The sequence below is a fragment of the Alistipes sp. i18-0019-D1 genome (genome assembly GCF_042852885.1).
Taxonomy (GTDB): Bacteria; Bacteroidota; Bacteroidia; order Bacteroidales; family Rikenellaceae; genus Alistipes.
Genome location: NZ_AP031424.1, coordinates 115,344 through 346,029 on the forward strand (window position 1 = coordinate 115,344; position 230,686 = coordinate 346,029).

General features: G+C 58.2%; 190 protein-coding genes, 2 tRNA genes, 1 other RNA gene, 3 pseudogenes and 1 riboswitch (2 of these 197 only partly in view). Of the genes and pseudogenes, 68 read left to right on the top strand and 128 right to left on the bottom strand.

Annotated elements, in window-relative coordinates; translation table 11 throughout:
• The 3 genes from ACGHP5_RS00465 to ACGHP5_RS00475 form a co-directional block, all read right to left on the bottom strand.
• A protein-coding gene (locus tag ACGHP5_RS00465; RefSeq protein ID WP_337771561.1) for a glycosyltransferase crosses the window boundary here: on the bottom strand, positions 1-115 show its beginning. Its footprint begins 1,028 nt before the window's first position; only the first 115 of its 1,143 coding nucleotides appear in the window; the start codon lies at positions 113-115; its stop codon lies beyond the left edge, outside the window.
• Positions 116-361: 246 nt separating this feature from the next.
• Entirely contained in the window at positions 362-904 is a 543-nt protein-coding gene (locus ACGHP5_RS00470) for a ferritin-like domain-containing protein (RefSeq protein ID WP_290531569.1), read from the bottom strand.
• Positions 905-976: 72 nt separating this feature from the next.
• Positions 977-1,705: an acyl-ACP thioesterase domain-containing protein gene (locus ACGHP5_RS00475; protein ID WP_337658270.1), complete on the bottom strand. Its 729-nt coding sequence runs from the start codon at positions 1,703-1,705 to the stop codon at positions 977-979.
• An 86-nt stretch (positions 1,706-1,791) separates the two neighbouring features.
• Between ACGHP5_RS00475 and ACGHP5_RS00480 the strand changes: the two genes are divergently transcribed.
• The 5 genes from ACGHP5_RS00480 to ACGHP5_RS00500 all read left to right on the top strand — a co-directional run bounded on the left by ACGHP5_RS00480 (position 1,792) and on the right by ACGHP5_RS00500 (position 8,545).
• Positions 1,792-2,403 (top strand): hypothetical protein, encoded by a 612-nt coding sequence (locus ACGHP5_RS00480; protein ID WP_290531571.1) that lies wholly within the window; start codon positions 1,792-1,794, stop codon positions 2,401-2,403.
• A gap of 145 nt (positions 2,404-2,548) precedes the next feature.
• Positions 2,549-3,262 (top strand): DUF2975 domain-containing protein, encoded by a 714-nt coding sequence (locus ACGHP5_RS00485; protein WP_290531572.1) that lies wholly within the window; start codon positions 2,549-2,551, stop codon positions 3,260-3,262.
• A gap of 51 nt (positions 3,263-3,313) precedes the next feature.
• Positions 3,314-3,535 (top strand): helix-turn-helix transcriptional regulator, encoded by a 222-nt coding sequence (locus ACGHP5_RS00490; protein WP_290531573.1) that lies wholly within the window; start codon positions 3,314-3,316, stop codon positions 3,533-3,535.
• 33 nt (positions 3,536-3,568) lie between these two features.
• Positions 3,569-6,367 carry a M16 family metallopeptidase gene (locus ACGHP5_RS00495; protein ID WP_390568387.1) on the top strand — a complete coding sequence of 933 codons (2,799 nt, stop codon included), beginning with the start codon at positions 3,569-3,571 and terminating at the stop codon, positions 6,365-6,367.
• A 120-nt stretch (positions 6,368-6,487) separates the two neighbouring features.
• On the top strand, positions 6,488-8,545 hold the full coding sequence (locus tag ACGHP5_RS00500; RefSeq protein WP_390567820.1) for an LTA synthase family protein: 2,058 nt from the start codon (positions 6,488-6,490) through the stop codon (positions 8,543-8,545).
• 70 nt (positions 8,546-8,615) lie between these two features.
• On the opposite strand, the gene ACGHP5_RS00505 is transcribed toward ACGHP5_RS00500, so the two are convergent.
• From ACGHP5_RS00505 to mltG, 10 genes are all read right to left on the bottom strand, one after another.
• Positions 8,616-9,845 (bottom strand): DUF5689 domain-containing protein, encoded by a 1,230-nt coding sequence (locus ACGHP5_RS00505; RefSeq protein ID WP_337757679.1) that lies wholly within the window; start codon positions 9,843-9,845, stop codon positions 8,616-8,618.
• Positions 9,846-9,863: 18 nt separating this feature from the next.
• Positions 9,864-12,695 (bottom strand): TonB-dependent receptor, encoded by a 2,832-nt coding sequence (locus ACGHP5_RS00510; RefSeq protein WP_337771553.1) that lies wholly within the window; start codon positions 12,693-12,695, stop codon positions 9,864-9,866.
• An 18-nt stretch (positions 12,696-12,713) separates the two neighbouring features.
• A complete protein-coding gene (locus ACGHP5_RS00515; protein ID WP_290531577.1) occupies positions 12,714-13,748 on the bottom strand; it encodes an endonuclease/exonuclease/phosphatase family protein in 1,035 nt (344 codons plus the stop codon).
• 35 nt (positions 13,749-13,783) lie between these two features.
• A complete protein-coding gene (locus ACGHP5_RS00520) occupies positions 13,784-15,010 on the bottom strand; it encodes a DNA/RNA non-specific endonuclease (protein ID WP_337657226.1) in 1,227 nt (408 codons plus the stop codon).
• A 112-nt stretch (positions 15,011-15,122) separates the two neighbouring features.
• A complete protein-coding gene (locus ACGHP5_RS00525; RefSeq protein ID WP_390567824.1) occupies positions 15,123-17,474 on the bottom strand; it encodes a hypothetical protein in 2,352 nt (783 codons plus the stop codon).
• Between the two features lie 247 nt (positions 17,475-17,721).
• Entirely contained in the window at positions 17,722-18,189 is a 468-nt protein-coding gene (locus ACGHP5_RS00530; RefSeq protein WP_276763440.1) for a DUF4293 domain-containing protein, read from the bottom strand.
• Positions 18,190-19,146: a glycosyltransferase family 2 protein gene (locus tag ACGHP5_RS00535; protein ID WP_295905289.1), complete on the bottom strand. Its 957-nt coding sequence runs from the start codon at positions 19,144-19,146 to the stop codon at positions 18,190-18,192. It lies immediately after the preceding gene.
• Between the two features lie 2 nt (positions 19,147-19,148).
• Positions 19,149-19,664 (bottom strand): DUF4199 domain-containing protein, encoded by a 516-nt coding sequence (locus ACGHP5_RS00540; RefSeq protein ID WP_337657220.1) that lies wholly within the window; start codon positions 19,662-19,664, stop codon positions 19,149-19,151.
• Between the two features lie 67 nt (positions 19,665-19,731).
• Entirely contained in the window at positions 19,732-20,334 is a 603-nt protein-coding gene (locus tag ACGHP5_RS00545) for an L-threonylcarbamoyladenylate synthase (protein WP_290531583.1), read from the bottom strand.
• A 21-nt stretch (positions 20,335-20,355) separates the two neighbouring features.
• The gene (gene mltG, locus ACGHP5_RS00550) at positions 20,356-21,369 is read right to left on the bottom strand and encodes an endolytic transglycosylase MltG (protein ID WP_390567827.1); all 1,014 of its coding nucleotides are present in this window, start codon (positions 21,367-21,369) and stop codon (positions 20,356-20,358) included.
• 47 nt (positions 21,370-21,416) lie between these two features.
• Here mltG and ffs point away from each other — a divergent pair.
• Together ffs and ACGHP5_RS00560 are read left to right on the top strand one after the other, a co-directional pair.
• Positions 21,417-21,515, top strand: an RNA gene (ffs, locus tag ACGHP5_RS00555) — signal recognition particle sRNA small type.
• 123 nt (positions 21,516-21,638) lie between these two features.
• On the top strand, positions 21,639-22,580 hold the full coding sequence (locus ACGHP5_RS00560; RefSeq protein WP_337771547.1) for a nitronate monooxygenase: 942 nt from the start codon (positions 21,639-21,641) through the stop codon (positions 22,578-22,580).
• Between the two features lie 23 nt (positions 22,581-22,603).
• Here ACGHP5_RS00560 and ACGHP5_RS00565 read toward each other — a convergent pair whose 3' ends face one another.
• Positions 22,604-23,425, bottom strand: a complete 822-nt coding sequence (locus tag ACGHP5_RS00565; protein WP_290531586.1) for an NYN domain-containing protein — start codon at positions 23,423-23,425, stop codon at positions 22,604-22,606.
• Positions 23,426-23,643: 218 nt separating this feature from the next.
• Here ACGHP5_RS00565 and ACGHP5_RS00570 point away from each other — a divergent pair, with 218 nt between their 5' ends.
• Positions 23,644-23,919, top strand: a complete 276-nt coding sequence (locus ACGHP5_RS00570; protein WP_290531587.1) for a putative quinol monooxygenase — start codon at positions 23,644-23,646, stop codon at positions 23,917-23,919.
• A 57-nt stretch (positions 23,920-23,976) separates the two neighbouring features.
• Here ACGHP5_RS00570 and rd read toward each other — a convergent pair whose 3' ends face one another.
• The 3 genes from rd to ACGHP5_RS00585 form a co-directional block, all read right to left on the bottom strand.
• Positions 23,977-24,714, bottom strand: coding sequence for a rubredoxin (rd, locus tag ACGHP5_RS00575; RefSeq protein ID WP_337657216.1), 738 nt, complete (start codon positions 24,712-24,714; stop codon positions 23,977-23,979).
• A 170-nt stretch (positions 24,715-24,884) separates the two neighbouring features.
• Positions 24,885-26,639, bottom strand: a complete 1,755-nt coding sequence (locus ACGHP5_RS00580; protein ID WP_337756215.1) for a hypothetical protein — start codon at positions 26,637-26,639, stop codon at positions 24,885-24,887.
• A gap of 2 nt (positions 26,640-26,641) precedes the next feature.
• The gene (locus ACGHP5_RS00585; protein WP_337771541.1) at positions 26,642-29,620 is read right to left on the bottom strand and encodes a tetratricopeptide repeat protein; all 2,979 of its coding nucleotides are present in this window, start codon (positions 29,618-29,620) and stop codon (positions 26,642-26,644) included.
• A 112-nt stretch (positions 29,621-29,732) separates the two neighbouring features.
• On the opposite strand from ACGHP5_RS00585, the gene ACGHP5_RS00590 reads away from it, so the two are divergent.
• Positions 29,733-30,140: an OsmC family protein gene (locus ACGHP5_RS00590; RefSeq protein ID WP_390567831.1), complete on the top strand. Its 408-nt coding sequence runs from the start codon at positions 29,733-29,735 to the stop codon at positions 30,138-30,140.
• Between the two features lie 48 nt (positions 30,141-30,188).
• Here the strand turns inward: ACGHP5_RS00590 and ACGHP5_RS00595 are convergent, their stop codons facing one another.
• From ACGHP5_RS00595 to ACGHP5_RS00690, 20 genes are all read right to left on the bottom strand, one after another.
• Positions 30,189-31,427 (bottom strand): TolC family protein, encoded by a 1,239-nt coding sequence (locus ACGHP5_RS00595; RefSeq protein WP_290531592.1) that lies wholly within the window; start codon positions 31,425-31,427, stop codon positions 30,189-30,191.
• Positions 31,424-34,456 carry an efflux RND transporter permease subunit gene (locus ACGHP5_RS00600; protein WP_390567833.1) on the bottom strand — a complete coding sequence of 1,011 codons (3,033 nt, stop codon included), beginning with the start codon at positions 34,454-34,456 and terminating at the stop codon, positions 31,424-31,426. The genes ACGHP5_RS00595 and ACGHP5_RS00600 overlap by 4 nt, the downstream gene beginning before the upstream one ends.
• Before the next feature lie 7 nt (positions 34,457-34,463).
• Positions 34,464-35,492 (bottom strand): efflux RND transporter periplasmic adaptor subunit, encoded by a 1,029-nt coding sequence (locus ACGHP5_RS00605; protein WP_290531594.1) that lies wholly within the window; start codon positions 35,490-35,492, stop codon positions 34,464-34,466.
• A 140-nt stretch (positions 35,493-35,632) separates the two neighbouring features.
• Positions 35,633-36,739 carry a BT_3928 family protein gene (locus tag ACGHP5_RS00610; protein WP_295903516.1) on the bottom strand — a complete coding sequence of 369 codons (1,107 nt, stop codon included), beginning with the start codon at positions 36,737-36,739 and terminating at the stop codon, positions 35,633-35,635.
• On the bottom strand, positions 36,736-37,422 hold the full coding sequence (gene tmk / locus ACGHP5_RS00615; RefSeq protein ID WP_290531596.1) for a dTMP kinase: 687 nt from the start codon (positions 37,420-37,422) through the stop codon (positions 36,736-36,738). The genes ACGHP5_RS00610 and tmk overlap by 4 nt, the downstream gene beginning before the upstream one ends.
• 167 nt (positions 37,423-37,589) lie before the next feature.
• Positions 37,590-38,810: a SufS family cysteine desulfurase gene (locus ACGHP5_RS00620; RefSeq protein WP_390567836.1), complete on the bottom strand. Its 1,221-nt coding sequence runs from the start codon at positions 38,808-38,810 to the stop codon at positions 37,590-37,592.
• A gap of 3 nt (positions 38,811-38,813) precedes the next feature.
• Complete coding sequence (locus ACGHP5_RS00625; RefSeq protein ID WP_337657678.1) at positions 38,814-39,635, bottom strand: SufD family Fe-S cluster assembly protein; 822 nt, start codon at positions 39,633-39,635, stop codon at positions 38,814-38,816.
• Complete coding sequence (gene sufC / locus ACGHP5_RS00630) at positions 39,635-40,387, bottom strand: Fe-S cluster assembly ATPase SufC (RefSeq protein ID WP_295903504.1); 753 nt, start codon at positions 40,385-40,387, stop codon at positions 39,635-39,637. The genes ACGHP5_RS00625 and sufC overlap by 1 nt, the downstream gene beginning before the upstream one ends.
• Complete coding sequence (locus ACGHP5_RS00635; protein WP_337657682.1) at positions 40,381-40,953, bottom strand: flavodoxin family protein; 573 nt, start codon at positions 40,951-40,953, stop codon at positions 40,381-40,383. The genes sufC and ACGHP5_RS00635 overlap by 7 nt, the downstream gene beginning before the upstream one ends.
• An 8-nt stretch (positions 40,954-40,961) precedes the next feature.
• Positions 40,962-42,407: a Fe-S cluster assembly protein SufB gene (gene sufB, locus ACGHP5_RS00640; RefSeq protein ID WP_337771533.1), complete on the bottom strand. Its 1,446-nt coding sequence runs from the start codon at positions 42,405-42,407 to the stop codon at positions 40,962-40,964.
• A gap of 139 nt (positions 42,408-42,546) precedes the next feature.
• Positions 42,547-45,522: a hypothetical protein gene (locus ACGHP5_RS00645; protein WP_390567839.1), complete on the bottom strand. Its 2,976-nt coding sequence runs from the start codon at positions 45,520-45,522 to the stop codon at positions 42,547-42,549.
• 30 nt (positions 45,523-45,552) lie between these two features.
• The gene (locus ACGHP5_RS00650; protein ID WP_390567840.1) at positions 45,553-47,442 is read right to left on the bottom strand and encodes a RagB/SusD family nutrient uptake outer membrane protein; all 1,890 of its coding nucleotides are present in this window, start codon (positions 47,440-47,442) and stop codon (positions 45,553-45,555) included.
• A gap of 28 nt (positions 47,443-47,470) precedes the next feature.
• A complete protein-coding gene (locus tag ACGHP5_RS00655) occupies positions 47,471-50,707 on the bottom strand; it encodes a TonB-dependent receptor (RefSeq protein ID WP_295903489.1) in 3,237 nt (1,078 codons plus the stop codon).
• 234 nt (positions 50,708-50,941) lie between these two features.
• Positions 50,942-52,153, bottom strand: coding sequence for a glycoside hydrolase family 105 protein (locus tag ACGHP5_RS00660; protein ID WP_390567841.1), 1,212 nt, complete (start codon positions 52,151-52,153; stop codon positions 50,942-50,944).
• On the bottom strand, positions 52,150-56,529 hold the full coding sequence (locus ACGHP5_RS00665; RefSeq protein WP_390567842.1) for a two-component regulator propeller domain-containing protein: 4,380 nt from the start codon (positions 56,527-56,529) through the stop codon (positions 52,150-52,152). The genes ACGHP5_RS00660 and ACGHP5_RS00665 overlap by 4 nt, the downstream gene beginning before the upstream one ends.
• Before the next feature lie 141 nt (positions 56,530-56,670).
• Complete coding sequence (locus tag ACGHP5_RS00670) at positions 56,671-58,359, bottom strand: pectinesterase family protein (protein WP_390567843.1); 1,689 nt, start codon at positions 58,357-58,359, stop codon at positions 56,671-56,673.
• Positions 58,360-58,432: 73 nt separating this feature from the next.
• On the bottom strand, positions 58,433-60,559 hold the full coding sequence (locus ACGHP5_RS00675) for a fibronectin type III domain-containing protein (protein WP_390567844.1): 2,127 nt from the start codon (positions 60,557-60,559) through the stop codon (positions 58,433-58,435).
• A gap of 11 nt (positions 60,560-60,570) precedes the next feature.
• Complete coding sequence (locus ACGHP5_RS00680; protein ID WP_295903474.1) at positions 60,571-62,238, bottom strand: glycoside hydrolase family 28 protein; 1,668 nt, start codon at positions 62,236-62,238, stop codon at positions 60,571-60,573.
• 119 nt (positions 62,239-62,357) lie between these two features.
• A complete protein-coding gene (locus ACGHP5_RS00685; protein WP_337757211.1) occupies positions 62,358-63,533 on the bottom strand; it encodes a DUF4861 family protein in 1,176 nt (391 codons plus the stop codon).
• 2 nt (positions 63,534-63,535) lie between these two features.
• Positions 63,536-64,930, bottom strand: a complete 1,395-nt coding sequence (locus ACGHP5_RS00690; protein ID WP_337771295.1) for a hypothetical protein — start codon at positions 64,928-64,930, stop codon at positions 63,536-63,538.
• A 144-nt stretch (positions 64,931-65,074) separates the two neighbouring features.
• Between ACGHP5_RS00690 and ACGHP5_RS00695 the strand changes: the two genes are divergently transcribed.
• From ACGHP5_RS00695 to ACGHP5_RS00705, 3 genes are all read left to right on the top strand, one after another.
• A tRNA-Ser gene (locus ACGHP5_RS00695) sits at positions 65,075-65,163 on the top strand.
• Between the two features lie 220 nt (positions 65,164-65,383).
• A complete protein-coding gene (locus ACGHP5_RS00700; RefSeq protein WP_337771296.1) occupies positions 65,384-66,055 on the top strand; it encodes a MarC family protein in 672 nt (223 codons plus the stop codon).
• Between the two features lie 18 nt (positions 66,056-66,073).
• Positions 66,074-67,336 carry an amidohydrolase family protein gene (locus ACGHP5_RS00705; protein WP_337771297.1) on the top strand — a complete coding sequence of 421 codons (1,263 nt, stop codon included), beginning with the start codon at positions 66,074-66,076 and terminating at the stop codon, positions 67,334-67,336.
• Between the two features lie 15 nt (positions 67,337-67,351).
• On the opposite strand, the gene ACGHP5_RS00710 is transcribed toward ACGHP5_RS00705, so the two are convergent.
• From ACGHP5_RS00710 to ACGHP5_RS00725, 4 genes are all read right to left on the bottom strand, one after another.
• Positions 67,352-68,113, bottom strand: a complete 762-nt coding sequence (locus ACGHP5_RS00710; RefSeq protein ID WP_337771298.1) for a TIGR03915 family putative DNA repair protein — start codon at positions 68,111-68,113, stop codon at positions 67,352-67,354.
• 4 nt (positions 68,114-68,117) lie between these two features.
• A complete protein-coding gene (locus ACGHP5_RS00715) occupies positions 68,118-69,377 on the bottom strand; it encodes a putative DNA modification/repair radical SAM protein (protein WP_390567845.1) in 1,260 nt (419 codons plus the stop codon).
• Between the two features lie 188 nt (positions 69,378-69,565).
• Positions 69,566-69,931: an RNA-binding protein gene (locus ACGHP5_RS00720; protein ID WP_290531616.1), complete on the bottom strand. Its 366-nt coding sequence runs from the start codon at positions 69,929-69,931 to the stop codon at positions 69,566-69,568.
• Between the two features lie 27 nt (positions 69,932-69,958).
• Complete coding sequence (locus ACGHP5_RS00725; RefSeq protein ID WP_290531617.1) at positions 69,959-70,405, bottom strand: cold-shock protein; 447 nt, start codon at positions 70,403-70,405, stop codon at positions 69,959-69,961.
• A gap of 14 nt (positions 70,406-70,419) precedes the next feature.
• On the opposite strand from ACGHP5_RS00725, the gene ACGHP5_RS00730 reads away from it, so the two are divergent.
• Together ACGHP5_RS00730 and ACGHP5_RS00735 are read left to right on the top strand one after the other, a co-directional pair.
• Positions 70,420-70,767 (top strand): hypothetical protein, encoded by a 348-nt coding sequence (locus tag ACGHP5_RS00730; RefSeq protein ID WP_295903454.1) that lies wholly within the window; start codon positions 70,420-70,422, stop codon positions 70,765-70,767.
• Between the two features lie 12 nt (positions 70,768-70,779).
• On the top strand, positions 70,780-72,051 hold the full coding sequence (locus tag ACGHP5_RS00735; RefSeq protein ID WP_390567846.1) for a porin: 1,272 nt from the start codon (positions 70,780-70,782) through the stop codon (positions 72,049-72,051).
• Positions 72,052-72,147: 96 nt separating this feature from the next.
• On the opposite strand, the gene ACGHP5_RS00740 is transcribed toward ACGHP5_RS00735, so the two are convergent.
• The 3 genes from ACGHP5_RS00740 to ACGHP5_RS00750 all read right to left on the bottom strand — a co-directional run bounded on the left by ACGHP5_RS00740 (position 72,148) and on the right by ACGHP5_RS00750 (position 76,764).
• The gene (locus tag ACGHP5_RS00740; protein WP_290531619.1) at positions 72,148-72,642 is read right to left on the bottom strand and encodes a 3'-5' exonuclease; all 495 of its coding nucleotides are present in this window, start codon (positions 72,640-72,642) and stop codon (positions 72,148-72,150) included.
• A gap of 262 nt (positions 72,643-72,904) precedes the next feature.
• Positions 72,905-74,608, bottom strand: coding sequence for an arylsulfatase (locus ACGHP5_RS00745; protein ID WP_390567847.1), 1,704 nt, complete (start codon positions 74,606-74,608; stop codon positions 72,905-72,907).
• Between the two features lie 470 nt (positions 74,609-75,078).
• Entirely contained in the window at positions 75,079-76,764 is a 1,686-nt protein-coding gene (locus tag ACGHP5_RS00750; protein ID WP_390567848.1) for a DUF6377 domain-containing protein, read from the bottom strand.
• Positions 76,765-76,987: 223 nt separating this feature from the next.
• Between ACGHP5_RS00750 and ACGHP5_RS00755 the strand changes: the two genes are divergently transcribed.
• A complete protein-coding gene (locus ACGHP5_RS00755; protein ID WP_390567849.1) occupies positions 76,988-79,093 on the top strand; it encodes a glycoside hydrolase family 3 N-terminal domain-containing protein in 2,106 nt (701 codons plus the stop codon).
• A gap of 67 nt (positions 79,094-79,160) precedes the next feature.
• Here the strand turns inward: ACGHP5_RS00755 and guaA are convergent, their stop codons facing one another.
• Genes guaA through guaB form a run of 3 tightly spaced genes read right to left on the bottom strand, consistent with a single transcriptional unit; the run spans position 79,161 to position 82,350 of the window.
• The gene (guaA, locus tag ACGHP5_RS00760) at positions 79,161-80,687 is read right to left on the bottom strand and encodes a glutamine-hydrolyzing GMP synthase (RefSeq protein WP_290531623.1); all 1,527 of its coding nucleotides are present in this window, start codon (positions 80,685-80,687) and stop codon (positions 79,161-79,163) included.
• A 13-nt stretch (positions 80,688-80,700) separates the two neighbouring features.
• Positions 80,701-80,871, bottom strand: a complete 171-nt coding sequence (locus ACGHP5_RS00765) for a hypothetical protein (protein WP_015546571.1) — start codon at positions 80,869-80,871, stop codon at positions 80,701-80,703.
• Positions 80,872-82,350: an IMP dehydrogenase gene (guaB, locus tag ACGHP5_RS00770; RefSeq protein ID WP_290531624.1), complete on the bottom strand. Its 1,479-nt coding sequence runs from the start codon at positions 82,348-82,350 to the stop codon at positions 80,872-80,874.
• A gap of 161 nt (positions 82,351-82,511) precedes the next feature.
• Here guaB and ACGHP5_RS00775 point away from each other — a divergent pair, with 161 nt between their 5' ends.
• Entirely contained in the window at positions 82,512-83,678 is a 1,167-nt protein-coding gene (locus ACGHP5_RS00775; RefSeq protein ID WP_337757687.1) for a TlpA disulfide reductase family protein, read from the top strand.
• 49 nt (positions 83,679-83,727) lie between these two features.
• Here ACGHP5_RS00775 and panB read toward each other — a convergent pair whose 3' ends face one another.
• Both panB and ACGHP5_RS00785 read right to left on the bottom strand, forming a co-directional pair.
• Positions 83,728-84,543 (bottom strand): 3-methyl-2-oxobutanoate hydroxymethyltransferase, encoded by an 816-nt coding sequence (panB, locus tag ACGHP5_RS00780; protein WP_290531626.1) that lies wholly within the window; start codon positions 84,541-84,543, stop codon positions 83,728-83,730.
• Positions 84,544-84,577: 34 nt separating this feature from the next.
• Positions 84,578-85,114, bottom strand: a complete 537-nt coding sequence (locus ACGHP5_RS00785) for a TrmH family RNA methyltransferase (RefSeq protein ID WP_290531627.1) — start codon at positions 85,112-85,114, stop codon at positions 84,578-84,580.
• A 90-nt stretch (positions 85,115-85,204) separates the two neighbouring features.
• Here ACGHP5_RS00785 and ACGHP5_RS00790 point away from each other — a divergent pair, with 90 nt between their 5' ends.
• The 3 genes from ACGHP5_RS00790 to ACGHP5_RS00800 all read left to right on the top strand — a co-directional run bounded on the left by ACGHP5_RS00790 (position 85,205) and on the right by ACGHP5_RS00800 (position 89,342).
• The gene (locus tag ACGHP5_RS00790; protein ID WP_390567850.1) at positions 85,205-86,320 is read left to right on the top strand and encodes a hypothetical protein; all 1,116 of its coding nucleotides are present in this window, start codon (positions 85,205-85,207) and stop codon (positions 86,318-86,320) included.
• Between the two features lies 1 nt (position 86,321).
• A complete protein-coding gene (locus tag ACGHP5_RS00795) occupies positions 86,322-87,998 on the top strand; it encodes a glutamine--tRNA ligase/YqeY domain fusion protein (protein WP_290531629.1) in 1,677 nt (558 codons plus the stop codon).
• Positions 87,999-88,121: 123 nt separating this feature from the next.
• A complete protein-coding gene (locus tag ACGHP5_RS00800; RefSeq protein WP_337772100.1) occupies positions 88,122-89,342 on the top strand; it encodes a HAMP domain-containing sensor histidine kinase in 1,221 nt (406 codons plus the stop codon).
• Here the strand turns inward: ACGHP5_RS00800 and ACGHP5_RS00805 are convergent, their stop codons facing one another.
• The 14 genes from ACGHP5_RS00805 to ACGHP5_RS00870 form a co-directional block, all read right to left on the bottom strand.
• Positions 89,343-90,185: a hypothetical protein gene (locus tag ACGHP5_RS00805; protein ID WP_390567851.1), complete on the bottom strand. Its 843-nt coding sequence runs from the start codon at positions 90,183-90,185 to the stop codon at positions 89,343-89,345.
• An 80-nt stretch (positions 90,186-90,265) separates the two neighbouring features.
• Positions 90,266-91,282, bottom strand: coding sequence for a glycosyltransferase family 2 protein (locus tag ACGHP5_RS00810; protein WP_337772104.1), 1,017 nt, complete (start codon positions 91,280-91,282; stop codon positions 90,266-90,268).
• Complete coding sequence (locus tag ACGHP5_RS00815) at positions 91,269-92,189, bottom strand: lysophospholipid acyltransferase family protein (RefSeq protein WP_337756086.1); 921 nt, start codon at positions 92,187-92,189, stop codon at positions 91,269-91,271. The genes ACGHP5_RS00810 and ACGHP5_RS00815 overlap by 14 nt, the downstream gene beginning before the upstream one ends.
• Positions 92,190-92,203: 14 nt before the next feature.
• On the bottom strand, positions 92,204-93,589 hold the full coding sequence (locus ACGHP5_RS00820) for a TIGR00341 family protein (protein ID WP_290531634.1): 1,386 nt from the start codon (positions 93,587-93,589) through the stop codon (positions 92,204-92,206).
• 20 nt (positions 93,590-93,609) lie between these two features.
• Positions 93,610-94,314 (bottom strand): 16S rRNA (cytidine(1402)-2'-O)-methyltransferase, encoded by a 705-nt coding sequence (gene rsmI / locus ACGHP5_RS00825; protein ID WP_290531635.1) that lies wholly within the window; start codon positions 94,312-94,314, stop codon positions 93,610-93,612.
• A gap of 4 nt (positions 94,315-94,318) precedes the next feature.
• Positions 94,319-95,737, bottom strand: a complete 1,419-nt coding sequence (locus ACGHP5_RS00830) for a hypothetical protein (protein WP_390567852.1) — start codon at positions 95,735-95,737, stop codon at positions 94,319-94,321.
• A 209-nt stretch (positions 95,738-95,946) separates the two neighbouring features.
• The gene (gene bglX, locus ACGHP5_RS00835) at positions 95,947-98,163 is read right to left on the bottom strand and encodes a beta-glucosidase BglX (RefSeq protein WP_390567853.1); all 2,217 of its coding nucleotides are present in this window, start codon (positions 98,161-98,163) and stop codon (positions 95,947-95,949) included.
• A 109-nt stretch (positions 98,164-98,272) separates the two neighbouring features.
• Complete coding sequence (locus ACGHP5_RS00840; RefSeq protein WP_337772112.1) at positions 98,273-99,880, bottom strand: BACON domain-containing protein; 1,608 nt, start codon at positions 99,878-99,880, stop codon at positions 98,273-98,275.
• A 42-nt stretch (positions 99,881-99,922) separates the two neighbouring features.
• Positions 99,923-101,404: a calcineurin-like phosphoesterase C-terminal domain-containing protein gene (locus ACGHP5_RS00845; RefSeq protein ID WP_390567854.1), complete on the bottom strand. Its 1,482-nt coding sequence runs from the start codon at positions 101,402-101,404 to the stop codon at positions 99,923-99,925.
• A gap of 52 nt (positions 101,405-101,456) precedes the next feature.
• Positions 101,457-101,939, bottom strand: a complete 483-nt coding sequence (locus ACGHP5_RS00850; RefSeq protein WP_390567855.1) for a DUF1735 domain-containing protein — start codon at positions 101,937-101,939, stop codon at positions 101,457-101,459.
• A gap of 19 nt (positions 101,940-101,958) precedes the next feature.
• Positions 101,959-103,845 carry a RagB/SusD family nutrient uptake outer membrane protein gene (locus ACGHP5_RS00855; RefSeq protein ID WP_337756092.1) on the bottom strand — a complete coding sequence of 629 codons (1,887 nt, stop codon included), beginning with the start codon at positions 103,843-103,845 and terminating at the stop codon, positions 101,959-101,961.
• A gap of 12 nt (positions 103,846-103,857) precedes the next feature.
• Positions 103,858-107,319: a TonB-dependent receptor gene (locus ACGHP5_RS00860; protein ID WP_390567856.1), complete on the bottom strand. Its 3,462-nt coding sequence runs from the start codon at positions 107,317-107,319 to the stop codon at positions 103,858-103,860.
• 44 nt (positions 107,320-107,363) lie between these two features.
• Complete coding sequence (locus ACGHP5_RS00865; protein ID WP_337772117.1) at positions 107,364-108,587, bottom strand: FecR domain-containing protein; 1,224 nt, start codon at positions 108,585-108,587, stop codon at positions 107,364-107,366.
• A gap of 118 nt (positions 108,588-108,705) precedes the next feature.
• Positions 108,706-109,281 carry an RNA polymerase sigma factor gene (locus ACGHP5_RS00870; RefSeq protein WP_253012353.1) on the bottom strand — a complete coding sequence of 192 codons (576 nt, stop codon included), beginning with the start codon at positions 109,279-109,281 and terminating at the stop codon, positions 108,706-108,708.
• A gap of 171 nt (positions 109,282-109,452) precedes the next feature.
• On the opposite strand from ACGHP5_RS00870, the gene ACGHP5_RS00875 reads away from it, so the two are divergent.
• The 11 genes from ACGHP5_RS00875 (at position 109,453) to pnuC (ending at position 125,707) form a co-directional block, all read left to right on the top strand.
• Positions 109,453-110,370 carry an endonuclease/exonuclease/phosphatase family protein gene (locus tag ACGHP5_RS00875; protein ID WP_337772119.1) on the top strand — a complete coding sequence of 306 codons (918 nt, stop codon included), beginning with the start codon at positions 109,453-109,455 and terminating at the stop codon, positions 110,368-110,370.
• 138 nt (positions 110,371-110,508) lie between these two features.
• Positions 110,509-111,132: an RNA polymerase sigma-70 factor gene (locus ACGHP5_RS00880; RefSeq protein WP_337772120.1), complete on the top strand. Its 624-nt coding sequence runs from the start codon at positions 110,509-110,511 to the stop codon at positions 111,130-111,132.
• A gap of 74 nt (positions 111,133-111,206) precedes the next feature.
• On the top strand, positions 111,207-112,352 hold the full coding sequence (locus ACGHP5_RS00885; protein WP_390567857.1) for a FecR family protein: 1,146 nt from the start codon (positions 111,207-111,209) through the stop codon (positions 112,350-112,352).
• A gap of 35 nt (positions 112,353-112,387) precedes the next feature.
• Positions 112,388-115,885, top strand: a complete 3,498-nt coding sequence (locus tag ACGHP5_RS00890; RefSeq protein WP_337756097.1) for a SusC/RagA family TonB-linked outer membrane protein — start codon at positions 112,388-112,390, stop codon at positions 115,883-115,885.
• Between the two features lie 13 nt (positions 115,886-115,898).
• Positions 115,899-117,296 carry a RagB/SusD family nutrient uptake outer membrane protein gene (locus ACGHP5_RS00895; protein WP_390567858.1) on the top strand — a complete coding sequence of 466 codons (1,398 nt, stop codon included), beginning with the start codon at positions 115,899-115,901 and terminating at the stop codon, positions 117,294-117,296.
• 1 nt (position 117,297) lies between these two features.
• On the top strand, positions 117,298-118,467 hold the full coding sequence (locus ACGHP5_RS00900; RefSeq protein ID WP_390567859.1) for a TlpA family protein disulfide reductase: 1,170 nt from the start codon (positions 117,298-117,300) through the stop codon (positions 118,465-118,467).
• A gap of 189 nt (positions 118,468-118,656) precedes the next feature.
• A complete protein-coding gene (ychF, locus tag ACGHP5_RS00905) occupies positions 118,657-119,757 on the top strand; it encodes a redox-regulated ATPase YchF (RefSeq protein ID WP_390567860.1) in 1,101 nt (366 codons plus the stop codon).
• Between the two features lie 40 nt (positions 119,758-119,797).
• A complete protein-coding gene (gene gltX, locus ACGHP5_RS00910; protein WP_337756100.1) occupies positions 119,798-121,333 on the top strand; it encodes a glutamate--tRNA ligase in 1,536 nt (511 codons plus the stop codon).
• 1 nt (position 121,334) lies between these two features.
• Positions 121,335-122,390 carry an aldose epimerase family protein gene (locus ACGHP5_RS00915; RefSeq protein ID WP_295903355.1) on the top strand — a complete coding sequence of 352 codons (1,056 nt, stop codon included), beginning with the start codon at positions 121,335-121,337 and terminating at the stop codon, positions 122,388-122,390.
• Positions 122,391-122,462: 72 nt separating this feature from the next.
• A riboswitch (TPP riboswitch) is annotated at positions 122,463-122,557 on the top strand.
• 42 nt (positions 122,558-122,599) lie between these two features.
• On the top strand, positions 122,600-124,951 hold the full coding sequence (locus ACGHP5_RS00920) for a TonB-dependent receptor (protein ID WP_390567861.1): 2,352 nt from the start codon (positions 122,600-122,602) through the stop codon (positions 124,949-124,951).
• A 129-nt stretch (positions 124,952-125,080) separates the two neighbouring features.
• A complete protein-coding gene (gene pnuC, locus ACGHP5_RS00925) occupies positions 125,081-125,707 on the top strand; it encodes a nicotinamide riboside transporter PnuC (RefSeq protein ID WP_290531654.1) in 627 nt (208 codons plus the stop codon).
• A gap of 51 nt (positions 125,708-125,758) precedes the next feature.
• Here pnuC and ACGHP5_RS00930 read toward each other — a convergent pair whose 3' ends face one another.
• A complete protein-coding gene (locus tag ACGHP5_RS00930) occupies positions 125,759-126,403 on the bottom strand; it encodes a DUF1080 domain-containing protein (RefSeq protein WP_390567862.1) in 645 nt (214 codons plus the stop codon).
• A gap of 28 nt (positions 126,404-126,431) precedes the next feature.
• Positions 126,432-126,815 carry an MmcQ/YjbR family DNA-binding protein gene (locus ACGHP5_RS00935; protein WP_390567863.1) on the bottom strand — a complete coding sequence of 128 codons (384 nt, stop codon included), beginning with the start codon at positions 126,813-126,815 and terminating at the stop codon, positions 126,432-126,434.
• An 84-nt stretch (positions 126,816-126,899) separates the two neighbouring features.
• On the opposite strand from ACGHP5_RS00935, the gene ACGHP5_RS00940 reads away from it, so the two are divergent.
• Entirely contained in the window at positions 126,900-127,547 is a 648-nt protein-coding gene (locus tag ACGHP5_RS00940; protein ID WP_295903340.1) for a hypothetical protein, read from the top strand.
• Positions 127,548-127,660: 113 nt separating this feature from the next.
• Here the strand turns inward: ACGHP5_RS00940 and uxuA are convergent, their stop codons facing one another.
• The 9 genes from uxuA to ACGHP5_RS00985 all read right to left on the bottom strand — a co-directional run bounded on the left by uxuA (position 127,661) and on the right by ACGHP5_RS00985 (position 136,883).
• Positions 127,661-128,839 (bottom strand): mannonate dehydratase, encoded by a 1,179-nt coding sequence (uxuA, locus tag ACGHP5_RS00945; protein ID WP_295903336.1) that lies wholly within the window; start codon positions 128,837-128,839, stop codon positions 127,661-127,663.
• 13 nt (positions 128,840-128,852) lie between these two features.
• The gene (locus ACGHP5_RS00950) at positions 128,853-129,047 is read right to left on the bottom strand and encodes a hypothetical protein (RefSeq protein WP_390567864.1); all 195 of its coding nucleotides are present in this window, start codon (positions 129,045-129,047) and stop codon (positions 128,853-128,855) included.
• A gap of 381 nt (positions 129,048-129,428) precedes the next feature.
• A complete protein-coding gene (locus ACGHP5_RS00955) occupies positions 129,429-130,241 on the bottom strand; it encodes an SDR family oxidoreductase (RefSeq protein WP_290531659.1) in 813 nt (270 codons plus the stop codon).
• A 5-nt stretch (positions 130,242-130,246) separates the two neighbouring features.
• The gene (locus tag ACGHP5_RS00960; protein WP_290531660.1) at positions 130,247-131,320 is read right to left on the bottom strand and encodes a LacI family DNA-binding transcriptional regulator; all 1,074 of its coding nucleotides are present in this window, start codon (positions 131,318-131,320) and stop codon (positions 130,247-130,249) included.
• A 145-nt stretch (positions 131,321-131,465) separates the two neighbouring features.
• Positions 131,466-132,452, bottom strand: a complete 987-nt coding sequence (locus tag ACGHP5_RS00965; protein WP_290531661.1) for a diacylglycerol kinase family protein — start codon at positions 132,450-132,452, stop codon at positions 131,466-131,468.
• A 7-nt stretch (positions 132,453-132,459) separates the two neighbouring features.
• On the bottom strand, positions 132,460-133,917 hold the full coding sequence (locus tag ACGHP5_RS00970; protein ID WP_390567865.1) for an aminoacyl-histidine dipeptidase: 1,458 nt from the start codon (positions 133,915-133,917) through the stop codon (positions 132,460-132,462).
• A 221-nt stretch (positions 133,918-134,138) separates the two neighbouring features.
• Positions 134,139-135,116 carry a PhoH family protein gene (locus ACGHP5_RS00975; RefSeq protein WP_390567866.1) on the bottom strand — a complete coding sequence of 326 codons (978 nt, stop codon included), beginning with the start codon at positions 135,114-135,116 and terminating at the stop codon, positions 134,139-134,141.
• A 7-nt stretch (positions 135,117-135,123) separates the two neighbouring features.
• Complete coding sequence (locus tag ACGHP5_RS00980; RefSeq protein WP_337756106.1) at positions 135,124-135,717, bottom strand: porin family protein; 594 nt, start codon at positions 135,715-135,717, stop codon at positions 135,124-135,126.
• Between the two features lie 5 nt (positions 135,718-135,722).
• On the bottom strand, positions 135,723-136,883 hold the full coding sequence (locus ACGHP5_RS00985; protein ID WP_390567867.1) for an MFS transporter: 1,161 nt from the start codon (positions 136,881-136,883) through the stop codon (positions 135,723-135,725).
• 440 nt (positions 136,884-137,323) lie between these two features.
• Here ACGHP5_RS00985 and ACGHP5_RS00990 point away from each other — a divergent pair, with 440 nt between their 5' ends.
• Positions 137,324-139,417 carry a cation:proton antiporter gene (locus ACGHP5_RS00990; protein ID WP_390567868.1) on the top strand — a complete coding sequence of 698 codons (2,094 nt, stop codon included), beginning with the start codon at positions 137,324-137,326 and terminating at the stop codon, positions 139,415-139,417.
• A gap of 206 nt (positions 139,418-139,623) precedes the next feature.
• Complete coding sequence (gene der / locus ACGHP5_RS00995) at positions 139,624-140,928, top strand: ribosome biogenesis GTPase Der (protein WP_337657608.1); 1,305 nt, start codon at positions 139,624-139,626, stop codon at positions 140,926-140,928.
• Positions 140,929-141,262: 334 nt separating this feature from the next.
• On the opposite strand, the gene ACGHP5_RS01000 is transcribed toward der, so the two are convergent.
• The 3 genes from ACGHP5_RS01000 to ACGHP5_RS01010 all read right to left on the bottom strand — a co-directional run bounded on the left by ACGHP5_RS01000 (position 141,263) and on the right by ACGHP5_RS01010 (position 143,130).
• On the bottom strand, positions 141,263-141,853 hold the full coding sequence (locus ACGHP5_RS01000) for a DUF417 family protein (RefSeq protein WP_390567869.1): 591 nt from the start codon (positions 141,851-141,853) through the stop codon (positions 141,263-141,265).
• A gap of 88 nt (positions 141,854-141,941) precedes the next feature.
• Positions 141,942-142,775 carry an AraC family transcriptional regulator gene (locus tag ACGHP5_RS01005; RefSeq protein ID WP_337657610.1) on the bottom strand — a complete coding sequence of 278 codons (834 nt, stop codon included), beginning with the start codon at positions 142,773-142,775 and terminating at the stop codon, positions 141,942-141,944.
• Between the two features lie 16 nt (positions 142,776-142,791).
• Positions 142,792-143,130, bottom strand: a complete 339-nt coding sequence (locus tag ACGHP5_RS01010; RefSeq protein ID WP_290531669.1) for a hypothetical protein — start codon at positions 143,128-143,130, stop codon at positions 142,792-142,794.
• A 254-nt stretch (positions 143,131-143,384) separates the two neighbouring features.
• Here ACGHP5_RS01010 and ACGHP5_RS01015 point away from each other — a divergent pair, with 254 nt between their 5' ends.
• Complete coding sequence (locus ACGHP5_RS01015) at positions 143,385-144,899, top strand: catalase (RefSeq protein ID WP_295904759.1); 1,515 nt, start codon at positions 143,385-143,387, stop codon at positions 144,897-144,899.
• 52 nt (positions 144,900-144,951) lie between these two features.
• On the opposite strand, the gene ACGHP5_RS01020 is transcribed toward ACGHP5_RS01015, so the two are convergent.
• The 3 genes from ACGHP5_RS01020 to ACGHP5_RS01030 form a co-directional block, all read right to left on the bottom strand.
• Complete coding sequence (locus tag ACGHP5_RS01020; protein ID WP_295904757.1) at positions 144,952-146,433, bottom strand: DEAD/DEAH box helicase; 1,482 nt, start codon at positions 146,431-146,433, stop codon at positions 144,952-144,954.
• 94 nt (positions 146,434-146,527) lie between these two features.
• Positions 146,528-147,877 (bottom strand): tRNA (N6-isopentenyl adenosine(37)-C2)-methylthiotransferase MiaB, encoded by a 1,350-nt coding sequence (gene miaB / locus ACGHP5_RS01025; protein ID WP_295904752.1) that lies wholly within the window; start codon positions 147,875-147,877, stop codon positions 146,528-146,530.
• The gene (locus ACGHP5_RS01030; RefSeq protein ID WP_290531673.1) at positions 147,878-148,867 is read right to left on the bottom strand and encodes a YitT family protein; all 990 of its coding nucleotides are present in this window, start codon (positions 148,865-148,867) and stop codon (positions 147,878-147,880) included.
• 134 nt (positions 148,868-149,001) lie between these two features.
• Between ACGHP5_RS01030 and plsY the strand changes: the two genes are divergently transcribed.
• The 4 genes from plsY (at position 149,002) to ACGHP5_RS01050 (ending at position 153,619) form a co-directional block, all read left to right on the top strand.
• Positions 149,002-149,703, top strand: a complete 702-nt coding sequence (gene plsY / locus ACGHP5_RS01035) for a glycerol-3-phosphate 1-O-acyltransferase PlsY (RefSeq protein ID WP_290531674.1) — start codon at positions 149,002-149,004, stop codon at positions 149,701-149,703.
• 119 nt (positions 149,704-149,822) lie between these two features.
• Entirely contained in the window at positions 149,823-151,523 is a 1,701-nt protein-coding gene (locus tag ACGHP5_RS01040) for an AMP-binding protein (RefSeq protein WP_290531675.1), read from the top strand.
• Positions 151,524-151,815: 292 nt separating this feature from the next.
• Positions 151,816-152,886 (top strand): sensor histidine kinase, encoded by a 1,071-nt coding sequence (locus tag ACGHP5_RS01045; protein ID WP_390567870.1) that lies wholly within the window; start codon positions 151,816-151,818, stop codon positions 152,884-152,886.
• Entirely contained in the window at positions 152,879-153,619 is a 741-nt protein-coding gene (locus ACGHP5_RS01050) for a LytTR family DNA-binding domain-containing protein (RefSeq protein ID WP_290531677.1), read from the top strand. The genes ACGHP5_RS01045 and ACGHP5_RS01050 overlap by 8 nt, the downstream gene beginning before the upstream one ends.
• A 33-nt stretch (positions 153,620-153,652) precedes the next feature.
• On the opposite strand, the gene ACGHP5_RS01055 is transcribed toward ACGHP5_RS01050, so the two are convergent.
• On the bottom strand, positions 153,653-154,105 hold the full coding sequence (locus ACGHP5_RS01055; RefSeq protein WP_290531678.1) for a type I restriction enzyme HsdR N-terminal domain-containing protein: 453 nt from the start codon (positions 154,103-154,105) through the stop codon (positions 153,653-153,655).
• A gap of 51 nt (positions 154,106-154,156) precedes the next feature.
• Here ACGHP5_RS01055 and ACGHP5_RS01060 point away from each other — a divergent pair, with 51 nt between their 5' ends.
• Both ACGHP5_RS01060 and ACGHP5_RS01065 read left to right on the top strand, forming a co-directional pair.
• Entirely contained in the window at positions 154,157-155,455 is a 1,299-nt protein-coding gene (locus ACGHP5_RS01060) for a glycoside hydrolase family 2 TIM barrel-domain containing protein (protein WP_337771527.1), read from the top strand.
• Positions 155,456-155,561: 106 nt separating this feature from the next.
• A tRNA-Lys gene (locus ACGHP5_RS01065) sits at positions 155,562-155,634 on the top strand.
• Positions 155,635-155,798: 164 nt separating this feature from the next.
• Here ACGHP5_RS01065 and ACGHP5_RS01070 read toward each other — a convergent pair.
• Complete coding sequence (locus ACGHP5_RS01070; protein WP_337771525.1) at positions 155,799-156,413, bottom strand: nitroreductase family protein; 615 nt, start codon at positions 156,411-156,413, stop codon at positions 155,799-155,801.
• A 222-nt stretch (positions 156,414-156,635) separates the two neighbouring features.
• On the opposite strand from ACGHP5_RS01070, the gene dinB reads away from it, so the two are divergent.
• On the top strand, positions 156,636-157,706 hold the full coding sequence (dinB, locus tag ACGHP5_RS01075) for a DNA polymerase IV (protein ID WP_390567871.1): 1,071 nt from the start codon (positions 156,636-156,638) through the stop codon (positions 157,704-157,706).
• A 62-nt stretch (positions 157,707-157,768) separates the two neighbouring features.
• A complete protein-coding gene (locus ACGHP5_RS01080) occupies positions 157,769-157,987 on the top strand; it encodes a hypothetical protein (protein ID WP_290531685.1) in 219 nt (72 codons plus the stop codon).
• A gap of 141 nt (positions 157,988-158,128) precedes the next feature.
• Here the strand turns inward: ACGHP5_RS01080 and ACGHP5_RS01085 are convergent, their stop codons facing one another.
• The 12 genes and pseudogenes from ACGHP5_RS01085 to ACGHP5_RS01140 all read right to left on the bottom strand — a co-directional run bounded on the left by ACGHP5_RS01085 (position 158,129) and on the right by ACGHP5_RS01140 (position 180,027).
• Complete coding sequence (locus ACGHP5_RS01085; RefSeq protein WP_290531686.1) at positions 158,129-160,246, bottom strand: DUF5689 domain-containing protein; 2,118 nt, start codon at positions 160,244-160,246, stop codon at positions 158,129-158,131.
• Positions 160,247-160,266: 20 nt separating this feature from the next.
• Positions 160,267-162,387, bottom strand: a complete 2,121-nt coding sequence (locus ACGHP5_RS01090; protein WP_390567872.1) for a DUF5689 domain-containing protein — start codon at positions 162,385-162,387, stop codon at positions 160,267-160,269.
• Positions 162,388-162,454: 67 nt separating this feature from the next.
• Positions 162,455-163,966 (bottom strand): annotated as a pseudogene (locus ACGHP5_RS01095) (RagB/SusD family nutrient uptake outer membrane protein).
• A gap of 20 nt (positions 163,967-163,986) precedes the next feature.
• A complete protein-coding gene (locus ACGHP5_RS01100; protein WP_390567873.1) occupies positions 163,987-167,352 on the bottom strand; it encodes a SusC/RagA family TonB-linked outer membrane protein in 3,366 nt (1,121 codons plus the stop codon).
• 165 nt (positions 167,353-167,517) lie between these two features.
• On the bottom strand, positions 167,518-168,435 hold the full coding sequence (locus ACGHP5_RS01105; protein ID WP_390567874.1) for an endonuclease/exonuclease/phosphatase family protein: 918 nt from the start codon (positions 168,433-168,435) through the stop codon (positions 167,518-167,520).
• A gap of 24 nt (positions 168,436-168,459) precedes the next feature.
• Positions 168,460-170,538, bottom strand: a complete 2,079-nt coding sequence (locus ACGHP5_RS01110; protein WP_390567875.1) for a hypothetical protein — start codon at positions 170,536-170,538, stop codon at positions 168,460-168,462.
• Positions 170,539-170,590: 52 nt separating this feature from the next.
• The gene (locus ACGHP5_RS01115) at positions 170,591-171,634 is read right to left on the bottom strand and encodes a hypothetical protein (RefSeq protein WP_337771510.1); all 1,044 of its coding nucleotides are present in this window, start codon (positions 171,632-171,634) and stop codon (positions 170,591-170,593) included.
• A 59-nt stretch (positions 171,635-171,693) separates the two neighbouring features.
• Positions 171,694-173,439 carry a class I mannose-6-phosphate isomerase gene (locus ACGHP5_RS01120; protein ID WP_337771508.1) on the bottom strand — a complete coding sequence of 582 codons (1,746 nt, stop codon included), beginning with the start codon at positions 173,437-173,439 and terminating at the stop codon, positions 171,694-171,696.
• A gap of 27 nt (positions 173,440-173,466) precedes the next feature.
• Positions 173,467-174,372, bottom strand: coding sequence for an ROK family protein (locus tag ACGHP5_RS01125; RefSeq protein ID WP_390567876.1), 906 nt, complete (start codon positions 174,370-174,372; stop codon positions 173,467-173,469).
• A 19-nt stretch (positions 174,373-174,391) separates the two neighbouring features.
• On the bottom strand, positions 174,392-177,832 hold the full coding sequence (locus ACGHP5_RS01130; protein WP_390567877.1) for a glycoside hydrolase family 38 C-terminal domain-containing protein: 3,441 nt from the start codon (positions 177,830-177,832) through the stop codon (positions 174,392-174,394).
• A 280-nt stretch (positions 177,833-178,112) separates the two neighbouring features.
• Positions 178,113-179,261 carry an MFS transporter gene (locus ACGHP5_RS01135; protein WP_390567878.1) on the bottom strand — a complete coding sequence of 383 codons (1,149 nt, stop codon included), beginning with the start codon at positions 179,259-179,261 and terminating at the stop codon, positions 178,113-178,115.
• Between the two features lie 40 nt (positions 179,262-179,301).
• The gene (locus tag ACGHP5_RS01140; RefSeq protein ID WP_290531854.1) at positions 179,302-180,027 is read right to left on the bottom strand and encodes a GntR family transcriptional regulator; all 726 of its coding nucleotides are present in this window, start codon (positions 180,025-180,027) and stop codon (positions 179,302-179,304) included.
• Positions 180,028-180,451: 424 nt separating this feature from the next.
• Between ACGHP5_RS01140 and ACGHP5_RS01145 the strand changes: the two genes are divergently transcribed.
• The 3 genes from ACGHP5_RS01145 to ACGHP5_RS01155 are packed head-to-tail and all read left to right on the top strand — an operon-like array spanning position 180,452 to position 183,390.
• A complete protein-coding gene (locus ACGHP5_RS01145) occupies positions 180,452-181,675 on the top strand; it encodes a site-specific integrase (RefSeq protein ID WP_004303751.1) in 1,224 nt (407 codons plus the stop codon).
• A 31-nt stretch (positions 181,676-181,706) separates the two neighbouring features.
• Entirely contained in the window at positions 181,707-182,996 is a 1,290-nt protein-coding gene (locus ACGHP5_RS01150; protein ID WP_004295428.1) for a site-specific integrase, read from the top strand.
• Positions 182,997-183,024: 28 nt separating this feature from the next.
• Complete coding sequence (locus tag ACGHP5_RS01155) at positions 183,025-183,390, top strand: hypothetical protein (protein WP_007559043.1); 366 nt, start codon at positions 183,025-183,027, stop codon at positions 183,388-183,390.
• 36 nt (positions 183,391-183,426) lie between these two features.
• Here the strand turns inward: ACGHP5_RS01155 and ACGHP5_RS01160 are convergent, their stop codons facing one another.
• Together ACGHP5_RS01160 and ACGHP5_RS01165 are read right to left on the bottom strand one after the other, a co-directional pair.
• Entirely contained in the window at positions 183,427-183,738 is a 312-nt protein-coding gene (locus ACGHP5_RS01160) for a helix-turn-helix domain-containing protein (RefSeq protein ID WP_007662685.1), read from the bottom strand.
• Positions 183,735-184,028 carry a helix-turn-helix domain-containing protein gene (locus ACGHP5_RS01165; RefSeq protein WP_004319131.1) on the bottom strand — a complete coding sequence of 98 codons (294 nt, stop codon included), beginning with the start codon at positions 184,026-184,028 and terminating at the stop codon, positions 183,735-183,737. Before ACGHP5_RS01165 ends, ACGHP5_RS01160 begins: the two co-directional genes overlap by 4 nt.
• 542 nt (positions 184,029-184,570) lie before the next feature.
• Here ACGHP5_RS01165 and ACGHP5_RS01170 point away from each other — a divergent pair.
• Genes ACGHP5_RS01170 through ACGHP5_RS01205 form a run of 8 tightly spaced genes read left to right on the top strand, consistent with a single transcriptional unit; the run spans position 184,571 to position 188,613 of the window.
• Positions 184,571-184,822, top strand: a complete 252-nt coding sequence (locus tag ACGHP5_RS01170) for a hypothetical protein (protein ID WP_004319132.1) — start codon at positions 184,571-184,573, stop codon at positions 184,820-184,822.
• 12 nt (positions 184,823-184,834) lie between these two features.
• On the top strand, positions 184,835-185,827 hold the full coding sequence (locus tag ACGHP5_RS01175; protein ID WP_016212899.1) for a hypothetical protein: 993 nt from the start codon (positions 184,835-184,837) through the stop codon (positions 185,825-185,827).
• Between the two features lie 45 nt (positions 185,828-185,872).
• Complete coding sequence (locus ACGHP5_RS01180; protein ID WP_009132163.1) at positions 185,873-186,283, top strand: PcfK-like family protein; 411 nt, start codon at positions 185,873-185,875, stop codon at positions 186,281-186,283.
• A 2-nt stretch (positions 186,284-186,285) separates the two neighbouring features.
• On the top strand, positions 186,286-187,569 hold the full coding sequence (locus ACGHP5_RS01185; RefSeq protein ID WP_118423545.1) for a PcfJ domain-containing protein: 1,284 nt from the start codon (positions 186,286-186,288) through the stop codon (positions 187,567-187,569).
• Positions 187,570-187,611: 42 nt separating this feature from the next.
• Entirely contained in the window at positions 187,612-187,929 is a 318-nt protein-coding gene (locus tag ACGHP5_RS01190) for a hypothetical protein (RefSeq protein ID WP_106624300.1), read from the top strand.
• A gap of 46 nt (positions 187,930-187,975) precedes the next feature.
• On the top strand, positions 187,976-188,242 hold the full coding sequence (locus tag ACGHP5_RS01195; RefSeq protein WP_004295438.1) for a DUF6956 domain-containing protein: 267 nt from the start codon (positions 187,976-187,978) through the stop codon (positions 188,240-188,242).
• Between the two features lie 4 nt (positions 188,243-188,246).
• Entirely contained in the window at positions 188,247-188,426 is a 180-nt protein-coding gene (locus ACGHP5_RS01200) for a hypothetical protein (protein WP_004295439.1), read from the top strand.
• Positions 188,410-188,613 carry a hypothetical protein gene (locus ACGHP5_RS01205; protein ID WP_004295440.1) on the top strand — a complete coding sequence of 68 codons (204 nt, stop codon included), beginning with the start codon at positions 188,410-188,412 and terminating at the stop codon, positions 188,611-188,613. The genes ACGHP5_RS01200 and ACGHP5_RS01205 overlap by 17 nt, the downstream gene beginning before the upstream one ends.
• A 53-nt stretch (positions 188,614-188,666) precedes the next feature.
• Here ACGHP5_RS01205 and ACGHP5_RS01210 read toward each other — a convergent pair whose 3' ends face one another.
• Positions 188,667-189,053: a hypothetical protein gene (locus tag ACGHP5_RS01210; protein ID WP_004295441.1), complete on the bottom strand. Its 387-nt coding sequence runs from the start codon at positions 189,051-189,053 to the stop codon at positions 188,667-188,669.
• A gap of 357 nt (positions 189,054-189,410) precedes the next feature.
• Between ACGHP5_RS01210 and ACGHP5_RS01215 the strand changes: the two genes are divergently transcribed.
• Together ACGHP5_RS01215 and ACGHP5_RS01220 are read left to right on the top strand one after the other, a co-directional pair.
• Positions 189,411-190,280 carry a hypothetical protein gene (locus ACGHP5_RS01215; RefSeq protein WP_118058793.1) on the top strand — a complete coding sequence of 290 codons (870 nt, stop codon included), beginning with the start codon at positions 189,411-189,413 and terminating at the stop codon, positions 190,278-190,280.
• Positions 190,281-190,291: 11 nt separating this feature from the next.
• On the top strand, positions 190,292-190,969 hold the full coding sequence (locus ACGHP5_RS01220; RefSeq protein WP_007851767.1) for a hypothetical protein: 678 nt from the start codon (positions 190,292-190,294) through the stop codon (positions 190,967-190,969).
• Between the two features lie 33 nt (positions 190,970-191,002).
• On the opposite strand, the gene ACGHP5_RS01225 is transcribed toward ACGHP5_RS01220, so the two are convergent.
• The 17 genes from ACGHP5_RS01225 to ACGHP5_RS01305 all read right to left on the bottom strand — a co-directional run bounded on the left by ACGHP5_RS01225 (position 191,003) and on the right by ACGHP5_RS01305 (position 205,008).
• Complete coding sequence (locus ACGHP5_RS01225) at positions 191,003-192,964, bottom strand: DUF4116 domain-containing protein (protein ID WP_007851769.1); 1,962 nt, start codon at positions 192,962-192,964, stop codon at positions 191,003-191,005.
• A gap of 63 nt (positions 192,965-193,027) precedes the next feature.
• Positions 193,028-193,471 carry a DUF3872 domain-containing protein gene (locus ACGHP5_RS01230; protein ID WP_004295445.1) on the bottom strand — a complete coding sequence of 148 codons (444 nt, stop codon included), beginning with the start codon at positions 193,469-193,471 and terminating at the stop codon, positions 193,028-193,030.
• Positions 193,472-193,484: 13 nt separating this feature from the next.
• Positions 193,485-194,069, bottom strand: coding sequence for a conjugal transfer protein TraO (locus ACGHP5_RS01235; protein WP_007851771.1), 585 nt, complete (start codon positions 194,067-194,069; stop codon positions 193,485-193,487).
• Between the two features lies 1 nt (position 194,070).
• Entirely contained in the window at positions 194,071-194,991 is a 921-nt protein-coding gene (gene traN, locus ACGHP5_RS01240) for a conjugative transposon protein TraN (protein WP_004303795.1), read from the bottom strand.
• A gap of 72 nt (positions 194,992-195,063) precedes the next feature.
• The gene (traM, locus tag ACGHP5_RS01245) at positions 195,064-196,344 is read right to left on the bottom strand and encodes a conjugative transposon protein TraM (RefSeq protein WP_007851773.1); all 1,281 of its coding nucleotides are present in this window, start codon (positions 196,342-196,344) and stop codon (positions 195,064-195,066) included.
• Positions 196,319-196,618 (bottom strand): TraL conjugative transposon family protein, encoded by a 300-nt coding sequence (locus ACGHP5_RS01250; protein WP_004295449.1) that lies wholly within the window; start codon positions 196,616-196,618, stop codon positions 196,319-196,321. Before ACGHP5_RS01250 ends, traM begins: the two co-directional genes overlap by 26 nt.
• A gap of 4 nt (positions 196,619-196,622) precedes the next feature.
• Positions 196,623-197,246 (bottom strand): conjugative transposon protein TraK, encoded by a 624-nt coding sequence (gene traK, locus ACGHP5_RS01255; protein ID WP_004295450.1) that lies wholly within the window; start codon positions 197,244-197,246, stop codon positions 196,623-196,625.
• 11 nt (positions 197,247-197,257) lie between these two features.
• Positions 197,258-198,337 carry a conjugative transposon protein TraJ gene (traJ, locus tag ACGHP5_RS01260; RefSeq protein ID WP_007851775.1) on the bottom strand — a complete coding sequence of 360 codons (1,080 nt, stop codon included), beginning with the start codon at positions 198,335-198,337 and terminating at the stop codon, positions 197,258-197,260.
• Between the two features lie 19 nt (positions 198,338-198,356).
• Positions 198,357-198,977 (bottom strand): DUF4141 domain-containing protein, encoded by a 621-nt coding sequence (locus ACGHP5_RS01265; protein WP_007851777.1) that lies wholly within the window; start codon positions 198,975-198,977, stop codon positions 198,357-198,359.
• A 35-nt stretch (positions 198,978-199,012) separates the two neighbouring features.
• A complete protein-coding gene (locus tag ACGHP5_RS01270; RefSeq protein WP_004303798.1) occupies positions 199,013-199,327 on the bottom strand; it encodes a DUF3876 domain-containing protein in 315 nt (104 codons plus the stop codon).
• Between the two features lie 14 nt (positions 199,328-199,341).
• Positions 199,342-201,837, bottom strand: a complete 2,496-nt coding sequence (locus ACGHP5_RS01275; RefSeq protein WP_347074459.1) for a TraG family conjugative transposon ATPase — start codon at positions 201,835-201,837, stop codon at positions 199,342-199,344.
• On the bottom strand, positions 201,834-202,160 hold the full coding sequence (locus tag ACGHP5_RS01280; protein ID WP_032558190.1) for a DUF4133 domain-containing protein: 327 nt from the start codon (positions 202,158-202,160) through the stop codon (positions 201,834-201,836). The genes ACGHP5_RS01275 and ACGHP5_RS01280 overlap by 4 nt, the downstream gene beginning before the upstream one ends.
• 20 nt (positions 202,161-202,180) lie before the next feature.
• A complete protein-coding gene (locus ACGHP5_RS01285) occupies positions 202,181-202,483 on the bottom strand; it encodes a DUF4134 domain-containing protein (protein ID WP_004303800.1) in 303 nt (100 codons plus the stop codon).
• Positions 202,484-202,628: 145 nt separating this feature from the next.
• Complete coding sequence (locus tag ACGHP5_RS01290; RefSeq protein WP_004303801.1) at positions 202,629-203,369, bottom strand: hypothetical protein; 741 nt, start codon at positions 203,367-203,369, stop codon at positions 202,629-202,631.
• Entirely contained in the window at positions 203,366-203,785 is a 420-nt protein-coding gene (locus ACGHP5_RS01295; protein WP_004303802.1) for a DUF3408 domain-containing protein, read from the bottom strand. The genes ACGHP5_RS01290 and ACGHP5_RS01295 overlap by 4 nt, the downstream gene beginning before the upstream one ends.
• A 41-nt stretch (positions 203,786-203,826) precedes the next feature.
• Positions 203,827-204,249, bottom strand: a complete 423-nt coding sequence (locus ACGHP5_RS01300) for a DUF3408 domain-containing protein (RefSeq protein ID WP_004295459.1) — start codon at positions 204,247-204,249, stop codon at positions 203,827-203,829.
• A gap of 6 nt (positions 204,250-204,255) precedes the next feature.
• Positions 204,256-205,008 carry a ParA family protein gene (locus ACGHP5_RS01305; RefSeq protein WP_007559008.1) on the bottom strand — a complete coding sequence of 251 codons (753 nt, stop codon included), beginning with the start codon at positions 205,006-205,008 and terminating at the stop codon, positions 204,256-204,258.
• A gap of 703 nt (positions 205,009-205,711) precedes the next feature.
• Here ACGHP5_RS01305 and mobA point away from each other — a divergent pair.
• From mobA to ACGHP5_RS01345, 8 genes and pseudogenes are all read left to right on the top strand, one after another.
• Positions 205,712-206,134 (top strand): conjugal transfer protein MobA, encoded by a 423-nt coding sequence (gene mobA, locus ACGHP5_RS01310; RefSeq protein ID WP_004295462.1) that lies wholly within the window; start codon positions 205,712-205,714, stop codon positions 206,132-206,134.
• Positions 206,128-207,273 (top strand): conjugal transfer protein MobB, encoded by a 1,146-nt coding sequence (gene mobB, locus ACGHP5_RS01315; protein WP_004319166.1) that lies wholly within the window; start codon positions 206,128-206,130, stop codon positions 207,271-207,273. Before mobA ends, mobB begins: the two co-directional genes overlap by 7 nt.
• A gap of 37 nt (positions 207,274-207,310) precedes the next feature.
• Positions 207,311-208,459: pseudogene (locus tag ACGHP5_RS01320) on the top strand (YWFCY domain-containing protein); the annotation flags it as partial.
• 540 nt (positions 208,460-208,999) lie between these two features.
• The gene (locus ACGHP5_RS01325) at positions 209,000-210,817 is read left to right on the top strand and encodes a reverse transcriptase domain-containing protein (RefSeq protein WP_117905097.1); all 1,818 of its coding nucleotides are present in this window, start codon (positions 209,000-209,002) and stop codon (positions 210,815-210,817) included.
• Between the two features lie 146 nt (positions 210,818-210,963).
• Complete coding sequence (locus tag ACGHP5_RS01330) at positions 210,964-211,785, top strand: TraM recognition domain-containing protein (RefSeq protein ID WP_227994647.1); 822 nt, start codon at positions 210,964-210,966, stop codon at positions 211,783-211,785.
• Positions 211,786-211,939: 154 nt separating this feature from the next.
• On the top strand, positions 211,940-212,221 hold the full coding sequence (locus tag ACGHP5_RS01335) for an Imm17 family immunity protein (protein ID WP_004295465.1): 282 nt from the start codon (positions 211,940-211,942) through the stop codon (positions 212,219-212,221).
• Positions 212,222-212,225: 4 nt separating this feature from the next.
• On the top strand, positions 212,226-212,621 hold the full coding sequence (locus ACGHP5_RS01340) for a hypothetical protein (protein WP_004295258.1): 396 nt from the start codon (positions 212,226-212,228) through the stop codon (positions 212,619-212,621).
• Complete coding sequence (locus ACGHP5_RS01345) at positions 212,618-213,004, top strand: hypothetical protein (protein WP_004319173.1); 387 nt, start codon at positions 212,618-212,620, stop codon at positions 213,002-213,004. Before ACGHP5_RS01340 ends, ACGHP5_RS01345 begins: the two co-directional genes overlap by 4 nt.
• A 28-nt stretch (positions 213,005-213,032) precedes the next feature.
• Here ACGHP5_RS01345 and ACGHP5_RS01350 read toward each other — a convergent pair whose 3' ends face one another.
• From ACGHP5_RS01350 to ACGHP5_RS01415, 14 genes are all read right to left on the bottom strand, one after another.
• Positions 213,033-213,623 (bottom strand): DUF4948 family protein, encoded by a 591-nt coding sequence (locus ACGHP5_RS01350; protein ID WP_004295259.1) that lies wholly within the window; start codon positions 213,621-213,623, stop codon positions 213,033-213,035.
• Between the two features lie 24 nt (positions 213,624-213,647).
• Positions 213,648-214,598 carry a hypothetical protein gene (locus ACGHP5_RS01355; protein WP_007662662.1) on the bottom strand — a complete coding sequence of 317 codons (951 nt, stop codon included), beginning with the start codon at positions 214,596-214,598 and terminating at the stop codon, positions 213,648-213,650.
• A 62-nt stretch (positions 214,599-214,660) separates the two neighbouring features.
• Positions 214,661-215,125: an Imm21 family immunity protein gene (locus tag ACGHP5_RS01360; protein WP_004295263.1), complete on the bottom strand. Its 465-nt coding sequence runs from the start codon at positions 215,123-215,125 to the stop codon at positions 214,661-214,663.
• A 40-nt stretch (positions 215,126-215,165) separates the two neighbouring features.
• Entirely contained in the window at positions 215,166-215,678 is a 513-nt protein-coding gene (locus ACGHP5_RS01365; protein WP_008763874.1) for an ankyrin repeat domain-containing protein, read from the bottom strand.
• Positions 215,679-215,751: 73 nt separating this feature from the next.
• Positions 215,752-216,204, bottom strand: a complete 453-nt coding sequence (locus ACGHP5_RS01370) for a DUF4265 domain-containing protein (RefSeq protein WP_016212891.1) — start codon at positions 216,202-216,204, stop codon at positions 215,752-215,754.
• 78 nt (positions 216,205-216,282) lie between these two features.
• The gene (locus ACGHP5_RS01375) at positions 216,283-216,834 is read right to left on the bottom strand and encodes a hypothetical protein (protein ID WP_044299313.1); all 552 of its coding nucleotides are present in this window, start codon (positions 216,832-216,834) and stop codon (positions 216,283-216,285) included.
• Between the two features lie 51 nt (positions 216,835-216,885).
• Complete coding sequence (locus tag ACGHP5_RS01380) at positions 216,886-217,548, bottom strand: hypothetical protein (protein WP_118423541.1); 663 nt, start codon at positions 217,546-217,548, stop codon at positions 216,886-216,888.
• Between the two features lie 69 nt (positions 217,549-217,617).
• Entirely contained in the window at positions 217,618-218,241 is a 624-nt protein-coding gene (locus ACGHP5_RS01385; protein ID WP_117740845.1) for a hypothetical protein, read from the bottom strand.
• 50 nt (positions 218,242-218,291) lie between these two features.
• A complete protein-coding gene (locus ACGHP5_RS01390) occupies positions 218,292-218,591 on the bottom strand; it encodes a hypothetical protein (protein WP_118160708.1) in 300 nt (99 codons plus the stop codon).
• A 60-nt stretch (positions 218,592-218,651) separates the two neighbouring features.
• A complete protein-coding gene (locus ACGHP5_RS01395; protein WP_390567880.1) occupies positions 218,652-219,140 on the bottom strand; it encodes a hypothetical protein in 489 nt (162 codons plus the stop codon).
• A gap of 11 nt (positions 219,141-219,151) precedes the next feature.
• Positions 219,152-219,736, bottom strand: a complete 585-nt coding sequence (locus ACGHP5_RS01400) for a hypothetical protein (protein WP_129614411.1) — start codon at positions 219,734-219,736, stop codon at positions 219,152-219,154.
• 80 nt (positions 219,737-219,816) lie between these two features.
• Positions 219,817-220,401: a hypothetical protein gene (locus tag ACGHP5_RS01405; protein WP_129614411.1), complete on the bottom strand. Its 585-nt coding sequence runs from the start codon at positions 220,399-220,401 to the stop codon at positions 219,817-219,819.
• A gap of 289 nt (positions 220,402-220,690) precedes the next feature.
• Positions 220,691-221,911 carry an IS91 family transposase gene (locus ACGHP5_RS01410; protein ID WP_008620106.1) on the bottom strand — a complete coding sequence of 407 codons (1,221 nt, stop codon included), beginning with the start codon at positions 221,909-221,911 and terminating at the stop codon, positions 220,691-220,693.
• Between the two features lie 116 nt (positions 221,912-222,027).
• Positions 222,028-223,146, bottom strand: a complete 1,119-nt coding sequence (locus ACGHP5_RS01415) for a tyrosine-type recombinase/integrase (protein ID WP_390551685.1) — start codon at positions 223,144-223,146, stop codon at positions 222,028-222,030.
• 313 nt (positions 223,147-223,459) lie between these two features.
• On the opposite strand from ACGHP5_RS01415, the gene ACGHP5_RS01420 reads away from it, so the two are divergent.
• The 5 genes and pseudogenes from ACGHP5_RS01420 to ACGHP5_RS01440 form a co-directional block, all read left to right on the top strand.
• Positions 223,460-224,917 (top strand): DUF3945 domain-containing protein, encoded by a 1,458-nt coding sequence (locus tag ACGHP5_RS01420; protein ID WP_118113322.1) that lies wholly within the window; start codon positions 223,460-223,462, stop codon positions 224,915-224,917.
• A 3-nt stretch (positions 224,918-224,920) separates the two neighbouring features.
• Positions 224,921-225,137, top strand: a pseudogene (locus ACGHP5_RS01425) (hypothetical protein).
• 15 nt (positions 225,138-225,152) lie between these two features.
• The gene (locus tag ACGHP5_RS01430) at positions 225,153-227,252 is read left to right on the top strand and encodes a type IA DNA topoisomerase (RefSeq protein ID WP_129729312.1); all 2,100 of its coding nucleotides are present in this window, start codon (positions 225,153-225,155) and stop codon (positions 227,250-227,252) included.
• A gap of 143 nt (positions 227,253-227,395) precedes the next feature.
• The gene (locus ACGHP5_RS01435) at positions 227,396-227,845 is read left to right on the top strand and encodes a DUF1896 family protein (RefSeq protein ID WP_004295482.1); all 450 of its coding nucleotides are present in this window, start codon (positions 227,396-227,398) and stop codon (positions 227,843-227,845) included.
• Positions 227,832-230,686, top strand: the start of a protein-coding gene (locus ACGHP5_RS01440) for a helicase-related protein (protein WP_390551691.1). 3,268 nt of this gene lie beyond the right edge of the window; the window shows 2,855 of its 6,123 coding nt (coding positions 1-2,855); the start codon lies at positions 227,832-227,834; its stop codon lies off the right edge, out of view. The genes ACGHP5_RS01435 and ACGHP5_RS01440 overlap by 14 nt, the downstream gene beginning before the upstream one ends.

Below are 230,686 nucleotides of genomic sequence, written 5' to 3' on the forward strand. Positions count from 1 at the left end.
AGGTCTTGATGTCGACCTCGTTGCCCCGCCGCTGGAACGTGCGGGCCATGATCTCCATGATCGACGCCAAGCCCCCGCGGTAGGGATGGGCAGGTCCTAAAATCGTTATTTTCATCGTATCAGAACATTCCGGCAGTTTCACACCGTCCATTCGGTCCGGCAACCCGGCGTCCGCGGCCCGAGGCCGCATCTGCGAGTCCGCCCCGAATCCCTCCCCCGGGAGGGACTCATACGCCTCCGGCCGGCCGGGATTTCGCAGGTTCCCGCGAATGATTCAGGCACAAATATAACCGAAAAAAACGGGACCCCGGCAAAAGGATTCCGTTTTTTATGTCAGAACGGCTTTCCGCCGCAAAAGCCGCTATTCGCCGCCGCCGGAATGTTTGAAACTTTTCGACGTATGCTTGCTGCCGGCGGCCGATTGCAGCGCGAGGTACTCCTCACCGTAGTCGATCACGTTCTGCAACTCGGTGCGGAAGGTGTCGAGGTGCTCCTCCTCCTCGACGATGATGTCCTGGAACATCTTGTGCGTCACGGCGTCCTTGTTCTCCGAAGCGATGCGCGATGCTTCGTTGTAGCTGTCGATCGTGCTCTGCTCCAGCTGCATGGCCATGCGCAGCATCTCCTTCACATCGGTGACCTGCCGGGTGCGGAACGAGGCGTTCATGTCCACGTCGCCCTGCAGGAACATGATGCGGTCGGAAAACTCCTCGATGTGACGCATCTCGGCGATCGAAATCTCGCGCATGATCTTCGAGAGGTACTGGTAGCGGTCGTCCTCGAAATGGGTGTGGAAGTACATGTATTGCAGCGAGGTGGCGATCTCCTTGCCCACGGCATCGTTCAGCAGGTCGATGCTTACCTGATACTTGTTTTTCGCTTGTGTTTTGGTTGCGCTTTCCATAATGAAAAAGGTTTTGCAGCCGTAACTGCAAAACCCGTTCCACAAGCGCCCTGCGAAGCGTTCCCCGCAGGCCTATTTCCATTCGATAGAGGCACGCACGGCCGCCGCAGCGCCGTCGCCCGAGATTTCGAACAGCGCCGAACGCTCGCGCTGCTCGCACCCCACCGTCAGCGTCTGCCCGAAGCGGCACTCTTTCAGAAAGTGGATGTCCAGCCGCACGGGGGCCTCCTGCGTCAGCATCCCGACGGGCAGCATGTCGAGCATCATTTCGATATAGCGCATCGTGTTGACGTGGCGGTTGAAGTCGATGTCACTGTAAACCACCCGGTGTTCGGTTGTCGCGGTAGGATTCACCGCGCGGATCTTGCGCGGCTTGTCCGTCGGGGGTGCGGCGTCGACGATGGCGTCGGCATGCGCGTCGCCCACCCACGAAAGGTCGATCGCCGAACGGCTCTGCAGGTCGATCATCGCCCACTGCGTCACGGCGCGGCCGAACTCGCGGCCCGCGGCATCGGTCAGCGTGAAGTTTCGCGTCGAGAGCACCCGGCCGTAATCGCTGATCCACGTGGCCACGGTATAGTCGGTGTACTGCGTGGGCTGCCAATCCAACTCGACGGCCATGCGGGAGAGCACCCACGAATGGTTGTCGGCATTCAGCGCATCGACACCGAAACCCTTCCCGTGGGCGTCGATGCCTGCGGTATTGAGTATCGAGCCGCCCAGCGAAGGAATCGTCGCCCGCAGCGTGAAATCCACGTCCTGCGGTTCAACCCGGTAATTATAGCGTGATTTTTCGGCCATTGCATTGAATTTTACGGTTATGCTGGCAAAGATACGATTTTTTTCGTATATTTGTTTTCGACGTTAACCCTTAAAACCTGTTAGTTATGGAAATGAAAAAACTCGATTTCGGAGAAACTCTCAAAGACTCCATCGCCATCGGCGTAAAGAACGCGCCTTCGGTCATCGCCGCAGTGGCGTTATGGCTCATTACGATCTGGATACCTTATCTCAATGTGGGGACCACGATCGCCATCGCCTTGCTGCCCACGCAGTTGGCCAAGGGTGAGATTATCAATCCCCTGGGCATTTTCGACAGCAAATACCGCCGTTACATGGGCGAGTTCTTCATCACGATGGGCCTGATGGTTTTCCCGATTTTCATCGGCGTGCTCTTCATGATCGTCCCGGGCATCGTGCTCTCGATTGCATGGACGCTGTCCTACTATTTCCTCATCGAAAAGGGCAAAAATCCGATACAGGCCATCAAGGCTTCGAACGACGCCACCTACGGCAGCAAATGGACCATGTTCTTCGTATCGCTGGTCGTCGGCGTGCTGTTCGGCATCGTATTCGGCATTTTCCAGGCCATCTGCAACGCCATCGGCGTCGGCTTCATCACCTTCGTCATCATGTTCATCCTTTATGTGCTGGCCATTTCGATTTCGATGGCCATCAACGCCTCTTTCTGGAAACAGTTGAAAGACAACGTGGAATAAACCTTTCGGTCACCATGCAAGGACGATACCGGGTATCGTCCTTTTTTTATCCCCGGAGAAAAAATTTTATCGAAAAACGATAAATATTGTTTGTTTTTCGAAAATTAATCCTATCTTTGCAACTGTAAAACCAAAAAAGTCACACATGCAGAACAAAAAATCGCTCCTGCAACGCCTGCTGGTCATCTACATTACGTTTTTCATCGTACTCGTGGCAAGCATCGCCCACGGAATCCTGCCCAATTTCTCGCGGGGCGCAGCGGAAGGCGTGGAACTCGGTAACGACATCGCCGAAAAATGGAAATCCGGCGTGCCGCGCATGATCTACATGCTGGGCGACATACGGGTGACGGGACAGCCCGAAGCGGCCGTCGAAATCGCCGCGGCTCCGGGCGTTGAAATCAAAGCCAACGTCCGCAAACTCGGCCTCGTCGTCGAGCAGGACGCCCCGGGCACATCGCCGCTGGGACTGGCATTCCGTTCGATAGGCGGCAGCGCATGGCTCTATGCGCTGGTCATGCTCTGCCCGCTCCTCTACCTGGCCATCATCGTACTGATGTTCGTGATCATCCACTCGCTGCGCCGCTCGATCCGCGAAGAGCGCACGCTCGACAAACGCAACGTCTGGTATCTGCGCGCAATCGGCATGCTGACGATCGTCACCGAACTGATCAGCAACACCGTGAACTGGGTGATGAACAGCCGCGCCGCCGAACTGCTCGCCGGAAGCGGATACACCGTCGACGCGAGTTTCCACATCTCCTACGCAATGATCATCATGGGCATCCTGATCCTTTTCGCCGCCGAGGTCTTCGCCATCGGCCAGAATTTGAGCGAGGAGCAGAAACTGACCATCTAAAACAGGCGATATGAGAGAAATGCAAACGATAAAAGGGGGGGGGACGAATTTATGGCGATAATCATAAACATAGACGTAATGATGGCCAAACGCAAAATGTCGCTCGGCGAGCTGGCCGAACGGGTCGACATCACGCCCGCCAACCTCTCGATCCTCAAGAACGGGAAGGCCAAGGCCATCCGGTTTTCCACGCTCGAAGCGATCTGCCGCGAGCTGGACTGCCAGCCGGGGGATGTCATCGAATACCGCCCCGAAGAGACACAGAAACAATAAACTTTATACCAAAAGCCAATGAAAAAATTATTGATGCTGGCCGTCGCGGCATTCGCCGCCGGCAGTGCCGTGGCACAGATGAACCAGCCGATCCCCGTCGATCCGGAGGTCCGCACCGGGAAACTGGAAAACGGAATGACCTACTACATCCGCCACAACGAAAAGCCGAAAGGCCAGGCCGATTTCTACATCCTCCACGATGTGGGAGCCATCCAGGAGAACGATTCGCAGCAGGGCCTCGCCCACTTCCTGGAGCACATGGCCTTCAACGGAACCAAGAACCTCCCGGGCAAACAACTCACGGAGTATCTGGAAACCGTAGGTGTGAAATTCGGCGCCAACCTCAACGCCGGCACGAGCTGGGACTACACGTGCTACAACATGAAGGACGTGCCGACCTCGCGCGAGGGAATCATCGACTCGGCGCTGCTGATCCTGCACGACTGGTCGCACTTCATCGCCCTGGAGCCGGAGGAAATCGACTCGGAGCGCGGCGTGATCATGGAGGAGCTGCGCACGCGCGACGGCGCGTCGTGGCGTTCGACGATGAAGCTGTTGCAGGCGCTGGGCAAAGGCACGAAGTACGAGCACCGCAACCTGATCGGCTACCTCGACGGACTGAAGAACTTCCGGCACAAGGAACTGGAGGATTTCTACAACCAATGGTATCGTCCGGATTACCAGGCCGTGATCGTCGTGGGTGACATCGACGTAGACGCCGTGGAGTCCAAGATCAAGACGCTGATGGCCGACATCCCGGCTCCTGCCGCCGGCGCATCGCAGAAGGAGACCATCGTGGTTCCCGACAACGAGGAACCGATCGTCAGCATCTACACCGATCCCGAAATGCAGGGCACGAAGGTACAGCTCTTCATCAAGCGCCCGGCGCTTCCCGAACAGCTCGCCAACACGGTGCTGGCCGAAGCCAACAACGTGATCGAAGCCTACATGACCACGATGGAGAACGCCCGCCTGCAGGAGATCGCCATGCAGCCCGACGCACCGTTCCTCGGCGCCGGCATGGGCACGGGCGACGTGATCGGCATCATCCCGACGCTCGACGCCACGGTATTCGTCGCCATGACCGAGGACGGCAAGCTGGCCCGCGGCTTCGAGACTCTCTATACCGAAATGGAGAAGGTGCGCCGCTACGGATTCACGCAGGGCGAGTTCGAACGCGCCCAGGAAAACCTGATGCGTCAGGCCGAACGCTCGTACGCCAACCGCAACGACCGCCGCAACAACGAATTCGTGCAGACCTATCTGAACAACTACCAGAAAAACCAGCCGATGCCCGACGCCGAGACCGAATGGCAGCTCGACAGCATGCTGATCAAGATGCTCAGCGTGGATGCCGTCAACGCCTTCGCGAAGCAGACCATCCTTCCGACGAATCAGGTGATCGTGATCAACGCTCCCGAGAAGGAGGGTGTCGCGACGCCCACCGCCGAGGAGATTCTCGCCATCCGCGACAAGGTGGCCGCATCGGAGGTCACGGCCTATGAGGACAACGTGGTCAAGGAACCGCTGATCGCAGAAGGGACCGTGCTCAAAGGCTCGCCCGTGAAGAAGACGGCCGAGGACAAAGTGCTCGGAACGACGGAGTGGACGCTGGCCAACGGCGCGAAGGTCGTCGTGAAACCCACGACCTTCAAGGCCGACGAAGTGCGCCTGGGCGTAGTGGGCAAGGGCGGTCTGTCGCTGCTCTCCGACGAGGAGTTCTACATGGGCGAAATGATGCCCGCCGTGAACTCGATGTCGGGCGTCGGCAAATTCTCGGCCACGGAACTCAAGAAACAGCTTTCGGGCAAAACGGCTTCGGTGCAGCCCTCGGTGGAGAACTACACCAGCGCCATGGGCGGCGTCTGCTCGCCCAAGGACATCGAGACGATGCTCCAGCTGCTCTACCTCAATTTCACGCAGCCGCGTTTCAACAAGGACGACGTGGACAACCTCACGAAAATGCTCCTCGCACAGCTCGCCAACGCCAAATCGAGCCCCGACTTCCTGATGCAGGAGAAGGTGATCGATGCCGTCTACGGCCACAATCCCCGCCGTCAGATGATTTCGACGGAAATCGTCGACAGATTCAGCTTCGAGCAGCTGCCCGGCATCTACGCGAAACTCTACCCCGGCGCCAACGGCTTCGTCTTCACGTTCGTGGGCAACATCGACCCCGAAACGCTGAAACCCCTCGTGGAGAAGTATATCGGCTCGATCCCCGCCACCCGGAAACCGATCGATTACGTCGACGACAAGGCCTATCCGGTGAAGGGAGAGGTTACGGAGGAGTTCACAGCCCCGATGCAGCAGCCGAAAGTCTCGGTCAACTACTACTTCTCGGGAGAGATGCCCTACACGCTCAAAAACAAAATGGCCCTGACGTTCCTGACGCAGGCGCTCAATTCGCGCTACCTCATTTCGATCCGCGAGGAGAAGGGCGGAACCTACGGCGTGCGCGTCCAGGGTTCGACGAAGTACATCCCCCGCGAAACCTACGACATGACCATTTCGTTCGACACCAACGAGGAGATGGCCGACGAACTGCGCGAGATCGTGATGAAGGAGATCGAGGAGATCGCCGCGAACGGTCCCAAGAGCGAGGACATCGAGAAAAACCGCGAATTCATGCTCAAGAGCTGGAAAAACAGCCTCGAACAGAACGGCGCATGGATGAACTACATCCAGATCAAATACGGCTCGGGCCTGGACTACGTCGCCGACCACGAACAGGCGATCCGCGACCTGACCAACGCCGACGTGCAGGCGCTCGCCAAGAAGATCCTGGCGGACGGCAACCTCGTGAAGGTCGTCATGCGCCCGTCGAAGTAAGCGACAAAACAAACAATTTTTCAAACTGATCGAACAAGGCAGCCACCCAGTTGGCTGCCTTTTCTTTCCCCGAACGGGCTGAAAATGGTTAACTTTGCACCGTTAATTACCAAACCCATCATGCAAAAAAGTATTCGGCTGGTCACCGGCCTCTACCTCAAACTGTCCCTGCTGACCGTCGCCGTCGGCCTCGTGCTGCGCGTCGTGCTGCTTTTCAACGAGCAGACCACCTCTCTCGCCTTCTCATTCGGCGAATGGTGCGAAGTCTTCCTGCTGGGCGCCGTGAACGATTTCTGCGCCGCGACGGCAGGATTCTTTTTCCTCTGGCTCTTCATGTTGAGCGTTTCGCGCACCAAGTACAAAAAACCGTGGGGCTACATCCTCCTCGCCCTGCTCGTGGCGGCATTCTGCTACGTGGCGTTCTTCAACACGATCTTCGACGAATACGGAAGCGTCGCCCCGCGAATCGCACTCTATGTACTGGGCTACTGGGCCGGGAGTTTCGCCCTGCGGCTCTTCCTGCCCGGGTTCCGCAGCCACTGGACCACGGTGTGGTTCGCCCTCTTCATCGTCGTCTACGTCGGCGCCATCATCTTCAACGGCATCAGCGAATATTTCTTCTGGAACGAATTCGGCGTCCGCTACAACTTCATCGCCGTCGACTACCTGGTCTACACCAACGAGGTGGTGGGCAACATCATGGAGTCCTACCCCGTCGTGCCGATGACGCTGGGCATCGTCGTCGTGACGCTGCTCGTGACGTGGTACCTCTTCCGCCGCGAACTCGTGCAGACCGAATGCCTGAAAGGCTGGAGGTGGAAAGCCGTAATCGCCCCGGCCTACATTGCGGCGCTGTTCGCCGCGATCGGGCTGCTGAACTTCAACACCCGTTTCCAGGACAGCGACAACGTCTACGTCAACGAATTGCAGGCCAACGGACTCTACAAGTTCTACGACGCCTTCGTCAAGAACACGCTCGACTACGAACAGTTCTACCTCACGCGTCCCGAAGCCGAGGCCGAAGCCTTCGTGCACGGGGTCTACCGAAGCACGGGCGACAACCTGCATGCCGTGCGCGCCGAAGGGGAGGAGATCCGCCGCAACATCGTGCTGATCACCATGGAGAGCATGAGCGCCTCGTACATGGAGCGGTTCGGCAACACGGAACGGATCACGCCCGTACTCGACTCGCTCTACAAACTGGGACTGGCGTTCGACCGCGTCTACGCCACGGGCAACCGCACGGTGCGCGGTCTGGAGGCCGTGACGCTTTCGCTGCCGCCCTGCCCGGGCCAAAGCATCATCAAGCGTCCGAACAACGCCGGAATGCACTCCACGGGCGCCCTGCTGCGCGACAAGGGGTACAACGTGACCTATTTCTACGGCGGCAACAGCTATTTCGACAACATGGAGACCTTCTTCTCGGGTAACGGATACGAAATCGTCGACCAGAAATGCTACAGGCCCGAAGAGATCACCTTCGCCAACATCTGGGGCGTCTGCGACGAAGACGCCTACCGGAAGGTCATCCGCACGCTCAACGAAGAGACCCGCAGCGGCAAGCCGTTCTTCGCCCACGTGATGACCGTCAGCAACCACCGTCCCTTCACCTACCCCGCCGGACGAATCCGCATCCCCAACGACTCGAAGAGCCGCGCAGGAGGCGTGCTTTACAGCGACTATTCGCTGGGGCAGTTCTTCGCCGAAGCGGCCCGGCAGCCGTGGTTCGAAAACACGATCTTCCTCGTCACGGCCGACCACTGCGCTTCGAGCGCCGGCCGCACCGAGATTCCGTTGCAGAAATACCACATTCCGGCGCTGATCCTCGCCCCCGGGCTTATCGAACCCGGAGTGGTCGACGGCATCGTCTCGCAGATCGACCTGATGCCTACCCTGCTGTCACTGCTCAACATGAACTACGACTCGCATTTCTACGGCCGCAGCATCTTCGACCCGGCATACACCAACCGCGCGTTCATCGCCACCTATCAGGACCTCGGCTACCTCGAAGGCGACACCTTCACGATCCTGTCGCCCGTACGCCGCTTCGAGCAGTACCGCGTGGTTCCCACCGAGGAGAATCCCCACCATCTCGAAGCGATGGAGCGCAAGGACTCCGCGCAGGTCGACCGCGCGATCGACTACTACCAGACCTCCTGCAAATGGAACAAGCGGTAGCGCTCCGCCGCGGCACAAAAAAAACTGCGACCCTCACCGGGCCGCAGTTTTTTATTGCTCAAACGCGGGATCAGTCACCTTCGTAGTCGTCGCCGCCGTTCTTCACGGGAGGCGTCAGCGACGAGGCGGGCGTATTGGCCCTGATCCACTCCTCGGAAAGCAGCGACTCGGGCGGGAAGTCGAGGTCCTCGATACGGCTCACCGAAATCTGGTACTGCGCCCAGTCGTTCGAACCGCCCTGGAAATCGCTCTGCTTCGCATAGATGCCGTAGATGCCGAGCACCGTGCCCTCCGTGCCGTCCTTCGGGATGGGTTTCATGGCGAACTGACTGTAACCGCTCGTACGGATGCCGTAAACGCCCGGGTCCGAAGTGTACTGCGCCGCATCGTTATAGCTCATCAGCACCGAACCGTACAGGCGGACGTTCTGCTCGCTGCTGTTGTAAGCCCAGCGATACCATGCGCCGAAGATGGGCGTTCCCCAGTCGGTCACGATCCAGCTCGGATAGGGATTCTCGTTCGAACCGCTCTTGAGGCCCGCAGGCGTCACGCCGTCCTGATTCTTAACACCCGCATAGCGGATCTTGATCTTGTTGAAACGCACCAGCCGGCCCAGATCGGCCTCGCCGAGCGACGTGTAGTTCGAAGCGTCGACCTCCTTGATGTCCGAAGGCTCCAGCGTCGTGTATTCGCCGCGGAAGACATTCAGGGCGGCAACCTTCGGGTTGTCGAGGTTCGAGTTGGCGTAGTACTTGTGGTTGCCGGCCGTGTTGATGCCGTCCGAAGGAGCGCCTCCGATCGAAAGCATCATGCGGTAGTTACCCAGGTAGAGTCCGTCGAGACGCACGTAAACCCACTGGCTCTTGATCGGCTTCGCCCCCAGGTCGAGCAGGAAATCGAGATAAAGACCGTTGTAGAGTTTCAACTCGATGCCGGCCGTACCGTCGTAGATATAGAGCGACTTGTAGATGTTGCCCTGCCGGTCGCTGCTGATCACCTTGCCCTTGATGTAGTAGTTAGCAGCCTCGGGCCAGCCCGACATACCTTCGAACTTGGTCTCCTCGGAGGTGAGGGTTCCGAACTTGAGGGTCTTGGTCGTGGCGAAATTGTCGTTGGTTCCCGTATTGGAGATCGGGCCGAACTTCTCCTTCACCTCCTTGATGGATACCGGTTTAAGCCCCATTGCGGCCATATCGTCGGCCGTATAGAGCTTCAGCGGAGCCGGAGTTTCGAAATCGTTGTAGCAGCTCACGGCCACGAGGCCGAACAAAACCGCCAATGTTATTTTAAGACTTTTCATAAATTGTTCTTTGCGCGATTAGAAACGGAAATAGACATTCAGGTAGTAGGTCGTACCGAACAGGTAGAAATACTTCGACGGGAAGCGGCCGTAAATCTGCTCGCCGCCGTTGCCCCGGACCTTGCTCATACGCATCTGTTCGTAACCGCCCGTGCGGATATCCTGATCGTTGAGGATGTTCTTCACCTCCAGGCTGAAACCGAGCATGTAGATGCGGTGGATATACCAGTTCTTGCCCACATTGGCGCTCAGCGTATACACACCGTCGAACTTCTCCTGCTTGCGGATGGTCTTGATGGCGCTGATGGCGGTCGCCTGCTGCTCGGGAGTCGCCGTGCCGGAAGTCAGCACGTTCGCATAGTACTTCACGGCCGTAGCGGTGCGGTACATCGGGTTCATCGAGAGGTAGAGGTTGTCGTAATAGTTGAAGTTCACGCCGGCAAACCAGTTACGCGGTCCGCGGTAATCGAGGCCGACGTTGAAAGCCAGCTGCGGTGAACTCTCCACGTGGTAACCGTCCCAGTTGACCCGGTCCTTCAGGACAATCTTGTCGATGTTGTCGACCGTCTGCACGAAGTCAGGATTCGAGGTGTAGGTGTAATCGCCCCAGCTCAAGGCACCCACGACCGAGAGACCGTTCCATACGGGAACCGAAAGACCCAGTTCGACGCCGTAGTGGCGCTTGTCGATGCCGCTCATCGCGAAGTTGGTGAACGAGCCGCGGCTATCGTCGTAGAACGAAATCACCTTCGACTGGTCCTCGATCGTCGTGTAGTAACCCGAAAGGCGGGCCTTCACGTAAGGCAGGTTGAGGTTATAGGTGAGATCGGCGGCGAAAACCTTCTCGGCCTTCAGGCCCGGCGTGGTCGTATTGCGCGTACGGGGCGATACGAAGGCCGTCGCGAACTTGGGCGCCTGCTGCATGTAGGCCACATTGGCCTCGAGCGAATGCGCTCCCGAGAACTTGTAGCCCAGCGAGAGTTTCGCATCGTAGGTCAGGTAGTCGAGTTTCTTCGAGTCGCCCTTCGAATTGTCGGGGAACAGGCCCTTGCGCCACATGCCCTCGCGGTACATGTTCGAGTAGCCGACCGATCCGGCGACACCCAGCGAGAACCCGCCGATACCCCACGTATAATTGGCCCAGGCGTTGGTTTCGAGCAGGTGCGCCCGGTAGTAGTAGCCGTATTTGTCACCCACGCGGGCGATGCGGGCGTGGCCCGTGGCCCAGTAGTAATCCAGGTCGTTCTGTGCGGCCGTCTCGCTGGCCATGTCGCGGTCGGCGAATTTGTCGATGTCGTACCAGTAGTCGCCGCCCATCAGGTCCTTGACCTGCGAATAGTAGTTCGTGCGGTTCACGCGCAGGTTCATGCCGCCGACGATACGCATGTTGTTGCGCATGTTGTGCTCGACGTTGGCCGCGAGGTTATAGTCGAGCTGGTCGGTGTGACGCTCCTCGATCATGTAGTTCGAACGGTATTGGTCGCCCATCAGCTTGGCGATCTTGGATTCCGTTTCGATGAAGTGGTTCCGGTCATAGAGCTGGTCGTAATCGATCAGACCGTCCCATACGCTTCCCGATATGATAGCATCCCGGTCGTAGAAATAGATCGTCTCGCCGGAGGTGATGCCCGGCACGATCTGCGTCTGATCCGACAGCGGCATATTGCGGTAGTAGTCGCCGCGGGGATCGGGGCCGCCGTTCCACGTCAGGGCCGAATAGCCGTTCTTGCCGAAACGCAGCGACGTGGCGGCGTTCAGGCGCGTGTTGCCCGACATGTCCCACGTGTAGTTCAGCATCACGATCGGCTCGTGGGTGTTACGCACGCGCGAGTTGCGGAGCTTGCCGGCCTGGTAACCCACATTGGGGTTGTAGTAATTGTTGCCGAACAGGGCGTAAGCCTCGTCGGTCGCAGCCTGCTGCGCGCCGCGCTCCGAAGGCGAGGCCAACAGCGTCAGCGCGAGGCGGTGGTTCTGTCCGAAAAGTTTCTCGGCCGATGCGAAATAGGAATAGGAATTGTAGTAAACGCCGTCCACATAGCCGTTGCCGCCCTGGCGGGTTCCCACCGAGAAGGCGTACGACCAGCCGTTATCCAACTGTCCCGAGCCGTAGGAAACCATCGCACGGAAACGGTACATCTGATTGCCGTTCGAAACGCTCACGCGGAATCCCTTGCGCATCTGCGAGGCGCGGGCGTTGACGTTGGTCATGCCGCCGATGCCGCCGATGCCGAAATCCGACGCTTCGAGTCCCGTGTAGTTCTCCTGGTTACGCGTCGCGTCGTTCAGTCCGCTCCACAGCGACCAGGGACCGTAGCCCGTCATGGCATCGTTGAAGCGGATGCCGTTCAGGTAGATGTCCGAGTACTGCGAATCGTAGCCACGGACGTTGAAGCGCATCTCGCTGAAACGGTACGACGCGATGTTGTTGAAGAGGTCCTTCGACGACGAGAGCGACGAAGGCAGCGCCTGCGTGTCCGACGACGACGAGTCGCTGTCGAATTCGGCGAAAACGGCGTCGTCCAGAACCGTGCCAGGACCCGACGGCACGATGATCACCGACTTGAGGTCCTGCACATGCTCATCGCCCACGCGGACCATCAGGTTGAGGTCCTCGAAGTCGGGCGTGGAAAAGAGCACCGTGTAGCTGCCGGCGGGAAGATTCTCGAAGATGAAGTTGCCGTCCTTGTCGGTCGTGGCCGTCAGACCCAGCGATTCGATCTTCACCTGTACATTGCTCAAGGCCACGCGACCGTTGCGCGAAACCACCTTACCGCGGATGCCTCCGTCCTGCGCATAGGACGTGAAGGTCACGGCGGCGAGCATCAGAATAAGTAGAACTTTGAGTTTCATACAAATATTTTAGAGTGTTTATTTGGCGATGTAGATATATACGGGGAAGTGGTCGCTGAAACCGCCCTGGAAATCGTTGCCCACGAACGTACGCAGCGGATAACCCTTGTACTGCCCCTCCTTCTGGATCATGTAGGGACGGCGGAAGATGCCTCCGTAGAATTTCGAGTTGCCGACGGGCTGGATTTTCAGACTGCCCGTGGAACCGGTGGCGAGGTTTTCCGAAACGATGATATTGTCGAACAGGTTCCACTCGTCGCGGTAAGCCAGCGTGCCGTAACCGGCCTTCAGCAGGCTGATGAAGGGGTTGAACATGTCGCCCTTGCCGACCTCCTTGATCTTGCCCTTGGCGTTCAGCCCCTCGACGATGCTGTCATCCGTAGCGTCGTCGTTCAGGTCGCCCATGATGACCACCTTCGTGGCCGGGTTGGCGGCGGTCACCGAGTCGACGATGTGCTTCACCTGCTTGGCAGCTGCCAGACGCTTGGGAGCCGAAGCCTCCTTGCCGCCCAGACGCGAAGGCCAGTGGCTCACGAGGAAGAAGAACGGCTCGTTGTCGATCGTACCCCACATCGTGACGAAATCACGCGTCTTGAAGTTCGGCAGTTCGGGCATCTTGAACGGAATGGCGGCGCTGCCCTCCAGTTTGAAAACGTCGGGACGGTAGTAGAACGCCACGTCGACACCGCGGGCGTCGGGCGAATCGTAATGCACGATGCGGTAGTTGCCGTGCGCGAGTTTGGGCTGCGCGATCACGTCCTCCATCACCGAGCGGTTCTCGATCTCCGAAACTCCGATCACGACGGGAAAATCCTTGTCCTCGGCAGCGATGTCGAACAGCACGCGTTCGAGGTTCCCGATTTTCTTGGTGTACTTGGCCGTGTTCCACTTTTTAGGCCCTTCGGGTGTGAACTCCTCATCGAGCATACCGGGGTCGTGGATGGTGTCGAACAGGTTCTCGAAGTTGTAGAAGACCACTTTGTAGGGCTTCTGCGCGAAGCATGCCACCGCGATCAGCGAGGCAAACAGTCCTGTCAAAAAGATTCTCTTCATAAACGTTTTTTGTTGTTAAGGTTCAATTCATTGTATCATAATCCCGACCAATCGGAAATGTTTTTCTGCGTCTTGACCGCATCGGCAACCGCAGGATCGAGATTGCGGAAAAACGTGAAACCAGTCAGTTCCTCGATCTCCTTCACCGTACATACTCCGTCCCTGGGAGACGTTGTGTCAGGATCATGGTATTCATTGGTAAACAAAAATCCAATGGCTTTCAACTCGTCGGCCGTACACTCCGAAATCTGCTTGTTAAGGTCTCCGCGCTGGCGTAATAGTACCTTCCAGCAATGCGACGGCACGGCAATCGGTCCGTTGGCATTGTTAATGGTCTTCGAATTCTTGAAAGCGGCTCCCGTTACCACATAGAGCGTATCGTATTTCCCCATACCGCCCCATCCGCGGACTTTCCCTTCCAATCCGGCCCAAAGTTTTTGATTGAACGTGCTGTTTTGAGGCATCATGTTCGTCGCATAATAGGTCATCCGATTCGGCTCATAATTATTATAGCGCGAGGCCTGCGGAAGCATATGACCACGGTCATATCCGCTGACTCCATAGCCGCGATCGATATATTGCTGATCGCTGATGGGAATCACGGGCATCTGGTCATTCGGATCATATCCGAATGCATTGACCCGGGACAACGCAGGAGTTTCGTACACTTTCCTGAAGATCGGATAAGCCACCCAATGGGAAATATGCTTGTCCAGATCGTAGCATACCGAATAGTTGCGCAATTTTCCGCCCGAAAAGAACTGGTTGCTGACAAACGTTGCAAAATAAGTCTTATAAATATATGCGTCATTGGAACGGTATTCCGGCTGCTCGCCCCACGAACGGTCGTAGTCGATGAACCCCGCCGCCTTCTGCGTCAGCGTCAGGGAGGTGGAATAACCGTTGGTATAGGTTACGTCGATCGTGGCTTTGCGATCGGCGTCGGAACTGTTTTGTTTCAAATAGAGGTACACCGGGTCGCCGACGTTTCCGCCGACGGAGGATACCTGCTTATTCAAATCGAACGAACACCACTCCGTATCCCCGCCCTGCGAGACGATCTGCGCCTCGAAGGTGATGCCCGAAGGACCCTGGGTCGAAATCCGGTTCGTTGTGGTTGAACTGCTCACGGTCTCTGCAACGAGCGTCGCGAGGGACTCCTTGTCGCCCCCGTCTTCCTTGTCGCCGCATCCCGCAAACAGGACAAGCATCGCCGACATCGTCACGAGCAGCGCGCCTATCTGTTTAATTTTCAACATCATTCAAAATAAAGTATAACATTTGGTCCGCAGACCCATTTAGAAACCAAACTCTTGACGGGGAGTTATCCCCGCCAAGAGTGGTTGGTTTTACAAGTCGGTTTCCTCGACTAATTTAGAACAGTTGGACTCCGAATACTACTGCACGACCATTTGAAGCAGTCGTAGTCTCAAAAGTAATCGTAGAAGCAGCCGTAAGGTCTGTCAACTCTACAATGTAGTAATCAGTATCATCCGACGGAGTTAAGTTTACAAAAGGAGGATTTCCTGTAGCTCCATCATTAGCCGTAAGTGTAAACGAAGTCTGACTTGCAGATCCGCCACCATTAACTTTGAGAGTCAACGCTGCTCCGTTCTTACCCTTCCATGCAACAGCATAGAACCCGAGTTTTTTCGTTCCAGTTACACCTACTGCCCCCGAAGTAAAACTGCCGACTTTGGAACTGGTTCCAATCTTGAAGCCACTTGCGTCCTTACCATTCGCCTTGGAATCATCTAAACCTGCAGGATTAGCCGTTGAAGCTCCATTTGAGATAAACTGGCTCATCGACGTATACGTTCCCTTTGTATCATTACCGCTAGATTCGGCTGCCTGTTTCAGTTCAACCTGATCCAAAACAGTACCATCTGCGGCCTTCAGTTTCAGAGTCGCTGCATAAGCGACACCCGAAGTGTTATTACCAATCGCATTAACCTTTACCGAAGTAGCCGTCACGTCGGAATAAGCGAACATAGAGGCATTAGTTCCGGCGAGTTCAAACGTAACTGCTCCTGCAGCTGCATTGGCCGTAAAATTAAGCATTTGCGCCTCCGGATTGGTTGCGGTGAAAATCGTCGGTTGAGTCGTGAACTCACCGCTCACTACAGTCGAGTTTTCCGTAACTTTGACACCCAGCGTCGTAAAATACTTTCCACCCGTAGCTCCAATGAACCAACCTTCTACATCAACACCCTTACCGTTGAGGTTTGCATCAACAACACCGGGATTCGGATAGGAAATCGAACCAACAGTCGTAGCACCGTTGACATTGACATTGTAATAGTCTCCATCGATGGTGAGTTCTCCGGTATACTTAACATATTTAATGACAGGGGCAGCGAAAAGAGCATCCATTCCGGCAGCATCCAGCGTTACCAGCGTAGGAGTAGGCACGGTTCCGGTCGATTCATTCTCAAGAATCAAATCCGTAGGGCCGATCTGCCACAGGCCACCATAACTGCTTGCCACACCTTTGATGGTGTATTTTTTACCGACACTGGGAACAGTAGGCGTAGGCATCAATTCTTTGTCATATTGATAAACCTGCATGATACCAGTAGCATCCTGCATCAGGAAACCACGCTGGTAGTTAGCAATAACAACAGCATCGTCGATCTGATAGTTCCCAGCAGCCGTAATCTGGCTGATAGTAGCTTTTTTATATTCAATAGCAGGAGCTTCACCGAGTTCCGGACCGTTACCGCCCTCGTAAAGTTTGAAGTCGTCGAGGCGCAATCCCTGGTGTCCGTCAACATTGCTTCCGGTAAAGGGATAATCGCTGAAGCGCACCGAAATCTTATCCGTCGAAACCGATGCAGGGAATTTGAACTCCGCAGTACAGAGGTACCAGCCACCCGTAGCGATCTTTTTAGCTGTAAATGCAACGGGCGAATAAGTCGTACCGCCATCGACGCTTACAGCAAACTTGATCGTCGAAGCATTGATCTCTGCGAAAACCGGAGTACCGCTGTATTTCTCCTGATCCAATGCCGTGAACGTAAAGGTGAAGTTGTTGTTGGTTCCGACATTGATATTCTCGATTTCGAATTTCGCAGTAGTCTTGCCGATATAAACATAGGGAGCACCCGAAACTTCGGATTTTTCGCTCTCTGTCGGCTCATAAAGCGCGCCGCTGTTACGAACCGAAGCATCGCTTCCTCCATAGGTAACAGCCTTCTGATCGAGCGAACCGCCGCGGGTCCAACCCTCGAACTTATCTACATAAGGCCAATAAGACCCGTCTTTCTCGACCTTCGTACCACAGTTCTCGCTGTAAAGAGCGTTACCCGTCGGAACATCGCTGTTGCTCTGTACGATCTTGATCGTAGCAGTCTTCGTGATAGGAATGCCCTCGAACGTGGAAGAAGCGGTCAGCGTAAGGTTAGCGGTGCGCTCTGCCGAAGCCTGACCCAGCGTGAAGGTAAGTTGCGTCGTACCGGTTTTGCCCGACATCGTGCTGGGAGTAACCCACTGCGAATCGCCGGCGTTATCGAATTTCAGGGTCCAGTCGCCTTTCGACACGACCTCAACGGTCTGGTCTATCTTGCCGCCTTCGAGTTTCCCGGCAAGCGTCACCGACTCTCCGCCATTTACGGTAATTTCGGGCATACCCGAATAGCCGTTGTCATCATCGTCCGAGCATGCGGTAAAAGCCGTCACGGCCAGCGCAGCACAGAACAATGTTTTCCAGAAATTTACTGCTTTCATAGAGTTGAGTGTTAGTTAAAAAATGTATTGTTTGTAGCCAAAATTCTTTAAAATCATTACATAATAGCAATATTATGCCTCAAAGTTAAAATTATTTTCCGGACCTGCAAAGGTTTGTAACATTCTTTTAATAATCAGATCGGTCCGAATTGCAAACCTTTTCCGCCCGAACGGTAGCCCGCCGATGGGGACAGAAGACCCGGAACATGCGCTCGGGCATACTCCGGGTCCAGTAGTATTCGGTCGATCAGCGTATTCTGTCGGCTGCGCGTACCAGCAGTTCGTCGCGGAAAACCGCACGGGCCGCCAAATAGGCAAACAGCAGACAGACCAGCGGCAGCACAATGGCGGGCTTGAAGCCCTGCGTATGGAACGACAGGTCGGAAAAGACCCGCCAGCTCAAAAAGTAATAGACGCCTTCCATCGCCAGGGAGCCTAACAGCAGCACCATTTCCACCACACAGAGGCGTATTTGCAGCAAACGGCGGCGGAACAGGAAAATCGTCACCAGCGGCAGCGCGCAGGCCAGCGCCAGCAGAACACCCATATAAACGGTGGACTGGACGACCTCCCCTCCGGCGGTTTTCAATCCGAAGGCGAAAAGCCCGAACTCGCCGGCGTCACCCGCAAACCACGCCAGCCCCGAAAAGAGCGTTACGGCCATAAGCGCCGCAATGATCAGCAAATAAAGCGTTTGGATTCGTTGTATCATCATTTACAAAGTTTTGTCGATCAGATATTTGTTCCGCTCGGAGGACCCTCTGTTGATCAGTTCACCCAAAAATCCGGCCAAAAACAGCTGAACTCCGAGAATTACGGCCAAAATCGCCAGATAAAACAGCGGCTGGTCCGCAACGGGCCGCAGGGGCAGGGCGTGGCACTGCTTCCAGAGTTTCTCGGCGATGATCCACACCGTCGTGCCGCCGCCGACGAGGAACATCAGCGTCCCGAGGCTGCCGAAGAAGTACATCGGCGAACGCCCGAAATGCGTCATGAACAGCACCGTGATCAAGTCCAGATACCCTTTCACCGTGCGTTCGAGGCCGAATTTCGAACAGCCGTACTTGCGGGCGCGATGGTCGACGACCTTCTCGCCGATGCGGCTGAACCCGGCCTGTTTGGCCAGGAACGGAATGAAGCGGTGCATCTCGCCGTAGACCTCGATGGCCTTCACCACCTTGCGGCGGTAGGCTTTCAGCCCGCAGTTGAAATCGTGGAGCCGGATGCCCGACGCGGCCCGGGCCGTCCAGTTGAAGAACTTGCTGGGCCAGCGTTTGCCGACGGGGTCGTGGCGGCGCTTTTTCCACCCCGAGACCAGGTCGTAGCCCTCTTCGAGGATCATGCGGCGCAGTTCGGGGATTTCGTCGGGCGAGTCCTGCAGGTCGGCGTCCATCGTGACGACGACCTCGCCTTCCGCCGCCGCGAATCCGCAGTAGAGGGCCGCGGACTTGCCGTAGTTGCGGGCGAAACCGATCCCCCGGATTGCCGGATACTGTGCCTTGAGCCGTTCGACCACCGTCCACGAGCCGTCCGACGAACCGTCGTCGACCAGAATAAGCTCGTACGAAAACCCGTTTTCGCGCATCACGCGGTCGATCCACGCCGCCAGTTCGGGCAGGGACTCCGCCTCGTTGTACAGCGGCACGACGACCGATATATCCAGTTTATCCATCCTTATTCGTTAGTGCCTTCCGAGAAAACGTCGGGATCACGCTTGGTGAAGGCAGCAATAAACAGACCGAAAAAGCCGCCCTTGATCGCCGAACCGAGCATTCCGCTGAAGATCTGCACCAGCGGCGAACGCATCAGTTTCATCATCATCTCGATCTGGTCGCCCGTGTAGAAACCGGTGTTCTCCAGCATGGCGATCGACGGGCCGATCATAGCCTCGTATCTGGCCGCAAAGAGCCAGTTGGAGGCGACGCCCATGAAGGCGCCCTCGATAAACCCGGCGCAGAGCATCACGCAGACCATGAAGCCCAGGCACTGCCCGTAACTGTATCCCCTGGCCCCGAACCGTTCCACACGGCGCTTGGTGAGATAACCCAGCAGCAGGACGAAAATGACAAGCGACAGCAGGGACAGCAGCGTGTTCTGCACGTAAAAGCCCAGCACGTCGAAAAGGATTGCGGCCAGGGCCATGATCACGCCGTATTTCGCGGCATCGTTCCAGAAATTTTTCTTCTCCATTCTTCTATTTTGTTTTTTAACGCTCCGAGACGCCCATCCTGCCGCACAGCGGCATCACTCCCCCTCGCTATTGCAGCTCTCCCCTGCCTTCGCGCAGTATCTCCGGCTCGTCGCCCGTCAGGTCCACGACCGTCGTGGGGACGTTGTCGCCGATGCCCCCGTCGATGACCAGCGCGACCTCATGGCCGTAACGCTCGTGGATCAGTTCGGGATCGGTCGTATACTCCACCACCTCGTCGTCGTCCTTGACCGACGTGGTGATCATCGGACACCCCAGCGCCCCGACCACGGCCCGCGCGACGGGGCTGGCCGGAATGCGGACTCCGATCGTGCGGCGCCGTTCGAGCGCCTTGTCCGGAATGCGCGCCGAAGCCGCCAGCACGAAGGTGAACGGCCCGGGCAGGTTCCGTTTCAGAATCCGGAAAACGGCATTGTCCACCCGGCAGTACTCCGCGACCTGGGCGATGTTTTCGAAGACCACGGTGAACTTCTCCTCGCTCTTGCCCCTGATGCGGCGCAGCCGCTCGATGGCTCTCGGCGAGCGCAGCGAACAGCCGAAGGCATAGACGCTGTCGGTGGGATAGATGATGATTTCATCCCGCTCCAGGGCGTCTACGACGCGCTGCAACTCCTTCTCCGAAGGGTTCTGTTCGTATATCTTCGCAAGCATGGGATGACAAAGATACAAAAATTATTTAATCTTCCGCCGATTGAGTTCGTCGCTGTATGCCCGGGCGTTTTTATTGTGCTCGCGCAGGGTTTTGGCGAAGTTGTGGTAACCGTCGAACTCGGGACGCGCGCAGAAGAAGATGTAGTCGTGCTTTTCGTAGTTCAGCACGGCGTCGATGGCATTCTTCCCGGGCATGCAGATCGGCGAGGGCGGCAGTCCCTTGTTCACATACGTGTTGTAGGGCGAATCGTATTTCAGGTGGCGGTAGAGGATGCGGCGCAGGCCGAAATCCTGCATGGCGTACTTCACCGTCGGGTCGGCCTGCAGCTTGATGCCCTTCTTCAGGCGGTTGACGTAGACCCCGGCCACGCGGGGCATCTCGTCGACCCTGCGGGTCTCCTCGTAGACGATCGAGGCCAGCGTCATCACCTCCAGCCGGCTCAGCCCGCTGCGCTTGCGCTTGGCGTCGCGTTCCTCCGTCCAGAAACGGTCGTATTCGCGCTTCATGCGCTTGACGAACTCCCCGGGCGTCACCGTCCAGTAGAACTCGTAACTGTCGGGAATGAACATCGAAAAGAGCGTCACGCTGTCGAATCCGACCTCCGCGGCCAGCTCCTTCGAGGTCAGCGCCTGCATGATCGCCGTGGAATCGGCGTCGATCTGCCGCGCGAGTTTATGCGCCAGCTGGGCCGGGATGCGCACGTTGTTGATCGTCACACGCACGGGCGTCTGCATCCCCAGTTTGAGCATGCGCGCGATTTCGATGACGCTCATGCCATGTTTGAGCACGTAACGCCCGGGCTTGAAGGTTTCGGCCAGGTTGATCCTCCGGGCATAGGCGTCGAAGGCCCGACGGTGTTTGATCTGCAGCAGCAGCGAATCCACGACCTGCCCGTATTCGGCACGGGCACTCACGTAGAGGTCCCGCTCCGTAACGACCGCATTTCCATAGAATTGCTGCCGCAGGACAAGTCCGGCGCCGGCCGCCAGGACCAACGCCGCCAGCACTCCCCAACCTAATATTTTCTTACGCATTTCAGTTTTTTTTTGCAAAGATATAAAATTTTCCTACTTTTGTGCCCGGGTGAGTCTTGCACGACCAGCTCCTACAGAATCCCCCAGGCGAGGAATCGAGCAAGGGTATGTGGTCGTAGCGGTGCGATGTAAGTAGCTCACCCTTTTTTTCATAACGGTGCTTTGACCCGGCGGGTCGAAACACCGTTTTTTTGCACATACCTCCCGAACCATCCGCTCCCGTTTTGGAAAAATAGTTGTATCTTGATCCCGCAGAAAACCAGAAAACGATGGAAAACAGAATCACGACCCTTTTCGGCATCCGCTACCCCGTCGTCGCAGGCGGGATGGTCTGGTGCAGCGGCTGGCGGCTGGCCGCCGCCGTCAGCGAGGCCGGCGGGCTGGGGCTGATCGGCTCCGGCTCGATGACCCCCGAACTGCTGCGCGAGCACATCCGCAAATGCCGTGCGGCCACCTCCCGGCCGTTCGGCGTCAACGTGCCGCTGGCCTACCGTTATGCGCCCCGGCTGATGGACGTCGTCACGGAAGAGCGCGTCCCGGCGGTCTTCACCTCGGCGGGCAATCCCGCAACCTGGACCGCACGCCTGCACGACGCGGGCTGCCGCGTGGCGCATGTGGTGTCGAGTTCGAAATTCGCGCTCAAGAGCCGCGAGGCGGGCGTGGACGCCGTGGTGGCCGAAGGTTTCGAGGCCGGGGGTCACAACGGCCGCGAGGAGACGACGACGATGGCCCTCGTCCCGCAGGTGCGGCAGGCCGTCGACCTGCCGCTCATCGCCGCAGGAGGCATCGCCACGGGAGCCGGTATGCTGGCCGCTTTCGCCCTGGGCGCCGAAGGATGCCAGCTGGGGACGCGCTTCGCGCTGTCGCAGGAGAGTTCGGCCTGCGAGGCATTCAAACGGCGGTGCGTAGAGGTGCAGGAGGGCGGCACGATCCTGACGCTCAAGAAGGTCATGCCGACACGCCTCGTCCGCAACGACTTCTGCCGCACGGTCGAGGAGGCCGAATCGCGCGGCGCCGGTGCCGAAGAATTGTCGGCCCTGATCGGCCGCGGACGCCCGAGACGGGGAATTTTCGAAGGCGACCTCGACGAAGGGGAGCTGGAGATCGGACAGATCGCCGCGCTCATCGAAGACCTGCCGCCGGCCGGCGAGATCCTCCGCCGTCTCGTCGCCGAATACGAAGCCGCCCGCGGGAGCCTCGGTCCGCTCTGATCACTCCCGGAATACGGAAAGCCCTACCCCACCCGGTTACGGACGTAGACCCGCTGCTGCTCCGTCTTCATGTCGATGGCATCGGAAAGCGCCCGGACCAGGAGCGAAAGTTTCTTGTAGCCGTAGTTGCGGGGGTCGAAATCCGGCATCTTCTTCGACAGCACGCTGCCCACGTCGCCCAGAGAGGCCCAGCCGCTGTCGTCGGCAGCGTCGTCGATCGTGTTCTCCAGCAGCGTGCGGAATTCGTCGTCGAACGGACGGATGATCGTCGAGGCGTGCCCCGCATCCGGCGACGGCTTCTTCTCCCCGGCGGTGTCGGCGACCGGACCCGCAGGCGCTTCAGTCCCGGCGGGTCTCTTCGCGTCCGCCTTTCTCTTCGCAGGGGCCGCCTTCTCCGGAGGCGGCGTCTGCCCGAGGATTTCGACGTAGATGAATTTGTCGCAGGACTTGATGAACGGCTTCGGCGTCTTCTTCTCGCCGAACCCCAGCACCTCCCTCCCCGATTCGCGGATACGGCTGGCCAGGCGCGTGTAGTCGCTGTCGCTCGACACGATGCAGAACCCGTCCACGCCCTCCTTGTGCAAAATGTCCATCGCGTCGATGATCAGCGCCGAATCGGTCGCGTTCTTGCCCGTCGTATAGGCGTACTGCTGAATGGGCGTGATGGAATTTTCCAGCAGCACCTCCTTCCAGGCGGCGGATTTCGGGTTGGTGAAATCCCCGTAAATGCGTTTTATCGTCGGCGTGCCGTAGTTGGCGATCTCGTCCAGAATATCCTTAATCTTGCGGTGCGAGATGTTGTCGGCATCGACCAGCACCGCGAATTTCTTGTCGTTCAGTTCCATAATGAATCCGGTTAAAAGCACAAGATACGAAAAATTCCGGCAACTCGCTCCCCGGAGCCGCCGGACGACTCCCCGCAGGCTTCTCCCCGAGCCGTCGCAGAAGCGGAACTCCCGGCCGGGTTTCCGCAAAAGTTAACAATTTGTTTCCGCAGGCGGCACACCGTCACCGAAAAATTCGTTATATTTGCAAAACGACAAAACCAAAAAACGGGAAAACAATGATACGTCTCAATGTATTTATCCGCACGACGGAAAGCAACCGCGAAGAACTGGTGCGCACGGCCAAGGAGCTGGTCGCCGCTTCGCTCAAGGACGAAGGATGCGTGGCCTACGACCTGTTCGGAAGCGCCACGCGCGGCGATGTGCTGATGATCTGCGAAACCTGGAGCAATGCAAAGGCCCTCGCGGCCCACGAACAGGCGCCGCACTTCACGACCCTCGTGCCGCGCCTGGAACAGCTGGGCGAACTGAAAATCGAGAAGTTCGTCTTCTGATCCGCTCCCGCGATCCGGGCAAAAAAACCTCCGCGCATCGGCGCGGAGGTTTTTCGTTTACTCCTCGATGGCCTCGAAGTCGGTCTTGTAGAGTCCGCAGATCGGGCAGGTCCAGTCGTCGGGAATCTCCTCGAACGGCGTCCCCGGCGCGATGCCCGTCTCGGGATCACCCTTCGCAGGGTCGTAGACGTAATCGCAGGCCGTACACTTGTACCGTTTCGGGATGCAGCGGTCGGCGACCTTTTGCCAGTCGATCAGCTCCCAGAATGCCGCCAGGAAATCGGGACGGCGGTTGCGGTAGTCGATGTAATAGGCATGCTCCCAAACGTCGACAGTCATCACCGGACGCAGTCCGTCGGTCATCGGGTTGCCGGCGTTGGGCTTGGCGACGACCGACAGTTTCCCGGCCTTGTCCATCGCCAGCCACGCCCATCCGGAGCCGAACAGCCCCACGGCGGCCTTGGTGAACTGCTCCTTGAAAGCCTCCACCGAACCGAACGCCTCGGTGAGTTTGGCGGCCAGTTTAGCGGGCATCGGCTGCTGCGCGGGGGTCAGCATTTGGAAAAAGAAGGTATGGTTCCAAGCCTGGGCGGCATTGTTGAAAACGCCCCCGTCGGCCTTGCGGACGATCTCATCGAGCGACATCTCCTCGTAAGGTGTCCCCGCGATCAGGTTGTTCAGGTTGTTCACATAGGTCTGCAAATGCTTTCCGTAGTGGTAATCGAAGGTCTCTTTGCTCATCTTCGGAGCAAGCGCTTCCGGTGCATAGGGAAGCTCGGGCATTGTATGTTTCATAGTCGTGTGAATTAAATCTGCTCTAATTTAGCGAAAATTCCGACCGGTTCTCCCCGCCAGCCGAAAATGATCATCAATTAAACGAATTGTCGTCTTTCGCAAGGCGTCAAAAAACGGGGGCTTTTCGGAAAAAGCCCCCGTTCTGCAAACCCGCTCCGGCGGAAACGGTTTCAGAAATTGGCCTTGACGCCCACCGTGAAGCTGGCTCCCAGTTCGGGATACCAGGGGTATTCGTACAGGCAGCGGTTGACGAGGTTGCGGCCCTCGGCGAAGAGCGTCACGCGGCCCGAAACCTTCCAGTCGAAATTCACCCGCAGGTCGACGCCGAAGGGGGCTTCGAACGGTTCGCCCGGCACAATCCCAACGATAACGGAACCCTCGGCAGGCTCCGGCTCGTAGTTGAGCGTCGTCCAGCGGCGCACGCCCTGCATCAGCGCCTTCACCCCGAACGAGACCTTGCGGCCCTCGAAGGCGACGCCGATGTTCCCGGCGAACGACGGAGCACCGTTTTTCAGGTCCGTCTCGTCGTTGTAGAGGTAGCCGTGCACGCCCAGGTCGAATTTCAGCGCGCTCACGGGCCGGAACTCGATCTCGCCGTTGAACGAAGTGACGGTCTGCCGCGCCATTTCGGGCACGAACGCCCCCGAAAAAGCCGTGCCCGCGGCAAAGCCTTCCGGGTGAAGCGGGACATTCGTCCAGTAAAGATGGTTGTCGCGGATCGAAATCCCGGCGTAAACACGGTAGTCGAAGCGGCTGCGCCACAGGCTGCCGCCCAGTCCGAGGCGGAAATTGTAATCTACGGAACTCTTGTCGAGCCACGTCGAGGAGGCGACATAGGGATTCTCCAGCGTCAGTGTCCGGAAGTCGTTGGGCGCCACCGCGCCGTCGGCCTCGAAGAAGGGTTTCAGCCCCGGCGTTCCGAGGTTGAAATCGAGCCGCGCATAGGGAATGACGTAATTCCCGCTCTCCACGAGCGGATCGGGAATCCAGTCCCCCGACTCGATCCGGTCGTGATAATAGTCGGCCCCCACGTCGAGGCGCACGACCCCGCCTGCAAAACCGTAGCGCAGGGCGGCGTGGATCAGCTGCTGGTTAGTGCCCTCCAGGGATTTCTGCCCCGCCGACAGCCCGTAGCCCGCCTCGACCGAAAAATAACTGCGGCCGAATCCGCGGGCGAGTTTCGCCCGGGCTTCGAGCGCGGTCTGGCGGGCCTTGTCGCCGTAATCCGGCCACTCGGAGTGGTCGAAGAACATGCCCCCGCGCAAGGCTATTTCAAAGTTCGTGCGGCTCAAGTCCTGGAAATTGTCCCCGAAACGCACCGCGACGTTCGCATCGCCGTAGTCGTTCATCCCGCCGGGAGTGAACGATTCGGAAACCCCATCGCCATAGGCTCCGTAGCGGTGATACATCCGGTTGTCGTAGTAAATGTCGCCTTCGAGGACGTGCCGGCCGAAATACTTGCCCGCGGCGGCCCCGATGCGGTTGAACATCCGCGTCGAATTGTTCTTCACCCCGAAATCGTTTTTAATATCGGCGTACCGCCCCTCGTGGTTGACGTAGCCCACGACGTAGCCCGTCGAGGGGTTCTGCGACGAGGCGTAGAAGTCCAGCACCGAGTTGAGCGGATACCCCGCCCCGGCCTTCACGTAGAAGGGCAGCGGGCGGTTGAACTCCCAGTAGGTCACCGTCGCGGGGCGGATCGGACGCGTCGAGAGCGTCGTGCGCAGCGACAGCGGCGTAATGGTGTAGTCGATTTCGGGGCGCATGCGCGCCGTGTCGGTCATGTCGGGCTGGACAGGCAGTTTCGAGGCGCTCTCCACCTTCGGGACATAGGCCTTGGTCACTTCGACCTGCTTTTCGACCTGCGCCGCAGCCAGCTGCGGCAGCACCGCCGCGAGGGCGGCCACTATCAGCATCTTCTTCATCGTCAGTTGAGTTTTGCGATTCGCGCCTTCGCTTCGTCCACGATGCCGTCATCGGCAGGCGAATAACCGTCGGCGACACTCTGCCACGTTGCACGGGCCTGGAAATTATCCCCTTTCTTCACATACACGTCGCCCAGCAGGATGAAGGCTTTGGCCAGCCAGTAGGCCTGCGGCTCCCGTTCGGAGAAGGCGAAGACCTCCTTTTCGGTCTTGTCCATGTCACCGCCCCCGAACGTGGATTCGATCACGTAATAGGCCGCCTCGGAACCCTCTTTCGTGCGCACGTCCTTCGCAAGTTCGCGGTAGAGCTTCACGGCCTCGTCGCGGCGGCCTTCGGCGCGCAGCTGCCCGGCCCAGGCGTATTTCGCCTCGCGGAGCGCCACGGCCCCCGCGTCGTCGTGCCCGCAGACGTCGGCCGCCATCGCGGCGATCTTCGCCCCGTCGCCTCCGGCCACCGTCGCACGCACATAGCCCTTCATGGCCTCCTCGCGGCCCGTTTTGGTCGGCGCGGCGTCGTAGAGCCGGCGGTAGGCCGAGGCGGCCTCGTCCCAGCGTTCGTCGGCATAGGTCATCTCGGATAGTTTCTCCAGCACGGCGACCGTGTACTGGGTCGTCCCCCGGCCGGCCAGCGCCGTCAGCGTCTCGATGGCCTCCCCGCGCTCGCCCGAACGGAGGTAGCAGTCGCTCAAATAGTAGAGTGCGTCGGTCAGGTAATACCCCTTCGGATAGCTCTGCACATAGCTGCGCAGCGACTTCGCGGCAGCCTCCTGATGTCCGTCAAGGTAGAGTTTCTGCGCCGCGGCGAACGACAGCGAGTCGCGCGAAAGGGCCGTCAAGTCGCTCTCCAGGCCGGCTTTGGCGGCATAGTCGAAATAGGCGTCGGCGTCGCCCTGCGAAACGTAGATCTCGCGGATCGACTGCATAGCACCCCTGGCTTCGGAGGAGTGGGGCGACGCCCCGACCACCCGATCGTAATACTCGAGCGACTTTTGCTTGTCGCCCAGATTCAGGTAGGCCAGCCCGAGGTCGGACAGCGCCTGCGTGCAGCGGGGCGACGACGGATAGGCGGCCACGAACTTTTCGAGCTGCGCGGCGCCCTCGGCATACTTCTCCTGCGCGATGTAGCTGCGTCCCAGCTCGTAGGAGGCTTCGTCGGCATAGTCGCCGCCCGAAGCGACGATCTGCCGCAGAGCCTGCTGCTTCTGGTCCGTACGGCCCAGAATGCCGAGCGTCACGGCCCGTTTGTAACGGGCATATTGCTGTTCGGGCGTCGCCAGGGCGATGGCCTTGTCGTACTCCCCCACGGCCTCCTCGAAACGGCGGTCGGAATAGGCGGCGTCGCCCAGCCGGTTATAGGCGTCGGCACGGTAACGGTCGCGGGGCGACCAGGCGGCGAGGAACTTCCGGAATGAAGCCTGCGCCTGCCCCAGGTCGTTGCGGTCGAAGGCGCAGTAACCGAGATTGTACCACGCCAGCGCATACTCCCGCTCGGTGCGGGGCGCACGCTTCAGGTAGGCGTTGTATTTGGCCGCCGCCACCGGATAGTCACCCTGCGCGAAAGCGATTTCGCCCTGCCAGAAAGCATTCAGCGCGGTGTATTTGGGGCTGACGTTCACCGCAGCGGATTCCGTGAGGTAACGCTGCGCTGCGCGCATGTCGCCCGCCTTGTAGGCCTCCAGAGCGCGGAAATAGGTGATCTTCTGCAACGCCGCACGGATGTCGGCATCGCCCGAGGGCATCTGTTTGATGGCCCTGTAAGCGGCGTCGTAGTCGCGGGAGTTGTAGTAGGCGGCGATCAGCAGCGCGCGGGCCTCCCCCACGCGCGGCGACGAGGGATAGCGTTCGACATAGCGCGTCAGCACGTTGATCGCCCCGTTGAAGGCGCCGCCGCCCAGCTCGTACTGCAATTTGGCATAGTTGAACAGCGCATCCTCGGCCACCGTCGCGTCGAGCGACTCGTCGGAAGCCATCGCGAAAGCCTGCATCGCCGACTCCTTGTCCCCGGCGCGCAGGTAACAGTCGGCCAGGTGGTAGGAGGCGTTCTGCGTCAGGGCGTCCTCGGCGCCGCACGCCTTGCGCAGCCACTCCGCGGCCTCCGCATAGCGGGCCGTACGGTAGAGCGAGAAGCCCTCCAGGTAGCTGGCGTCGCGGTCCATCTCCCCGCCGGACTTCCGGAAAGCCGCGAGGTGCTCCAGCGTCTTGTTGAAATCCTCCAGCCGGAACCACGATTCGGCCATCACGCGCTCCAGTTCGGCACGCCGCTCGGGAACGGCCCGGCGGGCCAGCGCCTCGCCGTTTTCGACCACGTAGCGGTAGTTGCCCTCGCGGAATTCGATCTGCAGGAGGTAATAGGGAACCACGTCGCGGTAGGCGTCGCTGCGCAGGAGCGTCGTGAAGGCCTGCTTCGCACGGCCGTAACGTCCTTCGGCGTAGTCGATATAGGCTTTGTAGTAACGGGCGTGGTCGACGTATTCGCTGCGGCTGCCGATGCGGTCGAAATAGTCGTAGGCCTTCCGGTAGTCGCCCCCGGCGAACTCGACGTAGCCCATGCGGATGTCGTACTGCTCGCGGCGCGGCGCGCTCAGCGCCTTGTAATCGGTCTGTCCGAAGGCCTCGCGGGCCTTTTCCATGTTCCCCGCGGCACAGTAGAACGAACCGAGCGCGAAACGCACGTCGTTGGCGTAGACCGATTCGGGATAACGCTCCGCGAATTCGCGCAAGGCCCCTTCGGCGTCGGGACTGCCCAGCTCCACGGCGCAGGCGGCCAGGTAAAATTCCGCCTCCTGGGCCAGCAGGCGGTCCGAAGGCGTCAGCGCCGCCCTGACGCGCAGGAATTCCTGCCGGGCGTCGCTCCAGCGTCCGTAATCGAACAGATCGCGGGCGCGCCCCGCAAGGGTCTCTATTTCAGGCCCGGCAGCCTGCGCACCGAAGGCGCACGCCGCAAGGGCAAGGGTCAGCAATGAAATCCGGAATCTTCGCATACGCACATATTCTCTAATAGACGGGCAAATATAAGAATTTTTGCCCAGCTTTCCACGTCCGGCGGAACGGAATTTGCCCTTCAACGGTCGTTCAACAAAAATTCCGAGACTTATGATCGAAAAAGTAACTTTGCAAATGACCGGAGAGGGAAAATTCCGGGTCGAAAGCGGCTCCGGATGCGAGGAGATGAATCCCAAGAAACTGCTGCTCTACGCCGCCGCCCAGTGCTCGGGCCAGACGGCGCTGATGATCATGCAGAAGGAGCACATCACGCCCAAACGCTTCGAAATCAGCTACTCGGGCGAGTTATCTGCAGAAACGGTTCAATCCGAAAGCGTATACCGCTCGTTCCATGTGGTTTACAACATCGAGTGCGACACCGAGGACGACCAGGCGAAGGTCGGCCGCGCAGTGGAGCTGACACACGAAAAGTACTGCGGCATGGTGCAGATGCTGCACAGGATCGCACCCGTGTCGCGCGAAATCGCGGTGGTCAGCACCCAGCCGGCGAAGGCGTAAAACGCCCGGCGGCAGGAAAAAACGGCGGAGAATCTCTCCGCCGTTTTTCTATTGCGCCGTGATGCGCTGGTAGTCGGAGACCGCCACAGCGTAGTTGTAATGCGCCTTTATGGCGTTGGAATAGAGCTGAATCCAGCTCAACTGGGCCTGCAGGACATCGAGGATGGTCGCCAGGCCTTCGCCGTAGGAATAGGTGCTGATGGAGAGGTTCTCGCCCGCGATGCGGAGGCTCTGCTCCGAGGCGTCGACCTGCGCGCGGCTCTGCACGAGAGCCGTCCAGCCGTTCATCTCCTCGCGCACGATGTCGTCGTGCACGAGCGCTGCCGACCACTCCTGCTGCAACTGCACGGCGCGTGCGGCCCCCACGGCACGGCGGCGTTCGCCCCAGTGGAAAATCGGCACGGAGAGTTTCACGAAGGCCGATCCGTCGACGTAGGTCGCGCCCGTGCTGTTGGGGTAATAGGGCTGCCACATGCCGCCGATCCCCACGCTCAACTGCGGATTGAACGGCGCACGGACGGCCCGGATCCCCGCCTCAGCCTGCTCCGAACGCAGCCGCGCGGCGGCATAGTCGGGACGCCGCTCCAGCGCCTCGGCCGCCACGACCCGTCCGGGCATCGGCAGCGAGTCGCGGATGCCCTGCGCGAGCTGTACGCCGAGCGCGGCGTCGGTCCCGCGGAGGATGTTGAAGTTGTGGAGCGCGACCTCGTAGCTCTGCTCGGCGTTCACGAGCGAATATTCGGCCTCGCTCAACCGTGCGTCGATCATCAGCACGTCGCCCTTGGCGATGTAACCCTCCGAAAAGCGGCGGTCGACGATCTCCTTGAGCGAACGGATGATAGCGACGTACCGGCGCATCGAGGCGACGTAGAGCTCCACGGCCGAGAGGTTCCAGTAGGCGTAGTCGGCGGCATAGCGCACGTCGAGGCGCGAAAACTCCTCGTCGCACAGCGCGATGTCGTAGCCCAGTTCGGCCTGCCGGGCCGCGGCCCGCACCGCACCGCCGCCGTAGACGGTCTGCACCAGCTGCGGCTGGAGGCTGAACGTCCAGCGCTCCACGCCGTCGAAATGGCGTACGGTCGCCGTGAAACTGCCGTCCATCGCGAGCCGCGGCAGGTAGCCCGTGCGGGCCTGCCCCGCCGTCTCGGCCGCCGCATCGCTCTTCGAGGCGGCGATCTTCAGCTGCCAGCTGTAATCGGCCACGGCAGCGCGGTAGTCGGCCAGCGAGGTCTGCCCCAGCGCCGGGGCGCAGAGACAAAGGGCGATTATCGAAACTGTTATCTTCATGGCTTGCGGATATTGTAGAACAGCGCGTAGACCACCGGCAGGACGCAGACCGTCAGCAGCGTGGCGACCAGCAGTCCGCCCATGATCGTGGCGGCCATCGCGCCGAACATCGAGTCGAACAACAGCGGCAGCATGCCCAGGATGGTCGTTCCCGAGGCCATCGCCACCGGGACGATACGGCTGCGCGTCGCCGAGGTCAGGGCCTCGTAGGGGTCCTTGCCCGCGGCCCGCAGCACGCCGATCTGTTCGACGAGCACCACGGCGTTCTTGATGTTCATGCCGACGAGCCCCAGCAGTCCCAACAGGGAGAAAAAGTTGAACACCTTGCCCGTGACGGCCAGCCCCAGCACCACGCCGATAAAGATCAGGGGGATCATCAGCAGGATGACGACCGGTTCGCGGTAGTTGCGGAACAGCAACAGCAGGACGATGAGGATGAGCACCAGCGTCAGCGGCATGTATTCGGCCAGCGCCTCGTTGGACTCCTGCTGGCTCTCCTGCTCGCCGAAGACCTTCATCGAGTAGCCCTCGGGAAGCACCACGGCGCGGTCCACCGAATCGCGCAGCGCGGCGAAAAGCTGCATGGTGTTGACCCCGCGGCCCGGGTCGCATTGGGCCTTCATCACCCGCTGGCGGTTGAAACGCTTGATGACGCCCGGCCGGAAATCGAAACGGAATCCGTCGGTCGCCTGCTCGATCGAAAAGACCTTGCCCGAAGGATTGAAGATCGGCAGGGCCTGCAAATTGGTCAGGTTATACGAACCGATGTTCTCGTCCTTCAAAAGGATCGGCATGAACTGGTCGCCCTCGCGGTATTCGCCCAGCGTGTACCCCTGCGTGGCGATGGTGATGCCGCGGGCCATCTGACTGCGGGTGATGCCGATGCGCTGGCCCTTCATCTGCGAATAGAGCGGCTGCCACATCGGCACGCGGTTGCCCCAGCCGTTGCGGACGTTCACCGCCCCGGGCGTATTCCACATTGCCTGTTCGGCCCGGGCCGTCAGACGGCGCAGGGTATCGACATCGTCGCCGATGAAACCGAATTCGATGGCCGCATCGGGCACGGGCGAGAGTTTGAACAGCGACGAGCGCAGCCACACGTCGGGAAAGTTTTCGGTGACGTGGGCGTTGAAACGCTCCTCGACGGCCGCAGTCTGCCGCTTGTCGTGCAGCTCCACGAGAATATTGCCGAAATTGGGACGCATCGAGACGCTGCTGCTGGCCAGGTAATAGCGCGGCGGCGTGGACCCGAGCGTCATCGAGACGGTCTTCACCTCGGGCTGTGCGCGCAGCCACTCCTCCATGGCCACGAGGTTGCGCTCCGTGTCGCGGATGTTGTAGCCCTCGGGCAGCAGCACGTCGGCCCGGAAATAGGGCTTGTCGAGCGACGGAAAGAAGTTCTGGGGCATCAGCCCCATGACGACCAGCGAGAGGGCGAACAGCCCCGCGACCGTCGCCGCGACGGCCCACCGCCACCGCAGCAGGGCGGCCAGGAAACCGTCGAAGGCGCGGTAGAAACGCGTGTCGTAGGGATCGCCGGCGGCGGGTTTCACCTTGAGCATGAAATTGCCGAACAGCGGCGTCTGCGTCAGGGCCAGCACCCAGCTCAACAGCAGCGAAAGGGCCAGCACGACGAACAGCGGCTTGACGATCTCGGCCACCGACGAGGGCGCGAGGTACAGCGGCAGAAACGAGAATATGGCGATCAGCGTAGCTCCCAGCAGGCTCCACCGCGGGGCGTTGGCTCCGTCGACGACGGCGCTGCGGCGTGCCGCGCCCCGCAGCATGGCCTGTTGTGCATTGTCGGTGACGACGATGGCGTTATCGACGAGCATGCCCATCGCGATGATGAAACCGGCGAGCGACGTGCGGTTCAGCCCCTCGCCCAGAAACTGCATCAGGAGCAGCGTGCCGCCGATCGAAAAGAGCAGCGAACTGCCGATCAGCACCCCGGCGCGGAAGCCCATGACGAGCATGATGATCCCGATGACGATCGCAACCGACTCGGCGAGGTTGAGGATGAACGTGGAGTTGGCCTCCCGGGCGATGCGGTTCTCGGGATAGAGCACCGTCAGCTCCATGCCCAGGGGCATCTGCCGCGTGAGGGAAGCCAGCAGCGCATCGATCTTCGCTCCGGTCTTCACCACGTCGACGCCGTCCTCGGTCGAGACACCGATGCCCACGGCACGGCGGCCGTCGACGCGCATCATCGTCTGCGGCGGCTCGGCGTAACCCCGCTCGACGCGGGCGATGTCGCCCAGGCGGTACTGTTTGCCCGAGGAGGAGATCAGCAGCTGGTTCGAAAGGTCGTCGAGCGTCTTGTAGGTCCCGTCTTCGAGAATCTGGATCTGGAGTTTCCCGGCCTGCTTCTCGCCGCTGTCGACGATGGAATTCTGCTGGCCGATGGTCGCGACGATGGTTTCGGGACGGATGGCGAAATTGGCCAGCGTCGCCATGCTGACGTAGACGTTCACCACGGGCGTCTGCTCGCCGTAGAGGGCCACCTTCTGCACGCCGTCGACCGTCACGAGCGCCGTTTTGAGCCGCTGCGCCCAGTCGCGCAGTTCGGACCAGGTGAACCCCCCGTCGACCGAAAGCCCGTAGTAGATGCCGTACACGTCGCCGAAATCGTCGGCGACGGTCACCGCCGAAGCCCCCGCGGGCAGACGCGGCTGGACGTTGAGCACCTTGCGGCGCAGTTCGTCCCACAGCTGCGGAATCTCCCCGGCACGTGTGGCCGGGTCCAGTTCGACCTGTATTTTCGAAAGTCCGTAGTAGGATTCGGAGGTGATTTTGTGCACGAGGCGCATCGACTGCACCTCGCGTTCGATGGGTTCGGTGATCAGTTCCTCGACCTCCTGCGGCGTAGCCCCCGGATAGGAGCAGACGAGCGACGCCGACTTGATGACGAAGACCGAATCCTCCTTCTTGCCCAGCGTGGCGAAGCCCAGGGCGCCTCCCGCCAGCAGCACGGCGAGGAAGAACCAGATGACCTTGGCGCTGCGCAGCGAATATTCGGGTAGGTTCATGGCGGCGTCAGTTTAAGATGCGGACCCGTTCGCCCTCGCGCAGTTGGTAAACCCCCGCCGTGACGACCCGTTCGCCGGGTGCAACGCCGCTGTCGACAACCACCCGGTCACGGCCGAACAACTCCCCGAGCTTCACCTCGCGGCGCGTGACGTGGTCGCCCGCGCCGACGATCCAGACATAGGTTCCGCCCCCGGCCGGGGCGTAGACGGCCGAAACGGGCAGCGACACGGCATCGGGAACGGGATCGGCGCTCAGCATGGTGATCGTGCACGACATGCCGGGCGAGATGCGGTAACGGGCCGGATCGGGGTTTTCGAGGGTCAGCGACACGGGGAATCCCGAGGCGTCGGACGAGGTTTCGACATACTCTTTCAGGCGGGCCGGAATGGCCGCGCCCCGGTAGTTGTCGAACTCGACGGTGAAGCGCGTAGAGCTGTCCCGCAGCAGCGACAGCCCGTTTTCGGGCAGCGTGAACTGGACGGTCGCGGTGACGGGATTGACCAGCCGGAGAATCGGCTGTCCGGCCTGCACACGTTCGAAATTATCGACGTACTTGCGCTCGACGACCCCGGCGAACGGGGCCTTCAGGCGCGTATCCTTCAGCAGGTCGAGGGTGTTCTCGTAAGTCGACCGGGCCTGCGCATAGCGCGTCGCGGCCGCTTCGGCCTCCTGCCGCGATACCGCCTCGTGCTCCAGGAGCCGCTGCATGCGCTGCTGCTGCGAGCGGGCCTCCTCGAAGGCCGATCGGGTCGCCGCGACCTGCAACTCGAGGTCCCGAGGGTCGAGTTCGGCGAGCAGCTCCCCCTTCTTCACGCCCGCGCCCTGCGAAACGGGGACGTCGAGGACCTGCCCCGCCACCTTGAAGGCGAGGTTCACAGCGTCGTCGGGAGTAGCCATGCCGGCGAAATCCTTGTCGATAAGCCCCGCGCCGGCAGCCGTCGTGACCTTCACGGGACGTACCACCGCAGGTGCGGGCGTCTTACGGGAACACGCCCCGGCAAGCAGGGCGATCACTAAAATAGGGATGATTCGCATACGAAAAAAGTTGAAAATCCTTCTTCATTTTCTGCGCTCGTCACAGGCCGGAACCCAGGTTTCGGCTCTGATCTCACCAAACGAAAAAGTTGACACCGTTTCCGGCGTCAACTTTCATACCAGCGTCCCGCAGGAGGCCCCTACGGACGAATATCGCGACAATTCTTTTTAGACGTGATGGTTCCGTCGTCCAGCACGACGAGCCCGTTATCGGCGCGGAGCATGGTCTTCATCGTCGAGGCGTCGATGTTGTAGCACCGCACCTCCGCCGTGCCGAACTCGTGCCACGTGACGCCGTAAAGCGGATCGGGCGTCAGGCAGACCACATGCGCGCCCTCCTCGCGGGCGCGCTCCGCAAGCCGCGCCATACGCCGGGCGCACGAACGCGGAAGACGGTCGAAAGCCGTGACGCAGAGCATGTAAACCCGGCCCGGCATCGTCAGCACCTCCTCCGTGGCGTCGCCCTCGGCGTCGCGCAGGGCGAATTCGCTCACGAGGGGCCTCACCGTCGGGGCTTCGCTCGTGGTGCGGGTGTCGACCCACTCCCACTTCCCGGCGTCCTGCCACTCGGTGTCTTCCAGCGAGAACTCGCGTTCGCGGCCCGTCTGCCGGTTGCGGTAGACCAGCACGGTTTCCGACTCGCCGGGTTCGACGACGGGAGCCTGCATCGCCTCGCGGATATTGACCCCGACCTTATAGGGCAGGAAATCGATCAGCGGCAGGTGAATGTAACAGTAATAGCCGAGGTACATCGCCAGGAAGAAGAACGTGCAGGTAAGCACGATTTCCAGCGGCTTGAAGGCGAAAATCTTGTCGGGACGGTAACGCCACCACACCACGAAGGCCATCGGCAGCAGCACGACGTTCTTGGCGAACGTCTCCCACGGGGAGAGTTTCAGCGCCTCGCCGAAACATCCGCAGTCCTCGACGGGGATGATCGTGGCGCTCAGCAGCGTCAGCAGCGTGAAGAAAACCATCGACAGCACGGCGAAGATCGAGATCAGCCGGATGCGGACCTTGAACAGCAGCATGCAGCCCATCATCAGCTCCGCGCCGCACAGCCAGATCGAAAATGTCATCGCCGCAGGCTGGAGGTAGTCGAGTCCGTAGATCGAAAGGTATTCGTTGACCTTCAGCGCCGTGCCCCACGGGTCGATCACCTTCGTGAAACCCGAAACGATGAACGTGCAGGCGAGGATCAGCCGGCAGACGTTGGCCACGATCTTGAAAACCCGGGTCTTTCTCATCGCGCGTCGAGTATCGGGGCCAGCACGGCCCGTATTTTTTCGAAATTATGTTCGGGCGAATCCATCGCCCCCGACGGATCGCTGCAATCGACCACTCGCAGCGAATCGTCCTTCGCCGCCGCCGTGAGATAAACCTCGCGCACACGCCGCTGCAGGTCGAGGGCGTCTTCGTGAATGTCCCGGCTGCCCTGCAGGTAGTCGCGGTCGTCTCCCTCGCGGACCTCCGTGAGCTTTCGCTCGGTGAAGGCGAACGGCACGTCGAGGAACAGCGACAGGTCGGGACGCGGCAGGTCGTTGTAACCGAATTCCAGGTCCAGAATCCACTGCGCGAGGCGGTCGCGCCGCTCGCCGGCAGGAAGTTTCGCACACTGGAAACCCACGTTCGAATAGACGTAACGGTCGAGGATCACGGCTTTGCCTTCGGCGATCCACGCCCGGATCTGCGGACCGGCCGCCGCACGGTCGCCCGCGAAGAGCAGGGCCACCAGATAGGGGTCGACCTCGTTCACGCCGCCGAATTCGCCGCGCAGGAAGCGGGCGATCAGTTCGCCGTAAACCGGCGCGTCGAAACGCGGAAAATGTACGTAGGCGCTCTCCACGCCACGCTCCGCGAACAACTGGCGCAACATGCGGATCTGGGTCGACTTGCCCGCTCCGTCCAATCCTTCGAGTACGATGAACATAGGTCAGTAAGTTTTAATATCTCATAATCATTATCGGAGCGTCATTATGCTCCCGGTTGTCGCTGTCGCCGCCCCTGGCGGCGTTTGCAAATCAGGCCCACCCCCAACCCCCGCCTTGACGGGGGCTCAACCGCATCGCGACCGGAATATCGCCAAAACTTTCAACTCTAATTTCGAAGCATCCTCACCGCCCGTTCGACCCCCGCGGCCAGTGCATCGGCCTCGGCGAGTGTGTTGTACAGCGCGAACGAGGCCCGGCACATGCCCGTCGTTCCGTAGTGGTCCATCACGGGTTCGGCGCAGTGCTGGCCCGTACGGACCGCAATGCCCAGCTTGTCGAGGATCATGCCCATATCGTAGGGATGCACCCCCTCGACGTTGAATGACACAATGGCGCACTTGCCGGGCGCCGTGCCGTAAATCCGCAGTCCGCCGATCCCCTCCAGCCGCTCCGTGGCGCGGCGCAGCAGCGCCTCCTCGTGGGCTTCGATCTGGGCAGGGTCGAACCGCTGCATGAACTTCACCGCCTCCCCCAGCCCGATGGCGCCCACGAAATTGGCCGTTCCGGCCTCGAATTTCAACGGCACGGGAGCGTAGGTGGTCTTCGCGAACGTCACCGTGTCGACCATGTCGCCGCCGCCCATGAACGGCGGCATCCGTTCCAGCAGTTCGCGCTTGCCGTACAGCACGCCGATTCCCGTCGGCCCGTAGAGCTTGTGGCCCGAGAAGGCGTAGAAATCGCAGTCCATCGCCCGGACATCGACCCCGCCGTGGACCACGCCCTGACAGCCGTCGACAACGACAACGGCCCCCGCGGCATGCGCCGCTTCGACCACCGTCTGCAGGTCGGGCCGCGTGCCGAGCGTGTTCGACGCCTGCGTCACGGCCACCACGCGCGTCCGCGCGTCCACCAGTTCCGGCAGCAGGTCCGTGCGCAGCGCTCCCGTCTCGTCGAACGGAAGCACGCGGATTTCGGCCCCCTTGCGTTCGGCCAGCATCTGCCACGGCACGATGTTCGAGTGGTGTTCCATCTCGCTGACGAGGATGTTGTCCCCGGCTCCGACGAAGGCATCGCCCCAGGCGTAAGCCACCGTGTTGAGCGACGCCGTGGCGCCCGCCGTGAAGACGATCTCCTCCTTCGCGGCCGCCCCGACGAACGCGGCGATCCGCTCCCGGGCGGCTTCATACAGCTCCGTCGCCTCCTCCGAAAGGAAATGCACCCCGCGGTGGATGTTGGCGTTCAGGTCCCGGTGAAGGCGATCGACCGTATCGATCACCGTCCGGGGCTTCTGCGCCGTGGCACCGCTGTCGAGGTAAACCAGCGGCTTGCCGTAGACTTCGCGGTGCAGGATCGGGAACTCCTCCCGTATTTTTTCAACGTCGAACATTTCTCACAGGGTTTCGATTTTCGCCGCGGCCCGTTCCAGGATCGCCCCGCACAGCGGCTCGATGCCGCAACGGATCACCACGTCGCCGACGAATCCTTCGATCTGCAACCGCCGGGCCTGGGCTTCGCTCAAACCGCGCTGACGCATGTACAGGATGGCATCCGCATCCATCTGCCCCACCGTCGCGCCGTGCGAGCACTTCACGTCGTCGGCATAGATTTCCAGCTGGGGCTGGGTCGTGATGCGGGCCGTCCGGCTCAACAGGATGTTGCGGCTCTGCTGACGGGCGTCGGTGCGCTGGGCGTCGGGGGCCACGTAGACCATCCCGCAGAACTCGCCCACGGCACACCCTCCGGCAACCCCCTTGACGTAGGAGTTGCTGCGGCAGTCGGCGGCGTTGTGCGCCGTATGCAGTTTCAGCACGCAATGCTCTTCACCCGCGGCGAGGAACACCCCGCCCAGTTCGTTTTCGGCATCCGCGCCGTCGAGATCGATCCTGTACGAAGCGTTGGCGCCCGACAGCTGCACCGTCGTCAGACGGCAGCGGCTGCGTGCGGCCTGCTTCACCGAGACCTCGGCGAACGCCTCGGCCGTGAACAGTTCGGTCAGCTCCAGCTGCGCCCCTTCGGCCAGCTCCACCTCCAGCACCGACATCTCGGGAGCGGTGTGCAGCACGACGACCTGCGCCGAAGCGCCCGCCGCGGCCTCGATGCGGAGCTTCCGGGGATCGACCGCCGCGAACGGTCCGTCCCCGGCTCCGTCGAGCCGGAGCGCCTCGCCGTCCACGGCACGAAACCCGCGGATTATGTCGAGAATCGTCTCCATCACTTGTCGTATTCGTTGATCAGCCAGTCGTAACCCTCCTTTTCGAGCCGGAGGGCCAGCGACTTGTCGCCCGAATGGATGATGCGGCCCTTGTAAAGCACATGCACCACGTCGGGCACGATGTAATCCAGCAGACGCTGGTAGTGCGTGATGACCACCGTGGCGTTTTGGGGCGTATGCAGTTTGGTGACGCCCGTGGCGACGATGCGCAGGGCGTCGATGTCGAGTCCCGAGTCGGTCTCGTCGAGGATCGCCAGCTTCGGGTCGAGCATCGCCATCTGGAAAATCTCGTTCTTCTTCTTCTCGCCGCCCGAGAATCCTTCGTTCACGGCCCGCGAGGTGAGTTTCGACGAAAGTTCCACCACGGCGCTCTTCTCGCGCATCAGGCGCAGGAACTCGGCGGCCGAAAGCGGCTCCTCGCCGCGGAACTTGCGCTGCTCGTTGACGGCCAGCTTCATGAAATTGGCCATCGTGACGCCCGGAATCTCCACCGGGTACTGGAAGCCCAGGAACAGGCCCAGCCGCGCGCGGTCCTCGATGGGCATCGACAGCAGGTCGCGGCCCAGGAACTCGGCCGACCCTTCGGTGACGGTGAACTTTTCATTGCCCGCAAGCACCGAGGCCAGCGTCGACTTGCCCGAGCCGTTGGGGCCCATGATCGCATGCACCTCGCCGGCCTTCACTTCGAGGTCGATGCCCCGGAGAATCTCCTTGCCGTCGACCGTGGCGTGTAGATTTTTTACGCTTAACATATCTTTTTTGCCAGTTTTTTACATTTTTCAATCTCCCGGGGCGTCAGCGCCCCGCGTTTGCGGCATCCGCCCTTGCCGAAGGTCCCGGCGACCCGGAACCCGCTCCATTTCAGGATCTCGCGCAATGCGCGGAACACGCCGGTCGTCTGGCGGAACCACACGCTGAACGGATAGACCGTATTGCACGCGGCGACCAGCACGGCCCGCTTGCCCTTGTGCAGCGGGATCGGCATGCCGTTCTCCCGCTCGCCCATCATCGCATAGACCATCCGGTCGAACAGCACCTTCAACGCGCCGCTCATGTTGCCCCAGTAACAGGGCGACCCGACGATCAGCGCATCGGCCCCGCGGATGGCCTCCGCCGCACGGTGTGCATCGTCTTCGGGCAGCACGCAGCGGCCCAGCGAACGGCATTTCATACACCCGGTGCAGGGCCGGACCTGCATGTCGCGGACGAACAGCGTCCCGACTTCACACCCTTCGGGCAGTCCGGCGGCCACGTGGCCGAGCATCTGCGACACCAGCCCGCCGCGGTGCGGGCTTCCGTTCAGGACGACGACTTTCATTTTTCGCATCACCCTACCGATCCCTCCAGCTGCAACGCCAGCAACTTCTGCGCCTCGACAGCGAATTCCATCGGCAGTTTCGACAGCACCTCGCGGGCATAGCCGTTGACGATCAGCCCCACGGCATCCTCCGTCGAAAGGCCGCGCTGGTTGCAGTAGAACAGCTGGTCGTCGGAGATTTTCGAGGTCGTGGCCTCGTGCTCCACCACGCCCGTCGGGTTGCGCACGTCGATCACGGGGAACGTGTGCGCCCCGCATTTGTCGCCGATCAGCAGCGAATCGCACTGCGAATAGTTGCGGGCGTTCTCGGCGCCCTTCGCCACACGGACCATGCCGCGGTAGGAGTTCTCGCTCCGCCCCGCGGAGATGCCCTTCGAAACGATGCGGCTGCGGGTGTTGCGGCCGATGTGGATCATCTTCGTACCCGTGTCGGCCTGCTGGAAATTGTTGGTCATGGCCACCGAGTAGAACTCGCCGACGGCATTGTCGCCCGCAAGGATGCAGCTCGGGTATTTCCACGTGATCGCCGAACCCGTCTCGACCTGCGTCCACGACAGCCGGGCGTTCTCGCGGCAGATGCCGCGTTTGGTGACGAAGTTATAGACGCCGCCCCGGCCCTGCCGGTCGCCGGGATACCAGTTCTGGACGGTGGAGTATTTGACCTCGGCGTCCCGCTCGACGATGATCTCCACGACGGCGGCGTGCAGCTGGTTTTCGTCGCGCTGCGGCGCGGTGCACCCTTCGAGGTAGCTCACGTAGGCGCCCTCGTCGGCCACGATCAGCGTGCGTTCGAACTGCCCCGTGCCGGCGGCGTTGATGCGGAAATAGGTCGACAGCTCCATCGGGCAGCGCACCCCCTTGGGGATGTAGCAGAACGAGCCGTCGGAGAAGACCGCGGCATTCAGCGCCGCGTAGAAGTTGTCGGTGTAGGGCACGACGCTCCCGAGGTACTTTTTCACCAGTTCGGGAAAGTCGCGCAACGCCTCGGAGATCGAACAGAAGAGGATGCCCTTCTCGGCCAGCACCTCCCTGAAAGTGGTCTTGACCGACACGGAATCCATCACGGCATCGACCGCGACACCCGCCAGCGCCATCTGTTCCTCGAGCGGAATGCCCAGTTTGTCGAAGGTGCGTTTGAGTTCGGGGTCGACCTCGTCCATCGAGCCAAGCTGCTTTTTGGGTTTGGGGGCCGCGTAGTAGATGATGTCCTGAAAGTCGATCGGAGGGATCATCAGGTGGGCCCAGGTCGGAGGTTCCAGCGTCAGCCAATGGCGGTAGGCCGCCACACGCCGCTCGGTCATCCACTCCGGCTCGCCCTTTTTGGCGGAGATCAGCCGCACGACCTCCTCCGAAAGCCCCTTGCCGATGGTCTCGGTCTCGATGTCGGTGGTAAAGCCGTACTTGTATTCCTGCTCTCCGATATTTCCCAGTATGTCTTTTTCGTTTTCAGCCATTGTGAGCGAAATGATGTGCAAAGGTACAAAATTCCATTTACTTTTCACAATGCGCCCCTGCAAATCTGGTTCCGCAACGGTCAAACGGCAAAAAAGAGGCGCGGAACATTCCGCGCCTCTTTCATGCGAAGCCTTCCGGCTACTTGGTGTATTCGATAACGACCTTGCCGATCTCGATGTTGGTGGAAGTGTCGGTGAAGTCGATACGGAAATCGGCAGCATCGACACCGGCCGCCGCGAAATCGAAGGTAATCGTACTCGAATTCGTTCCCGTGGGTTCCGCAGCCGGCAGGACGGTCGACGACGCACCGTAACTACACTTCAGCAGCTCGGGCTTGCGGGCGGAATTGGGATAGATCGTGATCTTCCGGATTTTACCCATATCCGAAGCCGCCACATGGGTCTCGGCCTTGCCCTTGTTGAAATACCACACGATGTTTTTCGTTTCGCTGGTGCTGTAATAGATATTGCCCGTGAAGGTGATCGTGCTGGCCCCGGTATCGTCGGCCGCCGTCCATGTACTGTCCGTTTCTTTCCAGCTGGCCGGCAGGCCCGTGATGTTGGATGAGAGTTTCCCCGCCGTAGCCGAGAGAGTCATCGTGTAGTCGGTTCCCGGCCCGCCGGGGGTCGAGCCGCCGCCGTCGGAGACATACTCGATGCTGTAGAAGCGCAGACCGTTGATCGTGGAATAGATGTAGACCGTGGTTTCGCCCGTCACCGTGATATCGAATTCGCAGGTCGTAGGATCCCCGCTGCCCGTTCCGGCTTCTTTGCTCTGCGCTCCGGCCGCATCGTCACCGATCTGAACCGTCACGGCACGCCCGTCCGTAGCGGCACTGCTGCCTGTATTCGAAGCCACGACCTTCAGCTTGCCAGAAGCGGAAGCCGTGAACGAAAAACTGCGAACCGAAGCCGTGCCTTTGCCGCCGGTCTGGATATAACTGACGCCGCTGCTCGTTCCGCCACGGAAATGCGATCCGCCGGAGAGTATCCGCAGGCCGTCGATCGTCTCGTCGAGGTCGGTCAGACCGATGGAACCCGCCGCCGTGAGGCGTGCAATCAGGTCGCTGAAAGCCGGCGAGGAGAAATCCCATGCGAAGTCGTCGCCGCCCGGAGTCGAAGCCTCGGCAACGGTCAGTTTGGCCGTACCGGCATCGGAGGCCTGCGCCGAAGCGTCGGCGGGGTTGGCGACCACCGAAATCGTGTATTCGCCCGCGGCAAGCCCTGCGACCGTCGCGGCCGCGATCGTGTAGGAGGTTCCGGTTACGTTCTCGGAAGCTCCGCCGTTGAAGCTGACGTCATACGACGCAGCTCCTTCGACGGCCTCCCACGAAGCCGTCACCTCGGTCTGATCGCCTTTGGAGACCTTCGCCGGGGTGAACTTCACCGCGGGAGCCGCCAGTTTGGTGTCGGCGACCGTCAGCGCGGCGGTTCCGGCCGACGACGGTTTGTAGAGGTAGTCGGAAACGGCTGCCGCGGTGACGGAAATCGTATACGTACCGGGCTTGAGCGTGGCGACGGTGGCGGCCGGAACGGTCATCCGGGTCGCCGAAACGGTCTCCGAAAGGCGCACGACCTCCTCGGTCTCGCCGTTGAGCGTCGTCAGCGCAAGGCGGTAGGTGTAGGTCGAGGCGTTGGGAACGGCGGCCCACGAGAAGGTCACCTCGGTGTTGTCGCCCTTGGTCACGGAGGCGGGATCAGCCGCCACCACGGGAGCGTCGAGCGGCGTGGCGTTCTGCCCCGGAGCCTCCGATCCCTCGTACCAGCCGATACTGTAAATGTGATTGATCGTCGCGTCGGTCCAGATCGAAACCTTCGCCGAAGCCGGGATGCCCGGGCAGGGGATGTAAACTTTGCCGCGGTTGTCGGCCGTGGGAGCCTCGACCGGTCCGAAACTCTTGCCCAGCGCATCGACATAGGCGTAGAAGTTGCGGCCTGCGCCGTTGGCGTAGCAGTCGATGGCGATCACGCCCTCGCCCACGACGGAGAACTGCACGGCGCGCTGCGAGGGTGCCTCGCCCTCCTTGACGGTCGATTTGCCGCGCAGGTCGAGGTAGTTGTAACCGTAGTCGGCATCTTCGCGGATCTCGACGTTTTTACCCGAAGCGGCCAGGATCGTAAGGCCGTCGATGGTCTGGTCGGTCTCCCAGCTGACAGGCTGCCAGCCCGTCGTGAAGTCCCAGAAACTGGACTGCCCGAGGGTCGTGACGACGAGGTTGCCCGACTCGACACCGGCGATGTAGACCGAAATCGAATACTCGGTCTGCGCCTTGAGTCCCTCGAAGGTATAGGTGTGCGCGGCGATCTCGGCATCGGTCAGCGTAACATTGCGCTCATCGTCGCCGCCCTTCAGTACGAGGCTCGTAACCTGCTGGTCGGCGCCCCATGCAAGGGTGATCGTCGTTGCGCCCTTGTCGATCACCTCCACGTCGATCTTGTCCGAAGCGACGAACGAAATCGTACCGCGCACGGCCTCGTCGCGCAGCAGCTCGACGGTGTAGGAAGTGCCGGTCACAAGACCGGTCAGCTCGTATTCGCCGGCGGCGATCTCCGCGGACGACAGCTCGATCAGCCCCACGTCGGGCGTGACGTCGAGGTGCGTGACGTTCGAACCGGCGACCCAGCGCAGCATGGCCGTCGTGGCCGTCACGTCGCCGTCGCCCATCTTGCCGTCGTTGAGGAAGAGGTTCTCGACGCCCGTGGCGAACGCGCAGGTCGCGGGTTTCGAATCGGCGACGCCCGCACGCTGCGAGACGGCGACCAGTTCGGCGATCCATTCACGGTTGCCGGGCAGCTCCCGGAACGAGTATTCCATCGTCTTGACGGTGTTGCCGTCGCCGTCGAGCGGGGCGATGAGGTCCACCTGGTCGTAGACGCCGCCCTCGCCGTCGGCGTAGGAGAGCGTCAGCGTATAATCCGCGATTCCGGTCATGACCGTCCACGAGAAGGTCACGTTGACGTTGTTGGCCAACGTATGGGTGAAGTTCAGCGGGGAGAACTCGCGGCCGTAGGCAATGTCCTCGATAATCCCGTCGGGGTCCGAACAGCCGTGAAGCGACGCCGCTCCGGCGAAGAGCATCACGAACAGGACGAATTTATTGATGATCGTTTTCATGCGTTTTCTTGTTTTTTCCTTTTTCAGGCGCTATTGCACCGGGTAACCGTAGTCGTTGAACAGCATGCTGTTGGTGGTGATCGACTGCTTGAAAAGCGGCCAGAACATGTGCACGTCGGGATCGTATTGATAAATCATGTCGATGCGCGCCGTGGCGGTCGTGCCGCTCTTGATATACTCCTCCTCGGTCGATCCGTCGGTCTTCTTCGAGGTGAAGAGCGTCCAGCCCGTACCCTCGGGTTCGCCGGCCTCGCCGAAGTCGAGTCCGTGGAGCTGCACCGTCTCGCCGTCGTCGGCATACTTGTAGTAGACCTTCGAGCCGATAAGGCTGAAATCGTAGGTCTTACCCGTCAACTCCGAGGTGTAGGTCGTGTGGTCGAGCATGGCCTTCATCTTGCCCTTCGCATCGTCGAGCGACGCCTTGAGCAGTCCCCAGCGGATGAGGTCCTGCTTGCGGATCTGCTCGCAGCTGAATTCGAGCATCCGCTCCCGGTAGATGGCCTTGAACATATCGTCCTTCGAAGCGATGCCGTCGAGGTAGGTGTCGACCGCGTCGTTGGACTTGAATGCGCGGTAGCGGACCTTGCGCAGCTGCGTCTTGGCATAAGGAAGGTCGTTCAACTCGTTGGCGGCCTCGGCGGCCATCAGCAGCACGTCGGCATAGCGCATCACGATCGGCTTGATGCCGCAGTCGTTGCCCGAAATAACCTCGCTCATCCATTCGTAGCGGTATTTGCCGCTGTACCATTTCTGGATGTTCTCCAGCTCCTGCCTGCCGCCGTTCCAGCGGTAGGGAATGCAGGAGATGTCGCGGCGGCGGTCGTTCCTGTCGTACTCGTAGTAGAGCGTGGGAACCGGACCGATCGTGCCGCCGGCATTTGCCTTGCCGCAGTATTTATCCGCCGTGTAGTGCTTGATGGCGTAGTTGTTCATCCACTGGCCGCGGTTGTCGGCAAAGGGGATCACGAAAAGCGCCTCGCCTCCGGCGGCGACCTCGCGCTTCATCATGTCGCGCCAGATCTCCTCGAACGAGCCTTCCAGGCCCACGCAGGCATTCTCCTTGGCGATGACCTCCTTGCAGGCGTCGAGCGCCTTCGTGTAGAGGGCGTCGTCGCCCCACACCTGCCCGCTCTCGGTGAGCTTGCTGCGGCGGTTCGAGCCGACGCTGCCCGTACCGATCTGCCCCTCGTCGGGACGCTGCGAGTACCCGGCGGCCGAGAGGCACACGCGGGCCAGCAGGCCGTAGGCGAAGGCCTTGTTGACGCGGGTGGTGAGTCCCGTTTTACCGGACTCGTTGGGCCAGTAAACGTAATTCACGGCCTCCTCCAGGTCACCGATGATCTGCTGGTAGATGACGTCGCGGTCGCTCTTGGGCTTGATGACGTCGCCCGTCTCGCCGATGGGCTGGAAACGCGCGGGAACGTCGCCCCAGGCCTTGACGAGGTCGTGGTAATAGAGAGAGCGCAGCACCAGCGCCTCGCCCAGCAGGTAACGCATCCCGGCGTTGTTCTCCACGTCGCCGTACTTGCGCAGGCCGGCGATGGCCAGGTTGGCGTTCTCGATGGCGGTGTAGGCCAGGGCGAACTGGCCGCTGCTCTCGTTGAGCTGGCTGTTCGCATCGTCGTACGACGCGTTATAGGAGTAGATCAGCGTCTTGGTATCGGTGGGTTTGTCGGGCGACGCGCCTACGTACCACTCCGTGTCGCTGTTGCCCCCGTAGTAGACCAGCCAGCGGTTGCGGTAGGATTTGTCGACGCCGAACTGGCGGTAGATGTTCATGACGGCCGCCTCGGCATAGGTCTCGTTCGAAAACATGGTCTCCGAATCGGACGACGAGGACGAACGGGTGTCCAGCAGGTCTTCGCCGCACGACGCGGCCATCAGGCCGGCGCAGGCAAGGATATAGATTAACTTTTTCATCGTTGGATTGTTTTCTGTCGGTTAAAGGTTAGAAGCTGATGTTCGCACCGAAAACCCACGAACGGCTCTTCGGATAGGCCGAGTAGTCGACGTTGGGGGTCATGGGCGTCGAGCGGCGCGTGTCGACCTCGGGATCGAAGCCGCTGTACGGCGTCCAGCAGAAGAGGTTCGTGCCCGTCGCATAGAGGCGCACCTTGTTGATGCGCACCTTGCGCGTCCAGCTCGCGGGCAGCGTGTAGCCGACCGTCAGCGACGAGAGGCGCAGGAACGAAGCGTCCTCCAGCAGCCAGCTGTGAACGACCGTCTGCGGCATGTAGGGCGACCACATGCTCGTCGCGGCGTTGGCGGCAGCCAGCTCGGCGGGATCGGTGATCAGGGCGCCGGTCTGCCAGTCGACGTTGGTCCAGCGCTTGCCGAGGGCCATCGCATCCGAAAGGTTGCGGATGACGCCCTTGCCCGTGTACTTCTGCGACGAGGTGAACTCGACGTTGTTGGCGTTGAAGACCTTGTTACCGTAGGAATAGGTGAAGTTGGCGGCCACATCGAAACCGTAGGCATAGGCCGAGAGCGAGAAACCGCCCGTGAACTTGGGCTGCACGTTGCCGATCCTGCCCTGAACGGGCGTACCGTTCTCATCGCAGAGCAGTTTGAGCGAGCCGGGGCGCATGTCGCCGACCACGCCGGCGCAATTCGAGCCGTCGAGCGTCTGCCATTTGCCCGTCTGGTTGTAAACGTCCAGGTCGAAGTCCTCGACCTCGTAGCGGCCCAATGTCGTGTAGCCGCGGATGTCGCCGATGGCGCCGCCCAGCACGGCGTAGTAGTCCGTGACGTTGTTGTTCCAGCCCGACGACTGCGAATAGGTCTCCAGCCCGGCCAGGTCCATGATGCGGCTGCGGTTGAAGGCGATATTGGCGTTGAAGTTCACGCCCCACTTCGCCTTTTCGGCCAGAACGGCGGCCACCGACACCTCCAGACCGCGGTTGCGGATCGTACCGGCGTTGCGGTACTGGAAGCTGTAACCCGAACCCGAAACCGGATAGCGCATCAGAATGTCCTCGGTGGTGTTCTGGTAGACCTCGACCGATCCCGAAAGGCGGTTGCGCCAGAATCCGAAGTCGAGACCCAGGTTGTGCGAATAGGTGGTCTCCCACGTCAGGTTGGCATTGGCCATGTAGCTCTCGCTGGCCCCGTTGCCGTTGGGCGTCCAGTAGACCGGGTCGCCGTAGATGAAGCTGCTGCCCGTGCCGACCTCGTAGAGCTGCGTCAGGCCGCCCATGCCGGTCGGGATGTTGTTGTTGCCCGCCGTACCGAAGCTGTAACGCAGCTTGAGGTTGTCGAGCCACTTGAGGTCCTTCATGCCCCACTCGTCCGACAAGCGCCACGAAGCGGCCACCGAGGGGAAGTAGCCCCACTTCTGGCCCTTCGAGAACTTCGACGAACCGTCGCCGCGCATCGTGGCCGAAAGCATGTACTTGCCCTTGAAGTCGTAGTTGATGCGCCCGAAATAGGAGAGCAGGATGTCGTCGGCCGCATAGTTCATGTTCGACGAACTGGCGTTCGAGGCCGAACCCATGAAGGTCCACGCCTGCTCGGCGGTGTAGAAATCGGGCAGTCCGTCGACCCAGGTGTTGAACGTCCGCTGCTCGGTGATGATGTACTCCTGTCCCAGCAGCACGTTCAGGTGGTGATTTTCGTTCGAGATGAGCTTCCTGAAGTCATAGCTCAACGTATTGGTGTTGCGCACGCGGCGGCGCGTCACGTCGTTGTAGTTGGTCGAAGGGGTTCCCGGAACCGACGAACCCGAACCGCCGACCTTCGAATAATAGGTCGTAAGGCCGTAGAACGAATTGGTCTCCTGGCGGTAGTCCTCCATGCCGGCCTCGACCTTCAGGCGAAGGTCGTCGACGATCTCCCACGTGAAGCCCGCGTTGGCGTTCCAGTTGGTGCGCTCGCGCTTGCGGTCCGAATCCGAAACGGCGACCGTCGGCATCACGGCGTCCGAGGAGTTCTCCTCCAGGTCGTCGCCGCCCTCGATCTGGGCCTTCAGCGGAATAGGCGTGTAGAGCATGGCATTCTTCAGACGGCCCGTGGTCTGCGAACCCGAGTCGTTGAGCGAGTTGGCGCCCGCGCCGCGGACCTTGATGCGCGAATAGCGGATGTTGAAGTCGAGCGTGATGCGCTTGTTGGCCTTGAACTGCGTTTTCAGGCCCAAGTTGTCACGGCTGTAATTCGAACCGATCATGATCGCCTTGTCGTAGAGACGCGCATAGGTGGCGTTCCACTTGAACTTGTCGCCGCCGCCCGAAACCGTCAGGTTGTGGTTGAACTGCTCGCCCGAACGGCCGAAAAGCTGGTCCATCCAGTTGTTGCCCTTCACGCCGTCGTAGAGGTCGATGTCGGAGAACGATCCGAAGTAAGGCTCGTAGTTGTCCGAGACCTTGTTCTGGATGGCGGCCAGCTCGTACTGCCACTTGGCGAACTCCGAGGGGTTGAGCGCCTGCACCTGGTTCTTGCGGGCGATGTCCTTGAACCCCCAGTATACATTGTAGTTTACGTTCACCTTGCCCTTCTCGCCGCTCTTGGTGGTGATCAGCACGACGCCGTTGGCGCCGCGCGAACCGTAGATGGCCGTCGAGAAGGCGTCTTTCAGAATGTCGATCGACTGGATTTCCGACGAGGAGATGTCGCTGATGCTCTCCACGGGGAATCCGTCGACGATATAGAGCGGCGCGCCGTCCGACGAGAACGAACCCGCACCGCGCACGCGGATGCGGATTTCGGCGTCGGGATCTCCCTCCGTGGCCGTGACCTGCACACCGGCCATGCGGCCCGTCATCGCCTCGGCGACCGAGGCCACGGGCATCTGCTGGAGCGTCTCGGCATTCACCGAGGCGACCGAACCCACGACATCGCGGCGTTTCACGGTGGCGTAACCCACGACCACCACGTCGTCCATCGCCGTCGACTCGTCTTCGAGCCTGACGTCGATCTGCGTTTTGCTGCCGATGGCGATGCGCTGCGTCTTCATACCGATATAGGAGATCACCAGCGTCTTCTTCGAAGCGTCGGGTACGTTGAGCGTCCATTGCCCGTCGACGCCCGAACTCGCTCCCAAAGTCGTACCGTCAACGATCACCGAAGCTCCGATAACCGGTTTGCCCGCCGAATCCTTGACGACTCCTCCGATTTTCTGAGCCGCGGCCGTGGAGGCCAGACCCACACCCAGCAGGAACAACAGGGCGAACTTTAGAGTAAAGCTTTTCATATAAAAGGTTTTGGTTAATAATTAGGTTTTCGCTTTTTCCGTAAAAGGGGCATTTCCCTATACAAAAATAAATTGCCCCGGAGGATTCGATTGGTAATTTTTATCACTTCTCATGGATAATTTGTCAAACCGCTCCGAACGGCCCCGCAAGGCCCCGGGAAAAGGAAAATGGGGCAAAAAATCCTCCTTCGGCAGGAGGATTTTTCCGGAAAAAGAGAATGGTATGTCCGCGGATCAGAGAGTCTCCTGCGCAAGACGAATCTCCAGCGAAGCCCAGATAAAGGGTCCCACGCCCTTGCAGTCGTTGTCGATCACCGGCTCGGAGATGTAATATTCGAACGTGCCGTTGCGCATCTGCTTGCCGCCCAGGCCCGCCACCGAACAGCAGCCGGTCAGCGAGATCGTGCCGTCGGGATTCTCCTTCACGAAACAGTCGGCGAACTTTTCATACAGCCGCCGCGCCTCGCCGCCCAGCTCCGCGGGCAGGTAACCCAGCCGCACGCCCTTGAGCATGGCGTAGACGAACATCGCCGAGGCGGTCGATTCGAGGTAGTTGCCCTCGCGGCCCGGCTGGTCGAGCACCTGATACCACATGCCGGTCGCGGGATCGGCGTATTTCGGCAGCACCTCGTAGATATGGTTCAGTATTTCGACCATCGGCTGCGTCGCATCGTCGACGCCGAGGTATTGCAGCGTCTCGACGATGGCCATGGCGTACCATCCCATCGCGCGGCCCCAGGCATGGGCCGACTGGCCGGTGGCCCTGTCGCACCAGAACATTTCGCGCGAATCGTCGTAGGCGTGGCGGTAAAGCCCCGTGGCGGGGTCGTAGGTGTGCGCGGCCACGACGACGAACTGGTTCACGATGTCGTCGACAGCTTTCTCGTACCCGACCCCGGAGAGGTTCCGCGCGGCATACTCGGCGTAGAACGGCTGGGCCATGTACAGTCCGTCGAGCCACATCTGGTGCGGGTAGACCTTCTTGTGCCAGAAGCCCCCGTCGGCATTGCGGGGCTGCTCCTGCAACTGGGCGTAGAGCGTGTCGAGCGCCATCTTATAGCGCACGTCGCCCGTGCGGTCGTACAGTCCGAAAAGGGCGCGCCCGGGACAGACGTGGTCGAGGTTGTATTTCGTCTTCCTATAGGTCAGCACCTCCCCGCCGGGACGCACGATCGTGTCGAAATAACGCTCGGCATAGGCCGTGAACTCCTCAATGCCGTACATCCGGCCGGCATCCGCGATGGCGAGCAGTTCGAGTCCCGTGGTGTAGTTCCACTTCACCTTCCCCGCGGGAATGCCGTCGAGGTTCGTCGGCGAAGGGTTGCGGACGATTTCGCTCGCGGCCATGCGGACGGCGGGCGGGTTTCCGGATTCGTACAATGCGCCGGACGAGGTGCAGGCGGCGGCCAGCGCACACAGCGCGGCAGGGATCAGACGTTTTTTCATGCGGTCTTGGTATCTTCTTGTTTCAGGTTATGCGTCTTGAGGTATTCGGCGGGCGACATGTGGTACTGCTCGCGGAAACAGCGGCTGAAATAGCCCGGATCGGAGAATCCCACCTTGTAGGCCACCTCCGACACGGAGAACTGGCCCGTGCGCAGCAGGAGTTTCGACTTGGTGATGCGGTACTCCTTGATCAGTTCGACGGGCGACTTGCCCGTGAGGCTCTTGAGTTTGTTGTACATCGTCGTGCGGCCCAGCCCGAGGTGCGAGGCCAGCCGGTCGATCGTGAGTTCCGAGTTCTCGATGTTCTCGCCCAGCCACGCCATCACGTTCTTCATGAACTCCTCGTCGCGGTCGGTGACGACGACATCCTCGACCGCCAGTTCGACCACCTTGTTGCGGGCCGACTGCGAGGAGAACTTCTCGAAGAGCTTGCGCCGCTGGGTCAGCAGGTTGTCGATGCGGGCCAGCAGCAGTTCGATGCTGAACGGCTTGGTGATGTAGCCGTCGGCGCCGAACTCCATGGCCTTCACCCGGTCGTCGGGCGAGTGGCGGGCCGTGAGCATCACGATCGGGATGTGGCTCATCGTGAAGTCGTGGCGCACCTTGTCGATCAGTTCGATGCCGTCCATGCGGGGCATCATCAGGTCGGTGACGATGATGTCGGGCATCTCGCTGCGGATCTTTTCGAGGGCCTCGACACCGTCGTCGGCCTCGACGACGTAATAGGTGTCTATCAGACTGTTGTACATGAAGATGCGCAGTTCGCGGTTATCCTCGACCAGGAGGATTTTCTGCGCGTCCTTCGGCGGCGCGACGTCCATGCGGCGCTGGCTGTCGGCGGCCGTGAAGTCGCTGACCATATAGTCGTTGCGGCGTTCGCCCTCCCCCGCCCCGGCGCCCGTGAAGTCGATCTGCTCCATGCCGAAGTGGGCGTTGCCGAGTTTGAGTTTCACGGTGAAGGAGGCGCCTTCGCCCGGACGGCTGTCGACCGAGATTTCGCCGTGGTGCAGGGCCACGATGTCGCGGCAGAGCGAAAGGCCGATACCCGACCCCTTCATGTTGCTGTCCACGGCGCGCGAAGCCTGCGCGAAACGCTCGAAAATCACCCCCTGCTTGTCCTTCGGGATGCCGATGCCCGTGTCACGGACGGTGAGCGTCACGCTCTCCTCCTCTTCGCGCAGTGAAAGTATCGCTTCAATCCGACCGCCGTTGGGCGTGAATTTCAGCGCGTTGGACAAAAGGTTGTAGACGACGCTCTCCATGCGTTCGATGTCCACCCACACCAGCACCGAGCGGCGCGAAAGGGTGAACAGCAATTCGATCCGGCGCTCGGAGGCCATTTCGCGGAAATCGTCGAGGGCGTCCTCGACCAGCGGCACGAGGTCCACGCGCGAGATTTTCAGCTCCATCTTGTTCTTGACGATCTTGCGGAAGTCGAGCAGCTGGTTGATCAGCGTCAGCATGCGCTTGGCGTTGCGGTGGGCCAGCGTGAGGCTGTTTTCGCCCCGCGGCGTCAGGCTGTCGTGCTTCTTCACGTCCTCGATGCCGCCCAATATGAGCGTGAGCGGCGTGCGCAGTTCGTGCGAGATGTTGGTGAAGAAACGCAGTTTGAGGTCGGTCATGTTCTGCTCGACGCTCGCTTCGCGGCGGATGCGGATGACCGAACTGGCAATGCGCCAGGCGACGGCCGCCGCCGCCAGCGCCAGCAGGACGTAAAGGGTTTTAGCCCACCAGGTGAGCCAGGGGGGGGGAAGCACTTCGACCCCAATCGTGATCCCCTCGTCGGCGGCATCGGCATTGCCGACGAACGCCTTGACGTGGAACTTGTAGTCGCCGATCGGCACGTTGGAGTAGGCCGCGCGGTTGGTCGTCCCCGAGATGTTCCAGTCCTGGTCGTAGCCTTCGAGCTTGTACATGTACCCCACCACGTGCTGGATGGCGAAATTGAGCGATGCGAACTCCATGCGGAAATTCGAGAAATTGTAGGGCAGTACGATGCGGTCGGCCTCGGTCACCGACTCCGAGAGCGGCGAGCGGCGCCCCGCGACGACGGGGACGTTGCGCACGTCGAGCCCCGTGAAACGGAGGTCGTAGTCGATCTTCGCGGCACGGACCTCGTCCGGATCGAAGCGGTAGAGCTGGCGTCCGCTGCCGAAGAGCACGTCGCCGCGGGGCGAAGTGAGCGCCGTGGCCTCGCTGAAAACCGCATTGCGCATGTTGTCGTAGAGGTAGTAGTTCGAGAAAATCCCGCGCCGGGGGTCGAACCGCGACACGGCGTTGTGCGTCGAAACCCACAGGTCGCCCTGCCGGTCCTCTGTCAGGGCCATGCAGATATTGCTGGCCAGTCCCGACGATTTGTCGTAGCAGCGGAAACGCGGCGCACCGTCGGCGTCGTAACTCTCGATGAGGTTCAATCCGCCGCCGAAGGTCGCCAGCCAGATGCGCCCCCCGGAGTCCTTGAGCATGTGGATGATGTCGTTGTTGCCCAGCGATTTCGCATCACCCGGTATTTTCTGCATCAGCCGGAAGCGCATCAGCTTGGCGCTGGCCCCCGGGTCGAAGACCAGCAGTCCGTCGACCGTCGCGGCGAACATCCGGTCCGGGCGGTCGTAGAGCAACCACCGCACACGCCCCGCCTCGTCAAGCGGATAGTGCGTCATCAGGTTGCCGGCATGGATGAAACGGTGTCCCGCGGGGTCCTCCAGCAGGTTGATGCCCCCGCCGTAGGTCGCCACCCAAATACGGCCCGTACCGTCCTCCTCGACGCAGTAGATCTGGTCGTCGCTCAACGACCAGGCGTCCGCGTCGGAATGGGTGAAATGCGTGACCCGGTAACCGCCGCCCTCGGGCGTCATGCGGTAAAGCCCCTCGCCCTTGGTCCCGACCCAGATATTGCCCGAAGAGTCCTCCTTCAGGGCGTAGATCATCCCCGTGCCGCGGCGGCCCTGCGCCGGAAGCGTGTAGACGGGTTTGTTCGAGGCGTCGAAGGCGATCAGGTCGCCGTCGCGCGTGCCGACCCACATCCGTCCCCGGCTGTCGGTCATCAGGGCGCGGATTTCACCCGAAAGCGGGTCCGGGGATTTCGAGTCGAGGGTGAAGACCTCGGCAGGCTGGCGCAGCAGCACCGCCTTGCGCAGTCCGCGTTCGTTGTAGGTCGAGAGCCACAGCACGTCGTCGCGCACGTCGAAACGCACGACGGCGTTGGTCATCTGGCAGTTGGGCTGCTTGGGGTCGTTGTAGAACGGCTCGACCGTGTCGCGTTCGCGGTCGTAATAGCCGAAGCCCCAGTTGTTCATCTTGATCCACAGCAGGCCGCCGCCCTCGGCGATCTTGGTGATCGTGTCGAGGTTGTAGGAGACGGTGTAAGGCTCTTGCTCGAAGTGCTTGTAGTCGTCGGTCGAGGGATTGTAACGCGTGATGCCCGTCTCGGCCGAGGTCACCCATACGATGCCTCGGGAGTCGGCCGCGAGGCCGCGGATGCGGCGCGGACGCACCCCTTTGGGATTGAGCCGCGCGAGGCGGTCGCCCGCGACGCGGTAGAGTTCGCCCGAACGGCTCCCGGCGTAGACCGCGCCCCGCACCGAATCGGCGACGATGGCTGTCAGCGGAGCCGCGCCGCCCGGCAGGCGGTCGACTTTGCCGTTCTGCTTCCCGACGCGGACCACCTCGCCCGGCGTGGCGCAGTAGACGGATGCGGCGTCGGCCGTAAAGGCGAAGGCCGGAGCCGCCGTCTCGCAGAGCGTGCGTGCGGTGCGCTCCCCGGCGGCGATGTGATTCAGCTGCCCGTCCGCCGCGGCGATCCAGGCGCCGCCCCGGTCGTCGAGGTACATCGCCGCAACGTCGCCGCCCAGCACCGGGGCGTCGAAAAAGGCGTCCACACGCACGGGAGCGGCATCGGCCCCGTCGGCGAAGCGCGCCACGCCCAGCCCCGCGATGGCCACCCACGTGCCGCCGTCGCCATCGTGCAGGCAGTGCGTCATGCGGTAATGCTTCGAATCGACGCCGTCGATGAGCGACACCACGTCCTCGAACTGTTCGGTATAGCGGTTCAGACGGTAGACGTGGAGGTTATAGGTCGTGAACCAGAGATGGCCGTTCGAATCCTCGCTCACCGAGACGAAGCGGTGATGCGAAAGCGGCGAGAAGTCGCCCGGCGTGGTGCTGAAATTCTTGAAGGTATACCCGTCGAAACGGCTGACCCCGTACCACGTGCAGACCCACACGAAGCCGCGCGAATCGGTGTAGATGTCGGCGATGCGGTCGTGTGTCATCCCGTCCAGGGTGGAGTAGGTCTGAAAAAGGCACTGCGGGGGCGACGTCCGGGCGAACCCCGGAACGGCGGCGAGCAGCAAAAAGGTCAGCAGCAGTCGTTTCATAGTCATTTAACAAATCCGATCTCCAAGGTAGTAAAAAGAACGGACTATTCCAAAATCGAATTGCACGCGGTTGAGCAAAACGGCCCGGCAAACAACGCGTGTCGTTACGACACCAAATATACGAAAAATCGGATTCCCGATCTATTTTTCAAAGGCCGCGAGCACCTGCCGGACCTCTTTTTCGGTCAGCTGCCGCGACCATCCGACCCGGCTACGGGCTGCGGCCCCGGGGCCTTCGGAATGATATTCGGCATAGAACGCGGTCCGGTGCGCGCGGGGTTTGGACCAGTCGTGCCACCCTTCGGGCACGATGTGCGGTCCCAGGTGGCAGTCGACGAAGACAGTCTGCGCATAATCGCGCCACGGGCGGCCCAGCCAGCACCGCGTGACCCCTTCGGCGGCGGTCAGGCGGCAGTTGCGGAAAACGAAGCCCACGGGCTGTCCCTTGCAGGTCGAGGCCGCCGTGATGTAGGAATCGGCCTTCGAACGAATCTCGCAGTTGCGGAACAGCGCCGCCGCCGAGCCGAAAATAAAATCGGTCGTACCCTCGACATAGCAGTCGTCGAAGCGGATGCGAGCATTTTCCGTGACGGTCTCCCCGTCGCGGTTGCCGGCGCCGTAGAGGTAGAGCGTGTCCTGATTGCCGAGGAAACGACAGCCGATGAAGTGCAGTCCGGTGCCGAGGCACTGCACGGCGACCGCCTGCCCCACCCTCCCGGCGGAGTTTTCGAACGTCAGTCCGCGCACCGTCCAGCCATCGCCGCCAAAATAGACGGTCGAGGAGCCGGAAGTGCCCAGCGGATGCCCGGTAGGGCCGGTCCTGGCGGCGTAGTCGTCCCACGTCACGGTCACCGCGCCCCGCCGGCTCAAGGCGCCGGTTTCCGAAGCGGCCGCCGGTCGGTCCGCATCCGGCCCAATTCCGCGCACCCCCTCGAGTATGACGTTGCGCTTGGTGGCGGGAACGACGACTTTCTCGCGGTAGACGCCTTCGCAGACGAGGATGCGGGTCGTATCGCGGCAGAAGTCGGGAACGGCGGCCACAGCTTCGGTCAACGTGAAGAAGTCGCCCGAGCCGTCCTGCGCGACCACGAAATCGGAGTGTGCGAGACGGCGGCCCAGTTTCGGAAGCAGCTCCGGAAGCCGTGCGGCGATCATCCGCGCCACGGCGCGTGCGCCGCGGACGTTGAGGTGGGTGTCGTCCCGCCGTCCGTCGGGCCAGCGGGGGCTGGTCCCGGGTTCGACCCACATGTAACAGGCCCGCGACGCCTCCTCGCCCAGCGACGATACCCACGCACGGGTCAGCCGTTCGGCGTCGATCAGCGGCGTCTTCTCCGCTGCGGCCACGCGGCGCACGGCGTCGGCATAGGGTCCGTGGGTGTCGTCCAGCGCACCCCCGGTGAAGTGCCGCCGGACAATGGGTGTCAGCAGTACGGGAATACCTCCCTTTTCCCGCGTTTCGCGCACATAGCGGCGCAGATTTTCGGCATACCGCTCCGGAGAGGCATAGCGGGTAGAATCCTGCTGTTTCTGGTCGTTATGCCCGAACTGGATGAAGACGTAGTCGCCGGGCTGCAACTTTCCGTAAACGGCGGCCCAGCGCCCCTCGTCGCGGAACGATTTGGTCGAACGCCCGTTCGTGGCGTGGTTCTCGACCCGCACCGAAGCGTCGAACAACGGCCGGAACAGCTGCCCCCAGCCCCGCTCGGGATTCTGCTTCGCAAGGTCCTTCGTGGCGCAGGTCGAGTCGCCGACCAGGTAGACGCGCAGCGTCTGCCCGCAGGCAACCGCGGAAAACAACACGCACATTATCAGCAGGAAAAACCGTTTCATCTCAAGCAACGTTTTAAACGGCGGGCGGGAGGCGCTGCGACCTCCCGTCTGCCGCCGGCCGCGACCGGATCAACTATTGTAAAGCAGTATAGGAGCCTCCCTTCACCTGCGACAGCGTGACGTCGCGAACCAGGTAGTGGAAGTAAACCTCGATGTTGGAATAGAGCTTCTGCGGGTCGAGCGTCGTGGCTGCAGCGTCGGAAGCGTCCTTCGGGTCGAGTCCGAGCAGTTCCTCGTAGTAATCGGGAATGCCGTCGCCGTCGGTATCCACCGCGGCCCGCGCGATCTGGTCGGCGGTCGCCGTGAGTTCGGGCCAGCCTCCCACGGCCGCCTGCGAGTCGATCAGGCCGCCCGTCGAGCCGTTGCCGCCGTCGGGAAAGGTCGCTTTGCCGCTGCGGGCGTCGGTCTCGGCCCGCTTGTCGACGGCATCGCGGCAGAGCGAAGCCCCGGCGTAGGACAGCACGGCGTCGAACGCCCCGGCCGCCGTGTGCGTCGTGGTGTGGCACACCGTCGCGTCGCCGGCTTTGATCGAAAGCGGCGCGGAGAGACGTCCGTCCGTGGTCGAGGGGTCATTGCCCTGCGGATGGTAGTAAACGCCGCTCCACTGATCGCCGTTGATCGAGGAGGCATAACTGCCAGCATGGTAGTTACCCGACATATAGAGCCGGGGATAGGCCGAACCTACGTTCGAAGAGGAGTTGTACCAGTAGGCGTCGACGAAGTATTTTTTCTCCTTCGATGCCGGGCCGGGCTTGTAGTAGTTGTTCACGATGTTGAACGAGCCGTCCTCGCCGCCGTAGGTCGTATTGCTGCCCCAGTTGTAGATCACGTTGTTGCGGTAATCGACATTGCCGCGGTGCGTCGAGAGGTAGCTGCCGTAGATGCCCGGATGGTCGATGCGGGCGTTGCGGCTGTCGTGGTTGGCCAGCAGGTTGTGGTGGAACGAGGCGTTCCTGCCGCCCCAGATACCGCCGTAGCCGTGGTCGCCCTTGCCGTGGGCCGATTTGCGCAGGCTCTCGGTCAAGAGACACCACTGCATCGTGAAATTCTGATTGGCGTAGAACGAGGCGCACTCGTCGATGGACCACGACATCGAACAATGGTCGAGGATGATGTCCTTGTGGTAACGGCCCCAGATGGTGTCCGAACCGTCGGAGAGATTGCCGCCCGTATTGAGGTCGCCCAGGCGGAAACGCATATAGCGGATGATCACGTTATCGGCGTCGACCACGACCGTGCCGCCGGCGATGCAGACGCCGCCGCCCGGGGCGGTCTGCCCCGCAACGGTGAGGTTGCCGTTCCGGATGCGCAGGTCGCTCGTCAGGTGGACCGTGCCGGCCACGTCGAAGACCACGATGCGTTTGCCCGAAGCCTCGGCGGCGGCGCGGAACGAACCGGCGCCCGAGTCGTTGAGGTTGGTGACGTGGTAGACCTTGCCCCCGCGGCCGCCCGTCGTGTACATGCCGCCGCCCTCGGCGCCGGGGAAGGCGCGCAGCACGCCGTCGTTCTCGTCGGCCAGGGGAAGCCCCAGGTCGACGCCGGGATCGACGGACGAACGGTCGGTGGTGAAGGCTACCGGCTCGGAGTAGGACGAGTCGTCACCCTCCTCCTCCGCAACCGCTTTCACGCGGAAACGGTAGGCCGTATTGGCCGAAAGGCCCGTCAGTTCAACGGTCGTCCGGATCGTCGCGGCGGCCCGGCAGGGAGCCGCATCATCCCCTTCGTAAAGCTCGTAGGCGTATTCCGCCGCCCCGGCGACCGCCGTCCAGGAGAGCGTGGCCGAATCGTCCGACTTCTCGACGAGCCGCACCGCGGGAGTGCCGAGCATGTCGCCCGAGAAAACCACGAAATCGGAGAACTCCGAGTCCTGCCATTCGGCGGAACCGAGCGGAGCCGCGGCAAGCACGCGGAAACGATAGGAAACACCCGTCTCCATTTCGAAACGCTGCGACCCGAGGCGCGTCGTGGCCGATTGCAAGGGCGCCGCGGCGTCGCCGGCATAGAGTTCGAAGGTGAAGCGCACGGCCTCGACCGGCTCGGAGATGCTCCAGCGCACGGTGGCCGTCTGGTCCGAAACCGAGACGGTGACATCGGGCACGGGAAGGGTTTTCACGTCGGGAGCCGCCGCCGTGGAATCATCGCCGCAACCGACGGCAAGGGCCAGCATCGCGGACAACAGTAAAATATCGGTACGAATCATCGCGGATCGGTTTATTTGATTGCTACATACTGGGCCGCACCCTTCGGCAGCGAAGCGTTGGCCCCGGTGATCTGCGGCGAGGAAACCTCGATCGAGCGGTTGCGGCTTCCCGTCACGACGAGCGCGCGCTCCAGCCCTTCGGGGCAGACGAAGCCCTCGGCCGAAAGATTCTTCACGTTGTTGAGCATCAGCGCGGGACCCTGCTCGGGGACGATCTGCACGTCGCGCAGCACGACATCCGAAGACTCGTTGATCTGCGCGCCCGTCGCGGCGTAAATCTGCGTGTTCTCGACCGTGACGCGCTCGACGTTCATCTCCGGAAGTCCGTTGAAATACATCGCGCGCCGCGCGCCGCGGCACCACACATTTCGGATATGGATGTCCCGGAAGGCCGGCGTGGTCTCGTCGACGGGTTTCGGGGCGAGGTCCGCAGCCTCGGCCCCGCCGTTCTCGGCAAGCGCCTCGGAAGCCGACTTGCCGCCGTAGAAAAGATCGAACAGCAGCGGTTCCTGAAGGATGTCGTTCATGGCGATGTCCTCGATCCAGATGTTCTCGACCACCCCGCCGCGGCCGCGCGCCGACTTGAAACGCAGCCCCACGTCGGTCCCCGAGAAGGTGCAGTTCGAAACCTTGACGTTCCTGACGCCGCCCGACATCTCGCTGCCGACGACGAACCCGCCGTGGCCGTGGAAGACGATGCAGTTGTCGACGAGGATATTCTCGCACGGAATGCCGCGGTCGCGGCCCGCCTTGTCCTTGCCGCTCTTGATGCAGATGCCGTCGTCGCCCACGTCGAAGCGCGAGTTGGTCAGCACGACGTTGCGGCACGACTCGATGTCGATGCCGTCGCCGTTCTGCGCATAATCGGGGCACCGGACCGTGATGTCGTTGACGATCAGGTTGGTGCACATGGCCGGATGGATGTTCCAGCAGGGCGAATTCTGGAAGGTGACGCCCTCCAGCAGGACGTTCTCGCAATGGTGGACGGCGATCATCACCGGACGCAGGAAGTCGTGCATGCGCTCGAAATCGGCGCGGGTTTTCGCCCACGTCGAAACGTTCTGGTCGGCGCCCGACGTGGCCCCGAACTTATAGCTTTCCGAAGGATACCACGTCTTGCCGTCGTCGGAGAGCACGCCGCCGCTTTTGACCAATGTCTTCCACTGGCGGGGATTGAGTTTGTCCTGCTTCACGGCGCGCCACGCATCGCCGTTGCCGTCGATCACGCCGCGGCCCGTGATGGCCACGTTTTTCACGCCCCGCGCCGAGATCGGCGACTGGCAGCGCAGCGTATTGAGACCCTCGAACGTGGTCTCGACAAGCGGATAGAGCGTCTTGTCGTCGCTGAAAACGATGACGGCGTTCTGTTCGAGGTGCAGTTCGGTATTGTCTTTCAGTTCGATAGGCCCGGTAAACCAAACGCCTTCGGGAACGACCACACGACCGCCTCCCCGGGCGGCCAAGGCGGCAATGGCGTCGGCGAAGGCCGCCGTATTGAGCGTATGGCCGTCGCCCGAACCGCCGAAATCGGCGACGCTGACCGTATTCGAAGGAATCGCAGGCCGGGCGACCTGCGGCATCTCGAACGGGAGGTTGCAGGCCGGGGCGTGTGCGCGGCATCCTGCGGCGGCTGCCAGGAGTGCCGCGGCTGCGCAAATCGTCACTTGTCTGAAGTTCATAAGAGAGGTAGTTTTATTCGTATACGTAAAATTTTCACAATTTCAGGTATACAAAAGTACACTGCCCCAGCTTATCGAACAGGGATTTTTTGACGCAAACGATGCATTTTTTTTCAAAACTACCTGATCCGCGAAACGACGACCGGGGTCCGGGCCGCGCCCACCGACTCCATCAGCCCCAGGACGCATTCGGTGTCGCTGCGGTCCTTGAGCCATTCGCTCTTGCGCCAGATCATTTCGAACACGTAGTCGATGCGTCCCCGGGCGTCGGGCGTAAGCTGGAAAAGGTAGCTGGTCCTGTCGTCGGTCTGCGAGGCGATCTGCCTCTGCGGCACGGCGACGGCCAGCCCGACGCTCTCGCGCTCCCACTTCACGGTGTCGTTCTCGGGGAAGTCGCGCCCGAAGGCGGCGATCACGTTATCGTTCTTATAGACCTTGTTCTCGGCCATCTTCATCACGCCGGTCGTGAAGACCAGCCCCTTGAAGTCTCCCTCGATACGGTTCTCCACCTGCACGTCGCCATGCCCGGCGTAGAGGATGTAGCGCGAGGTCATCGAGATCTCGCGCCCTCCGTAGCGCCACCCCTCGACCTGCATTTCGACCACCGTGCGGATGGGTCCGTTGGCCAGGATGCGGGCTTCGCGGCGTTTGAAATCGGCGATGTGGACCATTTTTCTCTTTTCGGCGTCCCAGCCTTTGAGCGACCCCACGCCCACCGACCCGAAGACGCGCAGGTTGTCGTGACCGTAACCGCGGGAGAGCTGCTCGTCCGAAGGATACCACATCGTCTCGGCCAGCTCGAGCTGCGGACGCTTCTTGCCGTAGGTGTCGATGGTCTGCTTGTTGTCGAAATAGATGCGGTAGGCGGCATACTCCGACTCGAAGGCCGGACCGTGGTGGTGCAGTTTATGGTACATGTCATTCTTCTCCGAGGAGGCGCGGTCGACGGCACGCAGGGTCTTGTCGGGGTTCTTGAGCCACATCTGGGCATGCACGCGCGCGCTGAAGACCCGTTTGTCGGGACTCGACGAATAAACGACCCGGAAATCCCGACTGCCGGAAATGTCGTAAACGAAAACCAGCTCGCCCAGGTCTCTGTCCAGCTGGGAGGGAATCTGGTGAAGACCCTCTATCGACACGACGGCGCTCTGCGCCCACTCGGGCACGTCGCGGATCACGACCGGACATTCGGGACGGTTGCCCGTGACCGTCACGCGGTAGAGGCATTTCTGGGTCTTGGCATTCAGGCTGCAAACGGCCCCGAGGGCCAGCAAAAACAAGAGAATCCGTTTCATGGCTATTTCAGTTTTTCGATGATTCGTTCCAGTTGTGCGCGGCTCCAGAGGGCTGTCGGGGGCAGTTCGCCCGGAAAAGCGCACAGCGCGGCTTCGGGCAGGACCTCCACCCTGCTTTCGTCGGCCTGCGAGACGTCGAGGCCCAGCGTTTCGGCGAAAAAGGCGTAGACCGCGCGGCGCTTGTTCGCACCGTAATCGTGCCGTTCGCCGGGAAGATGGACGTTGCGGACCTGCGCTCCGGCGTCGTAGAAATCCCAGATTCGCCGCAGGAAGGGATATTCCAGCGCCGGCCAGCTCGCCGTCCAGTCGCCGCCGTCGCTGACCGCCAGCACCGGACGGGGAGCCATCGCCGCGGCGAGGATTTCCGGCATGCAGCTGCCCCCGGCGGCCAGCGTCACCGGGCGGCCGCTCTCGCAGGGACATCCCCCGTCGAAATGCGACACCAGATGCACGACGGGAGCCAAAGCGGCGAAGCGTCCGTCGGTCACGGCCAGCAGCAGGGCGTGCGTAGCCCCGCCCGAACCGCCCGTCGCGGCCATGCGGGCGGTGTCCACGTCACGGCGCGACGCCGCGATCCAGTCGGTGACGGCCTTCGACCAGAGGGCCTGCACCTGCATCGAGTAAGGGGCCGTGTGTGCCTCGCGCCCGACCTGCCGTTCCGATTCGCCCCAACCGAAGATGTCCATATCGACGGCCACAGCCCCCATGCGGGCGAACGTCGCCATGCGCAGCTGCTGGTCGGCGCGGTAGCGGCCGCCCGGCCAGTGCCCCGCCGGCGAAACGATCAGCGGCCGACGCACCGGGCCATGCGTTCCACGGCCCCGGAAAATCATCCGGCGCTCCGGAAGCGGCGGCACGGCGGGAGCATAGACCGTCCCGCAGACATAGAGTCCGGGCAGGGTTTCGAGGGCGTAATTCTGCGTCGTATAGCCGTCGTGACCGATCTCCGGACCGAGCAGGACATCGGGATCGGCCGCCAGCCCCCGGAGAAACGGAGCGAGGTTCAGGGCGTCGCGGACGCCTTCGAGCAGCCGTTCCCGGCGCCGCTCCCACGCCTCCCGGCCGGCATATTGCGCCGAGAGCCATGCCAGCAGTCTTTCGCCGTCGGCAGGCGTGCGGCGGTAGTATTCGTAAGGCTGCACGGTGATCTTCTCCGTCCCGTTCCACACCAGCCCGAGCGGATGCAGCAGCCCGTCCAGCGTCTCCGGAAGCGAATAGGGACGCACCCGGAAGGCGGCATAGGCGACCCGCACCGTGTCGGGGTCGAAACGCTTGCAGACGATACGCACGCCGAAGCGCTCCCCGGTCTGCCGCAGGACCTCGCCGAGCGGCTGCGCGAAACGGTTTTCAAAGGCGGGCTGCGCGACGGAGGATGCCGCCACAAGACAGCACACCATATATAATATGCAACGGATGCGTTTCAAACCGAGGGTGTGAGGATTTATGCAAAAATACAAATTTTGACCGCATTTCTTTGTATTTCCCCAAAAAGATTCTATATTTGCACACCCTTTCGGAGTTAACAACCGGAAGGCGTGTCCGGAGAGGTGGGTGAGTGGCTGAAACCACCGGTTTGCTAAACCGACGTACGGGGCAACCTGTACCACGAGTTCGAATCTCGTCCTCTCCGCAAAGCCGGCGCGCAAAGCGGCTATCAAATAGAAAATCCTGCAAGTCGTTGATCTTGCAGGATTTTGTTTTTCCGGACGGCGATTGCCGTCGTCGTTGAAAACCGGGCTGTGCACGGCGACGGCTTCCGCCTCCGTGCGACATGGCTCCGCCCGGAGTGCGGAAGGTTTGGAACAGTTGTTGCTGATTTCTGCCGGCAACACAAAGTTCCGAGCCTCAAGATGCTGAAAGAAGGTTTCCTTTTCACGTTCATATCCGCCTTCATGGCGCTGTTCCCGGTGGCGAACCCGGTGGGGGCCGGATTTCTGGTCAACGGGCTGCTGTCGGGATTGAGCGACGAGGACCGCAGGTCGATCATCCACAGAATCGTCACCGACTACCTGCTCGTCGGACTGGGCAGCCTGGCCGTGGGACATTTCGTGCTGTCGCTTTTCGGGCTTTCGCTCCCGGTCATCCAGCTGGGCGGAGGACTGCTGATCTGCCGCACCGCCCTGCAATGGCTCGGCGATTCGGACTCCTCGGTGGGACGGACGCAGGGCAAGGACGTCAACCCCATTCACAAATCGGCCATCGAGTCGCAGATCTTCTACCCGATCACTTTCCCCATCAGCATCGGCCCGGGCAGCGTCTCGGTCATCCTGACGCTGATGGCCTCGGTCAGCATGAAGGACGGCTGGGCCAAGGGCCTGCTCTCCTACGCCATCATCGCGCTGGTCATCTTACTGATGTGTCTGATCCTCTATCTGTTCCTGTCGCAGGGCGAACGGATTATCCGGAAAATCGGCAACAGCGGCAGCATCGTCATCAACAAGATGGTCGCCTTCTTCACCTTCTGCGTCGGCGTCCAGATCGTCGTGACGGGCATCGCCAAACTGTTCCACCTGCATGTCTGACCGAAAACCCTCTTCTCTATGGATTCGCAAATACTTATCAACGACGTTGAGATTTTCAACGGAAAAGAGCCGCAGACCCTCCGGGGAAACGTGCTGATCAGAAACAACCGGATCGAGAGAATCTCCCGGGAACCCATCCCCGCAGACCCCGCAGCCGGAGTCCGGGCGCTCGACGGAAAGGGCCGGTTCCTGATGCCCGGCCTGATCGACGCGCACTGGCACGCCTACCTCTGCTGCAACACCATGCAGGATCTGCTGACGTCGGACCCTTCGTATACGCATCTGGCGGCGGGACGCGAGGCCGGGGCTACCCTGCTGCGGGGTTTCACGACCATCCGCGACGCCGGAGGACCCGTCTTCGGACTGAAGCGGGCCATCGACACCGGACTGCTGCCCGGGCCGCGCATCTACCCCAGCGGCGCCATGATCTCACAGACCTCGGGGCACGGCGATTTCCGGATGATCTACGACCATTTCCACGGAGGCTGCGGGTGCGAGGCCGCGCACATCGAACAGCTCGGAGCCTCGCGCATCGTCGACGGGGCCGACGCCGTGACAGCCGCCACGCGCGAGAACCTGCGGCAGGGCGCCTCGCAGATCAAGCTGATGACCGGAGGCGGCGCCGCATCGCTCTACGATCCGCTGGACGTGACCGAATTTTTCGAGGAAGAGATTCGCGCCGCAGTCCGCGCGGCGGAAGACTGGGGCACGTATGTCATGGTGCACGTCTACAACCCGCGGGGCATTGCGCGGGCCATAGCGGCCGGCGTCAGAAGCATCGAACACGGCCACCTGATCGACGAACCGACAATGGAGCTGCTTGCGGCAAACGATGTCTGGCTCAGCATGCAGGCATTCGCCGTCGAGGACAACACCTACCCTTCGCCCGTTCAGCAGGCCAAGCACATCGAGATCACCCAAGGAACGGACCGCACCTACAACCTCGCGAAAAAATACCGGGTGAAACTGGCTTGGGGAACCGACCTGCTGTTCAATCCTGCCAACACGAAAAACCAGAACCACGGCATCGTCAAACTGCAAAAATGGTTCACGCCGTTCGAAATCCTGAAAATGGTGACGTTCGACAACGCGCAGCTGCTGGCCATGTCCGGGCCGCGGAATCCCTATCCGGGCCGGCTCGGCGTCGTCGAAGAGGGTGCGCTGGCCGACCTGCTGCTGGTCGAGGGAAATCCCCTGCAAGAGATCGGTGTGTTGGAAAACCCCGCGGAAAAATTCGCGCTGATCGTCAAAGACGGCGTCATCTGCAAAAACAACCTCTGAATCCGCCCCGGACAGTCACTCCATCTCGGTCAGGTGCTTCCAGTAACGGCGGGGCATCATGCGGCGCTGCTGGCGCTCGTTGACGCGCTGGGGAATCGCCAGCGCCCGGAAATAGTTTTTCCACAGCAGCTGGAACTCGCGCTCGTCTTCGGCGAGCCATTCGTCGGCGAGCTTGTCGGCGATCATTCCCCGGTCGTCCTCCAGCGTGACGCGCCGCGCCGTATGCCCGTCGTAATAGTAGCCGTAATCGCGACGCCGGTCGTAGATCAGCCACCGCTGGTCGGCGAAACGGTCGGTGAAATAGTCCAGCCCCAGCGGCAGGGCGTTGTGCTCGGGCGTGACGGCCGCGAAATAGGTTCCGTCGGCGGCTTTCTGGAGGCGGACGAACTGTTTGAGGCGTTCCCGCTCGTGGGAGACCTTGAGCGCCAGCTGGAAAAGCGACTTCATGTCGGGATCGGCCTGGTCGGCCACGACGCCCCCGCCCTCGTCGAAGACGCGGCGCAGGCAGCGCAGCATCAGCAGGTCGCCCTGCGGCTGCTCGCCGTGCCAGGCGTAGACGAACATCGAACGGATGCGGGCGGTCAGCCGCCGCTCCAGGCCCCGCCACACGCGGTCGGCATGCGCCCCGTCGGTGGCGACCTCGTGGACGCGCTCGGTGAAGAGCGGTTCAGGCTCCCCGGAACCGATCAGCGCCTCGGGAAACGCCCGCAGCGAGTAGGCGTCGAACAGGGCAGACAGCAGCCCGTCGAAGGATTTGTCGTATCGGAAAACCAGCATCGCATCAGAAAAGGGTCAGTTGGCCTTCGTTCCGGTCCTGCTTTCGCCGCTGCGGGGCGGTCAGCAGGCGGCGCACCTGCTCGGGGCGGAGTTCGTTGACACCCTGTCCCGTAGTCAGTTCGCGGCAGCAGATGAAATACTGCGCCTTCTTCATCACCACGCCGATCTGCCGCAGCGACTGCTGCGTCAGCGTCCGGTAGCGGCGCGAGGCGACGATCAGCCGGGCCGACTTGACCCCGATGCCCGGCACGCGCAGCAGGGCTTCGTAATCGGCACGGTTGACATCGACGGGGAAAAACGCGGGGTTCCGCAAGGCCCAGGCCAGCTTGGGATCGATTTCGAGGTCCAGCCGGGGCGTCTGCTCGTCGGCGATCTCCTCGGCGCGGAATCCGTAGAAACGCATCAGCCAGTCGGCCTGGTAGAGCCGGTTCTCACGCACGAGCGGCGCCTTGTCGAGCGCCGGCAGCCGCTTGTCGTAGGGATTGACGGGAATGAAGCCCGAATAGTAGACCCGCTTCATCGCGGGCCGCCCGTAGAGGGCCGACGAGAGCAGCAGGATGTCGCGGTCGCTCTCGTCCGTGGCCCCGACGATCATCTGCGTGCTCTGTCCGGCCGGGGCGAAGCGCGGCGCATGGCGGAAGCGCGTGCGCTCCTCGGCGCTCTGGAGCACCCCCTGCTGGATGTAGCTCATCGGGCGGTAGATGCTTTCGTAATTCTTGTCGGGGGCCAGCAGCTGCAGGTTGCGTTCGGTCGGGATTTCGATGTTGACGCTCATGCGGTCGGCATAGCGTCCGGCCTCGGCCACCAGTTCGCGGCTGGCGCCGGGAATGCTTTTCAGGTGGATGTAGCCGTTAAAACGGTGCACCGTGCGCAGGTCGCGGGCCACGCGGACCATGCGTTCCATCGTATAGTCGGGGTCGCGGATAACGCCCGACGAGAGGAAAAGCCCCTCGATGTAGTTGCGGCGGTAGAACTCGATGGTCAGTTCGGCCAGTTCGCCGGGCGTGAAGGCCGCGCGCGGGATGTCGTTGCTGCGCCGGTTGATGCAGTAGGCGCAGTCGTAGATGCAGACGTTGGTGAGCATGATCTTCAGCAGCGAAACGCAGCGGCCGTCGGCCGTGAAGGTGTGGCAGATGCCCCACCCCGCGGCGCTGCCCACCCCGCCCGCGCGATGCTTGCGCGTCACGCCGCTCGAAGCGCACGAAACGTCGTATTTGGCCGACTCGGCCAGCACCTTGAGTTTTTCGAGCACCGTCTCCTTCATGGCGGCAAGTTATCGCTTTTTTCGGGAAAAACAGAGGTTCCGCAGGTAATTTTTCACTCTTTTTCCCGATGTCGCTGGGCGTGTGAGAAATAGAAAAAAATAAAAAACGGGGCGGTAAAAACCGCCCCGCTCCGTATGGTATGGGGAGAAATGCTCTCCCGGAGATCCTCGCTGAAATAAATCCGGAATTAGTACCGGTTGCGACCGTAACCGCCGCCGTTGCCGCCGTAGCCACCGCCACGGTTGCCGCCGTAACCGCCGCCGCGGTTGCCACCGCCGCGATTGCCGCCGTAGCCGCCCGAAGAGCGATCCTCGCGGGGACGAGCCACGTTGACCGTGATCGTCTGACCCTCGAAGTTGGTTCCGTTGAGCTGGTCGATGGCCTTCTGACCCTCTTCCTCATTGGGCATCTCGACGAAGCCGAAACCGCGCGAACGGCCCGTCTCCCGGTCGGTAATAACATTAGCCGACGCTACTTCGCCGAACTGCATGAATAAATTTCCTAAGCCCTCACTGCTCGTGCCCCAGCTCAGATGCGAAACATAAATGTTCATTCTCTTGATAAGTTAATTAAAAAAGTGTTATTTGTTAATGATAGCTATTCGTACTGCATTCATTCCCCGCGTGCCGCGTTCGAGTTCGAACGTCACCCGGTCCCCTTCGGCAATGCCCGCCGGGGCGTTGGTGATATGAAAAAAGTATTTCTCGGAACCGGCGGCATCCTTGATGAAGCCGTAGCCTTTGGATGCGGTGAAATATTCCACCCGGCCGCTCATCGGCTCCTCCTCCTCGATTTCCGACTGCCTCGGCACCGAAATTTCGATCTGCGAGACATCGATCTCCTCCTTGGGTTTCACATCCTGCGGGGTCGTGTGAAGGACGCCGTTTTCGTCGACATACGCCAGCATGTCCTCGAAACTGCGGCTTCCGCCGCTCAGACGCTCCTCCTTTTTCTTCTGCTTGTCCTGACGCTTGGTCTGCTTTAATTTCTCTCTTTCTCTCTTTCCCGATGTAATTCGTTTGGCCATTTATCAATTGTTTTTTGCAAATACCGAAGCGCACGCGCACGCCGCTCCCAACAAAAGAGCAAGCTAATGAGGTCGATTTTGAGAATGGGGGAAACCGCGATGAACTGCGGGATCAAACACTTACAAAGAAAGATTCAAAACAAAACTCGATTGTTTCGCTGGCAAAGATACACAATTTATTCCAGATTTCCTATTTTTTCGAATTTTATCTCTTCCACCGCATCTTTTTACCCTCCGAAAGCCCCCTGGCGCCCCTGCATTTCAAGTTCGTTTCAGATTTACGCCCCAACTTTGCATCGCCTTTTCCCGGACTCTGCATATTTTTTGTACTTTTGTCCGGCATGCAACCGAAAGAGAATTAACAGAAAGAGACGATGAAAAAAATCCCGATCCTGCTCCTGCTGACTGCCTGCTGGTCACTGGCCGCGGCACAGGAGAAGCCGCAGACCCCGGCGGCACAGAAACGCAAACCCCGCACCGAAATCATCGCGGCCGATTCGACCGGCGAACTGCTGGCGCAGCTGCGCAACATGCCCAACATCGAAATCGGCAAGGGCATCACCTTCCGCCCCAAGAACGACTGGTTCGAACTGACGATGCGCTTCCGCATGCAGAACCTCCTGGCGCTGTCGTTCGACGACGACTTCACGCTCACCAAGACCGAAGCCCGCGTCAAACGGCTGCGGCTGCGCTTCGACGGATACATCTATTCACCCAAATTGGTCTACTCGGTCCAGCTGGGCTTCACCTCCTACGACACCGAGCCGCTGCCCGGCGGCGACATGAACATCGTGCGCGACGCCATCGTCTACTACGTGCCCAACGCCACCTGGAACATCGGCTTCGGGCAGACCAAGATCAAGGCCAACCGCGCGCGGATCAATTCGTCGAGCGCCCTGCAATTCGTCGACCGCAGCATCGTCAACAGCGAGTTCAACCTCGACCGCGACTTCGGATTCTTCGGCGAATACAACATGCGCCACGGCGAGGGCTTCAACCTCTCGGCGAAGGGTTCCGTCACGCTGGGCGAAGGCCGCAACTGGGGCAGTTCGCCGACCGGAGGGCTGGCCTACACGGGGCGCCTGGAACTCTATCCGCTGGGACGCTTCAAATCGAAGGGCGACGTCATCGAGGGTAACTACGAGTTCGAGGAGCGGGTGAAGATTCTGCTCGCCGGAGCCTACTCCTACAACCACAAGGCCTCGCGGCTGAAGGGCCAGCGGGGCGCCGTGATGCCCGGCGACGCCACACGCAACATGGGGTCCTATTTCGTCGATTTCATCCTCGAATACCGGGGCTTCGCCTTCTACACCGATTTCATGGGCCGTTCGTGCAGCGACCCGCTGTTCAGCCCCGAAACAGGAGCCTTCGTCTACAAAGGGCAGGGCCTCAACGTGCAGACCAGCTACCTGTTCAACAAAAAATGGGAAATCGCCCTGCGCAACTCGACGCTGTTCCCGGACAGCGAAGTGCAGCCGCTGGCCGGATACCGCAACTGGAACCAGACCACGCTGGGCATCACGCGCTACATCATCGGCCACAGCCTCAAGGTGCAGGCCGACATGTCGTACAACACCCGGAGCCGGTCCATACACCCCGACTACAACCGCTGGGAAATCCGCTTCCAGCTGGAGCTGGGGCTTTGAAGCGAAGAAAAGGCCGTCCGACAAGTCTCACGAAAAAAATCACCCCTGCCGAAAACTCTCCGGCAGGGGTGAAATCGTACAGGCAGCACCTATATATTATAGGATTTTCAGGGCGATCTGCGCACACGCTTCGGCATCGGCCAGCGCGTGGTGGTGGTTTTCGAGTTCGAAGCCGCAGGCGGCGGAAACGGTGTGCAGCTGGTGGTTCGGAAGACGGCTCCCGAAGGTGCGGCGCGAGGCACGGCAGGTGCAGTAGAACGTATAGCCGGGATAAGGCATGCCGTACAGCTCGAAGACGGCCCGCAGGCAGCCTTCGTCGAAGGGCGAGTTGTGGGCCACGAGCGGCAGCCCCGCGATGCGGGGCTCTATTTCGCGCCACACCGACGCGAAATCGGGGGCATCGGCCGTATCCTCGTAGGTGAGTCCGTGGATGGCCGTCGTGAAACGGCTGTAAAAATTGGGACGGGGGCGGATCAGGCGGTAAAACGTGTCGGTCACCTCGCCGCCGCGCACGACCACGACGCCCACCGAGCAGACGCTCGTGCGCTTCCCGTTGGCCGTTTCGAAATCTATGGCTGCAAAATCTTTCATCGGATCATCGTTTGCGTCCCGCAAATATACGCATTCCGGCCGTAGGACGCACCTTCCGAACGAAAAAAAGCCCCGCTTGTTGCATGCGGGGCCGGTGAAGTTTCGGACAGGATAGTCAGGTTGCGAGATCACATCGCTTCGGTTCACGCTGCAAAACTACCCTGCCGGAGTTTCATCCGTACGACGGTTCCGTGACAATGAAACGAACGAACCGCTGCTATTCAATTACAACGGTTCGTCCGGGCCTCAAAACAAGGAGCGTCTACCACTTTTCGCCGCCGATCGCACCCCAGTCTTCGACCTGCGCGCGGGCGGCCCACGCCTCCCACTCGGCAGCCAGTTCGCGCACCAGTTCGGGATGCTGCGCCGCGAGGTCGCGGGTCTCGGTGCGGTCCGTATCGAGGTCGTAGAGTTCCCACGCGCCGCCCGTCGGATAGGAGCGCAGCGTGCGCCAGCTGCCCGGGTATTCGGCCACGAGTTTCCATTTCCCGCGCCGGACGGCCTTGTTGCCCTCGTGCTCCCAAAACATCGTGCGGGTCGTGTCGATGCGGTTTTCGGCGAACGTCGCGGCGAAACTCCGCCCCTCGACCGGAATGGTCTTCAGCCCCCGGATCGAATCGGGATACTCCCAGCCGGCCAGTTCGAGAAAGGTGGGCATGAAGTCCGTGATGCCGAACACGCCGTCGCGGAAAGCGCCCCTGTCGGCTATCCGGCCGCCCCACGCAACGATCATCGGGGCGCAGATGCCGCCCTCGTGAATCCAGCTTTTGTAACGGCGGAACGGCGTGCCGCAGAGGTGCGCCCACTGGGGTCCGTAACTGCCATAGGTGTCGTCGGGACCGAGCGCCAGGCCCGGAATGTCGCCCGCATGCACAGGACGTCCGTCGCGCGTCCCGGCGGGAATCATCCGGTCGCCCCAATGTTTGCCCGTGCGTTCCACCGTATTGTTCAGGTGGCCCTCGTTCGAAGCGCCGTTGTCCGACAGAAAGACGATCAGGGTATTGTCGAGCAGGCCGCGGCGGCGCAAATCGCCGACGATCTCCCCCACGCCCGCATCCATCTGTTCGACCATCGCGGCGTAGACCTCCATACGCATCTGCTGCCACTCCTTCTCCGGCTCGTCGGCCCAGTCGTAGCACTGCCCGTCCTTCGGGGGCAGCACGGCCCCGGCAGGGAGGACGCCCATGCGTTTCATCCGCCTGAAACGCTCCGTGCGCAGCGAATCCCAGCCCGCGGCGAAGCGGCCCTTGTATTTTTCGATGTATTCGGGGCGTGCATGCAAGGGGTAGTGCGGCGCGGTGTAGGCCACATAGAGGAAGAACGGGGCGTCCTCCCCGGCCATTTCGCCGATGAACCGCCGGGCACGGTCGGTGATCGCCTCCGTATAATAATAGTCGCCCTCGGCGCGGACCGGGGTGTTGCCGTCGAACAGGCATTTGGGGTCCCAGAAGCTGCCGTGGCCGCTCAACGTACCGTAGAAACGCTCGAAACCGCGTTGCAGGGGCCATTGCGAGGTGTCGCCCGCCGGATCGGTGTTGTTGGTCACATGCCATTTGCCCGACATGGCCGTATGGTAGCCGCTCGCGCGGAGCGCCTCGGCCAGCGTCACGGAGTTCGGGGCCAGTGTGCCGCGGTAACCCGGATAGCCGCGGTCGGCGACCATGTGCCCGACGCCCGCAAGATGGGGCGTGAGGCCCGTGAGCATACTCGCCCGCGAGGGACAGCTGCGCGCCGTGTTGTAGAACTGGCGGTAGCGGAGTCCGTTGGCGGCCAGCGAATCGAGGTTCGGGGTGGTGATTTCACCGCCGAAACAGCCCAGATCGCTGAATCCCAGGTCGTCGGCAAGGATCAGCACGATGTTGGGCCGTGCGTCGGCAGGAGCCTTTTCACCGCAGGCCGTAAGCGTCACGGCGCCCGTTACGGCAGCGCCCGCGAGGCAGATTTTTTCCAAAGCATTCGGTTTCATGTAGCAAGTAGGTTAGTCAGGAGGCCGGTGTCTCGGCCTGTATTCCGGTTGATTGATCTTATTTGTCTGACAAATATAGGCATATTTTCGGAAAAAGAAAATAACAGCCCGTCAATCGTCTGATTTCAGCGTAAATTACGGTGCGGAGAGGGAAGCTCCGGGACTGCGGGAGAGAATTGTAGAAGGAGATTGCGGGACGATTACGGAACGAAGTGCAACCGACGGTCCGGGACTATCGGACAGGATCGCAGAAGGGGATTGCGAAACGGGACGCAAACCATCGGTCCGGAACCGTCGAAGAGGGTTGCGAGACGAGCGGAGATGCGAACCGACGTGCAGGCCGAAGTGCGGATGTAGGGATGGCCGGATAGGCGACGGCGGGCGGTTTTGTATACGCAGCGGCAGCTACTACGGCGGCAGCGCCCGAAGTCCGGACCGAAAAGGCCCTGCCCCCGGCCGGAATGTCCCGGTCAGGCTCCGGAGCCCCCGGCGGCGGCGTCCCCGAGGCCGATGGACTGCACCCGCCGTTCGAAATCCCGCTCCGGAACGAGCGAGCGCAGTCGCGTACGCGAACGGTAGCTATACACCGTATTGACCGAACAGTGCAGCAGCGAGGCGATGGTCGACGTGTCGGTGATGCCCAGCCGGACCAGCGCGAAGATGCGCAGTTCGGTCGTAAGGCTTCCCGGACGGCGGACCTCGATGCGCGCATCGTCGGCGAGCAGGCGGTTGAACTCCCCGATGAACGAGGGGAAAAGCCCCAGAAAGGTGGTGTCGAAATTGTGGTAGAACTCTTTCAGTTCGTCGCTCCGGACGTCGGTTCCGGCATACTCGCGGCGCAGTTCGTCGGAACGGTCGTCGCGCAGCATCCGGCCGACATGACGGTAGGTGTCGGCCAGTTTGTAGATATATTCGGAGATCGTCTTCAGGAACCCGCCGATATAGACCTCCTTGATGCGGTTGGCGTCGGCGATGCGGATGTTCTGCCGGCTCAGGTCGGCATTGGTTTCGCGCAGGCTGGCGGCCAGTTCGGCCAGCTTCCCGTTCGACTCGCGCAGGGTCTGCTGCACGGCGTTGAGCCGCCGGTTCTGGCGCAGGACGAACAGCACGCCCCCGACTGCCGAGAGGGCGAAAAGGAGGGCCAGGAGGATCAGCACGACGTACATCGTGTGCAGACGGGCATTGCGCTCGCTGTACGCCTGTTCGATCTGGGGCAGAATCGCCATGTCGCGCCACGAGCGGATGGGAGAATTGTAGGCCTGCGTGTCGTTGATCGCAACACGGATACACCGCATCGCCCGTGCGGCGTCGCCCCGGCGCAGCAGCTCTTCGGCCACGGCGCCCAGGGCGCCGTAGTCGCGGACGGCCCCCTGCACATCGGCCATGGCGGCACGCACGAGCCATTCGAAACGCGCGGTCCCGTCGCCCCGGAACCTTTCGGTCTCCGAACGGTAGAACGCCGCCCGGGCATAGTCGTGCGACGCGGGCGGAGCGCACGACAGCGCACTGTCGCAGGCCGCGGCGGCACGGTCGCAATCCCCTGCGTCCACGGCGACGAGATAGGCGAAATAGAAACGTTTCGAAATGTCGTCGGTGGTCTCCAGCGCACGGCGGGCGTAGTACGCTTCGCAGGCCCGGAACCGGTCGCGCTCCGCCCCCGGCTCGCTCTGGCCGCGGCACTCGCGGTTCTGGCGGTGCTGCGCGGCATAATAGGCCGCCTGCGTCGCACGGCTCATGGACAGCGTGTCGGTCACGCCACGAAGCACCCGGTCGGCTTCGAGGAAACGGCCGTTCATGCTGTAACACATCGCCATGACCGATTTGGCGCGGATCGTCAGGTCGGCATTCCCCGCCCTTTCGGCCAGCGCGACATTCCGGCGCAGGAAGGCGATCGTCGAATCGCTCTGGTAGGCGAAATAACGCTCCGCGATCTCCGCCGTGACGGCATAACGTGTCCCGAACCCGAGGGTGTCGACGCACAGCAGGGATTTGAGCGAGTCGAGGTGCGCCTCGTGGCGGAGCAGGAACTCCTCCCGGCGGTCGAGCAGACCGTCCAGGCGGCGAAGCAGCGTATGTATATCCGAAGGTTCCCCGGCGTGCAGACCGGATGCGGAGAAGATGAGGAGGACAGCGAAAAGGGCAGGCAGTTTTTTCATTTCAGGCAACGGGTTTGCGCAAATATAGCGATAAAAAGGGTGCAAAAACAAATTATTGCGTCTGTTTTATTTGTATAATCCAGCGGTATCTGGAATATCAATACATTGATTTTCAGAAAACTGACATTCCGTATCGTTTATATTTTTCCGCAGGGCCGTTCCGGCGGACCTTTCATGCGCTAACTTTGCGGAAAACCGAAACGCAAACCAATTCGAAAAAACGATGAAAACCTCCGTAAAACTTTTGCTCGCCTTCGCAACGGCGGCCGCGGCGATTGCACCGGCCGCGGCCCAGCAGGTCATAGCGTGGGACGAGGCCTACCGGCAGGCCGACGCCCGGATCGCACAGCTGACCCTCGACGAGAAAATCTCGTTCATGCGCGGCTACTCCTCCTTCTTCTTTTACGGCGTGCCCGAGAAAGGCATGCCCTACATCTATCTCTCCGACGCCACGCAGGGCGTGCACATGCGCGACAACCTGTCCGATCCCACGATGGTCCGCCAGCTGGAGCGTTCGACGGCCTTTCCGTGCCCGATAGCCCTGGCGGCGACCTTCAACCCGTCGCTGGCCTATGAATACGCCGAAGCCGTGGGCGAAGAGTGCCGCGCCGGAGGCATCGAAGTCCTGCTGGGTCCGGGCATGAATATCTACCGCAACTCGCAGAACGGACGCAACTTCGAATACATGGGCGAAGACCCGCTGCTCTCCGCGGCGATGGTCGCCGAGTACGTGAAGGGCATGCAGTCGACGGGAACCGTGGCGTGCCTGAAACACTTCATCTGCAACGAGACGGAATTTTACCGCCGCCGCTCGAACTCGATCGTCGACGAACGGGCGCTGCACGAACTCTACCTGCCGCCGTTCAAGGCCGGCATCGACGCCGGCGTGGGTTACGTGATGACCTCCTACAACCGGCTCAACGGCGAGTGGGCCGGGCAGAACGCCGACCTGATCCGGCGCATCCTGCGCGGCGAACTGGGATTCCGGGGCTGCGTGATGAGCGACTGGACGTCGGTGAACGACACGGAAAAGGTGGTCAAGAGCGGCCAGAACGTCGAGATGCCGGGCCGCAAGGAGTTCTTCGGCGAGGTGCGCACGCTGCTCAAGGAGGGCCGCATCACCGAAAAGGACATCGAAAAGATGATCCGTCCCAACATCGCCACGAGCATCGCCTTCGGGCTTTACGACCGGGAGAAATACGTTCCCGCCCTGCTGGAGAAATTCCCCGCGCACAAGCAGACCGGCTACAACGTGGCCGCCGAGGGCATCGTACTGCTGCGCAACAACGGCATCCTGCCCCTCGCCGAAGGCCGCAAAATCCTGCTGACGGGCCGCTTCACCGAGCAGATTCCCCGCACGGGAGGCAGCACTTCGTCCTCGGCCGAGGTGCTGGGCTACGACAACGTGACGCTGACCGCGGCGCTCCGCGAGGTCTACGGCGATGCGGTCCGCGTCGTCGAAAAGCCCTCCCGCGAGGAGCTGGCGGCCGCCGACGTGGTGCTGCTCTCGACGGGCACGATCGACGTGGAGTCGTTCGAACGCCCCTTCGCGCTACCCAAGGAGGAGGAAGCCTTCATCCGCACGGCCGTCGAGGCCAATCCCAACACCATCGTGCTGGTCAACTCGGGTTCGGGCATCCGCATGGGCAGCTGGAACGAACGGGCCGCGGCGGTGATCTACGGCTGGTACCCGGGCCAAAGCGGATTCACGGCGCTGGCCGACATACTTTCGGGCAAACTGTCGCCCTCGGGCAAACTGCCCATGACCATCGAAAAGGAGTTCAACGACTCCCCCGCCAAAGGCACGATGCCCGCCGGCGCGGAGTTCTACAACAAAGCGCCCCGCGCCTACAACGAACGCCTGATCCAGCTCTACGACGTCGATTACAAGGAGTCGGTGCTGGTCGGCTACCGCTGGTACGAAACCAAGGGCATCGCACCGCTCTACCCCTTCGGGTTCGGACTTTCGTACACGACCTTCGCGCTGGAGAAGCCCCGCGCCCCGAAGACATTCCCCGCCGACAAGCCGCTGAAGGTGAGCGTCACGCTGACCAACACGGGCGACCGCGAGGGAGCGGAAGTCGTGCAGCTCTACGTCTCGGAGAACGCCCCGACGGTCCTCCGCCCGAAAAAGGAGCTGAAAGGCTTCCGGAAAGTGACCCTGACCCCCGGCAAAAGCGCCGTCGTGGAGTTCGAACTCGACCGGCAGGCGCTGGCGTTCTGGGACACGCAGTCGCGCGGCTGGAAGGTCAATCCGGGCGAATACACCCTCTCGCTGGGAACCTCGTCGGCCGACATCGCCGCCACCCTGCCCGTCACGGTGAAATAGTCCCGCACCCCATAAAGAAAGGGCCGCATCCGTTGCAGATGCGGCCCTTTCTCATAACGGGAATCCCCTACTCCCACTCGATCGTTGCGGGCGGTTTGGAGGAGATGTCGTAGACTACGCGGTTGACCCCCTTGACCTTGTTGATGATGTCGTTCGAAACATCGGCCAGGAACTCGTAGGGCAGGTGCACCCAGTCGGCGGTCATGCCGTCGGTCGAGGTCACGGCACGCAGGGCCACGCAGCTCTCGTAGGTGCGTTCGTCGCCCATCACGCCCACGCTCTTCACCGGGAGCAGGATCGCCCCCGCCTGCCACACCCGGTCGTACAGCCCGGCGGCGCGCAGCGAGTCGATATAGATTTTGTCGACGTTCTGGAGAATTTCGACCTTCTCGGGCGTGATGTCGCCCAGGATGCGGATCGCAAGGCCCGGTCCCGGGAAGGGATGGCGGCCGATCAGCTGTTCGGAAATGCCCATCGAACGACCCACACGGCGCACCTCGTCCTTGAACAACAGGCGCAGCGGCTCGACGATCCGGAGGTTCATCTTCTCGGGAAGCCCGCCGACGTTGTGGTGCGACTTGATCGTGGCCGAAGGGCCGTTGACCGAGCACGACTCGATCACGTCCGGGTAGATCGTACCCTGCGCCAGCCACTTGACATCCTTGATCTGAATGGCCTCCTCGTTGAAAACCTCCACGAAGTCGCGGCCGATGATCTTGCGCTTCCGCTCGGGATCCGTAACGCCCGCCAGATCGCCCAGGAACTTGGCCGAAGCATTCACGCCCTTGACGTTCAGCCCCATGTGCTTGTAGGATTCGAGCACCTCCTCGAACTCGTTCTTGCGCAGCAGGCCCGAGTCGACGAAGACGCAGTAGAGGTTCTTGCCGATGGCCCTGTGCAGCAGCACGGCCGCCACCGACGAATCCACTCCGCCCGAAAGCGCCAGCACGACCTTGTCGTCGCCCAGCTTTTCGCGCAGCTCGCGCACGGTGGCCTCGACGAAACTTTCCGAGGTCCACGACTGATCACAGCCGCAGATGTCCACGACGAAGTTTTTGAGCAGCTGCGTGCCGTCGGTCGAATGGTACACTTCGGGGTGGAACTGGATGCCCCACGTCCGCTCGCCCCCGACGCGGAAGGCGGCGACGCGCACGTCCTCGGTGCTGGCGATCAGTTCATAGTTGTCGGGCACGCGCGTAATGGTGTCACCGTGCGACATCCACACCTGCGTGCGGGCCGGAAGGCCGCGCATCAGCGCATCCGACGCATCGCCCACGGTGAGCATCGCGCGGCCGTATTCGCGGCTGGGCGCAGGCTGCACCTCGCCGCCGAAAGCCGAGGCGAGGAACTGCGCGCCGTAGCAGACGCCCAGCAGCGGCAGTTTGCCCTTGATGGCCGAAAGGTCGGGAGTCGGAGCCTGTGCGTCCCGCACGGAGAAGGGACTGCCCGAAAGAATCACGCCCCGCACCGACGCGTCTATCGCCGGGATCTTGTTGAAGGGGTGGATTTCGCAATAGACACAGAGTTCGCGCACACGCCGCGCGATGAGCTGCGTGTACTGCGACCCGAAGTCGAGAATCAGGATTTTTTCCATATCAGTCGTTCAATTACTTTCCAAAATTTCGATAGCCCACCCACACGCGCCGGAGAAGATAACCCAACGCCGCCGCAAGGACCAGTGTACGCAGCACCGGGAGGCGGGTGATCAGCCATGCGGCGAACAGTGCGAACGCCGCCGCCAGAATCCACCAGTCGTATTTCGAGACCGGGAGTCCCATCTACCGTTCGCTCGAATAGTTGGGCGCCTCGCTCGTGATGGCCACGTCGTGGGGATGGCTCTCCTGCATGCCCGAAGCCGTGATGCGGATGAAACGGGCCTGCTTGAGCGCCTCGATATTCTTCGCGCCGCAGTAACCCATGCCCGAACGGACGCCGCCGATGAGCTGGTAAACCGTCTCGGAAAGGGACCCCTTGAACGGCACGCGCGCGGCGATGCCTTCGGGAACGAGCTTGCTGATGTTGCCTTCGCAGCCCTTCTGGAAATAGCGGTCGGCCGACCCGGCCTTCATGGCGTCGATCGAACCCATGCCGCGGTAGCTCTTGAACTTGCGGCCGTTGAAGATGATCGTCTCGCCCGGAGCCTCCTCCGTGCCGGCGAACATCGAGCCGATCATCACGCAGTCGCCGCCCGCAGCCAGCGCCTTTACCAGGTCCCCCGAATAACGCAGGCCGCCGTCGGCGATCACCGGAACGCCGCTCTCGCGGGCCACGCAGGCCACGTCGTAGATGGCCGTCAGCTGGGGAACGCCCACACCCGCGATGATGCGCGTCGTGCAGATCGAACCGGGGCCGATGCCGACCTTCACGCCGTCGGCGCCGTTCTCGATCAGGTAGCGCGCAGCCCCGCCCGTGGCGATGTTGCCCACCACGACGTCGAGCGACGGATAGACCTCCTTGATCCGCCTGAGCATCGAAACGATGTTGGCCGAATGGCCGTGCGCCGAGTCGAGCACCACGGCGTCGACATCCTCGGCGACCAGCGCCTTCACGCGGTCCATCGCGTCGGGCGTGACGCCGACGCCGGCAGCCACGCGCAGGCGGCCCTTCGCGTCCTTGCAGGCGTTGGGATGGTCCTGCACCTTGGTGATGTCCTTATAAGTGATAAGCCCCACCAGATGGCCTTCGTCGTCCACCACGGGGAGCTTTTCGATCTTGCTGTTGAGCAGTATCTCCTGGGCATGCGCCAGTTCGGGATTGTGCGTCGTCACGAGGCGGTCGCCGGGCGTCATCACCTCTTCGATGCGACGCGACATGTCGCGCTGGAAACGCAGGTCGCGGTTGGTGACGATGCCGATGAGTATTTTGTCCGCATTCACGACCGGAATGCCTCCGATACGGTTCTCTTTCATCAGGTTCAGCGCATCGCCTACGGTGTGGTCCTTGGAAATGGTCACCGGATCGTAGATCATGCCGTTCTCGGCGCGCTTCACCTTGCGGACCTGCGCGGCCTGCTCGGCGATGGTCATGTTCTTGTGGATCACGCCGATTCCACCTTCCCGCGCCAGGGCGATCGCCAGCGGCGCTTCGGTTACCGTGTCCATGGCGGCGGACACGATGGGGATGTTGAGAGAGATATTTCGCGAGAAACGGGTCTGGACATTGACCTCTCGCGGCAACACTTCCGAATAGGCGGGTATAAGCAGCACATCGTCGAAGGTAAGTCCTTCGGGCTGAACCCTTTCATTGATAAAAGACATAATGAACGTGGATTTTTGTTGCTCGCAAATGTAGTGATTTTTTTCGAAACGGCCTAATTTCCGGCCCGATCCGTCGATTTTTTTTCAACAATTTGTCAGGAGGTTCAACGGACGGTTTTTTTTCGTATCTTCGGTTTCCGAACCACCCCATCGACTCCGAAATGAAAAGACCGCTGCTATTCCTGCTGACCACCGCCCTCACGGGCTGCGCGCCCCGCCACTCCGTCTCGGGCCGGATCGCCGGACTGACGAACGACACGCTCCAAATCGCCTCCTGCGCCATCGCGGACATTCCCGACCTTGAGGACGATTCCGACGAACGGATCACCTACGACACGGTCGTCGCCGAGAACGGACGCCTGGCCTACGATATTTCCGTCGAACAACCGACGCTGCTGGTCATCACACCCGTTCAGCTCATGGAATCTTCCCGGGGAAAACGTTACTCCACCTACACCTCGGACATGAAATTGTTCCTCGCCCCGGGCGAGCGGGTGAAACTCAAAGGCCGGATCGACTCGACGGTGTTCGACTGCATGCTTTCGGGAACACGCCTCAACGAAGACCATAGCGAACATTACCGGGAACTACGGACATTCTGGATCGAGGGCGAACGGCTTCAAAACGCCATGGCCGGAAAATCCCGCACGGAACAGGAGGCGCTCTACGAGCAGTTCCAACAGGTGACGGACCGCCGCCGGGCCTGCGAAATGAATTATATCGCCGCCAACCCGGACAATCCGCTCGCAGGATATTGCCTGCGGCAGATCCCCGTCGACAGCGTACTCTCCTATTACGGACGGCTGGGCGATGCGGCCCGCAACTCGATCTTCCGCCCGCTGATCGGGCCGCTGCTTTCCAAAGCCGAAAAGCGCCGCCAGGTCCTGCTTGCGAAAACCCGGATCGTCCCCGGCGAACCGGCGCCGGACTTTACCCTCAAACGCCCGGACGGAACGGATTTCAGGCTCTCGTCGCTGCGCGGAAAATACGTCGTGCTCGATTTCTGGGGCAGCTGGTGCGGATGGTGCATCAAAGGATTTCCGGAAATGAAGAGACTCTACGCGAAATACAAGAACAGGCTGGAGATCGTCGGCATCGACTGCCGGGACACGCCGGAAAAATGGCTCGCGGCGATCGGAGAACACCAGCTGCCGTGGGTCAATGTCCGGAACCCGGAAGGTACGCCGTCCGCCGAAGACGTTTCGGTGAGATACGCCGTCGAAAGCTACCCGACCAAAGTGCTCGTCGATCCGGAGGGTCGTATCGTCGGGAAATTCGCGGGCGAAGGGCCTGACTTCTACGAAAAACTCGCCGAAGCGCTGAAATAAATGAAAGAGGTCCGACCATGCGGCCGGACCTCCTCATGTACGGAGAGGTTTAATACTGCTCCTTTTCGTTGGGGAAATCGCACTCCTTCACATCCTTGACATACTGTTCCACAGCCCCGGTCATCACCGAATGCAGGTCGGCGTAGCGGCGCAGGAAACGCGGCGAAAAACCTTTGTTGATGCCCAGCATGTCGTGGATCACAAGCACCTGGCCGTCGCATCCTCCGCCGGCGCCGATGCCGATCGTCGGGGTCGGAATCTCGGCGGTCACGCGCGCGGCCAGCGCCGCGGGAATCTTTTCGAGCACGATGCCGAAACACCCCGCATCGCTCAGCAGGTGCGCGTCGCGCAGCAGTTTTTCGGCCTCGGCCTCCTCCTTGGCGCGGACGGCGTAGGTCCCGAACTTGTGGATCGACTGGGGCGTCAGGCCGAGGTGTCCCATGATGGGAATGCCGGCCGAAAGAATGCGCTGAACCGATTCGAGAATCTCCTCGCCGCCCTCCATCTTCACGGCGTCGGCCTCGGTCTCCTTCATGATGCGGACGGCCGAGTCGAGGGCCACCTTCGAGTTGCCCTGATAGGTTCCGAACGGCAGGTCGACGACGACAAGCGCCCGCTCCACGGCACGCACGACCGAGCGGGCATGGTAGATCATCATATCGAGGGTGATGGGGACCGTGGTCTCGTAACCGGCCATCACGTTGGCGGCCGAGTCGCCCACGAGGATTACGTCGATACCCGCGGCATCGACGATCTTCGCCATCGAATAGTCGTAAGAGGTAAGCATGGCGATCTTCTCGCCCCGCTGTTTCATCTCCGTCAGGCGGTAAGTGGTCACCGCCCTGACAGTGCTTTCTACTGACATTTTTTCAGATTTTAGGTTTTACAACGCGGCAAAGTTAACGCTTCGGACGGATTTGGCAAAAGAAACTCCATAAAACGACGCCGCCCGACACCGAGACGTTGACCGAATGCTTGGTCCCGGCCTGCGGGATTTCGACGGCCCCGTCGCACAGGTCCACCGCCTCCTGCCCCACGCCGTCGACCTCGTTGCCGAAGACGAGCGCATACTTCACCCCCGGCGCGGCGCGGAACGCGTCGAGCATCACGGCCCCCTCGACCTGCTCCACGGCATAGACCGCATACCCTTCGGCGCGCAGCTGCGCGATGCACCCGACGGTCGAAGCGTGATGGCTCCACGGCACGGTCATCTCGGCTCCCAGCGCCGTTTTATGGATGTCACGGGAGGGCGGCACGGCAGTGATGCCGCAGAGGGCGATCCGCTCCACGGCGAAGGCGTCGCCCGTGCGGAAAAAGGCTCCGACATTCTGGGCCGAACGGACGTTGTCCAGCACCACCGTGACGGGCATCTTTTCCATCGCGGCGAACTCCTCGGGAGAAGGCCTGCCCAGCTCTTCGTTGGTGATTTTGCGCATAATGGATTCGGAACGGTTGATTTCGGGGGCAAAAGTAAATAAAATTAAAATCTTTTCCTTACTTTTGTCAGCTATATTCCGTTGATACCTATGAAAAAACTTTTACTCGTGCTCGCCCTTTCGGGATGCATCGCCGCAGGACACGCCCAGGAGATTCTGCTGGGAACCGATTTCAAAATGTATTTCGACAACAAGGAATTCGGCAGCAACGAGTTCGCCGTGCCGGGACTGGACATCGAATCGGGCACGGACTTCGCAGCCCGGCTGACGCCCCGCATCGGCATCCGGTGGGACGAGAAAAACACGCTGGTCATCGCCGCGGACATGATCAAAAACTTCGGATCGGCGGAATCGGCTTATCTTTCGGAGATCAAGCCCGTCTTCTACTACCAGTTCCGGACGCCCAAGGTGACGGCCGCGGCCGGTATCTTCACGCGCGACATGATGCACGACGACGACTATTCGACGGCATTCTTCTCCGAGTCGGAACGCTTCTTCCACAACCGCATGAACGGCGTGCTGGCGCAGTACAACGGCAAAAGGAATTCCTACGTCGAGTTCGTCTGCGACTGGGAGGGCATGTATTCCACCCTCTCGCGCGAAAAGTTCCGCATCCTGCTCGCCGGACGCCACTACCTCGATACGTTCTACTACGGGTTCAACTACTCGATGTTCCACTATGCGGGACAGCAGGGCGCGCCGATCGAAAACGTCGTCGACCTGCAGCTGCTCAACCCCTGCGTCGGCGTGAAGTTCAACGCCTTCTTCGATTTCGACATCAAACTGGGGGCTTTGCTCACGGCCCAGCGCGACCGCAGTTTCGGCCATTCGTGGGAAAAGCCCTGTATGGGTGAGTTCGCCTTCCGGATCAGCCGCTGGGGGCTGTCGCTCGACGAACGCCTCTACGTCGGGGACAACATCCACCCCTTCTTCTACGGACACGATCTGGAGAACACCGACGACACGACGACCCACATCCCCTACGGACGCGAACTCTATCCGGGCGAAAGTTTCTTCCGCACCGACCAGAAGGTGTACAGCCGCACGGCGCTCTCCTACCGCCGGTCGTTCTTCAACGACACGGTCTCGGTCCGCGCGGAGTTCGCCGCCCACCACGACGGCACGGCCCTGGGAACCCAGCAGATGCTGGTCGTGGGGGTGAAACTGCTCAAAACCGTTTACAACAGCAAGAATCATAAAAAATAATATGGCAAGCGAAACAAACGAAACACGGGAGAAGTCGCTGAACTTCCTCGAAGAAATCATCGAAGAGTCCGTCGCCAAGGGCGAAACGCGCGTACAGACCCGTTTCCCGCCCGAACCGAACGGCTACCTGCATATCGGTCACGCCAAGAGCATCTGCATCAACTTCGGCCTGGCGAAGAAATACGGCGGCAAGTGCAACCTGCGCTTCGACGACACGAACCCCGTCAAGGAGGACGTGGAGTACGTCGACTCGATCAAGCGCGACATCCAGTGGCTCGGCTTCCAGTGGGAGCTGGAGCGCTATGCGTCGGACTATTTCGACCAGCTCTACGAATGGGCCGTCGTACTGATCAAGAAAGGGCTGGCCTATGTCGACGACCAGACGCAGGAGCAGATTCGTGAGAACCGCGGCACGGTTTCCGTGCCGGGAACGCCGTCGCCGTGGCGCGACCGTTCGGTCGAGGAGAACCTCGACCTGTTCGTGCGGATGAAGAACGGCGAGTTTCCCGACGGGGCCAAGGTCCTGCGCGCCAAGATCGACATGGCCCACCCGAACATGCTGTTCCGCGACCCGATCATGTACCGCATCCTCCACACCGAGCACCACCGCACGGGCGACAAATGGTGCATCTATCCGATGTACGACTATGCCCACGGCCAGAGCGACTCGATCGAGCGGATCACCCACTCGATCTGCACGCTCGAGTTCGACGTGCACCGTCCGTTGTACGACTGGTTCATCCAGGCGCTCGACATCTTCCCGTCGCACCAGTACGAGTTCGCGCGCCTGAACCTCACCTACACGATGATGTCGAAGCGCAAGCTGCTCAAGCTCGTGCAGGAAGGCGCCGTGATGGGCTGGGACGACCCCCGCATGCCGACCATCTGCGCCCTGCGCCGCAAGGGCTACACGCCCGCCTCGGTGCGCAACTTCGCCGAGATGGTGGGCGTCGCCAAGCGCGACAACGTGATCGACCTCGGCAAGCTGGAATACTGCGTGCGCGAGGACCTGAACAAGGTCGCACAGCGCCGTATGGCCGTGCTGAATCCGCTGAAGGTGGTCATCACGAACTACGAGGACGACAAGACCGAGCTGTTCACGGCGATCAACAACCCCGAGGACGAAGCCGCCGGCACGCGTCAGGTTCCCTTCTCGAAGGTGATCTGGATCGAGCGCGACGACTTCATGGAAGAGCCTCCCAAGAAGTTCTTCCGCCTCTGCCCCGGCGGCGAGGTGCGCCTGCGCTATTCGTACCTCATCAAATGCGAGGAGGTCGTCAAGGACGACGCGGGCAACATCACCGAACTGCGCTGCACCTACGACCCGATGTCGGGCGGAGGTTCGTCGAGCGACGGCCGCCGCGTGAAGGGCGTCATCCACTGGGTGTCGGCCAAAGACGCCGTCGAGGCCGAAATCCGGCTGTTCAACCCGCTCTTTACGAAGGAGGACCCCGACGACGTGGCCGAAGGGCAGACCTGGGAGGACAACCTCAATCCCGAGTCGATGGTCAAGGTCACGGGCTACCTCGAACCGTCGCTGCGCGACATCCCCGTAGGCCAGGCCGTGCAGTTCGAGCGCGTGGGCTACTTCTGCCCCGACACCGACTCGACTCCCGGTCACCTGGTGTTCAACCGCACGGTGACGCTCAAGGATTCGTGGGCCAAGATCAACAAATAGAAGGGGTTTACACCAATAAAAAAGACATCCGGAAAATTCCGGATGTCTTTTTTTGCCATTTACCCTCCCATTTCACCGGATTTTGCCTACCTTTGGGTCCGGAAACGGAAACGGTATAATCGAATGCAGTTGTTATATGTAATAGGTATAGGGGTGCTGGCGGCGCTTTGTGTCCTCCTGGCCGTCCGCATCTGCCATCAGCGCCGGTACATCAGAGTAAGCGACCGGGTCAACGACCGCATATTCCGTAACGTAGCCGCCTACCTCCTGCTGGTCGATCCCGATTTCAACGTCCTGCGAACCAACTACTACTCGGCGACGGGCGCCACGCCGAAAGCCGTGCCGCCCAAGGTGGGCAACCTGCTGCGTTGCAAGAACGGCGAGGACGCGGGCGTCTGCGGCACGCACGAACTGTGCGCCGACTGCCCCGTCCGCGCAGCCATCGCCGGGGTGTTCCGTACGGAGAAAGGGTTCTCGGGACTGGAAGCTCCGATGGTGCTCTACACCTCCGACGACCGCACGACGACCGTCGACTGCGACGTAAGCGTGTCGGGGAATTTCCTCACCGTTGCAGGACAGCCCCGGGTGGTACTGACCGTGAGCGACATCACGGCCCAGAAACGCACCCAGCGCGAACTGGAAGAGGCCCGCACCCGCGCCGAAGAGTCCGACCGCATGAAATCGCTCTTCCTGGCCAACACGAGCCACGAACTGCGCACGCCGCTCAATGCCATCGTCGGGTTCTCGGAACTGCTCATGACCGACCCCGCACCTGCGGAGAGGCAGGAATACATGCGCATCATCCGCTCGAACAGCGAAATCCTGCTACAACTGGTGAACGACATCCTCGATCTCTCGAAGATCGAAGCCGGAACCCTCGACTACGAATATACGGACGTGGAACTCAATGCCGTCATGGAGGAGCTGGAAGGCGGTTTCCGCATGCAGCAGCCCAAGAGCAGCCCGGTGCGGATCACCTTCCACAGGAAATATCCCGCCCGCTACATCCGTACGGACCGCAAGCGGCTGATTCAGGTGATCGCCAATTTTTTGAGCAACGCCGTGAAATTCACCTCCGAAGGCTCCGTCAATTTCGGGTTCGAAATCCGCGGCGGGGAACTCTACGTCTACGTCGCCGACACCGGAACGGGCATCACCGAAGAACACCGGCGGCAGCTCTTCCAACGTTTCGTCAAGGCGGGATCGTTCAGGCAGGGCATCGGCATCGGACTGGCGATCTCGAAGTCGATCGTCGAAACGATGGGCGGCCGCATCGGCGTCGAATCCCAACCGGGCAAAGGCTCGACCTTCTGGTTCACGCTCCCCTATGGGCCGGAACAATAATCAGGGCCGTTTCCGCTGCAATTTCCAAACCGCTCCGCCCCTGCGCAGCGGAATAAAATACGCCTGTTCCTTCCAGGCCCCTCCGACCCACCAGGCATCCCAGCGCGACACCGAGCGAAACGCCCGCAGAGCCGCCTGCAACAGCGGGTCAGCCGGATCGCTGACAACAGGACTTCCCTTTTCCGACAACAGTCGCGCCCGGTCGATCCGAACCACCCGCCCTGTGGAATCGGCCGCAAAGACCACATACAGCGACAACAGATCGGGCGACTTTCCGACATGAAGGCTGTCGAACGCCGCGGCGACGCGCGAAACATTGTCCACCATCTCCACACCGCTCTCATACCGGCGGTTCCGATAGGCTTTCGTACCTCTCTTCACGCGCCCCTTGGACAGCATAGCAACCCATTCCCGCTCCAGATTCCGCTTAAATCCGTCGTGCTGGTAATACACCGGCTTCCCCGCGCCATAGCGGATTTCACCGCTGAACCAGTCGGCCCGGACACGCGATCCTTCAGCCGATTTCGGAAACAGTTCGGCCCCCGTAAAAACCGGATCGCCCTCCGTGGTCTCCACCCGTTCGAGCCACAACCGCCCCTTATCCAGCCGCCAGACACCGATATAGGCACGCCAGCAGGCCGTACTCCACGGCGCGTCGATCTCCTTCAACCGTTTTTCGAGCCGGACGAGCACGGCGGAATCCGCCTTCACCAGCGGCAAGGCGAACAAAGACATCGTATCGCACCCGACGATCAGCCGCTCGGCAGCCTGCCCTGTCGCCGACGCGCGAAAAGGCTGCAAAAAACACGCGACTGTCGACAGCAGAAGAGTTACACGTATCATAAGCGAGGGTATTTTTCAGAAAGAACCGCAAAAAACGAAGATCGCACGAGTCCCGCTGCGACAACTACATCGGCTCCGCGTCAGCGCATCATGCCGCCGAAGGTCCGCCGGCCGAAAAGGTAGCGCAGCACCACCGAGCCGCGGTAGATGTTTTCCGCGGCGGAACCCTTGCGGTTCGCGCGAATCTCACGCCGTTTGCAGGCCAGCGCCCCGTGCCAGCGGATGAAGTCGTACCAGGCGCGGAACACGGCGCGGAAGTTGTCCCGGCGGCCCTGCGCGAGGTAGGACAGCGCAGCGAGCAGGTCGAGCACCGGGCGCGCCGCGGCCACGAAAAGCCGCTGTGCGGGCGAGGCGCACTTGTAAAGCATGGCGAGATTATTCCGGTGATTGTAGAAAACCTTGGCCGGAGAATCGGTCTGGAGCGTGCCGCCGCCCAGGTGGTAGACCTTGCTCCGGGGCACGATCCGCACCCGGTAGCCCGCCAGCTGCATCCGCCAGCAGAGGTCGATCTCCTCCATGTGGGCGAAGAAATCGCCGTCGAAGCCGCCCAGCGCGCGGAACACGTCGGCCCGGCAGCAGAAAGCCGCGCCGCTCACCCAGAAAACGTCGCGCCCGTCGTCGTACTGGCCCCGGTCCTTCTCCACGCGGCGCAGGATGCGCCCCCGGCAGAAGGGATAGCCCAGATAGTCGATGAAACCGCCCGCGGCCCCGGCATACTCGAACTCCGTACGGTCGGCATAGGAGATCAGCTTCGGCGCGGCGACCGCCACGTCGGGATTCCGGTCCAGACAGTCGAGGATCGGCGCAAGCCACCCCTCGGGGGTCTCGATGTCGGAGTTCAGCAGCAGGTAATAGTCAGCCTCGATGTGCTCCAGCGCGCGGTTATACCCTCCGGCAAAGCCGTAGTTGCGGTCCATGCGCAGGACCGTGACCGACGGAAATCCGGCGGCGAGCACCGCGAGGGAGTCGTCCGTCGAACCGTTGTCGGCGACGATGACTTCGACGCCGGCGGGAGCTGCGGCCACGACCGACGGCAGGAAACGACGCAGGTGTTCCGCGCCGTTCCAGTTGAGTATGACGATTTTAGCGACCGGCATGAGTTCGTTTGTGCTTCCAGCGGCGATGCGACCACATCCACAGTTCGGGACACTCGCAGATCATCCGCTCCAACTTACGAACGTAACGCTGCGTGATTTCGTATTCGGCGACCTCCTCTTTGCCGTCGTAAATCAGTTCGAAGGACATTTCGTAGCGTCCCCGACGCAGGCGGTTCATCTTCACGAAGTAGACCGGAAGGTTGCAGCGCAGGGCCAGTTTCTCGCCGCCGTCGAAGAAGATCGTATCCTGATTGAGGAAGCGGAACCAACGGCTGTCGGGCCGCCGCGGGGGGTTCTGGTCGGCGATAAGCCCCATCACGAGGTTCTTGCCGTCGACGCCCTTGGCGCGGTTGCGCAGGTAGAAACGCAGACTCTCCTTCATCGAGACGGTCATCGAATTTTCGTAATTGCGCAACCGCCGGTAAAGCTCCTCCATCACCTTGCTGCGCAGCGGGTGATAGACGGCGACCAGCATCTGCGAACGCTCGTAAAGCCCCCAGTAGGAGCAGTACTCCCAGCAGCCGAAATGGGCCGTCATGGCGATCCAGTCGCGGCCGTGCACCGCTTCCACGTGTTTCTCCACGTCTTTGACCGTGAGCACCGTCCGGCCCTTCTCCTCGTTCATGTAGGCCATGTTGATCGTGTCGACGAAGATTTCGGACAGCGTACGGTAGAACCGCCGCCGGATAAGGGCCAGTTCGCGTTCGCTCTTCCCGGGGAACGAGTTCCGCAGGTTGGTCTTCACGACCTTCATGCGGTAGCGCAGGCAGTAGTAGAGCAGGCCGAAAAGCAGGTTCTCGACGACGTAGTACTTGAACCAATAAGGCATCACGGCGAACGCGCGCGCGCCCAGCCAGAGGGCCTCCAGCCAGAAACGCTGCAAAATGGTCAGATCGGTTCGTTTCATGCCTGCCGCCCGGATTAGGGTTCCACGAAAAGTTTGACGTTCTCGACCTTGGTGCGGATCTTCAGCCAGCGGGTCAGCGTCTCGCGGTCGACCGGAAGCGCGGAATCCCGGGGCGTCACCACGCACACGAGCGTCGTATCGCCGGGCGTGCCCTCGACATCGAAGGTGATGCCCTTGGTGAGCGAAATGGCCCCGATATTGTCCATCATGGCGCCCACTTCGCGCGAGATGTCGTTCACCTCGACGTTGGTCACCCGGTAGCGTTTCAGCTGCGAGGACATCTCGCCGATCCGGCGGTTCTTCTCCTCCAGCAGCTCCTGATAGCTTTTCTGGAGCGAAGCCACGTCGACCTTGTCCTCCGTGTTGGCCTGCCGGACGACCAGTTCGGCCTTCTCCAGCCCGAAGTTGCGCATCTGCGTACGGGCATTCTCGATCACCTCCTCGCCCAGCGGCTCGCCCACGAGCAGCAACTCGATCTGCGAGGGGTTCTTGCCCTGCGCGTAGTGTTTGTTGCATTCGATCACGCGGGTATGCGGAAAGTTGAAGACCTGCGACACGTATTTGTCGGCCACGGCCTCGAACACCGAGACGCGGACCATGTGGAAACCGATGACGACGCTCGGGATGAAGGTCACCAGCGTAATGACCATCATCAGCCGCTTGACCGTGCGTTCGCGGGTCTTGTCGATGAAGACCTTCTTTTCATATTGCAGGAAACGCACCATGGCGTAGGTCGCCAGCGCGATGAACACCGAGTTGATGAAGAAGAGGTAGAAGGCGCCGATGAAAAAGCGGAACTGCCCCGTGGCCAGTCCGAAGCCCGCCGTACAGAGGGGCGGGATGAGGGCCGTGGCGATGGCCACGCCGGGAATGACGGTCGACGTGCGGTCCTGCCGCGTCTGCGCCACGATGCCCGCAAGGCCGCCGAACAGGGCGATCAGCACGTCGTAGGTCGTAGGCACGGTGCGCGCCAGCAGCTCGCTGCTGTTCGACGAGAGCGGCGAAATGAAGAAATAGACCGTCGAGGTGATGATGGCGACGATGAACATCAGCGCCAGGTTGCGCAGCGACTTCTTGAGCAGTTCGAAATCGTTGATGCCCAGCGCGAGGCCGACACCCATGATCGGACCCATGATCGGCGAAATGAGCATCGCGCCGATGATCACTGCGGCCGAATTGACGTTCAGGCCCAGCGAGGCGATCATCGTGGCGAAGATCAGCACCCAGAGATTGACGCCGCGGAACTCCACGCCCTTCGAAATGGCGGCCACGACCTCGTCGCGCTGCGCCTTGTCCTCGTCGAGGCTGAAACGGCCCTTCATGAATTCGCGCAACTCCCCGAGCCACGCCGAAAACGAACGTTTTACCTTTTGTGTATCGTCTGTACGGTTCTCTTCCATCAATGTGTTTCGATTTGAGTTTACTCCTCCCCGTCCTCCCGGACGCGGCGGTTTTTGGGTTTTCCGGCCACGACGATCACGAACTCGCCCTTGGGTTCGGTCGTGCGGAAGTGTCCGAGCACCTCGGCGACGGTTCCGCGCACGGTCTGCTCGAACTTCTTGGTGATCTCGCGCGAGACCGAAACCCTGCGGTCTTCGCCGAAAACCTCGGCGAACTGCTCCAGACACCGGACCACGCGGTAGGGCGATTCGTAGAAAATCATCGTGTGCTCCTCGCCGGCAAGCGCCTGCAACTGCTTCATGCGCCCCTTCTTCTGGGGCAGGAAACCCTCGAAGCAGAAACGGTCGCACGGGAACCCGCTCTGCACCAGCGCCGGGATCAGCGCCGTGGCGCCGGGCAGCGTCTCGACCTCGATCCCCGCCTCGACGCACGTACGCACCAACAGGAACCCGGGGTCCGAAATGCCGGGGGTCCCGGCGTCCGACACCAGGGCGGCATTGCGTCCCGCGGCGATCGCCCCGGCGACCATCTCGACCGTGGCGTGCTCGTTGAACTTGTGGTGCGAGCGGAGTTTCTGCTCGATGCCGAGGTGCTTCAGCAGGAACGACGTCGTGCGCGTGTCCTCGGCGAGGATGAAATCCACCTCGCGCAGGACGTTCACCGCGCGCAGCGTGATGTCGTCCAGATTCCCGATCGGCGTAGGTACGATATAGAGTTTGGCCATCGCGTCAGGCGAATTTGCGTTCGAGCAGTTCCATCATGAATTTCGCGCCGTCCGAATTGGGATTCCAGGCGTAGTTCTCGGCGATGTGGATCATGCACTCGTCGAAATCGTCGAAGGCGTTGAGCTTCCCGATCGCCTCTTCATAGGCTTCGCCGTCACCGCCGAACAGATCGCGGATCAGCAGGAACTTGTCGTTGATGCCGATGGCCCGGCGGAGGTCGGTGACCGGCTCGCCGAGGCGCAGTTCCGAAGCCATGCCGCGCCGCGGGGCGATCGTGTCGGCCAGCGTCTGCACGTCGTGGTTGATCACCTCGCCCAGCACGGCCCCGGCAGGCGCCGCAGCCTCCTTCGTTCCGGATTGGGCCTCCTCCGGCTCTGCGGCGGCAGGCATTTCCGAAACGGGAACGGGTTCCGCCGCGGACTGCGGCCCGGACGTCCCGGACTGCCACCCGGAACTTGCGGACGCAGGTGCAACCGCCGGTTCCGCCGGTTCGGCAAAACCGGGACGGACAGCAGGTTCGGGTGTCGCGACGGGTTCGGGACGGACAGCAGGTTCAAACGTCGCAGCAGGTTCGGGTGTCGCTACGGGCGCGGGACGCTCCGCCGGTCTTTCCGCCGCTTCGGGCCTTGCAGGCTTTTCGGCGGGCGCGGGCGTATCGTAGAGCGACATGATGACGCGCTGTTTGTGGCGGTGGCGGACCGTCTCCTCCTCCAGCCCGAACAGCGTGGGTGCAATGTACTGGGGTTTCTCCGCCGGAGCGGGCGCCGAGACGGGCGCCGGAGCAGGTTCAGCCGCAGCGGCCGATTCAGCCACAGCGGCAGGTTCGGGTGCAGCGACCGGCTCCGCAGACGGTTCGGGCGCTGCAGCGGATTCGGGTTCTGCGACCGGACCGGATTCGGCGGCCGGTTCGGATGCTTCGGCGGCAAATGCGGCTTCGGGTTCAACTTCCGGTGCCGGTGCAAGCACGGATTCCCCCTCAAATTCCGGTTCGGAATCCGATATCGCGGCTTCCGGCATTTCAGGCCTCTCCTCATCGGCTTCCGTGCCGGCAAACACCCCGGCAGAATCGGATCCGACCGTCGTATCGGGTTCGGAAAACGGCTCCGCGGGCTCCGCCTCCGCTTCGAACGCGGGGGCGGAAACAGCATCGGAATCGGGTTCGAATCCGGTTTCGTCCGCCGGGTCGAGCGAAAGCACCGCTCCGAGGTCGATAGCTACGGGAACCGTTGCGGATTCCGCCTCCGCAGCCGGGGATTCCGGAACGGACTCCATCCCCGGAAAGCGCACCGCATCGTAGAGTGTCCGCAGTTTTTGCAGCGCCAGATCGCGTTCGAGGGCCGGAATCTCCCCGGAAGGCTCCCAGCCGTCGACAATCGCGGTCAGCTTGCGCAGTTCGGTACGTATCGTTTTCAAATCCATCATTGCGTACTGTTTTGACCTCCAAAGGTAGAAAAAATTTGTGAAAGCCCAGCCATTCCCCGGAACCTTTTGTCCGAAACATCTCCGAAGGGGATTTTCCGGGACATCCGGACCGTCCCGCCGGACACGGAAAAGGGAGCGGCGGCCGAAACCGCTGCTCCCTTTTCGGCGCCTCCCGCCCACGGCGTCGAGCCGCCGCGCCGGGAAACGAATCATTCGGTGATCCGGAAACTGCCGCCGAGCGTGCAGTCGGAGTCGTGCCCTGCCCAGACATGGTAGTCGCCCGGCTCCTGGCCCCATTTTTTGTCGAGACGCCAGAACGAAAGGTCGTCGGGCGTCAGCGTGAAGGTCACCTCGCGGCTCTCCCCGGCACGAAGCATCACCTTCCGGAAACCTTTGAGTTCCCGAACCGGGCGCGTCACACCGGACAGCAAGTCGCGCACGTAGAGCTGCACGACCTCCTCGCCGTCGCGGCCGCCCGTGTTGGTCACGCGGACCGACACGCGAACCTCGCCGCCGACGGCGGCTTGGGGCGTCAGCACCCGCAGGTCCGAATAGCCGAACGTCGTGTAGCTCAACCCGTAGCCGAAGCAATACTGCGGCGAATTGGGGACGTCGAGATAGCGTGAAGTGTATTTGTTGGGCTTGCCCGACCCGTCGGCCGGACGTCCCGTACTCTTCATGTCATAATGGATCGGAACCTGCCCCACCGTGCGGGGAAAGGTCATCGACAGGCGTCCCGAGGGGTTGTAGTCGCCCGACACGACATCGGCCAGCGCCTCGCCCGCCATCGTGCCCGGATACCAGGTCAGCAGCACCGCGTCGGCGAGTTCCGCCTCGCGGGCAAGCTCCATCGGGCGACCGGTAACAAGCAGTATGACAATCGGTTTTCGGGTTTGCTTCAAGCTTTCCAGCAGGTCACGCTGCGCGTCGGGCAGCGCAAGCGACGCAAGACTCGCCGCCTCGCCGCTCTCCCCCGCCTTCAATCCGAGCGCGACCAGCACCACGTCCGACTTCGCGGCCGCGGCCACCGCCTCCGAAATACCGCCTTCGAGGGCCTTGTGCGGGTCGCATCCGCGGGCATAGGTCACACGGTCGGCCCCGAAACGCGCCCGCAGTCCGTCGAGAAAGGTCGAGGTCCGGTCGGCCTCGGCGAAATGGACCCACGAGCCGATCAGGTCCCACCGCGAATCGGCGAAAGGCCCCACCAGCGCGATCCGGCTTCCCTCTTTCAGGGGCAGCACACCGCCGCGGTTCTCCAGCAGCACCATCGAACTGCGGGCCACACGGCGCGCGGCGTCGAGATGTTCCGGAGCGTAATAGCACCTCTCGCGCTCCTTCACCTGGCAGCGGAAAGGGTCGTCGAACAGCCCCAGGCGGAACTTCACGGCCAGCACCTCGCAGCAAAGGCTGTCGATCAGCGACTCCGGAATGCGTCCCTCCCGCACCAGTTCGGCGGCATAGAACAGGTAGGCGGCGCTCATCATGTCCATATTGACCCCGGCGCGCAGAGCCAGTTCGGCGGCCTGCCGGTCGTCGGCCGCGACACCGTGAGCTTTCAGTTCGCCGATCGTGCCGTAGTCGGTCACCACGAAGCCCCCGAAGCCCAGTTCATCGCGCAGCAGGTCGCGCAGCAGCCAGCGGTTGGCCGTGGCCGGAACGCCGTCGAGGTCGTTGAACGAGGTCATCACCGTCGCGGCCCCGGCATCGAGCGCCGCCCGGTAAGGCGGCAGGTAGCTGTCGCGGAAAACCCGCTCGGACATATCGACCGCATGGTATTCGCGCCCGGCCTGCGGAGCGCCGTAGGCGGCGAAATGCTTCACGCAGGCAAGAACCGACGAGGGGTCGGACAAGTCGCCCTGATAGCCCCGCACCATCGCTTCGGCGACACGCGCGCCCAGGTAGGGATCTTCACCCGCACCCTCGGAAACACGGCCCCAGCGGGGGTCGCGCGAAACGTCGCACATCGGCGAAAAGGTCCAATGGATGCCCATGGCCGAGGCTTCGCGGGCCGAAACGCGGGCCAGCGACTCGGCGGCGGCAGGGTCCCACGAGGCGGCGACGGCGAGGTTGATCGGGAAAATCGTCCGAAAGCCGTGGATCACGTCGGCACCGATCAGGAGCGGGATGCCCAGCCGGCTCTCCTCGACGGCGATCCGCTGCAACCGTTCGGTCTCCTCGAAGGACTTGATGTTGAACACGCTGCCGCACCGCCCTTCGCGGACCAGCCGTTCGACGGAAAGTTCCGTCTTGTCGGGTCCCGTGACGGCACCGCCTCCGCGCTGCTGGACCAGCTGCCCGATCTTTTCATCGAGCGTCATGCGCCCGACCAGTTCCGCGGCGCGCCGCCGGTCCTCGGGGGTGACGGGTTGTGCTGCGGCCGGAAACAGCAGCAGGGCCGCCAGCATGGTAAGAAGGGTTGTTCTCATCGGTAAAAAATTTGGAAAGACGTGCCGAAGATAGCGAAAATATCGCGAAAAAAGGCTCCGGAGCGGAAAAAACCGGTTCCGCCCGAAGCCCTTCGCAATCGCGGCAGCACTACTCCTTCACGCAGCGCATGCCGTAGGCCGTGGTCATCTTCCGTTCGTAATAGGTCCCCTCGGCCGTGGCGTCGCCCGCCTTCCAGTCGTACATCGGGAGCGGCTTGCCGCCGGCGAGCGTCGACGAACAATAGGCTGCCGAGCGCCCCGGATAGTGGATGCGGCCGTTATCTCCCCTGCGGAACATCGTCGACGGACCGATGAGGGTTCCGCCCGAATCGAGCACATACCAGCGGCTGTACGTGTCGCCCGAATCCTGGTTCTTGGCGGCGTTGCCGTCCACGTAGGCAAGCAGCGACTGCCATTCGGCCGCCGTCGGAACCCGGTATCCCACCGGGCAGGGATCGTTCAGCCCCTTGCCGCCTTCGGTCCAGCCTTCGGACATCGCCGCGGAGGACCGGGTATAGAAAGTCGTCGGATTGCCGTTTGCCGCCGCGGCGGTCATCTCCCCGCCGCTGACCTGCCAGCCGGCGGTGCGGGAGGCGTTGAAAGCCACCTCGCGCGTCATCGCGCCGAAAGCGTCGGGATATTCCGCATGCCCCTCGTAATACTTGTTCTTCGAGAGGACCTTCGCGCCGATGAACGGCTCCTTGCGGCCCCACTGGTAGAACAGCCCGTAGGAGCGGAAATCCTGGACACAGGCCTTCGGATCGGCCGAATGGTATTCAGCCCCGACATTACGGTCCTGCCAGGCGATACCGCCGACGGTCACATCCGAAGGCATCTTGTCCACGACCCAGACCAGCCAAGACCAGACGACCTCGCCCCCGGCGTCGAACAGCGCGACCAGCCCGCTGCCCTGCTTCGACTTGGCCGCAGTGCAGGTGATTTCATTCCGGGAAGCGTCGTAGCCGAGTCCCGAAAGCAACTCCGCGTCGGTGGTCCAGACCCAGTCCGCCGACGCGCCCTTCACATACGAGCCGTCGGTGCGCCGCGCCGGGAACGCACGGGTTTCACCCGCCCGGACCACGACCGTATTCGCACCCGTCGACCGCTGCATGACGGTCACCCGCTGCGGTTCGACGCCCTCCATTTCGGAGGAGAAGGTCAGCGTCGCGCTGCGCGGGCGCAGGTCCTCGCCGTCGTCGGTCAGCAGCAGTTTGACGACCGTGCTTTTCGTCCCCTCGGACTGCGACACGGCACACCAGTCGGTCGCGCCCTCGACTTTCCAGGCCACGGACGCACGCAGGTTCAGGGCCGGTTCGCCCCCGGCGCCGTAAACGGTTATATCGGCGCCGTTCTCCGCCAGCACGAGGATCGGCTCGAACTTCTCCTGCGTTACGGTCACGGTGTGTTTCTCCTCGCCCGCGGCGTAAAAATGCACCGCAGTCGTGCGCTCCTCGGGCAGGAAACTCTGGTCGACCGTCAGAACGATCTTCTTCGTGTGCGAACCTTCGGCGACGTTGGTGCGGCACCAATCGTCGTCGCAGGAGACCGTCCACGGCGAATCGGCCGTGATTTCGAGGACGCTGCGACCCCCGAACATATCGAACGTCACGTTGTCCTCGAGCAGCGAAAGGTTGGATTCGGCGACCTCGGGATCGTCGCTGCACGCCGCACAGCAGGCGACTGCGGCGGCGGTCAGAAATAGGAAAAATCTTTTCATCGTTCAGGTTGTGTTTTTTAAGGTTTTGTTCGGATGTCGTATTCACCAGGACACGGACGATTCGTAGGTATGCCCGAAACAGTCGGTGACCCGCACCCTGCCGCCCCGCTCACTGCCCGGATCGGTCCGGAACATGTGCCACGTATCGGTCGGCGTCCCGCCGCGCGCGCCCGTCGCCAATACATCTTCGTAGTAAGGGTCGGTACGCTGCGTCCGCTCCATCGCCACGGCCTGCCCGCCCGAAGCGGGAATCCACTCCACGGCGCTCCAGGCCGTGTCATAGCCCCAGACATTGGCGTAGACGCAGGCCGAATTGGTACGCCCGGGCGCATAGAGGCGCATCTGCATATCCCGCTTTTCGCCAGCGGACTTGTAATACCACGAGAGCTGTTCGCCGTCGACCTCGACCACGGCATAGCCGCGGGGCGTACCGTCGCAGTTGACGTCGCCGTTGATGAACAGGTCGCCCGGCGTGCGGGCGATGCAGTGCATGACCTTGCGTCCGTCGTCGTAACGGTAAATGTCATGGTAGTGCTTGTGTCCCCCGAAGGCATGGACCTTATAGGGGCTTATCGCATCGAGGAAACGCTGGAAATTGCGGTGGTTGCGCGCTGCGGTGTTCTTCGTGTGGCAGAGAATCGGGCAATGGGACGAGACGACGAGCGTACCGCCCGCCGGGACATGGCGCAAGTCGGCTTCGATCCAGCGGCAAATTTCGTCCGTAAGGCCGATCGTATACTCCTCCTCGGCGGTCGGCGCATGGTCGAAAAGGATGTTGTCGAGGAACAGATAATGGATTTTCCCGATGTTCACCGAGTAGTTTGCCGGGCCGAAATAGCGCTCGTAGCTCTGCAAGGCGAGCGAGTCGGTCAACTCGGCCGGGTCATGGTCGTGGTTGCCCGGCAGGCTGAAGGTCGTGAAGCCGAGCGTCTCCAGCCCCTGACGGTACTTCGGGAAAAGCGTCATATCGTTCCAGACCAGGTCGCCCAGGCTGACTCCGTACACCTCCGTCGGAAGTCCCTGCACGGTTTTCAGCACGTCGGGAACGACATGATCGAGATAGGAACCCACCGACGTGTTATCGGCAGCCAGCTGAATGTCGGCCATAACGATCAGCGAATGACGGTCGGCCGGGGTCTTGCGCCGAGTCAGCGTGAAGTCGGCCCGGTTGACGGCCTGTTTGCGATCTATTTTGCGGTAGAACCGCGGACAGCCCTGCGTGGCGGGAATCTCGCAATCGGCTGGCACGGAGACAAAAACGAAATTGCGCCGCGCAAGGTCGGAGGCTAAATAGTAGATCCCCCGTTCGTCGGTCGCCGTCACCTCCAGTCCGTCGCTCACCACAACCCCGGCAATGGCATTTCCGGCGTTGTCCTTCACCATTCCCTTCACCGTCATTCCGGCCTTATCGGGGATCTGCCCGGCAGCCGGGCCGTCGCCGCCGCCACCCTCCGAGGAGGAGCAGGCCGCAAGGACAAGGACGACAAGACACACCGGCAGAATCCGTATGTAGAATTTCGACATGTTTTTTTGCATTGAGGGATGCGGAGGGGGTTGAGCCACCTCCGCATCACGGTTATTTCATTACGACCCGGATGATCACGCTGTTCTTTTCGGGACGCACCTTGCCCTGATCATCCGCCCTGACGGAAAGCGGCAGCACATAGGAGGAACCGATGCCGTCGGCAAGCATCGAAGCGGCGTCGAAGCGGATTTCGGTGCGGTTCATGATCCTGTCCCCCGACAAGCGCACTTCGGGATCGAAGGCGAAATACCTGTCGGGCATCACCTTCAGTTCGAGTCCGTTTTCCATGTTATAGACATCGAGCACGGAGGGGTCGACCACCAGTTTCACGGTGATTCCGTCGTCATTGTAACCGCCCTTGTAAAGATAGAGATCGTAAACGCACGCCTGGCCCGAAGCGGCATCGTATTCGAGGACCTGGAAATCGTTCTTCGGGATGCAGACCATAGTGTCCACCGTCTCGTAGACGACGTAATCGTCGCCGCACCCTACGGCTCCCAGCAGAAGCAGGAGGCATATCGCAAGATTCTTCATCGCAATCGGATTTTTAAGGTTAGTAACCGGGATTCTGCACGAGGTTGTAGTTGATGTTGATTTCGCTCAACGGAATGGCCATCCAGTAGGTCTTGGGGGATTCGAACGTGCGTACGCCGCTCTCCTTCATCGTGGAGACCGTGTAGAAATCCTCGGCCGTCCTGCCGTCGAGGTTCCACGCCTTGGGACGCCGGGACATCGCTTCGCCCGCCTCTTTCCAGCGGCGCAGGTCGTGGTAGCGCATGCCCTCCATCAGCAGTTCGACCGAACGTTCCTGATGCAGCACCTTGCGCAGTTCGTCGCCGGCAGGAATACCCCCGGCCAAGGCCCACGAATCCTTGAAATCGGGCAGCCCCGAGCGGCGGCGGACCAGATTCAGGTAATTGAGACTCGCATCGCTCAACGACCCGTTGTACTCGAAATCGGCCTCGGCATAGCTCAGGTAGAGTTCCGCAAGGCGGATGTAAGGATAGGCGTACTTGCGGTAGGTCCACGACTTGGTGTCGTAGTTGAAGGCCGACTGGCGGTGAATCCACTTCTTGAGAATGTAGCCCGTACAGCTCTGGTACTCCTTCGAGGCGTCGAGCACGCTGCCCTGCATCTCGCCGGCGCGGCATTTGAGAATGAACTCCTCGCCGTTGATGGCGTACTTGCCGCGGTCGTAGCCCACCGACGCATAGAAGCGCGGCTCCTTGTAGACATGGAGGTTGGCAGTCTCCTTTTCGGCATTGTAGGCATAGGGGTCGAGGTGCATGGTCTCGGGGTCCCTGTCCCACGGCAGGCCGTTGTGCGTGTAGTACATCTCCACGCACTCGAACGTCGGAACGATGTTGATGCAGAAGCCGTCGGTGCTGTACGGCAGTTTCAGGCGCGCACCGCCGTAACGTTGCAACTGCTCGATGCCGGTCTGGTCGCCCATCGCCCAAAGGTACTCGGTCGTGTTCCAGAGCGGTTCGACGAAGCAGTCGTGGTAGTTGATCTCGCCGCGCTCGGCTGCGGTTGCAGCCGCAGTCGCGTTCGGGCTTTCGTAGAGCCTGTGTCCGTTGTCCTCGGCCAGCGCGATCGCTTCCCGGCAGGCGTCGAGCGCCCACTTCCACTTTTCGGGATTGTAGGTCCGGCTCATCAGCGGCGTGCCGTCGTTGTTGCGGAAACGCGCGTAGAACTCCGCATTGCCGTTGAAGAGCGGACTGGCGGCATAGAGCATCAGCCGGGCCTTCATCGCCTTGGCCGCCACCGAGGTAGCGCGTCCGAGGTCGGCATCGGGACGCGTCGGATACTCGTGCAGCAATTCGGCCGCGCGGTCGTAGGTCTCGGCGATGAACGTCACGCATTCGTCGAACGGGCTGCGGGCCACGTAGACCTCCTCCTCGGGAAGCCCCATGTCCAGCTGCCCCCTGACGAGGATGACCGGGCCGTAGTGGGTCAGCAGCACCCAGTGGTAATAGGCGATCAGAAAATAGGCTTCGCCCTTGAACTCGTCGGCCACGGAGGGCGAGATGCCCGGGACTGCGTCGATGTTGTCGATCATGATGTAGCAGTAGCGGATGCCCTTGTACATGTCGTAGTTCGTGCGCCCGGACGGGGAAGAGGTCGTCGCGTCCCACAGTCCGTAATAGGTCTGGCTGGCGTTCTCCTCGTTGTAAAGCATGCTCTTGTAGGGGAAATAGCGGGTCTGGCCGTTGGTGGCGGTGATGATGTCGTCGCCGGCGCAGAAGTCGGGCATATACCGGTAGGCCGCGATGTTGGGGGCGTAGGTATAGAGCGTGTTGAGGTATTTGCGGGCCTCCTTGGAGGTTTTGAATATGTCGTCCTGTGTCGCCTGCCCCTCGGGAACTACATCGAGGAAATCGCACGAGGCGAGCGCTCCGGCACAGGCAAACAGCAAAATGTAGATGATTCTTTTCATGTCGCTCGAATTTTAGAAGTTATACTGAAGGCCGAGTTTCACCACGCGCTGCAACGGATATTTCAAACCGTTGCCGCTGCCCATTTCGGGGTCCCAGTACTTGAAGGGCGAAATGACGAACAGATTCGTGCCGGCCAGATAGGCGCGCAGGCTTTTGTAAGTGAAACCCAGTTCGACGCTCTTCAGGCGCAGGTAACTGCCGTTCCTGATCCAGAACGACGAGGTCTGCGTGTTGTTGGCGTTGTAGCGGTAATCCAGGCGCGGATAGGCGGCATTGGGATTGGGATCGGCTTCCGACCAGTGGTCGTCGGCAACGTATTGCGTCATGTTGAAACCCGAATACTGATTGTCGCGGAACGGATGCATGTCGTACATGCGCAGCGAAACGCGCGCCGTGCCCTGGAAGAAAAACGAGAAATCCCAGCGCTTGTAGTTGACCGAGGCGCCGAAACCGTACATGATTTCGGGCACGGTGGGATAGCCCAGCGACGTGCGGTCGTTGGCGTCGATCACGCCGTCGCCGTTCAGGTCGCGGTATTTGATGTCGCCAGGCAGATAATCGGGCATGAAGGTCTGCCGGGGCGAGTTGTCGATCTCCTCCTGCGAGGCGAAAAGGCCGTCGGCGACCAGTCCGTAGACCGAATTGACGGGCTTGCCCAGCACGGAGTTGTAGGCGTTGGGCAGGTACTTCGCCTCGTCGCGGGCCTTCACCTCGTTGTGCGCATAGGTGAACGTTCCGCGCACGGAGACCAGCAGGTCCTTGCTGAACGCCTTGTTGTATTCGAGCGAAACGTCGACGCCGCGATTCTCCACCTCGCCGAGGTTGCCATAGGGCGTGACACCCGAAAGGCCCATCGTAGAAGGCAGCGAACGACGCTGCATGAAGATCCCGGTGCGGTCCTCTTTGTATACGTCGACATTCAGCGTCAGGGCGTCGAACAGCCCCAGTTCGAGACCGATGTTGAGCTTGGTGCTCTCCTCCCACGTGGCCAGGGGATTGCCCACGGTCTTGATCTCGTGTCCGGTCTGCTTGACGAAGTTGGGCGAAAACCACACGTAGAGCGCCTTGTTCATGTTGACCGTCGTGAGGTAGGGAAAACGGACGATGTTATTGCTGCTGTCGGCCAGGTAGTCGTTGCCCGAAAGACCGTACGAAGCACGGATTTTCAGCAGGTTCACCTTGCTGCGGATGCCCTCCCAGAAGGGTTCGCTCGACACGACCCACGCTCCGGCGATCGACGGAAAGAATCCGAAACGATGGCCCGATATGAAGTTTTCCGAACCGTTGTAGCCGAAGTTGAACTCCATCAGGTAGCGGTTGTCATACCCATAGGTAAAACGTCCGGCGAGGCCCTGCTCGCGGTAAGGAAGCACCTTGTACTCATCGTTGGTGGGCTGGTTGTCGACCTTCTCTTTCTGGTGGTAGACGAACAGGGCGTTGATGTCGTGGCGGCCGAACGTGCGCGAATATTCGACCTGCCCCTGCAACGAGATCTCACGGTAACCGTTACGCCCCGTGGAAGTTCCCAGATAGGACGATCCGGCCGCGCCGATGTTTTGCAGGTTGTAGTCGAAAGTCCCGTCGCCGTTGTCGGTATAGTCGGTCATTTCGTAGTAATAGGGAGAAAACGAACGGTAAGTCGCCGCATAGGTCTTGTTGTAGAACGAGACCATGCCCCGGACCTTCAGTCCTTTGGTGACGAAATCGAGGTCCTGGTCCACCGAGAAGGTCGTGGTGATGTACTGCGTGTGGCGCTGTCCGTATCCGCGGCTCAGCAGGGCGTAAGGATTGATGTCCGTGGAACTGCCGTCCCACGAGGGCGCATTACCGAAAATCGGATCGTCGAGATCGTCCACGGAGCCTTTGGGATAGATGGCCGGGAAAGCGACCGGATTGGCGCGCATCGTATAGTAGAACAGGTCTTTCACCTCTTCGACGGGACGGTGCCAGAAAAGCAGCTGCGTGTTCATCTTCAGGCTCACGCGGGTCGTCCGGGTGAGCTGTGCGCCGACGTTGGCCTGGAAGAGGTATTTCTGCGAATTGATGTTGGTGTTGAATTTCGACTCCGCGGGTTTCTTCAGGATACCGTTTTCGTTGAAGATCGAAGCATTGAGGAAATAGTCGACCACCTTGCCGCCGCCCCGCACGTTGAGATTCATGTTTTCGTTGACCGTAAAATCCTTGAAAAGCATCGAATACCAGTCGTTGTCGGGATAGACGTAGGGATTGAGCCGGTTGCGCGTGCCCGCGATCTTCTCGTCGGAAAAGCGCGGCACATAGGTTTCGCCCGCCGGGGTGCGGGTGCGCAGCGCCTCGTTGTAGTTCTCCATGTAGGTCACGCCGCCGGCGATGTCCTGCACGCGCGTAGGCATCGAAATGCCCGATTCGAGACGAACGTTGATCGCCATCTTCTCCGACTGGCGGCCGTTTTTGGTGGTAATGATCATCACGCCGTTGGCGCCGCGCGAACCGTAGAGCGCCGTGGCCGTGGCGTCGCGCAGGATCGAAAACGACTCGATCGCCTCGGGCGGAATGTTGTTGAGCATCTCCGAGACGATCTCCACGCCGTCGAGAATCAGCAGCGGCGATTTGTTCGCTCCGAAGGTCGAGATGCCGCGAATCCAGAAATTCGCACCGTCGGCGCCGGGTTCGCCCGACGACTGGGTGGAGATGACGCCGGCGATCTTGCCCGCGAACGAGGTCGAGAGATTGCTCGACGTAACCTTGAGCGTACTGGGACGCACGACCTGCACGGCTCCCACCAGGCTCTCCTTCTTCTGCGTGCCGAAAGCCACGACCACCACGTCGTCCATGACGTTCGACGCCTCGATCAGCGTCACGAGCTTGAACAGTTCGACATCGGCGACGGCGATCTTCTTGGTGTCGTAGCCCAGGAAAGCGAAGGTGACGTGTTTCGTCCCCGCCGGCACCTTGAGGGTGTAGTTGCCGTTGATGTCCGAGGTGGCGCCGATGGTCGTCCCCTCGACATAGACCGAAACACCGACAATGGGCTTGTTGTCGGCCGAAGAGATCACCGTACCCTGCAGGACGATTTCCCTACCGGAACTGGCGGCCGGGAGGGGGGGGGAAACGGCGGCGTTCTTACGGGCGGGCGCTTTCGAGATGATCACCTGGTTTTCGCGCACCCGTCCGGTCAGCTCCGTCCCCTTCAGGACGGCGGAGAGCAGTTCGTCGATAGTCGCCGACCTGACCGAAACCGAAACCCGGCGGTCGAGCAGCGGCCGCACGTCGTCGGTGTAGATGAAGGCGTAACGGCTGGTCCGCTCGACCTCCGCAAAGACGCTCGACAGCGTTGCGTCCTTCATCTTCACGGTCAGCGACGACTTGGCCCCGGCGTCCTGCCGGGAGGCCCGGACGGGCTGGAGATTCACCGGAAGCAACAGCAGCGCCGCCGCGAGAATCCGCAGCATACGGCATGTCGAGCCACTCCTCACAAAGAAAAGTTTCTTCATAAGTAACAGAATTAAGGTTAGTATTTAAGACAGGAAATTGGTTGTCAGCGATATACGGCATCGGGGCAATCGTCGGGGGCAGGTCTCACCGCCACCGAGCCGTCGGGTCCCCGGACGTAGGCGATCCGGAAGATGTCGGAGAGCACGTCGAGCGTACCGTCCAGGTCGTCGAACAGGATCAGCTTGCCGGTACACTTCCGGCTCCCGATCTCCCCGGAGCAGGTTATTTCGATCTTGTAGAAGGCAGCCACCTTTTGCAGGACTTCGAACAGCGTGTTCGAGGCGAAGAACAACAGTCCGTCCTTCCAGCTGATGTATTTATAGGGATCGACCTCGTAGACCGAGTAGCTGCCGTCCTTCATCGAGAAGCGTTCCGAGGGATTCAGCGTCACCGATTCGCCGTTGGCCACGTCGATGGCCACCGAGCCTTCGACCAGCACCACGGCCGACGAACCGTCGGCACGGGGCGCGGTCGTCACGTCGAACGACGTGCCCAGCACGCGGGTCGCAAAATGGTCGGTATGCACGATGAAGGGACGGTTCGCATCCTTCGCCACCTCGAAATAGGCCTCGCCCTCGACGAAGACGTCGCGCGTGTCACCGAATGCGGACGGGAAACGGAGCACCGACGCCGAATTGATCCACACCCGCGTGCCGTCGGAGAGTTGCAGATGGGCGCGCTTGCCCTTGGGGACCACCAGTTCGCTCGTATGCACGCGCACCTCCTGCCGGGGCGTTCTGCGATCGGCCTTCATCCCCTCGTTCTCCTTGCCGTCGATCAGAATTTTACCCTTGGGCGTAAGGCTGATACGGGCGATGTCGTCGTACACCTCGCGGCTGCCTTCGCGGGTCACGAGCGTGATGTTCTCATAGGCCTCGGCCGAAGGCAGTCCGGAGTCCGTGAAATCCGCACACCAGAACAGGGCCGCCACGATGCCGGCGACCAGTACCGCAGCGGCGGCGAAGAGCGCCGTCCGGTTGCGGCGGCGGGGAGGAGCTGCAAAACGGCGCCGGGCGTAATAGTCGGTCAGGATGCGGTCGAGCAGCAACTGTTTCTCCACGGACGGCAGCGCGGGATGGGTCTTGCCCACACGGCGCACCAGGCTCACGGCGCGCTCGAACTCGACCAGGTCCTGCGGATGGCGTTCGGTATAATCGCACCAATAGCCGTCCTGCGCCCGTTCGGGATCGAGACACCACAAAACGAAGTCCGGATCGGAGGTGAAGAACTCCGCCGTGTGCTTCTGAATATCGTCCGGTTTTATCATCGATTCCAACGTAATCTTCGTAATCTTCAAATTGCATGCTGCGGCACCGCGCTTTTCCCTATGACGGCGAATCCGCCGTTTTGTCCCCCTCGAACCGCGAAAAACAGCGCCCGCCGCATCAAGTGGCTATTTTCATCGTCTTGCCGCACTCCCTGCTCTTCCGCAGTTTGCCCAGCCCCTTCGACACGAACTTGCGGACGGCGTGGGGCGTGGCGTCGAGTATGACGGCGATGTCGTCATACTCCATCTCGTAGACGAAGCGCAGCAGCAGCGCCTCGCGCTGCTTGGGCGAGAGCTGGTTGAGCAGCGACTCGATCGTTTGGCGGATGCGCAGCACGTGCTCCGATTCGATCATCGCGTCGAGCGAGGTCAGCGACACCCGCAATCCCGGTTCCCGGTCCGAAAGGTCGCACTTGTCCACCCGCGAACGGTGCAGGTCGACCAAACGGTTGTGAACGATCCGGAAAAGATAGGCCTTGATGTTGACGATGCGGCCCAGGTCGACCTGGCGGGTCATGATGTCGAGGAATATGTCGTGGATGACATCCTTGACCGTTTCGTTGTCGAGACCGAACCCCATGCCGTAGGCATAGAGCGCATCGGCGTAACTGTTATACAACATAACATATACGTCGGTCTCTTCGGCATACTGCCGGTCGATTCGTCGGGTGTCGTACTTGCGTTGCCGAAACATTCGGGTCATTAGTTTGGTCGGTCATTCGATATAACGGAAAACCGTCCGGTTTGTCCCCCTGCAAGCGGCAAAAATCGAATAAAAAATGCGAAATAGCAAATTTTCGCTCCCCCAGGGGACAAAACCGGAAACTGTCCGTCTTATAGTCCGAAACCAATCCCTTTCGGAAAAATGATACGAAAACCGTTTTTCAGTCTGTTCCTGCTCTGCCTGCCGCTTCTCTCGCTGTGCAGCTCGGGAAACGATGACCCGGCCCCCGAACCGGCCCCGGGCAAAACATGGCTCGACCCGATCCGTGTCGCCACCTACAACATCCAGTACGACAACGCCGCCGATCAGGACAACAAATGGACGACCCGCCGGGATTTGCTCCGCCAACTGCTTCAGAGCGAGAAGTTCGACATCTTCGGGGCGCAGGAACCCTATCTGACCCAGATCGAGGACATCGAGCCGTTCCTCGACGGATACGCCTGGGTCGGAGAGAACGTCATCGGCGACGAAACGGCCCGGCGACGCCACTACAACCCCGTTTTCTACCGCAAGGACAAATTCGAGGTATTGGACCGGGGAGCGTTCTGGTACTCCGAAACGCCCTCCGCGCCCGGGTCCAAAGGCTGGGACTCCTATTCGCCCCGCATGTGCAACTGGGTGCATTTCCGAATCCGCGCGAACGGGCGGGAATTCTACCATTTCAATTCGCACTTCGACCACATAGGGACTACGGCCCGCGCCGAGAGCGCCAAACTGCTGGTGGCCAAAGTGCGGGAGATCGCAGGCGGCAAACCGGCCTTCTGCACGGGCGACTTCAATTCGAACCAGAACACCGAAGCCTACAAAACGATCGCCGGATCAGACATCCTGGCCGACAGCTACGTCCGCTGTCCGGCCAAGACCAACGGAGACTGGCCCACCTACAACGGCTACAAATATATCTCGACGCCTCCTGCCGCCGCGTCGCGCATCGACCACGTCTTCGTCACGCCGAAGGACACGAAGGTCGTTTCGTGGCGCATCGTCAACAACAGCTACAACCGGAAATACCCTTCGGACCACTTCCCGGTCGTGATCGAATGGTCGCTGGCCGAATAACCAGCCATGCTGCCGGCAAAAAAGCCTCTTCGCCTCGTGGCGGGGAGGCTTTTTTCATCCGGAAGGTGTCCCGAAAACACAAAACGGACTCCGGGTCACGTTCCGGCGGAAACGGGAAATAAAAAAAATTCATAAAAAATGCAGGAGATAGCGAAAGATTCCTATTTTTGCAAAATCAGGTTAGGCCAAAAGGTGGAAATACGCGACAAATCCGACACGGGGGGGGGTAATCCGCCCAACGGTGTTTTTGAAGGTATATACAGAAGATACTATGTATATATCCTTAATTTTGCGTACTCTTTCGTCATGGACCGTGCGGCGGCCGAAGACATCGCGCAGGACGTCTTCTGGAAACTGTGGCGGAGACCGTCGTGGCTGCCCCAGCCCGACGACGCCCGGCACTACCTGCTGCGGCTGGCAAAAAACGAATGCCTCAACTACCTCAAGCACAAAGGAGTCGAAGACCGCAACAAGCAGAAATTGGTCGAAGCGCTGCTCTTCTCCGAGACTTCCGGCTGGAGCCGCGATGACGAAGAGGCGCAGGCGCGTGTCCGCAAATGCCTCGACATGCTCCCGCCCAAACAGCGCGAGGTGCTCACGCTCCGCTATTTCGAGGGACTGAAATATACCGAAATCGCACTGCGGCTCGGCATCTCGCCCGAGACCGTGGAGACACACATCAAACGCGCCTTTCGCTTCTTCCGCAATAATCTCCCTACGATCATGTCAATCGTATTATTCTACGATATGACCGATTTTTAACACTTTTTCAGACTTTCTGTACCGGATTCGGCGCGGCTTGTTGTTCTTTAATAAAAGATTTTAGCAATCCCGCCATGATCATCAACTGGGACATACTCAAAAAATCGGTTCTCGGAACCCTGAACCTTCGGGAACGACAAATGCTGGAGCGGTGGCTCGACGAAAGCGAACGCCACCGGGATTTCTACGAAACGGTCCGGAAACACTACGCCGAACCCGTCGGAAAACTGGAATTCAGCGACGGAGAGCTGGACGCCTCGTGGCAGCAGTTCACGCAGCGCGCCAAACGCAAAAGCGGCCGGCTGATACGACTCCGCGCGGCGGCGGCCTGCGCGGCCGCAGTCGCCGTAACCCTCGGCATCTGGACGCTGAACAGCCCGGCATCCACGACCCCGGAAGAACGGTCGGCCCTGCACATCACGGCCGGAACCACGCAGGCGATACTCTGCGTCGGCGACGGGGAGCGAATCCTGTTAAGCGACAGGGAGCAGGACAGCGAATGGCAGAAATTCGTCGCCGAAGAGGCAGCACCCGCCCGGGAAGAAGCCGCAGACAGCATTCCGCCCGCCCCCGAACAGATCCGGATCGAGATCCCCAAAGGCGGCGAATACCGCCTGCGGCTGCCGGACGGAACGACGGCATGGCTCAACGCGGAAACCGTGATCGTCTATCCGTCGGAGTTCGTGGGCGAAGGCCGCGCCGTAACTCTCAGCGGAGAGGCTTTTTTCGACGTGGCGCACGATCCTTCGAAACCCTTCACGATCACCACTGCGGACCGGCTCGAAATCACGGTGCTCGGAACCCGTTTCAACGTGAGCAGCTACCTCGACGTCGACCGCGCGCAGGTGACGCTGGTCGAAGGCTCGCTCTCGGTGGCCGACGGGGAGCGGAAAGTGACGCTGCAACCCTCGCAACAGGCCGTGTTCGACCGAACAGACCGGACGCTCTCGCTGCACGACGTGGAGGACCCGTCGGGCTGCTGCGCCTGGACCAACGGCATGTTCGACTTCAAGCTGCAACCGCTGGAGACGATCCTCGACGCCATCTCCAAATGGTACGACATCCGTATCGTCTACGACCCCGCCGCCGTGGCCCGGTTCGGGGCCATCACTCTGCAATGCGACCGCCGGAGCGACTTCACCCACGTCATGGAAATCCTCCAGGAGGTTACAGACCTGCATTACTGCGCGGAAGGCAAAACCGTCCGGATCACATTCTGAAACAATCCCATTATTAACCCTTAAAATCAGCAAGCATGAAGAAAACTCTACTCTTTCTCATCTTATGTCTGACCGTTTCCGGCGTCCTGCCGGCACAGGTTCCGCAGCAACGGATCACCCTGAACATGAAACAGGTTCCGGCAGAAGAGGTAATCGACCGGATCATGGCGGCCACACGCTACAAATTCTCGTTTTCGAAAGAGGATCTCCAGCAGGTGCCCGTCCGGGATTACACGTTCGAAAACGCTCCGATCGAGGAGGTGATGGACCGCCTGACGGAGGATGCGCCACTGGGCTGGTCGTTCGTCAACGGAACCATCGTGATCGCCCGGAAAAAGGTTCCGGCCAAAAGTCCGGCGCCGATCGTCACGATCAGCGGCATCGTGCGCGACGCCGACGGAAGGCCCCTGGCAGGCGCCACGGTGCTGGTAAAGGGCCAAAGCAAAGGCACGACGACCAACGGGCAGGGACAGTTCCAGCTGCGCGTGCAGCAGGGTTCGGTGCTGGCCGTGTCGTTCCTGGGCCTCGAAACCCGGGAACTGGCGGTCCACAACCAGGACAAGTTCGATATTCAACTCGAACCCGGCTCGGTGGCCGTCGAAGAGGTGATCGTCCGCACGGGTTACCAGACCATCGTCAAGGAGAAGATGACCGGATCGGCCATCTCGCTCAACGCCAAGGACCTCGCGGTGAGTTACAGTCCCAACGTCACGGACAACCTCGAAGGCCGCATCGCCGGCCTGGTGACCTACAAGGGCAACACGACCATCCGCGGACTGAGCAGCCTGCACGCTTCGACCTCGCCGCTGCTGGTGATCGACGGACTTCCCGTGGAGAGCAAACTCGAAGACCTCAACCCCTATGACATCGAGAACATCACTGTGCTGAAAGATGCCGCCGCAACGGCCATCTACGGCGTGCGCGCATCGAACGGCATCATCGTCGTCACGACCAAACAGGCCCGGGAACAAGGCTCGCTGACGGTGGACGTATCGGCCAACCTGACCGTTTACGAGAAGAAGAACATGGACTATGCGGACAACTTCTACCTCACGCCCGCCGAGCAGGTGAACCTCGAGGCGGGCTACTCCGACTGGTACTTCTTCCACAGCAACGGCGAAATAGACAACCCGACGCAAACGTTCTCCAACAACATCCAGAACGGATACGGCATCTCGCCCGTACAGTATGCCTATTACCAGAAGGCAACCGGAGCGATCGACCAGTCGCAGCTCGACAAACAACTGGACCAGCTGCGGAGCAACGATTTCGCCCGGCAGTTCGGCGAAAAAGCGCTGAAACACCGGTTGCTGCAACAATACAACATCGCCCTGCGCAGCCGCGGCGAGAAATTCCAGTCGAACCTCGTGTTCAACTTCAAACACGACAACTCGGGGCTTATCGAGGCCTACGACCGCGAATTCAACATCTTCTACAAGGGAACCTATCAGGTGGCTTCGTGGATGAAGATGGACTTTGGCGTCAACAACATCGTCAACGCCGCCAACAGCAGCAACAGCAAATACGCTTCGGACCCGTTCAACGTACCGGCCTACATGCGCCTCGTCAACGACGACGGTTCGCTGAACTACTACACCACAGCCGAATACAATCCCTACGACACGCTGATCGAGGAGACCCCCGAACTGCAAAGCATGCTCTTCAACCACGTGGAGGAGCTGGGTAAGGACCGTATCCGGAAGTCGCGCAACTACACCCGCTTCCAGACCAAACTCGATTTCGACGTGGTGAAAGGACTCAAGCTCAGCACCCAGTTCATCTACGAGATCGACCGGAACAACACCTCGGCCTACTCCGAATCGGACAGTTTCATCATGCGCTACATGAAGAACGTCTACACGACCAAGGACGGCGACAACTACTCCTGCCTGCTGCCCAAGAGCGGCGGAAAACTCGCCACGACGCAGAGCAACACCGACAACTGGACTTTCCGCGCACAGGCCAGCTACACGCGCACCTTCGGCAAACACGCCGTGGATGTAATCGGCGGCTTCGAGTTCCGCGAAACCCGCATCAAGGGAACGCGCAACCTGATGCTCGGTTACGACGACCAGAACCAGGCCCAGGCAACCACCAGCGTAAGCTACGTCGACCTCGCCAACTTCGAGCGGACCCCGTTCTTCTGCAAAAACCTGCTGGCCAGAGAGCAGATCTACAAACCCTATATCGAATCGGCCATCGGTCTGCTCAACGAGGAGCGCCACCGCTACGCTTCCGGATATTTCAACGCCACTTACACATACGATGAGCGTTACAACGCCTTCGCATCGTTCCGCAAGGACTACGCCGACATGTTCGGACTGGCCACCGAATTCCGCGGCAAACCCCTTTGGTCGGTGGGCGCGGGCTGGAACATACACAACGAATCGTTCCTGGAAAACAGCCGGCAGGTCAACTTCCTGAAACTGCGCGTCAGCTACGGCGTAACGGGCAACATCTACCAGGACGCCACGAGTTTCACCACGGCCAACTCGACCCTCTACAACGAGGTGACCAAGCTCCCGATGGCCGTCATCGAGGCCCCGGGCAATGAAAAACTCAAGTGGGAGAAAAACGCCACGATCAATGCGGGCGTGGACTTCACCCTGTTCAACAACCGCCTGAGCGGCTCGCTCGACTGGTTCCGCAAACGCGGTAAGGACATCTTCCACACCATGCGCATCGACTGTACGAAGGGCTACGAATCGGTCGTGATGAACTATGCCGACCTGCTGAACAACGGTTTCGAGGCCAGCCTCTCCTACGACTGGTTCCGCCCCAACGAACAACGCGACTTCAGCTGGAACTCGGCGCTGACCCTGACCTTCGTCAAGAACGAGATCACCCGCGTGGACGAGGCCGCCACAACGCCCAATGCGCTCGTAGCAGGCGGCCTGAAGGTCGGCTATCCCGTGCATGCGCTCTTCTCGCTGCCCTACGCCGGTGTCGAGGAGGTGAACGGCAAAGGCATACCGACGTGGCACAAAGCCGACGGATCGACCACCAACGACTACCTGAAAAGCTCCGACATGAGCGTCGTGGTCTACTCCGGTTCGGAAGACCCCAAAACCAACATCGGCTTCAGCAACACACTGCGATACAAGGGCGTCAGCCTGAGTTTCCTGCTCGTATACTACGGCGGCCACTACCTGCGTGCACTTCAGCCATCCGGTATGCCCGGACTGCAATACAGGGCTTTCCCGTCCTATCTGAAAGACAGCTGGACTCCCGAAAACACCGACACGCTGGTTCCCGGATTCGGCCAGTACTCGACCCAGTCGACCACATCGAACATCTACTATACCGATGCCTTCGTACGCCCGGCGGCATTCCTTAAACTCCGCAACATCGTCGTGGGTTACGACCTGCCGCAGTCGTTCGCCCGGAAACTGGGCATGCGCAGCGCCAGCATCCGGTTCCAGATCGACAACCCCAAGGCGCTGTGGGTGAAGAACGATGTGGGTATCGACCCTGAAACGGGCGGTATCCGGCAGCTGACCTCCTATATCTTCGGCATCAATTTCAACTTCTAAACCAGACCCGACCATGAAAAAAATAACATACAGCATCCTGTTCGCGCTACTGGCTTTCGCGTCCGCCTGCAGCGATTTCACCGAGATCGAACCCAAGGGCAAGAACGTGCTCAGCCGGGTAGAGGACCTCGACATGCTGCTCAACTACGAATACCGGCAGCGGGGGTTCGCATTCCGTTCCGTCATGCTGGTGGCCAACGATATCCTTCCCTACGCCGAAAACATCCCCAATCTGCTCAGCGCCAAGGAGAAGTCGCTCAACGGCATCCTCGCGACCTGGGACGGGACCCTCGACCGGGCCATCCTGACCGCCACCGACGATGCCTACTCGGAGTGCTACTCGATCAACGCCAAGGTAGCCAATGCCGTCATCGCCAAGGTCGATGCCGCGGCAGGCGACCGTTACATGGCCGACCGGCTCAAGGCCGAAGCCTACGTGCTGCGCGCCTACATGCACTACATCGTAGTAAACCTCTACGCCAAAGCCTACGACCCCGAAACGGCGGCCGACGACCCGGGCGTACCCTATATCAAAGAGAACGACGCACTCGAAGTGCCGTGCACCAAAAGCACCGTGGCAGAAGTCTATGAAAACATCCTCGCCGACCTCGAAACGGCCCTCGAACTCAACAGCCTGCCCGACAAACCGATCAACACGATGCGTGTGGGCAAAGCGTTCGCCTACGCCGTGAAGGCCAAGGCGCTGATGTCGATGCACAAATTCCCCGAAGCGCTGGAGGCCGCCGAGGCAAGCCTCGCCATCAACGATTTCATCTACGACCAGCGGCAGCTGACCGGAGGCGACTTCGTCCGGCCGCGCATAGACTGCCAGGAGGATCTCTTCACCACGTTCTACGAACGTCCGAACCTGCACGCCTATACCGATGAAATAATGGCGCAGTTCGAACCGGGAAGCATCTCGTTCAACCATTTTCCCAAGATCGACGAATCGGGATTCCCCATCGGACTGATCATCTACGGCGTCCCGGGACTCACGATGTGGGACAACAACGAATACTACATGACCACCGGCGGACTGACCACGATCGGCATGTACCTGACCCGAGCCGAGTGCCTGATCCGTTCGAACAAGGGCGACGACCTGCAAGAAGCCATGAACGTCATCAACACCATCCGCGAGAAACGCATCGACCCCTACACCCCGCTGTCGGCCGCCGACCCGGCGCAGGCGTTCGCCTACCTCAAACAGCTTTCCCGTACGGAAAACTGGTTCTCCTACCGCAACTTCGTCAACCTGAAGCGCTGGAACACCGAGGACGCCTACAAGGAAACGCTCCGCAAGAACCTGCTGGGACAGGAGTTCGAACTGCGCCCCGACTCGCCGCTATGGATCTTCCCCTTCCCGCAGAACGCCACCAACTACAACCCCAATCTCACACAAAATTACTGACATGAAAAAGATCCTCCTGGCAATGGTCTGCGGAATGCTCGCGGCCGCCTGTTGCCGAAATGACAAAACCGCCGCCGAATACCTCTCGGAGTACTCCGAATCGGTGCTGGGCTCGAAAGCCGCCGCCGTCCGGTTCAACACCGTCTCCGAACGCGACAGCGGCACGGAAACGCTGGAAATATATGCCGAACCGAACCCCACGGACACCATTATCGGCATCCGGTTCCAGGCTACGAGCGAGGATTCGCGTGTCATCTACAACGGCAAGGAACTCTTCGTTATCGGCCTGCGAGACAGCTACCGCTACCTGCAGAAGAACGATTACGAGACCTACCCCATCCTCAAACCCTTCATCCCCATCACGGGATACGCCGGAACGCCGTTCTCTTTCGCGCGGGTCTTCCCGAAGATCACGGCCGACTCCACGGCACGGATCACCCTGCTGGCCGACACGGTGATCGACGGGCACAAATGCCGCCAGATCAGCGTTGTATTGCAGAATAAGAGCATCTACGGCGAGAGCCTCTACAAGTTCCCGGCCGACATGCCGCGGGAATTCGGCTACAAGTTCGTCTTCTCGAAGAAGGACGGCCTGCTGCGCGGCGAAGGCTCGGCCAACGACGCGGGCAGCTACGACATGGTTTACTACACCGACTACGTCTTCGACCGCCCCGAGGCGGAACGCAAATGGATGTTCGCCGACTTCCCCGAAGCAAAGCCCTATGAGCGGATCGAATACACCCTGCTGACCGCCGGAAGCCCGATGCCGGAGTTCTCGGCCGTCGTCGACGGCAAAGGCTCCGTCGACCGGAGCACATTCGAAGGCAAACCGACGCTGATCCTCTTCTGGACGATGGGCTGCGGCGCTTCGCGGGCGGCGATCCCGGTCGTGAACCGGCTGTATGAGAAATATCCCGCCCTCACGGTATTCGGGCTGAACAACGACGACCGGGAAATGGAGTATATCACCCGGTTCGTCGCCAAATACGACATCCGTTACACCGTGGGGCTGGGCAGCCGCGAGGCCGCACTCGCCTTCGGCGTCAACGGCTGGCCCACCTTCATGCTCTTCGGCAGGGACGGCAAACTGCGTTACGTACAGATGGGACTGGGCGCCACGACCGAGAAAACGCTGTGCGAAGAGATCGAAAAAACCATAGCCGAAAAATAAAAAGTTCACAACCATTTCCGGAAAGCACCCGTCGGCTCGGGTGCTTTTTTTGTGTCCGGAGGCGAAAACCAGCCCCTTTCCGGCTTTTATCGCGTGCGCCTCCGATTATTGAAAAGAAATTCCTATCTTTGTGGGCTTGTTTCACGATAAGCGCAATTTGTCTGACAGCAACATAAACGAAACGAATAAATGGCGTTACAATGCGGCATCGTCGGCTTGCCGAACGTGGGTAAATCGACCCTTTTCAACTGCCTGTCCAATGCAAAGGCGCAGGCGGCAAACTTTCCTTTCTGCACCATCGAGCCTAACGTGGGCGTAATCACGGTCCCCGACCGGCGGCTGATCCGCCTCGCCGAGATCGACAACCCCAAGCGCGTGGTCCCGACGACCATCGAGATCGTCGACATCGCGGGTCTGGTGAAGGGCGCCTCGAAGGGCGAAGGCCTGGGCAACAAATTCCTGGGCAACATCCGCAACACGAATGCGATCATCCACGTCCTGCGGTGCTTCGACAACGGCAACATCACCCATGTCGACGGCTCGATAGATCCCGTGCGCGACAAGGGCATCATCGACACCGAATTGCAGTTGAAGGACCTCGAAACCGTTGAGAACCGCCTCGCCAAGACCCAGAAGCAGGCCACCTCGGGCGGCGACAAGCAGGCCAAGCGCGCCGTGGAGCTGCTCCTGCAGTACAAGGCGGTGCTGGAACAGGGGCTTTCGGCCCGCACCGTGGAACTCGACAAGGAGGACCGCAGACTGATGGCCGACCTCAATCTTTTGACCGACAAGCCGGTGCTCTACGTCTGCAACGTCGACGAGAAGAGCGCCGCGACGGGCAACGCCTACACCGAGGCCGTCCGGGAGGCCATCGCCGGCGAACGGGCCGAAATGCTCGTCATCGCAGCCGCCACGGAGGCCGACATCGCCGAACTGGAGGACTACGACGAGCGGCAGATGTTCCTCGAAGACCTCGGGCTGGAGGAGTCGGGCGTGGCGCGCCTGATCAAATCGGCCTACAAATTGCTCAACCTCGAAACGTTCTTCACCACCGGGGCCGACGAGACCCGCGCCTGGACCTACCTGCGCGGCATGAAAGCCCCGCAGACGGCCGGCATCATCCACACCGATTTCGAAAAGGGATTCATCCGCGCCGAGGTGATCAAGTACGACGACTACACCGCCCTGGGATCCGAGAAGGCGTGCCGCGACGCGGGCAAACTGTCGATCGAAGGCAAGGAGTACGTCGTCGAGGACGGCGACATCATGCACTTCCTGTTCAACGTCTGACGCCGCAAACCGGGACCGTAAAAAAATGAAAAATACAGCTATGGAAAGACCCGTTCGGGTGCGCTTCGCGCCCAGCCCCACCGGACCGCTGCACATCGGCGGCGTCCGCACGGCACTGTACAACTACCTGTTCGCCCGCCGGCACAAGGGAACGATGATCCTGCGTATCGAGGACACCGATTCGCAGCGCTTCGTCCCCGGAGCGGAGGACTACATCCTCGAATCGCTCAAATGGTGCGGCATCGAGATCGACGAAGGCGTCGGCGTCGGAGGTCCCCACGCCCCCTACCGCCAGAGCGAGCGGCGCGAAATCTACCTCAAATACGCCCTGCAACTCGTAGAGGCGGGCTGGGCCTACTACGCCTTCGACACGGCCGAGGAATTGGACGCCCTGCGCAGGGAGGCCGAGGCGCGCGGCGAGGCGTTCGCCTATAATTATGCGGTGCGCGAGAAGCTGGCCACGTCGCTGGCGCTGCCCGCCGAGGAGGTGAAGGCGCGCCTCGACCGCGGGGACCAGTGGGTGATCCGCTTCCGGATGCCCGAAAACGAGGTGGTCGAGATGGACGACCTGATCCGCGGCCACGTGGAGGTCAACACCTCGACGCTCGACGACAAGGTGCTCTACAAATCGGCCGACGCGCTGCCCACCTACCACCTGGCGAACATCGTCGACGACCGCCTGATGGAGGTGTCGCACGTCATCCGCGGCGAGGAGTGGCTGCCGTCGCTGCCGCTGCATTACCTCCTGTACAAGGCCTTCGGGTGGACGGACGCACAGCCCCGGTTCGCCCACCTGCCGCTGCTGCTCAAACCCACGGGCGGCGGCAAGCTCTCGAAACGCGACGGCGACAAGATGGGATTTCCCGTTTTCCCGCTCTTCTGGAAATCGCCCGCGACGGGTGAGACCGCCCACGGCTACCGCGAGGACGGTTATTTCCCCGAGGCGTTCATCAACATGCTGGCGCTGCTGGGCTGGAACCCCGGCACGGAGCAGGAGATTTTCTCGATGCAGGAGCTGATCGACAGCTTCTCGCTCGACCGCGTCTCGAAATCGGGCGCCCGCTTCCAGCCCGACAAGGCCCGGTGGTTCAACGCCCAGTACATGCACCACAAGACCGACGAAGAACTGGCGACCCTCTACCAGCCGATCCTGCGCAGCCACGGCATCGAGGTGCCGGACGACGTGGCCGGCCGGGCCGCAGGCATCATGAAGGAGCGCGCGACGTTCACGACCGACCTGTGGGACCTCACGTCGTTCTTCTTCGAGGCCCCCGCGGAGTACGAGGAAAAACAGGTGCGCAAGTACTGGAAAGGGCAGAATCCCGCCATGCTCGCGGAGCTGCGCGGCGTGCTGGCGGGCATCGAGGACTTCTCGCTGGAGAACACCGAGCGCATCGTCCACGCCTGGATCGAGGAGAAGGGATACGGCATGGGCCAGGTGATGAACACCCTGCGGCTGGCCCTCGTGGGCGCCGGAAAAGGCCCGGGCATGTACGACGTGACGTCGTTCATCGGCAAAGAGGAGTGCCTGAAGCGTATCGACAATCTGCTGACCAACTTAAAACCCGCTGAATAAAATGGTACAAATCGAACAACACGTCTGGGGCATGACCCCGGAGGGCGAGGCAATCATCCTCTACACGCTGCGCAACGACTCGGGAGCCGAAGTGCAGCTCACGAACTGGGGCGCGGCGATCGTCTCGGTGAAGATGCCCGACCGCGAGGGCCGCATGGCCGACGTGGTGCTGGGCTACAAGCATCCCGAAGGCTACTTCTTCGACGGAGCCGCCTCGGGAAAAAGCGTGGGACGCTGCGCCAACCGCATCGCTTTCGGACGCATGACCGTCGAAGGCAAGGACTACGCGCTGGAGGTCAACAACGGAGCGAACCACCTGCACGGAGGAACGAAGAACTTCGCCAACCGCATCTGGGAGAGCCGCGTGGAGACCAACCGCGTGGTGATGTCGCTCATATCGGAGGACGGCGACCAAGGCTATCCCGGAGAGCTGTGCGTCGAGGCCGTATTCGACTTCGACGACGACAACGCGCTGGAGATCACCTACCTCGCACGGACCGACAAGACGACGGTGGTGAACCTCACCAACCACGTCTACTTCAACCTCGCGGGCGAAGGCAGCGGGTCGGTGCTCGACCACGAACTGCGCCTGAACAGCTCGAAGATTCTGGAAATGAACGAACGCCAAATTCCCACGGGCAAGCTGCTCGACGCGGCCGGAACCCCGCAGGATTTCTCGCAGTTCCGCTCTTTCCGCCCCGGCATCGACTCGGAGTTCAACCACATCCGCGACTTCAAAGGCTATGACCATCCCTTCGTCGTCGACGGCTGGAAGCCCAATATCCTGGGCGAGGTCGGCTGCCTGCGCGAACCCCGGTCGGGCCGCTCGGTGACGGTGCTCTCGTCGCAGCCCAGCGTGATGATCTACACGGGCAACTGGCTCGCAGGCGGATGCCCCGAAACCAAGTCGGGCGGCCGCTACGCCGACTACGACGGCGTGGCGATGGAGTGCCAGAACTACCCCGACGCCGTGAACCATCCCGAATTCCCCTCGCCGCTGCTCCACCCCGGCGAAACCTACTGCCAGAAGATCGTTTTCCGATTCGGAACGTTTTGACAATCAACTGAAATACGAATAAAAGGCGGAAAGTAGTACTACTTTCCGCCTTTTATTTATATCTTTGCACCCGATATTTCAAAGGGGTGCCTTACTGTCAGGCTGAGATTATACCCATTGAACCGGAGACGGGTAATGCCGAGACCGGGACGAAGCGTAATCAACAACTCATACCCCTTTTCAGTCTATTAACTTCAAAAAGTTTGACGATGAAAAGGATTTTTCTGATTCTTGCGGCTGCCGCGCTCTGCCCGGCCGCACAACTCAAAGCCGGAAACGCCGAAACGGCACGGACCGAAACAACCGCCCGGCCGACCGACGGAACCGCAACGACGCCCTCCGAAGCGCGCCCTCCGAAGCGGCCCGACGATTCGGTGCGCATGTACCGTCTCCAGGAGGTCGAAGTGACCGCCACGCGCGCAACCCCGACCACCCCCGTGGCCTACTCCGACATCCGGCGCGAAGAGATCGCCCGCAACAGCTACGGATTCGACATCCCCTCGGTGCTGGCCCTGACCCCCTCGATGATCGCCACCAACGAAACGGGCATCGGCATCGGCGGCACGGCCGTGCGCCTGCGCGGCACGGACCCGACGCGCCTCAACGTCACGATCAACGGCGTGGCGATGAACAACCCCGACTCGCACTCGATGTACTGGTACGACACCCCCGACCTGATCTCGGCCGTGGGGACCATTCAGGTGCAGCGCGGCGCCGGCATCTCGACCAACGGCACGGGAGCCTTCGGCGGAGCGATCAACATGTCGACCGACGCCCTGCAAACCGAGTTCGGCGGCGACGCATCGCTCTCCTACGGCTCGTACAATACGAACAAGCAGGCCGTGCACATCTCCTCGGGACTTATGGGCGGCCATTGGCTCGTGGATGCACGGCTCACCCACATCGGCTCGGACGGCTACATCGACCGCGGAGCCACGGACCTCAAGTCCTACATGTTCCAGGGAGCCTATTACAACGGCAACACGATGCTCAAACTCGTCTCGTTCGGCGGCAAGGCCAAAACGGGACTCACCTACACGGGCGCGACGAAAGAGCAGATGCGCCTCAACGGCCGGAGGTTCCACACCGAAGGCATGTACTACACCTCGAACGGTCCCCATTCCTATTACTATATGAAGGACGACGAGCGGCAGCGCGCCACGGTAGACTATTACGACGACCAGACGGACAACTACCTGCAAATCAACAACCAGCTGGTGCTCTCCCACCGTTTCAACGAAAAATGGACTCTGAACGCCACGGGATTCTACACCTACGGCTACGGCTACTACAAGCAGTATAAGGACGGGCGCACGCTCTCCGAATACCTCAATATCCCGACCGACGTCGCTGCCGGAAAGGAGGCCGACCTGATCCGCGAAAAGATCATGCGCAACCACCTCGGAGGTCTGAACGCCTCGGCGGCCTACTCCGTAAAGGACCTCGACCTGACCCTCGGCGGCTCGTACAGCTACTACTCCTGCCCCCACTGGGGCGAGCTGGACTGGGTCGACGGGCTGGATCGGAGCCAGATCGGCGGACGCTGGTACGACAACGACGTGAACAAGCACGACGCCAACCTCTTCGCACGCGCCAACTGGCAAGTAACCGACGGACTGCGCCTCTTCGGCGACCTGCAATACCGTTACGTCAGCTACCGGACCTGGGGCGTCAACGACAACTTCGTCTCGGAGGAGGCGGGCATGCAGCCCATCGACGTGGACAAACAGTACCATTTCTTCAACCCCCGCGCCGGCGTGAGCTACACGCTCGCCGAACGCAGCAACTTCTACCTCTCGTTCGCCATAGCCCAGAAGGAGCCCACGCGCAGCGACTTCACCGACCGCTACAAGTTCGCGGCCGACGACAGCTATCCCTCGTCCGAGAAACTCTACGACTGGGAACTGGGCTATGCCTACACCGCGCCGCGCCTCTCGCTGGGTGTGAATCTCTACTACATGAAATACAAGGACCAGCTCGTCCCGACGGGCATGGTCAACGACGGCGACGACGCCCTGAACGTCAACGTGCCGGACAGCTACCGCCGCGGCGTGGAATTGTCGGCTTCGTGGCGCGCAACCGGGTGGTTCACCGTGGGGGCCAATGCCACCTTTGCGCAGAACCGCATCGAGAACTACGTGGACGCACTGAAGGACAGCCCCACCTACGGCAAGGAGCTGGGCGACAGGACCATCGCCTATTCGCCCGACGTCATCGCCAACGCCTTTCTGGATTTCCACTACCGCGGATTCGAAGCCGTGCTGCACACCCAGTACGTCGGCAAGCAGTATTTCACCAACAACGAGAACGACGCCCTGTCGCTCGACGCCTACTGCGTGACCAACCTCAACCTCTCCTACACGTTCCGCACCCGCGCGGCCCGCAGCGTGCGGCTGGGGCTGCTGGTCAACAACCTGTTCAACGCGGAATACGAGAGCAACGGCTACGGATATTCGTACATGGACACGTGGAGCGGACCCGCGCCCGTACGCATCGACGAGGCCTTCTACTTCCCGCAGGCCCCGCTGAACGTGCTGGCGAACGTCACGGTGAGGTTCTGACAGCACGGGGTGTAACTACCTTTCGGTGGCAAAAGGCAGCAACATCCCGCGGGCGAAGACCGCGGGATGTTGCCGACCGAAAAGTATAAAGAATTCCTGCGGTTGCCACGGAAATAAAATGAAATGACAATGGATTGGAAACTCATTCTGCAAATCGCCGGCGTGGCGCTCGGGCTGCTCTACCTGTGGCTCGAATACCGCGCCGACATCCGGCTATGGATCGTGGGGCTTGTCATGCCCCTGATCCACGGGGCGCTCTACTACAAATCGGGACTGTATGCCGACTGCTCGATGCAGGTTTACTACGTGTTGGCGGGGCTGTACGGGTGGCTCGTGTGGCGCAGGAACAACACGAGAACGGATGTCGGACAGACCGGCGCGAAGGATACGAAGGGCGCAAGCGGTGCGAAGCCATCCGCCGCGGCGTTGCACATCGCCCACACGCCCCTGCGGATGATTCCGGTCCTCACGGCGGTCTACGCCGCGGCACACGCGGCGCTCTACCTCCTGCTGACGCACTTCACGGACAGCACCGTGCCCTTCTGGGACGCGGGGACCACGGCGCTGTCGGTCGTGGCGATGTGGATGCTGTCGCGCAAGCTGGTGGAACAATGGCTCGTGTGGCTGGCCGTGGACCTGGTGACCGTCGGGCTTTACCTCTACAAGGACCTGCCCTACACCGCCGGGCTTTACGCCCTCTACTCGGCGCTGGCCGTAGCGGGATACCTCCGCTGGCGGCGGCAGGCCCGGGCTTAACCGGGAGGGCGCGGATGAAGGTGGAGAGCAAGACGAAACCACCGGCCGCAATTAAAACCCGGTTCTTAACCGGGGTGCGGTCAGCCAGATGTTGCGGAACTCCACGGGACCGCCCTCGCTCTGAAGCGCGATATGCCCCCGGCAGCGAAGGCCCGTACACTCGTTCTGCAACTCGCCGTTGATGTAAACCGCCATGTAACCGCCCACGCAGACGATCTCGGCACGGTTCCATTCGCCCGCAGGCCGCTCGCAGTCGCCGCCCGCACGCCGCTTGATCGAGATGCGTCCGCTCTGCTCCGCTCCGTCGATCGCGGCGCCACCCAGCCCCAGCAGATCGCCCGCGCGCCCGGCCTGCAACTGACATTCGACAGCCTCGGGCCAGAGCCGGTCGCCGGCCTGCACGCGCTGGAAAATGCCGCTGTTCGTCGCCTCGCCGACCCACCGCCACTCGACGTGGAGCCGGTAGTCGCCGTAGGCCTCTTCCGTACGCATGTACCCGAACGGATGGCCCGCGATGCGGATACTCCCGTCCCGCACGGAGAAGGTCTCCCGGACGTCGGCGCCGCTCACCGGATCGGTGACGCACACCCATCCGGTGAGGTCCCGGCCGTTGAAAAGTTCGGTTTTCGGTTCGCCGCAGCACGAACCGGCAGTCAGCGCAAGGGTCAGCGCCGCAAAAAGGAACAGCGTTCTCATCATCGTATCGTTTTCCGAGGTTGAAGGTTCATTCCGGCAGCCCGTGCTCTTCGACATGACGCAGAATCTCCTCACGCAGGCTCCGGGGCGTGACGCTGCGCCGCAGGACCAGCAGGTAGGAGTTGCGTATCTGCTCGCGGATGAAGGCATCGGGCAGATCGCCCGCGGTGCAGATGCCGTTCCAGTGGGTCTTGTTGAAATGGTAAGCCGGGCCGATCTCTTCGTACTGCTCGCGCAGCCGGATCGCCTCGTCGGGGTCGCACTTCACGGCCACCCACCCGAAATCGATCATATCCGCGCAGGCGTACATCTTTCCGCCGATCTTGTAGACCAGCGTCGTCTCGTCGAACGGCGTCGATTCCTCCGTAAGAGGCAGCGACAGGCAATAGTCGCGGAAACTCAAAACATCCATAACGGGTTCTTTTCTCCAAAGATATGATTTTTTTGGCACATCTATTGCGTTCCGAAGTGAAGTAAAACCAAAATCAGGGTAAAAATGAAAAAAATTCTCCTCTGTGTACCTCTGCTGGCGATCTTCGCGGCAGGATTTTTCGGCTGCTCGCAGCAGCGGCAATGGAACCACGAACAGCGCAAGGCGATGCGCGAGGCGCTGCGCAGCTACCGCCAGATGGTGTACCTCGACGACCTGAACGACGCCGAGTTCGTACTCTTCACCGACGAGGTGGCGGGGCAGCTCGAAAACAGCTATCCCGTCTACGTGGAATTCGTCCAGATGCAGGGCGTTGACGACACGGTGGACATGGTGGTCGTCTCGACCATCGTCGACGAACTGAACGCCGACGCCCGCAACATGCGGCACATCTATCCCTACAACTACCTCGTAGCACAGGGCGTGCTGCCCGCAGGGCTTGACCACGAGCAGCAGAAAGCCTTTTACAGCTGCTTCGCGGCGAAAGTCAATGCTACGTACGCCACGATGGACCAGTTCTTCAACGCCATCCTGGCCGACACGAGCGACATGTCGCAGATCCGCCGGCTGGAGAGTCAGTGCGCCAACGACCTTTTCAGCTGGGTGGTGACCGAGGTGGACGTGATCGAGACCGTTCCGGCGGGCCAGACGGCCCCGGCGGCACAGAAAGCCGCTGCCGGGCAGAAGACCCCGGCGGCCCCGGCCAAGAAATAGCCCCGGAACCCATTCGTACACAAAGCGGTGCGCTCCTCACGAAGCGCACCGCTCTATTATTGCCCGACCAGGATTTCCGGGTGCGGCGCACCCGTCACTGCCGGGAAAGAGGCTTACTTATCCGAAAACAGCGACCGGGCGATGCCCAGTTCCAACCCGCGCAACTCGGCCAGTCCGCGCAAACGGCCCAGGCACGAATAACCCGGATTGGTCTTCTTCTTCAGGTCGTCGATCATCTGGTGACCGTGGTCCGGACGCATCGGGATCGAAATGCGGCGGCGCTGCTGAATCTCCAGCAGGGCCTTCATCACATCGTACATCGGCACGTCGCCTTCGAGGTGGTTGGCCTCGTAGAAGTTGCCCTCGGCATCGCGCTGGGTCGAACGCAGGTGGACGAAATTCACCCGGTCGCCCTGCCGCAGCATCATTCCCGGCAGATCGTTCCGGGCCGACACGCCGAACGAGCCGGTGCAGAGGCACAGTCCGTTCGAAGGGTTGGGGACCGCCTCGACCAACTTCTGAAAGTCGGATTCGGTGGAGAGAATACGGGGCAGGCCGAGGATCGAAAACGGAGGATCGTCGGGATGGATCGCCAGCACCGCACCCACCTCGTCGGCCACGGGAGCCACTTCGCGCAGGAACGCCACGAGGTTCGCGCGCAGCGTCTCGGCCGTGACATCCTTGTAGCGGTCCAGCTCCCGCTGGAACTGCTCCAGCGTGAAACTCTCCTCCGAGCCGGGCAGGCCCGCGATCATGTTGCGGGTGATGAGTTCTTTTTCCGCGGCGTCCATCCGCGCGAAACGGGCCTCGGCGGCGGCACGCTCGGCCTCGGAATAGTCCTTCTCCGCGCCGGGGCGCTTCAGGATGAAGAGGTCGAAGGCCACGAACGCCGCACGCTCGAAGCGCAGGGCGCGCGACCCGTCGGGAAGCTCGTAGGCGAGGTTCGTGCGCGTCCAGTCCAGCACGGGCATGAAGTTATAGGTGATGACCCGGATGTCGCACGCCGCGAGGTTGCGGACCGACTGTTTGTAATTCTCGATATAGCGCTGAAAATCGCCCGTACGGGTCTTGATATGCTCATGGACGGGAACGCTCTCCACGACCGACCACCGAAGGCCTGCGTCGGCGACCGTCTTCCGGCGTTTTTCGATCTCCCCGACGGTCCATACCTCGCCGTTGGGAATGTGGTGCAGGGCGGTCACGATGTCCGTGGCCCCGGCCTGACGGATGTCCTGAAGGCTTACGGGGTCGTTCGGACCATACCAGCGCCAGGATTGTTTGCAAAGATACATGGGTGTCTTGTTTTTAGGTTTTCAAATTTTTCACATACGGTGCTTTTTCCGCTGCAAGCGCCTCTTTCATTCGCAGTCTCCGACTGCGGGGTATTATATACTTTTTGGCCGCAAAAAGTACCAAAAACTCTCCGACAGATGCCTTCGCCGCCAACGGCGGCGTGAGAGGAAGCGCAATAACCGGATCGGAAACGCAGAATCCTGCCATCGCCCCTGGAAGCGGTTTAAACTGCCGCATTATCGCTTGCAGCGGAGAAAGAACAACCGAAAGCCCGCGCGCCCGGAGCGGGAGGCTGGCAAAGGCGTCTGCAGGCGAGGGCAGACAGCTTGCTGTTTGCCGAGCCGCCACAGCCTAAACGGCGCGTGTTTTTGCGCCGTAAAGGCCTAATCTTGCTGCGCCCGCTCAGCGCGGCCCGAAGGTTGTTACCGCGAAAGCGACATGCGGATGGTTTTAGTGCTACCTTTTGACACCAAAAGGTAGCTACATCCCGCGGGCGAAGACCGCGGCTTTACTACTTTTTGCGGCCAAAAAGTACAAAAAATCCCAGCCGCCGCAGACTGCGCCTAAATCCCGGCCGATCCCTTTCAATTAAATCGAGAAAGCGTCGAACCCGCCGTCGACGACGGCCAGCGCGCCCGTCACGAACGACGAAGCATCGCTGACGAGGTAATGGATCGTACCCAGCAGCTCCTCCGGCTCGGCGAAGCGTCCGGCGGGCGTGTGCGCGATGATCGTCCGCGCACGGTCGGTGTACGAACCGTCCTCGTTGGTCAGCAGGGCGCGGTTCTGGTTCGTCAGCAGGAAGCCCGGGACAATGGCGTTGACACGCATCTCAGGGCTGAACTTCATGGCCAGTTCGGCGGCCATGTACTTCGTGTAGTTGGCGATGGCGGCCTTGGCGGCCCCGTAGCCCACCACGCGGGTCAGCGGACGCAGCGCCGATTCGGAGCAGAAGTTGACGATCACGCCCTTCCGGCGCTCCGTCATGGCCTCGCCGAAGACCGTCGTGGGCAGCACCGTGCCGAACAGATTGAGGTCCACGACCTTGCGGAAGGCCTCGATCTCCAGGTCGAGGAACGACTTGTCGGGGGCGATCGTCGCACCGCCCATGTTGCCGCCCGCGGCGTTCAGGAGGATATCGATGGCGCCGTAGGCCTTGAGAATGGCCTCGCGGTTCGCGACGAGCACCTCGCGGTCGAGCACGTCGGTTGCAAGGAACAGCGCATCGCCGCCCGCGGCGCGGATTTCACCGACGAGCGCTTCGCCCGCCTTTTCGTCGCGATCGAGCACGGCGACACGTGCGCCCTGCCCGGCGAGGTAAGCGCAGATCGAGCGGCCCAGAATCCCGGCCCCGCCCGTCACGACGACGACGCGGCCCCGGATGTCAAAGAGATTTTTCATGTTTTTCAGATGATGTTGTTTTTATAATACGGTATGTTCTCTTTCAGCAGGATGTCGATGGGCATGTTGTTGACCTTCGACGGGGCGCGGCCCTCGACGAGCCATTCGCACAGGGCCATCACCGCGCGGTAACCCTGCGCTTCGGGACGCTGGGCCACGAGCGCCGTCACCACACCCGCGGAGAGCATCTCCCCGTTGCGGCGGATCACGTCGTAGCCCACCAGCCGCACGCCGGCACGCCGCCGAGCCGCCAGATAGCCCGCAAGGATGTAACACGTCGAATTGAAGGTCACGGCCCCCGCGACAGACGGATTTCGGCCGAAAAGGTCGTCCAGCACACGGCCGTTGTAGGTTTCGTCGTCCAGCCGCAGCGCGGCGTAATGCAGCCGGCCCCGGAAGGCGTGCGCCTCGAGGTAACTGCGGAATCCTGCCTCGCGGTTGCGGCTCTGGTTCGAACCGGCGTCGCCCCGGTGGATGATCCGGCCCACGACGATGTCGGCCCCGGGATCGAGGCGGTCGAACAGCAGCCGTGCGGCGACCGCCCCGGCGTCGAACGACGACGTGCCGAAATAGGCCAGCCGGTTGCAGGCCGGGAGGTCCGAATCGACGAAGACGTAGGGCACGCCCCGTGCGTCGAGTTCGCGGGCGAACGGTTCGACCATCTCCGCGAAGAGCGTGGCGATCACCGCGCCGTCGTACTCCTCGCGGCGCAGCGTCTCCAGCAGGCTTTCGAACGACGAACGGTCGTACTGGTCGAAGCAGACGCGGCGGACCACGACGTTGTAACGCGCGGCCTCGGCCTCGGCGCGGGCGATTCCGGCCTCGAAATCGGCCCAGTACTCGCCCGGCGCGAAACGGGGCATGACCGCGCACAAGGTGTACCTGCGGCCCGACGCCAGCGAACGGGCGATCAGGTTGGGACGGTAGTCGACCCGCCGCAGCACCTCGTTGATGCGCGCGAGGTTCTCCTCCGAGACCTTGCCCCGGTTGTGGATCACGCGGTCGACCGTCGCCACCGACACCCCCGCCATGCGGGCGATGTCGACGATGCGGACCGTGGTATGTTCGTTGTCGGACATGGTTTGCGCAGTTCTTCGGCGTTACGCCGGCAAAGCTATGCAAAATTTTCGAAAATAGCAAGTGTGTGCGCACACACCTGATGATTCGAGGCAAAAAAAGCCGGACCCACTTCGGGTCCGGCCCTCTCTTTTTTCCGGCTGCGCGCTACCCTGCCGGGGTCTCCGGTCCGGCCGCGGCGCACCGCTGGTAGAAATCGCGGGCCACGACGATGCGGATGGCCCGGTGGAGAATCGAGAATTCGAGCGGCGTATGGCCCAGCGGCTCGCCGTCGATCTCGACCGACACCTCGGGCGAGGATTCGATGCGGATGCGGCTTCCGCGCTCCTGGAGGATATGGCGGATGCGGTAGATGCCGCCGTTGAACAGGTAGTGGAAGCGGAACAGCAGGTGCCAGAAGTGCACCGGGCGGATCAGCGACAGGTCGAGCATGCCGTCGTCGGCCACGGCTGCGGGCAGCTGCTGGATGCCTCCGCCGTTGAACTTGCAGATGCCGATGGCGGCCGACAGCAACAGGTTGTTGTAGACCAGCCGGTCGTCGACCCAGACCTTGACGCCCGTGGACTTGTAACGGAAGAAATTCTTCACCAGACACCACGTATAGCGCCAGCGGCTCCGGTGCCCCTTCTTCTTCAGGTGCGAGAGTTTGCGCACGACATGCGCGTCGAACCCCGCCCCGGCCACGTTGGCCATGTAGCGGCTCTGGCGGTAGTGAGCCTCCTCGTAGGAGACCACCCCGACGTCCTGCAAAAACGAATAACCCTCGCTGATGGCCTTCACGGCGTCCTGATAGCGGTTCGAGATGCCGAACGTGCGGACCCAGTCGTTGCCCGTGCCCACGGCCACCACGGCTACGAGCACCTCGTCGGGACACACCTCCTGCTGAATGAACAGCCCGTTCACCACCTCGTGCAGCGTCCCGTCACCGCCCACGACGATGATCCGGCGGTAGCCTTCGCGCACGGCCGTGACGGTGAGCTCCGTGGCGTGGAACTTGTGCTCCGTGAAGACCGGCTCGCAGAGGATGCGCTCGTCGCGCAGGTGTTTCGAAATCTGCGGAAAATGGTCAAGCCCGCGGCCGCCTCCGGCCACGGGATTGACGATAACGAACCATTTTCCAGAATCGGTCGCCACGCTGCGGTTATTTTTCAGGAACGTTGCGCAGCGTATCGACCAGGAAGTCGTAGAACTTCCCGACCGAGGCGATCTCCACCTTCTCGTCGGGCGAGTGGGGGTAGCAGATCGTCGGACCGAACGAAATCATGTCCAGTTTGGGATAGGTGCTGCCGATGATGCCGCACTCCAGTCCGGCGTGGATGGCCGTCACGGCGGGTTTCCGGCCGTACAGCGCCTCGTAGGAGGCGGTCATGGCCTTCAGGATCGGCGACTCCATGTCGGGATTCCAACCGTTGTAGGCGCCCGTGAGTTCCGTCTTGGCCCCGGCCAGCGCGAAGACGGCAGCAATGGACTCGCCCAGCGCCTCCTTCTCGGTGTTGACCGAACTGCGCAGCAGGCATTGCAGTTTCACCGTCCTGCCATCCGACACCACGCGTGCGAGGTTCGTCGAGGTCTGCACCAGCCCGGGCATGGCCATGGACATCTTCTGCACCCCGTCGGGACAGGCGGCCACCGCCTTGATCAGGTTTCCGGAAACCTCTTTCGGCAGCATTTCGGCCGGCTTTTCGACCTCTTTGACCTTGATCGACACGGCGTCCTCGATACCGGCATACTCGGTCTTTACGGTTTTCTCGTAGGCTTTCACCGCCTTGGCGAACGCCTCGTAGTCCTTGGTTTTGACCAGCACCACGGCCTCGGCCTCACGCGGGATGGCATTGCGAAGCCCGCCGCCGTCCACCGACGCCAGCAGCACGTCGCACGGCGCGGCGTTCAAAAAGCGGAACAGCACCTTGTTGGCATTGGCGCGCTGGCAGACGATCTGGATGCCCGAGTGGCCGCCCTTGAGTCCCTTGACGCTGATCTTCGCGGCTGTGCAGTTGCGCGCGGGGGTCGGCTCGGCCTTGTATCTGAAGGTCGTGTTGGCGTCGAGTCCTCCGGCGCAGCCCACGTAGAGTTCGCCCTCCTCCTCGGAATCGAGGTTCAGCAGGATGTCGCCGTGCAGCAGTCCCTTTTTCAGCCCGTTGGCGCCGTCCATGCCGGTCTCCTCGGTGGCCGTGAACAGGGCCTCCAGCGGCCCGTGCTCCAGCGTCCTGTCCTCCAGCACCGCGAGGATCGCCGCCACGCCGATACCGTTGTCGGCACCCAGCGTCGTGCCGTCGGCCGTCACCCAGCCGCCGTCGACGTAGGCGTCGATGGGATCCTTCGTGAAATCGAATTTCTTGTCGTTGTTCTTCTGCGGCACCATGTCGAGGTGGGCTTGCAGGATCACGCCCTTGCGGCCCTCCATACCCTTCGAGGCGGGTTTGCGGACGTAGACGTTGTGCGCCGCGTCCTCTTTGCATTCGAGGCCCCGCGCGCGGGCGAAATCGAGAATATACCGACGAATCTTCTCCTCGTGGGACGAGGGGCGCGGGATGCGGACGATCTCCGCGAAATGCTTCCAGACAAGCGCCGGTTTCAGCGCCGTTAAATTACGATCCATAATATTGAAGTTTAAGTTATTTGTATATTTTTCAAATCTCTTTTCCTATCCGACCGCCGTTTTCGCAGCCTGTGGCTGCGTTTACAAGTCTGACCCACCCGGCTAAAAGCCGGGATTCAAGGGGCGATGCACGGCCATCGGACTTCGATTTCAACATTGCGTCTCCACCTTCTAAAAAACGTTTCTTAAACGGCCCTCGGCGGGGGCTTAAATATAAAGTGTCATTTGACAGGTCCGCCCGGTTCCTCCTTTTCAACATTTCTGTCGAACGCTTCGACGATGTGTTTCACGAGCGGGTGGCGGACGATGTCGCGTTTGTCGAACTCCACGATGCCGATGCCGTCGACGCCCCGCAGAATCCCCATCGAGCGCACCAGACCGCTGTCCGACTTGCGCGGCAGGTCGATCTGCGTCACGTCGCCCGTGACGATGAACCGCGCACTGCGGCCCATGCGCGTGAGGAACATCTTGATCTGCGAAAGGGTGGTGTTCTGCGCCTCGTCCAGGATGACGAAGGCGTTGTCCAGCGTGCGGCCGCGCATGTAGGCCAGCGGCGCGATCTGCACGGTCCCCTCTTCGAGAAACTTCTGGAGCTTGACGGGCGGGATCATGTCGTTCAGCGCGTCGTAGAGCGGTTGGAGGTAGGGGTCCAGCTTCTCCTTCATGTCGCCGGGCAGGAAGCCCAGCTTCTCGCCCGCCTCGACGGCCGGACGCGTGAGGATGATGCGCCGCACCTGCCGCTCCTTCAGCGCGCGGACGGCCAGCGCGATGGCCGTATAGGTCTTGCCCGAGCCGGCAGGACCCACGGCGAACAGCAGGTCGTTCTTGTCGTAGAGTTTGACGAGCCGCTGCTGGTTGACGGTCCGGGCGCGGACGATCGTGCCGTTGTTGCCGTAGACGATCACGTCCTTGTCGACCGGGGCGTCGTCGGGCGCGATGCCGCCCGCGAAGCACTGGTCGATGACCTCGGCCGAAACATGCCCGTATTTGATGTAATAGGCCGCAAGCCCCTCCATGCGCCGGGCGAAACGCTGCGTGTCGGCCTCCGGGCCGAGGACCTTGAGCGACTGCCCGCGCGCGACGATCTTCAGCGTGGGATGCAGCGATTTGATCTGTTCGAGGTAGACGTTCTGCGCCCCGTAGAGTTCGCGGGGATCGACGCCTTCGAGTGCGATTTCCTTTCCGACAGCTTCCGTCATAGACCGATCAGAATAAATAGCCGAAGCTCAGCGCCACGTTGTAAGTACGGAGTTTGTCGAGCTGCCGCCCGTCGGGCAACACCACGTCGTGTTTCGAGCGGAACTGGCCGTTGTAGCGCAGGTCGATCAGCAGGTGGCGCATCAGCACGATGCCCGCACCCACGGTGTACGACACCGATGGGCGCACGCGGCCGAAGTCCAGCAGGTCGCCGCCCGACTTCTGCTTGCAGTCGTTCATCACCGTGAAGACCGGACCGGCGTAGATCCGCACGGGGTGCAGCAGCCGCAGCGACGCCAGCACCGGAACGTCGATCGAGTTGGACTTGAGGTTGATCTCGCTCTCGCCCTCGGGACGGATGCGGAGACCCTGGCGGACGTAGAGTATCTGCGGCTCGACGGCGAAAGCCCCGAGGTTGATAGCGGTAACGATACCGGCCTGCCAGCCCAGTTTGTTCTTCACGTCGGTGGCGTCCATGTTGGTCGAGTAATCGGGGATGTTGATACCGCCGACCACACCCCACTCCACCCGGGTGCGGGGGCGTTGTGCGGCGGCGTTCAGCACGGCGCCCGCAAACAATAGGGTCAATAGTATTTTGCGCATTACGGCTATTTTTTTAAATTTCCGATTCTTAATTTGAAGGAGGCCCAAAGCATGTAGGCCACGCACGCGGCGACGAACAGCATGCCGAGGTGCGGATTGCCCCAGGCGCGGACGATCGCCCCGCAGACGGGCCCCGAAACCGCCCCGGCGGCGATGGCCATGATCATCAGCCCGGCCACCTCGTTGGCGTTCTGCGGAACGGCCTTGGTGGCTACGGCGTAGAACGTGGCGAAGACGCACGCCATGGCGAAGCCCAGCGCTCCCACGGCGGCGTAGATCGCCGCCTCGTTGCGCACGAACAGCAGCGCCGCGCACAGCGCCAGCGCCCCGGCCATGTTCCAGGTCAGGTATTTCACGTCGGAGACCTTCACCAGCACCCACGCGCCGACCAACGTCCCGACGATGCGGCAGGCGTAGAAGCCCGTGGTGGTGAGGATCGACGAGGGGTTGTCGATCAGCCGCACCGACAAGAAGCCGATGCCCACGTCGGCGGCGATAAAGCACGCCACGCCCAGCGTCGAGAGCAGCACAGCGCGGTTTTTCAACAGGCGGAAGCAATCGGACAATCCGGCGGCGCGCCCCGCCTGTGCAGGTTCCGGCACCGTGGTCAACTGGAGCCAGACGCCCCCGGCGACCGTGAGGGCCGCATAGATCGGCAGCAGGAGCCGCCACGAACCCGTCGCGGCGACCAGCCCCGTGACGATGGGCGCCAGCAGCAGCAGCGAGGTGTTGCGGAAGATCTGCCCGACGGTGAGGTAGCTGGTCATCCGCTCGCCGGGAACGATGGTCGCCAGCAGGGGGTTGACGGCCACCTGGATCGCCGTATTGCCAATGCCCAGCAGGCCGAAGCCCGCGAAATACCACCCCAGGGCGCAGTCCGCGCCGGCGGCATAGGGAAGCATCAGCCCCGCGACGGTGAAGCCGTAGCCCAGAAGCGCCGTGGCCTTGCGGCCCCAGCGGTTCATCAGCGCCGCGACCGGGGTCGAAAGCACCAGAAACCAGAGGAAAACCATCGTCGGCAGGAAGCTCACGGCGGCCTGCTGTCCGGACGGGAACTCGGCGGCGATGCGGCCCGTGATCGGGGCCACCATGTCGCAGAAACCCATGATGAAGAAGCCCGCAAGCACGGGTCCGAGCAATCGTTTGTCTACTTTGTCTACGCTCATCCGAGACGGAATTTCGGGTTCCAAATTTTTCAAAGTTACATTATTTTCCGCAAAAAACGCGCTTCCGGCGGCGATTATTTCACAATCGCCTCTCTTCGCCGCGCGATAAACACATTCCAATAAACAAAAAACGTGCGAGATACGCAGCGGCAGCGGGACTGGTCACCGTCATGGCCGCGGCGGCCAGACCGCCCGGCGAACAGGAGGCCGTTTTTTCCCGAAACAGCCGCTCGCACGCGAAAAAACGGCCGCCGTATCGACGGATTAGTCCGCAGCGCGAGAAAACGCCGCGCACCGTTTGGACGGGAACGCAGATTTTATTATATTTGGTGTCGTAACGACACCCTTATCCGTCGGAAAGCCCCGCCGAACCGCTTCGGATTCGGTTTTGCGCTCCTCCGGCCCTTACGCAGCCCCGGCTGCAAAAACAACCTGCGCCCATGTTGCTCTTCGCACACATAAACCTGACGCTGCCGCTCGAAGACCCGATCCTGAAATTCCTGCTGATCCTGGTCATCATCCTCGCGGCTCCGCTCCTGCTGAACAAACTCAAAATCCCCTATTTGCTGGGGCTGATCATCGCAGGTGCGGTGATCGGACCCCACGGCCTCAACCTCGTGCTGCGCGACAGCAGCATCATTCTCTCGGGTACGGCCGGACTCCTGTACATCATGTTCCTCTCGGGGCTGGACATGGACATGTCCGATTTCCGCCGCAACAGCTGGCGAAGCCTCATCTTCGGACTCTACACCTTCTGCGTCCCGCTGGCCTTCGGCATACTGGCCGGTTACTACCTCCTCGGCTTCCCGATCTACTCCTCGATCCTGCTCGCCGGACTGTTCGCCTCGCAGACGCTCATCGCCTACCCCATCGTCAGCAAACTGGGCATCGCCCGCGACAAGGCCGTCACGATAGCCGTCGGCGGCACGGTCATCACCGACACGCTGGCCCTGCTGCTGCTCACCGTGATCGTCGGCATGGCCACGGGCAACGTCGACGACATGTTCTGGTGGCGGCTCGGCGGCTCGGTCATCCTCTGCATCGCCATCATCGTCTTCCTCTTCCCGCTGCTGGCCCACTGGTTCTTCAAGCAGGTCAGCGACAACGTCTCGCAGTACATCTTCGTTCTGGCGATGGTTTTCCTCGGAGCCTACCTTGCCCACATGGCCGGGCTGGAACCGATCATCGGCGCGTTCCTCTCGGGACTCGCGCTCAACCGACTGATCCCCCGCACCTCGCCGCTGATGAACCGCATCGAGTTCGTCGGCAACGCCATCTTCATCCCCTTCTTCCTGATCGGTGTGGGCATGCTGATCGACTACCGCGCCTTCTTCCGCGACTGGGAGAGCCTCGAAGTAGCGGCCATCATGATCGTACTGATCACGGCGGCGAAATTCGTCGCCGCATGGTTCACGCAGAAGACTTTCCGCCTCTCACCCGACCAGCGGACCGTCATCTTCGGTTTGAGTTCGGCCCACGTGGCCGCAACGCTGGCCGCCGTGATGGTCGGCTACAACATCATCCTGGGCCACACGCCCGAGGGCGAACCGATCCGCCTCTTGAGCGAGAGCGTGCTCAACGGCACGATCCTGATGATTCTGGCCACCTGCACCGTGTCGACCTTCGCCACGCAGCGCGGCGCCCACAACATCGCCATGCGCAGCGCCCAGGCCCCCGAAGACAAGCAGCCGCGGCAGGAGGACCACATCCTGATCCCCGTGTCCGACGAACGCACGGCCGACGAACTGGTCTGGTTGAGTTCGATGCTCAAGCGCGCCAAGGAGCCGAACGGGCTATACGCCCTGCACGCCATCGACAACAAGGTGGAGGACCCGAACGTCGAGAAACGCGCCCAGAAAATCCTCGACGCCGCGGCGACGGCGGCCGCGGCGGGCGACATCTACCTCCAGGAGCTGATGCGTTACGACGTGAACATCTCGAACGCCATCGTCAGCGTGGTCCGCGAACGCAACATCACCGACATCGTGATGGGCATGCATCACGCCTCCCCGGCCGTGCCGGGGCTGACGGGCATCCCCGGGGCATCGGGTCCCGGCATCGGGAAAATGGCCGCCGACGTGCTGGCGCAGAGCAACGTCACGACCTTCATCTACAACCCCGTGCAGCCGCTGAACACCATCAAGCGCCATCTGATCGTCGTGCCCGAGAAGGCCGAGCAGGAGGCGGGATTCCAGATGTGGCAGCGCCGCATCCGCCGCCTGGCCGAAAACTCGGGGGCCAGAATCGTCGTGTTCGCCCCGGAGGCGACGCTGGAATACCTCCGCCCCAAAGGCCGCAAGCGTCCGGCGAACATCGACTTCGTGCCTTTCGCGCAATGGGACGACCTGCCGTCGCTCGAACACGACATCCGCGCCGACGACTGCCTGTGGTTCGTGATGAGCCGCCGCGACCGCGTCTCGTACAACCCCGTGATGAGCCGCATCCCGGCCTATCTCGAACATTTCTTCTCCGGATACAGCTCCGTGCTGCTCTACCCCGTGCAGGCGGGCGACACCGAAAGCCGCTATATCTGACAGAAATAAATTTGGCATTGCGCCCGGTTTGCGTTATCTTTGCAAATAATTCATGGTGGCATTCCGGTCAGAATCCCGGTCGCGATGCGACAAGCCCCTCCCGAGGGAGGGGTTTGGGGTGGGGTCAGACTTGTAAACGCGGCCACAGGCCGCGACTACGGCCGTCGGAATTATAAAACGGAGCAAAAACAGAATAAGACCAAAATATGAGCCTTGTAGCAATCGTGGGCCGTCCGAATGTCGGCAAAAGCACCCTCTTCAACCGCCTCGTGGGCGAACGGAAGGCCATCGTCGACGCGACGGCCGGAACCACCCGCGACCGTCATTACGGCAAGACCGACTGGAACGGCAAGGAGTTTTCCATAATCGACACGGGCGGGTACACCGTCAACTCGGAAGATATTTTCGAGGACGAAATCCGCCGTCAGGTCCTGCTGGCCATCGACGAGGCCGACGTGATCCTCTTTCTCGTGGAGGTACGCACCGGCATCACCGACCTCGACATGCTGATGGCCGACATCCTGCGCCGCACCTCGAAGAAGGTGATCCTCGTCTGCAACAAGGTCGACAACAACGACCAGATCTACTCTTCGCACGAGTTCTACGCCCTGGGACTGGGCGACCCCTACTGCATCTCGTCGATGTCGGGAAGCGGCACGGGCGACCTGATGGACGCCATTCTGGACGCACTGCCCGTGGAAACGGTCTCCGAGGAGGACGAGGACCTGCCTCACATCACGATCGTAGGCCGTCCCAACGTCGGCAAGTCGTCGCTCACGAACGCCCTGCTGGGCGAGGAGCGCAACATCGTGACCTCCATCGCCGGGACCACCCGCGACTCGATCCACACGCGCTACAACAAGTTCGGCATGGATTTCTACCTCGTCGACACGGCCGGCATGCGCAAGAAGGGCAAGACGATGGAGGATCTCGAATTCTACTCGGTGATGCGCTCGATACGCGCCATCGAAAATTCGGATGTCTGCATCCTGATGATCGACGCCCGGCAGGGACTCGAATCGCAGGACCTGAACATCCACAACCTGATCGTCCGCAACCGCAAGGGTTGCGTGATCGTGGTCAACAAATGGGACCTGATCGAGAAGGACAGCAACACGATGAAGGAGTGGACCGAGTTCCTCCGAAAGAAACTCGCGCCGTTCAACGACATTCCGATCATCTTCACCTCGGTGATGAACAAACAGCGCATCTTCGACGTGCTGCAAACCGCCATCCGCGTTTACCAGTCGCGCAAACGCCGCATCTCGACCTCGGAACTCAACGACTACATGCTGCCGCTGATCGAGAACTATCCGCCCCCCGCGACCAAGGGCAAGTATATCAAGATCAAGTATGTGACCCAGCTTCCGACGCCGACGCCGCAGTTCGCGTTCTTCGTCAACCTGCCGCAGTACATCAAGGAGCCTTACCGCCGCTTCCTCGAAAACAACATACGCGACCACTGGGATTTTTCGGGAGTCCCGATGCAGATTTACTTCCGGCAGAAGTAGGTGTCCGGACGGAATCGCAAGGCAGAACGGCAGGCGGCCCCGAAAAATCCGGTGCTGACAATCCCCCTGAATCCCCCTTTGAGAAGGGGGACTTTCGCATAACGGAAACCCGATGCGGATTTACTTCCGGCAGAAGTAGGTGTCCGGACGGAATCGCAAGGCAGAACGGCAGGCGGTCCCGAAAAATCCGGTGCTGACAATCCCCCTGAATCCCCCTTTGAAAAGGGGGACTTTCGCATAACGGAGGCCCGATGCGGATTTATTTCCGGCAGAAGTAAGGATGACCTATTCCGTGACAAACGCAAATCCCTCCGGAGTTCCGGAGGGATTTGCATTATGCTTTCCGCCGCTCGAGCAATCGCCGGGCGGTGTCGGAGAGCAGAACCACGGCACCCGCCAGGATGGCCGTGTCCTTGATTACGAGCCGCCCCGCACCCGACAGCAGCGGGAACCCGTATTCGCCGCTCCCCAGGTCGGGAACCCACACCTCGGGCGTGGTCGCCAGGAACGAAAGGGTTCCGAGCGTCATCAGGATGGCCAGCAGTTCGCCGACCAGCCCCACACGCCTGGAGAAGAACCCGAAAAAGGTCAGCAGGCCGATCGACATGATCAGCAGGCCCAGTCCGTGCGAAAACCCGTAGGTGTTGTTCTTCACGTGCCATTCGTGTTTGGCCGCGTCGAAACTCCCTTCAGGCAGTTTATACTGCCTGTACTCGGGTGCTTTTTCGTTGTAGAAAAAGCTCATGAAGGGGCTGTTGGCCACGAAGGGCACGATGCCCTCGGCTTCGTAGTTCCAGAACTTGAGTCCGCCGATCCAGACGAAGATTATCAGAATGGCAACCCGGATCATACCGAGGCCCAGCCGCTGCGAGCCGGCGGCGATTTTCAGAAAGCCGTAAAACAGGCCGGAGAGTTTTTGCATCATCGTTATTCGGTTTTTAGTGTTTCGATGGTGCAAAGTTCCGCATTCCCGGCCTCCGGAACGATAGCAGGACCGCCGGAAATATTGGCGATTATTCCCGTTGCGTCCGGCGGCGGAAGCCGGTGATGCTCTCGCCGTTCATCTTGGCGAAGAAGCGGCTGAACGCCGCCGTGTCCTCGTATCCCAGCAGGTAAGCGACCTCCTTGGCGCTTTTGTCGGTATAGAGCAGCAACCGCCGCGCCTCGGCGTTCACGCGGTCGTGGATGACGCTCAAGGGCGAAGGGCGGCCACAGGCGGCGAAGAGGTTGGAAAGGGTCTTGGGCGAGCGGTGCAGCAGTTCGGCGTAGTCCTGCACGCGGCGGCGGGTGCGGAAATGCTCGTCGACAAGCACGTAAAACCGCCGCACGATGTCGAACAACTGTTCCTGCGGCCCGTCGACCCCGAAATGCTCGCGCGCCGCGCGCGTACATACGATAATGAAGCGTTTGAGCTGCATGCGAAGCATCTCCTCGCGCAGGCCGTCGTTCACCTCGTATTCGGCGCACAGTTCGTCGACGATGCGCCCGAGGGCTTCCTGCCGCTGGGCGGAGAGCGCCAGCCGCAGCGGTTCGGAGGAGCCGTTGAACAGCAGCCCGTTGCACGAAACCTCGCCGTCGTGACCGAAAATGCAGTAGAAATTGCTGTCGAACAGCAGCGAAAGACAGTCGCCGTCGGCACGGAGGCTGCCGACGTGGTGCAGGGGCGTCAGCGAAACGATCTCCCCGGCTTCGAGCCGCATCGGAACATGGTCGACTTCCAGCGACAGCGCGCCCTGCCGCACCCAGAGGAATTTGTAGAGGTCGGGGCGCCGCGTCAGCTCCGCATCGCGGAGGTCGCGGCACAGGACGAGGTTGCCCTTCAAGGGGGTGCTGAATGCTATATCCATAGTTCCGTTGACCGGTTTATTTCAGAAAAGGATTGACGACCCGGTCCACATATTTTCTCCGGAACTCGGATTCCCGGTACACGTAATCCACTGCCGTGAACCGGATTTCATCCCCGGACTTGCTGATTCCGGACCGCAGGACCTCTACCTTCCCGTCGCAACGCGTCCCGAGGGGGACGAAGCAACCGTCGGCAATATCGAAAGCAAACTCCCGGATACCCCGGATCACGACAGCGGGGTGCTGCAATTCCCTTGCATCGGGAAATGTCCGGATCAAGACGGCAAACCCGACCTTCTCCACCTCCGTGACCAGCATGGCCGCAAAAAACTCACGGCTGAAATTCAAATCAATCATTGCAGGCAAAACTGTTTCAGCGAACGGTCCCGATTCCCGGAACCGCCGTTCCGTTTCTCAAAGATAACGCCCCGGACCGAAATATCCGCACATTCGGCCGGAAATTTTCAGCCCGCACGCTGTTCCGTTCGGGCACGATTCTGGCTGCTATAAGTTTTAGTTATGGCACTATCAATATTATCTGCTTGTTATTCACAGAATTATATCGTACATTTACAAACAGGGAATCCGTCACAACCAAAAACAAAAGCCATATGAACAAAAAGAAACTGACAGCCGAAAACGGCCGGCCCATCGCCGACAACCAAAACATTCAGACAGCCGGACAGCGCGGCCCCGTAACCCTGCAGGACCCGTGGTTCCTCGAAAAACTCGCCCACTTCGACCGCGAAGTCATCCCCGAGCGGCGCATGCACGCCAAAGGATCGGGAGCCTTCGGAACCTTCACCGTGATGCACGACATCTCGAAATACACCCGGGCGTCGATCTTCGCCGAGGTCGGCAAGCAGACCCCGTGCTTCGTGCGCTTCTCGACCGTGGCCGGAGAACGCGGCGCGGCGGATGCCGAGCGCGACATCCGCGGCTTCGCCATCAAGTTCTACACCGATGCCGGCAATTGGGACCTCGTGGGCAACAACACCCCGGTCTTCTTCCTGCGCGATCCGCTGAAGTTCCCCGACCTGAACCACGCCATCAAGCGCGACCCGCGCACCGGACTGCGCAGTCCGAACAGCAACTGGGATTTCTGGACGCTGCTGCCCGAGGCACTGCATCAGGTGACCATCACGATGTCGCCGCGGGGCATTCCGGCCTCCTTCCGCCACATGCACGGGTTCGGAAGCCACACTTACAGTTTCTACGACAAGGACAACAAACGCACGTGGGTCAAGTTCCACCTCCGCACCGAGCAGGGGATCAGGAACCTCACCGACGCCGAGGCCGAAGCGGTCATCGCCAAGGACCGCGAATCGAACCAGCGCGACCTGTTCGAGGCCATCGAACGCGGCGACTATCCGCGCTGGCTGATGCAGGTACAGCTGATGACCGAAGAGCAGGCCCGGACCTATAAAATCAATCCGTTCGACCTGACGAAGGTGTGGTATCACGGCGATTTCCCGCTGCACGACGTGGGCATTCTGGAACTCAACCGCAATCCGGAAAACTTCTATGCCGAAGTCGAGCAGGCGGCCTTCAACCCGATGAACATTGTCGAGGGCATCGGCTTCTCGCCCGACAAGATGTTGCAGGGACGCCTGTTCTCCTACGGCGATGCGCAGCGTTACCGCCTGGGGGTGAACCACAACCTGATTCCGGTGAACAAGCCCCGCTGTCCGTTCCACGCCTACCACCGCGACGGACAGATGCGCACCGACGACAACTACGGCGCAACGACGCCCTACGAGCCGAACAGCTACGGCGAATGGCAGGACACGCCGGCCCTCAAGGAGCCGCCCCTGGCAGTCGACGGCGCGGTCTACAACTACGACGAGCGCGAATTCGACGACGACTATTACACGCAGCCGGGCAAGCTGTGGCGGCTGATGACGCCCGCAGACCAGCTGGCGACCTGCGAGAACACGGCGCGCGCCATGGGCGACTCGGAACTGTTCATCAAGCAGCGGCACGTGCGCAACTGCTACAACGCCGATCCGTCGTACGGCGAAGGCGTAGCCCGGGCGCTGGGTATCAGCCTCGCCGAAGCCCTGACGGCCGAAGACCCCGCGCATCCCGCGTGGGACAAAAGAAAGAATCCCGCGGCGGCACGCTAAAGCGGTCTGCCGACAAAAATCCCCGAAACCGAGAGTTTCGGGGATTTTCGGTTTATGCCTGCGGCGTCGGTTCACCGCCCTGCGGAGCGCCCCCGCCCTGCGGCTTGTTACCGCGGTTGCGGCCTCCGCGATGGCGTCTGCGGTCGCGGGTTCCGCGGTTGCCTTCGCCGCGGCCCGAAGCATGGTCGCTGTCCGGCGAAGCGGGTTGTGCGGCGGCAGATTCCGCTGTCGCAGCCGCCGGGCGTTCGCTGCGGCGGTCCCGGTCGTTACGCCCCGAACGGTCGCCCCGTCCGCCGCGTCCGCGGCCCGAGCCGCCGCCCGAACCGGAACGGCCCCCGCTGCGGCCCCCGCGCCCCCGGCCGAAGCGGCCGCGGTTTTCGTCGGGAGCGTATTTCGGGCCCTCGCCTACACTCGCGGGCAGTTCGGCCTTGCGGATGTCCCGCTCGATGAATTTCTCGATCTGGTGGAACTTGCCCTGCTCCTCCTCGCTGACGAAAGTCACGGCGCTGCCCGAGGCCGCCGCGCGGGCCGTGCGGCCGATGCGGTGGATGTAGTCCTCGGGGTCGTGCGGTACGTCGTAGTTGAGCACCAGGCCGATGTCCTCGATGTCGATACCCCGGGCGACGATGTCCGTGGCGACGAGGATTTTCACCTTGTTGTTCTTGAAGTTGAGCATCACCTCCTCGCGCTGCGCCTGCTCCAGGTCGGAGTGCATGGCCGCAACGTCGAGTTTCATGCGCTTGAGCGTATGAGCCAGCTCCTTGACCTTGAGTTTCGACGACGAGAAGATGATCGTCTTCGAATCGGTCGGCTCGGCGAACAGCTCGCGGATGATACCCAGTTTCTGGTTCTCATAGCAGACGTAGGCCGACTGGTCGATGGCTTCGTTGGGCTTCGAAATGGCGATGTTGACCTCCGCGGGATTGCGCAGGATGGTCTTGGCCAGTTCGCGGATCTTCGGGGGCAGTGTCGCCGAGAACATGATCGTCTGCCGCTCGGCGGGCATGTAGGAGATGATCTTCATGATGTCGTCCGAGAAACCCATGTCGAGCATGCGGTCGGCCTCGTCGAGGATCAGGTATTCGACATGCGAAAGGTCGACGCCGCTGTTCTGCAGGTGGGCGATCATGCGGCCCGGGGTGGCGATCACCACGTCGGCGCCGTTCAGCATGCCGTTCTTCTGGATGTCCCAGCCCTTGCCGTCGCCGCCGCCGTAGACGACCGTCGTCGAAAGGGGCGCATAATAGGAAAAGCCCTGGAACTGCTGGTCGATCTGCTGCGCCAGCTCGCGCGTCGGCACGATGATCAGCGATTTCACCACGTTGTCGGGGTTGCCCTCGATGAGCAGTCTGTTCAGCAGCGGCAGCGTATAGGCCGCGGTCTTTCCCGTGCCGGTCTGGGCGCAGCCGATAATGTCGCGGCCCTCCAGGATCACCGGAATCGTATGCTCCTGCACGGGAGTCATCTCGTGGAAATTCATATCCTCAAGGCCGTCGAGGATTTCATCCTCCAGGTCGAGTTCGTCGAAACGCATAGATAATTGTTTTATTTAATTTATAAGCTTTTTCATTTCAGGCACGGGAACGCGTCCGGGCCGAAAGCACGCAAATCCGCCCCCGATACCGCATTTACAGCACGGAGCCGAAAAGCGTCGCAGGCGTACAGCCCGTGATGCGCACCTTCACGTAATCGCCGACCTTGTGATCCCCGCGGTCGAAAACCACCACCTTGTTCTGCGAAGTGCGCCCCGACAGCTGGTTTTTGTCGCGCTTCGACTCGCCCTCGACCAGCACCTCGAACTCCCGGCCCACGTCGCGCAGGTTGCTCGCATGGCCCAGTTCGTTCTGCAGGGCGATGATTTCCGAAAGCCGGCGCGACTTCACCTCCTCGGGCACATCGTCCCCCAGGTGCTTTTCGGCAAAAGTGCCCGGACGCTCCGAATACTTGAACATATAGGCGAAATCATAGCCCACCTCGCGCATCAGCGACAGGGTTTGCAGGTGCTCCTCCTCGGTCTCGCCCGAGAAGCCCGCGATCAGGTCGGTCGTAATGGCGCAATCGGGCAGGTAGCGGCGAATGGCGGCGATGCGGTCCAAATACCATTCTCGCGTATATTTGCGGTTCATGCGGCCGAGCATCGACGTGGCGCCCGACTGGGCCGGCAGGTGGATTGCCCGGCAGACGTTGGGCATCGAGGCCATGACCTCCAGCAGGCCGTCGCTCATATCCTTGGGATGCGAGGTGGCGAACCGCACGCGCAGCAGCGGCGAAACCGACGCCACGCGGCGCACCAGTTCCGGGAAATCGACGTCGCCCGTGCGGTAGGAATTGACGTTCTGCCCCAGCAGCGTCACTTCGCGGTAGCCGTTTTCGAACAGACTCCGCGCCTCGGCGACGATGGTCTCCGCGTCGCGGCTCCGCTCACGGCCCCGGGTGTAGGGAACCACGCAGTAGGAGCAGAAATTGTCGCACCCCCGCATGATCGCCACGAAGGCGCTCACGCCGTTGCGGTCGAGGCGCACGGGGGCGATTTCGGCGTAGGTCTCCTCGGTCGAAAGCAGCACGTTGACGCCCTTGCCGCCCGCTTCGGCGCCGCGCACCAGGCGCGGCAGGTCGCGGTAGGCGTCCGGTCCGGCCACGACATCGACGCCCGCAGGTCCCTCGACCAGCTTTTCGCGCAGGCGTTCGGCCATGCAGCCGATGACGCCCACCACCAGTCCCGGACGCTGGCGCCGGTAGCGTTTCATCTCGGCCAGGCGGCCCCAGATGCGCTGTTCGGCATTGTCGCGGATCGAACAGGTGTTGATCAGGATGACGTCGGCCTCGCCGATCTGCTCCGTATAGACGTAACCCTCCCGCTGCATGAGCGAAACGACGATCTCCGTGTCGCCGACGTTCATCTGGCAGCCGTAGGTCTCGATGAAAAGTTTGCGTCCCGCGCCCTGGAGCGGGCGCAGCGTATTGATGTTGAAATCCATTTATTCTGCCTGTATCTCGTTCTTCTCGGGGAACTGCTTGAAGCCCTCCCCGAAGGTTTCGTAGGCATCCGTCACCACGACGAAGGCCTTGGGATCGATCTCTTTGATTTTATGCTGCACGAGGCGCACCTCCTTGCGGCTCACCACCAGAAAGATCATGTCGCGCAGCGAATCGGTGTACATGCCCTTCGACTTGATGTAGGTGGCGCTGCGGTCGAGGTCGTCGATGATGAACCGTTTCAGCTCCTCGTGGTGGTCGCTGATGATGAACAGCAGCTTGTCGTACGACGCGCCGTCGAGCAGGTAGGCGATCACCCGCGAGGAGATGTAGATCGTGATGAGCGAATAGAGCGTCAGCATCCAGCCGTTCGCGGCGGCCTCGCCCGTGCCCAAGCCGAAGCCGATCACGGCGAGTCCCGACAGCACGACGAACCCGTCGGCCAGCAGGATGCCCGTCGAGAACTTGATCCCGGCGAACTTCTGCAACAGCATGCCCACGATGTCCGTGCCGCCCGTGGTCGCCTGCTGGCGCACGACGATGCCCTGCCCGACACCGATCACCACGGCGCCGATGACGCACGTCAGCAGCAGGTCGTTCGAAAGGTCCAGCCGCCCGCCCAGCAGCTGCGAGGGGTCCAGCGCCTCGACGGCCTCGGGACTCGGGTAGACCAGCCGCGTGAGGACGTTCATGAAGCCCGGGGTGTAGAGCGCCGCAAGCACCGTGCGCGTTCCGAAACCGCCTCCGAAGATCAGCATGGAGGTCAGCATCAGCGGAATGTCGAACATGTAGCCGAACGTACCGACCTGGATCGAGGGGAAGATGTTATGCAGCACGATGCCCATGCCGTAGACCCCGCCCGGCACGAACTTGTAGGGATTGACGAAGAGCACGAACCCCGCGCCCATAACCGAGCAGCCGAGGAAAATCAGAAACCACGAGCGCCACCACGCCCACGAGCCCATCGGTTCGAGCAAAGCCTTTGTGTTCATACATTAATTCATTTAGAATGCAAAGATACTAAATTCTCCGGAAATGCGGGATACGGCGGCGGTTTTTTCGGGCCCGGCTTCCATATACGGATTTTTTGACTATATTTGCATGAACAAGTTAACACGCGAAAAAGATGATCCTGACGATATATACGGCTACCACCATGATTATCATCGCCTATCTGCTCGGCTCGATTCCGAGCGCCGTGTGGATAGGCAAGAAATATTACGGCATCGACATCCGCGAGCACGGCTCGAAGAACGCCGGAACGACCAACATGCTCCGCGTGCTGGGCCGGCGGGCCGCCCTGCCGGTCTTCGCGCTCGATTTCCTGAAAGGATTCGTGGCCGTGACGATCATCGAACTGATGCAGTACGACGACCTGATCGGACAGAACGACCTGATAAACCTCAAGATCGTCGCCGTGTTCGCCGCCGTGCTGGGCCATATCTTCCCGATTTTCGCCGGATTCCGCGGCGGCAAGGGCGTTGCGACGCTCGTGGGCGCCGTGACGGGCATCTATCCCCCCGTGGCGCTGCTGTGCTTCGGCGTGTGGCTGGTGATGCTGATGGTCTCGCACTACGTGTCGCTGGCCTCGATGGTCGCCGGATGCTGTTTCCCCGTCTTCACGCTCATATCGCCCAAAGTCAACGGATCGACGGCCTTCGTGGTATTCTCGTTCGTGATCGCCATCCTGCTGATCTACACCCACCGCAAGAACATCGAACGGCTGAAGGCAGGAACCGAGTCGAAGACCTTCATCTGGAAGCCGCGGCGCGTGAAACTCGATGCCGAGGAGCAGAAAAAGAGGGACAAAGAGCACGATACGAAATAATTGCCTCCGGACTTTTCGGCGAAATTATCCGTATAAAAGGATAAATTTCGCGACCGGCATACGGCAAAATAAATTTTTACGTTATCTTTGCGCCGCAATAAAGACCTAAAGCGAGAGTCATGTTACAGGAAAACCTGCTGAAAATATACGAAACGAGTTTTCGGGAAAACCGGGAAATGTCGGCGCTGACCGACTATTTCAAGGGCGAGACTTTTTCGTACTATGAAATGGCCAAGGAGATTGCGAAACTCCACCTGCTTTTCAAGAAAGCCGGGATCAAGCAAGGCGACAAAATCGCGCTCATCGGCCGCAACAACCCCCGCTGGTGCATCACCTACATAGGAACCATCACCTACGGCGCGGTGATCGTGCCGATCCTCCAGGATTTCACTCCTGCGGACATCATCCATATCATCAACCACTCGGAAAGCCGCCTGCTGTTCCTGGGCGACAACTTCTGGGACGTGATCGAGGAGGACCAGATCAAGCAGATCGAGGCCGTATTCTCGCTCACGGACTTCCATGCGATCTACGAGCGCGACGGCAAGTCGCTCACCAAGTTCCAGCGCGACATCGTGAAGAACTACCGCACCAAGTACCCGCGCGGATTCAGCGTCAATGACATCAAATATCCCGAAATTCCCAACGACAAGGTCATCCTGCTCAACTACACCTCGGGAACGACCGGCTATTCGAAGGGCGTGATGCTCACGGTGAACAACCTCACGGGCAACGTGGTGTTCGCGATGACGATGGTCAACACCCAGACCGGACAGCGGTATTTCCAGAAAGGCGGCCGCACACTGTCGTTCCTGCCGCTGGCACACGCCTACGGCTGCGCATTCGACTTCCTCGCACCGCTGGCCGTCGGCGGGCACGTCACCCTGCTGGGCAAGATTCCGGCGGCGAAAATCCTGCTGGAGGCGATGGCCGTCGTGAAACCCACGATCATCTGCTGCGTGCCGATGATCCTCGAAAAGGTCTACCGCAAGCAGGTGCTCCCGATGCTGGAAAAAGGTCCCATGTCGATCGCCATGAAGATTCCGCTGCTCAACTCGGCCATCTACTCGGTGATCCGCAAGAAACTGATGGACGCCTTCGGCGGCAACGTCGGAATTTTCATCGTCGGCGGCGCGCCGATGAACCAGGAGACCGAGTCGTTCCTGATGAAGATCAAGTTCCCGATCACGATCGGCTACGGCATGACCGAATGCGCCCCGCTGATCAGCTTCACCCCCGACAACGAGTTCAAGGCAGGTTCGTGCGGCCGGTTCCTCAAAGGCCTGCTCGAAGTGAAGATCGACTCCGAAGACCCGCAGCGCGTGGCCGGCGAGATCCTTGTCCGCGGCGAGCACGTCATGAAGGGATATTACAAAAACGACAAGGACACCCATAAGGTCCTCGACGAGGAGGGATGGCTCCATACGGGCGACATGGCCACGATGGACCCCGACGGCACGCTCTACATCCGCGGACGTTCGAAAACCATGATTCTCTCGGGCAACGGGCAGAACATCTACCCCGAAGAGATCGAGGACAAACTCAACAACATGTACCTCGTACTCGAATCGCTGGTGCTCGACGCCGGAAACGGCAAAATCAAGGCGCTCGTGGTCCCCGACTACGAACAGGCCGAGGCCGAGGGCGTGGACAAGGCCGACCTGCCGCAGATCATGCAGAACAACCTGCAGGAACTCAATGCACAGCTGGCCGCCTACGAGCGGGTCACGGACATCACGCTCTACCCCACCGAATTCGAGAAGACTCCCAAACGAAGCATCAAACGCTATTTGTACGAACCATCGCTGTTGAACAAATAAAAGACACGGACACAGGCAGGTAACCAATTGGATTCTCTATCCCAAAATTCTTCATAGTCACTGAATCCATTCTAACAATGAGGCGTCACTAATTAGTACGGTTACCTGCTTTCTTTCACAACCCGACTCCCGAGAAAGGAGCCGGGTGTTTTTTCGAATCGGCGCATTCCGGCAAAGTTCAAACAAGTTTGGCTTTGCCCGCAACTTTCACTATATTTACAGAATACAGGATGCGTCTCGGCAAAGCTCAAACAAGTTTGGCTTTGCTCTCAACTTTCACTATATTTGAAGCATGAAAATCCAGAAAAAGCAAGCCATCGGTGAAAACCTGCTCTACGTGATGGTCTGGGCGGCCATCATACTGGTCCCGGTCCTCAACTCGCAGATGATGTCCGAAATGCACGTCAACCTGGAAAACGTGCTGATCGCATGGCGGCAGATCGCCCCCTACCTGATCATCTTCATCATCCACAACGCCATCCTCGCCCCGCGCTACATGCTCCGGCGGAAATACGGCAAATACCTCGTGAGCAACCTGGCGCTGATCATCAGCGTCTTCTGGCTGGTGCAGGTCTACGAGGACCACCTCTCGGACCACCTACTCAAACAAAACGATCCCGAGGCGATCGACGCCTACCGCAAGGCCTCGTTCTCGAACCTGGAGATGTACTGGAGCGTAGTGCTGGGATTCTTCATGACCGGGGCCAACACGGGTATCAAGCTGATATACCAGTCGATGCGCGACGAGCAGCAGATGGAAACCCTCAAGCGTCAGAACCTGCAGGCCGAAATGGATTACTTGAAATACCAGATCAACCCGCACTTCTTCATGAACACGCTCAACAACATCCACGCGCTGATCGACATCGACACCGAGTCGGCCAAAAACGCCGTGATCGAGCTTTCGAAGATGATGCGCTACGTGCTCTACGAGTCGGGCCGCGAAATCATTTCGCTCAACCGCGACATCCAGTTCCTGAAAAACTACATCGAACTGATGCGCATTCGTTACACCGACGCCGTGAGTATCAGCGTGGAGTCCCCCGGCAACCTGCCCGAACAGCTGTCGATCCCGCCGCTGCTGCTGATCGTCTTCGTCGAAAACGCCTTCAAACACGGCGTAAGCTACAACCACCCGTCGTTCATCCGCCTGAAGATCGAATACGCCGACGGACAGGTGACCAGCACGCTCACCAACAGCCGCCACACCGCGCAAAGCAGCAAACACCCCGCAGGCATCGGACTGGAAAACGTCCGCAAACGCCTCGAACTGATCTACGGCGCGAAGAACTATTCGCTGGAAATCAGCGAGGAGGAGAAAACCTATACCGTAAAACTCGTAATCCCGACGCTCAATGCTTAAATGTATCGCCATCGACGATGAGCCGCTGGCTCTGCGTCAGCTGACAAACTACATCTCGAAAATTCCCTACCTGGACCTCGCCGCAAAATACAACAACGCCCTGGAAGCACAGCAGATGCTCGCAGGGGAGAAGGTGGACCTGATTTTCGTCGACATCAACATGCCCGACCTGAACGGCGTGGATTTCGTCCGCGCGCTGATCGACCGCCCGATGGTGATTTTCACCACGGCCTATTCGGAATACGCCGTCGAGGGATTCAAGCTCGACGCGGTGGATTACCTGCTCAAACCGTTCAGCTTCGCCGATTTCAGCCGTTCGGCCGCCAAGGCCAATTCGCTCTACGAACTCCGTCACAACCAGCGCCCGCCGCAGGAGGGGGAATCCGAGGCGCTGCCCAAAGACAAGGAGTATATCTCGGTGAAGGCCGACTACAAGGTTTCGCTGGTGAAGATCAGCGACATCGTCTACCTCGAAAGCGAAGGCGAATACGTGCGCATGCACCTCGCCGACGGAACGACCATCACCACGCTGTTCCGGCTCAAGAACATGGAAACGGCGCTTCCCTCGGAGTCGTTCATGCGCGTGCATCGTTCGTACATCGTCAACCTGCGCACGATCAAGGCCTACGTCAAAGGGCGCATCTTCCTCAACGACACGGAGTACGTACCGATCGGCGAGAATTACAAGGAAGCCTTCCAGGGATACATCGACAAGAATTTCCGAAATCTGTAGCGATTCGGCCGGAAGAACCCGCAAGAGAGACGGTCAATCGCCGGAAAGATCCGGGAAGCCGCCGAGCTGGACATACTCCCCGTCGCGGTATTCGCAACAGTAATGCCGCAGGCCGTTGGTCAGAATGACGTAGCGAGCACCCAGCACCGAATTATAACGCACGGCCTGCGCGAGCGTCTGGTCGTTGATCGGGATGCCCGGGGCCTTGCATTCGGCCAGGAGCAGCGGCTCGGCCCGGTCGCCCACGACCACCACATCGGCCCGCTGGGGCTGACCGTTGAGCGCCACGGCATACTCCTGGACGATGCGTTTGGGCTGCACGCCGCAATGCGCCGTCAGGTAAGCGATCAGATGCTGGCGTACCCACTCCTCGGGAGTCAGCACGAGGTAGACTCCCCGCAGGGAATCCCAGACCTCCACGCCGTCGCCGCGGCGGCGCGCACGCAGCCGGATGGCAGGAAAATTGAGTTTGGGCAGCCCGGACATCGCAGTATCGAAAAATTTCTGTATCTTTACGGAGGACAAATATACGAACTTATGCGGACTATCCTTTCGACCATAGCGCTTTTTTCCCTCTGCGGGCTTTGCGCACAGGAGTACACGCCCACCTACGGACGCGAACTGCCGCGCGGCGAGATACTCGCCTACCCTTCGGCCGAAGCGGCCACGGCGGCCGACGGCGGCGACAACCGCTACTTCACACGGCTGACGGAATGGAACCTCAAGGACAACGTTTTCTCGACACCGTTCACCGTGCCGTTCGCGTGGGCCAACCGGCAGGTGCTGTTCCACCTGGGATGGGCGTCGGGCGACTATGAAGTGCGCGTGAACGGCAGCCCCGTCGCCTACAACGCAGACGGCAACGCCCCGGCGGAAATCAACATCACCAGGCAGGCGAAAGAGGGCCGCAACATGCTCGAAGTCATCCTCGCGCAGCCGTCGTCCGTGGCGCCGCTCGAAAGCTGGAAAGAGTCCCCGGCGCCCGCCATCGGCGGAGCCTGGCTGATGAGCCAGCCCACGCTGCGCGTGCGCGACGTGGTGACCAGGACCCGGATCGGCGAAGACGGCAACGCCACGGCGGAGATCGCCGTCGTGGTGAAAAGCGAGGCCCTCAACCCGCGCTCCTCGCGCATCCACTACCAGCTGCTCACGCCGACGGGCGAAAATGCCGCGGCCGGGCAGAAAGACGTCACCCTCGACATGCGCCGCGAAGACACGCTGCGTTTCCTGGCCCGTATTCCCTCGAACCTGCTGTGGAGCGCCGAACTGCCCACGCAGTACACGCTGCGGCTCAAAACCCAGCACGAAGGCCGCTACGCCGAATATCAGGAACTCCGCCTCGGCTTCCGTACGGTGGAGATGCAGGACGGGCGGATGTCGCTGAACGCACGTCCCGTGACCTTGCGCGTACGCGAAGTCCCCGCGACGATCTCCGAAAACGAAATCGCGGCGCTGCGCGAGCAGGGATTCAACACGCTCAAGCTGCTGCCGGGTCCCATACCCGAATCGCTGCTGAACTTCTGCGACGTGCAGGGCCTCTACGTGATTGCGCAGGCACCGATCGACACCCGCCGCAACGGGGAATCGCGCCGCAAGGGCGGAAATCCGTCCAACGATCCCGAATGGCAGCCGGCCTACCTCGAACGCACGGAAAACAGCTATCACACCACAAAGCGCCATCCGTCGGTGGTGGCCTTCGCACTGGCCGCCCAGTCGGCGAACGGCATCAACCTCTATGAAAGCTATTTGAATATGAAGCGCTTCGGCGATTCGCGACCTTTCATCTACCCGGACGCCGGCGGCGAATGGAACAGCGACAAACTGGCGCTGGAATAACTCCGAAGGTCGAAAAAGCAGAATTTTTTCAAAATTTTTCCGGCAAAATTTTTGGAGATATAAAAATTATAGCTACCTTTGCACTCGCAATCAAATAACGATTGATGCCTCTTTAGCTCAGTTGGTAGAGCACGACACTCTTAATGTTGGGGTCCAGGGTTCGAGCCCCTGAGGGGGTACAAAGCAAAAGACTGATAATCAATGATTATCGGTCTTTTTGCATTTAAAGCGTGCCCCTATCGTTAGCCGTTTAAGAACGAAATGAGGGCATTTTCGGAGAAATGTTTACCCGTTTGCTTACCCCGTTTTTCGGAGGGGAGAGGGGAAGGACGGAAAATCCGACTTACTCGATGATCAGATCCTCCACACGGACTTTAGGGACATAGTGTATGCCGTTCTTGCGGAAATAGCGACGGTCGTCGTTCTCGGAAATCTCCACCAATTCGATTTTCTCAATGCCTTTGCCGATGGCCAAGATCAGCAGCGGCTCGGACTCCAGATGGAATTTCTGCCGGATCCGCTCTTTGTCAAACGCTCCGATACAGATGCCGTTCAATCCGATTTCAGCCGCCTGGAGCAGCATGCTCTGGACCGAAATACCCAAATCGATATCGACGTAACGATCCTCCGGAACCGTCGAGCAGACGATGATAAAAGCATTCGGTTCGGTTCCCGGAAGCGGTAAATGAAGTTCGGGCAAGGCTCCCCCGAGGCGGATTTCAGCCAGCACCCCGGGCGCCTCGTCCGCCAGGACGGGCCGGAACCGCAGGACCTGCCGATTCCGCGCCGAGGGGATGCGGGTATTCACCCCGATAATGCGGCGAAGCTGGTCTTCACGCACGATGAAGCGGGGATCGTAACCGCGATGGCTGCGGTTTTTAAGCAACAGCCGGCCCAACGTCACCAGCGGCCTGCGACTGGACTGGCCGGATGCCGAACGGGCCAGGTACTCTTCCATTTTTCGGCCTAAATAATCATCTGCCATTTTTCATCGAATGATATAAACAAGGACAAAGATACGCAATCCGTCCGCATTCCACCAACCCGGAGGCCATTTTCAGTCCGCAATATAGGTTGACGACAGTCAAATGTACTTCAACCTGCCGGTATGAAGTACCGGATTCGGCCGGCCGAAAAGAAATAATTTGCATTATCTTTGCGTTTGTCCGACGAACGCCCGATGTCCCAACGCAAGATTATCCATATCGACATGGATGCCTTTTACGCATCCGTAGAGCAGCGCGACCGCCCCGAATACCGGGGCCGCCCGATCGCCGTCGGGTATGACGGACCGCGCGGGGTCGTCGCCACGGCAAGCTACGAGGCACGTCCCTATGGAGTTCATTCGGCCCTTTCGTCCGCGCTGGCGAAGCGGCTGTGCCCGGAACTGATCTTCGTTCCGGCACGGTTCGATGTCTACAAAACCGTTTCACAGCAGATTCGCGCCATCTTCGCCGAATACACCGAACTCGTGGAACCCCTCTCGCTCGACGAAGCGTTTCTCGACGTGAGCCACGCCCGTTCGGCGACGCTGGTCGCCCGCGAAATCAAAGCCCGCATCCTCGCCGAAACTGGGCTGACGGCCTCGGCCGGAATCTCAGTCAACAAGATGCTGGCAAAGATCGCCTCCGACTACCGGAAACCCGACGGACTGTTCACGATCCCGCCGGAGCGGATCGAGGAGTTCGTGGCCGGGCTGCCCATAGAACGCTTTCTCGGCATCGGCGAGGTGACAGCCGAAAAGATGCACCGCCTCGGCATCCGTACGGGAGCCGACCTGCGGCTCTGGAACGAAGCGGCGCTCGTGCAGCAGTTCGGGAAGGCCGGGCACAGCTATTACGGCTATGCCCGGGGCATCGACGAACGGGAGGTCACACCGAACCGGGTCCGCAAGTCGCTCGGGGCCGAAACGACCTTTGCCGAAGACACGGACGACCGGGAACAGCTGCGGCTCGAATTGTCGGCCGTGCGCGGGGAGGTCTGGAACCGGCTGATGCGGCATGAATTCAAGGGAAAGACCGTCGTCCTGAAGCTCAAGTTCGACAACTTCCGGCAGATAACCCGGTCGAAGACCCTATTCACGTCCGTCGATTCCTCCGACACGCTCCAGCGCGTGTCGGAAGAACTGCTGACGGCTGTGGATTTCCACGGGCGCAAAATCCGCCTGATCGGCCTTACGGTCGGCAATTCGCCGGAGGCCTGCCCGGAATGCGTGCAGCTGCGGTTCGACTTCGAGAACCCGGAACCGTAAAGGCTCTTGTCATCATCGGGAACGGTATGACCTTTGCAGCACCCCCGCCCAAAAAGGGAGCCATGAAACATACCGACAAAACAAGAGCTGGACAAACCGCCGCCCGGCAGCCGGAACCGGCGCAGGAAACCACCGTAACGCAAATCACCCCCGACGACGTTCTCACCGACGGAGGCCCTATCACGCCCGCAACCGGAGACGGGACACCCACCGAACGGCAGCTGGAACAGGACGTGGTAATGGTCAATCCGTCGGTCGACAGCATGGAAAGCCGGGGATAGACTATCAGACGCCCAACAGAGGGGAGGGGCAAACGAGCGACAGACGGCAACGTCCACACTCCGTTAGCTATCAATCACAAACAATCCGCGGGAAACCGGCAGTCCAGCCGATTCCCCGCGGAAACAGTCATTCACTCTCCCCTACTTGTTATACCGGATACAAAGGTAGTTGATCGCATTGTTTTGTCCCGGAACGATCTCGCCTCCGCTATAGGCAGTTGCGGTTCCGGCGTTGTTTTCCGCAGCTTTCAAGCGGATATACACCTTCTCCATACCCAGCATGTCGAGCGGCAGCGGCATGGAAAGATTCTTCCAGCCCGGCAGTTGTGTCAACAACGTATTGCCCCAAACCGGCAGGTCGGGAACGGTATAACGTCCTATTTCAGTCCATGCGCCAAGCATATCGCCGTGCGTCGACCACTCGGCCACCCAGTAACGGGGCGCACCGGGATTCCAGCAGTTCATGACGCCCAACTGCATGGAAAGCTGCGTAGTCTGCACATCGGCCGTCGAGAAAGAAACGATCCACGCCTGGCTCCGGTTGTTATCTTCGTCCCACCATTTGGAGGCGACCAATGCCGCATTCGCCAACGCTCCCTTGTTGTCTGCATTAGGATCATTTTTCTCAATGCCGGTGATAGGGCCGAGATAAGAATACGAAGTAGTCTTACTGATCGTATTCGCGCCGTTTTCGCCCTGCAGGGAATAGGTCAGCGAACCTTCGCCGACCGTAGGCGCCACAGCATTGTTTTCGATCTTGGCCTCGGGCATGTTCGACCACTCGGCGATCACGGCCGAGAATCCGTTTTCAAACAAAGGATCGACTGCAATATCGTCCCGCGTGAGCGGACGGATCTGGTAACGCCCGATATTACCGTCTTCCTCGAAACGCTGGAATTCGTCATGCACGACGACACCCGATATATCTCCCGAACCATGAGGAATTTCGCTGCCGTCACGACGCCACGGACATCCCAGGTTAACCATCATGTAGAGATCATTTCCATGAATATCGCGAACCACCTGCGGATAGGTATCTATGCGCTGCTGGTTGTAAGCGGACCCGTAGCCCTCGTTGAGCGGAGTGAACGGACCTGCGCCGATGGGCAGTTCGCACTGCCGAAGCGTCACGAACGTATAAATATCGTCATCGGTGAGTTCCGCGATGGTTCTCTCCTTTTTCGGCAGATCACCTGCCGTCCCCGCAACGGAAGTCAGCACTTTGGCAGAAGTTACCCCCGTAATCTTATAGCGGGCCGGGCCGGGCACGATATCGTCGACCTGTTCGCTGTTGACCGTCGTACCTTTCAGCAATACCTGCACCTTGCTGTAACGGGTGAAGATGTTGTCCTCCTTGGTCGAGGTGACGAGTTTGATACCATATTGGCCGTCGAGACTCTCAATGTACACCGTTTTTTCATTGACACTGTAATCGATCTTGGTCGTGGTCGTATGCGGGTTGGACGCAACGTTGGGATTTCCCTTGTCGCTGACGACATACCCCTCCAGGATAATATCGTCGTAAATCACGCTGCCCGACATACCGCGAAGCTCCGGAATCGAAACCTTCTGACCGAGTTCATTCAAAGCATTGGCTTGTGTCAGGTAGAGCGTAGAGGCAATTTTCTGATTCCAACCATCGACATAGGAAAGCGTAATTCGGGCGTTACGGAGTTTGGTCTCGGAGGAGTTTCCCTGGGCTTCGAAAACGAACTTTCCGTCGACGATATCCATCTGCGAAATCCATTCGATACCCTCTTCACTGGTATATTCGATGACTACGGCCATATCTTCGAAGTCAACATTCGTCTGGATATCGGCCTCGACCGGGCCTCCCTCCCCTTTCACGATAATGTTCTGATTGGGAAAAGTCAATTCGGGAGTCATCAGGCCGTGCTGCTTCAGGTAAACAGTATCGGCGTTCCCCGGTCCCTGGATAAAAATGGTGGCCATGCGGGGAAAACCCGAGTTGGCGTCGTAATTCACGTCAAAAGCGCCGTCACCGCTCATGCGGGTGGTTTTCAGTGAGGCCCAGTCGACCGTATTCGCAAAACTCAAATCGTAGGATTTATTGGAAAGCACCTCAACCGAAATCACTCCGGCCTCGGTATCCACAACGTACGTATTTTCTTTGGCACCGAGTTCTTCCAGGGAAAAATAGTCCCCTTTTTCGGTACAGGAAGCGAAGCAGACTGCAACGGCCGCAACCATTCCGGCCAGAAATGCCCTGCTGCGGGCTATTGATTTTAACTGTTTCATAATTGCACGATTGAGTAGATTTATTGCTTGTTATAGCGCACGGAAACACATCCCAGCCGAACATTCATGTTGCTTGTCGACGGCGTGACGTTGCCTCCTTCGGGATCGGACGCTCCGGCATTGGCGCAAACCGTACTCTGGGCGACCATCCGAACATACACTTTCGGTTGTCCAAGCAAGGAAACCGGCAGGTTGAAAGCATAGTCGATATTTCCGGGACAGATCCAGGTCGGCAGAGCATTGTTCCACCAGACCAACGGACGGACTACAAAGGTCGAATTAGGCAGAGTCGTAAAGTTCGTACCATCGACCGAATACTGCACCTCCCAATAAGTCGGCGCCAACGAGGACGCCGCACTGCCCGATCCGGAACCGATCGAAAACATCAGAGCGAGATTATCGCTGCTGACTCCCGCCGTGGAAAATTCGATCTGAAAACCCTCACCGCGGTTTTCATCGAAATTCCACCACCTCGAACCGGCATAGATGCCGCAGTTCCCCGCCAGTCCTTTGGTTCCAGTCGTATTGTCCTTGTTGTTGAAGTCGTTCGTGCTGCCCAAATTCTTATTTTCAGTCTGACGCAGTACACCGTCGCCGATCTCGGAAATCAAAGCCGTTCCACTTACCCCGACACCCGCATTCCAGGTCCACTCGACCAGCACTTCGCTGAAACCGTTACCACGGTCCTTCTCCAGGGCGACATCGCCCTCCTCCAGCGGTCGGATCGAATAGGTTCCGATCTGCCCGTCCTTGCCGTAACGCGGCAGCTCGGTGTGGACCAGAATACCCGAGAAAGTGCCCGATCCCCTCGGAACCCCGGCATTCTTTACACGGCGCCATTTCACCATGCCGTTAAAGAGCGCATACATCGAATTTCCCCGCTTATCACGGATATTCAGCGGATAACAATCGAAGAACGAAGGACTGCAACCTTTGGGGTTCCAGTCGGTCTTGATCTGGTAGCCGTCATTCACATTGGTATAAGCACCGTCGGAAATACTGATTTCCACATTACGCAACTTTACATAAGTATACATATCGTCGTCAGTCAGTTCGTCCATATACTTACGTTTGTCGGCCAGATTGCCGAGACTTCCGTCCACAGCCTCCGTTATATGATCGACGGTCAGCCCCTTCAACGTATAACGGGTGGGATTGGACTCTTTCACCAAAGTCAGCCCGTTGAGCGAAATCGTGACGGCACTGTAACGTTTCAGTACGTTGTCGCTTTCGGCAACCGTATTGATCCGGAATCCGTATTTGCCGTCTGCGCTCTGGATATAGGCAGTCCGGTTATTTACCGTAAAATCAATCTTCTGCGAAGCCGTATTGGGGTTGGTCTCCATATTGGGATTATCCTTATCGCTAATGACGATACCTTCGAGCACAACCACCGGATCGTCGATCGTCTTCTCTCCCGCGGCTTCGGTGATCATAGCGCGTACCTCTCCGAACGTCACGCGGCGGATATCTGCATTTGCCTGCACCAGATCGACGGACGCCGAGGCGACCTGATCGAGTCCATCGGTGAAAGAGAGTTGCACCTTGACCGAACGGGAGGTGCCCGTATCGTTGGTGAGCGGCGTAAAAAACAGCGAGTCGGCCGTCAGTTCGAGTTCGGTCAGCCACTCTTCGGCATATTCATCTTCATAGATGCACTCAACCGATACTTCATCGAGGTTGTGTTTCAGGTTGGTCCGGACGGGAATACCTGTCCGTTCCCCGGTCTTGTTCAGCGTTACCGAAGAACTTGCGAAACCCAACGACGGATTAACACCCAGCTGAATCATCTTCACCGTATCGACCCGGTCACCCCGTGATACGAGAACATTCGCCCGCCGGGCTGCTCCGTAGTTCTGCGAGTAGGCGAAATTGAAAGAGCCGTTGCCCTCGCCCGCAATCCGGTTCAGAGAGGCCCAATTTACGGGATATTCCAGTTTCACATGCCATTTCCCGGTCGAATAGACCATGACATTGGTATTGCCTCCGATCGCATCAAGCTGGTAATTCCCGGCATTGAGCGCCAGCGGCAAATCCAGATCCGAATCGATTTCACATCCGTAAAGCGCCAGTGCGGAAAAGGCCAATACAGCTAACGGCCTCCGGCAAACACGTTTCAAAATATCATTTTTCAGTTTCATAAACTATCTTCTTAATAATTCGCTACTATAATCTCCAGGAGTGTCGTCCCGGCGGCAGCCGGAACAGCTATAATCCCCATTCCGCATAAGCGTCGTTATCGAGCGCATTGCCCGAATAGGTTACCTCCTTGTCAGGAATGGGGTAATATTCATGGCAGGGAAGGATGTTGTCTTGCAGGGACTTGTAATCCGTGTAATCGAACGTCTGCCGATACCAGCTGCCCCAGCGAACCAGATCATATTTGCGCTGGAACTCGCCGAAAAGTTCGCGGGCGCGTTCGCGCTCGATCTCCTAGTGCAGGTGATCGTAGTTCTTGAAAGTCTCGTAACGGGCTATTTGGGCGCGGTCCTTGACCATATTGAGGTATCGCATCGCATTGTCCGTATCGTCCAGTTCGAGATAACACTCGGCCATCATCAGGATGGCGTCGGCGTAGCGGAACACCTTCGTATTGTTATGGTCGGCGATGTTCACCATCTCGGGACACCAGAATTTCGGTCCCATCCAGGGACGCGCCCCGGCCGCGGCGGTCGAATTGAACGGCAGACCGTCGTATTCCCACGCCAGATTGTATTTGGTACGGATGTCGGTTCCGTCTTTTGGCTGAAGCGATGCGAAATAATAGGTATTCGGGCGCAAAGAGGTCCAGGTCGTCGCCTGATTGCCCAGCTCGGGAATCCGGAGTCCGTCGTAAATATCGTCTTTATCCCGTTTGGGCATACAAATAGCGGCAATGGAACTTGTATACTTGAGTCCCGTGACAGAATAGGTGTGCTGAATCTCGAAGATCGATTCCGGAGTGTTCTTATTGCGGAACATCACGTCGGCATAATCGTACTGCGAAAGATCGCCGTAAATCTTCTCCAGTTCGAGAATGGCATCGCGGGCGGTCTCCCACTGTTTGTTCCACATGGCCATCTTCGCAATCAGCATCCAGCCCATCGCAGCTCCGCAACGGTTGTTTTCCACATCACAGGAACGAATCTGGGCCATGAGGGGCACATACTCCTGCAACTCCCGGATCAGGTAGTCGCGGGTATCCTTGGCCGGCATGCGTCCCAGATGGGAGACACGTTCGAGCACGACCTCATCCTCCACGTCCTCGGTATAGAACGGCACATCGCCGAACGTCGAGGTAAGAAAGTAGTAGTAAAAAGCCCGCATCACCATGCCTTCGGCCAGCATCGGCAGCTTCACGCCGTCTTCCAGCGGTGCGCGCTGAATGCCGGCGATGACGGCATTCGCATACATCACGCCTTTATAGCCCTGGGTCCACATCGTCGAACCGAAAAGCGGATTGGCGGGAGAGATCGCCAATTGGGCGTCGTGCGTACCGCTGGCCACGTACATCAGGTCGGTGCAACCCTCCATCGCGATCAGATAGGTATAGTTGAAGATGGGATTCAAGGGAATGTAGCAGGCATTCAGGCCGGCTTCACACTGTTCTTTCGTCTGATAATAGTCTTTCGGTTCGACGAAAGAGGTGGGAATCTCGTTCAAATCGCACGACGTCACCACAAGCGACAAAAACAGCGCCGTCGATAACAAATAACTGGATTTCAATTTTATCGTTTTCATAGTGCTTTCCAAGTCTTAGATTAATAGCGGAGTTGAAGGCTGAAGATAATCGTCCTCGATTTGGGGTACGCACCTACATCCAGACGCCGCAGCGCAGAATTACTGCTCTCGGATGAAACTTCGGGGTCGAAACCGTTGTATTTCTTCCACAGACAAAGGTTATCGCCGCTGGCGCTGAGCGTAAGGGATTTCAACACATTGCCCGTCGCTTTCCTCAAATCGAACGTATAGGATACCGAAACGTTCTTCAGACGAAGGAAGGTCGCATCGTGAACCAGACGGTCACTGGCCAGACCATCGCCCGAATAGGCGCGGGGAATGTCCGAATCGGGGTTGCGGAGCGGATGCCAAGCCTTGAGCATGTAACGGTACTGGTTGGTCGACGGGGAGTTGTTACCCATCCACTGCTCCGAAATATTGTAAATCTTGCCGCCGATCGAGTAGTTGAAATAAACCCCGATGGTGAACCCGTGTATCTTGAACGTATTCTGCAAACCTCCGTAGATATCGGGATCGGCCTGACCCAGATAGACCAGATCCTGCTTGTTCAGGATGCCGTCGTGATTGATATCCAGATAACGCGGGGCACCGGGGGAATAGAAGTTGTTACCGGCCGAAACATAGCCTTTGGTCGTCTTGTTACGCTCGATCTCGGCGTTGTTTTTCCATGTGCCGGCATATCTGAATCCCCACAGCGCATTAAGCGGATAATCAGAGACATACCCATACATCATATACTTCGGATTGTAGGATTCGTAGGTCACCACGAAATCCTCCGAGCCGATGTTATCCACCATCTGGGAGTTGTGCGACAGGGTAAAGCTGGTCGACCATGTGAATTTGGGCTTGGAGATATTGTAGCTTTCGATCGCGATCTCGATACCCTTGTTGCTGGTTTTGCCGACGTTCATGAAACGGTTCGAGTAACCGCTTTGAGTCGGACGCTGTACGGTCAGCAACAGGTCTTTCGTTTTGGACATATAGGCCTCGACGGTGAACTTGATCCGGTTATCGAGCACGGCGAAATCGAGCGCGGCATTGTACATGTCGGTAGTCTCCCAGGTCAGTTTGGGGCTTCCGATCCGCGACGGATAGAATGCCACGGGCTGCGAGCCGCCGAAAAGGTAGCCCGTCGTCGAAGACCCCATCGAGGGCAGCGAACGGTAAGCGCTGATGGCATCGTTACCCGTCCGTCCCGCACTCAAGCGGAGCGCCATCTCGCTGATCCACGAAACGGATTTTATAAACGGTTCGTTGTGAACATTCCATTTGAACGCTCCCGAAGGGAAGAAGCCCCATTTGTGATCGGACGCGAAGTTGGAAGAGCCATCGGCGCGCGCCGTGAAAGTCAGATAGTATTTCTGACGATAGTTGTAATTGACACGGAACAGGCCGGACATGCGTACCTTCCGCGTATTGGACGTACCGACCGACAGGTTCTCCTTATCGGGAATAGCACCCATATTGTTCCACAGCAGCGGATCGAGCAGATAACCGTTACCGCCCGTAGTCATGTTGTTCGATTCCCACGTCTGCGCCGTGAAGCCGACCATGGCGTCGAAATGGTGGCGTTTGTCGAAATCCTTGTTGTAGGTCAGCGTATTTTCACTCAAGATACTGGTCTCGTTGTACTCACCCCGGTAAGCGTAAGCACCCTGTCCTTCGACCTTGGCCGGCAGCGTACTGGGCTGGAACTTGTAGGAGTGATGCACATAGGAGTAATAGGAAGCCTGACTCCGGAGTTTCAGACCCTTGACCAGTTCGGCCTCCCCATAGATGGCGGCGTTGAAGGTCTGACGGGTAATATCGTCCGTATTGAGGTAGACGGTCGCCAACGGAGAGTTGAACTTCTGTCCGGAACCCCACAGGTCGTTGAAATCGCTGTTCGCCTTGATCAGCGGCGAAAGGTAGATACCGCCCTGCCACCAACTGGTTCCGCCCAGGTTAGCCAGGTTGTTATTGTTGTCGCGATGGGTAAAGGTGAGACGCATGCCGACCTTCAGCCAGTCGGTGAACTGGTTGTCGATATTGAAACGCGCCGTGTAACGCCGCATGCCGCTGTTCTTGATGATGCCTCGCGTATCGTTGAAGCTGACCGATCCGAAATAGGTCGTCTTCTTGGTTCCTCCGTTGACCGAAAGACTGTAATTCTGATAGGGAGCCGTCCGCGTGAGTTCGCCGAGCCAGTCGGTCCCTTTGCCCAATGAATAGGGATCGGGGAAAGGATATTTGGAGATCGGGGTCCCGTCGACGATCTCTCCGTACTCGTCATCAGTCGAAAAATAAGCCAGATCATTACGGTAAAGCGCAAATTCGGTGGCATTCATCAGTTCCAGTTTCTTGGGCAGCTGCGAAAAGCCGAGGTCGGTGCGGAATTGCAGGCTGAGACGACCGGCCTCTCCTTTCTTCGTCGTGACGATGATGACACCGTTACTGCCGCGCGCACCATAGATGGCTGTCGACGAAGCGTCCTTCAGCACATTGATCGACTCAATATCACCAGGGCTGATGTCGTTCAGGTCGTGCACGGCATCAATCATACCATCGACTACGATCAGCGGTTCGTTGCTGGCTGAAATGGATCGTGTCCCACGGATACGAATCGAAGTCGTGGCGCCCGGTTCTCCGGTGGTGGACATGATGTCAGCACCGGCAATACGCCCCTGCAACGCTTGGTCGACGCTGATGACCGGAACATTTTCGATATCGGCCATCTTCACGTTGGCCACCGATCCGGTAAGGTCGTTTTTCTTGACCGCACCGTAACCGATCACAACCACCTCGTCCACTTCCTGCAAGTTTTCATTCAGCACCATGTCGATGACCGTGCGTGACCCGACCGTAACGTTCTGGGTAACAAATCCCAGGTAGCTGAAAACAAGGATGCTGTTGGCAGAAGGCACTTCGAGGCGATATTTACCATCGGCATCGGCGATCGCACCCTTCACGCTGCCTTTCACATACACGGTCGCTCCGGGAAGGGGCAGCCCCTTTTTGTCCCGGATCACACCCTGAACGACGATGCCGGTGCTCCGGACCGCCGGACCGGTTCTTTTCAGCGTGACAGCACGGTCTGCATCCGAGATCGTGTAGGACAGTCCGGCCGCCTTGGCAATGGTCGCCAGCACATCCCGCAGGCCGACGTTGGCAGCACGCAGCGTAATTCTCTTATTATTCACATCAGCCGGCTCGTACGTGAATTTGTAGCCAGACTGACTTTCGATCTGTTTCAGCACGGTAGCCAACGGTTCACTCTCTGCATTCAGTGAGATTTTTCCGGATTGGGAATACGCAGGGACGACCGCCAGGCACACAACCAGCATCGCAACGATCCGCCGCAGACAGCGGAATGCCGGGAAGTCCTTATTCGTCAATAATTTTTTCATTTGGATTCAGTAATTTTAGATTCAACACCATTTCGTCAGGCCCGGAACCGCAGTTCTTTTCCGGTGACAGACCGTTCTGCACCGAACGGGCGCAGTTTTCGTCCACGCGATCTTTTCTGTTTCAGGTCGTTCATAAAATTCGGGTTTAAGAGTTCCATATTATGATCAAAGTTGTTTAGTTCCATACACCCTGAATTCCGTCATCAGCGGATAATGGTCGGAACGGGTATCCGTAAAATCGTCTCGGACCGTCTCCACGCAGGTCATGTCGGAAAGCATCGCGCTGCTGCCGTAAATGAAATCGATACGGGTAGCGTTTCCTCCGGCAAACGCCGCGGTGGGACACGACGGGATGAAATACCCGCGGTAGGAGCGCATCAAGTCGTGATAACCGCTGCCCAATATTTTGGTATGTACGTCGTAGTTAAGTCCTATGCCTCCGGGCAGGTCATCGGCATCCAGCGGGGAAACCGAATTGAAGTCCCCCATCATCAGCCACCGAACTTCACCGGGATGAGCCTTCAACGTACCGTCGAGGAAAGCCGTTATTTCAGCCATCCGATAAGAGTTGCCGTCGGTATGACCGTTCGAGCCGGTTGCATGGGGCCAAAGGTGCAACACGACGATATTGACTCCCCTGATCCGAGCATGGATAGCCCCGTGGGACACACCTTCGGTGATTTTCGCAATCACCTCGACCGGATATTTCGAAGTCAGCGCCACCGGATAGTTATCGCCTTTCTTGATATTGGTAACAACATAAGGATGACCGTAGCTCACCGCGAGCCGCTCCAGCGACTCCTGCGTGAACTTGTTCGCCTCCTGCAACGCCAGAATATCGGGATTCATCGAACGCACCCAGGCTGCCAATTCGGTCTTTCCGGTCGTCTGATCCAGTTTCATCCCTTCCAGAATGTTGTAACTGATCAGACGCAGCGTGTCAACCTCCAGCTCTTCCTCGGGTTCGGCGCGCAGGTATTCGCCCTGCTCACCTCCATCCTCGCAGGAAGTCGCCATACAGAGCGCCAGCAATAGCATACACCACAAACGGAAGTTCCGTACGAAATTTGGGTTAAGATTCATAGTTTCGTATTTTATGGATTCGTACTATTTGTCGTATCGGACCGCCACATAAGAAAGCGTATTGGCCGCTCCGTTCACAATGGTACTGCCGTCATAGGAACTTGCCGTACCGGCGCTGTTACGCGCAGCACGCAGGCGCACATAAACCGCATCCTTGCCGAGCATCTCCGACGGCAGGTCGATATTCACGTTCTTATGTCCCGGCAGCTGGGTCAGAAGCGTATTGGACCATTGCGCAATATCGGGGACCGTATACTCCCGGACAATGTTCCACGCGTCCGATTTCAAACCGTGATCCGACCACTCGGCCACCCAGTAGCGCGGGGCGCCGACGGCCAGGTTGACCGTGGCGAACTGCATCGACAACCGGCCGGAAGCAATGCCTCGGGTCGAAAAACCGATCACCCAGCCCTCACCGCAATCGTTGGCCTTGTCCCACCAGTTCGCATTGGAAAAACCGCCTTCCGGGACGCTGCCTTTGTTGTCGACCTCGACCTTTCCCGTAATCGGACCGGACAGGCTGTAATCCGACGACGCATAAATCGTTTTCCCGGACGTGTGGGTGATCGTACCCGCTCCGTAACCCGGGGATACGACATTGCCCGCAATCCGGGGGAGGTTCCATTCGGCGATCAGCCGGGAAAACCCGTCGCCGGAATTCGCGTTCAGCGCGATATCGTCCCGTTCGAGCGGGCGTATCTGATAACGGCCGATATCACCGTCCTCCTCGAACCGACTGAACGTCTCATGCACAATGACACCTGAAATGCTCCCCGAGCCTGCGGGCAGATCGGTTCCGTCGCGGCGGAAACCGCAGCCCACATTCGTCAACAGGAACATACAGCCACCCTTTTCGTCCCGGATCAGCCGCGGATAGCAATCAATGCGGCCCGCGCCGTAGACAGAAGCATACCCTTCGTTGATCGGTGTCAGCCCCCCTTCGCGAATGGGAATTTCGCACGCCTTCAACGTAACAAAGGTATAAAGGTCCGCATCGGTCAGATCTGCGACGGAACGCTCTTTCAGCAAGACATCGGAAGCACTGCCTCCGGTCACTGTCATCAGATTGCTGTAACCGACTCCCGAAAGCGTATACCGTTCGGGATCAGCGTCTTTCCGAAGCGTCAGTCCTTTGAGCCATAATTTCAGACGATCATACCGCCGCAGCGTATTGACCTCTTCCGAAGTGGTTTTCAAGCAGACGCCGTATACTCCGTCCGCACTTTGGAGATAAATCGTCCTCGCATTCTCGCTGTAATCGATCTTTACAGCCGTCAGGTTCGGATTGGCTGCGACATTGGCATTTCCGCAGTCGCTCACGACGATGCCTTCCAACGCAATGTCTTCCTCTATAAAACACGAGCCGTCGGCTCCGGCAACCATTCCCCTCAAGTCCCCGAAGGTAACTGCCCGAGTCTGGGAACTTCCTCCGATACCGGCCTGCGAAACGAGGCATTCCGAATCGTAGACCGTACCCCACTCATCCGTGAAAGAGATTGTGAGGATCGCCTGACGGGGCGTCGCCGAACGGGATTCCCCGATATGGCAACTCAACGTTTTCAAGTCGTTTTCGATTTTGCAATCCGTAATCCAGTCCGCGGGTTTCCCGCCTTCTGTCACGGAGAACTTCACTTTTCCCGCAAGCGACAACGGCAGATTGGTAGTAATCTCAAATTTTTTACGCCCCTCGGTCCCGGCAACTTCGGCTCTTCCCGACACAAATTCGAGCACAGGTGTTTTCCCGTATTGTTTCAGGAAAATCGTGTCCCGGATTGCCCCCGAGCGGATCACAAGTGCGGCCATCCGGGGAAAGACTCCATTCGCCTTGTAACCGACGGTGATCCGTCCCTCTTTCTGTCCCGAATCGGGACCGTCTATCCAGACCCATTTCGAATCGGGCGAAACGAAAGCCGACCAATTGTCACCGGCAGCAACGCGGATGTTTTTGACACCTTTGTCTATACCCAGCAGCACCTCCCGGTTCCCACCGGACCCGACCGGTCCGGTGGCATCGTCCTTGCCGCACCCGCACCAGACTGCCAGGATCATCAGCGCCGTAAGCATCCGTGGCCACGCCCCGGCATGTCGACCAACCCTTTCCATAAGATTCATTCCGGTCTGTTTCATGACTATCATTCTCCGTACGATTCCGGAATTAGGGACGTTCCTTCGGTTTCTCCTCCGGATTGAGCTGGTAATAGGTCTCCGCATCCAGCGCATAAAGCTGAACATTATCGAGGAAAACCCGGTTTTTCCGACCTCCGGACAACTCGGCATCGCCCCCGGCAAACCGGATTTGCGTATGCCCGGTAAAGGGATTGGTCTCGGTATTGACCAGGTAAAGCACATAGTCGGAATCGTCCCACATCGAAGAGACGACATCGGGATCGGACGGATCGTAATAACCCAGTTCGAGCGTTTGAGTCGTTTTGCCGCCTTTGAAAGCACCGCCACCGATGACGCTTACATGCAGAAGATTGGCATCTTTCGTTCCGTCTTTTTCACAGAAACCCACGGCACGGAAGCGCAGCATGACAAGCGAATCGACAATGATACTCGTCACGTTGGGAGTTATCAGGTCTCCGCCGTTTTTCGTATCGCCGAGCTTCACACAGCCGATGCGTCCGTACAATGCCGGATATCCGGTGCTTTCGAGTTCGGTAGAGGTCCATCCGTAATTTTTCTGCGTGGTGGTCCATTTGTCGATACGGCGTTCATCCTCCGCATCCCAGGGGTAGTCGTAACCGTAGTTCAACCAGCTGAAATCTTCGCACAGAAGCGTCCCGAAACCTTGATTGACGGTCACGAACGCACCCAGATACTTGTCCGACGAAGTGAAGCTCAACGTTCCGGAACGACGTTTGTAAAATTCACCCATCGGCTTGTAACTGAGGATGATCATATCGGCTTTAGCCTCGGCATTGAAGCCCTTGTTTTCATACGTGAGCCAGTCGGACTCCTCGTCCGAAGTCTGGAAAAACATCTCGTAGGGAACATTGGCATGGACATAAAGCGTGTCCCGGCCCTCCTCGACCCGGCAGTTGATTGCAGAGACCGGTTCTCTGGTCAGTGAATCCGACACGATCAGAAAATCCTTACGGAGCAGGTCGTCGTCGTCCTTGCAGGACGGCACAGCCGTAAGCACAACACAGAACAGCAAAAGCCACAGGCCCTTGATATCCCGCAGCGGAAAATTCAAACGGGTAGTTTTTTGATCCATAACAATAAAATTAGCAGTTGGTATTTTTGACTTAATGGCTATTTCATGAAGACTTTGACGAACATGATTTCACGACCGGAAGTGTTGACCACCCGATAGGAACCGGCCGCAGCCGATACAACCAGCGTTTCGGCATAGTGGAGGCAAAAACGGGAACCTCCGGCTGTCAGGACTTCGGCGGACTCGCCTTCGACCAGATTCAGAACATGACACTTACCCTCCGTACGCACCTCCACGGACGATTTCAATTTGTAACGGTAGACGTCGTACGAATGATCCGGATGCGTCTGTAAATGCCACATCTCCCAGTCCGCACCCGATTCGACCAAACACGGGTGCGCGACAAGATCACGCTTCACAGCATCGCCTTTCCGATCGAAACAAAGGTTTTCCATCGCCCGGCGAACATTAATCGGGCGCGGACGGCCATCGAGGTCGAGGGAGAGCCAGTCGTACATTTTGAAGGTGAAAATGTAGGGTGTGGTGCTGATCTCCAATACCAGATTATTTCGCCCCGAGCTGTGAAGCGTTCCCGGAGGAATTAGATACAGTTCATGCCGCGCGGAGGGTTCGGCATGGACATAGCGCGCCACGTCAAGTTCCGTTCCCGAACGGTGGCTCCCGGTCAGCGCCCGCTCGAACTCCACCGGATCGACATCCTCCTGAAAACCGAGATAAACCACGGCATCGTCCTTCGTGTCGAGGATGTAGTAAGTCTCTTCCTGGGTCAGCACCTCGCCGAAGTTTTTCCGGATATATTCCCGCCGGGGATGACATTGGATGGAGAGGTTCCGTCCGTCGAAATTGTCCAGATAGTCCATCCGGATCGGAAACTCGTCGCCGTACTCCTCATAGCATTCGTTCCCGACCACATTGCGCCCCGCACGGAACATCAGCATATCGAACGACACTTCGAGCATCCGTCCGTCGCTGCTGAAGATAATTCCGTTCTCGGGAACGATGAGTTCGAACGACCAGGCATAATTCGGCACATCGTGCGGCAACATCCGGATATGTTCCCGGATCCACTGTCCGCCCCACGCCCCCGGTTCGAACCAGGGACGAACGCGAAAAGCATTGCATGCAAGGCGGTCAAGCCCGGCGCGCAGGTCGTCGCCGGATGCCCAGGTTATCTCGCCGTCCCGCTGCCCGTCCACGATCACGTCGATTCGGGGAAGGATATTCCGTTTGTGACGGTTCAGAACGACCCAATCCACGAAATAGAAACGTTTGTACATCTTTTTGGGTACATCCGAAACGGGAACGCCAAGATTCGTGACGCTGCCGGCGCGAGCACGGAACTGAATCTCGTTTTTCGGGATGTCGATGTACACGAGCGTACCGCCCCAATCGGCCAGCGAGGCCCCTATTCCGATCAGGATATTCATCTCGGCCTCATCATCGGGTACGATACGCCGCAGTTTCTCCGGGTCCAGAAAGTCGGAAAGCTCCAGTGACGTACGGAACCCGAAGATCGGGTCGTCGCCGCCCAGAAAAGGGGCCACCAACTCTTCTATTTCCCCGGGCGAACGCATGGCAGCGTTCATGTTCCACCAATTGGCATGCACGCCGATAGCCGTAAGCGCCTTATTCAACTCCCGCGTGAAACGTCCGAAGTCGACCCCGATGAATCCGTCCACCACAACCCGTTTCTCTCCGGCAATTTTCCGTGCCAGCGATGCGTAATCGCAATGTATCTTTCCCCGGCCCAGATCATGGACGGGATAAATATCATAATCCTCCCCTGCCGTCCCCGGTTTTTCGACGGGAAGCAGGTATTGCATAGTTTGTCTCAACTTGTTCATATTAAATTAATTCTCCCAAAATAACGATGCGGCTCCAGCCATGGCCGCCTGATCCAGCAGCGCCGACATGCGAATGTCGATTTTCCGGCCTTCATCGGCCAACCGTGCCTCGAAAGCCGGTCCGAAAAGCGGATATGCCCGGGCGATATTACCGCCCAGCACGAGCACATCGCCCCGGAAACGATCGAAAACCGGAAGGATGAATTCGCCCAGCCGCCGGCCATATTCGTCGAAAAGCCGCCGTGCCTCCTTCTCCGTACCGGCACGGTCGGCAATTTCCTTAACCCCGGTAACCTCCCGGCCGGTCAGCGCCCGATAGCGACGGCAAAACCAGCGGGTGGAAAAGGCATCGTCGGCAATCCCGCCCTCGAACGGCAGGTGGTAAACCCATCCATGGACGGGGACTTCGGGCGCATCCGTCAGAAGCCGGCCTGCGGCCACGAATCCGGAGCCGAAGCCCGTTCCCAGCGTCAGGGCCATCACCCGGCCGGCTCCGCTCGCCGCCCCGCAGAAGCACTCTCCGAGAGCGAATGCGGCCGCATCGTTGACATAGCGGCACTCTTCGACGCCCGCGCCTTCCAAACGGGCCAGCAACGACTCCGTAACATCGAGACCGTAAAGCCGGTCGAACTTCCGGACTCCCTGAATAAGAGAAATACCTCGCTCATAATCGAACGGACCCGGAAAGGCCAATCCCACATTACGCACCCGCCCTAATCCGCTCGCACTGATCGCCCGGCGGATATTCCCGGTCCAGGCCGCCAGAACGGCCGAGGCCCCGGCCCCGCAGTCGACAGGAGTCTCCACCACCGGATATTCCGTTCCACCCGGAGCGGCAAGATCGACGACCCGCGAGCATACATGGCTGCCCCCGATATCCACCCCCACGGCATAATTGCAATTCGTGTTCATAATCAACTGCAAAACTTCGTTATAATTTGACCCGGACAAACCGGTTTCCATACGGCTCCACCGCAAGTTGCGAAACAGGCTCCCCGCACCCCTCTTCGACAGCGTTCACCACTTCGAACGGAATCGGCCTGCCGTCTTTTCCCGTCAGGGTCAGCTGTGCCGCAACACCGTTCACCTCCCGGACATTCAGCAGCACGGAACCGTCCGCAGCCGCGGGAGAACACGACGTCATGATCAGGTTCGGATCCCCGATCCGGAAATTCGACCGTTCCCACGACTTTCCGTTCTCCTTGCCGCCCGGAACGACACGGGCATACAACGGCACGCGCCCACCCATTCCGAACCGCAACGCCGCGGAATTGGAGACATCCTCCCCGGAAGTCATGTAATAGCTCCAGCGGAACTCGCCCTCCTGCGAAGCGCGAAAATTCGTGGTCCAGTAATTATTCATCACCCAGGAAAATACATGGGGTTTTTCATAGGTTTTATGAATCTGATAGGGATCGTCGAGCAGGCTTCCGAGCTGGAAAAGCGGAACCTGATCGCATCCCACCAGGAACTGCGCCCTGCCGTTGCGCGCCGCAACCACGTGCTGCACCGTATTCCATCCGGCCGAGGTGCCCGGAATCTGGTTTTCGCCCGGGCTGACCATCCCGCCCGGGACGTCGAACAACAATTCGGCTCCATCCAAACGTAACGGGAAAGCGACATAAATCCCCGACGGTTCGGTTTCCGGAAGACGCCGCATCGAATAGGCCAGTTCGATGCGTTTGGTATGATTATACAACCGGAGTTCCGTCTTGACTCCGGATTTCTCGTCGCAACCGAGCGACTTTCCGACAAAATTGACAGATTGGTAAATCGGCCCGGAGGTTGCGGAAACAAACCGGACATCGGTCAGTCCGGAACGCTTGCAGTGGTCGAAACGGTGGCGTTCCATCTGCTTGCGGTCGTTCTCCAGCGATTCATAAATAAACGCCCCCAACTGCCAGGGCGATTCGGAATCGACCATTTCCAAACCCAGTTCCTTGTCCACCAAGCTGTTTACGGCCCCGGTCCGGGGGTCGAACGCGATACGGTAATAATCGTTCTCAACAATATGGTCGACCATATCAATCCGACCGGATTCAGGCGCCTTCCCCTCGTCCAGGAAGATTTCGTAGGTACGGTAACCCAGCGCCGGAATGTTTTCGGCATAAATGGCATAATAGCGACCCTCGCGGCGCGAACGCACCGGCTGCACGTCCAACGCCTGTCCGCGCTCGTCGACGATTCTGAAAGCCCGGTCGATGGGCACGATCTCGTAATCGATATAGACCTGCACCAGTCCCGAACGTTGCCATCCGAGCGAGTTGAAGAACGTGATCGTCGGACGGGACGAACGCCGCAATTCGGGTTGCAGCAGACCGACGGACGCTTCGTAAAGCATTTGAGCACTCTTCAGTCCCTCCCAGGCATAAGACCCTTTCTGCGCCCACTGTACCTGGCTGTTCTCCGACATCGGGTCGCGAATGCTCTCCGACGCCCCGAACGTATGTTCGTCATAGAACAACAGGTTCTCGTGAATGCGCCGAATCTCCTCTTTGACACCGGCAAACAGTTTCCTGCCCTGAAGCACAGCCATCGAAAGCATACCCTCGATAGTAATCATATCGGACTGGGTACGGCGAGAAACGCCGGTTTCCCGGGCTGCCGACCCGAAACCGTCCGTCCACCAATCGGGATAGGCGGCGCGGTAGACGGGCAGTTTATCGGCATAACGCGACGAGACATCGTCGAGAAACTCCCGGATCAGAGCGCTCCGCAGTTTCGGCCATGCGTATTTTTCATTCCAGGCGCGAATCAGTTCGCACTCCTTGGCGGAAGGGGGCGAGTTGTCCGTAAAATAACCGGAATACTGTACGGAAACGACATCGAAGGGATATTGCTGTCGCTTCAATTTGTCGATATAGGCGAACACCCCTTCGGAGAAAACGCCCATGTCGCCCCGTTCGATTCCCCAGTGGTTGCCGGTATTGTAATGATCGGAACGGTAGGAAATCAGGGATTTGCCCGACGGCGACTCCCATTTGTAGACCGTCGGGCCCTCGAACGGAATGAGCGCCCGGTGGTTATTCGACCCCATGGTCAGGTAACGAACACCCAGATCGGGCAGGTAATCGGCCAGACACCATGCCACACCGTTCACATCGTTCTGCATGGCCGTCGACACGGGAAGACCGTACCGCTTGAACATTCCCACCGGAGCGAGGAAAGTCTTATAGGCATTTTCGCCGGAAAGCTCCGACATGTTGAAAAACATGGCTGTCACCTCGATCTGACCGTTCCGCACATATTTCATAAACTTACGCACCTGCTCCTCCGGACGGATACGCAGCCACTCCTTTACAGCCCATGCAGTTTCGCACGTCCACCGGAATTTCGAGTCGTCGGGGTAACGCTCTGTCATCTCGCAATATTCGACAGCATAGTCGATATACCGGAGATGCTCCGTCAGAATTTCCGTCTGCGGTTTGGTATATCCGATATCGGTATGGGTATGCTGTACCAAATAAATGGTCCATTTATCGACCGTATCCAGCCGGACGGAAACAGAACCCGCAGGCTTGTTCCCGGCTTGCACGGCTACGGTCACCTCCCGTCCCGAGAAACTCTCGGGAATCCCGGCCTCGATTTGGTTCAGACCGCGTTCCAAGCGGATTTTCCCGCCTTTCCGTCCATCATAACCCCACTCCGCCTCACGGGCGGCTCCCCAGTTAGCGATCTGCATGCGCACGGGCTGCAACAACTCCTGCCCCTCGCCGTACATCAGGGCCGGAGAAGATTTCGCCCCGAGCAATTCTACCTTATCGCGCAGTTTCGAGGCCGTTACGGGAGCATCCGCCGTGAGGGTCAGAGCATCCCAGACAACCCAGCTTCCCGAATCGTTCCGGACCGACACCCGGTTTTCCCCGACCTGCAATGTACCTTCCGGCAAAGCCACACTAACGGCCAAATCATGCGAATCAGTGGTCCGATTCTGGAAATAGCTGGAGTTTTTTCCCGCGGGAGTCTGAACTTTCGTCCGGAACCCGTTTACCGTAATTTCCAGCACGGGAGGCGAATAAGGGTGCACCTCCACAAAGTCCAACACCAACCGCGCCCGGGTCTGCGGAGCGATCCGGCCAACCCCGAAACGAACCAGCAGCTCGCCGCTCTGCTTCCCGGCCCATACGTCTTTCGGTCCGGGAAACGCGCAGGGAATTTTCCGGCTGTCGTCCGTGCCGATCTGGCAGATCGTAGTGACGCACGTATAACGCTTCGAAAAATCCGAATACGCAACATCATGCAAAGCAAATTCCCGGCAGAAACCATCCTTCTCCCCAAGCCGCCACACAACGTGGTCCTTCGCAAAAGCGGTAGACAGGCAGCCGGACAGCAGCAGGATGCACAATAAAAAATGTCGGTAGGCAATCTTCATTTTTTAACTATTTTCGTTTTACACTTGAATCTGGATTCGACATTCGCTTTCAATCGCAGGGCGACATCAGCCATACATACACAAATATGTTCAGACAAATATATGGATATAATTTTTCAATAACAAAAAATCAAGGTACAAATTGCGATTATTTTTTTATCATTTGCAGAACCAAATATTATATTGCAGGACAAAATATGCCCTGCAATGACTTGCAAGCAATAAAAAACCGGCCGAAGGAAACTTCGACCGGCCATTATTATGTACATACATTACTGCATCACCGAGACGATTTCAGCAACCGGGAACAGAAAATCAAATAAACGATACACCCCGAAATCACGGCCAGCGATCCGCCCTGGCTACCAATGGCATCCGCAGCAGCCCCCATCAACGGCGGAATCACGGCACCACCGAAAACTCCGGTAATCATCAAACCCGAAATTTCATTTGCTTTGTCAGGGCGAGTGCGCAGGGCAACCGAATAGAGAACCGGAAAAATGCTCGAGCAGGCAAATCCAATCAGACCGACAAGCGACAGGATTGCCACCATTCCCTCCATAAAAAAAAGTCCGATCATAGCGGCAAACGCCAGCAAGATATTGATCCGGTAATAACCGATATCCGACAGCCGCGCCAACAAAACCGACCCGATCAAAGCTCCGGCAGTCCTGCAAAAGAAATAGACGCTCGAACCGTATCCGGCATCCTGCACGGCAAAGCCACAGCGTTCGATCAATAATTTGGGAGCAACGGTATTCATACCGACATCAGTTCCCACAATAAAGACAATGCCCAGAAAAAGCAAGAGAATGGTACGGTTTTTCAGCAGAGCGAATGTTTCTCCGAAGGTGGAAGCCTTCCCTATGACCGAACCTTCGTCAATAGGCGTTACCTGAAGCCAGAGTGCAGACAGAAAGGTAATCCCGGCGAAGATCGGAAACAGATATTGCCAGTTCCCGAACGCCAAAACGGCAAAAGCCGCGATAAAAGGCCCCAAAAACGAAGACACAGCCTTAACAACCTGCCCCGCGGTCAGCGAACTGGTCAGGGCATCGCCCTTGACCACACTGGCCAACAGCGGATTGAGTGCAACCTGGATGATCGTATTGCCGATTCCCAGCAGGGCAAAGGCCGCCATACAGGAGACGAACCCGTAGGACACGAACGGAACGAGCATGCCGACAATCGTTATCACATTGCTGATCTGGACCATCGTCTTCCGCCCCAGACGATTCATCGCCATAGCCGTCGGTACGGAGAGCAGCAAAAACCACAGAAACACCATGGAAGGGATAAACCCGGCCAACGTCTCGCTGAGGCCGAAATCCGCCTTTACGTAACTGGTGGATATGCCCACCACGTCACAAAAACCCATCACGAAAAAGCCGAAAAGCACGGGCAGTACTTTCCCGATCGATTTATTCATCGGAATGATAATTTAATAACAGGATAATAACGGAACGAAATTACTCTTTGGTAAATTCGATGGAATAGGTGAAATTGTCGGCACGGTAATACCCCACGTTGTATTCCACCGGCACGTCATGCACATCGAACACATACCGTTCGCGCACCAGAATGGGATCGCCTTCCTCGATGTCGAGTTTTCGGGCAATATCGGCGTTCGCACTGCGGGCGCTGATCATCTCCCGCGAGGTTTTCACCACAACGCCATAATTTTTTTCCAGCGTCTCATACAACGGCCGGGACATATCCTCGTCCCCGTTAAGGCCGATGCCGGGATTGAAATACGAAATAAAATAGACGAATGCCAAGTCGGTCCGTCCACGCAGGCGCTCCAGGCACAGCAACTTCTGATCTTCCCCCGATTTGAAAAACTCGCAGACCTTCCTGGGCGGCAACTGCCAACTGACATGCAATTCGAAATTCTTGACAGTCATCCCCATGGAATACATCTCTTGCGAAAAACTCAACCAATTGCGCCCGTTACTCATCACGTTCTGAGGCGCGACCGTCGTTCCATACCCTTTCTTGCGGACAAGCAATCCTTCGAAAACCAACTTGTTGATGGCCTGCCGAAGCGTATTGCGCGATATGTTCATCTCACGGGAAAGTTCGACTTCATTGGGCAGCAATTTCCCCTTCCGGTATTCTTCCTGTGAAATCAGCCCCCGCAATAACTCTTCAGCCTGCACATGGAGCGGCTTGGACGACGTGGGATCGAGTTGCAGTTTCATCTTGTTGAACATCTTTCTGTTTATTACAAATATAACAAGAACTCGCAAAAAAACGGCAAAATTTGGATAAATAAAGTAAGTGTTTGGTATTGAGGAGAGTTAAGCCAAATTCTTCTATACCTTTCCAAATCGCTAAAATGCAGGATAATGAAAGGTTAAGAGAAAGATTTGCTACTTATCCGTTGCCTTTTTTAGCCCCGGATAATCCGGCAAAATAACGCTTGACCACCTGCGGTTTTACCGTTCACCATGCAAAGAACCCTATATTTTGCCCGTAAAGATAACCGTTTTTTTCCGTTTTTCATGGAAATACAGGTTATGTTACCGGCATCCGGGGTTTTATTCTTTGTTCCGCTATAATTTTCATAACTGTAAATAACTCTATATCAAGTAATTTTGCAACATAAAAAATAGAGTTATGAAACAGACGGATGTAACGGTTACGTTCTACCTCAAAAAGAGCGAAATGAATGACGAGGGACATTGCCCGGTCATGGCGAAACTTGTTGTCGGCAAATTTTCAGAAGCGGCTTTTAGTGCGAAAATGTCCGTACCCGCTGCACTGTGGGCATCCGGACGTGCCACGGGTAAAAGTAACGCCGCGCGGGAAATCAACCGGCAACTGGACGATTTGCGAGCTTCAGCCATTTCCATTTATGACGAACTGTCAGCCACCCGTGAGAATGTAACGGCTGAAGAAATAAGGAATCTGTTGTTGGGGACGGCTTTCGGGCAGGAAACCCTGTTGGGTTATTTCCGGACGTTCATCGAACATTTCGAAAAACGTGTCGGCGTGAACCGGGAAAAGGGAACAGCGCAATCTTACCGCTATGCTTGTAACTGTGTGGCTGCTTTCATCCAGGAGAAATACAAGTTGTCGGATGTTCCTTTCACGGCCCTGAACCGTTCATTCATCGACAACTATGACCTCTACCTACGCACGGAGCGCCGCTTTGCCCTGGGAACTATCGTGTTGCTTGTCACACGGTTGAACACGATTGTCGGGGAAGCCATCGCGGAAGGGATTATCACTGCCGACCCGTTCGCGGGTTATGAAGCCGAACATCCCGAGCGGGAACAGAAATACCTTACCGCAGCGGAGTTACAACGGCTGATGACCACACCCCTGCACGACCCGAAACTCTACCATATCCGCGACCTGTTCCTCTTCTCCTGCTACACGGGTATCCCTTACGGGGACATGTGCCGCCTGACGACGGAGGATCTGGAAGTGGCCGAGGACGGTGAGGTATGGATCAAGACCGCCCGCAAGAAGACGAAAATCGACTATGAAGTGCCGTTGCTCGACATCCCGTTGCTCATCCTCGACAAGTACCGGGATATGGCCCCGGAAGGAAAACTGCTGCCGATGTACAGCAACAACGAACTCAACCGGACACTGAAACGTATTGCCGCCATTTGCGGAATTGAACGGAAGCTCGTCTTTCACTGCGGACGCCATACCTACGCCACCGAGATCACGCTTTCGCATGGTGTCCCGCTTGAAACCGTCAGTAAAATGCTGGGGCATAGCCGCATTTCCACGACGCAGATTTACGCCAAAGTGACCGATGACAAGATCGACATGGATACCCGGTCTTTAGAGGAAAAGATTGCCGGCCGCTTCTCCGTAGCTATTTAATCTATCATTGACAATCAAATTCACAACGATTATGGAAACGAATAATAAAGAGATAAAACGCCGCAGCACGTTCTCCCTGCTGTTCTACATCAACCGCACGAAAGTCCGCAAGGACGGAACATGTAAATTGTTATGCAAGGTAAGCATCGACGCCAAGTCGGCCCCGATCAATATCAACGCGTTTGTCGATCCATCGCTCTGGAATCCGGAAACCAAAAGGGCGAACGGACGAAGCGAGAACGCCCGAACGGTAAACCTGGCAATAGAGAAACTGACCGAAAAAATCACCGGACATTACCGCCATATTCGTAAAAGCCTCGGTTTCGTGACGGCCGAGCTGGTCAAAAACGCCGTGGAAGGAATCGGGCAGAAACCGTTCACCCTCCTTGCCTTGTTCCGCGAGCATAACGAGGAGTTCCGCAAGCGTGTCGGCGTGGATCGCAAGGAAGAAACCTATGAAAGTTACGAGAACTCCTATAATATTTTAGCCTCCTTCGTGAAAAAAAGGAAGGAAAAGGAGGATGTAGCGTTGCGGAGCCTTGACCGGGAGTTCTACGATGATTTTGAAATATTCCTGCGTACAGATCGTGAAATGAAACCCAAGACAGTACACGAGCATCTTTACCGGTTGAAGAAAATGACCAAGCGGGCTGTCAGTCAGGGTACACTCCGGCGCGACCCTTACGGGAAGCTGCACCCGGAACTGCCCCGGCGCAAGAGCCGCCATTTGAAACTCGAAGACCTCAAAAAACTGATGGAAACTCCCGTCGATAAACCCAACCTCCAGCGGGTGCGGGACTGGTTTCTCTTCGCTACCTTCACGGGGTTGTCCTACGCCGACCTGAAACGCTTGTCCGAAAAAGACATCACGCAGTCGGACGACGGAACGTACTGGATACACATCCGGCGCCAGAAGACCGAAACGCCCTCGGCCATCCGCCTGCTGAACGTGCCGTTGCAGATCATCGAGAAATACCGCCACGAGCGTAAAAGCGACAGGATTTTCAACCTCTATTGCCGGGGGTATCTCATCAAGCTCACCAGAGAACTGGGACGGACATACGGCTTCGACATGACCTTTCACAAGGCGAGGCACAATTTCGGGACACATATCACGCTCTCGTTGGGTGTGCCTATCGAAACTGTCAGCCGCATGATGGGACACAAGAGCATTTCCACCACGCAGATTTACGCCAAAGTGACCGACCGCAAGGTGGACGAGGACATGAAACGTCTGAAAGAACAGACCAAAGGCCGGAAAATAAATCTCTACGAGGAGGACGAACCGGAAACGGCAGATATTATAACGGTAAACGGTTGAACAGTATAACAAAAATTGATAAATTTGTATGACTATGACGACAAGAGAACCTATCAGCATTGAAAACGGGCGGGTGGAAATCCACACGCCGGAGAACCGTGTATGGCTCACGCGCCACCAGATTGCCGACCTGTTCGGAGTCTTCGTTCCTGCCGTGGGGAGCAACATCCGCTCCATACTCAAAAGCGGCATACTCCGTGAGGAGCGGGTTTACCGCCGGGAGCGCAACCGTGACGGCGGTATTGTCGAGCTGTATTCGCTCGAAATGATCGCCGCGCTGGCTTTCCGCTTAAAATCCGGGAATGCAGAAGCCTTCCGACGGTGGCTTGTCCGAAGGGCCACGACGACCGCTGTCGTCTGGCAGCTCCCCGGCATGAACACGATATTGAATTGAAAAAGAAGAACGGCCAACGTTTTGGCCGTTCTTCTTTTATACCCATTCCTGTCCCCCGATACATTTCTTCCGGGAATCTTCCAGGAGTTTCTGTATCTCGGATTCCATGTATAGTACCTTGCCCTGAATCAAATAATAGGGAATGATTCGCGCCGTGCGGTATTCCTGCAATGTACGCCTGCTGATTTTCAGCAGCCGGGACAATTCCTCGTCGGTGACGAACCGCTCTCCCTTGAGTGTCCGGCCTCCGGAGGATTCCAGTTTATCCAGTGCCTTGCCGGCCTTTTCCAAACGCCGGAAGAGATCCGCCACACGCGGATCGTGCTTGTCGATGAAATAATGGCTCATAACGCGGCGGTATTAGGATAGTGCGACGATTGCAGCAGCTTCCCGACATCTTCCGGTTTGTAGAAGATTTTGTGACGGATGCGGCTGAAAGGCAGCAACCCTTTCTCCCGGTAGGTTTGCAGGGTACGTTTCGATATACCCAGCACGTCACAGACATCCTGGTTGTCCAGCCATTTTTTCAAACTCACGTCCTCTTGCCTGCGGCATAACGCCTCGGCTTTTCTTTCAATGGCTTCCACGTGCCCTGCCAGCGCGTCGAAAGCCTTCACGTCCATACTTATTATTTCCATGTTCTGTTTCATTTTTTGTTTCCCGGATGCCCAAAAGTACACAAATGGACAGTATCTTGTTATCAGCCAGTGGCATATGGACGTATCCGTCTTCAAAGTGGCAGCGAGTGGCGCCACGTCCGGCGGAAACGATCCTCCGCCGATACGGGATCGGCACGCTCCGATACGCCAATCGCCCGTGAAAGGAAATGTTCGCGGGCGATTTATCATTCCATGCAGGGTGAGCCGTGAACCGACTTTCTCGAGCGTTCACGGCATATCGTTTTCTCCCCGTTTCTCTCCCATAACCTTTTCCTCTCTTTTTTTCATGCCGCGGAGCGCGGTATGGAAATCTGTTGTCAGTAGCAAAGGTAGTTACGGGGCTCACGCTGCTGCAAGATCGGGCCGCGGGGCGGTTTGCCGCAAAATCTTCCTCTTTCCCTGCGGGCGAGCGTATTTTCCGACAAAATCTTGCAGCAGCTATCCCCGACACCTTTTGATGCTACCGAAACAGATTCCATCCATACCGGCTCCGCTACGGCATAAAAAAAAAGTCAAAGGTTATGAGAAACGAAGAGAAAAATAAATGGAAACAGAAATCCTCCAACCTTCCACTTGGCATAAAGGCAAAGGTCGGGTTGGCGGTAAAGGTCGGGGCGGTGGCTTTGGGCTTCCACGTGTGGGGTATCGACTTTATTTGGGTCGTTTTGGGCTTCACGTTCTGTTATGACATCCTGCGGGGCATTTTCTCCTGCCTTGTTTCTCTCGTGGCTCTAATCGGCTTTTTCTATTTCCTATTCACTCACATCTTCTAAATTATTACAGGTATGACAAAGTACATTTCATTATTCGGAGCGACTACCACGGACACGCAGGTGCAGGTAGTCAAGGAAAACCAGGTTATCATCGGTATCGGTGCGGGTGCGAGCAGAAAGCGTTACGTCGTTTACAAGGTGGAACACACCGCCCGTGGCTACGTGTACCACATGGTCGATACCGAAACAAAGGAAATCAGCCAAACGGACATTCTGCGACCCCTCTCGCAAACATTCGGTATCGGCAGGTACTACGACGACGTGAACCCCGAGTTCATGGACGCTTTCGAGGTGGCTTTGCTCGTGGGGCAGGCGGAAGAGCAAGCCACGGCGCAGGCCATCGCCGCCGCCAAAGAGAAAGCCGAGCATGACCGCATAGCGGAAATAGGAGCGCAGAGGTTACGCCGCATCATGCCCGAAGGGGTGCAGGGCGTAATCATCGCCGAACTCAACGAAACGGAATACACTGACCCCTCTTACGAGTGTTCGACCACCCGAAGCGTGCGTACCGTCATTCTCGGCTTTTCGGCCACCTCCCGCAACGGCTTCGGGGAGTTGAGAAAGGCGGCGGCCAATTTCCCGCAAACGGCGCACCTCTCCGAATACGACCCCAAGAACGAACACCGCTATCCCGTTTTCACGCTCGGCAAAAGTCCGAAATACGGGTGGAGTGTCTGCAAACTGGCCCACTACACCCGTGAAGGGTACATCGACAGGCTGGCATATATCGCAGGAAACGAGGAGAATATATGTCTGCCCGAGCCGAAAGACGAAAAACGGGCGGAACGCACTGAAACGAGCGTGCAAGGCGGGTTTATCATCGTGGACTATTCCGAGAAGGCGATAGCCGTATTCGGGGACACCAAGCCCGTCAAGGACGCCCTTCACGCACTCGGGGGACGCTTCAACGCACGGCTGACGCATGACGGGCAGAAGAGAGCGGGATGGATTTTCCAAAAGACCAAAGAGGACGAGGTGCGACGGCTTCTCGGAAAGGACGAATAAATGTTGAACACGGGGCGGCTCGCCGCCCCACAATACCAAAAAATCATGGCACAAGGAACAGATTATTTCAAACTGACGATACAGAACTATCTCGACGCACGGGCACGGGAGGACGAACTTTTCGCACCCCGATACGCCAACCCGAAAAAGAACATTGACGATTGCTGCACTTTCATCATCAACCAAGTACGGCAGAGCGGTTGCAACGGGTTTGCCGACGAGGAAATATACTCTATGGCACTCCACTATTACGACGAGGAGGACATCGACATCGGCAAACCCGTCAGTTGCAAGGTAGTGGTCAATCACACCGTCGAACTGACCGAGGAGGAAAAAGCCGAGGCACGGCGGAACGCCATACGGAAGGCCGAGAGCGAAGCCTACGCCAAGTTGGCGAAAGCCAAGTCCAAACCCAAGAAAATCGAAGATAACAAACTAATGCCCAGTCTATTTTAGTTATGAAACCGAGAACAAAATTCCAACAGAGCGTCGTGGCGGCAAGCAAACACCTGCCGCCGCTTACCCCCGCACAAATCGAATGGGGGTACAAGAACTGCATCGAGCATATCGGACGCCGCACGCCGAAAGGACTTATCACCTGCACCGAGTGCGGCCACACGTGGCAGAGCGAAAACGGAGAACTCACGGACAATCTGTTAGGGTGCGAGTGTCCGCACTGCCACACCACGCTGAAAGTGGAAACCACCCTGCGCCGCAAGTTCAACGATTACGAGTATTTGTGTATCGTAACCCGCTGCAAGGGTTTTCAAGTCCTGCGCTTCGTCTATATCGAGTGTTGGGCGAAAGTGGGACAGACGCCCGTTTACACCCATATCGAAGCCGTACAGCGGTGGATTGCCCCCGACGGACGCTCCGCAACCTTCGCACGGCTGCGCCCGATGGGCTTCTTCGTTCACGGGTGGAGTTGGTCGAGCGCATTGGAACTGCGGGCGGAGAACGACGGGAAATACAACATCACGCCCACACGCATCTATCCCCGACAACGGCTTATCCCCGAACTGCGCCGAAGCGGCTACGGCAAACAACTCCCCGATGTAACCCCTTTCGACCTTATCCACCTGCTGCTCTCGGAGAACAAGGCCGAAACGCTGCTTAAAGCGGGACAAACGGCACTCGTGCGATTTTTCGCCCGTTCCTCCCGCAATATCGCAGACTATTGGCCGGCCATCCGTATCGCCATCCGTAACGGGTACGCTATCGGGAAACCGACGGAATGGTGCGACTACATCGACCTGCTGCGATTTTTCGGGAAAGACCTGCATAACGCCCATTTCGTGTGTCCCGCAGACCTGCCCGCAGCGCATGACCTCTACATGGCAAAAAAACGGCGGCACATGCAAATGGAACGGCGGCAGGAGGAACGGCGCAAGGCGTTGGAACAGGAAGCCTCGTTTGTCGAAGCCAAAGGGCGGTTTTTCGGAGTGGAGTTTTCCGACGGGGAAATCTGCATCAAGGTATTGGACAGCGTTGAAGCCATACGGCAGGAGGGCGAGGCCATGCACCACTGCGTATTTACCAACGAATACTATCTGAAAGCCGACTCGCTCATACTCTCGGCCACAATCGACGGCAAACATATCGAAACGATAGAGGTGTCCCTAAAACGCATGGAGGTCGTGCAGAGCCGTGGCGTGTGTAACAAGAATACCCCGTACCACGGGCAAATACTGAAACTGATGAAGGGGAACATGTCCCTTATACGGAAACGAATGACAGCATAAAAATCGGGGCGGCGAAAGCCGCCCTACAAAAAAAACATAACAATGAAAATCATCTATAAAAGCTACATGGCACGCCCGCTCAAACCCTTCGGGGAGTGGGATTGGGAAGTTCGGGAAGCAGTCAAGACCGCCCTTGCGCTCGTCGAGGGGAAAAACGGGTTCAGAACCCATTCCGAGATATGGCGAAGGTGTAACCTCGTCATTACCGTGGGACACAACATCTACACCACGAGTATCGAGATACGACCACCCGAGCAGGACGTGATACGCCGCAGGAGCAACTGGCATAACGGCTACGCCTACTACTGCAACGGCGTGTTCTGGGCGAACATGAGCAGGGTTAAAGTGGAACTTGTCTGATTAAAAAATTTCGGGGCGGCATAAGCCGCCCGTAAAAAGCGAGAATATGAAAACGAATGAAGTAAACAAGGAAATCTCCTATGAAACGCTGCTCGTAACCTTCGGCGAGGGTATCGGGCGGCTCAACACCATGTTCGACGACCCGCAGGTGTGGGGCGTTGCCACGCTGAAGCAGTGGATCGACGGGTATGAAACTACGCGCTTCACCGAAATCGATGACCGAACGGCGGTTATCACATCCGAATACAACATGGACAGCGTGAAGGAATGGCTGCAAAAGAACACACCGATTATCAACCTGGAAAAACGATAAAATCATGCGCAAGTACAAATTATTCATCGGCTATCGGCTGCTGGGAGAGTTTTCCGGTATATGGGAAGCCAAAAATTTCGCCGCTGAAAGCGGCATGAGCGGAATTTTCTCGCTCGTGGGAGAAAATTACCGGGACAGTTGGTACGAACCAAAAAAACAGGACAAGAATGGAAACAAAGATTAAAGACATCACGGGAGCGGAAATAACCGTTACCGACTTAAAAGAGGCGGTACGCCAATGCCGGGAGTGCCTCGCAAGTCCCTACCTGATGCCCTCGGGGCATACCGTGGGGGAAAACCATGCCTACATGTTGCGGCAACTGCTCGCCCTGCAAAGGCGGAAACGGGAACACGGCAGGCAACGGCCGTGAAAATACGACGCGAAAAAAATCGGACGACAACCGTCCGATTTTTTTGTTTCCCGTCAATCGACCGCCGTATGGTCGCCCAGCTTCCCGTGCAGTTCACGCCCGATATGTCCGGCAATGCCACGGGGAGAAATTTCAGAGATTGAACCCCACCCGCCATGCGTGTATATGCACGTCTTGAGCGGTTCGGTACGGGAAAGGTAGAACAGATAGCCGTTGCGGAGCAGGATGCCCACGAACACCGAGCCGACCTCGATGTCGGCGATCTCGTCAAAACGTATCTTCCCGTCATTGTATAATACTGCCGTGCCATCCGCATCGGGAATGACGAACAGATCGTCTTCCATGACAATCCCGTGCAACTCGATTAGCGACCCCAGGCATTCACTCGCCGATACCCGGTCGTAATCACCCTTTACCTCATTTGTCGATTTCGTTTCCATATCGCTTTTCTTTAGGTTCAGACAAATACCATACGAAAAAGGCGTGAGAATACGTTAAATACCGGCATTGAGGTACAGCCAAGCACCCATCCACTCGATAGATAATTTCTCCCCACGCCGCTATCGCATACGCTTGACGCATATAGACACGACAATGAAGAAGAGAACTACCCATTATTTTGCGAGCGGATTAAAATTTGGCTGTTTTCAATGCCCCACCATAATGTGTTCCTTCCGTATGTAAATCGCCCGGCGGCACGCCGCCGGAGGATTCGATTGCAAATATAACGATTCTGATTCAAAAAAGTGATATATAAATAGGCTTTTCAAAGGGTATGAGTTATATTTGCATAAACAATGAATCAAATAATAATGGAAGACGATACTTTATCCTTAAAAGAGTTATTATCAATAGATTTAACAAAGGTGCCAGAGCAAGAATCTCTGCAAATTTTGGATAATAATTTTCCTTGTTGTTATATAATAAGAATTGGGGATAGCTTGGAAATAACGCTTGAAGAACATATTTATACTAAATACTGGTTTCACAAATATCATGCTTCTGTATTTGCAGAAGCAATGATAAAAGCAGTTAAACGATTAGCAACAGAGGGGTTTCCCTATTTCAGCGAAGAGTTAGATAATGATGATGATGTACATTTATTTGTAAGATGGGCATTAGCAGAATCTATTCATATACCTAATCAAACACTCATAGATAATATTGAATTGTCATTTAATAAAGTGTACGAAAGGGCTAATAATATGCTGGAAAACTCCGATAGTATTCTCATTTTGGGCAAAGATACAGGAGAAAGTATGGAGCTATTAAAGAGGATACAGACGTATTTAGATAATAAAGGTTTTTATACTTATATTATTAAAGAACAACCAGATCTTTTAGGAGAGAGTGTAATGCAAAAAGTTTTGCGATATGCCCTTTCTTCAAGATTGGTAATAATTGAGAATACAGAACCGAGTGGGCATTTATACGAATTTCCACATATTGTCAAGATGGCAGAAATGCCTACTGTCGTATTACAGCAAAAAGATAAAGGAGCAACGTGGATGTTTGAAGATTTATATCAAAGAATGGCTAATATAAAAAAGATAGAATATACAAATGATAATATGGAGGAACAAGTAGATGCCGGAATAAAATGGGCGTTTGACTATTTAACACAATTTGGTATTTATCAAAAAAACACTATTCCCTGGTTGAAATAAATATAAAGAATATGAGTGAGGAACGAAATTCAAACGATGTAGAGGATAAAATCTCTATTAAAGAAATACATGAAACTTTTTGGCGTTGTAGAGATTTTGAATTATCCCATTTATGGCAAAGATCAATATTTCTTTCAGCTTTCTTGATCTTATGTTTTACGGGATATGGTAGTTTGCTAATAACTATGCTTGAAAAGGCGTCGTTATTTGCATATGCAAATTTGTTAGCATTTTCAATAGGAGTTATAGGAATTATTTTTTCATGTTTATGGATAATGATGGGAAAAGGTTCTAAAGCGTGGTATGAAAGATATGAGAATGCTATTTGTGCTTTTGAGAGAAAATCCCAGTATATGACACCTAAAGCTTCTCATATAGGAGGGTTTCATTACCAAAACATACAAGGATATGAACTTCCTCAAATTCAAAAATCCTTTTTCAAGGGAAATGGAGGCGCCTATTCTCCTTCTAAAATAAACATTGCCATTGGGCAAATCACTTTGTGTTTATGGAGTATTATTGTATTATTTCACGGGGCAGTGGCTATTTGGGGGAAGGATATTATTTCATTAAAGGCATTTACTTATATAATCTTGATAGGAGGAAGTATTGTCATTTTATTATTCTTTTGTGCTGTTTTTTATCGGAAAATATATTGGCTACATAGTAAAACCTTAAATAACGAATAAGCGATAGATTTTTCTATCGCTTATTCATTTTATTTAGGAGATTTTTCTTTTCCCTTTTTTCGCTGATTTAGGAGAAATACGTGTAGACATGATATTTTTCTTCCGCTGCGGCTCTACGATCCGCAGTTTGAGTTTCTCCGCCTTGCGGTCGTAACGCACCTCGCAGCAGTCGATCTCACCCGCAACCGACGTCCACACGTTGTTCACACGCACCGCGCCGCCCGAGTAGAGGGTCTTGTATTGTTCGTATTCGAGCGGCTGCCGCAATTTCGCGTCCACCTGACGGTGGAACGAATAGATATTACGTCCCTTCGCTATCTCGTCGGGAACGTAAACCCGCAACTCGGGATGGGCGGCCTCGGCATAGAGGCACAGATCCGCCGTGCGAAGCTCCCTCGGAACCCACTGGATCATCCTCGGGTCGCCCCGCACGGCCGTATCGGCCACGAGCGGCGTGATGGCCGTGCTGGGAATGTCGTACAGCACCCCCGCATCCTTGCGAACGGCCTCCAACGCCACCTCCTCCGTTACAAGCCGGCGGTTCAGGTGCAGGACACTCATCAACCGGTGTATCTGCTGCGGGTCGTCCTGCTCGCGGAACACCTGCAAGACCAGGGCGGAGTCGCTCAACGCGCTGATAACCGAGAAATCGGTTTTGTCCTTCCCGTAGGTACGCTCGAAAGCCTCCCGGCTCATCTCCGGCGTCCGGGCTTCGCGGGGGACGCCTTTCAGGTTTTGCGGGTTCTCCCGCACCAGGCTCATGTATAGATCCGGGCTTTTCATGCTCTCGGGCAGGTGGGCGATGGCATAGGGACTGCGCCGTATGGCCTCCATGCACAACTCCGGCGTTTTCCACTTCTCGGGGACATATTGCAGGTAGCTCCCGTCGTGCCCGACGGCCCGGCGGCACATCTCCTCGTTCTTGGCGTGGTCGGGAAGGTTGTAGAACAGCTCCGGCTCCAGGGCGAAGATCTCCCGGGCCACCCTCGGCGTGACGTGTGCCGGGTTCATGTGCTGCAAAAAATCGAAGGTCTTATCGTAATTCGTGCAATAGAACCCCAACGCCTTCATGTGTATATCCTCGAAAGGGATATAGCGGAGGACACGCAGGTCGTCGGCACGGGCCAACGCCCGGTTGCAGACCTCTGGCGTGAGCTGTTCGGGGTTGAAAAAGCGGATGGCCAGGGGATCGCGCTCCAGCGCCATCCCGCACAGACGGTCGGTTTTCAGATGCTTCGGAACGTACTCCAGCGCCAGGTAGTTCGAGGACACGGCGGCCTCGCAGACCCGTTCCGTGCGTAATTCCTCCGGCACTTCATGGAGCAGGATGCCGTCCCCGCTGACGGCACGCAGGCAGACTGCCTCCGTGCGCAGTTCCACCGGCACGAGCGAAAGGCAGGACGCGTCCATCCCCACGCCGTGAAGGGCCAGTTCCCCGGTCATGACCTCCGGGGCAATGGAGGCGAAAATCTCGAACTTGTCCACGAACGACATCCCGAATTTTTTCAGCCCTTCCAGGCATATATCGGGATACGGAATGTAAGGGAGTATCTTGTAATCGGCACTGTCCACCGCTTTCAACGCCGCACGGCATATTTGCGGCGTCCTCAATTCCCCGGGAACGACCTCCAGCACCAGGCCGTTGCGCTTCACGGCCGCCATGCACAGTTCGGGGGTCTTCAGCCCCTCCGGAACGTAATACAGCGCGTAGCTGTTGCTATCGACGGCGGCACGGCACATTTTCGGTGTCTTCAGACGGTCAGGGACGAATTTCAGTGTTTCGCCCCGGTGGCCGGCCGCGGCAAGACAAAGTTCCGGCGTTTTCATCGCTTCGGGAACGAACTCGATGTTGAAAGCCGATTTCTTGATGGCGAAACGGCAGACCTCCGCCGTTTTCCGATCCTCGGGCAGCGTCTCGAAAAGGTTCTCACGCCACGGGTTCTCGTACACCCCCGTATCGAGATAGGCTATATCTATTCTCTCTTGCTCTGTCATGGTTTTCAGTATTTATGGAAAGCGCCCGGGTGACGGGCGCTTCTCTTGGTTAGACATATTCCGTTATCGTTCCGTTTCCTCCGTCCCGTTCTCGCTCTGGAACGTGAAGGAGGTCTTCACGACCTGACCCGTGTTGTCCTCGACATAGACGTCGATGGTCTGCTGGTCATCGCTGCGCGATGTGTAATAGAGGCGGAACACCTCACGGTCGAGCGGATAGCGGTCGTTGGGCAGGAACACCGTACCGTCGTCCATCCTCAACTCACCGCGCCCGTCGGGCTGGAAATAGCGGATCGTGTAACGCGCGCCGTCATATCTCCCCTCCCGCACGAGCGTGCAGCGGATTTCAGCGGTTTCACCAACGGAGATTCGCTTCTGAACGGGCATCGTTTCCAGAGAGAACGTGTACGCCTGCTGTATATCCAGCCCGTTGTCGCAGGATGCGCATAAAAGACCCAGGGCGGCGATCCAGACCGCCAGGGCCAATATCTTTTTCATCTTTTTCATGTCGCTTGCAAGTTTAATGGATTATGAATTTCACGCCCAGGCCGAACTGCGCGTGGAAATGTCCCGTTGTAGTGCCCCATAGGATACGCTCACGCCCCGTCAGCGAGAGGATAATCCTGTCGGTCAGGTACGCATCGACCTCCAGCGTGACGGCCCCGCCATAGAGGAAACGGTCGCGGTGGCGGAGCGTAGAGCCGTCATAGAGCCGCCTCTCGCCCCGGTTCACACTCTCGTAACCGGCCAGCGCCGAGCCGCCGAGGTAGAAGAAAAAAGTCCTGGACGGGTCGGCGAGGAACTTGTAATAGTAACCGCCCTCGGCCGTGAACTGCGCCACCGGGATACGTTCCGACTTGTAGGGGTAATAACGGTTCAGGAACTCCGCGCCGAACACCCACTTGTCGGCATTCTTCGCGTAGTGGCTCATGGCCAGCCCGAACCAGTAGCCCGTTTCGCTGCGGCTGTCCCGGGTATAGAAGCCGTCGGTCATGCCTCCCCGTATTTCCAGCCCGCGCATGGCGGGCAGGGCACGCTGGGCGTGCGCCCCGTCCGAAAGGAGGAGGCATAACCCCAGCGTGAGAATGAATATCGCCCGTTTCATATCACTTTACCTTTAACTCGTTGATAACACGTGCGCGCACCAGGTCGGCATTCTCCACCGTGAAAGTCTGGTGTCGCCCGCCCTGCTGCTCGTGCAGTTCCACGACCAGCTGCTTGTCGTCGGCCAGCGTGAACTTCGGGAGCGTGAAGACCATGCGCTCGGTACGCTTGCCGCCGATGACCTGCACGTTGTTGTACGCACGCACGGGCCATACGACCTGCTCCTGGATGGCCGTGCGTTTGGCCACCTTCTTGTCCGTAATCTTGAACGTCAGGTAGTCCACGTTGAAAGGCACGTTGGAGGAGTTTTTCAGTTGGAGGTGGAAATAAAGCAGGTCGTTATGCACGTAGATACCTTTGAGGAGGTATTGTACCCCGAAACGCTTGCAACCGATATGCTTGATCTCGCGGCGGTCATTCTTGTAAATGGACTGCATGATCAGTTTGACCAGCAGCGGAGATTCGCATCCCAACTCCTGCAAATAGATGTCCAGCGCGTTATTGGGGCGGTTTACCGCCTCCCCGTCATGCAGGAAGTCCGCCATCTCGACCGACAGTTTCACCGGCTCGTCGGCATACTTGACATTGAAGCTGTAATAGGCCCCGTCCTCGGTAATGACCGAAAGGTTGCTCTCGCGCGAGAAATCACGCAGGGCCGCCTTTACACGCAGCACGTTTTCCGTGCCGTCGGCTTTCGCCGCCAGAAGATCCGAAGACCCCAGATCGACGTAACGGATGGCCGAGGGGAAAATCACATGCACGGTCTTGCTGAACGTCACCTCCAGCGCGTAGGGCGGGATAACCCGGTTGAAAGTCAGCGGACGGGTAAGACCGTCGTACAAATCGCCCGTGGAGGGCTTTTCCTGCGCGTGGGCAGCGAACATGCACCCGATAAAAGCGAGTGCCAGAAGAATCTTTTTCATACTCGATAAATTTTTGATTGTTGATAAAAATGGATTTTTTCAGTGGTGTACGGAAGTACGTCGTTTGTACCCTTATTGAAGGGGCGGGAGTAGCAGGACGCTGTAACCGGCCTTGAGCGTGACCTTGACCGAGCGCATCTTCTTGCTCACGTATTGCGACACGCCCTGGATGGCGCTGCGCCCCAGGTCGGAGAGCAGTTGCGAACCGGCATCGTCCGTGATCGTGATACTGCTGCCCATGCCCGCGCCCATATTGGCGGCGATCTCCTTCACGGCATTGAGTTCTTCCGACCCCGGCACGGGAATACCCTCGTTGCCGTTCGTGTCATAGACCGACAGATCGACCGGAACGACCGCCCCGCCGTGCTGGACAGCGCTGACCTTGACCGTCAGCCGTTCGCCGTTGATCCTCGCCGCCCCCGTTACGGGCGTACCCGAGGGGATGAGCAGATCTCCCGCCATCATCGGTTCCAGCAGCCGGAAAGTAACCTCCCCGCCATCGGTGAGCGTCACGGTTTGCTGCACGGCGGCACGGATACTGTTGCGCTCGGGCTCGCGAAGGTCGCTCCCCACCGTGTTGAACCCCCAGTTCCGGGGCTTGACGAACTCACGGGCGAAGACCGAATCGGGCAGCGGGGCGGCGAGCAGCGACACGATGTTACGGCGCACCTGGCGCACGGGCTGCACGGAAGCCTTGCCGGAAACGGAGGTCTTCTGACGCGGGGCTTCAGGGGCCTGACCGCCATTCATATAGCGGGCGGCGATCTCGTAGGACTTCTCCAGCAGCGCCACCTGCTCCTCCTGGGCCGTTTTCTGCGCCTGCTGTTCTTCCAGGCGGCGTTCCAGTTCCTCGATGCGGGCCTGCATCTCGCGCTCTTCCCCCGTTTCACCGGCGGTCTCCTCGTAGAAACTGCCTAACTGGCGGTTGATGTCGGCATAGGCGGCACGGGAAGTCCGGAAAGCTCCCGACGAACCGCCGGCAGGGCCGGAAGACTTATCCGGCACGGCAGCGGGCATGACGGGCTCTTCCTCCTCGTCCTCCATCCCGAACGCGAAATCCTGCAAGGAGCGCATCTTTTCCCGCTCCCTGCGCCGCATCTCCTCCTGCACGTAGGCATCACGCTTGTCCGAGAGGATACCCTCCGATTCCGGGGTCGGCAGCTCCGTGTTGAAACCCGCCGAAGGCTCCTCCCGTTCTTTTTCGCCGGGGGAGAAGATCAGCCACATGCACCCGGCAAAGGCCAGGAAAAAGAGCGGGAAGACCACCATCTTCTTCCGCATCTGTATCTGCCGGGGCGTGAGTTCCTTTTTCCCCGCCTCCGGCTGTTTATTCTGTTTTTCGTTCGTCGTCATAATTGAAATCTTTTAGATGTTTTACACTGTCGGCCTCCTGCCGTTGTCTTAATTCCAGTTCCAGCCGCTCGATATGCCGTATCTGCATCCGTTCCCCGGCTCCCTTGCCGAAGCGGTAGATGGAAGACACGGTAAAGTAGAGCGACAAGACGGAAAAGAACAAGAGCAGCGTGAGGATCACGATAATCCGCTTATCGGGCGAGAGCGCCCCGCAAGCGCGGCGCAGGTGGTCTTCGACCCACTCCCCGAAAGCCTTTATTCTCTTCTTTGCCATAGCCTTATCTTTTTAATGTACGTAAATCGCGGTTCTCCAGAATCTCGAATTTCTCCATGATGAAACCCTGCGGGTTATTGTCCGAACGCCCCGAGTTGATCAGCTCGCAGCGCGTGACCAGCGAACGCTCGGTGATGTTGCTCTCGCGGACAATCATTTGCCGGGCATAGGTCATGGCCCGGTAGGGATAGGCGTTGAAGTCGCACACCACGGAGTCCACCTCGATACGCTGGCTGATGTTCCCCGACACCACACGGTTGTAGTAACCTTTCTCCTGCATGTCCTGGTAATAGGCGAAGGCGCTCTTATCGACCAGGAACAGCGCGCGGTTGATGTTGCTCTCGATGGCCGCACGGTCGGGCGAGAGGGTGAAGAACAACTCGTGAAAACGCCGGATATGTTCGCGCGCCTCCACGGGGCGGTTCTGGCTCAAATCCTGCGAGAGCGCCAGCATCAGCGACTTGCCCCCGTCCAGGACGTAGATCTTCTCGCGCTGCTTTTCGGCGAAACGGAAGCTCGCGACCACGCTGAACACGGATACCAGCGCGCACAGGCAGAGGAACACGATACCGAAAAGCCGAATCTGCCTGAAACTTGTTTCGATGTTTTTTAATGACTTGAATTCCATTGTCCAAATTGTTATGAATGATTATTGTTACCTTGTGTTGCCAGGTTGCGCCCGTTGGGGGCACTGCCCGAAGCCGGGCCACCGCCGCCGTTACCGGAGGAGGAACCGCCACCGCCGCGACGCCCGAACGTGCGGCCGATCATGTTGCCGGCGATACCGCCCGCGACACCCGTGGCGAATGCCCCGGCCTTGTTGATACCGCCCATAGCCCCGCCGGCTCCGCCCGACTGGATCACCCACTCGGCAACGGTGGGGATCGTGAAATAGCCTATGATACCTATAATCAAAAAGATAATATAGACACCGCTGCCGCTGTCGGGAATGTAGTTGGGGTCTTGCAGGGCCAGGACGTCCGCCTGGAGCATCAACGTCTGGATCTTGGCCAGCACCGCGGAGAACAGGTCGGCGATGGGAAGCCAAAGGTACACGCTGATATAGCGGGAAATCCAGCTCGCGAGCGTCGAGTGGAAGCCATCGTAAATGGAGAGGGCGAACGACAAGGGCCCCAGAATCGACAGCACGACTAAAAAGAATGTCCGCAGCGTGTCGATGGTAAGCCCCGCGGCGTTGAACAACAACTCGAAAAAGTCCCGGACAAGCTGCCGGAAACCGGCCTTGATGTCGTACCACGTGCGTTCGGCCCACATGCTGATAATCTCGCCCAAGTCCGTGATACCCATATCCGCAAGCCGTTGTTCATACACCTCGTCGTCCACTAACCAAGCCTTGCCCTCGCGCCTGCGGGCCTCGGCTTCCAAATCGTCCTTCTGTTGCTGGTATGCCTGCAAATCCAACGTCTGCCCCTCCAGTATGGCGTGCGTGCCCTGCACCACGGGCGACATCACGGCGTTGATCGTCCCCAGAACCACGGTGGGAAAGAACATCACGCACAAGCCGATGGCGAAAGGCCGCAGGAGCGGGAACACGTCGATAGGCTCCGCGCTGGCCAGTGCCTTCCATACCCGGTAAGCCACGTAAAAGAGCGCACCCAGGCCGGCGATACCTTTCGCCACCCCGATCATGTCGCCGCATAGCGGCATCATCTCCTGATACAGGTTCCGGAGAACCTGGTGTAAATTGTCGAAATCCATGACTGCCTCCGTTTTCAGGTTACCAATATCTGTCGTTCGGGTTCCCGTAAAGTGCCAGCACCCGGTGCGCGTCGCCCTTTTCGCGGCTGCGGATGAAGGACACGGAGATGGTCTTGCGCGTGTAATAGCGCGTGAGGTTGCGGTACTCCAGCATCTTCGTGTAAACCTGATCCACCACGTCCATCCGCTCCTTGTCCGAGAGCGAGAGGCCGTTGCCGCCGGTTATGACCGTCTTGAGTTCCGTCACCAGCGCGCCGCCCTCCTCCAGCAGCCGGGCGTAACCCGCCGAGATCGCCGCCAGCTCGTCCACCGTGAAGTTCGGGTCTGAAACCATACGGTTGAATCCCGAGGTGTAGATTTCCGTGATCTCGCTGACCATTTCGAGCGTCAGCTTCACCTTCCGGGCATCCTTGATGATGTTATGCACCGATTTGAGGGCGTCGTAGTAAGCCTTGCTCTGGTTATAAATCTTGATACTCTCTTGCAGCGACTTGACCATGTTGGTCGCCGTGGTCGAGCTTTGAACCGCGCTCTTGATGTTCTGAACGAGGTTCGACGGGTCGATGACCGTCCACTGCGCTTTTGCCTGGTACGTGAAGCAAAGAAGCCCCACGAACAGCGTTAAAATCAATCGTTTCATCCTTTTCATTATTTAATTCGTGAATACTTGGGCGGTCATTCCGACGCCCGGTAATAATCCCCGTAGGCGGAGAGCTGGAGCACCTCGCGCCCCGCATCGTAGGCCAGGGCGACATACCCGTAGAGGTCGAAGTAACGGATACCTCCCCAATACTTCCTCACGGGACGGGAGAAGCGTGTCCCATCCTTGTAGGACACCTCCACGTAAAAACCGCCGCCCCGGCGTCCCGGGTTGCGGTAGATGCGAACCCGGGGAGAACCCGAGCGGCTTTCCCACTCGCCCGCCACCTCGTACAGCGCGAAGTCCAAACGCGCCGCCGTGGGGTCTGATCCGATACACTTGCGATACATGGCCTGCCCTCCCTTTAACGTTTGCCCTCGGCGAGCTGCCTGATCGCCAGTTCCATATCACCGCCCAGCTCGCCGGCAAGCCGCTGTACCTCCACTTTCTCCGTTTCCTCGGTCGTGTAGGCCAGGTACTCCGGGACGCTGACCTCCGTGGCATAGACCGCCGACTGAACGCCGCCCAGACCGATCCAGACCTCCTTGTATTTACGGGAAGGGTCGTTGGACTGGTTGATCGAGAGAATCTGCGCCTTCTCCTTGTCGGTCAGCCCCAACAAGGACTGAATCGCGTTGAAACGGTTCATGAATTTGCGCTGGTCGAGCAGGATCTTGCAGTCCGAGTTGTTGATGATCGCCTCCTTGACCACCGGGCTGGAAATGATGTCCTCGACCTCCTGCGTCACAACGATGGCCTCACCGTAGTATTTGCGGACGGTTTTATACATATAACGCAGATATTCAGCCATATTGGCCGTAGAGAGCGCCTTCCAGGCCTCCTCGACGATGAGCTGTTTGCGTACCCCCTTGAGCCGTCTCATCTTGTTTATGAAAGCCTCCATGATGATAATGGTGACCACGGGAAAAAGCTCCTTGTTTTCCTTGATGGAATCCACCTCGAAGACCACGAAGCGCTTCGAGAGCAGGTCGATGTTGGCCCGGGAGTTCAGAAGGAAGTCGTAGCGTCCGCCCTTATAATACTGCCGCAGGGTGATGAGCATGTTGTCGATGTTGAAATCCTCGCGGCTGACCCGGATCTCCCGCTCCTCCAGCTCGCGGCGGTAGTCGTCCCGCAGGTACTCGTAGAAACTGTCAAAACACGGCACGATATTCCGGTCGGCGCGGATACGCTCGATATAGGCGTTCACGGCACTGCCCAGCTCGCCGCTCTCGGTCTTCGTGATCTTGTCGTCCTCGGTTTTCCAGAGTGTCAGCAGCAGCGTCTTGATGCTGTCCTTCTTCTCCACGTCGAAATAGTAGTCGTCGGTGTAGAACGGATTGAAACTGATGGGATGTTCCTCGGTATAGGTAAAATACACGCCGTCCTCACCTTTGGTCTTACGCCGGATCAGCTCGCAAAGGCCCTGGTAGCTGTTACCGGTATCCACCAGCACGACATGCGTGCCCTGCTCCCAGTATTGGCGGACTAAATGATTCATAAAGAATGACTTGCCTGACCCCGAGCCGCCTAACACGAATTTATTCCTATTCGTAATGATCCCTTTTTTCATCGGTTCGTCCGAGATGTCCAGGTGCAGGGGCCTGCCGCTTACGCGGTCGCACAGCTTGATGCCGAAAGGGCTGGACGAGGATTTATAGTTGGTTTCCTCCGTGAAGAAACAGACCGCGGGCTCGATGAACGTGTAGAACGATTCCTCGGCGGGGAAATCTCCCGCGTTGCCCGGCATACCCGCCCAGTAGAGCGTGGCGGCGTCCACGGTGTTGTGGCGCGGGCGGCACTCCATCAGAGCGAGCTGGCTGCCCACATCGTTGCGGATATGCCGGAGCTCCTGCACGTCGTCCGACCAGGCCAGCACGTTGAAATGGGCCCGGACGGATTGAAGACCGAACGAGTGCGCCTCGTTGAGATACTGGTCGATCCACTCCTTGTTTATCTGGTTCCCGCGGGAGTAGCGGGAAAGGGACTGCATGTTACGCGCACGTTTCTCGAACATACGCAGGTTTTCGTCGCTGTCTTCCAGGAACACGTACTGGTTGTAAAGGTGGTCGCAGGAAAGCAGAAGCCCCACGGGGGCCGCGAACGAGAGCAGGCAGTCCGAACGGTCGGTGGAAAGACGCTCGTAACGGGTGTCCGTACCCACGCGCCCCGGCAGGTCTTCCGTGTCCGAGAGCGTGTGCAGGCACACCCGTTTGTTACCCACACGCAGAACCTCGGCCCCCAGCTCGATGTCCTGAAGAGAAGTCGTCTCCGAGAGCGAGAGGGAAAAGTACCGCTCCAGCAGGCCCGGACAATCCGCCGTACCCGTGATCTCGTCCCCCGTGAGGCGGACAAGGGTCAGGAAACCCGAATCGTTCAGAATACGCTCGAACTGTTCCGCCGCCTCCAGGAATTTTGTCGCCGATTCCCGGTTTACCTCTTTGGGAATGATGTTGCCCCGGCAGAGGGTCGAGAAGTCTGAACGCATGTGCATACGCTCCCTCGTCGTTTTCGTCAGGTAGAGGAAGCAGGCGTGGGTCAGGAACGGACGCTCGTTGAAATGCCGCTCGTAACTGCGGGAGAGGAAACTCATGTCCCCCTCGCCCGTGGCCGGGCGGTAACGCTCGCGGATGAACCAGTCCTGCTTGTGTACCACGCTGTATTCGGGCAAGACCTTCAGGGCCTTGCACCAGGCGGCGTGGATCGCCTCGTACTCGGCGGACGTGACGGTGAACAGCTCCGGGAGTTCGACCCGATAGGCGACCGTTATGTCCGCATCCTTGCTGATGATACAACCGCCTTCCACGGCCAGGAGCGGGAACTTGCTTTCCAGCGTGGTGGCTTTCAAGATGTTTCTCATACGCGGCCCCCCTTTCTTTTCAGCAACCGGCGCAGGGACTTGCGGTTGAGCAGGTAGCGGGGATGCCGGCGCGCGGCGAGCAGCTTCATCAGCCCGTGTTCCCCGTAACGGGCGTTCAGGCGGAAGGTAAGCCAGACCAGCACCGAAGCCGCCGCAACGCCGAAAGCGATACATACCCACTGATCGACCCCTGCCATGTAGAGGATGACGAACACCACGAAGACGGCCAGCAGGCCGCCCGCGAAGATGAAGAGGTACTGCGCCTTCAGGCCCCGGAACTCCACGCTCTTGCCGATTCCCTTGTTGATTCCATATTCCATAATTATTTGCATGACAGGTTGGACTACAAGAAGAAAGAGCGTAGGATCGTCGCGGCGACAATCAGGAAAATACACGCGCCGAACCAGCTCGCGGCGGTCTTCGACGTGTCGGGGTCGCCGCTCGAAAACTTGTTATAGACCTTGATGCCCCCGATAAGGCCGACCACAGCCCCAATCGCGTAGATGAGCTTCGTTCCGGGATCGAAGTAGCTGGTTACCATGTTGGTAGCCTCCGTAATGCCGGCGATGCCGTTGCCCTGCGCGAAAGCGGAGGAGATGGCGGCAAAGAGAAATGCCGCCGGAAGAAGAATCTTGTTCTTTCTCATAACTCGATAATGTTTGAATTGTGGCGCGGGGATGGATAGGCCCCGCACCGGGTTAAACTTCTTGATTCGGATTTTTTCAGTGGTTCGCGGGTAACCTCATGCGCTACCCGTAGTCTTTTTCTTTCATCGTGATGTCATTATGGGGTTAAACAAACTCACGGACGTCGAAACCCGTGGGAACCGAACCCTGCGGAGATGGGCTTTCCGCAGACCTCTCGGACATACGCCGGTGAAAGGCCGAGAGGTAGGTGTCGATCAGGGATTTTACCCTGTCGTTCCCGTCGGGGCGGCCCGAAACGATGACCTCGAACATGTCGGTCTGTTTCAGGCCCAGGAGGACACGTCCCGTTTCCTCCCTTTGCTCGTCTGTTGAAGGTGGATCATGTACCACGTGGCGGTAGGCTTCGCCCATCTGTTCAAAACTAACCCCCTGGGCAAGCGAGCGGCCCAAAAGGGGCAGCTCTTCGGTGTCGTCTTCATCCTCGTCATAATCCGGCTCCTCCGCGTCCGCATCCGGGAAAGATTCATCGTACAGCGGAAAGTCGATTTCCAGAGGTTCGTTAGGCTCCCCCTCGGGAGCGACACCGAACACTTCATCCAGGTCTTCCGGCGGAATCTGCCGGGGGTGTTCGGGTACATTCGTGGGCACAAATATATCGGCTTTTTCCGTAACTTTTTCAGTTTCAGATTCTACGGCAGCTTGTGGCCGGGAGTGGCGCGGGTCGAGGACAAAGCGGCTCCTGCCGATGATCTCCTGTCGGCAGGGAGTGTCTTCGGCAACGATCCCGTCTGCCGGTTCGTTGCGTTCCATCCGCCGCAGGCGGAAAAACGCCCACAAGGCATACCCCACGGCAAAGAGGGGCAGCAGCCACAACGCCCCGTTCATCGCTCCTCCGCTTTGGGTTGCAGGGAGGCCACGGCCTCACGCTCCTCGAAAAGCCGCTCGATGGTTTCCCGGTTATCGTCCAGGTGCGCCTTGAGAACCTTGTCCACGTAGGCCGTGATCGTCACGTCGCCACGACCGATGACACGGGTGATCTCGCGGATACGCTCGTGATACGACGGACGTATCTTCACGTGCTTGTTACCGGCGAAAGGCAGCCGCAGCAGGCAGATGTAACGGGCCAGGTACTCGGCCTCGGGGGTGGGGACAGTCCCCACGGCGACCTCCCCCGAAGGGCCGTCGGGGACGATAAGGGTTTTCATCCTGCGCCGGTAGCGGCACACGCGGAAGATGAAGGGCACGGCGACGCAAAGGACGGCCGCCAGGATAACAGATAAAATAATTGCTTTGTCTGACATGATGGATTGTTTTTAATAGGTTGTAAATATTGGGTTCATAACTAAAAAATATCGGAGTTCCGTTTCTTGTAGAGTTCCGAAATTTCCTCCTGATAGGTAGCGAAATGCTGCTCCAGCACATTGTCCAGGTAGCTATACAGCGAGAGTTCGTTCTTACCGATAACCTGCACTATCCGGGTTATACGCTCGTGAAACTCCTTGCGGATATACACCGTTTTGCCGCTTCGGGTATTGGAGGGGGCGTTCCGGATAAAAAGACGCTCGTAATCCTGGCCTTTCCCTCTTCGGCGGCGTCCCTCCTCTTTCGTAGCCGACGAGGAGGCGGCCTCGCCGGACGGTTCCGATAGAGCCGATGCCTCCTCCTCTTTTTCCGGCGTGTAAGGATGTAATGGCCGGTTTCGGCTTTTGGCCTGGCTGATGATGAAGGAAGCGTCCAAACCGTCGTCATGTTCTTTTCCGCTCATAAGATCCTACTTTAACAGTTCGATCAATTCATCCACGAGTTTATCCAGGTTGCTGCCCCGGATCAAAGAACGGTCTGCCGGGAAGAGCGTGGAGCGGAAGACAGAGCGACGGCTGGCGTTCTGCTCACGACGAAAACGCTTGGTGTCAGGCAGGAAGGTCTTCAGAACAGGAAGATCCAGCTCTTTCATTACCGCCTCGTAAACCTGATATAACTCTGTTTTTTCACGTCCGTCCACCATGTTCCATAGCATATACAGCCCTTTCATCCGGGACTTCTCGCGGCCCATGATATGCTCTTTTACCACAACCGCGTAATTCAGGGTGCTTTCCATGACAACCCGGTCGGCACTGATCGGGGCGACGAGATAATCCATTCCGGCCAGGGAATGAATCAGATCCTCGTTATTGATCGTACCGGGAAGGTCGAAGAACACATAATCGAAATCACCTTGCGGCAGGAGGTAGTCGGCATCGGCCAACGCCTCTTTCGTGTTGCTTTCCACGACGGGATAGGCTTTCTTTTGAAGCCGGGTGAATTGTTCGTAAGCTAACCTCTTGTAATGTTCGTCTTCGAGGGCAAGCTTCAGGTCACGTTCCCGCATCTCCACGATGGAGTGTTGGGGATAATCGCAGTCGATGACCGCGACATTGAAACCCTTTACATAGTGCAGGTAAGAAGCTGCCAGCACCGTGAGGGTGGTTTTACCCGCTCCGCCTTTCTGGGTGGAGAAGGCCACGAATTTCGTTTTCTCTTTCATTGTTCCATGCGTTTTTAGTTATACAATCGGGTAATCGTTCATCTCTTCACGTATCCGGGCAAGTGACGGCATGAGATTTTATGCAGGTATGCCGGCACGCATATATGCTGGTGCGCTGGCAGGCTGTTACGCCGGTATGCCGGTGCATGGGCGCGTGTCCGATTTTATACTCATGCGCAACCGCATTTGCTTATCCGGACAAAGACCCGCTTTTTCCTCTGCACACGGTGTTTTCTGCATCCGTCCGCACGTGTGCGGACAGGAGGATGTGTCATTGCCCGTATCCGTTCTCACGTGCAAAGTAAACCCTTAAAAACACGGGTTGTATGCTCTTTTTCCGCTATGGCCGCGTGTGGCATCAAAGTGGACGCAAGTGGCGTAATCACTTGTAGTACAAGCGATTGAATAGGTCGGTATCTTTGCCTCGTGAACGATCCCGACGCTAATGAAGCCGTCCTTGCCCCGTTTTACGGCGGCTCTTTCAATGTTCTGTCCGCGAGCGGGCAGAAGGTATTTGCAAAGGGCAAATAGCAAGCTGTGTTTTCTGCTGCACGATTCTCGTTTTGCAGCAGAAAACAGCTTGCCCGCAAGGGGGAGAAAGCACCTCCGGAGTCGGTGCTTTTCAGAAGGGCGGCAAGCCGCGAAGGGATCGGAATTTTCAGGAACCGGTGGGGCCCTGGCCTCTCCTTAAAATTTCGATGCGATGGAAAAGAACAGAAAGCCCCGAGGGGGCAAAGGGGGACGACCCGCGAAAAACGACCCGGCCGTTTACCGCTTTTCGGTAAACTTTTCAGCCGTGGAACATGCCCGTTTCCTCGACCTTTACGAGCAGTCCGGGCTATTGTCCAAAGCCGCTTTTATCAAAGCGAGAGTGTTCAACGAGGCGTTCCGGGTGGTAAAGACCGACCGGGGAACGCTCGAATACGTGGCGAAGCTGACCGCTTTCCACGCCCAATTCCGTGCCGTGGGAACGAATTACAACCAGGTGGTGAAGGAGCTGCACGCGCATTTTTCCGAGAAGAAAACACTCGCGCTGCTCTATAAACTGGAGAGAGCGACACGTGAACTGGCGGCCGTCGGGCAGCAGGTCGTGTCGCTCTCCGAAGAGTTCAAACAGCGATGGTAGCCAATATCACCACCGGAAAAGACGTGTACGGCGCGCTGGCGTACAACCAGGAGAAAGTCGATCGGGGCGACGGGAAGGTGCTGCTGACCCACATCGTGAGGGAGCCGGCGGATGGGCGCTTCAACGTGGCCGCGACGGCAGAAGACCTCCTGCGCTGGATGCCCTCGCACTACCGGACGGAAAAACCCGTCGTGCACGTGTCGCTCAACCCGGCTCCCGAAGACCGCCTCGACGACGGGCAACTCGCGGAGATAGCCGGGGCCTACATGGAGCGCATGGGCTGGGGAGGACAACCTTATATCGTATTCAAGCATACCGACATCGGACGGGAGCATATCCATATCGTGTCGGTGCAGGTGGCCCAGGACGGGCGCAAGATAAACGACAGCAGGCGCAACGAACGCAGCGTGGCCGTTACCGAGGAACTGGAACGGGAGTACGGACTGCATCCCGCCAAAGGGAGAAGGCGGGAGAAAGGGCAAGGGATCGTCCCCGCCGATTACACGCGGGGCGACCTGAAACGCCAGGTGGCAGCGGTAATAAAACCGGCCGTGGCGACATACCGCTTCCAGACCCTCGGCGAGTTCCGGGCATTGTTGTCCTTATATAATATAGGTATAGAGGAAGTCCGGGGAGAGCGGAACGGAACCCCCTACCGGGGATTGCTCTACACGCTGCTGGACGAGAACGGGGACAAGGCAGTGGCCGCGCCGCTCAAATCCTCACTGTTCGGTAAAGAGGTCGGGTATGACGGGCTGGAACGGCACATGGAGCGCAACGCCGAACGGTTCGGGAAGGACGACACGAGGAGGCAAATCCGTGGCCGGGTCGATAAAGCGCTTCGGGGAGAACCCACGGAGGAAGAACTGCGCGAACGCCTGCGGGGAGCCCGGGTGGATCTCTACATACGACGCAACGAAAACGGCCGCATCGTGGGAGTGACGTTCATTGACCACGAAACACGGACGGTCGTGAACGGATCACGGCTGGGAAAGGCATACTCGGCCAACGCCTTCGAGCTGCGCTTCGGCGGGAAACGGAATCCCGGGGAAAACACGAGGGACTTGTCCCCGAAACAAGCGCCTGCCGGACGGGACGGGCAACGGAAGCGGAATACCTCACGACGGAGGAAAGTATAACATCTCAATTATCATTCATTTATTAAATTTTACGGTTATGCAACAGGAAGACGACCTTCGGGGTCTTGCAAAAACAATGGATTTCATGCGGGCATTGAGTATCTTGTTCGTGGTTATCAACATCTACTGGTTCTGTTACGGGCAGATACGGGAATGGGGAATCAATATCGGCGTGGTCGATAGGATTCTGCTGAACTTCGACCGCACCGCGGGGCTGTTCCGGAATATACTATGGACGAAACTTTTCGCCGTCGTGTTCCTCGCCCTTTCATGCCTCGGGACAAAAGGAGTAAAAGAGGAGAAAATTACCTGGCGGAAAATCACGGCATCGCTGGCCACGGGAGGCGTGCTGTTCTTCTTCAACTGGTGGCTGCTGGACTTGCCGCTGACGGCGATGGCGAACGCGGCTTTCTACATACTGACCCTATCGGCCGGGTATATCTGCCTCTTGATGGGCGGCGTGTGGATGTCCCGCCTGCTGAAGAACAATCTCATGGATGACCCTTTCAACAACGAGAACGAATCATTCCAGCAGGAAACACGCCTGATCGAGAACGAGTACTCCATAAATCTGCCGACGAAATTTTACTATAACAAACAGTGGAACAACGGGTTCGCCAATGTCGTAAACCCGCAAAGGGCTTGCATCTGCATGGGAAGCCCGGGCAGCGGGAAGAGTTATTGTGTTGTAAACCAGTTCATTAAACAGCAAATCGAAAAGGGCTATACCCAATACATCTATGACTACAAGTTTCCCGATCTTTCGGAAATCGCTTACAACCACCTGCTGAATCACCAGAAAGGTTACAAGAAAATCCCGACTTTCTACGTCATAAATTTCGACGACCCGCGCCGCTCGCACCGCTGTAACCCCATTCACCCGGACTTCATGACCGATATTTCGGACGCCTACGAGAGCGCCTATACCATCATGCTCAACCTGAACCGAAGCTGGGTGCAGAAGCAGGGCGATTTTTTTGTGGAAAGCCCCATTATCCTTTTTGCGGCCGTGATCTGGTTCCTGCGCATCTACGACAACGGGCGGTATTGTACCTTCCCGCACGCCATCGAGTTCCTGAACAAGCGGTACGAGGATATTTTCCCGATTCTGACATCCTACCCGGAACTCGAAAACTACCTCAGCCCCTTTATGGATGCCTGGCTCGGAGGCGCTCAAGACCAGCTCCAGGTGCGCCCATAAGGGCATATAATAAATATAGCTTTGGCAAGCTATTAGGTTCGTGTTCTTTGAAATAATAACCTATCACCAGCCGACTTATCCATTCAACGAAAGACGATGGGGAGTGTAGCATGTCGGCAAAGCCACGAGTGGACTAACTGTCAAGTCTTGACCGAGTGGCGAGGTGAAACGATAGATATGAGGATAAAGCCTATACTGGTTGAACGATAGTCCGAGCGGCTCGATGGTTAAGCCTTAACGGAAGACAGTTACAGACGTTATGCTGTGGCACCCAACTTCTCCTTGCAGGTCGATTGGGCAAAAGAACTTGTCACAGAGCAACTACATAAATAGTAAAGGACGAAAGTCGTATCCGACAATCTATCAAGCCAAATAGTTATTATATGTCTAAATGGGGATTGCCTAAGTGGGGCAACCCATATGGCAACAGAGCTTCCGTAGTAGTCCGAGCAAGGGAAAACCTTGTACATGGCGAAGGGAAGCAGCCATTATCGTTTAATGTTAATTTTGGAAAATGTGAGAGACATGAAAAGAAATCCAGAAAAAATATTAAACAGTCTAACACAACATAGTTCCGACTTGGAATACAAGTTCGAACGTTTGTATCGGATACTGTTTAATGAAGAGATGTACTACATAGCCTACCAACGCATATATGCCAAACAAGGCAATATGACAAAGGGAGTTGACGGAAAAACCGTTGACGGCTTCAGTATATCCCATATTGAGCAGTTGATTGATACGCTCAAAAACGAGACGTATCAGCCTAAACCCTCACAGCGAGTTTACATTCCGAAGAAAAACGGAAAGATGAGACCGCTGGGTATTCCGTCATTTATGGATAAACTTCTGCAAGAGGTTATCAGAATGATTTTGGAAGCTGTCTACGAGGGCAGTTTTGAAAACACTTCACATGGTTTCAGACCGCAACGAAGTCCTCAAACTGCACTTTCAAGCATTCAAAAGTCGTTCAATGGCACAAAGTGGTTTATCGAGGGAGACATTAAAGGATTCTTCGATAACATAGACCATGAAGTATTGATAGCCATTCTTTCAGAAAGGATTTCCGATAACAGGTTTATCAGACTTATCAGAAAATTCCTGAATGCGGGATATGTTGAAGATTGGGTATTCCACAAATCATACAGTGGTACTCCGCAAGGTGGTATTATAAGCCCTATATTGGCGAACATATACCTTGACAAATTCGATAAGTATATCAAGGAGTATATCACAAAATTCAACAAGGGGAAAAGACGCAAGGATAATCCGATTGCAAAACAACTCGGACATCGTAAAGCCAAGTTAGTTGAAAAACTACGAAACACTGTTGATGAAACGAAACGTAAACAATTGTTTGCAAGAATTAGAGAAACAGTCAAAGAACGACTGAAATATCCTGCCGGTGATGAAATGGATGACAGTATCAAACGACTGAAATACATAAGATATGCAGATGATTTTCTAATTGGAGTAATCGGTAGCAAGCAAGATTGTATCCAAATCAAAGAGGACATAAAGCAATTTATGGCTGATAAATTGAAACTGGAACTATCTGACGAGAAAACTCTGATTACCAATGCAAGAAAACACGCTAAATTTCTTGGTTATGATGTCTTTGTACGAAAATCCAATGATACACGCAGAGATAAGAACGGTCATTTGACAAGGCCGTTAGACCACAAGATAGTACTATATGTGACTACCGAAATAATGCGAAAGAAACTTCTTGAATATGATGCTGTTAAAATTACCGAGCAGAACGGGAAAGAAGTTTGGAAGCCAAAAGGTCGTTCATATATGAGATGTCTTGATGATTTGGAGATTATAAGTCAATATAACTCTGAAATCATGGGGTTCTACAACTATTACTCGATAGCAAACAACAGCCCCGTTATTGACTCTTTCTACAACATTATGGAGTATAGTATGTACAAGACATACGCCGCAAAATACACTACTTCCAAAAAGAAGATTATTGCGAAGTACAAGAAAAACGGTGTATTCTCCATACCATACACAAACAAGAAAGGGTATGAGGTCAGACGTGAGTTTTATGACAAAGGTTTCAAACGCAAGGAATTACCGAACCGTACTTTGGATGACAGATTACCTAACACAGTCGCTATAACGGGTGGCAGAAATGGATTAATTACAAGACTAAATGCACGTGTATGTGAAAACTGCGGTGCAACCGATAATCTTGAAATGCACCATGTTCGCAAACTCAAAGACTTGAAAGGTAAAAGTGATTGGGAAATAAAAATGATTTCTCGTAACCGTAAAACATTAGCAGTATGTTCAGTATGTCATCACAAAATACATTCGGGAAAGTTAGACTGAATGATAAGGTGGAGAGCCGTGTACGGGGAGACCTGTATGCACGGTTCGGAGGCGAGTGCTTGGAAACCTACCATTGTAACAAATGGCAAGGCGCTGGGTGCTTAGCCTATGGCCAGATAGCATCGGCCAAAATTCCGCTTTCCCGCATGATTTCGCCCCAGCTATATTGGGTCATGTCGGGCGACGATTTCACGCTCGACATCAACAACCCGGACGATCCCAAGATACTCTGCGTGGGGAACAATCCCGACAGGCAAAACATTTACGGAGCGGCTTTGGGATTGTATAATTCCCGGATTGTCAAGCTCATAAATAAGAAAGGCCAGCTCAAATCGGGCATCATCATCGACGAGTTGCCGACAATCTACTTCAAGGGACTCGACAACCTGATCGCCACGGCCAGAAGCAACAAGGTCGCCGTGCTGCTGTGCTTCCAGGATTTTTCACAGTTGAAGAGGGACTACGGGGACAAGGAGGCCGCCGTCGTGATGAACACGGTGGGCAACATCTTCTCCGGGCAGGTCGTAGGTGAAACGGCCAAGACACTCTCGGAACGGTTCGGTAAGGTATTGCAGAAGCGGCAGAGCATGACGTTGAGCCGCAGCGACAAATCGACATCCATATCCACGCAGCTGGACAGCCTGATCCCGGCCTCGAAGATCTCGACGCTCACGCAGGGAATGTTCGTCGGGGCCGTGGCGGACAATTTCGACGAACGTATCGAGCAGAAGATTTTCCACTGCGAGATTGTCGTGGACAACGAAAAAGTGAAAGCGGAAACGGCCCGGTACAAGAAGATACCACAAATTACCGACTTCACGGACGAGAACGGGACGGATCACATGAAACAGGTCGTGCAGGAAAACTACGAACGTATCAAGGCAGAGGCCGGCCGCATCGTCGCCGAGGAACTGGAACGTATCAAGAACGACCCGGTGCTTTGCAAGCTCCTGCCGGAACAGAACTAAATGAACACAAACACCCCCGCAAACAACCTCCGTGACCTTAACCGGGGCTGTTTCCTGGTTTTATAACCGTACAGCCGGTGTTTTGGAGCATAAAGTAGTGATTATGTGAACGGAAAACATTATTTTTGTGTTCGGAATCCTTTTAATTATAAGTATGACAGTTACCGATATATACGAAGCAATGAACAGCAAGGCGGAAGCGTTTTTCGAGTGGTTGCAGGCTCACCCGAAATACGGGTTGCTGTTTGGTGTCGGGTTGCTTGCCCTATGGCTTGCAGGGTTGCTGTTCCGTTGGAAATGGGCGTGTCATTGGCAGTTTAACAGCAAACTGTGGTTATTTGACGATTGCAAGCCTGAAACACGCCGCAGGGTTCAGATTGTGTTGGTCAGCGTTCTGATTATACTTATATTGGTTGGTTTCTTTGTATGGAGATAACGGTATGGAAAAGGACAATCGCAAATACCGGATCTGCTTCATCGACTATATGTGGTATGTAGCCGAGATATGGCACGAAAGGGAGCGTACCAATCTCAACGGACGTATGCTACTGTTTTGGTGCTGGCTCTTCGTCCTACTCATACCGCTTGGGTTTCCGCCGATATTGCGCCTTTTCGGCTGGATGATTGGTTTGGCCATAGTGATTCCTCTCTGCTTTCTTCCCGATTTATTCTGCAAGCTACGCTATACAGCCGGACGGCGTGAAGCACTCCGTGAACATTACGGGAAGATGAAACATCCCGGCAGGAAGCTCGCCAAAATAGTTCTTATCGCTATCGCCCTGATCGTGGCAAATGTAGCGCTGATGTTCCACCTCGGATTTATACATTGGGCATGATGAAACGGCAGGAGAATAAGCAACGGTTTTATCTCTGGGACTACCTCTGGTGGATGGGGGAGAAATGGAAGCAGGCAAGACGAACAGGCAGGGTCGATGGCGAAATGATGCTCTCGATTTATATCTTCGCTCTTTTGATATTCCCTATGATGACTGTTACTATCCGGCTTTTTCCAGGTGTGTCGGCATTGTTGCCATGTGTCGTTTTTAGCATTGTCACATTTGCCGTTATGTCGCTCGTCAGCAGGATTTACAAATGGCGAGGCAAAGCAGTGATGTCTCACTATGCCAAGTGCAGGTTTAACGAACTCCTTGCGGTTCTGTTATTTTTCCTTGCGATGGCCATTATCTGCTTTATGATGTATCTTCTTGACAAAAAGTGATACATACTTTGATACGGACTCCGGGCCGTTATATCGAATGGTCTAACTCGATGTACCAGTTTCCCTTGATGGGCTTGTAAAGCGTGGTGTCGTTGTACGTCCTGCGGTAGATCTCGTTCAGGTCGCCATGTTCGGTGATACGGATATTCCGACGGCTTCTCAATCCGGGATCGTAAACGAAACTCTTGGACGTTCCGGCATCCACGATGCCGTGGGAGTAGTACGGCATAACGAGGCTCACATATACCGAATCTGCCGTTCCCCATTCCCTGCGATCAACAAGGATAAAACCGCATCCAATCTCTGATAACAGGGAGTCGAGTAGGATTCGCTCCGGCTTCAACAGTCCATATACCGGGATGTCTTGTTCATCATTCGTTTCATGGGATGTATCGCTTTGCTCCATTGAATCAAGTATAATAACCTCTTCCGGAGAAAGCGGCGGGTAGTGAAAACTACCTTCTGAACTCTCTGCCATGATTTCGTACACCTTACGGAACGCCACCTCGTGCGTGGTGAAATGGCGTATCATTTCCTCGTCCGACGGCGGCATGGGAGGCTCTCCGCAGCTTACGGCAAGCAGGATTACAAATAACAGGATTATGACTGGTGTTCTCATTTTCTAATGTTTAATGTTCTGTGGCTAACCAATCTTGTTTAGGGAGTTGAGCCATTTGTTAATAGCATCCAATCTGTTATTCTGTTTAATGGTATCTTCATTTCTACATAATTTGATTTGCCGAATAACAGAGTTCTGCATAATTGAATCGGATTTGAAAAGCAGTTCTAAAACGGCTTCATAACATTTGGAATATCTGGACAATTCATCCAATATATTTGCGTCTTTTAGAATATACAGGTTGAAATTGTACACAAATGACTTGTAACTGAAAATCTCCGACTGTAATGCTGCTGCATCAAGACAAGTATAAAACAATTCCTTATCGTGCTGATATAGCCACATATAATCAGATGGGTTCAGGTTGTAGTGCAATAAAGTTTCCGAACGGACAAATGGAAGCCCCGTATTTGAGCCTACCAGATAACGGTATGTCTCATTGACTATTGACTCAACTATTTCAATGGATTCTGATTGTTTGTCCGATTCCCGTATTTCTGTAAATGTATCGGCAATAAGAACTTCCACATCCTGCGATTTGTAATATATACCGTTTTTTTGCCAGCGGAATCTACGGATATATTCTTCAGAAGTCGGACAACAGAACAGTAAAGTATTTAACAATCGGTTCAGATATATTCGCTTATCTGGAATATGACAACGGTGTAACCCTATTATGGAGCCATAAGCGTATAGCTTTCCAAACTCGTTTTCCTCCGAATTTGAATTTTTAGGCATGTAATACAACCGCACAATATTGGAAATGAAATAATATATATCAAGATATTTCAATGTATCAGCCGATTCTCCATATTTGTTAAGTAAATGCCGCTCCAGTTTCTCGCCATACCATAAGTAGCCATCGGGATTTATTTGAAACAACCGATGAAACTTAGGTCTTGATAATGAAAAGTTCTTGTTTCTACTTTTCATTCGTTCCAGTAAGGCGACAATAATTCTATTCGTTATATCCATAGCTGTAATGTTTGGTGGCTAACCGACCTTTAAGGGGAGGTTGAGCCGCTTGTTAATCGTCTTTATTGGATTGAATGTATTATTAAAGATACTTCGTCTTTTTGATAAAGATAAGTTTTTATTATACAAGATGTTTTTTGTAATGATAAAAAAACTTTAACCGACGCTTCACAATAGGGAGACAAAGAATCAAATAGGACTAATTCAGTAGAATCCCATTTTACTTCAACTTCTTCTATCGGTTCTGCCCCAGTTACTATATCATTCTCCAGAAGTTTTTCCACCGTTAGATAATCGGGAGCATACTTCCAACGAATTATTAAAATTGCTCCATCTTTATTTACTATGCGTGTAGCCATCGGTTCATCTCCCATTACCAATAAGACATGATTGTCTATATAGATTTTCCCCAAGTAATCTGTTACGCTACATATAGCATTGTAGTTTTCTTGACCCTTCCATTGATGGGCATATTGTTGCTCAACAATGACAAATGGGCTTCCTGATGTTTCAATCCAATTATTCATATTTTTCTCAGCGATTAATGTTTGGCAGCGTGCCGCTTGTTCAGTCGGTTTGCTGTTTGTTATCGTTGTTAAAGAATCTTCTTACATCATAATTTGCGATAGTTCTTGCCAATGATTTAGGAGATACTCCATAGTTATTTTTTATATCAGGATTAGCCCCATTTTTCAAAAGTTGTTCGATAAAGAAGCCATCTCCACGGTATCGCATAACGGCTTCCCATAAAGGAGTATTCCCATTTACATTTTGTATATCCAAATCTGCATTGCTATTCAGGAGTATTTCAAAAATATCTTGTAGCTGACACTGAACAGAAAGATATAATGCAGTCCGTCCGTCTTTTCTTTTATCATTTATATCCAATCCTTTTTTTATAAATTCGGATATAATCACACCTGCTGGATGTACAATACTATCATAGTTCATTATATAATAATGAAGTAGATTACTGCCATATTTGTCTTTACTTTTTATGTCATAATCTATTAGAGTCTGCATGAACTTATTTGAGTTATCACTCAATAATTCAAGTTTCATATCTTCTATTGTTTTCATTTTTTTTATTCTAATGTTGACAACGATAATGTTCGGCAGCGTTCCGCTTATTCAGTCGATCTGCTGTTTGTTATCAACTTATATTTTGTCTGACAACACCATGTTCATAAGCCAAACTATCACATTCTTTTTGCATATTGGTCAGAACATCTTCGACCACTTTTAAGGAAACTTCTTGTGGTACATTTATGGATACGAATGAAGAGAGATTAGAAATCTCTACCTTGCATCCCATATCAAGTAGTTTGTCTCTGACCATCTGCATACGTTTATCGTTAAAATGTACCCTCAATGTGCTATTTCCAGAGGGATTCACTATGGATTGAAAATGATATTCGCCATCTTCTTCTGTAACACATATCTCATCCCCCAAACTGATTCCATAGGTATAGAATGGCACATTATCGACAATATAGGTATCATTACTTGCCTTTTTGCACCACAAACCTTCAATAGAAAATGGTGGATAGCCATCTTCATCTTGTTCCAAGTGGAATAGCACTTTTATATGTTTGTCTTTTTTCATTTTATTCATTAATAAGTTGATAATGGTTTGCAGCTTGCCGCCGTTAGGCGGAACAGGTGCATGTTACCGATATATTTTTTACGAACATTGCCAAAATCCTGCGATTATTTCATTGGTTGTACAGCGCTTATACAAATACAAAGCTCCATATCCGAAAGGATAACTGCCAATAGTAACATCTTCACTATATCCGTCCTCGTCTATTGATAAGAAAAAAGAAAAACCATGTTTCTCTAATTCTTTATAATAGCTTTCTTCATCTTGGATAAGGGAAGGTTCACCACCTATTTTTACAAGTATATTTTCACTATCCTTATCTTCTGAATATTCACTGATAGAACACATGTCTAAGCTGGCGTTTCGCTTTTCTGCACAATTGCCAATTTCGGAAAATTCATGTTCTATTACTTTGACTGCTATTGAGGGATATATGTTGTTGTCAATAAGAGTGTCATAATCTTGGTGAATGATGATAGAAAGCATGATGTTCTCCTTTTCAGGATGTACCAGTGTTGCATAGAATTTATAATCGCAAGGGATTTGTCCTTCTATACATTTAGGAGGATTGCCACCAATCCTGCCTTTTACATTCTTATCGAATGGAATACATTTGGCATATCGTTCGTTCATATTTTCTTTGTTTTTATTATTATCGGTAATGTTTGGCAGCGTTCCGCTTATTCAGTCGGTTTGCTGTTTGTTAGTTTGAAAATTATTTGATTCTTCGAAATATCGTAATACATTCTTATACCATCTTCCACATTTATCATTTTGATAATAAGATATAGCGAGTTCTTTAGCTTTTTTCTCATTACCAGTGATATAATACATCGTAATTATCATAAGGATAGAATGATCTTTAGAATTCCACCAAATATAGTCTTTATTATTCTCAAAATCCATAAGTATATTCTGGATTGTTGTTCTTTCATTAAGGAAACTTAATATTTCCTTGAATGGCATATTATCAAGATTAAATACATTTAGAAGTTCATCTAATGATAACAAGTCAAACGATACAGCCCTTTTTCCAGAAATAAAACCTGAATTAATATTAAGAACAATTCCAACTTTCTCAAAATCTGTTTTGGCATCTATCAGAACAGAAGCCATCTTTTCAATTTTTGGCGAATTATAGAATAAATGAATACTTATATAGCCTATGCCATTAGTGAATTGAGGATTAACAGAGGAATTGATAAGAATCGTTTGCTTGAAATCTCCTACTTTACGATGAAAACACATCTTAGATTTGTTCCAGCTGTATCCATATTTAGATAAAGTTGAAATAAACCCTTGTTCTAATACATTTCTTATTGCTATTCGTAATTCTTCTGCTTTCATATTAAAAATCAAACTAATGGGTTGCAGCTTGCCGCCGTTAGGCGGAACAGGTGCATGTTAGCTACGTTATTATTGTTCCAATTTTCGTTTTACAATATCTATAAATTCCTCTTTAGTCATGAACTTGTTTAGAAAGTCTTCTAATGCTCCCTCATTAGTAACATCTGTGAAAAACACCTCATGGTCTGTACTCCAGACAATCGGATTCTCTGGATTGAGGTCTGATAAACAGATGTAATAGTAATTGGGATAACTATCCGTATAAAGCAATCCTATAAAGGCGGGAGTGGCACAGGTTGAATGTTGAATGATTTCGCCCAACTCTGCATCATCTGAAAACCAATCATTCCATTCTTCAAAATCTTTTGTCCCTTCTTGAAACGGTGTAAAAGGTTTGGCAACCCAAAATAATTGTCTGCGAGGGTCTTCATTCAATGTATAGTAGGCATCTACCATTTTCTTATAGAATGCCTCTCTGTCAGAATTGAACAATTCAGTATTTTCATCCACCCAATCGCCCAAACCTTCAATCGGTTCTGTGTCTTCGGCAGATAGCCAAGGCGTATCTTCCGGCTTTTTATACAATGCGGTATTAAAAGTTATAGCACACAAGTCTTCGGATAAAGACGTTCCTTTTACATTGGTGACATTACCGCCTAATTGCTTTATTCGGTTTATGATTTCCTGTTTCATGACTTCTATTTTTTTCGTTCGTAGCTAATGTTTGGCAGCGTTCCGCTTATTCAGTCGGTCTGCTGTTTGTTATCGGTTTTTAATATTATAGTGGCTACTTTTTTATTGCCTGCATATACATCTACGGATTCTATGGTATTTAAAACTTCATGAGGTGCATGATCAACCAGAAAAGCGACCAAGCAATCACTTACATATTTATCAGGCTCAAGAATAAACATTTTAATGCTCCATGCTGAAGGCTCCACTTGCGGTAAAACTGTAACAGCATAACACAACTCATAAGTCGGCAGATTTTTCAATCCGCCTTCTTCTGGTTTGAGCCAATATATTACTCCTTCCTTTTCCATTTTATTAAACCGATAATGTTTGGCAGCTAACCGACCTTTAAGGGGAGGTTGAGCCGCTTGTTATTCTTTCAATTTGGATATGGAGTGTAATATTACAGCTCTTCTATTGGTTATACCGGTTTCTTCACATATACAAGCAATTCCATCAGACAATATTATGGCAAAGCCAAAATTCGACTGTATTCCTGCATTTATAGCCTCTGATATATCTGCCCATTTTTGATCCAGCTCAAAAAAACCGATGCAATATCCTTCTTTCTCTTTAGATAATTCACGAAGTCTATCTGTCAAATGGATTAAATCCGTAGAATTATAGACCTCGACAATCTTATTCTCATTTATAATATCCATCATATTATGACAAATTCGACTAATAGCTTTTACTCTTTTTTTGTTTGATGACAGTTCAAAAAAGAAACGGTCTTGATAACCAGACTTAATGAATTGCTTACAAAAAAAATCTTCTATGGTATTTCCTTTATTCATATCCAATTCTTTTGAAGAATAATGGTTGGCAGCTAATCGCCATTTGTGGCGATTGAGGTGCATGTTATGTGCATTTATTTCCAAAAGTTGTCCTGCAAGTGCTTTTCCAAATATCGACTTACAACTCCCCAGCCTTCATTGTCAGGACTATTATACCCCCACATACTTTCAGTAGCATCTTCTAATTTTTCACATACTTCTGAATATTTTGCTGTTATTTGTTTCCTTTCTTCTGAGGTATAGCCTTTTAGTTCTTCCATTGTTATGGTAAAATACTTACCTTCTCTGCTCCCACGCACGAAATTTACAACTTCACAAAGTTGGTCTTCGTCAAGAGAGAAGACATCTATATTGAGAGGGAAAATTTGTTCGATATTCTTTGTTGCATCTCCAATTTTGTACAGTCCAATTTCATACATTGCATGGGATATGTAAGGCAGCAATTCTGTATTTTCTTCTATAATCGCTTGCCACCCATCACCTTTATAGATACCTATAACATTAGCTACTATGTGAAATGCAAATACAGCGTCGGACACTTGATTTTTAATTTCACTTAATTCGCCTATCTCCCAAACCTTATCTGATAAGGTTACAATCGCATCTTCTGTATTGACATCCATTCCTTGCAGGACATCACTAATTTTTTCAGTTTTCATATTTACATCGTTTTTTAATTGCACATAATGGTTGGCAGCTAATCGCCATTTGTGGCGATTGAGGTGCATGTTATGTGCATTTATTTCCAAAAGTTGTCCTGCAAGTGCTTTTCCAAATATCGACTTACAACTCCCCAGCCTTCATTGTCAGGACTATTATACCCCCACATACTTTCAGTAGCATCTTCTAATTTTTCACATACTTCTGAATATTTTGCTGTTATTTGTTTCCTTTCTTCTGAGGTATAGCCTTTTAGTTCTTCCATTGTTATGGTAAAATACTTACCTTCTCTGCTCCCACGCACGAAATTTACAACTTCACAAAGTTGGTCTTCGTCAAGAGAGAAGACATCTATATTGAGAGGGAAAATTTGTTCGATATTCTTTGTTGCATCTCCAATTTTGTACAGTCCAATTTCATACATTGCATGGGATATGTAAGGCAGCAATTCTGTATTTTCTTCTATAATCGCTTGCCACCCATCACCTTTATAGATACCTATAACATTAGCTACTATGTGAAATGCAAATACAGCGTCGGACACTTGATTTTTAATTTCACTTAATTCGCCTATCTCCCAAACCTTATCTGATAAGGTTACAATCGCATCTTCTGTATTGACATCCATTCCTTGCAGGACATCACTAATTTTTTCAGTTTTCATATTTACATCGTTTTTTAATTGCACATAATGTTTAGAGGATAGCCGACCGTTTAGGGCGGTTCATCCTCATGTTCGAGACAATTTTTATTTCCTTTATTACATACTATATAGAACTTCAATTTTTGACTGCTGTTTCCGGCAGAAAGAGGTGTGAAGTTCATGCCCGCACCCCGTTCGTTTCATTACTGCTCTTATCCGTATTTCATTCATTTTTCAGTTCTCCTTTCTTTCTTTTCATGGGATTTCACTGTTCTTGTTCACGGCAGGACATAGCTATCCCATGTTGCTGTCATGCCGCTTTTTTCCGGTGTATGTCGCAATGCTCCAGTATTACCGTGTATGTCATGCCGCCACCCGTTACCGTAGTGTGGCTGTAAACTCTCGTCCGTCCGCAACGCTCGCAGAAATACGGGTTTTCATATCCGCTTTCTGCCTGTTGCAACTCGGCTTCCTCTATCTCGCTTTCATCCTGCCCGAAGTATTCTTCCGGCAGGCTGCCTTTATTGGAATAGAAGCCGTAGTACCTCACGATGCGGAAATAGCGCAGTGGAACGTGTTGCAGCAGCCGGGGGAAGAACTCCCGGTAATGCAGCGTCAGTTCCTTTTCAACCGGGTTCCTCCTGTCGGGTGAGTTTTTGTAATCACGGTAACGGAATGAAATGTTTTCGCCGTCCATTGCCGTAATCTTGTATTCACTCAGGCACGCCCGTTTGGAATATCTGCCCACATATTGTATCACCTGTTCCGGCATCTGTATGGGTGGTTCCAAATGCACTATCCAGTCCTTTTTGTTTGCCACTTTTTTGATGAAGCCCATAAACTCCATGCGGTCACGGAAGTCATGCTCCAGCCTGCCCGCATCGAACAACTCTATCAGGGCGTGTTCAAACTTGTAGCGGAATACCTTACAGATAGAGGGGATATGCACGTAGTCATGTTCGGGGATGACTATCTTACCGTCGTTATCTATGCCGCCCCATGACATAATCATGTGCGTATGTACATGGAGCTGTTTCGTTTCCCCGTAGGTATGTAGTACGGCAATTACCCCGGTTTTCAAGCCGAACTTGTGCATCATCCAGTCTTTCAGCGTTTCAGCCGAAGTACGCATCAGTATATTCAGCATTTCTTTCCTGTTGCGCTTCACCAAGTCCAGCAGGATATGCGGCAAGGTCATCACCACATGGCGGTGTGGCACCCGCAGCATCTTTTCTTTCATGCGTGCCGCCCATTTCAGCGTGTCACGCCAGCCGCATGACGGGCAAAAACGGTGTTTGCAACTATGGCTGATTTCCCGTACTTCCCCACAATCGGGACAAACGTATGTATCTATCCCCAAAGTGGTTGTGCGACATACACGGATAGCGTTCACCGCCTTGTACTGTTCGGGGGTGATGTACTCCGCCGGGTGCTGTGCGTATTCGTCCCACCACCGATTGAAGAAATCGGACAAGCGGTACTTCTTTTCTTTGCAACCGTCTGTATATATGTCGTTTAGCACTTCTTTCATAGCTCGCACACAAATCCTTTTTTACTCCATTTTAATATCTAATCATTTGATTATTAGTTGTTTATTGTCTTGAATGTTATACTATCAGCCGATTTGGCTGTTATTTTCTTTAAGTATCAGACCTCGTCTTCCTCCATCAACAGATCGTCCAACGGGCTTTTGATATTGCTTTTGAAAGTGTCGGCTATGTGGACATACCTTTCCGTTGTCTTGATGTTGTTATGTCCCATAAGCTCTTTCACAATCTTGATGTCGGTTCCTTGCTCCAGCAAGTGGGTGGCGAACGAATGGCGCAGCAGGTGCGGATAAATCCGTTTCGTGATTCCCGCTTCCCGGGCCGCTGCCTTCAGCCGTTTCGACACGATACTCTCGGTGAAAGGTTCGCCCGGTCTGTGTTCAAAAAGCCACACTTTCGGTTTGTATAGTCTGTTATATTCCGTCAGCTTTTTCATCAACGGTTTTGATAGCAGGGTGTAGCGGTCTTTTTTTCCTTTACCCTGCCGCACCCGTATCAGGGAGCGGGATTCGTTGATGTCGCCGGGTTTCAGTTCCAGCAGTTCGCTGATGCGCAATCCTGCGGAATAGAGTATGGAGAACATGCAGAAGAAGCGCAGGTCTGTCACCGTCGCGTCGAGTATCTTCTTTATTTCCTCCTTGCTCAACACGTCGGGCAGCGTCTTCTCCCGTTTGGCACGGTTCACCTTGTAACACCGCCGTTCCTGACCGAGAACTTTCTCGTAATAGAACTTGATGGCGTTGATACGCTGGTTTTGCTGGCAGGAGGATATGTTTTTCTCGTGGATGAGATACAGCAGGTAGTCGTTTATCTCGCCGGGGGTAACCGTTTCAATCTTACGCCCCTCGAAATGCTGTTGGAAATCGCGGAAATAGGAGGTATATACCCTTACGGTATGGTCACTGTAACGCACTTGCTGAAGTTTTTCCAGATAGCCTTCCGGCAGTGGCGGCCGTTTGTCTTCCTCTTTACGGGGGGCGGTTTCCTTGATGGCGGAATAGTCTATAAATGCCATTTTCACATAGCGGTCGAAGAACTCGGCAAGCACGAAATCTTCTGCCGGCAGATAAGCCCTGCCGCCGACAAGCAGTACGTTTTCTTCCTTCGACAGCGACAAGCGGATGTCATTGTCATTACCGAAAGTCACTTCGACAAATTCTTTCCCGTTTCTTATCACCGGAGAAAGTTTGATCTTGGTTTTTGGGGTATATATTTCCATGCCTCACGTTTTGTCGGATATTGAAACCCGTTTTCGCAAATTTATAAAAAAACACGGGTTATCCATGCGCTTTATTGACATTTAACAATAGATCCCGACTACCTGACAAATAAGGTGAGGAGCCACGAAAATACCCTCTGCCAAATCCGTCCTTCCCGGCACTCCGTTTCTCCGATTTCCTCTGCCCTGCGCCACAAGCGGCCACTTCTGTGCCCGATGCTTCCATAGCCTTTCCAACTATTTTACGTTCAGCCGGTTCCCCTTACTTTCGTTCCCGCATCGCTATTGGTGCTAACTAAAAACACTCGTAATTATGGACGAAAACGTAAAGAACGACGCTAAACAAGTCATGCTCGTTCAGAATGCCGACGACGGACGACTGCAAGCCGTTACCGGCGTGGATCGGGACGGCAATATCCAGACCGCCGACCCCACGGATCAGAACGTGGCGAGCCTGCTGAACGTGAACACGCAGGATTCAGCCCTCGAAGCCTTCTTCAAAAAGTTCATGGAACAGGCCCAGAACCCCGTCCACACGGGTATCTTCGTCATGACGGAGAATGCCCTGAACAAACTTATCCGCATCGACTTCGACCCGGAGATTCTGGAAAATTACCGTATCGACCCCTCCGAACGGCTCCAGACGCAGGAGCAGCGGCAGTTCGAGCCGCTGGACGTCACGAAGATAGACCTGGCGGATATGGAGAAGAAAGGTATCCGCATGGAGGACATCGAGCCGCACCTGAAAGCCATGTCTTACGGACATAAATCCAACGGGCTGGTGGAGATGAACCCCGAACTGGAGAACGGGATGCGTGTTTCCACCAAAGGGCGCGTGTCGCTCGAAGAGCAGGCGGACGGCTCGCTGCGCGTCGTGCCGCATTACTGGCAGGAACGGCCCGACCTCGACGCCCCCTTCCACGGGGTGCTGCTCGACGAGGAGGCGAAAACGAACCTGATGAACACCCGTCATGCCGGGAAAGTGATCGACCTGGAGCTGGAGCCGGGCAAGCTCACGCCCTGCTACGTGTCGATAGACAAATGGACGAACACGCTGGAACCCATGCCCGTTTCGCTACTCGAAAAACGTGCCCGCATCAAGGAGGCCGACCTCTCGGAAGGCAAGCAGATGGATTTCTACGGCGGCGGCAAGGTGTTGCTCGAAGGATATACCACCCGCGCGGGTTATAAGCGGGATGCCTATATCCAAATCGACGCGGCCGAACGTAACTATTCCTTTACCTACGACGGTTTGGATCGCAACCGCTACGCCCAGGAGAACAAGGAGATTTACCGCCAGAAGGCCGCCGAGAAAAACGGACGGCAGGAAACGGCGGCCTCCGAACGACAGCCCACGCTCACGATTCACCGGACAATCCTCAAAGCCTCCGTGCCCAAAGAGGCTTATGACCAATGGACAGAAGCAGTGAACGATCCATCCAAGCGGGCGGATGTCAAGGCTTTCTACATCAAGGGCATGGTCAAGGACGGGCAGGGTGAGCCGTTCAACGCCTGGGTCAAGCCCAACTTCGAGCGTAACAAGATGGACTTCTTCCGCTGGAATCCCGACCGTGCGAAACGGCAGGGAGCGGAGGTCAAACCCGCCGTTGAAAGCCGTACCCAGGTCGCCGTCAATTCCGAGGGCAAGACCGTCGAAGCGGTCAAAGGTGTGAAAGAGCCGCTCAAGCAGGGACAGCAGGAGGCCACTCCGGCGCAAAGGAGAAATTACCGCAGTAACAAGAAAAACAACTCCAAAGGCATCAAGGCGTAGCGTATGAAATGGTTTTATATGCAGGCCGGAGCCATGCCGCTCCTGATCGCGGCGCTGGCCGCCTTGTATTTCCGGCCGGGTAAACGCAGCCCCCCCGGAAGAGGTGGACGACGGACGGCAGTATTACGACGGGAACGGCAACCATGTCTATTACGACCGCCGGCTGATCGCCCGTCCGGAAAAAGAGAAAGAAGAAGAACAACAAGAAAACAACCACTGAAAAATCCGAATCATCATGCAAGTAATTATCGCAGAAAAGCCCTCGGTGGCGCGTGAGATCGCCGCCATCGTGGGAGCCACGAACCGTAAAGACGGTTTTATCGAGGGAAACGGCTACGCCGTAACCTGGGCCTTCGGCCACCTGGTCGGGCTGGCAATGCCCCAACAGTACGGCATCGCGGGTTTCCGCCGGGAAAACCTGCCTATCCTGCCATCATCGTTCATCCTCCTGCCCCGGCAGGTTCGGGAGGGTAAAGAGTATAAGGCCGACCCGGGTGTCGTGAAGCAGCTCGGTATTCTCCGGGAATTGTTCGGCATGGCCGAGCGCATCATCGTCGCGACCGACGCGGGGCGTGAAGGGGAGCTGATCTTCCGCTACATCTACTCTTACCTGGAATGCCGCACCCCTTTCGTGCGGTTATGGATCAGCAGCCTGACCGACCGGGCCATCCGCGAGGGGTTACAACACCTCCGCCCCGGCAACGAATACGACAACCTTTACCTCTCGGCCAAAGCCCGCAGCGAAGCCGACTGGATCGTCGGTATCAACGCCTCGCAAGCGCTTGCCGTGGCTGCCGGGCGGGGCGTCTGGTCGCTCGGACGGGTGCAGACCCCCACGCTGGCGATCATCTGCTCCCGTTACCTGGAGAACAAGGCGTTCAAGCCCGCCACCTATTTCCGGCTGAAGCTCTCCACGGCAAAGGAGGACACGGAGTTCACCGTCCTCTCCACGGAGAAATTCGACGGCAGGGAGAAGGCGGAAGCAGCCCGCGCCGAGGTTATCGGCGCCCGAACGGTACGCGTCGTGAACGTGGAGCGCAAGGAGGCCAGGGAACAGCCGCCTCTCTTGTACGACCTGACGACACTCCAGAAAGAGGCCAACAGCCGGTATGGTTTTTCGGCAGAAAAAACGCTCGACATCGCCCAGTCGCTTTACGAGAAGAAGTTCATCACTTATCCCCGTACCGGCTCACGCTATATATCGGAAGATGTGGCCGAGGAGATTCCGGCACTCATCGGGAACATGACACGCTATCCCCGTTTCGCGGAATACGCGGGCAGGATGGATACCGCATCTCTCTCCCGCCGAAGCGTGGACAACGAAAAGATCGCCGACCACCACGCGCTGCTTCCCACCGAGAACCTCCCCTCCGAACTGGATGCCGACCACCGCATCGTCTATGAGATGGTCGCGGGGCGGATGCTCGAAACCTTTTCCGGGGCCTGCGTGAAAGAAAACACTTCCCTTACCCTGCAAAGCGCGGGACATGATTTCATGGCCCGCGGCAGTATCATGGTCGAGACGGGCTGGCGGGCCGTCCTGAATGAATCTGTCGAGGAGAAAGAGGAGGACATGACCCTCCTTCCCGACATCGTGCAAGGCGACGAGCTGCCCGTCAAGGGATGCGTCACGGAACAGAAACAGACCCGGCCGCGCCCCCTTCACACGGAATCGAGCCTGCTGGCGGCGATGGAAACCGCCGGACGCGAACTGTCCGACGAGGCCGAACGCGAGGCGATGAAGGATGCCGGCATCGGCACGCCCGCCACCCGTGCCGCCATCATCGAAACGCTCTTTGCCCGCGAGTATGTCAGGCGAGAGAAAAAGTCGCTTGTACCCACGGACAAGGGACTGGCCGTGTATGCCGTGGTCAGGGACAAGAAGATCGCCGATGTCGCCATGACGGGCGGCTGGGAACTGGCCCTCTCGAAGATCGCCACCGGGGAGATGGACGCCCCGACGTTCCATCGCGGTATCGAGGTCTTCGCCTCGCAAATCGCCAAAGAACTGCTGGAAGCAAGAATCGACGGCGCGGAGAGTGACACAGCCTGCCCGCGTTGCGGCAGGCCCGTGGTGTTCTATCCCAAACTCGCCAAGTGCCAGAATCCCGATTGCGGCCTGACCGTATGGAGAACCGTGGCCCGCAAGGAGCTGACCGACAAGCAGCTTGCGGAACTGCTGACCAAAGGCAAAACCGGCACGATCCGGGGATTCGTCAAAAACGGCGGCGGGACGTTCGACGCGGCCCTCACGCTCGATGACCAGTTCAAGACCTCGTTCGTTTTCGAGCCGCGCGATACTCCCAGGCAGGGAAAGAGGAACAAACGGAAATAATCGTTACCTTTGCCACTGGAAAAGACCTGTCATAACGAGATACGCTTGTTTGATAAGGATTTTTTCAGTGGTCGGCGCTTCGGGTGGGAACCCGGGGCGCCTTTCTCTTCCCCGATTATCAACGACCACTAAAAATTCTTATCATGCCAGACAAGCAACACCATACCCCCACGGGGGAATTGTCCTATTACGGACTTTCGTTACTATCCTACCTCAAGGACAGCCACCCGGAACTCATCGCCGAAAGTGAGTTCATCGCCGAGCGGGCCGACAGCGCCGCCCAAGCGTACAGCGAGGCGATCCGTTCGGGCTGCAACCACATCGAAGCCGAAGAAATTGCCCGCGAGGAACTCTGCCGCGGACTGCACTTTTCACCCTACAACACGCTGGTAAACATCCTCTGGAGGGAATTCGAGGCGGAGATTCCCGAGGATACCGCCCGGCAGGCGGCTCTACGCCTGCTGCCCCTCTGCCGCGGAGTGCTGGAGAAGTACGACCTCACGGACGACTTCGCCGACACGCCCGACTACGAACTGTTCTATACCGAACTGACGGGAACCGTCCAAATACTTCTCGAAGATGGCATTCAATAAGAAAACCCACCTCCGCCAGAATATCGACGCGCTGAAGACGGCCTTCACGCTCGACAGGGAACGGCGGGCGCCGACTCCCGAAGAAGAAAGGACACTCGGCGCATACAGCGGCTTCGGCGCCATCAAGGAAGTGCTGGAAACCCCCACCGGGAAACCGGACAAGGACGGCATGGCAACGCTCGTGGCCGAGTTGCACGAGGTCATCAGGGCGAACACCCCCGACGAACGGGAATACAAGCGCTACATGGACGGGATCAAGAACTCCGTCCTGACGGCTTTTTACACGCCCCCGAAAGTGGCAGACGCCATCGTGGAGGCGATATGGGATACGCGGATCGCCCCCAAACGTATTCTTGACCCCAGCGCGGGAACGGGGGTTTTCGTCAGTGCCGTGGATTTCCACGACCCCTACGCGGAGATCACCTGCTTCGAGAAAGACCCCGCCACGGGGTTGATCCTGAAGCACCTGCACCCCGAAAAACGGGTGCGGGTACAGGGATTCGAGCGCATCGAACCTAAATACGCCGGTTACTACGACGTGGCCGTGAGCAACATCCCTTTCGGGGACGTGGCGCTCTTCGACCCGTTCTTCTCCACCCATACCGACCCCGTGCGGCGGCAAGGCACACGGGCGCTACACAACTATTTTTTCATGAAGTCCGTCGATATGGTACGCGAGGGCGGCCTGGTGGCATTCATCACCTCGCAGGGAGTATTGAACGCCGAGCAGGGACGCCCCGTGCGCGAGTGGCTGATGAACCGCTGCGAGCCCGTATCGGCCATCCGGCTGCCGAACAACCTCTTTACAGAACACGCGGGGACGGAGGTCGGCAGCGACCTGGTTATCCTGCAAAAGAAAGCCGCCACGGGGGAACTGTCCGAACGGCAGCAGGATTTCATCGAATCCCGCAAGCTGTCGAACGGCATCCGGATAAACAACCTTTTCCAGTCGTTCGACAGGGTGATCCATACCGAGGCCAAAGTAGGCAAAGACCCCTACGGCAAACCGGCGATGGAGTTCACCCACGCGGAGGGCGTGGACGGCATCGACCGGGAGATGCGGCGTATGCTCTCGGAGGATTTCAACCGGCATTTCAACGAGAGTTATTGCCTGAAACATGCTCCGGAACAGACACCCGGTACACCGGAGCGGGAATTGTCCCGTTCCCGTCAGGCGGAACGCCAGCGTGCCGAAAGACACGAGCCCCGCCTTGCCGGAGAAATCGTCAAGGAGATTATCGCCGACGCCCGTAACCTTCAGCAGCAGCGGGAAGAGGAGGAAAAACGCCGCGTCGTCGCCGAAATGGCGGCGCAGGGCTACCATGTCGATACCGAAACCGGGGAGATTACCCGAATCGAAAACAAACCCGGACAAGCGTTACCGGATTCTGCCGCCACACCCGCCGGAGAACCGACCGGGGAGGATCTGGCCGACTTCGGGGCCTGGTCGAAGGAGCGGGAGAATCGCTTGTGGGAGCAACACCCGCCAAAACCCGAAGATTTCGGCATGACGGATACACCCGTGCAGCACGTGGGCGGAACAACGGAACCGAAACCGCGGGAGGGCTTCGCCGGGTCGCTTTTCGACACGGTGGAAACGGCGGCTCCCGCACCTGCCACCCAAGCTGCCGAACCGGTAAACGTGCAGCAGGAACCGTTGCTGACGCTCTACGATCTGTTCGGCTTCAGCGCCGAGGAGCGGCGGCAGGCAGAACTCGGTATATCCAAGAAAAGGAACAGCCGCCGGGGAGCAAAGCGGAAGACGCCCCGACAACCCTCATTATTCGCCCCGGCCTCCTCTCCGGAGGAACAGAAGAGCGAAATGCCGAAAACGACGCCACCGGAGCGTGATCCCGAAGACTTGTATGCCTCCCTGAACTGGGAGGACAACCCGCCGATCAACGGCTTTTACGAGATGATGATGTCGCTTACCCCGGAACGGAGGGCGGAACTACGCCGGCAAAACGCCCGGCAGCAGGAAACCCCGGAACAGCGGGAACGGCAGGCGGTACGCCCCCCGACGGAAGCCCCGAAAGACAAACGGAAACAAGCCGCCGGTACGCCGAGAACGGGCGGCCTGTTCGACACGCCGGAAAATCCGGAGGAGAAAGAACCCGGTAAAGAAATGCCGCAGATACGGGAGGCGGATATGAAACCCCGCCCGTTCGAGGGGGAGGTCGCCCCCTATTTCCGCGAGGGGACACTCGTCACGGACGGACAAAACCGGGTCGGCTACCTGCGGGAGATTGAATCCCTGCAACCCATGTTCCACCCGCTGGAACTCACGCCTGCACAACGGACGAAAGCCTCCATGTATATCGAGATACGCGATGCCTATTACCACCTTTATAACAACGAGGCGGAAACGCTGACGGCGAACCCCGCCCTGCGGGAGATGCTCAACCGGCTTTACGACAATTTCACCGAACGCTTCGGACGGCTCAATGACAAACGCAACCTCGACCTGATCAAGATGGACGCGCGGGGGACGGAGATTCTATCGCTGGAGCGTTACATCGACGGCAAGGCACGCAAAGCCGACATCTTCGAGCGTCCCGTGGCCTTCAATCCCGATGAGATCACGCACGCCGACGACGCTTCGGAGGCCCTTGTGGCCAGCCTGAACAAGTACGGCCGGGTGGAACCGCACTACATGGCCTCACTCACGGGAACTACCGTGGAGGGAATACTCGGGGAACTGAAAGGACGCATCTATTACAACCCGGAAACGGACGGCTACGAGGTTGCCGACAAGTTCATCGCCGGCAATGTCATCGGGAAAGCCGAACGGATCGAGGCGTTCCTGCGGGAGAATCCCGACCACGCCCCGGCCCGGGAATC

What these genes read in the sequence shown, in the direction of transcription:
- ACGHP5_RS00470 (WP_290531569.1), bottom strand. Translation starts at nt 904, where the DNA reads ATGGAAAGCGCAACCAAAACACAAGCGAAAAACAAGTATCAGGTAAGC.
- ACGHP5_RS00475 (WP_337658270.1), bottom strand. Translation starts at nt 1,705, where the DNA reads ATGGCCGAAAAATCACGCTATAATTACCGGGTTGAACCGCAGGACGTG.
- ACGHP5_RS00480 (WP_290531571.1), top strand. Translation starts at nt 1,792, where the DNA reads ATGGAAATGAAAAAACTCGATTTCGGAGAAACTCTCAAAGACTCCATC.
- ACGHP5_RS00485 (WP_290531572.1), top strand. Translation starts at nt 2,549, where the DNA reads ATGCAGAACAAAAAATCGCTCCTGCAACGCCTGCTGGTCATCTACATT.
- ACGHP5_RS00490 (WP_290531573.1), top strand. Translation starts at nt 3,314, where the DNA reads ATGGCGATAATCATAAACATAGACGTAATGATGGCCAAACGCAAAATG.
- ACGHP5_RS00495 (WP_390568387.1), top strand. Translation starts at nt 3,569, where the DNA reads ATGCTGGCCGTCGCGGCATTCGCCGCCGGCAGTGCCGTGGCACAGATG.
- ACGHP5_RS00500 (WP_390567820.1), top strand. Translation starts at nt 6,488, where the DNA reads ATGCAAAAAAGTATTCGGCTGGTCACCGGCCTCTACCTCAAACTGTCC.
- ACGHP5_RS00505 (WP_337757679.1), bottom strand. Translation starts at nt 9,845, where the DNA reads ATGAAAAGTCTTAAAATAACATTGGCGGTTTTGTTCGGCCTCGTGGCC.
- ACGHP5_RS00510 (WP_337771553.1), bottom strand. Translation starts at nt 12,695, where the DNA reads ATGAAACTCAAAGTTCTACTTATTCTGATGCTCGCCGCCGTGACCTTC.
- ACGHP5_RS00515 (WP_290531577.1), bottom strand. Translation starts at nt 13,748, where the DNA reads ATGAAGAGAATCTTTTTGACAGGACTGTTTGCCTCGCTGATCGCGGTG.
- ACGHP5_RS00520 (WP_337657226.1), bottom strand. Translation starts at nt 15,010, where the DNA reads ATGATGTTGAAAATTAAACAGATAGGCGCGCTGCTCGTGACGATGTCG.
- ACGHP5_RS00525 (WP_390567824.1), bottom strand. Translation starts at nt 17,474, where the DNA reads ATGAAAGCAGTAAATTTCTGGAAAACATTGTTCTGTGCTGCGCTGGCC.
- ACGHP5_RS00530 (WP_276763440.1), bottom strand. Translation starts at nt 18,189, where the DNA reads ATGATGATACAACGAATCCAAACGCTTTATTTGCTGATCATTGCGGCG.
- ACGHP5_RS00535 (WP_295905289.1), bottom strand. Translation starts at nt 19,146, where the DNA reads ATGGATAAACTGGATATATCGGTCGTCGTGCCGCTGTACAACGAGGCG.
- ACGHP5_RS00540 (WP_337657220.1), bottom strand. Translation starts at nt 19,664, where the DNA reads ATGGAGAAGAAAAATTTCTGGAACGATGCCGCGAAATACGGCGTGATC.
- ACGHP5_RS00545 (WP_290531583.1), bottom strand. Translation starts at nt 20,334, where the DNA reads ATGCTTGCGAAGATATACGAACAGAACCCTTCGGAGAAGGAGTTGCAG.
- mltG (WP_390567827.1), bottom strand. Translation starts at nt 21,369, where the DNA reads ATGCGTAAGAAAATATTAGGTTGGGGAGTGCTGGCGGCGTTGGTCCTG.
- ACGHP5_RS00560 (WP_337771547.1), top strand. Translation starts at nt 21,639, where the DNA reads ATGGAAAACAGAATCACGACCCTTTTCGGCATCCGCTACCCCGTCGTC.
- ACGHP5_RS00565 (WP_290531586.1), bottom strand. Translation starts at nt 23,425, where the DNA reads ATGGAACTGAACGACAAGAAATTCGCGGTGCTGGTCGATGCCGACAAC.
- ACGHP5_RS00570 (WP_290531587.1), top strand. Translation starts at nt 23,644, where the DNA reads ATGATACGTCTCAATGTATTTATCCGCACGACGGAAAGCAACCGCGAA.
- rd (WP_337657216.1), bottom strand. Translation starts at nt 24,714, where the DNA reads ATGAAACATACAATGCCCGAGCTTCCCTATGCACCGGAAGCGCTTGCT.
- ACGHP5_RS00580 (WP_337756215.1), bottom strand. Translation starts at nt 26,639, where the DNA reads ATGAAGAAGATGCTGATAGTGGCCGCCCTCGCGGCGGTGCTGCCGCAG.
- ACGHP5_RS00585 (WP_337771541.1), bottom strand. Translation starts at nt 29,620, where the DNA reads ATGCGAAGATTCCGGATTTCATTGCTGACCCTTGCCCTTGCGGCGTGC.
- ACGHP5_RS00590 (WP_390567831.1), top strand. Translation starts at nt 29,733, where the DNA reads ATGATCGAAAAAGTAACTTTGCAAATGACCGGAGAGGGAAAATTCCGG.
- ACGHP5_RS00595 (WP_290531592.1), bottom strand. Translation starts at nt 31,427, where the DNA reads ATGAAGATAACAGTTTCGATAATCGCCCTTTGTCTCTGCGCCCCGGCG.
- ACGHP5_RS00600 (WP_390567833.1), bottom strand. Translation starts at nt 34,456, where the DNA reads ATGAACCTACCCGAATATTCGCTGCGCAGCGCCAAGGTCATCTGGTTC.
- ACGHP5_RS00605 (WP_290531594.1), bottom strand. Translation starts at nt 35,492, where the DNA reads ATGCGAATCATCCCTATTTTAGTGATCGCCCTGCTTGCCGGGGCGTGT.
- ACGHP5_RS00610 (WP_295903516.1), bottom strand. Translation starts at nt 36,739, where the DNA reads ATGAGAAAGACCCGGGTTTTCAAGATCGTGGCCAACGTCTGCCGGCTG.
- tmk (WP_290531596.1), bottom strand. Translation starts at nt 37,422, where the DNA reads ATGTTCATCGTACTCGAAGGATTGGACGGAGCGGGCAAGTCGACCCAG.
- ACGHP5_RS00620 (WP_390567836.1), bottom strand. Translation starts at nt 38,810, where the DNA reads ATGTTCGACGTTGAAAAAATACGGGAGGAGTTCCCGATCCTGCACCGC.
- ACGHP5_RS00625 (WP_337657678.1), bottom strand. Translation starts at nt 39,635, where the DNA reads ATGGAGACGATTCTCGACATAATCCGCGGGTTTCGTGCCGTGGACGGC.
- sufC (WP_295903504.1), bottom strand. Translation starts at nt 40,387, where the DNA reads ATGTTAAGCGTAAAAAATCTACACGCCACGGTCGACGGCAAGGAGATT.
- ACGHP5_RS00635 (WP_337657682.1), bottom strand. Translation starts at nt 40,953, where the DNA reads ATGAAAGTCGTCGTCCTGAACGGAAGCCCGCACCGCGGCGGGCTGGTG.
- sufB (WP_337771533.1), bottom strand. Translation starts at nt 42,407, where the DNA reads ATGGCTGAAAACGAAAAAGACATACTGGGAAATATCGGAGAGCAGGAA.
- ACGHP5_RS00645 (WP_390567839.1), bottom strand. Translation starts at nt 45,522, where the DNA reads ATGAAAACGATCATCAATAAATTCGTCCTGTTCGTGATGCTCTTCGCC.
- ACGHP5_RS00650 (WP_390567840.1), bottom strand. Translation starts at nt 47,442, where the DNA reads ATGAAAAAGTTAATCTATATCCTTGCCTGCGCCGGCCTGATGGCCGCG.
- ACGHP5_RS00655 (WP_295903489.1), bottom strand. Translation starts at nt 50,707, where the DNA reads ATGAAAAGCTTTACTCTAAAGTTCGCCCTGTTGTTCCTGCTGGGTGTG.
- ACGHP5_RS00660 (WP_390567841.1), bottom strand. Translation starts at nt 52,153, where the DNA reads ATGAAAAAACGTCTGATCCCTGCCGCGCTGTGTGCGCTGGCCGCCGCC.
- ACGHP5_RS00665 (WP_390567842.1), bottom strand. Translation starts at nt 56,529, where the DNA reads ATGAAACGACTGCTGCTGACCTTTTTGCTGCTCGCCGCCGTTCCGGGG.
- ACGHP5_RS00670 (WP_390567843.1), bottom strand. Translation starts at nt 58,359, where the DNA reads ATGAAACGGTTTTTCCTGCTGATAATGTGCGTGTTGTTTTCCGCGGTT.
- ACGHP5_RS00675 (WP_390567844.1), bottom strand. Translation starts at nt 60,559, where the DNA reads ATGATTCGTACCGATATTTTACTGTTGTCCGCGATGCTGGCCCTTGCC.
- ACGHP5_RS00680 (WP_295903474.1), bottom strand. Translation starts at nt 62,238, where the DNA reads ATGAACTTCAGACAAGTGACGATTTGCGCAGCCGCGGCACTCCTGGCA.
- ACGHP5_RS00685 (WP_337757211.1), bottom strand. Translation starts at nt 63,533, where the DNA reads ATGAAACGGATTCTCTTGTTTTTGCTGGCCCTCGGGGCCGTTTGCAGC.
- ACGHP5_RS00690 (WP_337771295.1), bottom strand. Translation starts at nt 64,930, where the DNA reads ATGGTGTGCTGTCTTGTGGCGGCATCCTCCGTCGCGCAGCCCGCCTTT.
- ACGHP5_RS00700 (WP_337771296.1), top strand. Translation starts at nt 65,384, where the DNA reads ATGCTGAAAGAAGGTTTCCTTTTCACGTTCATATCCGCCTTCATGGCG.
- ACGHP5_RS00705 (WP_337771297.1), top strand. Translation starts at nt 66,074, where the DNA reads ATGGATTCGCAAATACTTATCAACGACGTTGAGATTTTCAACGGAAAA.
- ACGHP5_RS00710 (WP_337771298.1), bottom strand. Translation starts at nt 68,113, where the DNA reads ATGCTGGTTTTCCGATACGACAAATCCTTCGACGGGCTGCTGTCTGCC.
- ACGHP5_RS00715 (WP_390567845.1), bottom strand. Translation starts at nt 69,377, where the DNA reads ATGAAGGAGACGGTGCTCGAAAAACTCAAGGTGCTGGCCGAGTCGGCC.
- ACGHP5_RS00720 (WP_290531616.1), bottom strand. Translation starts at nt 69,931, where the DNA reads ATGAACATTTATGTTTCGCATCTGAGCTGGGGCACGAGCAGTGAGGGC.
- ACGHP5_RS00725 (WP_290531617.1), bottom strand. Translation starts at nt 70,405, where the DNA reads ATGGCCAAACGAATTACATCGGGAAAGAGAGAAAGAGAGAAATTAAAG.
- ACGHP5_RS00735 (WP_390567846.1), top strand. Translation starts at nt 70,780, where the DNA reads ATGAAAAAAATCCCGATCCTGCTCCTGCTGACTGCCTGCTGGTCACTG.
- ACGHP5_RS00740 (WP_290531619.1), bottom strand. Translation starts at nt 72,642, where the DNA reads ATGAAAGATTTTGCAGCCATAGATTTCGAAACGGCCAACGGGAAGCGC.
- ACGHP5_RS00745 (WP_390567847.1), bottom strand. Translation starts at nt 74,608, where the DNA reads ATGAAACCGAATGCTTTGGAAAAAATCTGCCTCGCGGGCGCTGCCGTA.
- ACGHP5_RS00750 (WP_390567848.1), bottom strand. Translation starts at nt 76,764, where the DNA reads ATGAAAAAACTGCCTGCCCTTTTCGCTGTCCTCCTCATCTTCTCCGCA.
- ACGHP5_RS00755 (WP_390567849.1), top strand. Translation starts at nt 76,988, where the DNA reads ATGAAAACCTCCGTAAAACTTTTGCTCGCCTTCGCAACGGCGGCCGCG.
- guaA (WP_290531623.1), bottom strand. Translation starts at nt 80,687, where the DNA reads ATGGAAAAAATCCTGATTCTCGACTTCGGGTCGCAGTACACGCAGCTC.
- ACGHP5_RS00765 (WP_015546571.1), bottom strand. Translation starts at nt 80,871, where the DNA reads ATGGGACTCCCGGTCTCGAAATACGACTGGTGGATTCTGGCGGCGGCG.
- guaB (WP_290531624.1), bottom strand. Translation starts at nt 82,350, where the DNA reads ATGTCTTTTATCAATGAAAGGGTTCAGCCCGAAGGACTTACCTTCGAC.
- ACGHP5_RS00775 (WP_337757687.1), top strand. Translation starts at nt 82,512, where the DNA reads ATGAAAAGACCGCTGCTATTCCTGCTGACCACCGCCCTCACGGGCTGC.
- panB (WP_290531626.1), bottom strand. Translation starts at nt 84,543, where the DNA reads ATGTCAGTAGAAAGCACTGTCAGGGCGGTGACCACTTACCGCCTGACG.
- ACGHP5_RS00785 (WP_290531627.1), bottom strand. Translation starts at nt 85,114, where the DNA reads ATGCGCAAAATCACCAACGAAGAGCTGGGCAGGCCTTCTCCCGAGGAG.
- ACGHP5_RS00790 (WP_390567850.1), top strand. Translation starts at nt 85,205, where the DNA reads ATGAAAAAACTTTTACTCGTGCTCGCCCTTTCGGGATGCATCGCCGCA.
- ACGHP5_RS00795 (WP_290531629.1), top strand. Translation starts at nt 86,322, where the DNA reads ATGGCAAGCGAAACAAACGAAACACGGGAGAAGTCGCTGAACTTCCTC.
- ACGHP5_RS00800 (WP_337772100.1), top strand. Translation starts at nt 88,122, where the DNA reads ATGCAGTTGTTATATGTAATAGGTATAGGGGTGCTGGCGGCGCTTTGT.
- ACGHP5_RS00805 (WP_390567851.1), bottom strand. Translation starts at nt 90,185, where the DNA reads ATGATACGTGTAACTCTTCTGCTGTCGACAGTCGCGTGTTTTTTGCAG.
- ACGHP5_RS00810 (WP_337772104.1), bottom strand. Translation starts at nt 91,282, where the DNA reads ATGCCGGTCGCTAAAATCGTCATACTCAACTGGAACGGCGCGGAACAC.
- ACGHP5_RS00815 (WP_337756086.1), bottom strand. Translation starts at nt 92,189, where the DNA reads ATGAAACGAACCGATCTGACCATTTTGCAGCGTTTCTGGCTGGAGGCC.
- ACGHP5_RS00820 (WP_290531634.1), bottom strand. Translation starts at nt 93,589, where the DNA reads ATGGAAGAGAACCGTACAGACGATACACAAAAGGTAAAACGTTCGTTT.
- rsmI (WP_290531635.1), bottom strand. Translation starts at nt 94,314, where the DNA reads ATGGCCAAACTCTATATCGTACCTACGCCGATCGGGAATCTGGACGAC.
- ACGHP5_RS00830 (WP_390567852.1), bottom strand. Translation starts at nt 95,737, where the DNA reads ATGATGGATTTGAAAACGATACGTACCGAACTGCGCAAGCTGACCGCG.
- bglX (WP_390567853.1), bottom strand. Translation starts at nt 98,163, where the DNA reads ATGAGAACAACCCTTCTTACCATGCTGGCGGCCCTGCTGCTGTTTCCG.
- ACGHP5_RS00840 (WP_337772112.1), bottom strand. Translation starts at nt 99,880, where the DNA reads ATGAAAAGATTTTTCCTATTTCTGACCGCCGCCGCAGTCGCCTGCTGT.
- ACGHP5_RS00845 (WP_390567854.1), bottom strand. Translation starts at nt 101,404, where the DNA reads ATGTCGAAATTCTACATACGGATTCTGCCGGTGTGTCTTGTCGTCCTT.
- ACGHP5_RS00850 (WP_390567855.1), bottom strand. Translation starts at nt 101,939, where the DNA reads ATGAAGAATCTTGCGATATGCCTCCTGCTTCTGCTGGGAGCCGTAGGG.
- ACGHP5_RS00855 (WP_337756092.1), bottom strand. Translation starts at nt 103,845, where the DNA reads ATGAAAAGAATCATCTACATTTTGCTGTTTGCCTGTGCCGGAGCGCTC.
- ACGHP5_RS00860 (WP_390567856.1), bottom strand. Translation starts at nt 107,319, where the DNA reads ATGAAGAAACTTTTCTTTGTGAGGAGTGGCTCGACATGCCGTATGCTG.
- ACGHP5_RS00865 (WP_337772117.1), bottom strand. Translation starts at nt 108,587, where the DNA reads ATGATAAAACCGGACGATATTCAGAAGCACACGGCGGAGTTCTTCACC.
- ACGHP5_RS00870 (WP_253012353.1), bottom strand. Translation starts at nt 109,281, where the DNA reads ATGTTTCGGCAACGCAAGTACGACACCCGACGAATCGACCGGCAGTAT.
- ACGHP5_RS00875 (WP_337772119.1), top strand. Translation starts at nt 109,453, where the DNA reads ATGATACGAAAACCGTTTTTCAGTCTGTTCCTGCTCTGCCTGCCGCTT.
- ACGHP5_RS00880 (WP_337772120.1), top strand. Translation starts at nt 110,509, where the DNA reads ATGCAGGAGATAGCGAAAGATTCCTATTTTTGCAAAATCAGGTTAGGC.
- ACGHP5_RS00885 (WP_390567857.1), top strand. Translation starts at nt 111,207, where the DNA reads ATGATCATCAACTGGGACATACTCAAAAAATCGGTTCTCGGAACCCTG.
- ACGHP5_RS00890 (WP_337756097.1), top strand. Translation starts at nt 112,388, where the DNA reads ATGAAGAAAACTCTACTCTTTCTCATCTTATGTCTGACCGTTTCCGGC.
- ACGHP5_RS00895 (WP_390567858.1), top strand. Translation starts at nt 115,899, where the DNA reads ATGAAAAAAATAACATACAGCATCCTGTTCGCGCTACTGGCTTTCGCG.
- ACGHP5_RS00900 (WP_390567859.1), top strand. Translation starts at nt 117,298, where the DNA reads ATGAAAAAGATCCTCCTGGCAATGGTCTGCGGAATGCTCGCGGCCGCC.
- ychF (WP_390567860.1), top strand. Translation starts at nt 118,657, where the DNA reads ATGGCGTTACAATGCGGCATCGTCGGCTTGCCGAACGTGGGTAAATCG.
- gltX (WP_337756100.1), top strand. Translation starts at nt 119,798, where the DNA reads ATGGAAAGACCCGTTCGGGTGCGCTTCGCGCCCAGCCCCACCGGACCG.
- ACGHP5_RS00915 (WP_295903355.1), top strand. Translation starts at nt 121,335, where the DNA reads ATGGTACAAATCGAACAACACGTCTGGGGCATGACCCCGGAGGGCGAG.
- ACGHP5_RS00920 (WP_390567861.1), top strand. Translation starts at nt 122,600, where the DNA reads ATGAAAAGGATTTTTCTGATTCTTGCGGCTGCCGCGCTCTGCCCGGCC.
- pnuC (WP_290531654.1), top strand. Translation starts at nt 125,081, where the DNA reads ATGGATTGGAAACTCATTCTGCAAATCGCCGGCGTGGCGCTCGGGCTG.
- ACGHP5_RS00930 (WP_390567862.1), bottom strand. Translation starts at nt 126,403, where the DNA reads ATGAGAACGCTGTTCCTTTTTGCGGCGCTGACCCTTGCGCTGACTGCC.
- ACGHP5_RS00935 (WP_390567863.1), bottom strand. Translation starts at nt 126,815, where the DNA reads ATGGATGTTTTGAGTTTCCGCGACTATTGCCTGTCGCTGCCTCTTACG.
- ACGHP5_RS00940 (WP_295903340.1), top strand. Translation starts at nt 126,900, where the DNA reads ATGAAAAAAATTCTCCTCTGTGTACCTCTGCTGGCGATCTTCGCGGCA.
- uxuA (WP_295903336.1), bottom strand. Translation starts at nt 128,839, where the DNA reads ATGTATCTTTGCAAACAATCCTGGCGCTGGTATGGTCCGAACGACCCC.
- ACGHP5_RS00950 (WP_390567864.1), bottom strand. Translation starts at nt 129,047, where the DNA reads ATGGCAGGATTCTGCGTTTCCGATCCGGTTATTGCGCTTCCTCTCACG.
- ACGHP5_RS00955 (WP_290531659.1), bottom strand. Translation starts at nt 130,241, where the DNA reads ATGAAAAATCTCTTTGACATCCGGGGCCGCGTCGTCGTCGTGACGGGC.
- ACGHP5_RS00960 (WP_290531660.1), bottom strand. Translation starts at nt 131,320, where the DNA reads ATGTCCGACAACGAACATACCACGGTCCGCATCGTCGACATCGCCCGC.
- ACGHP5_RS00970 (WP_390567865.1), bottom strand. Translation starts at nt 133,917, where the DNA reads ATGGATCGTAATTTAACGGCGCTGAAACCGGCGCTTGTCTGGAAGCAT.
- ACGHP5_RS00975 (WP_390567866.1), bottom strand. Translation starts at nt 135,116, where the DNA reads ATGACGGAAGCTGTCGGAAAGGAAATCGCACTCGAAGGCGTCGATCCC.
- ACGHP5_RS00980 (WP_337756106.1), bottom strand. Translation starts at nt 135,717, where the DNA reads ATGCGCAAAATACTATTGACCCTATTGTTTGCGGGCGCCGTGCTGAAC.
- ACGHP5_RS00985 (WP_390567867.1), bottom strand. Translation starts at nt 136,883, where the DNA reads ATGAGCGTAGACAAAGTAGACAAACGATTGCTCGGACCCGTGCTTGCG.
- ACGHP5_RS00990 (WP_390567868.1), top strand. Translation starts at nt 137,324, where the DNA reads ATGTTGCTCTTCGCACACATAAACCTGACGCTGCCGCTCGAAGACCCG.
- der (WP_337657608.1), top strand. Translation starts at nt 139,624, where the DNA reads ATGAGCCTTGTAGCAATCGTGGGCCGTCCGAATGTCGGCAAAAGCACC.
- ACGHP5_RS01000 (WP_390567869.1), bottom strand. Translation starts at nt 141,853, where the DNA reads ATGATGCAAAAACTCTCCGGCCTGTTTTACGGCTTTCTGAAAATCGCC.
- ACGHP5_RS01005 (WP_337657610.1), bottom strand. Translation starts at nt 142,775, where the DNA reads ATGGATATAGCATTCAGCACCCCCTTGAAGGGCAACCTCGTCCTGTGC.
- ACGHP5_RS01010 (WP_290531669.1), bottom strand. Translation starts at nt 143,130, where the DNA reads ATGATTGATTTGAATTTCAGCCGTGAGTTTTTTGCGGCCATGCTGGTC.
- ACGHP5_RS01015 (WP_295904759.1), top strand. Translation starts at nt 143,385, where the DNA reads ATGAACAAAAAGAAACTGACAGCCGAAAACGGCCGGCCCATCGCCGAC.
- ACGHP5_RS01020 (WP_295904757.1), bottom strand. Translation starts at nt 146,433, where the DNA reads ATGCGTTTCGACGAACTCGACCTGGAGGATGAAATCCTCGACGGCCTT.
- miaB (WP_295904752.1), bottom strand. Translation starts at nt 147,877, where the DNA reads ATGGATTTCAACATCAATACGCTGCGCCCGCTCCAGGGCGCGGGACGC.
- ACGHP5_RS01030 (WP_290531673.1), bottom strand. Translation starts at nt 148,867, where the DNA reads ATGAACACAAAGGCTTTGCTCGAACCGATGGGCTCGTGGGCGTGGTGG.
- plsY (WP_290531674.1), top strand. Translation starts at nt 149,002, where the DNA reads ATGATCCTGACGATATATACGGCTACCACCATGATTATCATCGCCTAT.
- ACGHP5_RS01040 (WP_290531675.1), top strand. Translation starts at nt 149,823, where the DNA reads ATGTTACAGGAAAACCTGCTGAAAATATACGAAACGAGTTTTCGGGAA.
- ACGHP5_RS01045 (WP_390567870.1), top strand. Translation starts at nt 151,816, where the DNA reads ATGAAAATCCAGAAAAAGCAAGCCATCGGTGAAAACCTGCTCTACGTG.
- ACGHP5_RS01050 (WP_290531677.1), top strand. Translation starts at nt 152,879, where the DNA reads ATGCTTAAATGTATCGCCATCGACGATGAGCCGCTGGCTCTGCGTCAG.
- ACGHP5_RS01055 (WP_290531678.1), bottom strand. Translation starts at nt 154,105, where the DNA reads ATGTCCGGGCTGCCCAAACTCAATTTTCCTGCCATCCGGCTGCGTGCG.
- ACGHP5_RS01060 (WP_337771527.1), top strand. Translation starts at nt 154,157, where the DNA reads ATGCGGACTATCCTTTCGACCATAGCGCTTTTTTCCCTCTGCGGGCTT.
- ACGHP5_RS01070 (WP_337771525.1), bottom strand. Translation starts at nt 156,413, where the DNA reads ATGGAAGAGTACCTGGCCCGTTCGGCATCCGGCCAGTCCAGTCGCAGG.
- dinB (WP_390567871.1), top strand. Translation starts at nt 156,636, where the DNA reads ATGTCCCAACGCAAGATTATCCATATCGACATGGATGCCTTTTACGCA.
- ACGHP5_RS01080 (WP_290531685.1), top strand. Translation starts at nt 157,769, where the DNA reads ATGAAACATACCGACAAAACAAGAGCTGGACAAACCGCCGCCCGGCAG.
- ACGHP5_RS01085 (WP_290531686.1), bottom strand. Translation starts at nt 160,246, where the DNA reads ATGAAACAGTTAAAATCAATAGCCCGCAGCAGGGCATTTCTGGCCGGA.
- ACGHP5_RS01090 (WP_390567872.1), bottom strand. Translation starts at nt 162,387, where the DNA reads ATGAAACTGAAAAATGATATTTTGAAACGTGTTTGCCGGAGGCCGTTA.
- ACGHP5_RS01100 (WP_390567873.1), bottom strand. Translation starts at nt 167,352, where the DNA reads ATGAAAAAATTATTGACGAATAAGGACTTCCCGGCATTCCGCTGTCTG.
- ACGHP5_RS01105 (WP_390567874.1), bottom strand. Translation starts at nt 168,435, where the DNA reads ATGAATCTTAACCCAAATTTCGTACGGAACTTCCGTTTGTGGTGTATG.
- ACGHP5_RS01110 (WP_390567875.1), bottom strand. Translation starts at nt 170,538, where the DNA reads ATGGAAAGGGTTGGTCGACATGCCGGGGCGTGGCCACGGATGCTTACG.
- ACGHP5_RS01120 (WP_337771508.1), bottom strand. Translation starts at nt 173,439, where the DNA reads ATGCAATACCTGCTTCCCGTCGAAAAACCGGGGACGGCAGGGGAGGAT.
- ACGHP5_RS01125 (WP_390567876.1), bottom strand. Translation starts at nt 174,372, where the DNA reads ATGAACACGAATTGCAATTATGCCGTGGGGGTGGATATCGGGGGCAGC.
- ACGHP5_RS01130 (WP_390567877.1), bottom strand. Translation starts at nt 177,832, where the DNA reads ATGAAGATTGCCTACCGACATTTTTTATTGTGCATCCTGCTGCTGTCC.
- ACGHP5_RS01135 (WP_390567878.1), bottom strand. Translation starts at nt 179,261, where the DNA reads ATGAATAAATCGATCGGGAAAGTACTGCCCGTGCTTTTCGGCTTTTTC.
- ACGHP5_RS01145 (WP_004303751.1), top strand. Translation starts at nt 180,452, where the DNA reads ATGAAACAGACGGATGTAACGGTTACGTTCTACCTCAAAAAGAGCGAA.
- ACGHP5_RS01150 (WP_004295428.1), top strand. Translation starts at nt 181,707, where the DNA reads ATGGAAACGAATAATAAAGAGATAAAACGCCGCAGCACGTTCTCCCTG.
- ACGHP5_RS01155 (WP_007559043.1), top strand. Translation starts at nt 183,025, where the DNA reads ATGACTATGACGACAAGAGAACCTATCAGCATTGAAAACGGGCGGGTG.
- ACGHP5_RS01160 (WP_007662685.1), bottom strand. Translation starts at nt 183,738, where the DNA reads ATGAGCCATTATTTCATCGACAAGCACGATCCGCGTGTGGCGGATCTC.
- ACGHP5_RS01165 (WP_004319131.1), bottom strand. Translation starts at nt 184,028, where the DNA reads ATGGAAATAATAAGTATGGACGTGAAGGCTTTCGACGCGCTGGCAGGG.
- ACGHP5_RS01170 (WP_004319132.1), top strand. Translation starts at nt 184,571, where the DNA reads ATGAGAAACGAAGAGAAAAATAAATGGAAACAGAAATCCTCCAACCTT.
- ACGHP5_RS01175 (WP_016212899.1), top strand. Translation starts at nt 184,835, where the DNA reads ATGACAAAGTACATTTCATTATTCGGAGCGACTACCACGGACACGCAG.
- ACGHP5_RS01180 (WP_009132163.1), top strand. Translation starts at nt 185,873, where the DNA reads ATGGCACAAGGAACAGATTATTTCAAACTGACGATACAGAACTATCTC.
- ACGHP5_RS01185 (WP_118423545.1), top strand. Translation starts at nt 186,286, where the DNA reads ATGAAACCGAGAACAAAATTCCAACAGAGCGTCGTGGCGGCAAGCAAA.
- ACGHP5_RS01190 (WP_106624300.1), top strand. Translation starts at nt 187,612, where the DNA reads ATGAAAATCATCTATAAAAGCTACATGGCACGCCCGCTCAAACCCTTC.
- ACGHP5_RS01195 (WP_004295438.1), top strand. Translation starts at nt 187,976, where the DNA reads ATGAAAACGAATGAAGTAAACAAGGAAATCTCCTATGAAACGCTGCTC.
- ACGHP5_RS01200 (WP_004295439.1), top strand. Translation starts at nt 188,247, where the DNA reads ATGCGCAAGTACAAATTATTCATCGGCTATCGGCTGCTGGGAGAGTTT.
- ACGHP5_RS01205 (WP_004295440.1), top strand. Translation starts at nt 188,410, where the DNA reads ATGGAAACAAAGATTAAAGACATCACGGGAGCGGAAATAACCGTTACC.
- ACGHP5_RS01210 (WP_004295441.1), bottom strand. Translation starts at nt 189,053, where the DNA reads ATGGAAACGAAATCGACAAATGAGGTAAAGGGTGATTACGACCGGGTA.
- ACGHP5_RS01215 (WP_118058793.1), top strand. Translation starts at nt 189,411, where the DNA reads ATGAATCAAATAATAATGGAAGACGATACTTTATCCTTAAAAGAGTTA.
- ACGHP5_RS01220 (WP_007851767.1), top strand. Translation starts at nt 190,292, where the DNA reads ATGAGTGAGGAACGAAATTCAAACGATGTAGAGGATAAAATCTCTATT.
- ACGHP5_RS01225 (WP_007851769.1), bottom strand. Translation starts at nt 192,964, where the DNA reads ATGACAGAGCAAGAGAGAATAGATATAGCCTATCTCGATACGGGGGTG.
- ACGHP5_RS01230 (WP_004295445.1), bottom strand. Translation starts at nt 193,471, where the DNA reads ATGAAAAAGATGAAAAAGATATTGGCCCTGGCGGTCTGGATCGCCGCC.
- ACGHP5_RS01235 (WP_007851771.1), bottom strand. Translation starts at nt 194,069, where the DNA reads ATGAAACGGGCGATATTCATTCTCACGCTGGGGTTATGCCTCCTCCTT.
- traN (WP_004303795.1), bottom strand. Translation starts at nt 194,991, where the DNA reads ATGAAAAAGATTCTTCTGGCACTCGCTTTTATCGGGTGCATGTTCGCT.
- traM (WP_007851773.1), bottom strand. Translation starts at nt 196,344, where the DNA reads ATGACGACGAACGAAAAACAGAATAAACAGCCGGAGGCGGGGAAAAAG.
- ACGHP5_RS01250 (WP_004295449.1), bottom strand. Translation starts at nt 196,618, where the DNA reads ATGGCAAAGAAGAGAATAAAGGCTTTCGGGGAGTGGGTCGAAGACCAC.
- traK (WP_004295450.1), bottom strand. Translation starts at nt 197,246, where the DNA reads ATGGAATTCAAGTCATTAAAAAACATCGAAACAAGTTTCAGGCAGATT.
- traJ (WP_007851775.1), bottom strand. Translation starts at nt 198,337, where the DNA reads ATGGATTTCGACAATTTACACCAGGTTCTCCGGAACCTGTATCAGGAG.
- ACGHP5_RS01265 (WP_007851777.1), bottom strand. Translation starts at nt 198,977, where the DNA reads ATGAAACGATTGATTTTAACGCTGTTCGTGGGGCTTCTTTGCTTCACG.
- ACGHP5_RS01270 (WP_004303798.1), bottom strand. Translation starts at nt 199,327, where the DNA reads ATGTATCGCAAGTGTATCGGATCAGACCCCACGGCGGCGCGTTTGGAC.
- ACGHP5_RS01275 (WP_347074459.1), bottom strand. Translation starts at nt 201,837, where the DNA reads ATGAGAAACATCTTGAAAGCCACCACGCTGGAAAGCAAGTTCCCGCTC.
- ACGHP5_RS01285 (WP_004303800.1), bottom strand. Translation starts at nt 202,483, where the DNA reads ATGAGAAAGAACAAGATTCTTCTTCCGGCGGCATTTCTCTTTGCCGCC.
- ACGHP5_RS01290 (WP_004303801.1), bottom strand. Translation starts at nt 203,369, where the DNA reads ATGAACGGGGCGTTGTGGCTGCTGCCCCTCTTTGCCGTGGGGTATGCC.
- ACGHP5_RS01295 (WP_004303802.1), bottom strand. Translation starts at nt 203,785, where the DNA reads ATGTCAGACAAAGCAATTATTTTATCTGTTATCCTGGCGGCCGTCCTT.
- ACGHP5_RS01300 (WP_004295459.1), bottom strand. Translation starts at nt 204,249, where the DNA reads ATGAGCGGAAAAGAACATGACGACGGTTTGGACGCTTCCTTCATCATC.
- ACGHP5_RS01305 (WP_007559008.1), bottom strand. Translation starts at nt 205,008, where the DNA reads ATGAAAGAGAAAACGAAATTCGTGGCCTTCTCCACCCAGAAAGGCGGA.
- mobA (WP_004295462.1), top strand. Translation starts at nt 205,712, where the DNA reads ATGGAAAAGAACAGAAAGCCCCGAGGGGGCAAAGGGGGACGACCCGCG.
- mobB (WP_004319166.1), top strand. Translation starts at nt 206,128, where the DNA reads ATGGTAGCCAATATCACCACCGGAAAAGACGTGTACGGCGCGCTGGCG.
- ACGHP5_RS01325 (WP_117905097.1), top strand. Translation starts at nt 209,000, where the DNA reads ATGAAAAGAAATCCAGAAAAAATATTAAACAGTCTAACACAACATAGT.
- ACGHP5_RS01330 (WP_227994647.1), top strand. Translation starts at nt 210,964, where the DNA reads ATGATTTCGCCCCAGCTATATTGGGTCATGTCGGGCGACGATTTCACG.
- ACGHP5_RS01335 (WP_004295465.1), top strand. Translation starts at nt 211,940, where the DNA reads ATGACAGTTACCGATATATACGAAGCAATGAACAGCAAGGCGGAAGCG.
- ACGHP5_RS01340 (WP_004295258.1), top strand. Translation starts at nt 212,226, where the DNA reads ATGGAAAAGGACAATCGCAAATACCGGATCTGCTTCATCGACTATATG.
- ACGHP5_RS01345 (WP_004319173.1), top strand. Translation starts at nt 212,618, where the DNA reads ATGATGAAACGGCAGGAGAATAAGCAACGGTTTTATCTCTGGGACTAC.
- ACGHP5_RS01350 (WP_004295259.1), bottom strand. Translation starts at nt 213,623, where the DNA reads ATGAGAACACCAGTCATAATCCTGTTATTTGTAATCCTGCTTGCCGTA.
- ACGHP5_RS01355 (WP_007662662.1), bottom strand. Translation starts at nt 214,598, where the DNA reads ATGGATATAACGAATAGAATTATTGTCGCCTTACTGGAACGAATGAAA.
- ACGHP5_RS01360 (WP_004295263.1), bottom strand. Translation starts at nt 215,125, where the DNA reads ATGAATAATTGGATTGAAACATCAGGAAGCCCATTTGTCATTGTTGAG.
- ACGHP5_RS01365 (WP_008763874.1), bottom strand. Translation starts at nt 215,678, where the DNA reads ATGAAAACAATAGAAGATATGAAACTTGAATTATTGAGTGATAACTCA.
- ACGHP5_RS01370 (WP_016212891.1), bottom strand. Translation starts at nt 216,204, where the DNA reads ATGAAAAAAGACAAACATATAAAAGTGCTATTCCACTTGGAACAAGAT.
- ACGHP5_RS01375 (WP_044299313.1), bottom strand. Translation starts at nt 216,834, where the DNA reads ATGAACGAACGATATGCCAAATGTATTCCATTCGATAAGAATGTAAAA.
- ACGHP5_RS01380 (WP_118423541.1), bottom strand. Translation starts at nt 217,548, where the DNA reads ATGAAAGCAGAAGAATTACGAATAGCAATAAGAAATGTATTAGAACAA.
- ACGHP5_RS01385 (WP_117740845.1), bottom strand. Translation starts at nt 218,241, where the DNA reads ATGAAACAGGAAATCATAAACCGAATAAAGCAATTAGGCGGTAATGTC.
- ACGHP5_RS01390 (WP_118160708.1), bottom strand. Translation starts at nt 218,591, where the DNA reads ATGGAAAAGGAAGGAGTAATATATTGGCTCAAACCAGAAGAAGGCGGA.
- ACGHP5_RS01395 (WP_390567880.1), bottom strand. Translation starts at nt 219,140, where the DNA reads ATGCACCTCAATCGCCACAAATGGCGATTAGCTGCCAACCATTATTCT.
- ACGHP5_RS01400 (WP_129614411.1), bottom strand. Translation starts at nt 219,736, where the DNA reads ATGAAAACTGAAAAAATTAGTGATGTCCTGCAAGGAATGGATGTCAAT.
- ACGHP5_RS01405 (WP_129614411.1), bottom strand. Translation starts at nt 220,401, where the DNA reads ATGAAAACTGAAAAAATTAGTGATGTCCTGCAAGGAATGGATGTCAAT.
- ACGHP5_RS01410 (WP_008620106.1), bottom strand. Translation starts at nt 221,911, where the DNA reads ATGAAAGAAGTGCTAAACGACATATATACAGACGGTTGCAAAGAAAAG.
- ACGHP5_RS01415 (WP_390551685.1), bottom strand. Translation starts at nt 223,146, where the DNA reads ATGGAAATATATACCCCAAAAACCAAGATCAAACTTTCTCCGGTGATA.
- ACGHP5_RS01420 (WP_118113322.1), top strand. Translation starts at nt 223,460, where the DNA reads ATGGACGAAAACGTAAAGAACGACGCTAAACAAGTCATGCTCGTTCAG.
- ACGHP5_RS01430 (WP_129729312.1), top strand. Translation starts at nt 225,153, where the DNA reads ATGCAAGTAATTATCGCAGAAAAGCCCTCGGTGGCGCGTGAGATCGCC.
- ACGHP5_RS01435 (WP_004295482.1), top strand. Translation starts at nt 227,396, where the DNA reads ATGCCAGACAAGCAACACCATACCCCCACGGGGGAATTGTCCTATTAC.